The organism is Streptomyces sp. APSN-46.1, from assembly GCF_022815725.1.
Taxonomy (GTDB): Bacteria; Actinomycetota; Actinomycetes; order Streptomycetales; family Streptomycetaceae; genus Streptomyces.
Genome location: NZ_JALGRF010000015.1, coordinates 1 through 166,047, shown reverse-complemented (window position 1 = coordinate 166,047; position 166,047 = coordinate 1). Strand labels below are relative to the sequence as shown.

Below are 166,047 nucleotides of genomic sequence, written 5' to 3'. Positions count from 1 at the left end.
AAACGGATCAGCCACAAACCGCTCAGCGGTCAAACCCCGCCGATTGACATAACCACGCGCCAACCCGCCACCCGACACGTACAACTCACCGGCCACACCCACCGGCACCGGACGCAACGCACCATCAAGCACATACGCCACGAGATCCGGGAGCGGGTCGCCGATCGGGCTCACTCCCGTCTGGCGGTCACTCGCGGCGGCGCTGGCGAGCGGAAGCTGGGTGACGTGCACGGTCGTCTCGGTGATGCCGTACATGTTCACCAGGGTGGGCGCGGTGTCGCCCCGGCGAGCGAACCATTCGTCCAGCCGCGCCGGCTCCAGCGCCTCACCTCCGAAGACGACCCACCGCAGCGCGAGCCGCCGCTCCAGTTCAGGGCGCTCCCGGCCCGCCTGTATGAGCTGGTAGAAGGCGGACGGCGTCTGGTTGAGCACAGTGATCCGCTGATCCACGAGCAGCGCCAGGAAGTCGTCCGGCGAACGGCTCACGTCGAAGGTCGCGACCACCAAGCGCGCCCCGTGCAGCAGCGCGCCCCACATCTCCCAGACGGAGAAGTCGAACGCGTACGAGTGGAAGAGCGTCCACGCATCGTCCGGCCCGAAGTCGAACTGCTTCGACGCGGCGGTGAACAGCCGCCCGACATTGTGGTGCGAAACGACAACACCCTTGGGGGTACCGGTCGATCCGGACGTGTAGATGATGTACGCGGGGTGCTCCGGGTGGAGCACCGCGAGCCGCTCCTCGGCACGGACGCCTTCGGAGGCAAGGGCGCCGATCCGGATCTCGGTCTGCGGCTCGTCCAGAACGAGCGCCGGCATATCGCCTGAAAGGACGTCCCGCGTGGCGGACTGGACCAGTCCCACCACCGGCCGGGTGTCCTCGAGCATGAAAGCGATGCGTTCCCGGGGCAGGCTGGGGTCGATCGGCAGATAGGCTCCGCCGGCCTTGGTGACGGCGAGCGCCGCGACCACCGTCTCCACGGACCGGTGCAGCGCGAGCGCGACGACCGACTCCGGGCCCACGCCCTGCTCGATCAGCAGCCGGGCGATGCGGTTGGAACGGGCTTCGAGTTCCTCGTACGACAGGGAGATGTCGCCGCAGACCACGGCAATGGCCGTCGGTTCGCGCCTGGCGGAGGCATAGATCTCCGGAAGGGTGCGGGGGGCACTCGGCGTGAACTCGGGGCGCGTCACGGGCATTACACGGCTGCGCTCGTCGGCCCCGATGACGTCAAGTCGGCCGATCGGACGGTCGAGGTTGGCCACGACGTTCTGCAGCGTGGTGATCAACCGCGGGCCGTGCGCGTCGAGTTCGTCGGCCGTGTATAGCTGGGGGTTGCCGTTGAGGTCGATGCGCAGCCCCTCGGCATCAGGGCGGTCGTAGGCCACGATCGAGAGGTCTTCGAGCAAGGGGGCCGCCGGATTGTGCATGATGCTGGAGCATTCGCCGAACCGCAGCACCTCGAAGCGCATGACATTGAGGATGGGGCCGAAGAACCGGCGGGGTACGCCGGGGAGTTGGAGATCCCGGCGGATGTCCTCACCGCGGCGCCGCTGGTGCTTGAGCGCCGACCTCAGCTCCTCGGAAACCTGCGACACGAGCTCGGCTGCGGTCATCGCAGGGTGCACTCCGACGCGCAGCGGCACCACGTTCGCCATCATGGCGGGGGTTCGCCGGGCTTCCGGGTCGAGCCGGCCGGCCACGGGAAGGCCGAGTACGACGTCCCGGCGGCCGGTGAGGCGGTGCAGGTACAGCGCCGTCGACGCGATCAGCAGCCGGGACCAGCGAGTGCCCAGCCGGCCGGCGGCATCGTTCAGCGCCAGGGTGGACCGCGCCGTCATCTCCTCGCGGTACCGCACGAAGCGGTTCTGCGGATCGGCGCTCTGGGGCGTGAGACTGACCTGCTCGGGCCGGTCCTCGAAGCGGTGCGTCCAGAATTCCCGGTCGTCCCGGTTCTGCGGCGACGCCAGATACGACTGCTCCTCGGCGATCAGCGCACCCATCGTGCCGAAGGCCGAGTCCGCGGGTGCCTGGGAGCCCGCCCGCAGCGCGCTGTAGAGGTCGGCGACGCGGCGGTTGAGAAGGGACGATCCGTAGGCGTCCAGCACGATGTGGTGGTAGCTCTGATACCAGAAGGAGCGGTCGGGAGCCGCGCGGAAGAGCACCTGGCGGAAGGGGCGCCCGTTGCTCAAATCCGGGGCTGCCGCCAGGTCCTTGCGCACCCAGGCGTCGACGGTCCGAAGAGGATCCTCCTCATCGCTCACATCGACGACGGGCAGGGTCCAGTCCGTCGGAGGCACAAGGATCTGACGCGGACCGTCCGGGCCTTCGCGGAAGCGGGCGTGCAAGGCCTCCGTCTCCATCACCACACGGGCGACCACGGACTGGAACAGGGGAACGTCGATCGCGCCACGCAGTTCGAGGTAGTTGCCCCACTGGTAAGCAGGGCTCGATGGGTCGATCGACTGCCCCATCCAGATACCAGACTGCGCTGCCAGCAGCGAGTGCGAGCTGCTCTGCGATTCGGACATCCTGTTCCCGTTCCCCTAGACGATCGGCGGTCGGCCGCGCACCCGTGCGCGTGTCCGACGTCGTGAATGCGACCCGGGATGGGTGTACCGGCCCCGGGAGTGGGCCCCTGTGAGGGCACACGTACGAAACGGCGCCGGCACTCTGGGGAGCCGGCGCCGCGGCAGCCTCGGTGGGCGCCTTGTCGGATCAGTCGAGCGCTGCGGCGAGACCCTCGCTCAGCTGGGTGTCGGCGGGCTCGGCGGCATCGAGCTCCGGGTACACCGGGCAGCCGTACATCGGCTCGTACGCGGAGAAGGTGTTGTTGTCGGGCAGCCCCCGGAGGTGGCGGCCCAGCGGGTTCTTCTCACTCCAGAAGTCTCCGCCGAGGAGGCGCGCGACCCAGATCGGGGCCACCCGGGCGCCCGTGCTCTTGAGGAACCTTCCCAGGTTGTAGTCATGGCTGTAGAAGCCGTGAATCAGCCGGGTGTAGGTGTCGTAGCCCGTCTTGTAGAAGCGCTCGTACTCGTCGACGGTGGCCGTCTCCTCGCGCTCACCGCTGAGGATGTCGGCGGTCAGCTCACCGGCACGGCTGCCGGTGACCAGTGCCAGGTACACCCCGGCGGAGAAGATCGGGTTGGCGAACGCGCCCGCGTCGCCCACGACGAAGAAGCCCGGACCGGCGACCTGGTCGGAGTAGTAGGTGAACTCGCTCTCGACATGCGTCTCGGTGTACTCGGCACCCTTGATGCGCTGCCGGATCCGGGGGATGCGGTTGACATGCTCGGCGAACAGGTCGTCGGGCGAGGAGGCACCCTGCAGGAGGCTGGCGGTGGTCACCGCGCCGACACTCAGCTTGTCCTTGCGGACCGGGATGGCCCACAACCAGCCATCCGCGTGGGCGCCGACCTGGATGTCGCCCTCGACGCCGGGGTTGGTGGCTTCGTCGACTCCGGTGAAGTGCCGGAAGACGGCGACGGTGCGCGCGGTCTGCGGGTACTTGCGGCTGCGCAGGAGGCCCTTGGTGATCAGGCCCGCCCGGCCGCTCGCGTCAATGACGACTCGGGCCCGGACGGTCTGCTCGGCACCCCCAGCGCTGTACGTGACACCGACGACCCGGTCGCCTTCGGTCTCGACCTTGGTCACCCGCGCGTTCTGCACTACCTTGGCGCCGCATTCGGCGGCGTGCTCCAGCAGGATCGTGTCGAAGTCGGCACGCTCCAGTTGGTACGTCGTCAGGGCGCGGCCCGCACCCTGGTCAGTGAAGTCAACCCGGTGGTAACCGTCCGCGCCGTCACAGAACTCCGCGCCCGTCTTGACCGGAAAGCCCTCGGCCTTCACCTTCGGGGTGATCCCCAGCTTGTCCAGAACGGCGGAGGTATAGGTGAGCATGGACTCACCGATGTGGAATCGCGGGAACGTCGAACGTTCCAGAACAAGCACCGAGAGTCCTCGGCGGGCCATCGACACCGCTGCGGAGGATCCCGCAGGACCTCCGCCCACGACTATGGCATCGAAGTTTTCCTCGGTCTCCGGATACCCCACTGACACTCCTTCAATTTCCGACCCGGCTGAATGGGGACGAAGGGGCAGGGGCGGTGACCTATCTGACACGGGGTCACCGACCACGCCTCCTCCTCGCGCCTGGTCTTCCGCTGCCGCACTCCTGTACGACGATCATCATCTTGGCATACCCGCCGATCAGCCCGGCAGTGAGGCTAAGTTGATCCATCGTCACATTGATGCGGCACAGGGGCAGATGACTCAGCCGACCACGTCTCCCGGGCTGGACTCAGGGGCAGGGGAGAGCAGTTGAACCACTCCCTCGGTGTCGTACGACCCCAGAAGTAGACACTCGCTCGTGAATCCGGCGATGCGCTTCTTGCCGAGATTGACGACGCCGACGACCAGACGGCCCGCCAGTTCCCCGGCGGGATAGTTGGCCACCTGGGCACTCGTCGCGAGTTCCCCAACCAACGGACCGAAATCCACGCGGAGTTTGTACGCCGGCTTGCGTGCCTCCGGGAAGGAATCCACTGAAAGGACGAGCCCCACCCTGATATCAGCAGCGAAGAAGTGCGCCGCGTCCACCTGCGCCTTGGGTTCCTGTCTGTCCGTCATCTGCGCCCCCGCCGCTAGGAGACGCGGACCGGCATGATGACGCACTGGTAGTCGGACAGATCCTCGCCCTCCGCAGTGCGCGCCGTCAGCACCGCCGACTTGAGCGGCGCCTGACAGTTGAGGACGGCAACCTCGGTCTCCACCGCACTGAGCGCGTCCAGCAGGAACTGCGGATTGAACGCGATGGAGATGTCCTCACCCTCGACCTGAGCCGCCATGGTCGCCACGGCTTGCGCCTCGTCACCCGTGGCCGCCTCCAGAATCACCTCGGCACCCCGGAAGGTCAGCCGCACAGGAGAGTTCCGGTTGGCCACCAGCGACACGCGCTTGAGGGCATCGACGAACGGCGCGGTCCGTACAGCGGCCCGGGTCGCGAATTCACGGGGCAGGCGCTGGCGGTAGTTGATGAACTCCGCGCTGATCAGGCGGGACGAGGCCTTGCGCCCCTGGAACTCGAAGCCGATGGTCTCCACCGCCACGTTCGCGGTGCCTCCGAGGGTGAGCGAGACAGTGGTGCCGGAGGGCACGGACTTCGCCGCCTGCGCGATCGCCTTCGCTGGCACGACCGCGCTCAGCGACACGTCAGGATCCGCAGGGTTCCATTTCAGCTCCCGCATGGCAATGCGGTAACGGTCCGTGCAGGCCAGAGTGAGACGGTCACCCTTGGCCTCCAGGTGCAGACCGGTGAGGACCGGAACCGCTTCGTCGCGCGCCGCTGCCAGCGAGACCTGCGCGACCGCCGCGCTGAAGGCGTCGCCGTCCACCGTGCCCGCCAGGCCGGGCATGACGGGCAGCGCCGGGTAGTCCTCGACCGGGAGCGTCTGCAGGGTGAACCGGGTCCCGCTGCCCTCCACCGTGACCTTGTTCGCATCGCCGACGAACTCGATGAGCCCCGGCGGCATGCTGCGCATGATCTCCGCCAGCAGGCGGCCCGAAACCAGGACGGCGCCGGTCTCGATCACCTCGACGTCGACATCGGCTCGCGTGGAGTTCTCGTAGTCGTAGCCTGAGAGCGTCAGCCGCTCGTCGACCTTCAGCAGAATGCCAGCGAGGATGGGCACGACCGGCCGGGAAGCCAGACTGCGCGCCGCCCACGCCGTGGCCTCGACGATCTCGTCGCGCTCCACTCGAAACTTCATGGTCCCTTACTCTCCTGGATCATCGCGATTCTTCTGTGGGATCGAGTCAAGCATGCTCGACTTGATCGCCCTCGAGCAGGGTGAGCGGGCAAGGATCACTCACTACGGCCGGAAATCGGAGCCGTGGGCCGAACCTCACCCGAGGGTAGCGAGCGCACAACGCGTGCGGGATTTCCATACACAACGACCCCCGCCGGGACATCCTTGGTCACTACACTGCCGGCGCCCACCACCGCGTCATCACCGATGGTGACGCCCGGGCAGACAATGGCTCCGCCGCCGATCCACACATTGCTTCCGATGGTTATCGCGGCCCCGAACTCATAGCCCTTTCGGCGCAGTTCGGCCTCAAGCGGGTGTGTCGCGGTGAGAAGCTGGACATAGGGACCGATCAGCGTCCGGGGTCCGATCTCGATACAGGCCGTGTCCAGGAACACCCCGCCGTAATTGACGAATACGTCCTCGGCAAGGTGAATGTTCCGACCGTACAGACAGTGAAAGGGGGAGCGCACTTCGATCGACTCGCCGACCGAGCCCAGCAGGTCCCGCAACAGCGACACACGCTGCCCCGGGGCGCCCACGCTGGTCGCGTTGTACCGCTCCATCAGCAGGGCCGCGGCCAGCCGCTCGGCAGTCAACTCCGTGTCGTCATAGGCGAAGAGCTCTCCAGCGAGCATCTTGTCCTTGTATCTGGTCATCGGCGGACCCCCCCACTGGCTCCCTGCGGGCCGCCCCAGGGCCGGAGCGACAGCAGCCGGCCGACGATCGTCCCGGCAGCCACACCCTACCTTCTGCTCAACATCCCCCCGGCGGACCCGGATCCCCGCCCGAAGAGTCGCCTCGCACGACGGCATGCGAGACTCGCTCGTACCGCAGCACCACAATCACCCACGGCCAACAGCCGTTACGAACAGAGAGGTCCCCAATGACGGCTGGATCAGGACCCGTTAAGGAAGCTCAGCCTCCGCTTGTGGTGGTGCTCGGAGCCGGCCACATCGGCGAAACGGTGGTGGCGCGGCTGCTCGCCGCCGGACACCCCGCCACCCGCCTCAGGGCGACCACCCGGACACAGCGGCGGGCCGAGGCCCTGGCCGCGGCGCACGGGATTGTGACCGGCGTGAACAACGCCGAAGTGGCGGCCGGAGCGGATGTTCTCGTGCTGGCGGTCCGTCCGCCTCAGGCAGAGGACGTACTGCGCCAGTCAGTTGACGCCTCCTCATCTTCCGCTTCCATTGTTTCACTCGTCGCGGGTTACTCGCTCGACCGAATCGAACGGATCGCCGCTTCGTCATCCGGCGAGATCTCCGCATTCCGCGTGGCATCCAATGTCGCCTCCCTCCAGAAGGCCGGAGTGCTCGCCATATCATCGGCACCGGGCACGCCCGTCGGCGCGGAGGACCTCGTACTCACCACGCTGCGGCCGCTCGGCACTTTCATCGGCATTCCGGAATCGCATCAGAATGTCGCCGCTTCAACTCTCGGCAGCGGAGCGGCCTTTCTGGCACTGGCCGCAACCGGTGTCGTTGACGCCGCCACGTCTGACGGGGTGCCACCGGAGCACGCCACACTCTTCGCGGCCGAGGCCCTGGAGTGTGCGGCCGCACTGTTGCGACAGTCGAACCCCGCACCGGCCAACCCCTGGGAATCTCTGGCTACTCCCGGTGGAATCACGGAAGCGGGGATCAACTCCCTTCGCGCACATGCCGTGTCGCAGCGTCTGTCCGACGCGGTGCAGGCGGCCGTGGCTCGCGCGAATGCGCTCGCGACGACTCCCTCCGACCAGACTTGACCCCTGCCGACTCCGCCGACGATGATCCCTTCGGACGAAGATCAATAACGACGGGTTCATTGTGAGGACGCAGCAGGAATCGCCACGGCGATGGCCTGTTTCGCCCGTCCTCCTCGAACCAACCTCGACACGAAGGCGGCACGCCGTGTATGACGCGATAGTTGTGGGCGCCCGGTGTGCCGGCGCCTCAACGGCTCTTCTTCTCGCACGCGCGGGTTACCGCGTACTCATGGTCGACCGGGCGGCGTTCCCCCGGGACACGCTCTCCACGCTCTACATCCACCAGCCGGGAATCGTCCGGCTGGCGCAGTGGGGGGTGCTCGACGATGTCATCGCCACCGGAACCCCGGCCCTGGACAAGGTCACCTACCGGGTCGCGGACATCGAACTCTCCGGCTGCTCTTGGCCCGTCTCCGGCCAGCAGGCCGCGTACGCGCCCAGGCGCCATCACCTCGACTCGATTCTGGCCCGCGCGGCCGTCGCCTCCGGAGTGGAGTTCCGCGATGGCTGCACCGTCGAGGACGTACTCTTCGACGACGACCGCGTCGTCGGTGTCCGCTGCCGGACGGCGGGCGGCGCCCTCGTCGAGGAGCGGGCCCGACTGGTGATCGGCGCGGATGGGATGCGCTCCCGGGTGGCCGAGGCCGTGAAGGCCCCCGTCCTCACCGAGGACCCGCTGCTGACCTGTGCGTACTACACTTACTGGGAAGGCGTCTCCGACCACTTCCAACTGCACGAGGCCCCTGGCCGGTGGGTCGGTGTGATCCCCACCAACGACGACATGACGCTGGTCGCCTCCTACTTCCCGCAGTCGGAATTCGACCGGGTCCGGGCAGATGTCAAGACCGCCTACATGGAGTCCGTACGGACCACCGCGCCTGCCGTCTTCGACCGGATCGAAGGACTGGAGCGGGGGGACAAGTTCTACGGAAGCGGCGACCAGCAGAACTTCTTCCGCCAGGTCTCGGGCAACGGCTGGGCCCTGGTGGGGGACGCGGCGCACCACAAGGACTCCATCACGGCGAAGGGCATCACCGACGCCTTCCTGCAAGCCGAGACCCTGACCGAGGCCATCGGAGAAAACCTGCACGACCCTGCCCTGCTGAAGGCGGCCCTCCAGCAGTATGCGGCCGGCCATGAGGACCTGCTCATCGACGGCTACCAGAGCACGCTGTTCACAGCGGCCCTGAAGGTGCACAAGGACCGGCTAGCCATGCTCCGCGCGGTGGCGAGCAATGCGGAGTTCACCACCCGCTACTTCGCCGCCGTCGCAGGTGACTGCGCGACCGAGGATCTCTACACCCCCGAACTGCTCGACCTCCTCTACTGATCAGCCCGTGCCCTCACCGATATCCGGAGTTCTTCCCATGACTGTTTCGGCCGGCCTCGCGAGTCGCTGGATCCGACGCCATCTGCCCGTCGCCAATCCCCGGATACGTCTCCTGTGCTTCCCGCACGCTGGTGGCACCGCGAGCTTCTTCCGCTCCTGGCCCAAGCACTTCCCGGCCGATGTCGAGGTCCTCTCGCTGCGCTACCCGGGCCGGGAGGACCGCCTCAACGAGGCCTTCATCGATGCGATGGATCCACTCGTGGACTCCGTGACGGACGCTCTGGTCCCACTCCTGGACCGACCGTTGGCCTTCTTCGGCCACAGCATGGGGGCCTCGGTCGCGCACGAGGTGGCCGTCCGGCTCGAGTCACAGCACGATTTCCGCCTGCACCGGCTGCTGGTCTCCGCCCGGCCGGCTCCCCACCTGCTCGGCACCTACCGTCTCCACCTCGAAGACGACGACTCGCTGGCCGCCGATGTGAGGCGGCTGGACAAGAACAGCAGCGGCATCCTCGCCGATCCGGATCTGCGCGAACTGGTCCTGCCCGCCATCCGCGCCGACTACCGCCTGGTGGGCACCTATCAGCCTCGCGGGATCGAGAAGATCAAGAGCCCCATCGTCGCGTATGCGGGCGACACCGACCCCGAGGTCTCGTTCGCTGACGTCCAGGGCTGGAACGCGGTGAGCCCCGATGGATTCCGTTTCCGGGCCTTTCAGGGTGATCACTTCTATCTCGTGCCCCACGAGAAGGAACTCGTCACCGATGTGGTTCAGCAGCTCTGCCAGGACTGATTCCGGCCCGCCTCAAGCACGGCACATCCTCTTCACATGATCATCGACAGTCACAACGGGTGAGGTCATCCACATGCGGAACGAATACATCGACCCCTCTGGGCGCCTCGCGTACCACATCGGCGAGCCGGCCGACTACGACGCCATCGGCGGGGCGACCTTCCGACGCATGCTGTTCGACATGGCCGTCATCCGCGCGTTCGAGGAGAAGCTCCTCGAATGTTCCGCACGCGGCGAGGTCTCCGGACCCGTGCACACGTCCATCGGCCAGGAGGCAGTGGCCGCAGCCGTGCTACGTCATCTGCGCCCGGGCGACCAGGTCGTCGGCAATCACCGCTCCCACCACCACTTCTTGGCCCAAGGGCTCTCCCGGACCATCGAGGACGGATGGAACCCGCTGACGGACTCTCCGTCCTCGGCCGCGCATTCTCTGGTGACCTCCGCCTTCGCGGAGATCCTGGGCCGCCCTACCGGCGTCAACCACGGAGTCGGCGGCTCCATGCACCTGCGCCACGAAGAGGTCGGCTTCATGGGATCGAGCGCCATCGTCGGCGGTGGGATACCCATCGCCGCCGGTCTGGCCTTCGCCGACTCCCTGCGCCCGGGCGAATCCTGCGCGGTGTGCTTCATCGGGGACGGTGCGGTCAACCAGGGAACCTTCCATGAAACCGCCAACCTCGCAGGAGTCCTGAACCTGCCGCTGCTCATCGTCATCGAGAACAACGGCTACGCCGAGGCCACTCGTCCGGATCAAGCGTCGGCAGTCCTGCCGCTGGCCACACAGGGGCTGGCCCACGGCTTCCGGTCCGCCACCATCAAGGGCGGGGACCACGTGGGGCTCTACCGCACGGCTGCGGAGTTCCTCGCGTCGATGCGTGAGGGCAGCGGCCCCGCTCTCATCGAGGTGGAGACCTATCGGCACTTCGATCACACAGGCCCCGTCCGCGGCAGCGCTGTCGGGTACCGCAGCGCTGCCGAGGAGGAAGAGTGGCTGGAGCGTGACCCGATGACCTCGCTGCCGAAGGCCCTGGCAGCCCAGGGGCTGCTGACGGCCGAGGAGAGTGAGCGCATCAGGACCGCGGCGGCCACGTTCGTCGGCCAGGCATTCGATTCGGTGGCCCCACCGAGCAAGGTCGCACCGCTCCTGGACACCTACGGGCTGCTGCGCGGCCGCAAGCCCGCCCTTCCGGCGCCCTCTCCCTCTGCTGCCGAAACCCCGCAGAACTCGGGGCCCGGCACTCGCTGGACGTTCAAGAACGCCATCGCAGAGGGCATATCCAGGGCTCTGCGCGACTCTGAGGATGTCGTCTTCCTCGGCGAGGAGGTCGCGAACCCCGGTGGTCTGCTGTGGCAGGCCGGGAACCTGGACCCCGAGCTCGTCGGCTCACGGATCGTCAACATGCCGATATCCGAGGCCGGTTTCGTCGGAATGTCGTGCGGAGCCGCGATGGTGGGCATGCGTCCGATCGTGGAGCTGATGTACGGCAGCTTCGCCCTGATCGCCGCCGACCAGCTGTTCAACCACATCGGGATGATCCGCTCGCTGTACGGCAACACGGCACAGGCACCCGTGATCGTACGGGCCAAGGTGCCCATCGGGCGGGGGTACGGACCCCAGCACGGCCTCAACCCGGCCGCCCTGTTCAGTTCCTTCCCTGGCTGGCGCGTCCACGCTCCGGCCAATCCTCGCGAATACCTGGGCGTCCTGAACTCCGCACTGCGGTGCGACGACCCGGTCCTGCTGGTCGAGTTCGCCTCCCTCTATGACGAGCAATACGAGCTGTCGGAGCACGACTTCGCGGCCCAGCTGCCCCTGGAGGGCGCCCGGATGGTGCGCGGCGGCGACGACGTCAGCATTTTCACCTACGGAATCGGGGTGGACTGGGCGCGCGCTGCCGCCGAGGAGCTCGCGGAGGAGGGCATGTCGGCCGAGATCATAGACCTGCGCGCCCTCGACACGCTCTCGACGGACTGGGCCGCGCTGGAGGCCTCCGTGGCCCGGACCGGGCACGGCCTCTTCGTCGACCCGGCCGCGCGCAGCCAGTCGATCGCGCCCCGGCTCATCGCCGACCTCATAGGGCGTGGGGACTGGCAGCAGCAGCTGTCGTACATCACGTGTGCCGACGTGCAGCCGGTCACCCCCGCACTTGAACAGCAGGCGGTGATCGGCCCGGCCGATGTCGTGACAGCCGTCAAGTACCTCATCAAGGCCTGACCCTCCGGTCGCTCACGATCCCAACATTGACCGGGAGGTCTCTATGCGCTGGCAGAATCTCTACATAGCAGGGTCGGGCACCTACTTCCCCGAAGGTGTCGAGACCGCCGAAGAGGCGATCGCAGCCGGCCGTTACTCCACGGCCGAGCACGCGGCCAACGGGATCCGTGCGGTGCGGACCGCCGGGGAGTCCGAGGCCCCGCCCGTGATGGCGGCCACGGCCGGGCGTCTGGCAGTGGAGCGCTCCGGCCACGCCGCGGAGGACTTCTCCCTGGTGCTGCACGGCTGCATGGGTCACCAAGGGCAGGATTTCTGGACACCGGCCCACTATGTGCAGCGCGAGACGGTCGGTGGGCACGGCCCGGCGATCGAGATCCGCCAGGGTTCGAACGGCGGACTGGCCGGGCTGGAGCTCGCCGCGTCCCAGCTGACCGCGCGGCCCAATGCCACCGCGGCTCTGATCACCACGGGCGACGCTTTCCAGTCCCCCTATGTGGACCGCTGGCGCACTGAGAACCAGCAGGTTTACGGGGACGGCGGCACCGCACTGGTGCTGTCCAACCGTGAGGGGTTCGCCCGGCTGCGGTCGACCTCGTCCCGGTCCGAACCAGAGCTGGAACCGGTGTACCGGGGCACCGGCGGCTGGACCCCGGCACCTGATCAGGCGGCCTGGCCCGTCGATCTGCGCGGTCGCACCCGGGAGTACCTTCTGGCCGATCCGTTCCGTTACGACGACGTGATCGCCCGGACGGGCAAGAGCCTCGACCTGGTGGTGCGCGACGCGCTCGCCGACGCGGACGCCGCTCTGGACGACGTAGCGTTCGTGGTCCACCCGGCCATCGGGGAGACCATCGTGGAGTACTCCTACTTCGGGCAGCTGGGAATCGGCCGCGAGCGCACCGCGTACGACTGGGCACGTGACTTCGGGCACCTCGGGGCGGGCGACCAGTTCGCCGGGATCGACCATCTCGTCGCGAGCGGCCGCGCCGCTCGAGGTGATCTGCTGCTCGCCATCGGTGTCGGCATCGGATACATGTGGACGGCGGCTGTGGTCGAGGTGCTCGACTCACCCGGCTGGTAGCCCTCCCCGCAGACAGGCCTCACGACAACGCCCCGGGTCACGGTTGGTTCCGTGACCCGGGGCGTTGCGCGTGGTTCTCAGTTAGCGTGGCGGACCAGCGTGATGCCGTCCTTGACCGTCAGCATCACGGTGTTCACCCGCGGGTCCTTGGCGACCTTGTCGTTGAAGGCCACCACATATGCTCCCCATTCGGTGAGCATGTTGGAGAGCCACTCATCGCCACTGACTTCCTGCGTGTCGGCATCGGCGGCGAGGATCCGTTCGGCTTCCTCGGAGTTCTGGGTCATCGCGTCGACGACGACGCCGCCCCACAGCGTGTTGTCGATCGCCAGCAGCCCGTTCTCGGCGAGCAGACCGCGCTCCAGGATCAGATCGAAGTAGTTCGCGTAATTGGGCTTGTCCGCGTCGACGAATATGAAGTCGAACGGACCCTCGATCTCGCGAAGGGTTTCCAGGGCACCGGCCTCGACAAGCTTGATCTTGTGACCGTTCGCGCTGCGCGCGAAAGCGTTCTGCGCGAGATCACGGGCGCGCACGTCGGCACTGTAGTTGTCGACGGTGATGATCTCTCCGTCAGCCGGCAGTACAGCCGCCAGTCCGATCGTGGCATGACCGGTGAACGTGCCGATCTCCAGGATCCGCTTGGCCCCCACCATCCCGACCAGCATCGAGAGGAAGGAAACCTGCGCCGAGGAGGTGGCGATGTCGGCCCACTCCGGGCAAAGCCGCTCCGTGTCGGCGTGCAGCTGCTCCAGCTCTGCGGAGGGGGCGGTCGAGTGGGCCTCCGCGTACTCCTCGATGCCCGGCTGGAAAATTGACGACTTCTTGAAGACTACGTCCTTGCGATGGAACACGGAGTCCCTCTCCTTGCATGTGCGAACAATGTGATGTTGCCGTTTCGCTTCCCAGCGGAACCAAATTTAGTTCAGCAGATCTTCCTCTCGGAACTCCGAGCGCCGACGCGCTTGGGGTGCCAATTCGAAAGCCTTGAGAACGGAACGTTCGATCTTCCCCGAGGAATTCTTCGGCAGTTCAGCGAATTCGATCCTTCGAATTCGCTGATAAGGGGCGAGACGGGTGGAGAGGAAGGAGAACAGCTCTTTCGCGGTCTCGGGCGAAGCCTCGGCCGCGGCGGTCAGCGTCACGTAGGCCTTCGGGACCGCGAGGCGCTTCTCGTCCGCCGCGGCCACGACCACCACCTCGGCCACACTCTCGTGCTGAAGGAGAGTGCTCTCCAGCTGGAAGGGCGATATCCGGTAGTTCGACGACTTGAAGACATCGTCCTGGCGGCCCACGTAGGTGTAGTAGCCGTCGCCGTCCCGCTGTGCGAAGTCACCGGTGCGGTACCGCGCACCGGCACACGGGTCCACCAACTGCCCTTCACCGTCCGCATAGCCCCGCATCAGGCCGAGGGGCCGGTCCGTCACGTCGATGCTGATCTCACCCTCCTCGGCGGGCTCGCCCTCCGGGCTGATCAGCTCCACGGCATAGCCGGGCAGCGGGCTCCCCATCGCGCCCGCCTTCACCGGCCGGCCCGGCGGGTTGCCGATCAGGCCGGTCGCCTCGGTCTGTCCGTACCCGTCGCGGATCGTCACACCCCAAGCCCGCCTGATCTTTTCGATCACCTCGGAGTTGAGCGGTTCACCTGCGGAGACGGCCTCCCGCAGGGAGACCTTCCACCGGCCGATCGGCTGCTGCACGATCATGCGCCAGACGGTCGGCGGCGCACAGAACGTGGTCACCTGACCTCGAACCAAGGCGTCGAGCGTCGCCTCGACGTCGAAACGAGGCTGCGAGAGGGCGAGGACACCCGCCTCGGCGGACCAGGGCGCGAAGACATTGCTGCAGGCATGCTTGGCCCAACCGGACTGGGCGATCGTCGTGTGGGTGTCGCCGGGCCGCTGACCGATCAGGTACATGGTGGTCAACTGACCTACCGGGTAGGACGCGTGGCTGTGTTCCACCAATTTGGGCTGCGACGTGGTGCCGGAGGTGAAGTACCGGAACAGGGGATCGGTGGCCGGCGTGGGTCCCTCCGACCGGAACACCGAGTCGGAACGCAGGGCCACGTTCAGATCGTGCCAGCCCTCCGGGACGCGGTCGTCGTCCGCGCCGGACAGGCTGACGACACGGGTCCGGATTCCGGGGATCCGCCGGAACTTGCCAGTGTCCTCGGAGCGCGCCACGACATGCTGTACACCGGCGCGCTGAACCCGGCTGATCAGGTCTTCCTCGCCGAGCAGCGTGGCAGCGGGGACGATGACGGCACCGAGCTTGATCGCGGCAAGCATGGTGACCCACAGCTCCGCACGGTTGTCCAGCATCAACAACAGCGGATCACCGCGTCGTACACCGAGTTCCCGCAGCCAGTTCGCGACCTGAGCGGAGCGCTCGGACATCTCGGCGTAGGTCAGCCGTACGTCACGACCGGGGCCCGCGGCCAGGTCCATGACCCGCAGCGCGGTCGCGTCGCGGCGCTCGGGCGTACCGGCGACCACGTCGAACCAGTCGAGGGCCCAGTTGAAGGTGGTGAGCCGGGGCCAGGAGAACTCCCGGTACGCGGTGTCGTAGTCGTCGCGGTGTTTCTGCAGCACGTCACGGGCTGCGCGGAATGCCGCCGTCGAGTCACTGGGGTCGGCTTCGGCGCCGGGCACGGCCAAGTCACATTCCTCTGAGGAGGTCCGGGAGAACGGGAACGAATCCGAAGGCAGCTGTTCAGGCACCGGCGGGGGCCTGCCGCTCCACCAACATCCGCTCAGCGCCCGGGCGGAGCCGGGTGCGAATCGGCATGTGCTTGATTCCCGCCACGAAGTTGGATCGCAGATGCTCGACGGGGCCGTCCAGCTCGATCGACTCGAACAGGTCCAGCATCTCTCTCACGATCATGCGCAGCGTTATCCGGGCCAATGAGGCACCCACGCAGTAGTGGTTGCCGTACCCGAAGGCCAGATGGCGGTTGCCGGAGCGTGCGATGTCGAAGCGGTAGGGGTCGTCGAAGACCGCCTCGTCGCGGTTGGCCGAGCCGAGCCACACCGCGACCGCGGATCCGGCCGGGATGTGCTGCCCGGACAGAGTGACATCGCGTACGGCGTAGCGCATGAAGTGGTTGGCCGGCGAGGACCAGCGCAGCCCCTCCTCCACGCCGCTGGAGAGCAGGGAAGGAGTCTCGGCCATACGACGGAGGCTGTCCGGGTCCTCGATCAGCGCGAGCATCATGGCCGTGAGCACATGCGGGGTGGTCACATTGGCGCCGAGGAGAAGGCTGTAGCAGTTGTAGACGAGCTCCTGGACGTCGAGCTGCTCACCACCGGCGTTCATCGTCATCAGGAATCCGATGAGGTCGTCGGGCGGGTCGCCCGCGCGCTCCCGGATCTCGTCTGCGAAGTATCCGAAGAGCTCGTGGTGGACGCTCATCAGCGTCGTCGCCGCGTCGCCCTCCATAAACTCCGTGTCGTCCGGTGCCACGGCCATGGTCGTGCAGCGGGTGAGTCTGGGCCAGTCGCGCTCGGGAATTCCCATGATGGCGCCGGTGAAGGCCATCGGGAATTCCGCGGCGGCTGTCGCGAGATCCCAACGGTCCTGCGTCAGCGCTGGGGCGAGCATCCCGTGGACGGCCGCACGCAGCTGCTGCTGGCGCGCCGCCAGCCCCTTGGGCGACAGGGCGCGCGCCAGCGGGTCCCGCATGGCCGCATGCCGTGGCGGGTCGGTGGCCGCCATCATCTTGCCGCCGGCCGGGTCGCCGACGTCGAGGGCGAGCAGCAGGGTGCCGCGTTCCGAGGTGAAGTACTCGTGGTCGTCGAGCACCCGGCAGGCGTCCTCGTACCGGGTGACCGACCAGAACGCGCGGCCGTCCGGAAGTACCTGATGGTGCACGGGCGCACGTTCCCGCATCACCTTCCAGATGGGGTGCGGGTCGCCGTCGGCGTACAGTCCTGGATCGAACAGGTCGATCTTCTCCAGATCGACCTCCGGATCCTGCCCGGGAACGGTGATCCTCAAGGTCGGTCCTCTCCGATCTGCCCGTCCGCCTCGCTCGTCGGCGCAGCGGCCACCAGGTCTTCGATGGCCTGGGCCAGGCCGGCGATGGTCGCGTTCTCGTAGAAGCGGCGGGGCGTGATGCCGACCTTGTAGACGGCGGTGATCTCGGCGGTGATCTGTATGCCGAGCAGTGAATATCCGCCGAGCTCGAAGAAGTCGTCGTCGACTCCGACCTCGGATATACCGAGCAGGTCCGACCAGACGGAAGCCAGCGCGATCTCCACGGCGGTGGTGGCGGGCCGGAACGCGGCATTGACCTCGGGCCGCTCCTCGCTCACGCGCTCGGCGAGATCGGCCCTGTCCACCTTGCCGTTGGCGGTCAGGGGCAGCACGTCGAGAAGAATGAACGACGTCGGCACGGAGTATTCGGGGAGCACCTCGCCGAGGGACCGGCGAAGGTCCAGCGTGGAGACGCGGGCGCCGCGCTCGGGCACGAAGAAGGCGACCAGTACGCGGTCTCCGGCAGGGCCCGTCTGCGGCACGACGGCCGCGTCCCGAACACCAGGCTGTGCGGTGAGTGCGGCCTCGGTCTCCCCCGGCTCGACCCGGAAGCCCCGGATCTTCACCTGCTGGTCGACCCGGCCGAGGAACTCGAGCTCTCCGTCCGGCATCCGCCGGACCAGGTCACCGGTCCGGTACATCCGGGCGCCGGGGAGGTCAGAGAAGCAGTCCGCGACGAAACGCTCACCGGTGGCCGCAGGACGCCGTGCGTAGCCACGGGCCAGGCCCTCGCCGACGGCATAGAGCTCTCCGCTCTCACCATCCGGTACGGGGCGCAGCTTCGCGTCGAGGATGCGGACCTCGGTCCCCCGGATGGGCCGCCCGATGGGTACGCTGCCGGCGCCGAACGGCCCGGTGGCGAGGTGACAGGCGGTGAAGGTGGTGTTCTCGGTCGGCCCGTACCCGTTGACGATCCGCAGGCCCGGCAACGCCTGCCGTACCCGGTCTGCCTGCGCGGCGGACACGACATCGCCGCCGGCCAGCAGGTAGCGCACTCCTGTGAGCTTCTCGATCTGCCGTTCCGACAGCCGGTGGAACAGACCTGCGGTGAGCCACAGCACGGTGACACCCTCGGTGCGCACCGTATCCACCAGTTTGGCCAGCGAGGCACCGGCTTCCGGATATATCGCCAGGCGAGCGCCATTGAGCAGCGGCGCCCAGATCTCGAACGTCGACGCGTCGAATGCGGGCGAGGCGAACTGGAGCACAACGTCGTCGGCCGAAACCGGGACGTAGTCGGGGTCCAGGGCGAGCCGTCGCACGGCACGGTGTGGTATGGCAACGCCCTTGGGCGTTCCGGTCGAGCCCGAGGTGTAGGCGAGGTAGGCGATGTTGTCGCCGTGGACCTCGACGCCGGGATCGCCGTGCGGCTGCTGCTCCACCTCGGACCAGTCACGGTCCAGACAGATGACGTTCAGTCCATCGGCGGCGGGCGGCAACAGCCGCTCCTGGGTGAGGATCACCGATGCGTTCGCGTCGTCCAGCAGAGCCCGCTGCCGCTCCAGCGGCATGGTCGAGTCCAGGGCCAGGTAGCTTCCGCCGGCTTTGAGGATGCCCAGCACGCCGACCACCAGGTCGAGTGAGCGCTCGACGGACAGCGCCACCGGGGTCTCGGTCCGCACTCCCCGCTCACGCAGGTAGTGGGCCAGCCGGTTCGCCCGGATGTCGAGCTCCCGGTAGGTGAGTTTCTGGTCGCGCCAGGTCGCCGCCAGCGCCTCCGGGGTGGCCGCGGCCCGCGCCGCGAACACCGCGTGCACCGACAGGGAATCCATGGTGTGGCCCGCCTGCGCGAGCGGTGCGAGACCGCCGGTCATTACCTGCCCTCCAAGGCGGTCTTGATGTCCTGCTCGAGTTCGGCGCGAAGCGCCAAAGGAGCCTGCAGGAAGCTGTGGTGGCTCCCCTGCAGCACGGTGAAACGGACGTCGTCCGAGTACTCCCGCCACCCCTTCATGAGGTCGGGTGCGACCTCGACGTCGTCCATCCAGCCGAGCACGGTGATCGCGCTGGGGACCACCTCGGGGGCTTCCAGCCGGTACTGCTTGTTGGCGTCCACGTCGGCACGCATGACTCCCAGTCCGAACCGGATCAGGTCCGGATCGGGCTCACTGCCCATCGCCCGGGTCAGATCGGCCAGTTCCTCCGCCAGCTCATCGTCGGTCATGCCGAGGAAGCGGCCGTACGGCCCGTCGTGCGGCGCGACCTGGGACGAGATGAAGAGCCGGTCGGGGGTCGGGAGCCCCGCAGCGTGGAGCTGACGCGCGGTCTCGAAGGCGGCGAGAGCCGAGCTGCAGTGGCCGAAGAAGGCGAAGGGCACGTCCAGATACGGCTCCAGGGCCTGGACCAGCGATTCGGCAAGGGACTCGTACGTTCCGTAGTGCGGGTCCTTCGCACGGTTCTCCCGGCCGGGCAGCTGGATCATACAGACCTCGGCACCGCCGATCGTGCGTGGCCAGCGGGCGTACATGGATGCGCCGACACCTGAGTAGGGCAGGCAGAAGATTCGTGCTTTGGCACCCTCCTTAGGGCGGCGGAGCAGCCACCGTTGTGGCGTGCTGGATGAGCTGGACCGGGTTTCCATTGACATACCTCGAAGTAGCACGTGCCGTTGCCTACGGTCTACGGATCACCGTCGGGTCCTCAGTTAGCGGCGCTCTCCATGGCGTCGACCAGGCTCTTGGGCCGCATGTCGGTCCAGTTCGTCTCGATGTAGTCGAGGCACGCCTGACGAGAATCCTGCTCATGGGCGATCGCCCAGCCCGCCGGCACCTCCGCGAATGCGGGCCACAGCGAGTACTGGCCCTCGTCGTTGACCAGCACGAGGTAGGTGGCTTCCGGGTCGTCGAACGGGTTCGTCATGTCAGTCCTTTTCTCTGTCGCTTCTTGGTGGAGGTGGTGGGTGCGCACTCGCACCCACCACGGGGATGTCGACGGCTGGTACGCGCTCAGGCCAGGTCTGCGGCGATGACCGGGCCGTACTCGACCAGCGCCTCCGCGTCCATGAGCCGACCGTGCTCGGTGGCAACGTCATGGATCCGCAGCTCACCTGCCACGTACGGCTTCCAGGTGTCCGGACTCGGCCAGTCGGGATGGGCGTTGGCGCTGGTCGTGATCAGCCGCACCGAACCCTGGAACACCTCGGGTTCGTAGTCGCGCTGGAGCACGATGTTGTTGTAGAAGGTGTCCACGACGCCCTCGATGGCTCCATCGTCGAGCGCCGCGATGGCGCTTCCGCGACTTCGCATGATCTGAGCCGCTTCGGCGAAGTCCATGTCCGTCCCGTCTTCGACGGGGTGTCCGAGGAAGGCGAGCAGACCGCCGAGGATCTCGCTCTTGGCCGGCACCGGGACCTCACGGGCGATCGCCTTGAGCGGGTAGGCATCGAGGATGGCCAGCAGCTCGACCTTCTCCCCATGCTTCTGCAGCCGGGTGGCGATGGCATGAGCCACCACACCGCCGAAGGACCAGCCGAGCAGGTGGTACGGCCCATCGGGCTGAACCGACTTGATCTGCCCGAGGTAGTCGGCGGCCATCTCCTCGACGTCGGCCGGGCGCGGTTCGCCACCGGCCAGTCCGCGCGCCTGCAGCGCGTAGAGAGGCCGGTCGTCGGGCAGGTACTGGGCAAGCCGTGCGTAGGACCAGCTCACTCCCGCCCCTGGATGGATACAGAAGACCGGGGGCTGGTCACCGCGCGGGCGCAGCGGCAGCAGGACGCCGAGCGGATCCGTGCCCGTGCCCTCATCCAGCTTGTCGGCCAGTTCGGCGACCGAGGGAGCCTCGAAGAGGTCGATGACACTGATCTGGGCCCCCAGGGTCTCCTGAATACGCCGTACCAGGCGTACCGCGAGCAACGAGTGCCCGCCCAGCTCGAAGAAGCCCGAGGTGACACTGGACACCGGCCGTTCAAGGACCTCGGCGAACAGCGAACACAGCAGCTCTTCCCTCGGCGAGGCCGGCATCCGCACCGGCGCAGTGCCGGCCTCGTCCGCCGTCTCGTCCTCGGGCTCGTCGGCAGACTGCTCGAACAGCACCACCGAGGCGGGCATCAGCCCCTCCGGCAGCCGGTCGGCGAGGTACGCGGTGAGGGCCTCGGCGTCGAGCTCACTCCCCTCCGGTACGGCGGCGTAGGCGACCAGTCGGGATTCGCCCAGCTGGTCCTCGCGCACGACGAGATCGGCCTGTAGGACGTCCGGGTGCCCGGCGACCGCAGCCTTGATCTCGGCCAGTCGGATCCGGTCCGTCAGCGCCGCGGTGGCGGCGGGCCCCTCCTGCGCGGCACTGCGTCCGATACGGCTGAGGGGCTGGTCGGGAGTGGCCACGATCTGCTCCATCAGGCGCCGCCAGCGCTCCAGCAGGGCTTCGACGGTGTCCCGGTCGAACAGATCGGTGGAATACTCCACCGCTCCGTGAATGCCGGCGCTCTCCCCTGCCGCGCTCTTGCGCTCGTAGAGCTGAAGGGAGAGGTCGAACTTGGCAGACTTGGGTTCGACGGTAGCCATCTCCACCTGGAGCCCCGGCAGTTCGAACGATCCCTGCGGGATGTTCTGCAGCGCCAGGGAGACCTGGAACAGCGGATGGTGGGAGAGCGAGCGTTCCGGGTTGAGCAGCTCGACAAGGTGCTCGAAGGGCAGGTCCTGGTGTGCGTAGGCCGCCAGGTCCGCTTCTCGCACCCGGCCCAGCAGCTCACGGAAGCTGGGATCGCCGGACAGGTCCGTGCGCAGGACCAGTGTGTTCACGAAGAAGCCGACCAGATCGTCGAGTGCCTCGTCCATACGGCCCGCGATGGGGGTGCCCAACGGGATGTCGTCGCCCCCGCCGAACCGGGCGAGCAGCGTGGCCAGCGCGGCCTGCAGCACCATGAACAGGCTGGTCTCGCTGGACCGGGCGAGTTCCGCCAGCTTCTGGTGGAGCTCCGCGCCGATCAGGAGGCTCACCACGTCGCCGCGGTAGGAGTTCACCGCGGGCCTCGGCCGGTCGAAGGGCAGCTCGATGCGGTCGGGGAGCCCGGCCAGCGCCTGCGCCCAGTGGTTCACCTGCTCGTTCAGCAGGCTGCCGGTATCGTCGGCCGTACCCAGAAGTTCCTGCTGCCACAGCGTGTAGTCGGCGTACTGCACCGGTAGCGGCTGCCAAGCGGGCGCCTGCCCCAGGGAGCGGGCGGCGTAGGCCTGTCCCAGGTCCCGCGTGAGCGGTCCCATGGACCAGCCGTCGCCGGCTATGTGGTGCAGCACGATCAGCAGTACGTGCTCGTCCGGCCCCAGTCGGAACACCTCGGCCCGGATCGGGAAGTCGTGCTCCAGATCGAAACCGACCCCCGCGGCGGCCGACAGTGCCGAAGCGAGCTCGGCTTCGCCGCTCTCCCGCACGGTGAATTCCATCCGCGCCAGGTCCGCCGCCACCGTGAACTGGCGCGGAGCGTCGTTCCGCTCGGGGAAGATGGTCCGCAGGGATTCGTGTCGGCCCAGGACATCGTCAAGCGCCGCCCGCAGTGCCTCCTGGTCGAGGCTGCCGGTCAGCCGCAGGATGAGCGGGATGTTGTAGGCGGTCATGCCCGGCTCGATGTGGTGCAGGAACCACAAGCGACGCTGTGCGAAGGAGAGGGATACCTCCTCCGGTCGCTGTGCCGGTACCAGCGCGGGCCGGACGGTGTCGCTGCGCATGTCGTTCAGCAGCGCCGCGAGCTCACCCGCGGTGGGTGCCTTGAAGAGGTGTCCCACGCCGACCTCGATGCCGAGGACGGTACGGATCCGGGAGGTGAGCCGGGTGGCTATCAGAGAGTGGCCGCCCAGGTCGAAGAAGTTGTCGTCCACGCCGACCGCGGGGCGGCCCAGGATCTCCCCGAACAGCTCGCACAGGATCTCTTCCTGAGGGCCTCGGGCCGCCCGCTTTCGGGCAAGCCCGAACCGGGGGGCGGGCAGCGCCCCACGGTCCAGTGTCCCCCACAGCGTCGTCGGCAGGACGTCCAGCGACAGCACCACGTCGGGCACCAGCGCGGCCGGCAGCAGCTGCTGGAGGTGGCGGCGCAGCGCCGCCGTGTCGATCCCCGCCTCGGACGTGGGAACCGCGTAGCCGACGAGCATGGCTGCCTGGGACGCCTCGTCCAGGTCCGCGCCGCGGACGGCGACCGCCGACCGGAGAACTCCGGGGTACGTGTCCATGGCCGTCTCCACGGCCCGCAGCTCGACCCTCAAACCCTGTATCTCGGCCTGCTCGTCGACCCGGCCCAGGAGCCGCAGCGTGCCGTCGGCATCCCGGCGTCCGGCTTCGCGGGTGCGGAACATCCGTGAGCCCGGCTCACCATGGGGGTCGGGCACGAATCGCTGCGCGGTCGCCGCGGGTAGGCCCGCGTAGCCCCGTGCCAGGCCAGGGCCCGCGAGATACACCTCACCGGGAACGTGGGACGGTACGGCCCGCAGCCGCTCGTCCAGTACGTAGACCCGCAGCGCCGACGCCGGGCCGGCCTCGGCCGGAGCATACGGATTCAGCAGCGTGTTACCCGCGGCCGTCAGTCTCCGGGAGAGGGCTTCGGGGCACTCCTCACCGTCGAGGATGAGCACACGGCCGCGCAGCTCCTGCGCGGTGTCCCAGAGAGCAGGCTCCGAGACGCCGAGGGAGACATGGGTGATCTTCTCCCGCTCGACAAACGCCGCGAGGTCGCTGTCAGGGCCGAGGATCAGCGTGGCGCCGTGTGTGAGGACGGCGAGGACGGCCCGTACTCCCGGCTCGGCCGTCACGTCGGACAGGTGCAGCACAGAGGCATCCGCGCCCAGTGCCGATTCACGCCCGGAAGCCGCCGTCGAAGGGCGGGCGCCGGTGACGACCACCGGGAGCGGTTCGCCCGCTGCTCCCGGTACGTGGATGACGTACGCGGCGTGTGCGGAGGTCAGACCGCCCACGGGGAGGTTCTCCGCGGAGTACCCGTCCAGCGCCGCGATGACGTCCGGGGCGTCCAGTGCCAGTCGCCCCGTTCCGTCCGGAAGGACGACGTGGTCGCCGGACGCGGTCAGCGTGAGCACGGGTGACACGCCTGCCAGAGCGGCCTCGAGGTGGTCCTCGGACCAGTCCGGTCCGACCGGCTGGAACGCGGCGCCCGCCTTCGCGGCCGCCACGAATCCGACGATGAGGTCGAGGGAGCGGGGCAGCGCGAGGGCCACCACCGAGTCCGGACCCACGCCACGCTCGAGCAGCAGCCGCGCGAGCCGGTTCGCCCGCGCGTTCAGCTCCCCGTACGTGAGGCGATCACCACCGTCGACCACCGCCACCGCACCGGGCTCCCGCGCGACCTGCGCCTCGACCGACGCGGCCAGGGAGACCCACGGCGCCACCGCGCCACCATCGTTCACGCCGCCGAGCAGCTCACGCCGCTCATCCGCCGAGAGGACCTCGGCCGCACCGATCCGCGCGTCCGGCGCGCCGACCAGCTCCTCCAGCAGACGACCCCACCGTGTGACCAGGGCCTCGACCGTCGACCGGTCGAACAGATCGGTACTGAACTCGGCGACGATGTCGAGGCCCTCGAGATCGCCCTGTCCGGCGCGCCTTTCCGTGACGTTGAAGAACAGGTCGAAGCGGGACGTTCCCACTCGCTCGTCGCTGCCCTCGGGTCGCTGCTCCCGAGTCTCGGGGGCAGGCAGCTCCATCTGTCCGCCGGGGGCGTTCTGCAAGGCGAACATGACTTGGAAGAGCGGGTGATGGGAAAGGGAGCGCTGCGGATTGAGCACCTCCACCAAGTGCTCGAACGGCAGATCCTGGTGCGCGTACGCCGCCAGGTCCGCCTCCCGCACCCGGCCCAGCAGCTCACGGAACGTCGGATCACCCGACGTATCCGTACGCAGCACCAGAGTGTTGACGAAGAACCCGACCAACTCGTCCAGCGCCTGGTCCGTACGGCCGGCGATCGGCGTGCCCAACGGAATGTCAGTCCCCGCACCCAACCGCGTGAACAACGCCGCCAACGACGCCTGCAACACCATGAACACACTCACGCCACACTCACGCGCAAGCCCCACCACACCCCGATGCACCCCGGCATCAAAGCGCAGGCCGAGCGCGTCGCCACGGTAGGTGTTGACTGCCGGACGCGTACGGTCGGCAGGCAGGTTCAACTGCTCCGGCAGACCCGCCAGCGCATCCTTCCAGAACGCGATCTGCGCACTGAGCAGACTCTCCGGATCGCTCTCCTCACCCAGCAACTCCCGCTGCCACAACGTGTAATCCGCGTACTGAACAGGCAACGGCTCCCACGCGGGAACCTCACCCCGACACCGCGCCGCATACGCCTGCGCCAGATCACGCGTCAACGGCCCCATCGACCAGCCATCACCCGCGATGTGATGCAGCACCAACAACACGACGTGATCCCCAGGACCCATCACGAACACATCCGCACGCAGCGGAAGCTCACACTCCAGATCAAAACCACGCCGAGCCGCCACCGCCAGCACCGACCCCAGACCCCCAGCCGGAACCTCCGACACCGAGAACCCAAGAACCGCCCCAGCCTCCACCGCACCCAGCACCAACTGCCGCGGCACACCATCCACTTCCGGGAACACCGTACGCAAACTCTCGTGCCGGCTCACCACATCAACCAACGCGGCCCGCAACGCCTCCCGGTCCAACTCACCGGAAAGCCGCACCTGCGCCGGCATGTTGTAGGTGGGGGTGACACCTTCCAGGCGGTGCAGGAACCACAGGCGGCGCTGCGCGAACGACAGCGGCACCACTTCAGGACGCTGCAGGGCACGCAGCGGCGGGCGCACGTCGCCCTGGGAGTCCAGCTCGCCCGCGAGACCGGCTACGGTCGGCCGCTCGAAGAGGGTGCGGATCGGAAGCTCGACTCCCAGCACCGTACGGATACGGCTGATCAACCGCGTCGCCAGCAGCGAATGACCACCCAAATCGAAGAAGTTGTCCTCGACCCCGGCCGAAGGGACACCGAGCACCTCGGCGAACAGCTCGCAGAGGATCTCCTCACGAGGGCTCCGGGCCTTGCGCTGTTCGCCGCCGGTGAGGTCCGGCTTGGGCAGCGCGCGCCGGTCCACCTTCCTGTTGGTCGTCAGCGGCAGCTCGTCCATCAGAATGACCGCGGACGGCACCATGTAGTCCGGCAGGCGATCCGCCACGTACGCGCGCAGCCCGGCAGAGGTAAGGCCGGCCTCGTCCGCCACGGTCACGTAGGCCAGCAGCCGCGCGGGGCCGTTGTCAGTGTCGGTGATCACCACGGCCTGGTCCACGCCCGGGCAGCTCGCCAGGGCGGACTCGATCTCACCCGGTTCGACGCGGTAGCCCCGGACCTTGACCTGGTGGTCCGTACGGCCGAGGTAGTCGAGCTTGCCGTCCGCGCGCCAGCGGACCAGGTCACCGGTCCGGTACATCCGCGCACCGGCCGGACCGTAGGGGTCCGCCACGAACCGCTCGGCCGTCAGACCCGCACGGTTCAGATAGCCACGTGCCGCACCCCTGTCCGCCACGTACAGCTCCCCGCCCACGCCGGCCGGCACAGGCAGCAGCTTGTCGTCCAGTACGTAGACGCGCTGTCCGGGAATGGGTAGACCGATCGAGGCGGCCGCGGCCCACTCGTCGACGTCACGCGTCAGCACCTCCGCGGTGATGGCGTACGTCTCGGTGGGACCGTACACATTGTGCAGTTCCACCTGCGGGTGCGAGACGAAGAACCGGCGTATGTTCCGGCTCAGCCTGAGCGCCTCACCCGCCTGGGACATCAGCCGCAGGGCCCGCATCTCAAGGCCGTGCTCGTTCGCCGCCTCACACACCGCCTCGATGACCAGGGTCGGTGCGTGCAGCTCCGCGATGTCGTTGTCGTCCATCCAGCGAGCCAGCAGCTCACCACTGCGCCGCACGTCCTCCGCGGGCAGCCACAGCTCCTTGCCCGCCACCAGGGAGGAGAGCATCTCCTGTACCGACACGTCGAAGGTCAGGGCTGTGAACTGGGCAACCCGACGGCCCACTCCGCCGCCGACGATCCGCTCATGCCACACGAGCATGTTCGCGTACACCCCGGCGCGCATCACCACACCCTTGGGGGTGCCGGTCGTGCCGGACGTGTACAGGACGAAGAGTCCGTGCTCGGGCGTGAGCGTCCCACCGCGCTCGGCGTCGGTGACATCCACGGCGGACAGGGCGGACAGTCCCGCCGCGACTGCCGGATCGTCCAGGACCAGCCGCTCCGCCGAGGCGGGCAGCACATGCTCACACGCGGACGACACCACCACGACCTCGGGTGCGGCGTCGGAGAGCATGAAGTCGATCCGCCCGGTCGGCAGGTCGACGTCGATCGGCAGATACGACGCACCCACCTTGAGCGCCGCCACGAATCCGACGATGAGGTCGAGGGAGCGGGGCAGCGCGAGGGCCACCACCGAGTCCGGACCCACGCCACGCTCGAGCAGCAGCCGCGCGAGCCGGTTCGCCCGCGCGTTCAGCTCCCCGTACGTGAGGCGATCACCACCGTCGACCACCGCCACCGCACCGGGCTCCCGCGCGACCTGCGCCTCGACCGACGCGGCCAGGGAGACCCACGGCGCCACCGCGCCACCATCGTTCACGCCGCCGAGCAGCTCACGCCGCTCATCCGCCGAGAGGACCTCGGCCGCACCGATCCGCGCGTCCGGCGCGCCGACCAGCTCCTCCAGCAGACGACCCCACCGCGCGACCAGGGCCTCCACCGTCGACCGGTCGAACAGATCGGTGGCGAATTCCACGACGCCGTCGAGTCCGTCGGGGTCGGCGTCGACCGTCCTGCGCTCCCATAGGCTCACGAAAAGATCGAAGCGCGACGTTGCCGTGGAGGTCGGCTCGGCGCCGACCTCCAGACCCGGCAGTTCGAACTTCCCCTGGGGGGTGTTCTGGAGGGCCAGGGACACCTGGAAGAGCGGGTGATGGGAAAGGGAGCGCTGCGGATTGAGCACCTCCACCAAGTGCTCGAACGGCAGATCCTGGTGCGCGTACGCCGCCAGGTCCGCCTCCCGCACCCGGCCCAGCAGCTCACGGAACGTCGGATCACCCGACGTATCCGTACGCAGCACCAGAGTGTTGACGAAGAACCCGACCAACTCGTCCAGCGCCTGGTCCGTACGGCCGGCGATCGGCGTGCCCAACGGAATGTCAGTCCCCGCACCCAACCGCGTGAACAACGCCGCCAACGACGCCTGCAACACCATGAACACACTCACGCCACACTCACGCGCAAGCCCCACCACACCCCGATGCACCCCGGCACCCAGCACGAACGGACTCACCGCACCACGCGAGGACGCCACAGCCGGACGCGTACGGTCGGCAGGCAGGTTCAACTGCTCCGGCAGACCCGCCAGCGCATCCTTCCAGAACGCGATCTGCGCACTGAGCAGACTCTCCGGATCGCTCTCCTCACCCAGCAACTCCCGCTGCCACAACGTGTAATCCGCGTACTGAATAAGCAACGGCTCCCACGCGGGAACCTCACCCCGACACCGCGCCGCATACGCCTGCGCCAGATCACGCGTCAACGGCCCCATCGACCAGCCATCACCCGCGATGTGATGCAGCACCAACAACACGACGTGATCCCCAGGACCCATCACGAACACATCCGCACGCAGCGGAAGCTCACACTCCAGATCAAAACCACGCCGAGCCGCCACCGCCAGCACCGACCCCAGACCCCCAGCCGGAACCTCCGACACCGAGAACCCAAGAACCGCCCCAGCCTCCACCGCACCCAGCACCAACTGCCGCGGCACACCATCTACTTCCGGGAACACCGTACGCAAACTCTCGTGCCGGCCCACCACATCAACCAACGCGGCCCGCAACGCCTCCCGGTCCAACTCACCGGAAAGCCGCAACGCCAAGGGGATGTTGTAGGCAGGCGAGTTCTCGAACTTCTGGAGGAACCACAGGCGGCGCTGCGCGAACGACAGCGGCACCGCTTCAGGGCGCTCCATCAGCACCACGGGCGGACGCACCGCGACCGATGCGTCGATCCTCCGCGACAGCCCTTCCACCGTCGGCGCCTGGAACAGCGTACGGATCGTCAGCTCGGCACCCAGGGTCGCCCGGATGCGGTTGATGAGCCGTGTGGCCATGAGGGAATGGCCGCCCAGATCGAAGAAGCTCTCGTCCACACCCACCGAAGGCAGGGCAAGCACCTCGGCGAACAGATCGCAGAGGATCTCCTCCTGCGGATTACGCGGACGGCGGCCCATCGGAATGATTCCGCCGACAGGCTCCGGCAGTGCCGCGCGGTCGAGCTTACCGTTCGCGTTCAGCGGGAAGCTGTCGAGCGTCATGAACGCGGCGGGCACCATGTGACCCGGCAGCCGCTGCTGCAGATAGTCCCTCAGTGCCCGGGCGAAGGCGAACTCCCCCTCCGGAGCACCGGCTTCGGGCTCGGCTATGACATAGCCGACGAGCCGCCGGTCGCCCTGGCGGTCCTCTCGCAGGGCAACAGCGGCCCGGCCCACCCAAGGGTGCTCCGCCAACGCCGCTTCGATCTCGCCGAGTTCGATGCGAAAGCCGCGCAGCTTGATCTGACTGTCGGCCCTGCCAACAAACTCCAGATTGCGGTTCGTCCGCCACCGAACGAGGTCACCGGTGCGGTACATCCGCTCGCCGGGCGTCCCGAACGGGCTGGCCACGAAGCGGGAGGCCGTCAGCCCCGGACGGGCCAGATATCCGCGGCCGAGCCCGGCGCCGGCGACATACAGTTCACCCGTAACGCCCGGAGGGACCGGCCGAAGGGCGGCGTCGAGGACGAATACCCGGGAGCCGTCGACCGGGCGGCCGATCGCGGGAACGGTGCCGTCGGCCGCGACGTAGCAGGTGGTGGCGTGGACGGTGGTCTCCGTCGGCCCGTAGATGTTGACCGCGCGGCAATCGGGCAGGACCTTGTTCAGCTCCGAGACGGCACGGGCCGAGAGCGCCTCGCCCCCGAAGACCACGCGGCGCAGCTCCAGCCGCCCCCATACATCGGTATCGCCCCCGGCTGCCAGCAGTTCGTCGAACGCCGACGGCGTCTGGCTGAGAATGGTGACCCTTTCGCGGATGAGCAGTTCCAGCAGCTCACCCGGCGAGCGGCTCACATCGCGGGGTACGACCACGACCTGGGCCCCGGTCAGCAGGGCGCCCCAGATCTCCCAGACGGAGAAGTCGAATGCGTAGGAGTGGAACCATGCCCAGACATCGTCGGGACCGCATTCCAGCCAGTGGTCCTGCCCGGCGAAGAGGCGCACCGCGTTGGCGTGAGTGGTGACCACGCCTTTCGGAAGACCGGTCGAGCCCGAGGTGTAGATGACGTACGCCGCATGGGCCCCTTGCCGGGCACCGCGCCGCTCGGCGTCACCGACCGTCCCGGACTCGCCCCCGGCCAGGGCGGCGACCGTATCCGGCGCGTCCAGCACGATGGCCGGGACGTCGAGCCCGGGCAGTCCCGGCGCCGCCGCTTGGTCCGTGAGTACGCATGCCGCCTGGGCGTCCCGGACTATGAGCGCGATCCGCTCGGCGGGGTTGTCCGGGTCGATGGGCACGTACGCCGCGCCCGCCTTGAGCACGGCGACCATGGCGACGACGGTCTCCACGGTCCGGTTCAGGAAAAGCGCGACCATTCGCTCGGGGCCCGCGCCGTTCTCCAAGAGCAGCCTGGCCAACCGGTTTGCACGGACGTCCAGTTCCGCATAGGAGAGCCGCTCGTCACCACACACCACAGCCGGCGCCGACGGATTGATCCGCGCCCGCTCCTCGAACAGTTCACCGAGGCTTGCGCGACCGCCCTTCTGCGCTGCGCCGACGGCCGTGTACGAGGTGGTCATCCCTTGACTCCTAGCGACGAAATCAGCGGCTCTGCCGCTGCTGCTCTCAGCTCACGAACGGCCAAGCCATCCGAATCGGCCACGCTCGGACAGCGGGCGGTCGGCATGAACGGCGATCGTATCAGTTTTATCTCGAACAAATGATCCCAGGGGCTCCTCTGAGGGAGCGTCATCCCAGGTCAGGGCGAGGCCTGTTCAGCCTCGGAGACGACGGTGGACTTCCAACATCGAAGGCCCCTGGAACAGATACTGGGGCTGCGGCTCGGCTATGACCGCGTCGATTCCAATCGTGCGGCAGTACTCTTCGGCGAAGTGGCAGCCCGATACCGCGAACACCACGAGTTTCGTGTTGTGTTCACGGGCCGTCAGTACCAGTTCTTCCAGTGTCTGACTGGCGAGCGTCTCGCCGCAGACGAGCGCGACATCGCTCTCCGCGACGATCCGCGCGCTTTCGTCACCGGACACCACGGGCACCCCGAGAACCCCGCGCTCGATCAGTTCGGTGTCGAAGTCGCTTGCGGTGATACTGACTTCCTCCTTCTGGAGGAAGTGAATCAAATTGCCCATGACCCCGACCTGGGCAACCCGCCGTCCGCCGACGCGCCTCAGCTGCTCCATCGCCTCACCCACGACGATCTCCGCACGGGCCAACGCCTTCTGGGCCGGTGCACCGTCGATCTGGAGCGTCCTGAACGGATCACGCGGCAGCGCGCCGAAAGCGGCGTCGAGGATGGCGATGTCCTCCGCGACCGTACTGCCGCGCACCTCCCGGGCGTCGCGCCCGATGAGGGAGTCGCTCCACTCCCCGAGGTCCACCGTCCCGAAGTCCGCGTAACAGCAGCCCTGTCGGACCGTTTGCGCCATGACGAAGCTGTACACCATGAAACGCTCGTACTCAGTGGGCTGTGAACGGTAGTCCACGCCCCACAGACTGCGCAGCAGGAAATCCTCGTCCGGAAGTGCCGCGCTCCGCGCGTTCACGATCGAACGCAGCGTGTCAAGAATTTTTTCCATACGGAACGGCTCCCAAATCCCATGTGGGCTCGTTGGTTACTCCTCGACGCCGGTGGCCCCGAGGGGCCAGGCATTACGCGGTGACCGCGACAGGAACCCTTGCATCCGGTTCAGCGGAGTTGCGTATGGAGCCCCATCGCTTGGCCGTGGCCTCATGGATGTACCAGACCTGCTCCTCGCTGAGCCGCAGCGAGACAACGCCGGGGAACGCCTCTTCAAAGAAGGTGTAGGGCGGCCGGTTCTCCACGTCAGGAGAGTGGTAATCGAGCCTCTCCGTCATGCCATGGGCCCTGGTGATCGGCGTGGCCGGGTGGTACGTGAGGATGTTGGGGCTGGCCAGCATCAGCAGACCGTCGTCGATGAGCATGCCGACTTCGGCAACTGTCTCCTCGATGCTGTCCATCGTCTCGCCCTCCAGGCCGAACAGCACCGAACTGCCGACCGGAATCCCCGCGTCCCGGATGCGCTCCAGGGCCATCCGCACCTTGGCCTTCCACGGAAAGTCCTCGATGCGGCGGACGTTCTTGTGCACGTGCTGCATCACGTCGGCCGACATGCTTTCGATGCCCATGTAGAGGTAGGTACAGCCGGCCTCGCGCATGAGGTCGAGCACATCGCGGACGTCCTGCTCCTTGTGCAGGGTCGTCAGCAGGTCAGCCGTTACCTGACAGCCGAACTGGAGGTTCCGCAGACGCTCCCAGTCGCCCTCATCCGTGATCCACTTCCGACATCGCTCGGGCAGCTCTGCCGGCCCGGAGGCCGCCCGGGCCGCCCGCAGCGCCTCACAGAAGGAACGGATCGAGGGGAAGGTGCCGCTCCAGAAGATGGAATCGTCGAAGAAGACCGCTTCCGCGCCATAACTGACGTACTCGCAGATCCGTTCCAGAGCCGCGTCAGCGGGCGACCCGCCGAATCGCTTGAGTCCTCCTGCGAGCACAGCGGACTCGGAGCAGAAGTCGCAGTGGTAGGGGCAGGCATTCGAGACGATCATGTGTGCCGTGCGGGCGGGACTGCCGTCGGACAGCGGGAAGATCGGGAAGCGGGAGCGGACCGCGAATCCGACGTAGGGGGAGGGGAGGTCCGCCAGATCGTACTTGGGGCCGCGCACCGGGAAGGCGTGAGCGGCCTCCGGGAGCACCGCACAGATCAGGGACGACCCGGGTATTCGTTCACCCGCGTCGCCCAGCAGTTCCAGCATGCCGACCACGTCCTCCACCCGGGCCCGGCCGCGGTCGAGATCCATGGCCAGCGCGATGGCTCGCATGAGGATGTCGAGCGCGAAGTAGCCCTCTCCGGAGACCAGGAGGTCGACAACGGGTCCGACCCGGCCGTCGTCCATCGCCCGGAGGGTGCTGCTGTACTCCAGAGCGAGGGTCTTCTTGGCGGGCAAGTACCGCATGGTTTCGTCTATGTGGCGGCCACCGAACACCACCAGGCAGTCCGGGACGATCTCCTTCGCGATCGCAGCCATCTCCAGGGCGTAACGGTGGCCGGGCGAGACCGTACTGACCAGAAAAACCCGGGGGCGCCTGCGTGTCAGCTCGGCGCGGAGATCGGCGCGCGCCTGCTCGTCCCACACCCTGGGATCGAAGACCGTGTGGTCCGGGGTGCTGTCGTTCTCGTCCCAGGCCCGGAGCCCGTGCTCGGCCGTCAGCCGTTGCGCCTTGGTCACCGGAATACCCCAGTCCGGGCACAGGTCCGAGAACGGGGACCCAACCCCCGCACCCTGCCTGGCGGACCGCAGCCCGTTGTCCACGGTGACGCACAACGCCGCGTACAGGCACATGGGGTCGCCGGGGTAGGTGATCTCCCCCTCCACCGAGGTCATCACCGGTGCGAGCGCTGCCAGCACCGGGAAGCGTCGCGCCGCCCACGCGACCGGCGCCGGATCCTGATGAAGGGACATCTCGGCCAGCTGGTCGAGGCGGTGTCTGCGTAGTTCCGTAAGCGCCTTCGCACTAGCCGCATGTGATGGGGCATCAGACGTCGGACCCACAAAACAGGAATGAGTGACGAGTGGCCGCGAAAACATCAGGTTCCTTCCGGTGTACCCGGACGGCCGGCCGACTTATGGCCGGGCCGAATACCGCATCAGGGCAGAGGACAGAGCGACTAGCAGGTGAGTTGAATGCGAAGTTCACCGACTTGGCGCGCGATGGGGACAAAGGCCAAGGCGCGCTAGCGCTTCGACAACCTCGTCACGACCCCAGCCCCCCAATCGCCCTTGCCTGGCTGTGAGTTCCAGTCCCGCGAACCCGCCCCAGTCAACGAGCAGCGGTTTTGGATCTTACATGCATCCGGCCAGAGGGACAGGAGGTGGCCCCCGGAACCGAGCGGCTACGATCATGCGATCGCATCCAGATCATGGCTGTACAACGAGGAGTTACGGGTGAACCCACGGCCCGAAGACACCGGATCCCCATCGGACATGCCGGCAGGCACGCCACTCGACCGCCTGCGCACACTGGCCTCCCAGGGACTCCTGGCTGAGCGGTACGAAACGGCCGCCGGGCTGCTCGCCGAGCTTGCGTCCACGGGTCGCCCGGGCGACCTGACGCGGGCGGGCGCGATCCTCCAGAGACTCGACGCCGACGAGATCGCGCGTCACAACCCGGGCACAGCCGTCGTGTCGGTGGCGATCACCGGCTGGTCCAGCATCGGCGGGCTGTTGGCGCCCCTCGCGGCCGAACTGGCCAGGCATGGCTGGCCAGTTCGGCACCGTGTCAGCGATTTCGGTTCATACCAAAGGGATTTGGGCGATCCCGCAAGTCCGCTCTACGCCGAGAAGCGCGACGCCGTGTTGTGCGTACTCGACGCGGACGCCGTTATCGACCGACTCACCGGGTCTTGGACCGCTTCCGATGTGAAGGCTGCGGCCATCGACTTCACGACGGAACTCGAAGGCCTCGCGGACGCCTTCCTGACTCATGGCTCCGGCCATCTCGTACTCAATACCATCACGATGCCACGTTCGCTGGGACGTCAGTTCATCGACCACGGCTCGCGCACTGAACTCGGCATTGTCTGGCGAGATCTGAATATACGTCTGCTCCGGCTCGCCTCCCGGTCCGACCGCATCGTGGTCATCGACATGGATCCGTTGACAGCCGCCGTCGGCCCACTCAACGACCCCCGGCTCGCCCTCTACGCAAAGATCCGCTTCAGCGATGAGGTGCTTGCCGAATACGCTCGCGAGGTCGGCCACTTGATCCGCGCAATACGCGGGAGATCCAAGAAGGTCCTTGTCCTTGATCTGGACAACACCCTCTGGGACGGGATCCTGGGCGACGACGGCCCTAACGGGATCGCGGCCGCGTCAACCCTGCGCGGCGAAGCGTTCAAAGCCTTCCAGCGGGTCATCCGGCAGATCTCGGCCCAGGGCGTCCTTCTCGCGGTATCCAGCAAGAACGAGCAGAGTTCAGTCCTCGATGTGCTCCGCACCCACCCGGACATGACCCTGCGTGAGTCTGACTTCGTCCAGATCAACGCCAATTGGGAACCGAAGGACGTCAATCTCCGCGACATAGCCGAACGGCTCGACCTGAGCCTGGACAGCTTCACCTTCGTCGACGACTCCCCTGCCGAGTGCGGCCTCGTCGCCTCCGCCCTTCCCCAGGTCGCAGTGGTCCGACTGGACGAGGAGCCGGCCCTGCACATCGACCGTCTGCTCGAGGACGGCTGGTTCACCACCCTCCGGCTGACCGACGAGGACCGCCGCAGGCCCCAGAGCTACCGGGAGCTGAACCAGCGTCGGGAACTGCGTCAGGTGGCGGGGTCGGCCGAGTCCTATCTGCGCCAGCTCGACGTCTCCGTATCGGTGGCTCTCGCCGAGAGTTTTGAGATCGACAGGCTCTCCCAACTCACGCTACGCACCAATCAGTTCAACCTGACGGGCGAGCGTCTGGCGGCCGATCAGGTCAGGGACAGGATCCAGGACCCCAGCTCGCTCGTGGTGTCCGTCCGGTCCTCCGACCGGTTTGGGGACAACGGACTGGTCGCCGCGATCTTCGCCCGCCGGACGGACACCACTCTCCACGTGGAGAACATGCTCCTGAGCTGCCGGGTGTTCGACAGGGGCATCGAGAGCGCGGTCATGGTGTCACTTCTGGAACATGCGCGCGCGAGCGGTCTCACCGCGGTGACCGGAAACTTCATTGGCACCGACCGGAATCGCCGGTTCGCCGGCTTCTACGAGTCACTGCGCTTCGCTCCGATCGCCGATGGCAGCACTGAGGCATCCTCCCGGTTCCGTCACACACTCGACTCGATCCCGGCCCTTCCCGAGCACCTCACGCTCGACAGCAACTACAAGGAGTCTTCTTGATCAGCCGTTCCGCCTTCCTGGAGATCGTCCGTGACGAACTCCAGCTGCCCCTCGCCGAGAGTGAACTCGTCACCGAATTCGATCAGTTCGTGCACTGGGAATCCCTTCAGGTCCTGCGTCTGGTGATGGCGCTGGAACGCGAGACGGGCACGCGTCTGCCGGTGAGCGAGCTGATTACGGAACAATCCCTGGAGGGGATCTACCAGCGCGTTATAGAAGCGGAGAACCGACAATGACCGCATCCCAGACGGTTCTCCTCTTTCTGGATCTCGCCCTGATTCTGGGTCTCGCCCGCGCACTGGGTGCGCTGGCCCGCAAGATCGGCCAGCCCTCCGTCGTCGGCGAAATCTTCGCGGGGGTCCTGCTCGGCCCCACCCTCTTCGGCAGTCACCTCTCCGGTGTGATCTTTCCCGCCGAAGTGCGCCCCCTGCTCAGTGCCCTCGCCGGCGTAGGCGTCGCCCTCTTCATGTTCGTCGTCGGCGTGGAACTCGACCTCGGGATCCTGCGAGGAGGCGGGCGCGTCACCCTGTGGGCGTCCCTCTGCTCCACCGCACTGCCGCTCGCTCTGGGCGCCGCGCTGGCCCTGTTCCTGATACCCACCGGGCAGAAGGACTCGCCCACCGGTTTCGTCCTCTTCTTCGCGGTCGCCATGTCGGTGACGGCTTTCCCGGTCCTGGCACGCATCATCGCCGACCGGAAGCTCGCCAACACCACACTGGGCACCACCGCACTGGCCTGCGCCGCCATCGCCGATCTGCTGGCCTGGTCCCTCCTCGCGATCGTGGTCGCGATCGCCACCGGTGAGGAGTTCCACTGGCGCCTGGTCCTGCTGGTGCCCTTCGTCGCACTCATGATTCTCGCGGTACGCCCGCTCCTCCTGTGGGCGAGTCGCTTCGGCTCCGGCAACGAGCCCGGCGGCCAGGGCGGCAGCCGCAACTTCCTGGCCATCGTGCTCGGCGGGCTGCTGGTCTCGGCCGCCTTCACCGAATGGCTGGGCCTGCACTACATCTTCGGCGCCTTCCTCTTCGGCGCCGTCATGCCGCGCGGCAGAGGCGGGAAACTCCGTAGCGGCGTCCTCGACCGCGTCGAGCCGCTGTGCGGCCTGCTGCTGCTCCCCGTGTACTTCGTCTTGTCCGGGCTCAAGGTCGACCTGTCCCACCTGAGCGGGTCAGACCTCGGCCAGCTCGCCGCCATTCTGAGCGTCGCCATCACCGGCAAGTTCCTCGGCGCCTACATCGGCGCCCGGATCGGAGGCCTCGACAGCCGCGGCTCCGCCGCACTCGGAACGCTTCTCAACACGCGCGGGCTCACCGAGCTCGTAGTTCTCGGTGTGGGCCTCGAACTCGGCGTTCTCGACAGCAAGCTCTACTCGCTCATGGTCGTCATGGCCATCACCACCACGTCCCTCACCGGCCCGCTACTCGCCTGGATCCGGCCCAGCCTGGGCAAGGACCCCGAGCTCCCGGACCTCGGCCCCGCCCCCATCCGCGACGACCACACCACCCCCATCTCGTAACGCGCCATTCTCGGTTGGCCGATGCCCATCGGGGCGGTCTGTACGGTCAACGGATCTTGCTCAGGAAGTGAGCCAGATCTGTTGACCGTACAGACCCGGACGATGCCCCCGCAGTCGTGCCGCGCGCACCGGCATTCCTCGCCAACTCGGGGTCCACCACCCCGTGCTGGACCATCACCGACCCCGAGTCGACGGCACCCCGCACACGGGCAGGCCATGACCAGTTCGATCAAGCACTGCAAGCCCGGGAAGGGTTTGCTATGTCACCGCCTCCGCCGACCGTGGCCTCGGCTCGCCCGCACCAACTGGCGTAGAGACTCGGCATTGGCTCCCAGTCCTTCGCGACGAGTTGACGGTCCGTCCACTAGACCGCACCAGGTCGGCCGCGTCCCGCTTGAACTCCTCCGAATACCGGGCAACGCCCACCAGAACACCTCCGCCTCGGATCCCGCCATCCGATCGGCCAACCCAAGCCTCCCCACCTCACATGCGGTGGGCTTCAATAGGCGCGGTGCTACAAGCGCCCCTTGATCATCGCTTCATCCGCCAGCGGGGAGAGTCTGTGCTCTTCAAGCCCGCCAGGGCGATACGGACCGGGATGGGTTACAACGGCCCCCTCATCCGATGCGCCACCACCAAGGAGCACTCACGGATCGTGGCGCACGCCGGAGCATCCGCCCACAGCGACCGCGTCCACATCCTGGAGAGCTCGGACGGCCGCACGGACTACGTGATCTCCGCGGCGGTCGGCTGGGCCACCGGCAACGAAGATTCTGGCGCCCCAAGCAGCCTCGCCTTCTTCTTCGGAGCCTCCGATCCGGCGCGCATCCTACCGACGGACGCGTCGTGACCAACCTCCCTCAGAAGCTCACCACTTGGCTGACCGAGCACGCGGCGGATCTCCAAACAGAAGGGATCAACTGCGACCTCGGCAGGTCACCGGACGACGGCCGCAGCAAGGCCAGCACCTGGCTGACTCTGGAGTCCGAGACCCGCCTGGCCACGATCACGGTCTGGGACAGCGGCGAAGCAGAACTGGACTACGCCGACGTCGCACGCGGGCAGGCCCACCCTGAGCATCGTGACCTACGAACCCAACTGGATGTCGCCGACGCAGTGGCGGCGCTCCTGGAGTGGGTGGAACTGCCGACGGGTTGAACCAGCCCCGATCGTGATCTACCGCGCACTCCGCCAAGTTTCCAACCCCTGTGGGAAGTCTGTATGCCTCGCCGCTCACCGGGCGAGATCCGAGGTCAACTCCGCCTGCACCACCGGCGACCCGGCACGCCGGCCGTGATCCGCGGGCTCTCACCCTCGGCGAACCGTGAGATCGCTCAGTTCGAGCGCCGCCACGCTCTGCCCCAGGGCGAGGTCGCCCACGCCGTCCACTACTGGAGCCGTCCCAAGCGTCGGCCTCCGTCCCATCTCTTTGATCCCTACTACGCCGACCGGCACGACGACTGGTATCAGGGCGACTGCCACCCCCGGACCTTGATCGAGCACGCGCTCCGAACTCTTCGTAAGCGGGCCCGCCGAAGACTTCTCAGCCTCGTCGCACCACACGACGCGCGCGTGCTCACCGGCACCCTGAACAACCCCTTCGCCCCGGTCCATCTGCCCTGGTGGGAAAGGCGGCTGTGAAACAGAGGCGACGGAGCATACTTCCGCCAGGCAGAATCCCGGCATGTCCACAGACGTGAGCGGAATGATCGAGTGCAGGCCGGGCGCCCGCATCTGGGGCCCGGACGACGAGGACTCCGTGTGGCAGGTCGGCATCGATCTCTTCCTCCTCAACAACGGCAACGCCTACGACGCCCTCGCTTGCCTCTTCGGGGTACGCAACACCTTCGGGTTCCGGCCCCTGACTGAGGGCCGCGGCATACCGGATGACGCGTCCGAGGGACTGCTCGCCGACTTCGCCTCGTACGGTGGCCCCCCTGACGTCCATGGGACTACGTGGATCACCTGGGCCGAGCCGGCCTCCGCAGACTGGCAGGAGACCGATCACTCCGGTACACGCGGCCGACAGTCGGTCGCGGGAGACGAAACGCACTGGGGCCCGGTCTGGACCGTGATGCGGACCCTCGGCGAGCTCCACGGCCCGGAGAACGTCCGCCTCGTCGTCTGGTTCCACTGACATGAAGCCACACGGGATGACTCCGGAACGCTGGAACCACGTACGCGAGCTCACCGAGGAGTGCCGCCCGCTGCTCGCCACGGCTGAAGGCATGGACGCCGTACAGCACTTCCTCGGCCAGCGCCGAGTATGGGTTCTGGACGCCATCCTCGTCACCCGGGAACTGCTGGGGGCTGGCCCGCACTCGCTGGCCGAGGCCAAGACCATCGTGCTGAGCAGTGCCGCACGACGTCCGGAGGTCCAGGCCCATGACCAGGTGGTGGCCGCTGTGGAGCTCCGCGCAGCCAATGAGGAGCCCAGGCGATGATGGACCGATGAGGCGATGGTTCCGCAGCTACTGGGACGAAGAAGACACCTGGTTCTACTTCGAGATCGGCGACGACGGGTGGGTGACCAGGCAGGTCGAGCTCCAAGGGGCTGAGCTGCGGCCCATCGCCGCCGCCCGGGACACGGACTCCGACACTTGGTACGGCATCACCGCCGAGTCACCGGTGTCGGAGTGGGACGGCTACGTGCCGGAACGGCTCACGGCGGAGCAGTTCGAGAGCGTCTGGCTCTCGGCTCGACATCAGCTCTCAGCACGCCGCACCTGAGCTGAAGCACCCCTCGGAGCATCGAACAGGAGCTGAACTACGCCGACCAGCCCCACCCGCAATCACGGCATGCAGGCACTCTCCCTTGGATAGCCGCTGCTGACCGGGCACCGAGGAGGACGGTCAGGCGTGGTTGACCGGGAGGACGTCCGGGGAGAGGGCGCCTGCGTGGGCCGCGGCCGAGGTCATCCGCTTGCGGTGGTGGCGGCGGCAGAGGACCTCGTAACCGATCTCCTCCGCCGGACGGTTGACGTCGCCGACGACGACCTGGGCGCCCTCCACCACCATCTCGCCATCTATCGTACGGGCGTTGTGGGTGGCGCGGGCGCCGCACCAGCACAGGGCCTCGACCTGGAGCTGATCGATGCGGTCGGCGAGTTCGATGAGGCGCTGCGAGCCGGGGAAGAGCTTCGTGCGGAAGTCCGTCGTGATGCCGAAGGCGAAGACGTCCATGTCGAGGTCGTCCACGATGCGCGCCAACTGGTCGATCTGCTCCGGGGCCAGGAACTGGGCCTCGTCCACGATCACGTAGTCCGCCTTGCCGCCCGCCGAGAGCTGGCCGACGAGGTACGCGTACAGGTCCATGCCCTCACCGGCCTCGACCGCCTCCGTCACCAGACCGAGGCGGGAGGAGAGCTTGCCCTCGCCCGCCCGGTCGTCGCGGGTGAAGATCACGCCCTGGAGGCCGCGCGCCGACCGGTTGTGCCCGATCTGGAGGGCCAGCGTACTCTTCCCGCAATCCATGGTGCCGGAGAAAAATACCAATTCGGGCATGGGGAGAACGGGACCTTTCGGGTCGTACGCAGTCGGGTGCAGCGCGGAAGGGACTGGCGAAGCTGGAGGAGTTGGCGGAGCTGGAGGGTCAGGAGCGGACTTCGAGCAGCGGGACCAGCTGCTCGGCCGCGGTCATGGAGCCGTGCATTCCGGCGAGCGCCGATTCGTTGGGCTCCTTGCGCGACGCGGTGATCGCGACATCCGCGTGGGCCGCCGCGACGACGTCCCCGATCCGCCCGAGCACCCGCTCGTCGCACTCCCCCGGCGTCCCGAACCAGCCCAGTTCCAGGGCCTCTTCGCGGCTCGCGACCCAGAACCGGTCGCCGAGCACCTCACGCCACACGGTCAGTACGTCGGTCTCCGCGCCCGGCACCGCGTACACGTGCCGCGCCCGGCCCTCGCCGCCGAGCAGGGCGACGCCCGCGCCCAGCTCCCAGTCCTCGTCGAAGTCGATCCGCGCGTCCTCGTCGAAGGGGATGTCGACCATGCCGTGGTCGGAGGTCACGTACAGCGCGGTGCGCGGCGGCAGCTGCTCCGCGAGCCGCCGCACCAGGCGGTCGACGTGCATCAGCTGGCCGCGCCAGGCGTCGGAGTCCACGCCGTGCCGGTGGCCGGCTCCGTCGAGTTCGCTGTAGTACGTGTACACGAGCGAGCGTTCCCCGGCGGCGAGCTGGATCGCCGCGAGGTCCATCCGCTCCTCGCCGGTCATCCGGCCGTGGAAGGTGCCGCCGCTCAGCGCGATCTTGGTGAGCGGGGTGGACTGGAAGGCGGGCGCGGACACCTGGGCGGTGTGCACCCCGGCCGCGTCCGCGAGCTGGAACACCGTCGGGTACGGCTGCCAGGGCTTCGGCGCGGTCCACGGCTGCCAGCGGAGCTGGTTCATCAGCTCGCCGGAGGCCGGGTTGCGCACCGTATAGCCGGGCAGGCCGTGGCGGGAGGGCGGCAGGCCGGTGCCGACGGAGGCCAGCGAGGTGGCGGTGGTCGCCGGGAAACCCGAGGTGATCGGGAGGCCGGTGCCGCCGCGCGAGCTGCCGAGCAGGGAGGCCAGGTACGGGGCCTCGTCCGGGTGGGCCTTGAGCTGCTCCCAGCCCATGCCGTCGATCAGGAACACGCAGTTGCGGTCGGCGGGGCTCAGCTCGGCGATCGTGGCGGTGCAGCCGGCTACGCCCTGGCCGGCCACGAGGGTCGGCAGCAGGTCGGCGAGCGAGCCGGTGCCGTACTGGGGGACGGGGGCCCCGGTGAGGTCGAGGAGCTCCGGTTCGTCCCAGTTCGCCGGGGCGGTGTAGGACATCAGCGGGCGGTGGCGGCGGACGTGGCCGCGGTGGCCTCGGAGAGCGACTGCGCGAAGAGGAGGGTCTGGCGGACGGCCTCGGGGCCGTCGCCCGCCTCGCTCACCCGCAGGCTGAGGTCGTCGGCGGTGGAGTTGCCGGTGTAGCCGTGGTCGGAGTCGCAGTTCGGGTCGCCGCAGGCGGCCGGCTCCAGGTCGATGCGCGAGACCGCGCCCCAGCCGATGGTCAGGACGACCTCGCGGGGCAGGGTGCCGGGGGTGTACGACTCCGGGTTGGCGACGACGCGGCTGAGCACCACGGAGGAGATGCTGGCGATCTTGACCGACTCGGTGGACGTGGTCGCGTACGGGGAAGGGGACCCGGCGTCGGCGGCCTGCTCGTCGGTGTGGCTCACGATGAACCGGTTGCCGGTGAGGACCAGGACGGTGACGTGCCGGCGGACCTCGTTGGAGTCGAAGGTGGTCTCCTGGTGGACCAGGTACGACGAGATCGGCTCGCCGCCGACCGCGGCCTCCACGGCCTCGGCCACGAGGGCTGGGTAGTAGCCGCTGCGCTCGATCGCCGCGCGCAGCCCCTGGGTCGTCGTACCGGATTTCGCCATGAGGTCCATCCTAAGGCCCGTCCGGGGCACCCCGGGCTCGCCCCGAGACCGCTTGGTGACTCGAGACCGCTCAGTAACTGGGGAGCGTGCGCGGGCCGAGGTCCGTGCGGGCCGGCGGGTGGGCGACGCTGACCGTGGCACTCAGTACGGAGAGCCCCTCGGTGGCGACGACGACGGGCTCCAGGGACACCCCGACCACCTCGGGGTGGTCGTCGACGAGGCGGGAGAGCCGCAGGAGCAGATCCTCCAGGGCAGGGGTGTCCACGGGTTCGCTGCCGCGCCAGCCGAAGAGCAGGGGCGCGGTGCGGATGGAGCGGATCAGGGCGGCCACGTCGCGGTCGGTGGCCGGGACCAGGCGGTGGGCGGTGTCGCCGAGCAGCTCGGAGGCGACACCGGCGAGCCCGAAGGAGAGGACGGCGCCCGCGGCGGGGTCGATGACGGAACGGACGACGGTGTCGACCCCGCGGGGGACCATGGCCTGCACGACCGGCTGGAGCTCGGCCGGCGTACCGAGCGACTCGGCGAGCTCTTCGTAGGACCTCCGCAGCTCGGCCTCGGTGGTCAGGTCCAGCCGTACGCCGCCCAGGTCCGCGCGGTGGCGCAGGTGCGGGGCGGTGGTCTTGAGGGCCACGGGGTAGCCGAGGATCTCGGCCGCCCGCGCGGCTGCCCCGGCGGTGGGGGCGGGGAGGGTGCGCAGGACCCGGATCCCGTAGCGCCCGAGGAGCACGCGCGCGTCGGCGTCGTCCAGGATCAGCACGTCGGCCTCCGCGACGCCGGCCAGCAGGCGGGCGAGCTGGGCGGCGGCCCCGCTCTCGTCGATGTCCTCGTACTCGGGGACCTGGCCGGCGTCGGCGTTGACCCGGCGCCACTGGCCGTACCGGACGGCCTCGGCGACGGCGCGTACGGCGCGCTCGGCCGCGGGGTACGTGGGGATCCGGCGCTCCTGCCCGGCGCCGGAGGGGGGCGGGGGCGTCGGGGCCGCCGGGGTCGGTGTCGAGGCCGGAGCCGCCACCGGCGCCGGCGGGGACGTCGGAGTCGGCGCGGACGCGGGCTTCGGCGCGGGCGCCGACGCCGGCGTCACCGTCGGCGGGACGGCGGCGGCCGGCGGGCCGGGGGGCTGCGCGAGGCCCCACGCGGCGGGCCCGGCCGGGGCGGCCCCCGGGGAGAGGGCGTCGGCGAGGGCGCCGAGTTCCACGTGCACCACCGCCACCGGCTTGCCGGGGTGCTCGGCCACCGCCTCCCGCAGCGCGTCGGCCAGGTCGTCGGCCAGCGCGTACTCGCTCACGCCCGGGATCGCCGTCACGATGACCGCGTCGTTGGTGTCGGCGGCGAGCGCGGCGCTCAGCGCGGCCCTGAAGTCCTCGGGGGAGGCGTCCGTCGTCAGGTCGAGCGGGGCCGACGGCCGCAACCGCTCCGTCAGGCAGGCGTCGTACGCCAGCACCCCCAACGACTCCGAGTTCCCGAGGATCGCCACCCGCGGCCCCGCCGGCAGCGGCTGCGAGGCCAGCAGCAGCCCCACGTCCACGAGCTCCGTGACCGTGTCGACCCGGATGACCCCCGCCTGCCGCAGCAGCGCCGAGACGGTGCCGTCCGACAGCCGGGTCCCGGGGACCACGTGCCCGGCCGGGGTGTGGCGGCCGCCCTTCGCCACCACCACCGGCTTCACCACCGCCGTCCGGCGGGCGAGCCGGGTGAACTTCCGGGGGTTGCCCAGGGTTTCCAGGTACAGCAGCGCGACGTCCGTCGCCTCGTCCTCGTACCAGTACTGGAGGATGTCGTTTCCCGAGACGTCCGCCCGGTTGCCCGCCGAGACGAAGGAGGACAGCCCCTCGCCGCGCCGGACCAGCGCGGAGAGCAGCGCGATGCCGATCGCCCCGGACTGGGTGAACAGCCCGATCCGGCCGCGGGCCGGCGCGGGGGCCGGGGCCAGCGAGGCGTTGAGCTCCACCTCCGGGGCCGTGTTGATCACCCCGAACGCGTTCGGGCCGATCAGCCGCATCCCGTACGACCGTGCCAGCCGGACGAGTTCGCGCTGCCGAGCCGTTCCCTCCGGTCCGCTCTCCCCGTATCCGGCGGACAGTACGACGAGCCCCTGCACCCCGTGCTCACCACATGCCGCGACCACCTCGGGGACCCGCTCGGCGGGGACGGCGATCACGGCCAGGTCGACCGGGGCTCCGATGTCCGCGAGCGCGCGGTAGGCCCGTACGCCGTCCAGCAGATCGGCGGAGACCAGCTCGTTGACCGCGTAGAGGTGCCCGTGGAAGCCGCTGTCGCGCAGGTTGCGCAGGACCGCCGCGCCGACGCCCGCGCCGGAGCGGCTGACTCCGATCACCGCCACCGAGCCGGGGGCCAGCAGGCGCTGCACGGAGCGGGCCTCGGCGCGCTGCTCACGGGCGCGCTGCACGGCGAGGGACTCGGCGGTGGGTTCGAGGTCGAGCGTGAGGTGGACGGAGCCGTCCTCGAAGCTGCGCTTCTGCTGGTAGCCGACATCCGTGAAGACTTTGATCATCTTGCTGTTGGCGGGCAGCACTTCGGCGGCGAACCGCCGGATGCCGCGCTCGCGGGCCACCGCACCGATGTGTTCGAGCAGGGCGGAGGCCACGCCGCGGCCCTGGTGGGCGTCCTGGACGAGGAACGCGACCTCGGCCTCGTCGGCGGGCGCGGAGGCCGGCCGGCCGTCGGCGCCGATCCGGTCGTAGCGGACGGTGCCGATGAACTCTCCGCCGATGGTGGCCGCGAGGCCGACCCGGTCCACGTAGTCGTGGTGCGTGAAGCGGTGCACGTCGCGGTCGGAGAGCCGCGGATAGGGGGCGAAGAACCGGTAGTACTTCGACTCGTCGGAGACCTGCTCGTAGAAGCTGACCAGCCGGTCCGCGTCCTCGGTGGTGATCGGCCGGATACGGGCCGTGCCGCCGTCGCGCAGCACCACGTCCGCTTCCCAGTGGGCCGGGTACGAAGGGTCCGACTCGGTCGTCATGGGGGTCACCTTAAGGCCAGGACCGGCCGGACGGTGCCCGCGCGGCGCATGCGGCGACCTGGGGCAAATCAGTGCAAGCTGGGGTAGGTCGAGCGGCGGCAGACGGGGGCCGAAGGTCGGTCGGAGCATTCCGGGTGCCGTGAGAGACTGGTCTAGACAACCGTAAGAACCTGAAGGGCATCACCATGGCAGAGCGCCGCGTCAACGTCGGCTGGGCCGAGGGCCTGCACGCTCGTCCCGCCTCGATCTTCGTCCGCGCGACGACCGCTTCCGGCGTCCCGGTGACCATCGCGAAGGCCGGCGGCGACCCCGTCAACGCCGCTTCCATGCTGGCGGTTCTGGGCCTCGGCGCCCAGGGCGGCGAGGAGATCGTCCTCGCCTCCGACGCCGACGGCGCGGAGGCCGCTCTGGACCGCCTCGCGAAGCTGGTCGCCGAGGGCCTCTCGGAGCTCCCGGAGACCGTCTGACCCTTCGGGTTCACCCCCCGCGTTCGCGCGACCGAGCCGTGGCCCCCGGAACACCGGGGGCCACGGCTCGGGTGTTTATGAAAAGCGGCGCAGCGGAAAATCGGCGTGGTGGTGCGAGGAAAATCGGCGCAGCGCGGAGCGCATCGGAATGCCCCCGAGAATATCTTCCGGGCGCCGCACGAATATCCGTCCTTTGTATACGGCTTTTGTTAATGCGGGCCGCTCGACATGTTTACGGCAGGTTGCGAAGTCCTCACCCGGATCCGGTGCGCGCCCGCCGCCCGGTCCGCGTGTATCGCGGTGAGCGACCGCGCCCGTTCGGCGTCGCCCCGCGCCACCGCGTCCACGATCGCGCCGTGTTCGGCCCAGGACTCCACGGGCCGCGCCGGGGCCTCCACGGAGTACATCCAGGCCACCTTGTGCCGCATCTGCGTCAGCAGCGCGATCAGCCCGGGACTGCCGGAGGCCTGGGCGAGCGTCTCGTGGAACCAGCCGCCCAGGGCCCGCAGGTCCTCGCCCTGACCCCGCCTGGCCCGCTCCTGGCCCAGTCTGACCAGCCCGCGCAGCACTTTCAGGTGCGCCTCGGTGCGCCGGCGGGCGGCCCTGGCGGCCGCGAGGGGCTCCAGCAGCATCCGTACCTCCAGGAGATCCGCGGCCTCCTGTTCGGTCGGCTCGGCCACACAGGCGCCCGCGTGGCGCCGGGTGGTGACGAACCCCTCGGACTCCAGGGTCCGCAGCGCCTCGCGGACGGGGACGCGGGAGACTCCGTACCGCCGGGCCAGCACCTCCTCGGTCAGCCTGCTGCCCGGCCCGAAGACCCCGGAGACAATGTCGTCACGGATCGCTGTGCATACCGCGCGCGCAGGAATACGCAAGACCGGACCTCCGCCAATTCCGACTACCGACCATCAACTACCGACTACCGTGCTGCGACTCTATTGCAACACACGATATTTTCCGAGGACGGCCGGATATTCGAAATATTTGCCATACGAAGAAGACCCCGGCTCGGTGAGCCGGGGTCTTCAGCGAAGCGGTGTGTGCCGCGGTGTGTGCCGCTGGCGCGGTACGCGGGTCAGAGGCTGACGTTGTGCGAGCGCAGGTACGCGACCGGGTCGATGTCCGAGCCGTACTGGGAGCCGGCGCGGGCCTCGAAGTGCAGGTGCGGGCCGCTGGAGTTGCCGGTCGAGCCCGACAGGCCGATCTGCTGGCCCGGGGTGACCTGCTGGCCGGCGGAGACGCTCAGCGAGGACATGTGGGCGTACTGGGTGTACGTGCCGTCGTTGTGCTTGATGACGACGTTGTTGCCGTAGGCGCCGCCCCAGCCCGCCTCGACGACGGTGCCCGCGCCCACCGCGCGCACCGAGGTGCCGGAGGCCGCGTGGAAGTCGATGCCGGTGTGGGTGCCGGAGGACCACATGCCGCCGCCCGCGCCGTACTGGGTGCTGACGTACGAGTCGTCCAGCGGGGTCACGAAGGTGTTGAGGCGCTTGCGCTCCTCCTCCCGGGCCGCGCGCTCGGCGGCGTCACGCTCGGCCTTCGCCTTCGCCTCGGCCGCGCGCTTGGCCTCGGAGGCCTGCTGCTTCGCGTCGGCCTCGGCCTGCGCCATCGCGGCGGTGGCCTCGGCGGCACGCTGCTGGGATTCGGCCTGGGCCTCGATCTCGCCCTGGAGTTCGTCCGCGACGACAACGGCCTTGAGGCTGCCGGTGTCTTCCATGGAGGGGCCATTGCCGTCCGCGGCGAACGCGGGGGCGGCGATGGAGCCGACGACACCGGTGGTGGCGAGGGCTGCGATGCCGGCGTAGCCGGCGGTCTTGCGGCTCAGACGGCTGGAACCACGGTGCTTGCCGGCGGCACGACTGCCAAACGCCATGAAGGGGCTGATCCTTTCCTTCCCTCTCGCCTACCGGGTTAGCTGACGGGTTCGGAGCAGGAAGGTCTCCTACGGGCCCCTCTTGCGAGGCGGTCCGATTCACCCCAGGGACGCATGTGGGTCCCCGGCTCCCCAGGCTCGCGCCTGACGGGGACTCGGCGATCGCTGTCCGGTGCCGCGGATGCGGCGGGTACAACTGACGAACAGCACGCCCGACGCTAGGCGGATCATCAGGCAATCACCAAACAGACTCGGGCTTTTGTTGCGTACGCCACATCACATACGAGCAACCTCGCCACCAAACAGACATAAGGGGCCCCGGCGGACAAGCCGCCGGAGCCCCTTCGGAAACGCTTCGGAAACGCTTCCGAATCAGCCTGGTCGGTGCCTAGTTGGCGACCACCGTGACATCGCCGATCCCGAGGGCGCGGACCGGTTCCTCGATCTCCGCCGCGTCACCCACCAGGATCGTGACCAGCCGGTCCACCGGAAACGCGTTGACGACGGCCGAAGTCGCCTCCACGGTGCCGGTTTCGGCGAGCTGCGCGTACAACCGCGCCTGGTAGTCGTCCGGCAGCTCCTGCTCGACCTGGTCGGCGAGCGTGCCCGCGACGGAGGCCGCCGTCTCGAACTTCAGCGGGGCCACGCCCACCAAGTTCTGCACCGCCACGTCCCGTTCGGCATCGGTCAGACCGCCCTCCGCGAGGGTGCGCAGCACCTTCCAGAGGTCCTCCAGCGCCGGGCCGGTGTTGGGGGTGTCCACCGAGCCGCTGATGGCGAGCATCGAGGCACCCTTGCCGTCCGCCGTGGAACGCAGCACCTGGCCGAAGGCGCGCACGCCGTACGTGTACCCCTTCTCCTCGCGCAGCACCTTGTCCAGACGGGAGGTCAGGGTGCCGCCGAGGCAGTACGTGCCGAGCACCTGGGCCGCCCAGACGCGGTCGTGCCGGTCCGCCCCGATACGGCCGATCAGCAGCTGCGTCTGGACGGCGCCGGGCCGGTCCACGATGACCACGCGGCCGGTGTCGTCGGCGGTGACCGGCGCGACCGGGAGCGCCTCGGCGCCGTTGCCGGTCCAGGTGTCCAGGGTGTCCGCGAGGATGGCGTCCAGGTCGATGCCGGTCAGGTCGCCGACGACCACCGCGGTGGCGGTGGCGGGGCGCACGTGGGCCTCGTAGAAGGCGCGTACGGCCGCGGAGTCGATACGGGCGACCGTGTCCTCCGTGCCCTGGCGCGGGCGGGACATCCGCACGTCGGCCGGGAACAGCTCCTTGGAGAGCTGCTTGGCGGCGCGGCGCTGCGGATTGGCCAGCTCGTGCGGGATCTCGTCGAGCCGGTTGCGCACCAGCCGGTCGATCTCGCTGTCGGCGAAGGCGGGCGCGCGCAGCGCGTCGGCGATCAGGCCGAGGGCCTTGGCCAGCCGGGAGGCCGGCACCTCCAGCGAGACCCGGATGCCCGGGTGGTCGGCGTGCGCGTCGAGGGTGGCGCCGCAACGCTCCAGCTCGGCCGCGAACTCCTCGGCGGAGTGCTTGTCGGTGCCCTCGGACAGGGCGCGGGCCATGATGGTGGCCACGCCGTCCAGGCCCTCGGGCTCGGCGTCCAGCGGCGCGGCGAGGTTGATCTCGACCGCGATGATCTGCTGGCCGGGGCGGTGGCAGCGCAGCAGGGTCAGGCCGTTGCTGAGCGCACCGCGCTCGGGGGCCGGGAAGGCCCACGGTTTGGCCTCGCCCGCCTGCGGCCGCGGGTGGAAGGTCATCGTGACGGCTGCGGTGTCGCTCACTGCTCCGCCCCCTCGCTCTCGTCGTTCTCGGCCGCTGCCTCGGCGGCCTCCGGGGCCGCGATCGGCTCGTACACCAGCACCGCCCGGTTGTCCGGGCGCAGTCGGGCCGCGGCCACGGCCTGGACCTCCTCGGCGGTGATGTCGAGGACCCGCTTGACGGCGGTCAGGGCGAGCTGCGGGTCGCCGAACAGCACCGCGAAGCGGCACAGTTCGTCGGCGCGGCCGGCGACCGTGCTCAGCCGGTCGAGCCACTCCCGCTCCAGCTGCGCCTGGGCGCGCTCCATCTCCTCGGCGGTGGGGCCCTCGGCCGCGAACCGGGCGAGCTCCTCGTCCACGGCCGCCTCGATGTCGGGGACCTCGACGCCGCCGGAGGTCTTGACGTCGAGCCAGCCCAGCGAGGGGGCACCGGCCAGCCGCAGCATGCCGAAGCCGGCCGCGACGGCCGTCTGGTCACGGCGTACCAGGCGGTTGTGCAGCCGGGACGACTCGCCGCCGCCCAGGACGGTCAGCGCCACGTCGGCGGCGTCGCACTCGCGGGTGCCGTCGTGCGGGAGCCGGTAGGCGGCCATCAGGGCACGCGCCGGGACCTTCTCGACGATCTCCTCGCGGAGCTGCTGCCCCATGATCTCCGGCAGCGAGCCGTCACGCGGCGGCTGCTTGCCGTCGTGCGACGGGATCGAGCCGAAGTACTTCTCGATCCAGGCGAGCGTCTGCTCGGGATCGATGTCGCCGACGACCGACAGCACCGCGTTGTTGGGCGCGTAGTACGTACGGAAGAAGTTGCGCGCGTCCTCCAGCGAGGCCGCGTCCAGGTCGGCCATCGAGCCGATCGGGGTGTGGTGGTACGGGTGGCCCTCGGGGTAGGCGAGGGCGGTCAGCTTCTCGAACGCCGTGCCGTACGGCACGTTGTCGTACCGCTGGCGGCGCTCGTTCTTGACGACGTCGCGCTGGTTCTCCATCGACTCGTCGTCCAGGGCGACGAGCAGCGAGCCCATCCGGTCCGCCTCCAGCCACAGCGCGAGCTCCAGCTGGTGGGCGGGCATGGTCTCGAAATAGTTGGTGCGCTCGAAGCTCGTGGTGCCGTTCAGCGAACCGCCGGCACCCTGGACGAGCTCGAAGTGTCCGTTGCCCGGTACGCTCGCCGAGCCCTGGAACATCAGGTGCTCGAAGAGGTGAGCCAGGCCGGTTCGCTCCTTGACCTCATGGCGCGAGCCGACGTCGTACCAGAGGCAGACCGCGGCGACCGGGGTCAGGTGGTCCTCGGAGAGCACCACGCGCAGGCCGTTGGCCAGCCGGTGCTCGGTCGCTGTCAGGCCGCCGGAGCCGGCCTGGGCTGTGGCCGTGTGACCCATGGGCATGTGGTCCCTTCGATCGCGATGTAGAGATTTCTGTCAGACCTGCCACTGTATGCAAGCGCGCCGACGCCCGTAGAAGTTCCCGGGCCTCTCCCCCGGACTCCGTCCGGGGGGACCCCCTGGGGTCGGAGTCGGCGTTGTCGGTGCCTCGGGCCACAATGGTCCGCGTCAACCGAGTCTGACCCGTCCGTACGCCCGCCAGAACACGCCAGACCCCCAGCACACCCTTTCTTGGTTAAGGAGCCGCGCAGCGATGGCCCGCCGCAGCACGAAGACCCCGCCGCCGGAGGATTTCGAGGAGAAGATCCTCGACATCGACGTCGTCGACGAAATGCAGGGCTCCTTCCTCGAGTACGCGTACTCGGTGATCTACTCCCGGGCCCTGCCGGACGCCCGGGACGGCATGAAGCCGGTGCACCGGCGCATCGTCTACCAGATGAACGAGATGGGCCTGCGCCCCGACCGCGGCTACGTGAAGTGCGCCCGCGTCGTCGGCGAGGTCATGGGCAAGCTGCACCCGCACGGTGACGCGTCGATCTACGACGCCCTCGTGCGCATGGCCCAGCCCTTCTCGATGCGGCTGCCGCTGGTCGACGGCCACGGCAACTTCGGCTCGCTCGGCAACGACGACCCGCCGGCCGCGATGCGGTACACCGAGTGCAAGATGGCCGACGCCACGTCGCTGATGACGGAGTCGATCGACGAGGACACCGTCGATTTCACCGCCAACTACGACGGCCAGGAGCGGGAGCCGGTGGCGCTGCCCGCCGCGTACCCGAACCTGCTGGTCAACGGCGCCTCCGGGATCGCGGTCGGCATGGCCACCAACATGCCCCCGCACAACCTGGGGGAGGTCATCGCGGCCGCCCGGCACCTGATCCGGTACCCGCAGGCGGACCTGGAGGCGCTGATGCGCTTCGTACCGGGTCCCGACCTGCCCACGGGCGGCCGGATTGTCGGCCTGTCCGGGATCAAGGACGCCTACGAGAACGGCCGCGGCACCTTCAAGATCCGCGCGACGGTGACGGTGGAGACCGTGACGGCGCGCCGCAAGGGCCTGGTCGTCACCGAACTGCCCTTCACGGTCGGCCCCGAGAAGGTCATCGCGAAGATCAAGGACCTCGTCGGCTCGAAGAAGCTCCAGGGCATCGCCGACGTCAAGGACCTCACCGACCGCTCGCACGGTCTGCGCCTGGTCATCGAGATCAAGAACGGCTTCCACCCGGAGGCCGTGCTGGAGCAGCTCTACAAGCTGACGCCGATGGAGGAGTCCTTCGGCATCAACAACGTCGCGCTGGTCGACGGGCAGCCGCTGACGCTCGGCCTCAAGGAGCTGCTGGAGGTCTACCTCGACCACCGCTTCGAGGTCGTGCGGCGGCGCAGCGAGTTCCGCCGGAGCAAGCGCCGCGACCGGCTGCACCTGGTCGAGGGCCTGCTCGTGGCTCTGCTCGACATCGACGAGGTCATCCGCCTCATCCGGGACAGCGACAACTCCGCGCAGGCCAAGGAGCGGCTGATCGAGCACTTCTCGCTGAGCGAGATCCAGACCCAGTACATCCTGGACACCCCGCTGCGCCGGCTCACCCGCTTCGACCGGATCGAGCTGGAGTCCGAGCGCGACCGGCTGAACGGCGAGATCGACGAGCTGACCGGGATCCTGGAGTCCGACACCGAGCTGCGCAAGCTGGTCTCCTCGGAGCTGGCGGCCGTCGCGAAGAAGTTCGGCACCGAGCGGCGCACGGTCCTGCTGGAGTCGGCGGCTACGGCGGTCGGGGCGGTTCCGCTGGAGGTCGCGGACGACCCGTGCCGGGTGCTGCTGTCCTCCACGGGCCTGCTGGCGCGCACCGTGACCGGCGAACCCCTGCCCGAGACGGAGGGCGGCTCCCGCGCGAAGCACGACCTGATCGTCTCGCAGGTCGCGGCGACGGCCCGGGCCGAAGTCGGAGTGGTCACCTCGTACGGGAGGCTGCTGCGGCTCGCGGTGATCGACCTGCCGCAGCTGCCGGACACCCATGCCGCGCCGAACCTGGCGGGCGGCGCCCCGGTCTCGGAGTTCATCTCGGGGCTGGAGGCGGACGAGAAGGTGATCTGCCTGACCTCGCTGGACGAGTCCTCTCAGGGCCTGGCCCTGGGCACCGAGCAGGGCGTGGTCAAGCGCGTCGTGCCGGACTACCCGGCGAACAAGGACGAGCTGGAGGTCATCACCCTCAAGGACGGCGACCGGATCGTCGGCGCGGTCGAGCTGCGGACGGGTGAGGAGGACCTGGTCTTCCTCACCGACGACGCCCAGCTGCTGCGCTACCCGGCGAGCCAGGTGCGCCCGCAGGGCCGCCCGGCGGGCGGCATGGCGGGCATCAAGCTCTCCGACAACGCCAAGGTGATCCACTTCTCGGCGGTGGACCCGGCCCGGGACGCACTGGTGTTCACGGTGGCGGGCTCGCAGGGGACGCTCGACGACTCGGTGCTGTCCGGGAAGCTGACCCCGTTCGACCAGTACCCGCGCAAGGGCCGGGCCACCGGCGGGGTGCGCTGCCAGCGGTTCCTCAAGGGTGAGGACCTGCTGGTGCTGGCCTGGGCCGGGAACACCCCGGTCCGCGCGGCCGCCGCGAACGGCACTCCGGCCGAGCTGCCCGCCGTGGACCCGCGCCGGGACGGCTCGGGGACCCCGCTGCCCGCCGCCGTCGCGGCGTTGGCGGGAGCCGCGCTGTAGGACGCGCGCTGTAGGACGTACGACGGCATTCAGGTGGTACGCCCAACGGGGGACGTACCACCTGAATGGCGACTAGTGTTTTCCCTCTTGGTGTTGGTGGGGGGAGTACACAGCTGATGAGTCGTCGGTCGGGCGGATTGATCGGGGACTGGGCCGAGGCCCAGCGCCGGCAGCAGCGGACGCAGCTGATCCAGCAGCGGGAGGCGGAGCGCCGTCAGCGGGCCTACGAGCGCGACGTGGCCCGGGGTCAGCGGGAGCAACAGGCCGCCTACCGGCAGCACCGCGAGGCCGAGGCACGGCGGCAGACCGAGCTGATCGAGGCGGATGCCGCCCGCCTGCGGGGCCTGCTGGCCGCGGGCTGCCGGGCGCCGGCGTTCCGGACGGCCGCGCTGGTCCGGTCCGAGCGGCTCGAACCCTTCGACCCGGGCACGCTGGCGCACCCCGTGCCGATGCCGCAGCTCCAACAGTTCCAGCAGGTCCAGCAGCAGAGCGGCGGCTGGACCCTCGGCTCCGGCCGCCGGGCCCAGGCGGAGCGGGAGGCACACGCGCGGTACACGCAGGCGTGGCAGGCGGCGCACGCGGCGGAGGCCCAGCGGCAGCGGCAGCTGGCGGAGTACCGGCAGCAGTACGACCGGTGGGCGGCCGAGCAACTGGCCGGGATCCGGCAGCACAACAGCGGGCTCACCGAGCTGGCGCGGGCCCTGCGGGCCGGGGACTCCGAGGCGGCGGTGGAGTACTTCTCGGCCGCTCTCTACTCCTCCACGGTCTGGCCCGAGGCGCTGCCGAGGCAGGTGGCGGCAGCGTACGACCCGGCGGCGCGCCAGCTGGTGCTGGACTGGGAGCTGCCGGCGTACGGGGTGGTGCCGGAAGCCAGGTCGGTGCAGTACCTGCCGAGTACGGACCAGGACAAGACGAAGCCCCGCCCGGCCACGGAGCGGCGGGCCCTGTACCGGGACCTGCTGGCGCAGTGCGTGCTGCTGGTGGTGCGCGAGCTGTACGCGGCGGACGAGTTCGGCGTGCTGGACTCGGTCGTGGTCAACGGCTTCGTGGACTGCCACGATCCGGTGACGGGGCGGGAGGCGCAGTTCGTACTCGCCACGGTGTCGGCGCCGCGTACCGCCTTCGCGGGGCTGCGGCTGGAGCAGGTCAGCGCGGTGGACTGCCTGGTGGAGGGGTTGCACGGGCAGCTGTCGGCGCGGCCGGACCAGTTGACGGCCGTGCGCCCCGGCCGTCGGCCCGGTGAGGTGGGCGGTGTCGTCAGCCACGGCGGGCACGCGGGCGACGACGAGGACGAGCCCGACCTCTTCGTGATGGACCCGATCGCCTTCGAGAACCTGGTGGCAGAGCTCTTCCGGGCGATGGGCATGGAGGCGGTGACCACCCAGCGGTCGGGCGACGGCGGGGTGGACGTCGAGGCGCTGGACCCGGCCCCGATCCGGGGCGGGCGGATCGTGGTGCAGGTCAAGCGCTACCGCAATACCGTTCCGCCCACGGCGGTACGGGACTTGTACGGCACGGTCCAGGACGCGGGGGCGAACAAGGGGGTGCTGGTCACCACCTCGTCCTTCGGGCCCGGGTCGTACACCTTTGCCAACGGCAAGCCGCTGGAGTTGGTTCCCGGGGCGCAGCTGGTGGAACTGCTGCAGCAGCATGGGCTGCGGGGGCGGCTGGGCGGCGGCGAGGTGCCCGCGCAGCGGGCGGCCGAGCCGACCCCCACCCTGATCGCGACCCCGAACGCGAATCCAAGCCCGGCCCTGCCCGAGGACCACAACGTGCTCGGCATGTCCTGGTCGGGTTCGGTGGCGCTCGACGTGTGCGCGCTGGTCTGCGAGGGCAACCGCGTGCTGAGCGAGGACCATTTCGTCTTCTTCAACAACCCCCGGACCCCGGAGGGTTCGGTGCGGGCCCGCGCGCACGCGGCCCCCGACAAGGCCGCTCTGGAGGTCGCCTTCGACGGGCTGCCCCAGGCCGCCGACCGCCTGGTCCTCGTCGCCGCGGTCGACCCGGAGGTCAATCCGGACGCCGATCTGGCCGGCTTCACCGACGCGCACGTCCGCCTGCTCGGCGCGGCCGGGGAGGAACTCGACCGGCTGGAGGTCTCCGACGGCCGGGCCGGCGAAACCGCCCTGGTCCTCGGCTCGTTCCGGCGCCGCTCCAACGGCGACTGGAACTTCGTCATCGGCGGCAAGGGCTACCGCGGCGGCCTGGAGGACCTCCTGCGCGAGTACGGCGTCGAAGTCGGCTGACGGCCGGGGCGGGGCAGGGCAGAGCAGAGCAGAGCCGCTAAGGCGTGCCCGCCTCAGCTGCTGCGGCCTGCTCTTCCGCCGGATGCCGCCCTTCCGGGGTTTCCGCAGGCCGGGCCACGTACCGCAGGATGCCCCACATGCTCTCGGGGCTCCCCTTCTGCGGGGCCGGTTCGCGGCAGGCCTCCAGCTCCCGCAGCAGACCGGGGCCGTCCGTGCCCGAACCGATCAGGACGAGCTGGGTCAGGCGCGGTTCGCCCCGCCCCCAGGGGCCGGGGGCGAAGCGGAGGAAGCGGCCGACCGCGTGGACCTCGTAGCGCTCTTCGTGGCCGGGCACGCCGAAGTAGACGAAACCCTTGATCCGGTAGAGCCCGGCGGGGCGGCGGTCGAGGAACTCGATGAACCGGCGCGGGCTCAGGGCCTGCTCGGACACGAACTCCGTGCTCTCGTAGACCGTGTGGGCGTGCCCGGCGTTCCCGGCGTGCTCGTGGTGAACGTCCTCGTCGGCGTGGTGGCCGGCCTCCGCCAGCAGGTCCTCGAAGGACAGCTGCCCGCGGGTCTCCGTCCAGGGGCGGCGGTCGAAGAGCAGCTCCGGGTCGATCCGCCCGTGGTCGGCCCCGATGACGGGGGTCCCCGGCCCGCGGAGCGTGGCGAGCACGCCCTTGATCCGGGCCCGTTCGGCGGGGTCCACCCGGTCCGTCTTGTTGAGCACGACCAGGTCCGCGACGGCGATGTGGCGGTCGGTCTCCGGGTGCGTGGCTCGGGTGGTGTCGAACTCCGCCGCGTCCACGAGCTGCACCATGCCGCCGTAGCGGATCGCCGGATTCTCGCTTGCCATGAGCATCCGGATCATCTCCTGCGGCTCGGCCAGGCCACTCGCCTCGATGACGATCACGTCGATGCGGTGGATGGGCGCGGAGAGCTTCTCCAGGTACGCGTCCAGCTCGCTGCCGTCCACCGCGCAGCACAGGCAGCCGCTGCCGAGGGAGACCATCGAGTCCCCGACCTGCCCGGCCACCGACATCGCGTCGATCTCGATCGACCCGAAGTCGTTGACCACGACCCCGATCCTGGTGCCTCCCCTGTTTCTCAGGAGGTGGTTGAGCACGGTGGTCTTGCCGGATCCGAGGAATCCGGCGAGGACGACGACGGGGATGGGCTGCCTGCTGTTCACCCGGCCGATCGTAGTCAGCCCAGCGGGGGTACCGGCTGCGGCGGGGTGGGGCCGGTGTACCGGGCGGCCGGACGGATGATCTTCGAGTCGGCGGCCTGTTCGAGGATGTTCGCGCTCCAGCCGATCACGCGCGCCGCGCAGAAGGTCGGGGTGAACATCTCGCGGGGCAGCCCGCACAGCTCCATGACCACGCCGGCGTAGAACTCCACGTTGGTGTGCAGCTCGCGGCCCGGCTTGAGCTCGGCCAGGATCCGCTCGACGTGCTGTTCGACCTCGACCGCGAGGTCCACGAGCGGACCACCGAACTCGCGGGCGATGTCCCGCAGCATGCGCGAGCGCGGGTCCTCGGTGCGGTACACGGGGTGGCCGAAGCCCATGATCCGGTCCCCGGCGAGGACCCGTTCGCGGATCCACGGGTCGATGCGGTCCGGCGTGCCGATGGCGTCGAGCGTGTCCAGGGCCCGGCTGGGGGCGCCGCCGTGCAGCGGGCCGGAGAGCGCGCCGATCGCCCCGGTCAGGCAGGCCACGACATCGGCGCCGGTGGAGGCGATCACGCGGGCGGTGAAGGTCGAGGCGTTGAACCCGTGGTCGACGGTGGAGATCAGGTACCGCTCGACGGCGCGGGCCTTGACCGGGTCGGGCTCCTCCCCGGTCAGCATGTACAGGTAGTTGGCGGCGTACGGGAGATCCGCGCGCGGCTCCACCGGCTCCAGGCCCTCCCCGAGCCGGTGCAGGGCGGTGAGCAGGGTCGGAACGGCGGCGCAGGCGGCCAGCGCGTCGGCGGCCCGGCGCCCGGGGCCGAGATCGTAGACCGGGCGGAAGCCGGCCGAGGCGCCGAGCAGGGAGAGCGCGGTGCGCAGTCCGGCGAGCGGGCCGGACAGGGCGGTGGCCCGCGCGAGGGCGGGCAGGGCCTCCCGTACCTCTGCGGGCAGCACGCGCAGCGGGGCGATCTCGGCGGCGAACGCGGCCCGCTCGGCGGCGTCCGCGGGCAGGGCGCCGCGGAACATCAGATGCCACACGTCCTCGAAGCCGCGGCTCTGGGCGAGCTCGACGGCGGAGTACTGGCGGTAGTGGTAGAAGCCCTCGCGGCCACGGACGTCACCGAGCTCGGTCTCGGTGACCACGACTCCCGCGAGACCACGGGGCACATCGACACTGGTATTCATGGATTGACCATCCATGCTTGACTCAATGCTTGTCAATGTTGATCCAATCAATATATGTAGGGTGTACGTCATGAACGACAGGGCGGCCGGCGGGCACAGGCTCAGTACCCGGCAAGCTGCGGAAGTGCTCGGTGTGAAGCCCGCGACCGTGTACGCGTACGTGAGCCGCGGGCAGCTCACGAGCCGCCGCGACCCGATCGGCCGCGGCAGCAGCTTCGACGCCGCCGAGGTCGAGGCCCTGGCCACGCGGAACCGGCGCGAGGCCGCGGGCCCCACCGGCTCCACAGGGGAGCTCTCCGTCCGGACCTCGATCACGCTCATCGAGCCCGACCGGTACTACTTCCGCGGCGTGGACGCGGTGGAGCTGGCCTCGCGCCACCCGTACGAGGAAGTCGCCGAGTGGCTCTGGACGGGCACACTGCCGCGCGGGGCCCGGTTCATCGCGCCCCCCGAGCTGCTGGCGGCAGCCCGCCGGGCCGTGGCCGCCCTGCCCGAGCACAGCGGGCCCATCGACCGGCTGCGCGTGGCCACCGCCGCCGCGGCCGTGGCGGATCCGCTGCGCTTCGACCTGTCCCCCGAGGCCGTACTGGGCGCCGCGCGCTGCCTGATCCCCACCCTGGTCGGCGCCCTGCCCGAAGCCGGCAAGGCCGGCTGGCGCGGGGACGGCCGGCTGGCCCGGCAGCTGTGGACCCGGCTGACGGCGCGGGAGCCCGACCCGGACGCGCTGGCCACGCTGGACCTGGCCCTCACCCTGCTCATCGACCATGATCTGGCCGCCTCGACCCTGGCCGTACGGGTGGCCGCGTCGGCGCGCGCCCATCCGTACGCGGCGGTGTCGGCCGGACTCGGGGCGCTCGAAGGCCCGTTGCACGGCGCGGCCGGGCGGCTCGCGCACCGGATGCTGGCAGAAGCGCTGGAGCGGGGCGGTGCCGCGCCCGTGGTCGCGGACCACCTGCGGGCGGGGCGGCGGGTCCCGGGGCTCGGCCACCGGCTGTACCCGGGCGAGGACCCGAGGGCCCGGGCGCTGTTCGCGCGGCTGGAGACCATGCCCCAGGCGGGTCCGGCCCTGGCGGCGGCCTGGGAGGTCGTCGCCACCGCCGCCGCCCGGCGGCCCGGACTGCACGCCAACGTGGACCTGGCGCTGGCCGTGCTGACGGTGTCCTGCGGGATGCCGGCGGAGGCGGGCGAGACGGTGTTCGCGGTGGCCCGCACCGCGGGCTGGATCGCGCATGCCCTGGAGGAGTACCAGGAGCAGCCGCTGCGGATGCGGCCCAGCGGGATCTACCAGGGCCCCCGCCCGCCACAGCCATTGCCGTGACGGGCGGATAAGGCCGATGCCCGCTCACATGCCGGTCGGCCCGGTCCGGCCCCGCGAAGGCGGGCGCCGACCACCCGCACGCTCCCAGGGGCTGTTCCACTGAGGGCGGACCCGCGGCCACGGCGTATGGGATCCACGGCGCGACCGCCGCAGCCGTCGCCCCGGCCGCCGCCCTGCTCCCGCGCGGGCCCCCGGCGGCAGTCGCCCGGACCAGGACGGGCCGCTCGGAGTGAAATGTGCCGCACCCGAGGGAATTCCGCTGGGGCCGATGCCGACCTAGGTTGTTTGTCATGCGGTTCCCCCTCTTGAGCGCTCGGCGCCTCGGGCTGCCCAGACGGGCCGTCTCCCAGATCCTGCTGACCCAGCTGGCCATCGCCGCCGGGGTCGCCGTCCTGGCCACCGGGCTCTTCCTGGCCCCGCTCAGCGCACAGCTCGACGACCAGGCGATGCGGCGTGCCCTGGCGATCGCGCAGAGCGCCGCCGCCGACCCGGCACTGGCCGCCGACCTGCTGACCGAGGATTCGGCGGACGGCGGGCCCTCGGCGGACAGCCCGGTGCAGTCCTCGGCCGAGCGGGTCCGCCGGGCCACCGGAGCCGAGTACGTGGTCGTCATGGATCTGAACGGCATCCGCCACTCCCACCCCAGCGTCGGCCGGATCGGGCTGCCCGTCTCCACCGACCCGAGCGACGCCCTGGCCGGCCGCGAGGTCATGGAGATCGACGAGGGCACGCTGGGCCGCTCCGCACGCGGCAAGGTCCCGCTCGTCGCCGCCGACGGGGAGATCGTCGGCGCCGTCTCGGTGGGCATCGCCTACGACAGCGTCCGCGACCGGCTCCTCGGCGCCATCCCCGGCCTGCTCGCCTACGCGGGCGGCGCCCTGGCGGCGGGAGCGCTCGCCGCCTACCTGCTGTCCCGCCGCATCCAGCGCCAGACCCGCGACCTCGCCTTCTCCGATATCGCGGGGCTGCTCGCCGAACGCGAGGCCATGCTGCACTCCATCCGCGAGGGCGTGGTCGCCCTCGACCGGGGCGGCCGGATCCGGCTGGTCAACGACGAGGCCGCCCGGCTGCTGGGCCTCGCTCCCGACTCCGCCGCGGCCGTCGCCGGGCGCCCGCTGGACGACGTACTCGGCGCGGGCCGGACCACCGACGTCCTCGCCGGCCGGGTCACCGGCCGGGACCTGCTCACCGTGCGGGGCCCCCGGGTCCTGGTCGCGAACCGCATGCCCACGCAGGACGGCGGCGCCGTGGCCACCCTGCGCGACCGAACCGAACTGGAGCACCTGGGCCGCGAGCTCGACTCCACCCGGGGCCTCATCGACGCCCTGCGCGCGCAGGACCACGAGCACGCCAACCGCCTCCACACCGTCCTCGGCCTGCTGGAGCTGGGCCTGCACGAGGAGGCGGTGGAGTTCGTGACCGAGGTCGTCGGGGTGCACCGCAGCACCGCCGAGCAGGTCACCGAGAAGGTCCACGATCCGCTGCTGGCCGCACTCCTCGTGGGCAAGACCACGGTCGCCGCCGAGCGCGGCGTGCCGCTCCGGCTCGCCGAGTCCACCCTCCTCCCCGACCGCCTGGTAGACCCCGGCGGCCTCGTCACGATCGTCGGCAACCTGGTCGACAACGCGCTCGACGCGGCGGCGGGCTCGGCGGTGCCCCTGGTCGAGGTGGACATCCACACGGAGGGCCGGACCGCCGTCCTCCGCGTCCGCGACAGCGGCCCCGGCGTCCCCGCCGCGCGGCGCGAGGAGATCTTCACCGAGGGCTGGTCCACGAAGCAGCCCAGCCGCCACCGCGAGCGCGGGCTCGGTCTCGCGCTCGTACGCCGCCTCGCGGAACGGCAGGGCGGCAGCGTCCGGGCCGGGGAAGCAGCGGACGGAGGGGCGGAGTTCTCCGTCGTACTCCCGGAGGCCCTGCGATGAACGCGCCCCCGAGCAGGGTGTTCGCCGTATTGGTCGTCGACGACGACATGCGGGTTGCCCGGATCAACGCGGCGTACGTGGCGAAGGTTCCCGGCTTCGAGGTGACGGCCCAGGCCCACTCGGCGGCCGAGGCCCTGGAACTGCTGTCGACCCGCCCGGTGGACCTGATCCTCCTCGACCACTACCTCCCGGACGAGAACGGGCTGGACCTGGTCCGCCGCCTGCGCCAACGCGGCGACGGCACCGACGTGATCATGGTGACGGCCGCCCGCGATCTGGCCACGGTCCAGGCCGCGATGCGCCTCGGCGCCCTCCAGTACCTGGTCAAACCCTTCACCTTCGGCGCGCTGCGCACCAGGCTCGAAGCCTACGGGTCGCTGCGCCGCAGCCTGGAGACCGGCGGCGAGGCCGAACAGGCCGAGGTGGACCGCATCTTCGGCACCCTCGCCTCCGCAGGCACCCCCAACGAACTCCCCAAGGGGCACTCCCCCACCACCGCCGAAGTGGTCCGGCAAGTCCTCGTCACGGCCGACGGCCCCCTCTCCACCCAGCAGATCGCCGACCGCGCCGGCATCAGCCGCCAGACCGCCCAGCGCTATCTGAAGCTCCTCGACCGCACCGGCCGCGTCACCCTCGCCCTCCGCTACGGCGAAACAGGCCGCCCGGAACACCGCTACACCTGGCGCCCGGCAGAACGGAGCTGACCGGACCTGACCTGACCGGAGCAGACCACTCACACGGCGCCGGCCCCCGTCAGGGAGCGGACCTCCGTCTCCGCGTGCTTGGCCGCGTCCGGCTCCTCGGCCGAGGTGACCGTGCCCAGCCAGCCCGCCAGGAAGCCCAGCGGGATCGAGACGATCCCCGGGTTCTGCAGCGGGAAGTACTGGAAATCCACCCCCGGGAAGAGGGATTCGGGGCTGCCGGAGACCACCGGCGACAGCACCACCAGCAGTACGGCCGGCAACAGCCCCCCGTACACCGACCAGACGGCCCCCCGTGTCGTGAAGTTCCGCCAGAACAGCGAGTACATCAGCACCGGCAGATTCGCCGAGGCCGCCACCGCGAAGGCCAGCCCCACCAGGAACGCCACGTTCAGGTTCTGGGCGAGCAGCCCGAGCGCGATCGCCACCGTCCCGATCCCGACGGCCGCGACCCGCGCGACCGCGACCTCGCTGTGCTGCCGCGCGTGGCGGCGCTTGAGCGAGGCGTACAGGTCGTGTGCCACGGACGCCGACGAGGCCAGGGTGATCCCCGCGACCACCGCCAGGATGGTGGCGAAGGCGATGGCCGCCACGAAGGCGAACAGCACCGCGCCCCCGGTGGAGCCCGCGCCCCCGCCCAGGAACGCCGCGAGCAGCGGAACCGCCGTGTTCCCGGAGGCGTTGGAGGCCCGGACCGCGTCCGGGCCCAGCAGTGCGGCCGCCCCGAACCCGAGCACGATGGTCATCAGGTAGAAGCCGCCGATCAGCACGATCGCCCACACCACCGACCGGCGGGCCGCCCGCGCCGTCGGCACCGTGTAGAAGCGCGACAGGATGTGCGGCAGCCCGGCGGTTCCCAGGACCAGCGCGAGCCCGAGGCTCATGAAGTCGAAGCGGGCGGTCCAGTCCCCCCCGTACTTGAGCCCCGGGCTCAAGAACCGGGCGCCGTGCCCGCTGCGTTCCGCCGCACTCGTCAGCAGCTGGTCGAAGTTCCCGTGGAAGCGCAGCAGCACCAGCGCCGTGAGCGTGATCGCCCCGCCCATCAGCAGTACGGCCTTGACGATCTGGATCCACGTGGTGGCCCGCATCCCGCCGAAGGACACGTACACCACCATCAGCGCGCCGACCCCGATCACGGTCAGCGTCCGGGCGGTGGTGCCCGAATCCCCGAGCAGCAGACCGACCAGGCTCCCCGCACCGACCATCTGCGCGACGAGGTACAGCACCGAGACGGTGACCGAGGAGGTGCCGGCCGCGATCCGCACGGGCCGCTCGCTCATCCGCGCGGCGACCACGTCGGCCAGCGTGAAACGCCCGCAGTTCCGCACCAGTTCGGCGACCAGGAACAGGACGACGAGCCAGGCGACGAGGAAGCCCACCGAGTACAGCATGCCGTCGTAGCCGAAGAGCGCGATCAGCCCGGAGATGCCCAGGAAGGAGGCGGCGGACATGTAGTCGCCGGCGATGGCGAATCCGTTCTCCAGCGGGGAGAACAGCCTCCCGCCCGCGTAGAACTCCTCCGCCGATCCCTGCCGGTTGCGGCTGACCCACGTGGTGATGCCCAGGGTGACCGCGATGAAGACGCTGAACAGGATCAGCGCGAGATTCTGGTGCTCGGCGGTCACCGGTCGGCTCCCCGGCTACGGGACCGCTCCTGGCCGCGCTCCTGCTCGAACACCGTCCAGCGCAGGTCCAGGGCCGCCCGGTCCCGGCGGAGCCGCGCGTGCCGGGTGTAGGCCCAGGTCAGCAGGAAGGTGCTGAGGAACTGGCCGAGTCCCGCCAGCAGGGCCACGTTGACCGCGCCGGCCACGGGCCGGGCCATCACCCCGGGCGCGGCGGTCGCGGCGACCACGTAGGCGAGGTACCAGAGGAAGAAGCCGGCGGTCGCCGGGACGACGAATCCGCGGTAGCGGCTGCGGACCTCCTGGAAGGCGGCGCTGCGCTGCACTTCGAGGTAGATGTCGGATGCGCCGGGCGCGGGGCGGCCGCCGGGGGCCGGACGCGGCGGGGCCGCGTCCCCGCCCTCGCCCCAGCCGACGGCCAGCGCGTCGTACCAGGGGTCGTCCAGCCGGATCGTTCCGGCATCACGACCTTCGTGCTTGTCCACCGAACTCTCCTTGCCCGCCGCCGCATTGGCCGCGTGTCCACAAGGATGTGCGCAATGGTCGCTTTCCGGACTGATGTCCGGCGCTCTTCACCCCTTCAGGTGATGGAGTGAAGAGCGCCGGTGTGCCGGGGGGGTGTGGCGCCCCGCCGCCTCAGGCGTCGATGCGCGAGCGGTCGAGGGTCGCCGCGGAGCCGGTGATGAACTCCTTGCGGGGGGCCACCTCGTTGCCCATCAGCAGGTCGAAGACCTGCTCGGCCGAGTCCAGGTCGCCGATGTTGATCCGCCGCAGGGTGCGGAAGCGGGGGTCCATGGTGGTCTCGGCCAGCTGGTCCGCGTCCATCTCGCCCAGGCCCTTGTACCGCTGGATCGAGTCCTTGTACCGGATGTTCTTGCGCTGGTACTCCAGCAGGGTCTGGCGCAGTTCGCTGTCCGAGTACGTGTAGACGTACTTGTCCTGGCCCTTCTTCGGCTGGACCAGCTCGATCCGGTGCAGCGGCGGCACGGCCGCGAAGACCCGGCCCGCCTCGACCATCGGCCGCATGTACCGCTGGAAGAGCGTCAGCAGCAGGCAGCGGATGTGCGCGCCGTCCACATCGGCGTCGACGAGCAGGACGATCTTTCCGTACCGGGCCGCGTCGATGTCGAAGGTCCGGCCCGAGCCGGCTCCTATGACCTGGATGATCGCCCCGCACTCGGCGTTCTTGAGCATGTCCGAGACCGACGACTTCTGGACGTTCAGAATCTTGCCGCGGATCGGCAGGAGCGCCTGGAATTCCGAATTCCGGGCGAGCTTGGCGGTACCGAGGGCGGAGTCACCCTCGACGATGAAGAGCTCGCTACGCTCCACGTCGTCACTGCGGCAGTCGGCCAGCTTGGCGGGCAGCGAGGAGGACTCCAGCGCGGTCTTGCGGCGCTGCGCCTCCTTGTGCTGGCGGGCCGCGATCCGGGTCCGGGCGGCCGCGACGATCTTCTCCATCACGGAGCGGGCCTGCTGCTTGTCGTCCCGCTTGGTGGAGGTCAGGAAGGCCTTGAGCTCCTTGGAGACCACGGCGGCGACGATCCTGGCGGCCGCGGAGGTGCCGAGCACCTCCTTGGTCTGGCCCTCGAACTGGGGCTCGGCGAGGCGGACGGTGACGACGGCCGTCATGCCCTCCATCGCATCGTCCTTGACCACGTCGTCCTCGGCGACGCGCAGCAGCTTGGCTGAGCGCAACACCTCGTTCACGGTCTTGGTGACCGAGCGCTCGAAGCCGGAGATGTGGGTGCCGCCCTTGGGGGTGGCGATGATGTTCACGAACGACTTGACGTTGGTCTCGTAGCCCGTGCCCCAGCGCAGGGCGATGTCCACACCGAGCTCGCGGGTGACCTCGGTGGGGGTCATGTGGCCGCGGTCGTCGAGGACCGGGACGGTCTCCTTGAAGGTTCCGGTGCCGGTCAGGCGGAGCACGTCGCAGACGGCCTTGTCCTGGGCGAGGTACTCGCAGAACTCGCTGATGCCCCCGTCGAAGCGGAAGGTCTCCTCGGTCTTGCCGGCCCCTTCGAGGGCGCGCTCGTCGCGGACGACGATGGTCAGGCCGGGGACGAGGAAGGCGGTCTGGCGGGCGCGCTGGTAGAGCGTGTCCAGTGTGAGCTTGGCGTCCTTGAGGAAGATCTGGCGGTCGGCCCAGTAGCGGACCCGGGTGCCGGTCTTGCCCTTGGTGATCCGCTTGATCTTGCGCAGGCCGTTGGCGGGGTCGAAGGGGCTGTCGGGGCCCTGCTCGGTGAACATGCCGGGGACGCCGCGGCGGAAGCTGATGGCGTGCGTCGAGCTGCCCCGGTCCACCTCGACGTCGAGTCGGGCGGAGAGGGCGTTGACCACGGAGGCGCCGACGCCGTGCAGGCCGCCGGAGGCCGCGTACGAGCCGCCGCCGAACTTGCCGCCCGCGTGCAGCTTGGTCATGACGACCTCGACACCGGACAGGCCGGTCTTGGGCTCCACGTCGACGGGGATGCCGCGGCCGTTGTCCCGGACCTCCACGGAGGAGTCCTCGTGGAGGATCACCTCGATGTGGTCGCAGTAGCCGCCCAGGGCCTCGTCGACGGAATTGTCGATGATCTCCCAGAGGCAGTGCATCAAGCCACGGCTGTCGGTGGAGCCGATATACATGCCGGGGCGCTTGCGGACGGCCTCGAGGCCTTCGAGGACGAGCAGGTGCCGCGCGGTGTAGTTGGAGCCGTCCCGGTCTGCTCCGGTCAGCAGTGCGCTGGAAGGCACGGACGTGTCGGCGGTCACGCAGTTCGCTCCTCGCTGAATTTCTTTTCTGGCCCGGCTGGGCACAGGGGTGGGTGGGTGCCCGTCAGAGGGTACCGAGGCCTGGTAGAGCCGATGCAACGCCACCCATGCCCTTCATCAGCCTAGTCCAGATCCGCACGGTTGTTCGATCCCCCGGGCGGGTGAAGCAAACATCACGTTCCCTTCCACGCATGAACCATTTAGGGTTCGGGCACGTCCTCATGCACAACCGGCACTCACGCCGGGGAGGACGGGAACTGCTACAGCGAACGACTGACAACGCGAAACCGTAAAGCAACGCATACGGTCCTTCGCCGCCAACCGGCAGCAGCCGGCCAGCTTCGGAAGGAAGTTTCGAGGAAAAGCCGCGAGCGGGAACGTTTTCGGCCTGGTTGGATGTTGACCCTGGTACGACAGCTCGTCGAGCTAGAGAAGAGGCGACGTGACTACTGTTCTGACACCCGCGACCCCGCTGACGGCCGCTGACCGATGCGACCGTTGCGGCGCCCAGGCATATCTGCGCGTCGTCCTGCTGAGCGGCGGTGAACTGCTCTTCTGCGCCCACCACGGGCGTAAGTTCGAGCCGGAACTCAAGAAGATCGCCGCGGAAATACAGGATGAGACCGAGCGGCTTACGTCCGCTCCGGCTGCAAACGCCGACACCGAGGACCGCTGACACAGGCCTACACCTCGACATCCGACGAGCCAGGACCGGCCAGGCCGGTCGACGGGCGGCACCTCTGAGACCCAGGGATGCCGCCCGTCCTCATGTTCGAGCGCGTTCGCGACCCGTACATACGTCCGCTATGCCCCCTTGGCGGGGCTTGTGGCGGGCCCAGAGAGCCCGTGGGCACCCTGGGTGGCGTTCTGGTCCCGCGCCGGCCAGGAGGCCGTCTCGGCGGCGCTCACGAAGCCGGCCAGCGGCGCGATCCTCGTGTAGACGCCCGGACTGTCCGCCAGCCCACAGCCGCGCCCCCAGGACACGACCCCGATGAGCCGGCCCCGGGCCACCAGCGGCCCCCCGCTGTCCCCCTGGCAGGCGTCCTTGCCACCATCCCGGTCACCCGCGCACACCATGGAGTCGGCCAGGTACTTCCCGTCACGGTCGCCCGGATAGGCCGCCTCGCAGACCTCGTCCTCCAGCACCGTCACCGGCGCGGCGCGCAGCCCGTACGCGTAGTCGCCGAACCCGCTCGTGTCTCCCCAGCCGTATACGGCGGCCTCGGTTCCGGCCTGGTAGCCGGGATCGCCGCCCTCGGCCACGGGGAGTACGTAGTGCGCCGGCACGGCTTCCTCGAGTTCCAGTACGGCGAGGTCCCCGGCGTTGCTGGCGGGGTCGTAGCCCGGGTTCACGCGGGCTCCGCGCACCGCGATCTCCCGGCCGTCGTCCGCCCGCAGCTCCGTACGTCCAGTGATCACCCGGAAGTCGGGGAGGGACTCGACCGGGCCGCCCAGGACCTCGCGCCCCAGGCAGTGGGCGGCGGTGAGCACCTTGGTCGGGGCGACGATCACACCCCCGCAGAACTGCCCGCCCCTCGTACCTCCGAACCGGTCACGGCTGGCGAGGGCCACCACCCAGGGGCTGTCGGCCACCTTGACCGGCTTCCCGCCTATGACCACGCTGTCCGCGGCCGCCTTCGGGGCCTGGGTGAGCGGTGCGGTGGCCGCACCGGCCACCAGGGTCAGCGCACCCGCCAGGAGACGGGCAAGGGGACGACGCATGTGGGCTCCTGACTCCGAGTGTGTGTGACTGCACCCAGAGTGGAATGCCCAGTGGCCGTGCGCACCCGCGCACGGCCACTGATGAGGCTCCCGGCCGACGGCCCGGTCAGTCGAGGTAGTCGCGCAGCACCTGCGAGCGGGACGGGTGGCGCAGCTTCGACATCGTCTTGGACTCGATCTGGCGGATGCGCTCACGCGTGACGCCGTAGACCTTGCCGATCTCGTCCAGGGTCTTGGGCTGGCCGTCCGTGAGGCCGAAGCGCATCGAGACCACGCCGGCCTCGCGCTCGCTGAGGGTGTCGAGCACCGAGTGCAGCTGCTCCTGGAGCAGCGTGAAGGAGACCGCGTCCGCCGGGACGACCGCCTCGGAGTCCTCGATCAGGTCACCGAACTCGCTGTCGCCGTCCTCGCCGAGCGGGGTGTGCAGGGAGATCGGCTCGCGGCCGTACTTCTGGACCTCGATGACCTTCTCGGGGGTCATGTCGAGTTCCTTGGCCAGCTCCTCCGGGGTGGGCTCGCGGCCCAGGTCCTGGAGCATCTGGCGCTGCACGCGGGCGAGCTTGTTGATGACCTCGACCATGTGCACGGGGATGCGGATGGTGCGGGCCTGGTCGGCCATGGCGCGGGTGATCGCCTGCCGGATCCACCAGGTCGCGTACGTGGAGAACTTGTAGCCCTTGGTGTAGTCGAACTTCTCGACCGCGCGGATCAGACCCAGGTTGCCCTCCTGGATCAGGTCCAGGAAGAGCATGCCGCGGCCGGTGTAGCGCTTGGCGAGGGAGACCACGAGGCGGAGGTTGGCCTCCAGCAGGTGGTTCTTGGCGCGGCGGCCGTCCTCGGCGATGATCTCCAGCTCGCGCTTGAGCTTGGGCGCCAGTTTGTCGGAGTTCGCCAGCTTGTCCTCGGCGAACAGGCCCGCCTCGATGCGCTTGGCGAGCTCGACCTCCTGCTCGGCGTTGAGCAGCGGCACCTTGCCGATCTGCTTGAGGTAGTCCTTGACCGGGTCGGCGGTGGCACCCGCGACGGCGACCTGCTGGGCCGGGGCGTCGTCCTCGTCGTCCGAGATGACGAAGCCCTTGCTCTCGGCGCCGTCCTCTTCCTCTTCGGCCTCGCCCTTGGCCGCGCCGGGCGCATCCTCGGCGGACTCTTCGTCGCCGGCCTCGTCGGCGTCCTTCTTGGCCGCGGTCTTCTTGGCGGCCGTCTTCTTCGCGGTGGTCTTCTTCGCGGCGGTCTTCTTGGCCGCCGTCTTCTTCGCGGCCGTCTTCTTGGCGGGCGCTTCGGTTCCGGGCTCCTGGGCCAGGGCGTCCGCGGTCTCGGGCTCCGCGGGGTCGGCCTCCGGGGCCGCGGTGGCGGCGGCCGGCTCTGCCGCCGTCTTCGCCGCGACGGTCTTCGTGGCCGTCCGCTTGGCCGGGCTCTTCGCTGCGACGCTCTTGCGGGTGGTGCGCTTGGGCGACTCCGCGGCACTGACCATCAGCGTCACACCCTCTTCCTCGAGGATCTGGTTGAGGCTGCGCAGAACATTCTTCCACTGGGTCGCAGGAATCTGGTCAGCCTCGAAGGCCCGACGCACGTCATCGCCGGCGATCTGCCCCTCGGCCTTGCCCCGCTCGATGAGCGCCATCACGGACTCGGAATCGGCGATCTCCGGCGGGAGCGTACGGGATGTGCTGGCCGACACGAACAACCTCTCGGAACGATGGAAACGGCTTCCGACCCCGGCCTGGTGCTGGACCGGAGCCGACGACCACCGACTGGGGATGGGCCGGGGGCGCGGGCAGGGACCGGGGAGCTGCACAGCACCCGCAAGGGCTGCTGTGTTCCCTCCGTCGGCCATCACCTCTTAGGTCATCGCGTGACGTCGCGGAGCGTTACGCCCAATCTTCGTGGCCCGAGTCACATCTCGTTTGCGCCCAAGCCGGTCATACGGTCATACGCGGGGCCCGGGCGGTCCGCCAGAGCCGCGTTCCGGGCGCCTTCCGCGCGCCTTCCGAGGGGCTTCCGGTGGGGCTTCTGGGGCCTTCCGGGGCGGGAGCAGACCTTCGGAGGGGCTCTGGGACGCCGCCGGGCGCCGGGCCGTCACGCTCGTGTCGCCGGACCCGGCCGGGCCCGGCGACCACTGGTGCACCCGCATGCCCCCACGCGTTCGCCCGTCAGTGCTCGCGCGGGGCGGGGACCACGCGCTCGACCTCCGGATGCACCGTCAGAAGCTGACGCATGGCGTTCTCGGCTCCCGTCGCGTCGCCCGCGGCCAGGGCCTCGACCATCCGCGCGTGGTGTGCGACGCAGCTCTCGCTGGGGCGTTCACATGCGGTGATGGGGCTGCCGGAGACGTGGAGGGCGGAGGAGACGATGCCGGAAAGGTGCTCCAGCATGCGGTTGCCGGCGACCTGAATGAGGAGGGAGTGGAACTCGTTGTCCGCGCGCGCGAAGGTGATCGAGTCACCCTGGCCCAGAGCGTGGCCCATGATCTCGACCATGTCGGCGAGGCGCTGCTGGATGTCCGGGCGGCCGTGTCCGGCGGCGAGGCGCGCGGCGAGCGGCTCGATGGTCCAGCGGAGTTCGTTGAGCTCGCGGCGCTGGTCGTCGCGCTGGGGGCCGAAGGCCCGCCACTCGATGATGTCGGGGTCGAGCAGGTTCCAGTCGGCGACCGGACGGACCCGGGTGCCGACATTGGGCCGGGCGCTGACGAGGCCTTTGGCCTCCAGGACCCGCAGCGATTCGCGGACGACCGTACGGGAGACCTCGAAGCGCTGCCCGATCTCCTCGGGGACCAGCGGACGGTCCGCGCCCAGGTCGCCGGAAACGATCATCTGGCCGAGCTGCTGGACGAGTTGGCCGTGCAGTCCGCGACCGCGGCTTCCTGCCGCGCGACGGCCGACCCGGCTCAACTCGACATCGCCTCCGTCCCAGTGGGGCGCTCCCACGCGCTCGGACCCGGGGGTCTCCGCGTAGGGGTAGCGGTCGAGTTCGCCCGGACCGGCGAGGCCGGATTCGGCGTGGCGGGCGGTGGTCATCATGGTGTGCGCAAGGGTACTCACGCATCCTTTGTCGGCCTCGCCTCCATCGCCCTTGAGGTCTTTGCTGAAAAGCACACGAAAGGGTGATCGGTGCCACCTACGCAATTGACGACTTATCGTAAAGAACCGGGCCATTTGCGGGGAGTTGCGGTCCGCTTCGCGTGATGCGGACTTCAACGGTCTGGTTGGCGACTCCTCCGGCATCGGAATGATCACCAACGATCCGTTACCAACGGACCCGGCCGCGCAGTCCTGTGAACCCATAGGCGCACAACAGGACCATCAGCGACAACACCAGAGCCGTCCCCACGGGTTGGGCCATCACCCGCAGGGCCCCGTGGACCAGCCGGTCCGCCTCCGGGGGCCACTGTGCCCAGCTGAGGCCCCGCAGCCGGGTGGCGAGTCCGTCGGCCGGGTATGCGGACGGCCCGTCCACTACCTTGCGCACCAGCGGAACGACGATCACCGGTACGGCGAGCACCGCGGCCACGCCGGCCGCGGCGGACCGGAACACCCCGGAGGCCAGGACGCCGGCCCAGGCGCAGCCGATGAGCAGTCCCGCCCAACTCGCCGCCGGGGAGACCCACTCCGTCGGAGAACGCAGCGGGCCGCTGTCGAAGACCAGCCTCAGGACGGCGGCGTCCGCGGCCACCGCGAGCACGCCCAGGAGCAGCGCGAGGACCGCGGTGACACCGAGCTTGGCGGCGAGCAGTCCCATCCGGCGCGGAACGGTGCCGCGGTCGGCCGCGAGCGCGGGGTAGCGGTACTCCTCGCCGAAGGCCAGGGCGCCGAGTAGTCCGGCGCCGAGGGCCGCGGGCGGCAGGGGGAGCAGCTCGGGCCAGGCGGCGAGCAGCCGGTTCTGCGGGGTATGTCCGGCCCGGGCGAGTACCAGGGCCGTGATGGCGGAGGCGGCGACGACCAGGGCCGCGGTCAGGACAGGGGCGGCGGTACCGAAGACCCGGCACAGTTCGTAGCGCAGTGGTCGCAGCGGGCCGCCAATCCTGCGTACGGCGGAGACGGGCCGTTCGGACCGGGGCCTCCCCGGCCTGCCGGCGGAGGTCTCGCGAGCCGCCGCGTCGGGTACGCGGGCGGCGGCCCCCGTTTCGGTGCGGGCCCGCGGCACGGGTGGGAGCGGCGCCCCGGCATCACCGGTTTCGTCGGCGAGCTGGTGGACCAGCACGCCGTTGCGGAACGCCGCCTCGCCGACCTCGGCGCAGTTGGTGCCGTACACCGAAAGCCGGCTGCCGCTCTCCTCGACGATCTCCACCGCCCGCTGGGCGGCGCGGGCCTCGCGGCCCAGTACGTCCGCCAGGCGGGCGGCGTGCGGGGTGCGCACGGCGACGCGCGGGCGCAGCCGGGTACGGGCGAACTCCGCGGCGTCCTGGTCGGCGACGAGCCGGCCCGACTCGATGGAGACGACCCGGTCGGCGCTGCGGGCGGCCTCCTTCGCGTCGGCGGTGGTGAAGAGCACCGCACCGCCGAGGGAGGCGTGGCCGCGCAGCAGCCCGTGCAGCCAGCCTCCCTCGCGGGGGGACAGTCCGGCGGCGGGCTCGTCGAGGAGCAGTGTGCAGGGGTCGGCGAGCAGGGCGGCGGCGAGCCCGAACCGGCGCTCCATGCCGCGCGAGAGCGAACCGAGACGCTGGTCGCGCAAGCCCGCGATGCCGACGACCTCCAGCACGGCGTCGGCCCGGGAGGCCGGCACCCCGGCGGCGGCGCAGAGCATCCGCAGCTGGTTGCGGACCGTCCGCGACGGGTTGCCGGGAACATCGCCGAGCAGGACGCCGACCTCACGGCCGGGGTGCGGGATCCGGTGCAGCGGGCGACCGCGGAAGTAGGTGACGCCGCGGCCCGGTTCGAGTTCGAGCATGAGCCGCAGGGCGGTGGTCTTGCCCGAGCCCGGCTCGCCGAGCAGGGCTGTCACGCACCCGGGGCGGGCCTCGAACGTGAGGTCGTCCACGAGGGGCGGGAGGTCTCGACGGGGTGTGCTGGTGAGTCCGATGGCCTGGAGCATCGCTTCTCTCGCGGGGGGTGAGACCGCTCTGCGGCAGGGTGAGTACCGCAAACAAGATAACGCGATATGTCCGATTTTCTGCGGAGGCGCTCCGGCGCGGCGCCGGTGCTGTTCCCGCTGTCGCCGGAGCGGCGTCAGACTTCCGGACGCAGCATCGGCGGGTTGAGCAGGGTCGCCCCGCCCGCCCGGAACAGCTGGGCCGGACGCCCGCCCTGACGGGTCGTCGTCCCTCCGGCCGGCACCAGGAACCCGGGGGTCCCGGTGACCTTGCGGTGGAAGTTGCGCGGGTCGAGAGCCACGCCCCACACCGCCTCGTACACCCGGCGCAGCTCGCCGACGGTGAACTCGGGCGGGCAGAAGGCGGTGGCCAGGGAGGAGTACTCGATCTTCGAACGGGCCCGCTCCACGCCGTCGGCGAGGATCCGGGCGTGGTCGAACGCGAGCCCCTCGGATGCCTGGTCGCCGACCGGCAGGAGTTCGTCGACGGGGGCCCAGCGCGCGCTGTTGGCGTCGCCGCCGGCCCGCGGTGCGGGCAGGTCGGGGGCCAGCACCAGGTGCGCCACGCTGACCACCCGCATGCGGGGGTCCCGCCCCGGGTCCCCGTAGGTGGCGAGCTGTTCGAGATGCGCCCCGTTGCCCAGACCGGGGTCGGCCGGGTCGTGCGCGCACAGCCCGGTTTCCTCGGAGAGCTCACGGGCGGCGGCCGCCGCCAGGTCCTCGTCACCGCGGACAAAACCGCCGGGCAGCGCCCAGCGCCCCTGGAACGGCTGCTCACCCCGTCGGACGACCAGCGCGCAGAGCGCGTGGCGCCGCACGGTGAGCACGACCAGGTCGACGGTGACGGCGAAGGGCGGAAAGGCCGACGGGTCGTAGGGCGACATGCCGCGATCATAGTCGTCTGCCTGACGATAAACAGTGCTTTGGTGATCCCGAAGGCGAGGATCCGGAATCCGGCGGATGTCGTACGGGCGCGGCCGAGGAGCCGGGCCCGCAGCGAAGGGCGGTCACTAGACCCCCAGTTGGAGCGCATCGGCCGCCTCCTCCACCATGCCGAGGCCGAGCCGGCTGATCCGGACGGCGAAAGGTTCGCCGGATACCCGCAGGCCCGCCAGTCGCAGGGCCCCCAGGGGAGCCCCGGGGAGCGGGGCCAGCGCGACGGTCCCCGCCGGGGCGTCCGGGCGGACTCCGGCGAGAGCGGTGAGCACGTGGATCCCGGCGGCCGCAGCCGCGGCGGCGGGGCGGCAGGCGGCGGGGTGCGGCAGCGGGGCGCTACCGATGGTGCGCTGCTCGGCGGCGTACATCTCCGGGAGCCGGTAGCCGAAGGTCTCGGCCGCGTCCAGCAGGCCCCGGAGCAGGCCGGCGGCCTCCTTCTCGAAGCCCGCCTGCGCCAGGCCGGCCACGGCCACGGCGCTCTCGTACGCCCGTACCGCGCCGGAGCGGTGGCCGAAGGGGTTGTATCCGGGCTCGCGGGACGCCATGCTCCGCAGCCCCCACCCCGAGTCCATGGCCGGGGCGCCGAGCAGCCGGGCGAGTTGTTCGGCGCGGACCCGGTCCAGCAGGCCCGGGGCGAGCCGGCCGCCGCCCAGGAGCCCGGTGTCCAGCAGGTGCGCGGCGGCGCCGGTCAGCCGGGGCAGGGGCCGGCCGTCGGGATGCAGGGCCGCCGGGGGCCGGCCGCCGTCCGGGCCGTGGACCCAGAACCGCTCCCGGAATCTCCCACGCAGCGCGGCCGCCCACTCCTGCCACTCCTCGGCCCCGGGGCGCCCGCACCCGGCGAGCAGGTCCCCGCCGAGCAGCGCGGCGCGGTGGGCGTGGGCCTGGGTCTCGCAGCGCCGGGGCCCCGGGTCGGGGTCGGCCAGGAAGCCGTCCTCCCCGAGGGCACCGCGCAGCCAGTCCAGACACCGCTCGGCGGCCGGGAGCAGCCGGTCCACCTCACCCTCGGGCATCCCCCAGCGTCTGGCCTCCGCGAGCACGGCCGGGAAGGCGAGGGTCGCCTCCGTGCCGGTGCAGCCCGGCGGCAGCTGCGGGCCCGCCCCGCGCAGCGGCCCAGGGATCTTCCCGGCCTCCGGGCCGGGCCCGGAGCGCTGGGTCCGGGCCAGGGTGCGCAGGGTGGCGGCGGCGAGCCCGGTGCCGAGCGGCAGCGCCATTCTGGCGGCCCACAGCGACTCCGCCGGGGCCAGGCCGAGCCGCCAGGGCACCCCCGCGGCCGCGAAGGCGTCGCCCGGCTCCTCGGGATCCCGCAGCAGGAGCGCGCCCAGGTCTTCGACGCTGGTCCGGAACCAGACTTCGGCCCTGGGGTCGTCGCCCTCGGCCCGGGCATCGGCCAGCGGGTTGGCGACCAGCCCCGCCGGGGCCCGCGCGATGCGGTCCCGCGTGGTCCGCAGCTCGATGGTGCGGGACTCGCCGGGGCCCAGTTCCAGCTGCCAGCGCAGCAGTCCGGCCGAGGCCAGCGCGTCGTCCGGGGCGGGCTCTGCCACGGTGACGGCGTGCGCCTCCCCGGTACTCCAGCGCAGTCCGGCGCCGTGCACCCCGGCGGGCAGCTCCGGCCCGGCCCGCCCTGCGGCCACCGCCGCCAGTTCGGCGAGGTCCGTGCCGAGAGAGACCTCGACGGGGAGACGTACCGCCCGGGCCGCGAAACTGCGCAGGGTGATGCGCTCGGTGCCGTCCGCGTGCCGGACCCGCTCCACCCCGATATCGGGGTCGGGCCCCGCCTCGGCACCGGTACGGACGGTGGCGGTGAAGGCGGCCCGGTCGGCGCCGAGGCTGCGCCCCTGGACGGCGACGGGTTCGCGGCCGCCGACGCGCAGCACGCAGCGCGAGAGCAGCCTGCGCCCGGCGCGGTAGATCCCGTCGATCCCCCGCCCGGTCAGCTGGCCGTGTTCCGGCGAGATGACCAGGCTGGGCGCGGCGACGCAGATGACGGCGCCGTGCACGGGCGGCAACTCGGGCCTGCAGGCGGAAGGTGCGGGATGGGGCATAGGTCGCCTTGTCTGCACTCCGGTCGGTTTCGCGGGGCGGCGGCGCGGCCGGTCCCCTACCACCCTCCAGCTGAACGCCCCCACCCCCGCCCGGGTCACGGGCCCCGGCGGTGGCTGGGCCCATCGGGGGTGATGCCGGTGCCTCAGGGCCGCGCTCACGGCGTTCCGGAGCCTGCGCGCGCGGTGCCCCTGGCCACGGTTCACTGCTCGCTCCCCGAGGTGCGGCGGTTCTCGCGACGAGCCGGACGAGCCGGCCCGGCCGGCCCGGCCGTGCGGACCCGGCGGCCGGGCGGGCGGGTGGTGGCGGCCCGGCGCTTGCGGCGGGGCTCCCGGCGCCGCCTCTCCTCGCGCAGGCACTCCCGCAGCCCTTCGGGGTCGATGCCCTCGTTGCAGGCGTGGTGGAGCAGCTGGGCGAAGCGGTAGTCGGCGTCCGCCCGCAGGGCGAGTGCGAGGGCGATGCGCGCGGTCGGTTCGTCCCCGGTGGACCAGGAAACCCAGCCGGCGAGGGTGAGCGGGGCCGCCGCGTGCTCCCCGTAGGCGCCGACACACCGCCGGGCGAGGGCCCGCCACAGGCGCAGCGCCGGGGCGGCCTCCTCGTTCTCCATCCACTCGGCGGCGATGTCGCGGATCTCGCGGTCCTGGAGGCCGAGGATCAGGGCGGCGGCCTCGTCGTGGCCGAGCAGCGCGTCGTCCCACTCGTCGGCTCCGGGCCCGCCCTCCGGGGGCGGGGCGAGGGTCATGCGCCGCATCAGGGTCTTGGCGAGGGTGATGGTCTCGGCGCCGGCCTCCTCCCGCGTGGCCCCGTCGAGGATCTTCGGGACCAGGGCAGCGGCCGCCCGGTCCAGGGCGGGCTCCTGTTCCTCGGCCACCGCTCCGCGCAGCGGTGTCAGCCTGCCCTCGATCTCGCTGAGGGAGCCCCTGACCTGGAGTCCGGCGAAGGTGGCCGCCGCGGCCATCACCGAGGTTCCGGGTGCCGCGAGCGGATGGCCCTCGGCCGGGCAGCAGCGCTCGTCGGGGCAGGTGTACGACCAGTAGCGCCCGTCGGAGACGCACAGGGCCTCCAGCACGGGCACGTCCAGCGCGCCGCAGGCCAGCCGGAGCCGCTGGGCGAGCGGCCGTAGCCGGGTCATCACCCGCTGCCCGCTCTCACCGCCGTGCGGGTCCTGACAGAGGAAGACGACGATGCCGTCGGGCTTGCCGCCGCGCCGTTCGCTGCCCCGGACCAGGGTGTCGGCGACCTGTCGGGCGGTGTCCTCCCATTCGGCGGGCGCCGTGGGGATGCCGACGCGGAGCCGGCCGCCGAAGCGCCCGCCCTCACCGTGCACGGCGACCATGACGAGGGAGTCGGTCGGATGGAAGCCGAGCATGTACGGAAGTGCGTCGGCGAGTTCGGCCGGGCTGCGCAGGGTGATCTGCGGTCCGGCGGTGGATCCGGAGGGGCTGTCGGAGGCCCGGCGGGACGGGGTGCGTGATTCGTGGTTGGACGGGGTGCGTGATTCGTGGTTGTTCGTCATGCCACGACGGTCCCGTGTGTGATCCGTTACGGAAACCCCTGTGGATAACTCATTTCAATTTTCAACATCCACAGGTCTGAGAGCGGCATTGGCGCGATGTCGGAGGCATCGGGTTGCATGGGGGGCATGAACGCAGACCTGAGGTCCTCAGCCGATTCCGTACTCGCCCGCCTCGTGGGCGACCCGACGGGCACCGCACGGCTGCGCGAGGACCAGTGGCGGGCGATCGAGGCCCTCGTCGCGGACAAGCGCCGGGCGCTGGTGGTGCAGCGCACGGGCTGGGGCAAGTCCGCGGTGTACTTCGTCGCCACCTCGCTGCTGCGCGCGAACGGCGCCGGCCCGACGGTGATCGTCTCTCCGCTGCTCGCGCTGATGCGCAATCAGGTCGAGGCGGCGGCCCGTGCCGGGATCCACGCCCGCACCATCAACTCCGCCAACCCCGAGGAGTGGGAGGGAATTCAGGCCGAGGTCGCCGCCGGCGAGGTCGACGTCCTGCTCGTGAGCCCGGAGCGGCTGAACAATCCCGACTTCCGCGACCAGGTGCTGCCCAAGCTCGCCGCCGCCACCGGCCTCCTCGTCGTGGACGAGGCCCACTGCATCTCCGACTGGGGGCACGACTTCCGTCCCGACTACCGCCGGCTGCGCACGATGCTGGCCGATCTCCCGCCGGGTGTCCCGGTGTTGGCGACCACCGCCACGGCCAACGCCCGGGTGACCGCCGATGTCGCCGAGCAGCTCGGCACGGGGGCCGGAACGGACGCGCTGGTGCTGCGCGGCCCGCTGGACCGCGAGAGCCTGAGCCTGGCGGTGCTGACGCTGCCCGACGCGGCGCACCGGCTCGCCTGGCTCGCCGACCACCTCGGCGCACTCCCCGGATCCGGAATCATCTACACGCTGACCGTGGCGGCGGCCGAGGAGGTCACCGCGTACCTGCGCCACCGCGGGCACACGGTCTCCTCGTACACCGGTAAGACGGAGAACGCCGACCGCGAGCAGGCCGAGAACGACCTCCAGGCCAACCGGGTGAAGGCGCTGGTGGCCACCTCCGCCCTGGGCATGGGCTTCGACAAGCCCGACCTCGGCTTCGTGGTGCACCTGGGCTCCCCCTCCTCCCCCATCGCCTACTACCAGCAGGTCGGCCGTGCCGGCCGCGGTGTGGAGCACGCGGAGGTGTTGTTGCTGCCGGGCCGTGAGGACGAGGCGATCTGGCAGTACTTCGCCTCGGTGGCCTTCCCGCCGGAGCAGCAGGTGCGGCGGACCCTCGACGTCCTGGCCCAGGCGGGTCGGCCGATGTCGCTGCCCGCCCTGGAACCGCTGGTCGACCTGCGGCGCACCCGGCTGGAGACCATGCTCAAGGTCCTCGACGTGGACGGCGCCGTGCACCGGGTCAAGGGCGGCTGGACCTCGACGGGCGAGCCCTGGGTGTACGACGCCGAGCGCTACACCTGGGTGGCCCGGCAGCGGGCCGCCGAACAGCAGGCGATGCGCGACTACGCGGCGGCGACCGGCTGCCGGATGGAGTTCCTGCGCCGCCAGCTCGACGACGAGGAGGCAGCGCCCTGCGGCCGCTGCGACAACTGCGCCGGAGCCCGGTTCACGGCGGAGGTCTCCACCACCGCGCTGGACACCGCACGCGGCGAACTCGGCCGCCCCGGCGTGGAGCTGGAGCCGCGCAAGATGTGGCCGACCGGGCTCGCCGCCGTCGGCGTGGAACTCAAGGGCCGGATCCCCGCCGGCGAACAGTCCTCGACCGGCCGGGCACTGGGGCGGCTCTCCGACATCGGCTGGGGCAACCGGCTGCGCCCGATGCTCGCCCCGCAGGCGCCCGACCAACCCCTTCCGGACGATGTCGCGCAGGCCGTGGTCGCGGTCCTCGCCGACTGGGCCCGCGGCCCGGGCGGCTGGGCCTCGGGAGCCCCGGACGCGCCCGCCCGGCCGGTCGGTGTGGTGGCCCTGCCCTCGCGCAGCCGCCCCCAGCTGGTCGGATCGCTGGCCTCGCGGATCGCGGAGGTCGGGCGGATGCCGTTGCTCGGAACGCTCGCCTACACCGACCAGGCCCCGGAGTTCGGCCTGCCCTCCTCGAACAGCGCCCAGCGGGTGAAAGGGCTTCACCAGGCCCTGACCGTGCCCCCGGCCCTCGCGGCCGCCCTCTCGGAGGCCGCGGGTCCGGTGCTCCTCGTGGACGACTGCGCGGAGAGCGGATGGACCCTCGCCGTGGCCGCCCGACTGCTCCGGCGGGCAGGCGCGAAGGAGGTGTTCCCGCTGGTACTAGCGCTCCAGCCGTAGCCGCATGCGTCATCCCCGGCGTGGCGGGGCAAGGATATGAGAGGCATACCGGCGAATTCCGGTCGGCTGCGCCAATTGCTCGTTGCCGCATCCTGGCGGGCCACGCGAGAATTGGAGCGCTCCCGTTCGGCTCGGCGGCACTCTTCAGGGCCGCGCCGCGGCGCGCCCTCAGCCCAGCCCTGCCCGTCCGCGGGCGTGTAACCGAAGGGAGGACCGTGACCTTCGGATTCGCCCCGCCCTCGACCACGTCTCTGACGACGGCCACCGGCGGCGCCAGCCGCCACGGCCGACTGCTGGAACCCGCCGAGTGGACCGCGGCGGGAGTGCCTCTGCTGAGCAATCCGCGCGAGGTCGTCAGCGGTCTGCACTCCAGACACAGCCCCGTACCGTCCACCGCGGTGATCGCCGTCCTCGGCCCGGAGGAACAGCTCGTGGCGAGCGCCTCCTTCGTGCCGCGCTCCGCCTCGGCCGACGGCTGGGAGTACCGCAACGCACTGCTGTCCGCGCTGCGGCGGGTGCTCCCGCACGACCTGCGGCGCAGGACCCCGGTGCGGACGGCGGTGTTGCTGTACTGCCGCGAGGGCGACGAGCGGTGGACCGAGGAGGACGGGGCCTGGATGTGGGGGCTGCGCGACGCCTGCACCCTGCACGGGCTGCGCTGCGGCGCGTACATCACGCTGACGCGCGGCGGGTGGCAGGTACTCGGCGAAGGCCGGGGCGGCCGGCGGCCCAGCTCTGACTCACGGCCCGAGCTCCTCGCAGGCACCGCGCCCGAGTTCGCCCCGCTGACCCTGCGCACCGGCGGCGGCAGCGCGACCGAGGCCCTGCGCCGTACCGCCGCCCGCTGAACGCCACTCCGCGCGTCACACCCTCGTACGGCCACGCGCTGGAAACGCGCGCGGGAACGCGCCGCCCGCCGGACCGCCCCGCCCAAGGGGCCCGGGCACGCGTACGTACGCGGATGGGCGCACGGACACGTCGGCGTACGGACACGGCACCGCGGGCAGGCCGAGCAGCCGCACACCCGGCAACGGGCGTACGGCGGGTCAGGCCTCGGGCTTCAGCGGGGCCGGCTCCCGGCCCGCCCCGCCCCTCGCCCGCTCCGGGACACGGGGCGTCAGACGCCCGCGCCCAGCATGGAGTTGATCTGCTGGGCGTCACCGCACACGATCAGCAGCGCACCGGCCCGCGCGAGCGCGACCGGCAGCGTGCCGGCGGCCGCCTCGATCGACCCGCCGTTGGCCGCGAACACCACGACCGGACGGCCCGCGGCGCGCTGGATCTGCGCCGCGTCCGCGTAGAAGACGTCGTCCCGGGCGTCGTGCTGAGCCCAGTACGACTCCTCACCGAAGGACAGCTCGTGCGCGGCCCACGGGTGCGGGTCACCGGTGGTGAGAACCAGGATGTCGCCGGGCGCGCGCCCGGTGTCGAGCAGCAGGTCCACGGCCTCCTCGGCCGCGTCCAGCGCACCCTCGGCGGAGGCCGGGATCAGCTGGACCTGCGGCACCGACGCCGAGACGGACGGTCCGGTGGGGGCAGCCTGAGCTGCGGGAACGGGTCCGGGGCCGGCCTGCGCCGCGCGCTGCGCGGGCGGGGCGGGCCTGGGGGCAGCGCCCGCGCGGCTTGCCGCCGCGGGGGAGGGACCGGGGCGCCCGGGCCGGGGTACGGCGGCGGGACGCGGACCAGGTACGGGGCGGGGGGTCTGCGCGGTGCGGCTCGCGGCCGGCGTGACGCGGGGACCCTGGGCACTCTCGTGAATCTGAGGCTCCTCGGGGGTGAGAGGCATGAGTTGATGTCTATCAAACACCGGTACGAAACGTACCGGCGGGGGGCACGTGGGTGCGATCAGAAATCGAAGCCGAGTTGGCCTCCGTTTTCCAGCTCCAGCGATTCCTCGCTGCGCCGCACCTTCTTCAGGTGTCGCCACTGGGGCAGCGCGTCGAGGTACGACCACGAGAGCCGGTGGTACGCGGTGGGCCCCAGCCGCTCCAGCGCGGCCCGGTGCACGGGCGAGGGGTATCCGGCGTTGGCGGCGAAGGCGAAATCGGCTATTCCGCCGCCCTGTTCACCGATCTCGGCCATCATCCGGTCACGCCGGACCTTGGCGATCACCGAGGCCGCGGCGACGGAGACGCAGGACTGGTCGCCCTTGATCACCATGCGGACCTGCCAGGGCGCGCCGAGGTAGTCGTGCTTGCCGTCGAGGATCACCGCGTCGGGCCGTACGGGCAGCGCCTCCAGGGCGCGCACCGCGGCCAGCCGCAGGGCGGCCGTCATACCCAGCTCGTCGATCTCCTCCGGGGAGGCATGCCCCAAGGCGTGCGCGGTGACCCAGGTCTCGAGGATCACGAGGAGCGCGTCACGCCGCTTGGGGGTGAGCAGTTTGGAGTCGGTGAGCCCTTCGGGCGGGCGGCGCAGACCGGTGATCGCCGCACACGCGGTGACGGGACCGGCCCAGGCCCCTCGTCCGACTTCGTCGACCCCGGCGATGATCTTGGCGCCGGTGGTTGCACGGAGGGAGCGCTCGACGGTGTGGGTGGGTGCTTCGTACGGCATGGCGCCAGCAAGGTTACGCCGCCCCGCGCCGCCTGCACACCCCGGCCCGGGCAAGCCCGCAAGCGGACGGTCACCCCGGGGCCGGGCCGGGCTCAGGGTCTCAGCAGCGGCATCATCACCTGATCGATCAATTCCGCGATCTCCGCGTCCCGCCATTCACTCCCGCACACCTTGGCGCGATACATGAGCATGGCCGGAATGACATCGGAAACAAGGGGACTGTCCGCATCCGACCGGACATCACCTCGCCTGATTCCACGCTCGATGAGCTCTTCGATCAATCGGCGCGCGGGCTCGTGCAGACCGTCCCAGATGACCTCGCGGAACCGGTCCGCGTCAGCGTGGTCGCATTCGTGAAGAACGGCGCGCAGGGCCTGGCCGGCGCGAGTGTCCATGGCGGCCCGCATCCGGGCACACAGTTCGTAGAGCTCCTCGCGGATCGATCCGGAATCCGGGATCTCGCCTATCGGAGGCAATCGGGTGCGCAGCACCTCCGCCACCAGGTCCGCCTTCGAGGGCCAACGCCGGTAGAGCGCCGCCTTGCCGGTGTGCGCGCCGGCCGCAACGCCCTCCATGGTGAGCGCGTTCCAGCCGACCGTACCCAACTGCTCCAAAGCGGCGTCGAGAATCGCCCGTTCGAGTTCCGGACCCCGCCTGCGCCCCGATGACGCCACTGACCAGGGCGAAGCGACCATCACCCACACCTCCGAACCGCGCGTGCGTCCCGCGCACGCGTTTTCAGCCTTAGTGAACGCTTGCGTTCACTAAGTGCGGCTCCTACTTTGGACCTGCAGTGAACGGATGCGTTCACTATTTCACTTTGGGGGGATCCTCAGTGACAAGCTCGCAACTCGCCACATCCCCGATACCGGGTGTGGCCAGGCGGGAGGGGCGCACCGGCATGGCGCTAGCCGTCATCGCCGCATGCCAGCTCATGGTCGTCCTCGACGCGACGATCGTGAACATCGCACTCCCGCACATCCAGAACGCCCTCGCCTTCTCCACCACCGACCTGTCCTGGGTGCTGAGCGCGTACACCCTGACCTTCGGCGGCCTGCTGCTGCTCGGCGGCCGGGCCGGCGACATCCTGGGCCGGCGCCGCGTCTTCATGGCCGGAATCCTGCTCTTCACCCTGGCTTCGCTGCTCGGCGGCTTCGCCCAGGAGCCCTGGCAACTGCTCGCCGCCCGTGCCCTCCAGGGCGTCGGCGGCGCCATCGCCTCGCCGACCTCGCTGGCCCTGATCACCACGTCCTTCGCCGAGGGACCCGAACGGAACCGGGCCTTCGGGGTGTTCGCCGCCGTCTCCGCGGGCGGTGGCGCGATCGGCCTGCTGGCCGGCGGGATGCTGACGGAGTGGCTCGACTGGCGTTGGGTCCTCTTCGTCAACGTGCCGATCGGCGTGCTGATCGCGGTGCTCACACCCCTCTACATCAGTGAGTCCGAACGCCACCCGGGCCGCTTCGACATCACCGGAGCACTCACTTCCACCGGCGGTATGGCCAGCCTCGTCTACGGGTTCATCCGCGCCTCCGAGGACGGCTGGCGGGACCCGCTCGCCATCGGCTCCTTCGCCGCGGCCGTCATCCTGCTCGGCCTCTTCGTCGCCGTCGAGTCCAGGGCCCGCGAACCGATCATCCCGCTGCGGATGTTCGCCGACCGCAACCGCGCCGGCACCTACCTGATCATGCTGGGCCTCGCCGCCGCGATGTTCGGCATGTTCTTCTTCATCGTCCAGTTCGTTCAGAACGTGCTGGGCTTCTCGCCGATCCAGTCCGGACTCGGCTTCCTCCCCGTGACCGTCGCCATCGTCACCGCCGCCGGCCTCTCGCAGCGCTTCCTGCCGCGCTTCGGGCCCAAGCCGTTCATGGTCGCCGGATCCGCCCTCACCGGCGCCGGGCTGACCTGGCTGGCCTTCATCCGCACCGACAGCTCGTACCTGTCCGGGGTGCTCGGCCCGATGCTGGTGTTCGGCTTCGGCATGGGCCTGAACTTCGTGACCCTCACCCTGACCGCCGTCTCGGGGGTGGCGCCGAAGGAGGCGGGCGCGGCCTCGGGACTGCTCAACGCCAGCCAGCAGGTCGGCGGTTCACTCGGCCTGTCCATCCTGGTCACCGTCTTCGGCACGGCCGCCCGCGACGAGACCGAGAAGCAGGCCCCCGGGTTCATGGCCCGGGCCGACACCGGCCAGCTGGCCGCCTTCAAGGAGACCGGGCGGCTGCCCGACCCCTGGGGCGACTACGTGCTCACCCAAGGCATCTCCAGCGCGTTCATCGCCGCCGTGGCCATGGCGGGCCTCGCCCTGGCCACCGCGCTCCTGGTGATCCGGGTGCGCAAGAGCGACCTGGACGCCCTCAACGGCGACGCCGCGAAGGCCGGTCCGGCGGCCTGAGCGCCACACGCCGTACGTCGTACGAGGGCCCGGGCGCGGGGAAACGATCCCGCGCGCCCGGGCCCTCGTACCGGATCAGCGTCGCCCCGACAGGGCCCGGCCCCGGTAGGGCCCGCCCACTACTCGGCGCGGCCGCTGAACGCGCCGAGGCGCGAGCACTCCTCGTACGAGGCCTTCACCGGGCGCTCGTGCAGGATCTTCCGAGCCCGGTACTCACCCAGGCTCATGGCGTACCAGGGCACCTCTCCGGCCTCCGCCAGGCCGTCGTTGATCCCGCGCAGGGAACAGGACCGCTGGGGCTCGGGCAGCCGGTCCAGGGCGGGCACCGCGTCCGCCGACAGGGACTGGAAGTAGGCCAGGTCGAGCTTGTGCGTGTCCTGGAAGCGGGTCACGTTCCGCTCGGCGACCACCCCGTCCGGGGACAGCAGCCCGAAGGCCAGTACGGCGGCTGCCGCGCTCCCCGCGAGCGCGCGCGGCAGCCAGCGTGCGCCGAACACCCCGGCCGCCATGATCAGTACGAGGACCAGCCCGAGCCACAGCTCCATGGCGGCCACCGACACCCGGAGCCGGGTCAGCCCGTACGCGTCCACGTAGAGGTCCATCCGGCGCAGCGCGGAGGCGACCACGACGAGGGTGAGCGCGCACAGGGTGCCGAGGACGGCGCGGACGAAACGGCGGTCGCCGGCTCCGGCGCGCGGTGCCCAGCGCAGGGCGAGCGCGATCACGGCGAGGGTGAGGAGGGTGGCCCAGAGCAGCTGCCAGAAGCCCTGGCGGGCGTACTCCGCGTAGGTGAGGTCGGTGCTCTTCAGGACTCTCTCGTACCCACCGAACAGGACGGCCAGCTGGACGGCGTTGAAGGCGGCGAAGAGCAGGTTCAGGACGATGAGCGGAAGCGCCCATTCGACGCGGGACCGGGGCTTGCCGGGGGTCACCTGGATCCGGTCCCAGCGCAGCGGGGCCGCGGCGGTGCGGGCGGCGGCGAGTGCGAGGACGGCGCCGAGGATGAAGAGCAGGGTCCGGACGGGCCCGTCGCCGACGGAGACCTCGGGCGTCAGATCGCCGAGCAGGTCGGCGAACGCGGCGTCGGCCGAGGCGAACAGGGTGCCGAAGACCACCAGCAGGCCGAAGGCCACCGCGGCCGCCTTGACGAGGGGCAGCCAGCGGTCCCGGCTCAGCCCACCGCTGCGGGAGCGCAGACCGGTCCAGGCCCAGCCGACGCCGTTCACGGCGGCGTCGACGAAGCCGAACGGGCTGAACAGCACGCCGGGCCAGGTACGGCTGCCGTGCAGGGCCAGCGAGGCGAGGGATACGGCGGAGAGGATCGCCAGCGTGGACGGCCAGGCGGAGTCGCGCAGCGCCGGTATGGCGAGGAGCGCCACGCAGCCGACGGCCCAGACCGACGTCCAGGGGCGGGCGGTACGGCCGGCCGCGCGGGCGGCGAAGTAGGCGGCGGCGATGGCCGGCAGTACGGCGAGCAGCAGACCGGGGCCCATGCCGTCGCCCAGCAGCAGGGCTGCGGCGAGGCCGGCGCCGAGGGCGGCGACGAGAGTGGCGGTCCGGATGGGGGCCGCCTCGGCGGGCCGGATCCGAACCGCCCACGCCGCCGGCGCGGAGGCGCGGGCGCGCTGCTCGTGGATCATCGCCTGCCGGGCGCGCCACGCGGCGGCGTCCTGACCGTAGGCGGGACCGCCGGCGGCACCTCCTACGGCGCGCGCTCCGAGCCCAGCCGGCGCACCGGCGGCAGCCGGTGTCTGAAGAGCGGCCGGTGCACCGGCGGCGGCCGGCGTCTGAGGGGCGGCGGGCGCGCTGGTGGAGGCCGGACTGGTGGCGGCCGGTACCCCGGTGGCGGCGGACACACCGGTGGCTGCCGGCGCACCGGGTTCGGGCGGCGGAGTCCCGGCAACGGGAGCGGCGGCATCGGCCTTGGCCGGAGCCGGGGCAGCCCGGCCCTCGGTCGCGGGCGCTCCCTCAGCCGGCACCGGGTTCCTCGGTTCGGCGGCAGCCTCCTCGGCCGCGCCGGTATCCGCCCCGTCGGCGTTCTCCGTCATCGGGTTCCCCTCCCCTGTCGGTCGCCCCGCTGGTTCCCGTGGAGGCGGCGAAGCGGACAGAGTAGGCCCGTGACGTGCGGCGTTGACCAGTCGTGTGGGCCCCTGTGGCAGGACCGTGACAATCGGAACCGAACATGTCGCCCCGGTGCCCTCACCACCGGCCGAGGCCACGGCCCGCTAGCGCGCAGGGGCCTCCGGCAACCAGGCCGGCAGCGCCTCGGTCCGTGCCAGCCAGGCCTCCGGCAGCACCGCGTCGCCGCGCGCCCCCAGCACCCCGCCCACGATCGCGCAGGTCGTATCGACGTCCCCGCCCACCTGCGCGGTCGTCCAGAACGCCCGCTCGTAATCGTCCAGGGACCGCGCAGCCGACCACAGGGCGAACGGCACGGTGTCGTGGGCGCTGGTGCGCCGCCCGCATCCCAGCACCGCCGCGACGGTCGTCGCGTCGCCGTAGTCCAGCATGTCCCGCGCCCGCCGCAGCCCGGCTCCCACCGCGCTGCGCGGCACCAGCGCCACCACCCCGTCCAGCAGGTCGGCGGCCTTCGGCGGACCCGCCGGATCCGCCGCCAGCGCGGCCGCCGCGGCGACGGCCATCGCCCCGCACACCGCTTCGCGGTGCTGGTGGGTCGTGTAGGCGGAGATCTCCGCCTGATGTGTGGCCTGCTCGGGGTCGTCGGCGTACCAGGCGCCGAGCGGCGCGATCCGCATGGCCGCGCCATTGCCCCACGAGCCCTGCCCGTTGAACAGTTCGGCGGCCAGCGTGCGCCAGTCCTCGCCCTCCCGGACCAGGCGCAGCATGCGGTTCACGGCGGGACCGTAGCCGCGGTCGAAGTCGTGGTGGTGGGCGAAGGAGAGCGCGAGGGCGTCCTGGTCGATGCGCCCGTGCTCGGCGAGGACGGCCACGACCGAGCAGGCCATCTCGGTGTCGTCGGTCCACTGCCACGGGGCGGTTCCGGCGGGCAGCTCGCGTCGCTTGAGCAGGGGATAGTTCACGGGGACGAAGTACTGGGAGCCCAGGGCGTCACCCAGGGCCAGCCCGCGGAGGCTGGACATGGCGCGTGCGTAGCGCCCTTCGGGAGAGGAGTCAGCGGTCATCCCGCGTCACTTTAGCCGTCCAGGTCATAAGGCTCGGGTGTGGTCCACCGCTCAAACGGGCGGTCCAACCTATACCGGCCGTCCGGACCCAGCTGAAGTACCCGGTATTCACCGTTCCCCGGGTTGGACAGGGCTTCGAACTCGGCCACGGTCCAGTGGAACCAGCGCATGCAGAACAGCCGCATCGTCAGGCCGTGGGTCACCAGCAGCACGTTCTCCGGATGGTCCGGAGCCTCGAAGCTGCGGAACAGGCTCTCCAGGAAGGCACCGACCCGGTCGTAGACGTCCGCCCCCGACTCGCCCTGCGCGAACCGGTAGAAGAAGTGGCCGTAGGCGTCCCGGTACGCCTTCTGCAGGCGTACGTCGTCGCGGTCCTGCCAGTTTCCCCAGTCCTGCTCGCGCAGCCTGGGCTCCTCGCGCATCCGGACGCGCGCCGGGTCCAATCGCAGCTCCCGGAAGGTCTGCAGGGTCCGGCGGTACGGGGAGACGTACGCGCTGATGTACCCGTCGCCGAACAGCTCGCGCAGCCGTACGCCGGTCGCGCGGGCCTGCTCCCGCCCGATCGGCGTCAGCCGCAGGGCGTGGTCGGGTTCCCGCTCGTACACCGTGTCATCGACGTTGCCCTCCGATTCCCCGTGCCGGACAAGGACGATGCGCGGTGGTCGTACCATTCCACGACCCTATTCGGCCGTCGGCGGGCTGGACACCTGGGCTCGCCGGTCGGGCCGCCGCGCGGCGCATAACGTCGTACGGTCATACCGTCCACGACGATTCGAGGTCCACGACATCGCCCGTGAGGGCCTCCACGTCGGCCTCCGTCTGGGCGCGCAGCGAGAGGCGCTCGACCCGCTCCGGACGGTACTTGCCGTGCTCGGCCGCCGCGCGCCACATCGACAGGACGAGGAACTCCCGGCCGGGGGCCTCCCCGAAGAGACCGCGGATCATTCCGGGTGAACCCGCCATGGCCGGGTTCCACACCTTCTCCTGCATGTGGGCGAAGTGGTCCAGCCGCCCTTCCCGGACCCGGGTGTGGGCGACGCGGACCACGTCGGCATCGGTGAAGCGCGGCTCGAAGCCCGTCTTCACGTCGAAGCGGTGATCGAACAGGGTGACCCGCAGATCGGTGTACGTGCCGTTCTGGGCAGCGGCCAACCGGTCGTGCGAGCGGGCCATGAAGGAGTCGTAGAAGGAACGGCTCTCCCAGAACGCGAAAACATGCGCGACCCCCTGCCGCCCTCGGCTCCAGCCGCCGCCCTGCCCCCGGAATCCCGGCTCGCCAGGCAACCCCGCCCATTTGCGCAGCCCGCGCTCGAACCCGCGTCGGTCCGTCACCGTGCAGCGAATCCACTTGACCAGCACCGCGCCATCGTACGGGCCCGGCGCGGCCCCGGTCAGTCCCCGGCGCGGTAGATCCGTACGAGTTCGGACGCGTCCCGCTCGGGCAGCCGAAGACCGAACTCCCGCGCGAGCAGCGAGAGCAGCTCGTCCGAGGTCACGGGCCGCCGCTCGACCCGCCCGTCGGGATACAGGCGGGTGAGCTCGCGCCCTACGAAAGACAGCCGTAGGGCATCGCCCGGGCGCTGAACGATGGCCTGGCCGACGAAGGAGGAGTGGGGGTGCGAGGAGCTGTAGTGGTTCAGCACCACGTAGTCGACCGGGTGATAGCGCTGCGGGGAGAACGCGTACAGATCCCGCCAGGTTCCCCCGCGCAGCACGCACAGCACGAGGAGGTCGCCCTCCTCGCGGACGCTGTACGTCCACTCCCCCTGCCGCACCTCGACGCCGGGGCGCGCCAGCGGGACGGGCTCGCGCGGCCCCTGGTAGCCGAACCCGGCATCGCACAGCCAGGGTTCACCCTCCACGGTTACGACGAGGACGGCATGCGTCACCGCCAGCAGGGAGTCCCCGCGGGTGCGGTTGCGGGCACCGCGCCCGGAGACCTCGAAGCCGATCCGCTCCAGGGCAGCGGCCAGCAGCGAGTTCTGCTCGTAGCAGTAGCCGCCGCGACGGCCGTGTACGAGCTTGTCCTCAAGGGCCTTGACATCCAACTCGACGGGGCGGCCGAACAGGACGTCCAGACTCTCGAAGGTGATGGCGGCGGTGTGGGCCCGGTGCACTGCGTACAACGTCGCGAGGTCCGGCCGGAGTTCCCCGGCACCAGCCTCGATTCCGATCCGCGCCAGATAGGCGTCCAGATCGAGCTCTTCACCACTCCACATGGCTCTCCCCCGCGTCTCACCGTGCTGTCCCGGGGCTGACGTCGCCCCGCCCCACCCATGATCGTCATGACGGCCGTGGTGTGCCAAGCATTCCTGTCGTGCGTTTACGCCGCCCAGGCCACAGGCACGACGAAGGGGACCGACCGATGGTCGATCCCCTTCGTGAGCTGCTGGTCAGCTACGTGTGCGGGCTACGTCGGATGCCGCGTCCAACGCGATTCCGCCCAGGTTCAGCTGCAGCCGCTGGTGGAGCCGCAGCCCTCGCAGATGTAGCAGGAGCCGGCGCGCTGCATCTTCGTCCCGCAGGAGAAGCACAGCGGAGCGTCGGCGGAGACGCCGAGCTGCATCTCGACCAGTTCCGCGTTGCTGTGCGCCGTCTTCGGGGCCGGTGCCGGGACCTCGACGACCGGCGCCGGCTTCGGAGCGGACGGGACCGCGGTCAGCGGAGCCGACTGGCTCAGGGACTCCGTGTCGATCTCCTCTTCCAGCGGCTCGTACGAGCCGGTGTCCAGGTGGCGCTGGCGCTCCTCGGCGGTGTGGATGCCGAGCGCCGAGCGGGTCTCGAAGGGCAGGAAGTCCAGCGCCAGGCGGCGGAAGATGTAGTCGACGATCGACTGCGCCATCCGCACGTCCGGGTCGTCCGTCATGCCGGCCGGCTCGAAGCGCATGTTGGTGAACTTCGAGACGTAGGTCTCCAGCGGCACGCCGTACTGCAGACCGACCGAGACGGCGATCGAGAAGGCGTCCATCATGCCCGCGAGGGTCGAACCCTGCTTGGACATCTTCAGGAAGACCTCGCCCAGGCCGTCGTCCGGGTAGGAGTTGGCGGTCATGTAGCCCTCGGCGCCACCCACGGTGAAGGAGGTGGTGATGCCCGGGCGGCCCTTCGGGAGGCGCTTGCGGACCGGCCGGTACTCGATGACCTTCTCGACGGCCGCGCGGATGGTCTCCTCCGTCTTGGCGGTGACCTCCTCCTTCTCCTCTTCCTTCTTCTTCGCGGAGAGGGGCTGGCCGACCTTGCAGTTGTCGCGGTAGATCGCGAGCGCCTTGACGCCCATCTTCCACGCCTCGAAGTAGATCTCCTCGATCTCCTCGATGGTCGCCGTCTCCGGCATGTTGACCGTCTTCGAGATCGCGCCGGAGATCCAGGGCTGGATCGCGGCCATCATGCGGACGTGGCCCATCGGGGAGATGGCACGCTCGCCCATGGCGCAGTCGAAGATCGAGTAGTGCTCGGCCTTCAGGCCCGGGGCGTCGACGACCACGCCGTGCTCGGCGATGTGGGCGACGATCGCCTCGATCTGCTCCTCCTGGTAACCCAGGCGGCGCAGGGCCTGCGGGACGGTGCCGTTGACGATCTGCATCGAGCCGCCGCCGACGAGCTTCTTGAACTTGACCAGGGCCAGGTCCGGCTCGACACCGGTGGTGTCGCAGGACATCGCGAGACCGATGGTGCCGGTCGGCGCGAGGACGGAGGCCTGGGAGTTGCGGAAGCCGTTCTTCTCGCCGAGGCGCAGGACGTCCTGCCAGGCCTCGGTGGCCGCGGCCCAGATCGAGTTGTCCAGGTCATCGGTGCGCGGCGCGACGGCGTTGGCGTCGGCGTGCTGCTTCATGACGCGCTTGTGGGACTCGGCGTTGCGGGCGTAGCCGTCGTACGGGCCGACGATGGCGGCCAGCTCGGCGGAGCGCTTGTACGCCGTACCGGTCATCAGCGAGGTGATCGAGGCGGCGAGGGTGCGGCCGCCGTCCGAGTCGTACGCGTGCCCGGTGGCCATCAGCAGGGCGCCGAGGTTGGCGTAGCCGATGCCCAGCTGACGGAAGGCGCGGGTGTTCTCACCGATCTTCTGCGTCGGGAAGTCCGCGAAGCAGATGGAGATGTCCATCGCCGTGATGACGAGCTCGACGACCTTGGCGAAGCGCTCGGCGTCGAAGGACTGGTTGCCCTTGCCGTCGTCGTTCAGGAACTTCATCAGGTTCAGCGAGGCGAGGTTGCAGGACGTGTTGTCCAGGTGCATGTACTCGCTGCACGGGTTGGACGCGGTGATGCGGCCGGACTCGGGGCAGGTGTGCCAGTTGTTGATCACACCGTCGTACTGGATACCCGGGTCGGCGCAGGCCCACGCGGCCTCGGCGAGCTTGCGGAAGAGCGCCTTGGCGTCGACCTTCTCGATGACCTCGCCGGACATACGGGCACGCAGGCCGAAGTCCGTGCCGTTCTCGACGGCCGTCATGAACTCGTCGTTCACGCGGACGGAGTTGTTGGCGTTCTGGTACTGGACGGACGTGATGTCGTCGCCGCCCAGGTCCATGTCGAAGCCCGCGTCGCGCAGGGCGCGGATCTTCTCCTCTTCCTTCACCTTGGTCTCGATGAAGGCCTCGACGTCCGGGTGGTCCACGTCCAGGACGACCATCTTGGCCGCGCGGCGGGTGGCGCCGCCCGACTTGATCGTTCCGGCGGACGCGTCGGCGCCACGCATGAAGGAGACCGGACCGGAGGCGTTGCCGCCGGAGGAGAGGAGCTCCTTGGAGGAGCGGATGCGGGAGAGGTTCAGGCCGGCGCCGGAGCCGCCCTTGAAGATCATGCCCTCTTCCTTGTACCAGTCGAGGATCGACTCCATGGAGTCGTCGACGGACAGGATGAAGCAGGCGGAGACCTGCTGCGGCTGGGGCGTGCCGACGTTGAACCACACCGGCGAGTTGAAGCTGAAGATCTGGTGCAGGAGGGCGTAGGTCAGCTCGTGCTCGAAGATCTCCGCGTCGGCGGGCGACGCGAAGTAGTCGTAGTCCTCGCCGGCCTTCGTGTACGTCTTCACGATCCGGTCGATGAGCTGCTTCAGACCGGTCTCACGCTGCGGGGTGCCGACCGCGCCGCGGAAGTACTTACTGGTGACGATGTTGACCGCGTTCACCGACCAGAAGTCGGGGAACTCGACGCCACGCTGCTCGAAGTTGACCGAGCCGTCGCGCCAGTTGGTCATGACGACGTCACGGCGCTCCCAGCTCACCTCGTCGTACGGGTGCACGCCCGGGGTGGTGTGGATGCGCTCGATACGCAGGCCGCTCTTGGCAGCCTTGGTTCCCTTGGCGCGGGAACCTCGTGCCGAGCCGCTCGCCGTCTCTGTCATGCCGCCTCCCATATGCGGGCAAAAACGCCCTAAAGTGCCGACAATATTCCGCGGCACGGTGCTGTGTCTTGTATCTACGTCTCTACTCCCCGGCTCCCGCCGGGGGTGCCCCAGGCCGAGCAGACGGTCCGCGCTGCGCTGCGGGCCGTCCGATCAGTCGGCGGCGGAGGCGGGCACGGGGACCTGAGAGGTCCCACCGGGCCCGCACTCGGGGTGAGGCCGAGGCACGCGGAGTTCCGCGATGGCGGTCTCGAAGTCTTCAAGGGTGTCGAACGCTTTGTACACGGATGCGAAACGCAGGTACGCGACGAGGTCGAGCTCCTGCAACGGGCCGAGGATGGCCAGACCCACATCGTGGGTGGTCAGCTCGGCGCTCCCGGTGGCGCGCACCGCTTCCTCGACCCGCTGGCCGAGTTTGGCGAGGGCGTCCTCGGTGACCGGCCGCCCCTGGCACGCCTTGCGCACGCCAGAGATGACCTTGGTACGGCTGAAGGGTTCGGTCACCCCGCTGCGCTTGATCACCATCAGCGAGGCCGTCTCCACCGTCGTGAAACGACGGGAGCAGTCGGGGCACTGACGGCGCCGGCGAATCGACGTGCCGTCGTCCGTGGTGCGACTGTCGACGACGCGGCTGTCGGGGTGCCTGCAGAAGGGGCAGTGCATGGTTCCCTCACCCTCCTCTTGGCACGACTGAATCACCTCACAAGGCCCCTGAACGGCAGAGGCGAGGCTCTGTCGGGGGCTTGTGAAGCAGCCACAAGCATATGCGATGTCGAGGACCTCAGAAGACCGAGGACCACAACTTCTGGGTGGCAGCGCTCATCCAACCACTAGATCTTGGGTTGCGGTGGATTTATGACGCTCCGCGTGTCGCGGCGTCCGACGGCCGGATCCTCGGCCTCCCGGTGCCACACTGGGCACAGGCCCGGACGCTGGCGACCTGACCCGGAAGGGTACCGTAAGCAGCGGACCCCGGACCGAACCCGCGTTCGGCGGACCGATCGTCTATACACCTCTCGATGTGACCACGTCGGACGATCTGCGATTTTTCACTCGAACGTGTGTTTGGCGCAACCTTTCGAAAGCAACTACCGTTGTCCAGCTAGGGAGAACATTTCGAGAGGGGCCGACCGACGTGACCACCACCGCAGACAGTGCCGCCATCACTGCCCAGAACCGCTCCCAGAGCCGACTCGAGCCGGTGCATGCCATGAATGACACAAGCCTGAACCCGGAGGCGGAGCCCGTACGCCCCGCACGCTCGCTGCCAGGCCGACCTCCAGGCATCCGCGCCGACAGCTCCGGGCTCACGGACCGGCAGCGGAGGGTCATCGAGGTCATTCGCGACTCGGTGCAGCGGCGGGGCTACCCGCCGTCGATGCGGGAGATCGGTCAGGCGGTCGGCCTGTCGAGCACGTCGTCGGTCGCGCATCAGCTGATGGCCCTGGAGCGCAAGGGCTTCCTGCGCCGCGATCCGCACCGCCCCCGCGCCTACGAGGTCCGCGGCTCCGACCAGCCGAGCTCGCAGCCCACGGACACGACGGGCAAGCCCGCCGCCTCGTACGTTCCCCTGGTCGGCCGGATCGCGGCCGGCGGCCCGATCCTCGCCGAGGAGTCGGTGGAGGACGTGTTCCCCCTCCCCCGCCAGCTGGTCGGTGACGGTGAGCTCTTCGTCCTGAAGGTCGTCGGTGACTCGATGATCGAGGCCGCCATCTGTGACGGCGACTGGGTCACGGTCCGTCGCCAGCCCGTCGCGGAGAACGGCGACATCGTCGCGGCGATGCTGGACGGCGAGGCCACGGTCAAGCGCTTCAAGCGCGAGGACGGCCACGTATGGCTCCTCCCGCACAACGCCGCCTACCAGCCGATCCCGGGCGACGAGGCGACCATCCTCGGCAAGGTCGTCGCGGTCCTGCGCCGGGTCTGACCCGCGCCCCCATCCAGCTCCGGGACCTACTGCGCCGGTCCCGGAGCTGCTTTGTGTCCCCGCCCTGTCCGCGCAGTGACTCGCCCGCTGTGCCCCCGCCCGCTGTGTACGTGCGCGTACCAGTGGGCGTTCGCGTACCCGGCGGGCCGGCGGGTACGCGGGCCGGCGGCTCCCTACTTCCCGTCGGCCTGGGCGGCGGCGTCGATGGCGGACAGCGAGCGGCGCACCTGGTTGCGGTCCGTGGTGTACCAGAAGTCCGGCAGGGTGGCGCGCAGGAAGCTCCCGTACCGGGCCGTGGCCAGCCGGGGGTCCAGCACCGCGACGACACCCCGGTCGCCACTGGCCCGTACGAGTCTGCCCGCGCCCTGCGCCAGCAGCAACGCCGCGTGGGTGGCCGCGACGGCCATGAAGCCGTTGCCGCCGTGCTCCTCGACCGACTTCTGCCGGGCGCTCATCAGCGGGTCGTCGGGGCGCGGGAACGGGATCCGGTCCATGATCACGAGCTGGCAGCTCGGCCCGGGCACGTCCACGCCCTGCCAGAGCGAGAGCGTTCCGAACAGACAGGTCTTGGGGTCCGCGGCGAACGCCTTGATCAGCTCGCCCAGCGTTTCCTCGCCCTGGAGCAGGATCGGGTTGTCGAGCCGGCCGCGCAGTTCCTCGGCCGCCGCCTTGGCACCGCGCATGGAGGAGAAGAGTCCGAGGGTGCGGCCGCCGGCCGCCTCGATCAGCTCGGCGAGCTCGTCCATCATGTCGCCGCGGGTGCCCTCACGGCCCGGCGTGGCCAGGTGCTTGGCGACGTACAGGATGCCCTGCTTGGGGTAGTCGAACGGGGAGCCGACATCCAGGCCCCTCCAGAGCGGTACGTCCTCGCCCTCCACCCCCTCCGGAGACAGGCCGAGCGAGGCCGCGACCCCGTTGAAGTCGCCGCCCAGCTTCAGGGTCGCGGAGGTGAGGACCACCGAGCGGTCCTCGAACAGCTTCTCCCGGAGCAGCCCGGACACCGACAGCGGTGCGACCCGGAGGGTGGCACCGAAGCGGTCGTGGCGCTCGTACCAGACGACGTCGTACTCGGAGCCGTTGGTGATCCGCTCGGCCACGCTGTGGATGCTCTCCACAGCGGCGAGGGCCTGCTTGCGGACCGCGTCCTCGTCGTGGACTGACTTGTCACGGGTGGCGCCGATCGCCGAGATCACATTGCGCGCGGCATCGCGCAGCGACATGAGCGCGTAGCCGAGGTCCTCGGGGATCGCCTCCAGCCGGCCCGGGAGGGCCAGCTCCATGACCCGTTCGAAGGACTCGGAGGCGGTCTGCAGGGAGTCCGCCGTCTTCTCGTCGACGAGCTTCGCCGCGCGCTTGACAGCGCGGTTGACCTGGCCCGGGGTGAGCTCGCCGGTGGCGACACCAGTCACCCGGGAGACCAGCTCGTGCGCCTCGTCCACGATCAGGACCTCGTGCTGCGGGAGCACGGGGGCGCCCTCGATGGCGTCGATGGCGAGCAGCGCGTGGTTGGTGACGACGACGTCCGCCAGCTTGGCGCGCTCGCGGGCGGCCTCCGCGAAGCACTCCGCCCCGTACGCGCACTTCGTCGCGCCCAAACACTCGCGGGAGGAGACCGAGATCTGTCCCCAGGCCTTGTCGGAGACGCCGGGGGTCAGGTCGTCGCGGTCGCCGGTCTCCGTCTCGTCGGCCCAGTCGCGCAGGCGCAGCAGGTCCTGGCCGAGCTTGCTCGTGGGGGCCGCCGCCTCGAACTGGTCGAAGAGGCCTTCCTCCTCGTCCTGCGGAGCTCCCTCGTGCAGGCGGTGGAGGCACAGGTAATTGGAGCGGCCCTTGAGCATGGCGAACTGCGGGCGGCGGCGCAGCTGCGGGTGCAGCGCCTCGACCGTGCGGGGCAGGTCGCGCTCGACGAGCTGCCGTTGCAGGGCCAGGGTCGCGGTGGCAACGACCACGCGCTCGCCGTGCGCGAGTGCCGGCACCAGGTAGCCGAGGGACTTGCCGGTGCCGGTGCCGGCCTGGATCAGCCGGTGGGAGTTGTCGTCGATCGCTTCGGCAACGGCTTCGGCCATGGCCACCTGGCCGGGCCGCTCCGTGCCGCCGACGGCGGAGACGGCGGCGTGCAGCAGGTCGGGGAGGGAGGGCTTCGTCATAGCACTGCCAACCCTACGGGGCCGCACCGACAGCGGCCGCATCCGAGAGCGATCACCGCTGATGCAGGGGGTTGGGCACGGTGCCGTGGGTGACGACGTGCGGGCGGTCGGGTCGGTCGCGGTAGCCGTCCTTGTGGAGCCGGTTCCGGTTGAGGCAGAGCCGGTCGATCCGCTCGGTGAGCAGGTCGAACATCTCGTAGCGCTCCTTGAGCTCCGGGAAGCGTGCCTGATGGCGGAGGATCTCGGCGCGTACGAGGGACCAGAACTCGGTCTCCGGAACGCCGAGCCGGTCCTCGCAGAGGGCGGAGAGGTAGCGGAAGACGCCGATGAAGAGTCCGGAGTGGATGAACTGGGTGAGGAAGGCGGGCGGCTCTGTGAGCAGGACCGCTCGGACCTCGTCAGGCATGGAGGCGTGCTCGGGCAGCGGCTCGCGGCTGATGTTGACGTCGTCGACGAAGTCCTTGACCGCGAGCCTGATGGGGACGTCGCGCTCGTCGAAGATCACGATCGCGTTCTCACCGTGTGGGGAGAAGACCGTGCCGTAGCGGTAGAGGAAGCGGAGCAGCGGGGGCAGCAGGGCGGCGAAGAGCCGCTGGAGCCAGGCGGTGGGGGTGAGCCCGGAGCGGACGACGAGTTCGGCGGTGAAGGAGCGGCCGCGCGGATCGGTGTGGAGGAGGGAGGCGAGGGTGCGGGCACGCTCGCCGGGGGCGAGGTGGCCGGTCAGGGGCTCGCGCCAGATCGCTCCGAGGAGCTCCTTGTACTGGTAGGGGACCTCGGGGAGCTGCTCGTAGACGGGGTGGCGGACGGTGACGGAGGCGACCTCGCCGAGCAGGATGACCCCGCATTCGTCGCGCAGGAAGGGGTCGGCGTCGCGGAGGGAGTGGATCCAGGCGGTGACGGCGGGAGCGGCGAGGGCGAGGTCCGAGGGCAGGCCGCGCCAGACCATGGTGTTGAAGACGGAGAGCGGCAGCTTCACGCTGTGCCGGTCGGGGCGGGTCAGGTTGAGGAAGGTACGGATGGATTGTTGAGGGAGGCGTACGTCCGGATCGGCGGGCAGCGGGACCAGCGCCCCGGAGGCGAGGGCCGGCGCGAAGAGGGGCAGTACCACCTCGTCCCACTGCCAGGGGTGGACGGGAAGGTAGAGGTAGCCGCGGGGGTCGAGGCCCCGGTCGCGCAGGGCATGGTCGAAGGCGGCGCGGGTGACGGGGTCGAGCTCGGCGGAGTAGAGGCGTCCGGGATCTTCCAGGCCGGCCGTGCCCCGGTACTCGGCGAGTGAGGTGTGGGCGGCGAGCCAGGGCAGCCGCTGGCGGGTGCGGGCCTCGGGCGCCCAGGCAGCGGTGTCGGCGGCGGAGAGTCCGATGCGCCCCTTGTTGAGCACGAGCCAGGGGTGTCCGGTCTGGTGGCCTTCGAGGTCGGCGTAGTCGAGGTCGGCGAGGACGTCGGCGGTGAGCGCGGTGTGGGCGATGCGGGCGTCGGCGGTGAGGGTGGCGCTGAGCTCGCGGACGAGGTGGCCGAGGGTCGCGCCGTCGAGGCCGAGGAGGGTGCGGGCGCGGATGAGGAAGTCGTACGGGTCCCCGAAGGCGATCGCGGTGGCGGTGGCGGTGGAGGGGGGCGCCGGGGTGAGCGTGATGGTGTCGGGGGTCACCTGCCAGCTCCCGTACGAGCGGCGGCGGGCCCGGAAGCCGAGGCTGCTGCCGTCGTCGAGGGTCAGGGTCCAGGCGTCGCCGGCGGCGGCCGGGGCCGGGACGGGGCTGACGATCTCCTCGTAGGCGAATTCGCCGAGCATCTTGGCCAGGAGCGCGCGGCCCGCGAAGTCCCAGGTCACGGGGTTGAGTTCGGGCGGGATGCACGGGTATTGGGGCGACGGCGGCACGTGGGGCTCTGTGGAGTCGGGGGCTGCGGGGAAATTCGGCACGGGACTCCTCGGAGATCGGGAACTTTGCTGCGCGACGCAGAGTTTTCGAAGGGAGAGGCGTGAAGCGGGAAGCGCGCGGCAGGCGGCAAAGGAGGGGTGGAGGCGTGGAGGGGGGAGATCCGGCTGGAGGTGCGGGACTGCGGGGCGGCACTCAGAGGAGATTGCGCAGCGCCCGTTCCCGGATCATCAGGGCGGCCCGCTTCTCGGGAACGTCGATTTCAGCGGGCGAGCGGAAGCCGGAGTTCAGGAAGGCTGATACGGAGGGGGTGTTGCGGATGTCCGGTTCGGCGATGACGCGTGTGCAGCGGGGTCGGTTGTCGAAGATCAGGTGGGTGACCGCGCGCAGCAGTGTGGTGCCCAGGCCGCGGCCGCGGTTCACGCCGTCTCCGATGAGCAGGTGGATACCCGTGTCGTGGGGGCGCGCCGGGTAGTACTGGGAGAGCGGGTCGAGGTCGGCCCGGTAGATCTCCCAGTAGCTCATCGGCGTGCCGTCGAGGAGGCCGAGGCAGGGGATACTGCGGCCGTCGCCGTCCATCTGTGGCCGTAGGTGGTCGGCGGTGACGGCGGCGGGACCGTCGAGTTCCCAGTAGGCCGCGACCTCGGGGTCGTTCATCCACCGGGTGAGGAGTTCCAGGTCGCGGTCGAGCCGTACGGGTTCGAGGCGAAAGGCGCCTGCCGGGGTGGCGGCGGCGCCCCATGCCGCCGGGGAGTCCAGGAGGTCGGCCTCGGCGAGCAGGGGCAGCAGTCCGGCGGTGACGTGCAGTTCGACGGTGTCGTCGGTGGAGGGCATCGGTGCTCTTCTCCGCATCGGTGGTGACGCGTCAATCGTGCAGGCGTCAATCGTGAAGGGGGTTGGAGATGGTGACGTAGACGGACTGGGTGTCGACGGGGCCCACGAGCTCGTCGAGGCCGCCCAGGCGGGTGAGCAGATTCGCCTTGCATCGCAGGGTGGGCGAGTCGAGCAGCTGCGCGGGGAGCGGACCGAGGTCCGCGGCCTTGCCGAGGAAGCGTCGGAAGGCGGCGAGGAGCACGCGCTCGTCGGCGAGCCGTTGGGATCCGAAGGCCCCGATGAGGCCGAGCACGTTGTTGATGCCGAGGTAGTACGCGAAGCGTTCGTCGGTGACGGCGTCGGGGACGAAGGTGTCGCTGGCGCTGCCGATGCCGGGGAGCCGGCGCTCCAGTTCCGCGCGGCGGGAGGCGCGGAAGTAGTAGCCCTGGTTGTCGCGGTAGCGGCCGCCGACGGGCCAGCCTGCGGGATCGAGGACGACCAGGGTGTTCTGCTGGTGCGATTCGAGGGCGATGCCGGCGAGCGCGTCGAAGGCGAGCACCGGCAGGACGACATGGTCGAGGTAGCGCAGGAACCACTCCGCCGCGACGGCCGAGGTGGTGCGTCCGGTGGCGGCGGCCAGACGGGAGATGGTCTCGGCGAGCCGGGAGCGCATCGTGGTCCGCCCGGGCCATGGGCGGGGTGCGGTGAGTGCGGCGAGGCAGAGGGCGTCGTCGTCGGAGCGGAAGGGGTTGTGGCGCAGCAGGACGTCCAGTCCTTGGACGGGGGTGCCGTCCGGGGCGTCGACGGCGACCCAGGCGGGGTCACGGACGATGTCGAAGCCGGGGTGGGCCGCCTGCCACTGCTCGGCGAGGCCGGTGCGGAGCAGCCGGTGCACCTCGACGCCGCGGTGGAGTTCCTTGCGGAGGTTCTCGCGGCGGGAGTTGGTGATGCGCAGGCCCAGGGAGAGCTTGAGCATCGCGGGGGCGCCGGGGCGGTGGACGGTGCGGATCGAGGAGGTGGGGTGCCAGGGCTCTCCGTGGGGGCCCAGGTCGGTCAGGAGTCCCGCGTCTTGGAGGGCGGCGACGGCGGGGCGCTGGAGCAGATCGCGGGCCTGCCAGGGATGCAGGGGAAGGGGGGTGGTGCCGTCGGGCAGCAGCAGGCCGGGGGCGAGCCGGCCGAGGAGCTGCGCGGCGGAGACCGGGCGGCCGCGTTCGGTCCACGCGGAGTCAGTGGCGAGGGCGGTGGGTGCGACCGCGAGCCAGTGGAGGGGGAAGGAGCCGTGGAGTTCGGGTGAGTAGCGGCGCACCTCGGCTTCGGAGAGGCCTTCGCGGCTCTTCGGGGTGGGGTGCAGCGGATGGCCGAGGAGGAGCGACTGTTCGGAGGTGAGGAAGAGGTCCCCGGCTACGGGGGCGGGCGGGGTGGGGCGTTGGCGCCGGTCGGCGATGAACTCGGCCGTGCGCTGGACCGAGTCGGCGACCCGGCCGACGAGGTCGGCGCCGCCGCGGCCGGCGGGGTTGCCCTCACGGGCGATCAAGGAGGCGAGGGTGACGGCGTCCAGGGCGGGGGCGCCGGAGGGCGCGCCTTCGAGTCGGGGCGGGGAGAAGCGGTGCCAGCCGGCCGGAGACCAGTACCGGACGGCGGTGAGCAGTGCGACGCCTGACGCCGGAAGGGGGATGCGCAGGAGCGTGCCGACGGGCCCGTCGGGCCGGCCGAGACGGCTTTCGCGGACCCAGCACCGCAGCAGGTTCTCCACCGTGGCGGCCTCGGCGGCGACCGCCGGGTCGGGGTGGTCCAGGAGGTCGGGCAGCGCCGCCGGTTCGGGCCCGACGTGCCCTGCCCCGCCCACGCGGGGTCTGGCCGTGCCGTCCTTCTGCCGCGGCACGCTGAGCGGGGCCGGGGCTGGATCGAGCCCCGGCCGGGGCGCCGGGTCGCCTGCCGTGGGAGCGGGCCGGTCCTCCGGAGTCACGGGCAGTGGAGCGTGCGCCTGCCCGGCGGGGGCCGCGGAGCCGCCCGGGGCGCGAGGCGCGGACACCGACGGCTGGGACTGCGAGCCGGTCGCCGCCGGTCCGGCGAAGCCCGAATCGGTACCCGCCTGCGGGGACGGCTCCTCGAAAGCGGGCAACGCCCCCGCAGCCCGGGCCGCCCGCCACGGCGGCTGGGGCAACGATTCGGCCGCCGCCGGGGGGCGGGCCGGGGAAGCGGAGCCCGAATCGGCACCCTCCGCACCCGGAGCGGCCGCCCGCGGGGACGGCGCCTCGGAAGCGGGCAACGCCCCCGCAGCCCGGGCCACGCCCCACGGCGGCTGAGGCAGCGATTCGGCCGCCGCCGGAAGGTGGGCCCGGGAAGCGGAGCCCGAATCGGCACCCCCCGCACCCGGAGCGGCCGCCCGCGGGGACGGCGCCTCGGAAGCGGGCAACGCCCCCGCAGCCCGGGCCGCGCCCCACGGCGGCTGGGGCAACGATTCGGCCGCCGCCGGGGGGTGGGTGGAGCCGGGCCGTACGCCCGCTGCGTCCGGGGCGGGCGGCGGCGTGCCCGGCGTGCCCGAGGCCGGGAGGGGAACGGGGCCGGGCGGTGGGGTCGCCACCGCGGGGGGCGTCGGCGTGCCCGAGGCCGGGACGGGGGTCAGGCCGCACGGCAGGGCCGCCGTCCCGCCTGCGGCGTCCGGGGCCGGGAACGGGGCCGGGCCGGATTGTGGGGTCGCCACCGCGGGGGGCGTCGGCGTGCCCGAGGCCGGGACGGGGGTCAGGCCGCACGGCAGGGCCGCCGTCCCGCCTGCGGCGTCCGGGGCCGGGAACGGGGCCGGGCCGGATTGCGGGGTCGCCACCGCGGGGGGCGTCGGCGTGTCCGGGGCCGGGGCGGAGTGGGGGGGCCGGGTGGGCGGGGCGCTTCGGTCCGGCTGCGGGGCCGCACTCGGTACCGCCGCCTGCGAGGTCGGGAATCGGGGCCCCGGGGAGTCCGAGGGGGGTGGGGTGGGCTGGACGGAGTCGGGCATGGCGGGTCCTTGGGGTGCGGATCAGAGGGGTCGGCGGGCGGCTGCGGGGATGGCGTCGGCCAGGCGGTCGAGGACGGCGGTCGCCTGCTCGTCCGTCATGGTCAGCGGGGGCAGCAGGCGGACGACGCTGGAGTGGCGGCCGCCGAGTTCGACGATCAGGCCGCGGTCCAGGCACTCCTGGCGGACGGTGGCGGCGAGGTCCGGGGCGGCGTCGCCGGTGTCGGGGTCGATCAGCTCGACACCGATCATCAGGCCCCGCCCCCGGACGTCCCCGACGCAGGCGTGGGTCCCGGTCAGCCCGCCCAGGGCCGTGAGCATCCGGCCGCCCAGGTCCGCCGCGCGCTCGGCGAGGCCGTTCTGGCGGACGTAGGCCAGGGTTGCGGTGCCCGCCGCCATGGCCAGTTGGTTGCCGCGGAACGTACCGGCGTGGGCACCGGGGGCCCATACGTCCAGCTCCGCCCGGTACACGATCACCGCCAGCGGCAGGCTTCCGCCGATCGCCTTGGACAGCACCATCACGTCCGGCACCACCCCGGCGTGGTCGACGCCCCAGAAGGCTCCGGTGCGGCCGACGCCCGTCTGCACCTCGTCCGCGATCAGCGGGATGCCCCGGGCCTCGGTGATCTCCCGCATCCGGCGGAGCCAGGCGCCCGGGGAAGGGATGACCCCGCCTTCGCCCTGCACCGGCTCGACGATCATCGCGGCGGGCGCGGGCACGCCGCCCTTGGGGTCGTCCAGGAGGCTCTCCATCCAGCGCGCGGCGAGCAGCGCGCCCCGGGCGCCGCCGACCCCGAAGGGGCAGCGGTAGTCCTGCGGATACGGCAGCCGGGTCACCCGTACGTCGGGAGCTCCGCCGGAGGCGTCCAGCGCCCCGGCGGTCATGCCGTGGTACGCCCCGGTGAAGGCCAGCAGCCCCGAGCGCCCGGTGGCGGTGCGCACCAGCTTCAGCGCGGCCTCGACTGCGTCGGTCCCGGCCGGCCCGCAGAACTGGATGCGGGCGTCGGCGGCGAGCCCGGGCGGGAGATTCGCGAACAGCTCGGTGGTGAAGGCGTCCTTGACCGGGGTCGCCAGGTCAAGGACGTGCAGCGGGGCGCCCGAGTCGAGCACGCCCCGGATCGCTTCGAGCACGACGGGGTGGTTGTGCCCGAGGGCGAGGGTGCCCGCTCCCGAGAGGCAGTCCAGGTAGCGGCGTCCGTCGGCGCCCTCGATCGTCAGTCCCCGGGCCCGCACCGGGACGATCGGCAGGGAGCGCGCGTACGTCCGGGCGGCGGACTCCCGTTGCGCCTGCCTGCGCAGGATGCCCTCCGCGGCCGCCCCGGATCCCCGGCTCCCCTGCGTCGGGACTGTCGCCGCGGCCGCGGCCTGCTCGGTCAAAGCCACGAGTGTCGGACCTCCCGCACGGATTCGCTGCCGGCTTCTCTTCCGGATTGCGCCTCGAACATGAACGCTGCCGTCCTGTCCCCCGTACGTACCAACGACCGTGACGGCGGCGGATCACGGGTGGACCCAAGATCCTTGCCCGTCTCCCCCTCGCTCCGCGCGGCACAGCACCACCCGCACCGCCCCGTACCGCCCCGCTCAGACCGCCACCGCTCGGTGGCGTCCGGCAGGAACCACCGCCCCGGGCTGTGCCGTCCCCAACGGCAGCGGCATAGTGGGGTGCTGCGCTCCACTGCAATCAACGCCTCGATCCACCAGGGGGATTTACGACATGCGACCGAACCGACCGGTCACCGCGGTCCTGTGCGCGGCCGCGCTCGCGCTGACCGCCGCTGCCTGCGGCCCGGGCGACGGGGAGGCCGGCGGCGACGCCAAGCCGACCGTGGCGGCGAGCCTTCCGTCCGGAGCCGACGGGATCAAGATCCCGGACCAGCTCAAGGACAAGCTCAAGGAGCACGGCATCGACCTGGAGAAGTGGAAGGGGGGTGCGTGGAAGAACTGGAACAAGGACGACTGGCTCCGCGAGGCGGGCGACTACGTCAACCCCATCATCGAGGACCTGTGGGACCCGGACCGGATGCGTCGCGCCGAGGAACCGCAGCGACCTGCCGTGGACCCGGACGCCGGCAAGGACCAGGGCGTCACGGACCCGACCCCGGTGCCGGTGTCGGCCAAGCCCGCCGGAGCGCCGTACCACAAGAGCGTTCCGGAGGCCGGCAAGGTCTTCTTCGACGGGCCCGAGGGCTCGATGGTCTGCTCCGCGACCGTGGTCAAGGACCCCGCCCACCCGGGCAAGTCCAACATGGTCTGGACGGCCGGCCACTGCGTGCACGCGGGCAAGTCCGGTGGCTGGTACCGGAACATCGCCTTCGTCCCCTCCTACAACAACGCCGGCAAGTCGGCGAGCGCGCTCAAGGGCGCGGCCCGCGAGGAGGTGGCTCCGTACGGCGTCTGGTGGAGCGACTGGGCGCAGACTTCGGACCAGTGGATCGCGACCGGCGGTCCGACCGGCGGCAAGGGTGCCCCGTACGACTTCGCGATGCTGCACGTGACCCCGGAGAAGGGTTCGGGCAAGTCCCTGGAGGAGACGGTCGGTTCTGCGCTGCCCGTGGAGTTCAACGCGTCGGCGGTGCCGAAGATCGCGAACATGACGGCGACGGGCTACCCGGCGGCGGCCCCGTTCGACGGTCAGAAGGCCTACCAGTGCACGGACAAGCCGGGCCGGCTGTCGCTGGTCGCGGCCGATCCCGTCATGTACCGCATCGGCTGCACGATGACCGGCGGTTCCTCCGGTGGCGGCTGGGTCGCGGCGGGCAGTGACGGCAAGCCCGCGCTGGTGTCGAACACGTCGATCGGACCGGCCAGGGCGGGCTGGCTGGCCGGCCCCAAGCTGGGACCTGAGGCCAAGAAGCTCTTCGAGGGCGTCAGCGGCAAGTTCAAGTAGCCCGAAAGCAGCTGAGAAAGCGCACCTCGTCGAGGTCCGCCGACGACTGAGGGCCCCCGCAGCGCGGGGGCCCTCAGCACTGCTGCAGCCGTCAGGCCATCAGTGGTGTCAGCGCTTCGCCGGTACGTACGGAGCCAGGTCCGCCGCCAGTTCCTGGTGGACCCTCGCCTTGAGGAGGGTGCCCTCCGGGGTGTGCTCCTCGGAGATGACCTCGCCCTCGGCGTGTGCCCGGGCGATCAGCGAACCGCGGGTGTACGGCACCAGGGCCTCCACCTCGACCTCGGGCCGCGGCAGCTCGGTGTCGATGAGCGCGAGCAGATCCGTGATGCCCATGCCGGTCCGCGCCGAGACGGCGATGGAGTGCCGCTCGATGCGCAGCAGCCGCTGCAGGACCAGCGGGTCCGCCGCGTCCGCCTTGTTGATCACCACGATCTCGGGCACGTTGACCGCGCCGACGTCGCGGATGACCTCGCGCACCGCCGCCAGCTGCTCCTCCGGAGCCGGGTGCGAGCCGTCCACGATGTGCAGGATGAGGTCGGAGTCGCCGACCTCCTCCATCGTGGAGCGGAACGCCTCGACCAGGTGGTGGGGCAGGTGCCGGACGAAGCCGACGGTGTCGGCCAGGGTGTAGATCCGGCCGCTCGGCGTCTCGGCCCGGCGCACCGTCGGGTCGAGGGTGGCGAACAGCGCGTTCTCCACCAGCACGCCCGCCCCCGTGAGGCGGTTGAGCAGGGAGGACTTTCCGGCGTTGGTGTAGCCGGCGATGGCGACCGAGGGCACCTTGTTGCGGCGCCGTTCCTGCCGCTTGATCTCGCGGCCGGTCTTCATGTCCGCGATCTCCCGGCGCATCTTCGCCATCTTCTCGCGGATCCGGCGCCGGTCGGTCTCGATCTTGGTCTCACCGGGGCCTCGGGTGGCCATGCCGCCACCGCCGCCGCCACCCATCTGACGGGACAGCGACTGACCCCAGCCGCGCAGTCGCGGCAGCATGTACTGCATCTGCGCGAGCGCGACCTGCGCCTTGCCCTCTCGGGACTTGGCGTGCTGGGCGAAGATGTCGAGGATCAGGGCCGTCCGGTCGACCACCTTGACCTTGACGACGTCTTCGAGGGCGATGAGCTGGCCGGGGCTGAGCTCACCGTCGCACACGACGGTGTCCGCGCCGCTCTCCAGCACGATGTCGCGCAGCTCGCGCGCCTTGCCGGAGCCGATGAAGGTGGCCGGGTCCGGCTTGTCGCGGCGCTGGATCACGCCGTCGAGGACGAGGGCGCCGGCCGTCTCGGCGAGGGCCGCGAGCTCCGCGAGGGAGTTCTCGGCGTCCTGCACCGTGCCCGAGGTCCAGACACCGACGAGCACCACGCGCTCAAGGCGCAGCTGGCGGTACTCGACCTCGGTGACGTCTTCGAGCTCGGTGGAGAGCCCGACCACACGGCGCAGTGCCGCGCGCTCGGAGCGCTCGAACTGGTCGCCGTCCCGGTCTCCGTCGATCTCGTGGCTCCAGGCGACGTCCTCTTCCATCAGGGCGTCGGCCCGAAGGCTCTCGGTGTAGCTCTGCGAGTCCGGCACGTCCCGTGCGTCCCGCGCGTCCTGGGAAGGGGAAGAAGAGGAGGTCATTGGATCCTTACGTCGATATCGAATGCGTCCGCGCCGGCCGTGGCAGGGGCGGAGCCCGAGCAAGAGCCGAGCCAAGGCCAAAGCTACTGCGGCGTGCGACCTAGTACTGCCACGTCCAACGTGTGACACCGCCCGGAGATTCCCCCCGACGGCTCCCGCCGCACGGCCTTACGGCCTTACGGCCTTACGGCCCCGTCGATGGTGACATGCCCGTTCCTCACGGTCACACCCTTTTCCGGGTCACACCCTTTCCGCCCACCCGATCCACACCTTTCCGTCCACCCCGCTCCACACCCCGCCCCGCCTCACGAGCTCCGCGTCCCGCTCCACTCCGGGTGCCCCGGCATCGGCGGGGTCGTCTTCCCGTACAGCCACGGCCTCAGGAAGGCCCCGAGGTCCCTTCCCGCCTCCTGCGAGGCCAGGCGTACGAAGTCCTCCGTCCCCGCCACCGCGTCCCGGTGCTCCCTCACCCAGCGCCGCTCGACCCGGTCGAAGGCCTCGGCCCCGATTTCCTCCCGCAGCGCGTACAGGATCAGCGCGGCACCGTCGTAGACCGCCGGCCGGAACAGTCCGATCTTCTCCCCGGGGGCGGCGGGCTTGGGCGCGGCCGGCGGACCGCCCGCCGCGCGCCACTGGTCGGAGCGCTGGTACGCCTCGCGCATGCGCCGCTCCAGGGAGTACTTGCCGAGCCCGTCGGCGTACAGGGCCTCGTACCAGGTGGCATGCCCCTCGTTGAGCCACAGGTCGGACCAGGCCCGCGGGGTGACGCTGTTGCCGAACCACTGGTGGGCGAGTTCGTGGACCATGACGGCTTCCACGTACCACTGCGGGTAGCCCTCGTCCACGAACAGGCCGTGTTCGAAGAGGGAGAGGGTCTGCGTCTCCAGCTCGAATCCGGTCTTCGCCCGGGCGATCAGCACCCCGTAGTTCTCGAAGGGGTAGGGCCCGACCCGCTTCTCCATCCATGCGATGTGACCTGCGGTCTTCTTCAGCCAGGGCGCCAGCTTCTGCCGGTCGGCGGAAGGCACCACATCGCGCAGCGGCAGCCCGTGCGGTCCCGTGCCGTGCACCACCGCCGAGTCGCCGATCGAGACCTGGGCCAGCTCGGTGGCCATCGGGTGCACGGTCCGGTACGTCCACGTCGTGGATCCGGCGGCCCGGCGGACCGGCAGCGCGCCGGGCAACCCGTTGGCGACGGCGGTCAGCCCGATCGGGGCAGTGATCCGGAAGGTGAAGTACGCCTTGTCGGCGGGGTGGTCGTTGCACGGGAAGACCCGGTGGGCGGCGTCCGCCTGGTTGGCCATGGCCAGGCCGTCGGCGGTGGTCACCCATCCGCCGTCGGCCCGGCCCCGCGGATCGCTGGTGTGCCGGATCTCGATGTGCAGCGGCACGTTGCCCACCACCGGCCGCGCGGGCGTGAGGACGAGGTCCTCCCCCACGCTCTCGAACAGCGCCGGCTCCCCGTTGACCTCGGCCGACGCGACCTTCCCGTGCGTGAAGTCCAGGTTGATCCGCTCCAGCGGCTGCCGGGCGCGGGCGTCGATGACGGTGACGGCGTCGAGCGGGCTCTGGTTGTCCTTGTAGGCGAGGGAGATGTCGTACGAGAGCACGTCGTACCCGGGGTTCCCGAGCTCCGGGAACAGCGGGTCTCCGATGCCCAGGGGCTTCGGCGGGGGCAGCACGGCGGCGACAAGAGTGAGGGAGGCCGCGGCGAGCAGGGCGCCGCGCAGGCGCGGGGAGGTGAGCTGCATCCACCACCGCTTACCAGCGCCCGCCACGCGGCCGCACACGACGCGCGACGAGTCCACCCGAACGGGATCCTCCGGCAGGGCCGCAGGCCCGACATGCACCGGGGAAGGGCCTTACCGCTCCGCGCGGCGCACGTCGTAGACGCCCGGCACATCGCGCATGGCCCGCATCAGCGCCGGCAGGCCCGTCGCGTCCGGGAGCTGGAGGGTGTACGTGTGCCGGACCCGCTGCTCGACCGGCGGTTCCACCGTCGCGGAGACGACCTCGACCCCCTCGCGGGCGATCGCCTCGGTCAGATCGGCCAGCAGATGCGGGCGCCCGAACGATTCAGCGAGCAGCGTGACCCGGCAGTCGGCGGTGGCCCGCCAGTGCACGGCGACCGAGGTACGCCCCACCGAGCGCATCTGCGCCACGGCCGCGCACTGGACCCGGTGCACGGTGACGGCCCCGCCCCGTACGACGAATCCCTCGACCGCGTCCGGCGGCACCGGGGTGCAGCAGCCCGCCAGCCGGACGGGGGCGTCCGGCAGGTCGGCGACCGCGTTGCCGCCGCCGCCCCGGGCCCCGACCACCGACAGGGGAGCCCGCGCGGCCGTGGTGGTGGCCGCGGCCCCGTCCGGATGGGACTCCAGCCAGCTGCTGATGGCGATCCGGGCGGCCGGGGTCCGCGCGTGCTCCAGCCAGTCGGCGGCCGGCCCGGAGGAGGCGTCGTGGGTGAGCAGCAGCTGCACGGTGTCCCCGTCGGACAGCCGGGAGGCCAGGGAGGTGAGCCGCCCGTTGACCCGGGCGCCGATACAGCCGTGGGCCGCCTCGCCGTACTGCGCGTAGGCGGCGTCGATACAGCTGGCCCCGCCGGGCAGGCCCAGGGTCCCCCCGTCGGCCCGGAACACGGTGATCTCGCGGTCCTGGGCCAGCTCGGCGCGCAGCACGCTCCAGAAGGTGTCGGGGTCGGGCGAGGACTGCTGCCAGTCGAGCAGCCGCGACAGCCAGCCGGGCCGGGTCGGGTCCACGCGCTCCTCGTACGGGTCCGCGCAGGCGTCCGGGGAAGCGGTGGCGGTGGCGGTGGCGGAAGCGGCGGCGGTGGCGTACGGATTGCCGAGCGCGACCACCCCGGCCTCCGCGACCCGGTGCATCTGCCGGGTCCGGACGATGACCTCGGCGACATGGCCCCCGGGGGTGGCGACCGCGGTGTGCAGCGACTGGTACAGGTTGAACTTCGGGACGGCGATGAAGTCCTTGAACTCCGAGATCACCGGGGTGAAGCAGGTGTGCAGTTCCCCCAGCACCCCGTAACAGTCGGCGTTCTCGCCGACCAGGATGAGCAGCCGGCCGAAGTCCGAGCCGCGCAACTCCCCCCGTTGGAGGGCGATCCGGTGCACGGAGACGAAGTGCCGGGGGCGTACGACGACCTCGGCGGCGATGCCGGCGTCCCGCAGGACGGCGCGTACGGAGTCCGCGACGGCGGGCAGTGGGTCGCGCTCCCCGGCGTGGGCGGCGATGAGCGCGCGCGTGTGCTCGTACTCCTCGGGGTGCAGGATCGCGAAGACGAGGTCTTCCAGCTCGGTTTTGAGGGCCTGGACGCCCAGGCGTTCGGCGAGCGGGATGAGGACGTCGCGGGTGACCTTGGCGATGCGCGCCTGTTTGTCGGGGCGCATCACGCCGAGGGTGCGCATGTTGTGGAGGCGGTCGGCGAGCTTGATGGACATCACGCGGACGTCGTTGCCGGTGGCGACGAGCATCTTGCGGAAGGTCTCGGGCTCGGCGGCGGCGCCGTAGTCGATCTTCTCCACCTTGGTGACGCCGTCGACGATGAAGCAGACCTCGTCGCCGAACTCCTCGCGGACCTGATCGAGGGTCACCTCGGTGTCCTCGACGGTGTCGTGGAGGAGAGACGCCGTCAGGGTCGTTGTCTCGGCGCCGAGTTCGGCGAGGATCAGGGTGACGGCGAGCGGATGTGTGATGTACGGCTCACCACTTTTTCGCATCTGGCCGCGGTGTGAGGACTCCGCGAGCACGTAAGCGCGCCGCAGGATGGAGAGGTCGGCGTCCGGATGGTGGGCGCGGTGCGCCTCCGCGACATGCCCGATCGCGTCCGGGAGACGGTCGCGGGATGTCGGCCCGAGCAGGGCCGCGCGCCCGAGTCGGCGCAGATCAAGCCTGGTCCGGCCACGTCTGCGGAGCTCGGGGCGTGCTTCGGGACGTGCTTCGGGGTTCGTGGCCTCTGCACTCATGGGCACCTCCGGCGGCTTCGACCGGCGGTGGCGGGCATGGGGTGAGCCCTCAGGGCCGGTGCCTGATGCTACCGACCCCACCACGTGGCGCAGTCCACCTCTCGCTCAGCGTGAAACGGATCACCCATTAGAGGGAAGCTTCAGGCGAAGGCCGTTTCGGTGAGCCAGGACGGATCGAACGCGCCCGAGCCGACGATGACGGCCGGTCCGGTCATGTCGATCCGGCCGTCGGGGTGTTCGGTGATGACCAGGGTGCCGCCGGGGACGTCCACGGTGTACGTGACGGGCTCGCCGGTCACGGCGGGGTCCGCGCCGTCGCGCCGGATGGCGGCCACGGCGACCGCGCAGGCGCCGGTGCCGCAGGAGCGGGTCTCGCCGGAGCCGCGCTCGTGGACGCGCATGGCGACGTGCCGGGGGCCGCGGTCGACGACGAACTCGACGTTGACACCCGTCGGGTAGGCGGACGCCGGGCTGTACGGGGGCGGGTCGTACAGGGTTCCGGCATCGTCCAGGCTGTCAACGAACGCCACCGCGTGCGGGTTCCCCATGTTCACGTTCCGGGCGGGCCACGAACGGGCGCCGACGGACACGGTGACCTCGCCCTCGGGGAACTCGGCGCGGCCCATGGAGACCGTCACATCGCCGCTCTTGTCGAGGTGCACGCGCTTGACGCCGCCCCGCGTCGCGATGGCGAGGTCGCCGGGCTCGACGTGGCCGGCGTACTGGAGGTAGCGGGCGAAGACGCGGACGCCGTTGCCGCACATCTCGGCGATGGAGCCGTCGCTGTTGCGGTAGTCCATGAACCACTCGGCCTCGCCGGCCATGGCCCTCGCCTCGGGGTGCGCGGCGGACCGGACGACGTGCAGGACGCCGTCCGCGCCGATGCCGGCCCGCCGGTCGCACAGCTTCGCGACGGCCGTCGCGGGCAGCTCGATGGCGTTGTCCGGGTCCGGGACGATCACGAAGTCGTTCTCGGTGCCGTGGCCCTTGAGGAAGGAGAGGCTGGTCTGCGTCACGCGCCCATCGTACCGAGCAGGGCTTCCGGACCGGCCGGCGCCTCGTCCGGGGCGGGGATTCAGCGCAGCCGGGCGACCCGGTACACCGCGAGTGCTACGACGGCCAGCGCGGCCAGCGCGTACAGCGCGGCCATGCGCCAGTCGGGACGGCGTCCCGATCCCCTGGGCGGCAGCCCGGGCCAGCTGTAGCCCACCCGGCGGGCGGCCATCATGCCCCAGCCGCCCGCGCAGGAGCTGATGAGGAAGCCCAGCATGGCGACCACGGCGCCGCCGTCACCGAATTCGAAGGCGAGCGGGAAGGCGAACATCAGCGAGCCGGCCAGGGCCAGCATCACGATGGGGGCGATCTGCCAGATGCGCAGGCGGCGCTGCGGGCGCAGCTCCACCTCGAACTCGGGGCCGGAGGCGGCCTCCGCCTCGGCGGAGTCCGGCGCGTCCGGACCGTCGGGGGTCAGGCGCGCGGGATCGGCGGGCAGCCCGAGAGCACCGGGCCCGGCTCCCGCGTCGGCTCCGTCGGCGCCGTCGAGGCGCGTCGGGTCCGCATCCCGCTGAGTGTCGTCCCGCCCAGTGTCACGAGGGCCGGCCTCCATAGCCACGCGCCCTCCCCACTCGGACTTCGTACGCCGCTGTTCAGAAGTTTGATGATGGCACGCTCCCGGGCCGTGGACTGGCGCACGGGGCGTCCCGATGCCATCACGTGATCAGGCTGTAACCGCTCGTTCGACCAACGACTGCGCGAGCCCCGGGAGTTCCCCCCGGTCCGCGGCGGCCCCGCTGAGCCAGTGCACACGGGGGTCCCGGCGGAACCAGGAGTCCTGACGGCGGGCGAACCGCTTGGTGGCGCGGACGGTCTCCGCCTTCGCCTCGTCCTCGGTGCATTCACCCGCGAGAGCGGACAGCACCTGCTGGTAGCCGAGCGCGCGGGAGGCGGTGATTCCTTCGCGCAGGCCGATGGCCTCCAGGGCGCGGACCTCCGCCACCAGCCCGTCCTCCCACATCCGGTCCACGCGCCGCGCGATCCGCTCGTCGAGCTCGGGCCGGGCCACGTCGACGCCGATCTGCACGGTGTCGTAGACCGACTCGTGGCCGGGCAGGTTGGCGGTGAACGGCCGCCCGGTGATCTCGATGACCTCCAGGGCCCGGACGATCCGGCGGCCGTTGCTGGGCAGGATGGCGGCGGCGGCCGCGGGGTCGGCGGCGGCGAGGCGGGCGTGCAGGGCGCCGGGGCCGCGCAGGGTGAGCTCTTCCTCCAGCCGGGCCCGGACCTCGGGGTCTGTGCCGGGGAACTCCATGGCGTCCAGGGCGCCGCGGACGTACAGCCCGGATCCGCCGACGAGGACCGGCGTACGGCCCTGCGCCAGCAGCTTGTCGATTTCGATGCGGGCCAGGCGCTGGTACTCGGCGACGTTGGCGGTCTCGGTCACGTCCCAGACGTCGAGGAGGTGGTGCGGGACTCCGCCGCGCTCCTCGGTCGTCAGCTTGGCGGTACCGATGTCCATCCCCCGGTACAGCTGCATGGAGTCCGCGTTGACGACCTCGCCGTCGAAATGGCGGGCCAGGGCGACGCCCAGGTCGGACTTTCCGGCCGCGGTGGGACCGACGACGGCGATGACCCGCGGGGCGGGGGCTGCTTTCCTCACGGCCCCAGTCTCGCAAACCCCCGGGCATGTACCCGATCGAGGGACGTGACGGGTCCGGGGCGGGGTCGTTGCCCTGGCGTGGTTCCGGCCGGGCGTACGCCCGGCGCAGGCCGGTCCGACCCGGGCGGAACTTCACTCACACGAGTATCGTTATGGGAGCAGACATGGGCGTTTTTGGCCGTTTTTTTGGCCGTAAGAATGAGGCTTCGACCGAGGAGGTCGCAGCCGAGAATTCGACGGCCGCGTCCGAGGAGAAGGAGGCCGGGACGGCTGAGGCGGAGTCTCCGGTGGCGGAAGCCGTGGAGATCCCGAAGCAGCAGTCGGCGGAGGTCGCCGCGGACAGTGAGACCGGCGAGGGCGCCCGTACGTAGCTATCGCCACTGGAAGGTGCCCCATGGGCCTGCTGGACAATCTGAAGGCCAAGCTCGCTCCGGCGAAGGAGAAGGTCGGCGACCTCGCGCAGCAGCACGAGGGCAGGATCGGCGAGAAGCTCGACAAGGTCGCCAAGGTCGTGGACTCGAAGACCCACGGCAAGTACAGCGACCGGATCACGACCGGTGCGGGCAAGGCGAAGGACGCCCTGGGCAAGATCGCGCACAAGGACTCCCCCGGCGGGCCGACGCCGCCGGCGGATTCCTGACGCGGTCACGAAAGGGGCGCGGGTAGCGGTTCCCGCGCCCCTTTGACATGCCCTGCCCGGGCGGGTTTCAGGACCAGGCGGCCACGAAGTAGCCGACGCCGTACGGGGCGTCCTCGTACAGCAGGCGGCCGTCGAGCCCCGCGCCCTCGGCGGCGCCCGCGAGCACCTGCCAGGGGGCTCGTCCGGCGGCCTTGAGCTCCCGGGCGAGCCCTGCGTCGAGGGCCGCGAGCGCGGCGGTGTCGGCCGTACCGAGGGCCCGGGCCACTGCCTCGTCGAAGCCGGCGGCGCGCTCGTCGAGGTATCCGGGGGCCTTCACGCTCCGGCAGGCGCTGCCGTCGCCCATGACGAGCAGGGCGACCCGCTCGTCGGAGGCGGCGATGTCCCGGCCGGCCTGGAGGCACCGCTCGGCCTCCACGGGCTCCGCGACGCCCAGGCCCTCCACGGGCGCGGCGCCCCACCGCGCGTGCCGGAGCAGCCAGGCGGCGATGGCCAGGGAGGCGGGCAGCGGGCGCGGGCCTCCCGCGCCCTCGCCGAGCTGAACGTCGGTATCGGCCCCGAAGCCGCGGAAGCTGCCGCGGGATCCTTCGGGGTACGAGCCCGCGCGGTCATCGTCGGCGACGGCCCCGACCACGATCAGCCGGTCGGGACGGGAGGCGGCGAGGACCGCGAGCGCGTCGGAGCAGGCGGTACGGGCGTCCGCGAGTTCGGCGGCGGCGCCCGCCGCGACCTCCGGCACGAGGAGGGGTGGGGCGGGGCAGACAGCGGCGGCTACGAGCATGATCCGCAGCCTAGCCGTCGCCGGCCGGAGCGGGGGCCTGGAGGGAACGCCGCCCGCCCCGCGCCGTGACCGGCGAGGGCCGGAGCGACGCCGGACGGAACCGGCGCGGCGGGAACCGCGCGGCGCCAGGAACGCGGCGGGAACCCCGCGGCGGCGTCAGGACCGGAGCGTCAGGAGGCGGCGTCAGGAAGGGATGGCGCAGCCCGAGGTGGCGACCGGGAGCGGGGCCGGGACGCCGAGGGTGGGAATGCCGAGCATGACACCCGCCGGCTGGGCCGGGGCGGCGTTCCGCTTCTCCCACGCGTCGCCCGCGCGGGTGCGGCGTACCGCATGCGTCGGGCCCTCCGCCAGCAGGTGGTGGGGGGCCGCGTAGGTGATCTCCACGGTCACCACGTCACCCGGGCGGACCTCCTCGTCCGGCTTCGTGAAGTGCACCAGGCGGTTGTCCGGGGCACGCCCCGACAGGCGGTCGGTGGCACCGTCCTTGCGGCCCTCGCCCTCCGCGACCATGACCTCCAGCGTGCGGCCGACCTGCTTCTTGTTCTCCTCCCAGGAGATCTCCTCCTGGAGGGCGACCAGCCGCATGTAGCGGTCCTGGACGACCTCCTTCGGGATCTGCCCCTCCATGTCCGCCGCCGGGGTGCCGGGGCGCTTGGAGTACTGGAAGGTGAACGCGTTCGCGAAGCGCGCCTCGCGCACCGTATGCATCGTCTGCTGGAAGTCCTCCTCCGTCTCACCGGGGAAGCCCACGATGATGTCGGTGGAGATCGCCGCGTGCGGGATGGCGGCGCGGACCTTCTCGATGATCCCGAGGAATCGCTCCTGCCGGTACGAGCGGCGCATCGCCTTGAGGATCGTGTCCGAGCCGGACTGCAGCGGCATGTGCAGCTGCGGCATGACGTTCGGGGTCTCGGCCATCGCCGCGATCACGTCGTCCGTGAAGTCGCGCGGGTGCGGGGAGGTGAAGCGGACCCGCTCCAGGCCCTCGATCTGGCCGCAGGCGCGCAGCAGCTTCGAGAAGGCCTCGCGGTCGCCCAGGTCGGAACCGTACGCGTTCACGTTCTGGCCGAGCAGGGTGATCTCGGAGACGCCCTCGGCGACCAGGGCCTCGACCTCGGCGAGGATGTCGCCGGGACGGCGGTCCTCCTCCTTGCCGCGCAGCGCCGGGACGATGCAGAAGGTGCAGGTGTTGTTGCAGCCGACGGAGATCGAGACCCAGGCGGCGTACGCGGACTCGCGGCGGGTCGGCAGCGTCGAGGGGAAGGCCTCCAGCGACTCGGCGATCTCGACCTGCGCCTGCTCCTGCACGCGGGCGCGCTCCAGCAGGACGGGCAGCTTGCCGATGTTGTGCGTACCGAAGACGACATCGACCCAGGGGGCCCGCTTGACGATGGTGTCGCGGTCCTTCTGCGCGAGGCAGCCGCCGACGGCGATCTGCATGCCGGGGCGCTTGGTCTTCATCGGGGCGAGGCGGCCGAGGTTGCCGTACAGCTTGTTGTCGGCGTTCTCGCGGACGGCGCAGGTGTTGAACACCACGACGTCGGCGTCCCCGTCGGAGCTCTCGGGGGCGCGCACGTATCCCGCGCCCTCCAGCAGACCGGACAGTCGCTCGGAGTCGTGCACGTTCATCTGGCACCCGTAGGTGCGCACCTCGTATGTTCCCTTGACGTCTGTTCCCATGACGTCCGTGTCGATGGCCGGGCTCCGGTCGCTGCTGCTGGTCATGCGACAAGGGTAGGTGGTACCGGGGAGCCCTCCGGTCCCCGGTGGCCGGCGGTGGGGGCGGGCCGGCCGTGACAGGACGGCGGGCGGCTGGCAGGATCGCGGCCATGCACCTCGTACTGCCCCGGATCAGCAGGCGCCGCGTCCTGCGGGGCCTGGTCGTCGTGCTGGCCGTGCTCGCGGCCCTGGTGTGGTGGCTGAGGCCCTTCGGGGAGCCGGAGCCGAAGGGCGGGCTCACCTTCAGCACGGGGGTCCGTACCGGCGTCTACCACCGCTACGGCGAGCTGCTCCAGCAGGCGCTCGCGAGGGACGTGCCCGGGGTGGACGTACGCCTGGAGACGAGCGAGGGCTCTCAGCAGAACCTCCAGCGGGTGGCCACGGGCCAGGCGGACTTCACGGTGGCGACGGCCGACGCGGTCGCCAAGTACCAGGCCGACGGGAAGCCGGGCGCGACGTCGCTGCGCGGTGTCGCGCGGCTCTACGACGACTACGTGCAACTGGTGGTGCCCGCCGGGTCGCCGGTGCAGTCGGCGCGGGACCTCAAGGGCAAGCGGGTCGCGGTCGGTCAGAGCGGCTCCGGGGTGCGGCTCATCGCGGACCGGCTGCTGGCGGCGGCCAAGCTGGACCCGGCGCGGGACATCACCCCGGTGTCCATCGGCATCGACGCCATGCCGGCCGAGCTGGAAGCCGGCCGGATCGACGCGTTCTTCTGGTCCGGCGGGCTCCCGACGAACGCGGTGCGGGAGCTGTCGGAGCGGTTCGAGATCCGGCTCGTGCAGCTGGGCGACCTGGTGGAGCCGTTGCAGGGCGGCGGGAGTCCGGCGCGGTACTACCGGGCGGCGGTGATGGCGCAGGACGCGTACGCGCGGGCACGCAACACGTCGGCGGTGGCCACCCTGGCCGTGCCGAACCTCCTGGTCACGACGGAGGCGACCGACCCCCGGCTGACGGAGCGGTTCACGCGCACGGTGATCCTCAGCCGGGACCGCATCGGGCACGAGGTGCACGCGGCGCAGCTGGTGGATCTCCGGACGGCGATCTACACGGACCCGCTGGACCTGCACGAGGGCGCGCGGCGGTACTACCGCTCCGTGAAGCCGTAGGCCGTAGGCCTTAGATCCTGCCGCTACGCCGGCAGGAGGCTGAGGGCGGCCGCCGCCGCGCCGATCAGACCCGCGTGGGTGCCGAGCGAGGCCGGGACCACCTGGAGGTCCCGTACGAAGGACAGCGTGGCGTACGAGCCCAGGTGCGCCCGGATCGGCCCGAAGAGGGTGTCCCCCGAGGCCGCGACCCCGCCGCCGATGACGGCGATGTCCGTCTCGACCAGGGTCGCGGTGGCCGCGATGGCGGCGGCCAGGGCGCGGCCCGCGCGGTCGAAGGCCGCCAGGGCGATCGGATCGCCGGCCTCGGCGGCCACGGCCACCCCGGCCGCCGTGGCATCCCCCGCGGGGGTCCAGCCCCGGGCGAGGGCCCAGCGGGCGATGGCGGTGCCCGAGGCGATGGACTCGACGCAGCCGAGGCCGCCGCACGCGCACCGCTCGCCTTCGCCGGAGCCCTTGCCGGAGCCCTCGCCGACGCCGTAGCCGTAGCCGTCGCCGGAGCCGCCCGTGCCGTCGAAGGCGACGCTGATGTGGCCGATGTGGCCCGCGTTGCCAGTGGGGCCCGGGTGGAGCTGGTTGTTCAGGATCAGTCCGCCGCCCACACCGGTGGAGACCACCATGCACAGGGCGTTCGCATGACCCCGGGCCGCGCCCAGCCAGTGCTCGGCCGCGGTCATCGCCACGCCGTCCCCGGCCAGCACCGTCGGTACGGCGGCGCCGTGGCGGGCCAGTTCCGCCGAGACCCGGGCCTGGATCGGGAACGCGCGCCACGCCCCGATGTTCACCGGGCTCACCGTGCCGCGCGAGGTGTCCACCGGGCCGGCGCTGCCGATCCCGCAGCGGACCACCGAGGGCCAGAGCGGGGAGCCCGCGAGCTCGGCGATGACCTCCGCGACGGCGCCGAAGACGGCCTCGCCGTCCACGCCCCGGGGGGTGGGGCGGCGGGTGGTGGCCGTCATCGTGCCGTCGGGACGCACCAGCGCGCCGGCGATCTTCGTACCGCCGATGTCGATCGCCACCGTCAGACCCGCCGCCGAGGCGGAGGCGCGGGGGCTGCGGGAGTCGGAGGTGTGAGTGGTCACGGTGGCGCTCCAGGAAGGGGTCGGAATTCAGTATGCGGCCGTGGGCGGCGCCGTACTCTCGCGGGGCTCCAGTCGGGGCTGCTCGGCCTCCCGGACCCGCGGCGGCCCCCCGGCGAGTACGGCGAGCAGCTCCTCGGCGGCGAGCCGGCCGAAGCCCGCGGTGTCCCGGACCAGGGCGGTGAGCCGGGGATGGGTGACCCGGCACAGCGCGGAGTCGTCCCAGGCCACGATCGACAGCCGGTCCGGCACGGGGATGGCCAGCTCGGCGGCGACGGCACTGCCGGCCACCGCCATCACGTCGTTGTCGTAGACGAGGGCGGTGGGCGGCTCGGGTTCGGCGAGGACCCGGCGGGTGGCCGCCGCGCCCTCGGCGTCGGAGTAGTCGGTGACCACGGAGCGCACCTGGTCGGGGCGGAGTCCCAGCCGCGCCGCCTCGGTGCGCAGCGAGGCCGTCCGGCGGGCGGTGTGGGCGAGGCCGGGCAGGCCGGCGATGTGGGTGATCCGGCGGTGGCCCAGCGTGTGGAGGTGCTCCAGGACCTGGGTCATGGCCCGGGCGTCGTCGGCCCACACGCAGGAGAGCGTGCCCCCGCCCGCCCCGCCGATCATCACCGAGGGCAGGGCCAGCTGTTCGAGCAGGGCCGGGCGCGGGTCCTGCGTACGCGGGTCGACGACGAGGACGCCGTCCACGCGGCGTTCGGCCCACCAGCGCCGGTAGACGGCGCATTCCGCCTCCATGTCCTCCACCACCTGGAACAGCAGCGCGATCCGGCCGGCCGCGAGCACCTCCTGGATGCCCGACACGAGTTGGAGGAAGAACGACTCCACGCCGAGGGTGTGCGCGGGGCGGGCGAGGACGAGGCCGACCGCGCCGGAGCGCTCGCCGGACAGGGCGCGGGCGGCGCTGTTGGGCTGCCAGCCGAGTTCCTCGGCGACGCGGCGGATCCGGGCGCGGGTCTCCTGGGAGACCCCGGGCCGGTCGTTGAGCGCGAAGGAGACGGCGCTCTGCGACACCCCGGCCCGGCGGGCGATGTCCTTGATGGTGGGTCTGCGGGCCATGCCTGCCTCATCCTTCGGTGACGCCGACTTCGATGGCCGGACCGTACGCGATCCCGCCCCGGCGGACCGCCTATTTCCGCGTACTTCCTTGCGGGACGCGAAACTAAACCGCATTAGCCCCCTCATCCTGTGAGGGCCAGAGCCCTTGTGTCAACGGGCCTGAAGCGCATAAGTACCCTGCTCCGGTGGCCCTGTTGACTTTCCCTCATGGCACCGGCAGGTTGTGCGTCACCCGGCGAATTCCCCAGAACTCCAGGACGCCTCATGCACGAGGAAGCCACCCCTCGTCCGCTGCGCTTCGGCGCCAACTACACCCCGAGCCGCGGCTGGTTCCACCACTGGCTGGACTTCGACCTCGACGAGGTGAGGGCCGACCTCGACTCGGTCGCCGCACTCGGTCTGGACCACATTCGGGTGTTCCCGCTGTGGCCGCTGTTCCAGCCGAATCGCACGCTGATCCGGCCGCGTGCCGTCGAGCAGCTCGTGGCGCTGACCGACGCGGCGGCAGATCGCGGCCTCGACGTCAACGTGGACGGGCTGCAAGGGCACTTGTCGAGCTTCGACTTCCTTCCCGCGTGGACCACGACCTGGCACCGGAGGAACATCTTCAGCGATCCGGAGGTGGTCGCCGGTCAGGAGGAGTACCTGCGTACGCTGGCCGCCGCCCTCGCCGACCGGCCGAACTTCCTCGGCGTGACCGTCGGCAACGAGATCAACCAGTTCTCCGACGCCCCGCACCCCGCCCCCGACCGGATCACCCGGGAGCAGGCGGACCGGTGGCTGGAGAGGATGCTCGCCGCGTGCGAGAAGGGCGCGCCGGGACGGTTCCATCTGCACGCCGAGTACGACGCCGCCTGGTACCGGGACGGGCACCCGTTCACCGTCGCCCAGGCGGCCCGGCTCGGCGCCGCCACCGCCGTGCACTCCTGGGTGTTCAACGGCACCGCCCAACGCCACGGCCGGACCGGGACGGCCACCGAGCACCACGCCGCGTACCTGATCGAGCTCTCGAAGGCCTGGGCCCGCGATCCGCGCCGCCCGGTATGGCTCCAGGAGGTCGGGGCGCCCGCGCCGCTGATCGAGCCGGAGCACGCGGCGGAGTTCACGGCCGCCACGCTCGCGGGGGCCCTGGACTGTCCGGACCTCTGGGGGGTCACCTGGTGGTGCTCGCACGACGTGTCGCGGGAGCTCGCGGACTTCCCCGAGCTGGAGTACGACCTCGGCCTGCTCACCAACGACCGCGCCGTCAAGCCCGCCGGCGCGGTCGTCGCCCGCGTCGCCCGGGAGTGGCGGGGCCGGGAACACCGCCCGGCCGTACGGTCCACCGCGCTCGCGGTGGACGTCGGCGGGGCGGAGGCGGCGCCTCGGCGTTCGGTGTGCGCCCCGGGTGGCGCGTTCTTCGAGGCATGGGCGGCGCTGACGGCCCAGGGGGTCCGGCCGGCGGTGGTGCTGGCCGAACTCGCCGGGGACCGGGCGCATCTCGCGGCGCGCGGCATCACCGAGGTCCTACGCGTCACCGACGTCACGTAAACCCGCCGCCGCCCGGGCCCGGCCAACCCGGCCACCACCAACCCCCCGCCCCCAACCGACCGAGGAGCTCCGCATGTCCGAGACCGACAACGGCGTCGTCCCTCGTACCGCTCGCCGCCGTCCGTTACCTCCGGTACCTCCGATACCTCCGGCCCGGCGCGCCCTGCTGGCCGCCGGGGCCGGGGCGGGGGGCGCCGCCCTGCTGGGCATACCCTCACCGGCCACCGCCGGCCCGGCCGCCACCGCCCCCGCCCCGGCGACCCCGCCCGACCTGGCCCCGTACGCCTCCTACTGGTTCCCGGACTCCCTCCCCAGCGGCGGCACCCCCGGCCCGGGCATCGTGTGGCGCTCCCTGCTGCGCTGGACCCCGGAGTCGGACCCCGACCTCGCCCACAACACCGCGACCGTCCCGCTCGCGCCGCGCTTCACCCCCGTCCCGCCGCACCCCGCAGCCCGCACCGGGCAGGCCAGGATCGCCTCGCTCGTCTCCTTCGGGCCGACCGCACGGAACCCGTCCCAGGGTTCCCCGACCGCCGACTACTACGCGCTCACGCACTGGGCGTACCTCGACGAACTGGTGTTCTGGGGCGGCTCCTCCGGCGAAGGCATCGTGCTCGCACCGAACGCTCCCGTCATCGACGCCGCCCACCGCAACGGGGTCCGGGTGCTGGGCAACGTGTTCCTGCCGCCCGTCCCGTACGGCGGCGACCTCCAGTGGACCCGGGACCTGGTCCAGCGGGACGCCCTCGGCCGGTTCCCGCTCGCCGAGAAACTCGTACAGGTGGCGACGGCGTACGGCTTCGACGGCTGGTTCGTCAACGCCGAGACCGAGGGCGGCGACAGCGCGCTCGCCACCCGGATGCGGGAGTTCCTGCGCGCCCTGCGGGCGGCCGGAGCCCCGCACGACCTGCGGATCACCTGGTACGACGCCATGAACAGCACCGGCCGGGTCGGCTGGCAGGGCGCGCTCAACGCGCTCAACCAGGAGTTCTTCGAGGACCGGGCGGGCCGGGTCGCGGACACGATGTTCGTGGACTTCCGCTGGACCCCCGGGACGCTGGCCGAATCCGGCGCGCTCGCCGACCGCCTCGGCCGCACCCGCCACGAGCTGTGGGCGGCCGTGGACACCGAGTCCAACGGCTGGAACTCCAGCGTCCGTTGGGACGCGATCGTCCCGCGCGACCGCGATCACATCGTCAGCTACGGCTTCTACCGTCCCGAGTGGACCCTGAACCACCTCACCGACCGCTCCCCCGGCGCCTTCCACCGCGCCGACGACCGGTTCTGGACGGGGGAGTCCCTGGACCCGTCCCGGCCCGCACCCGAGGCCGAGGCCGCACCCGTGGCCGCCTGGCGCGCGCCCGCCACCGCCGTCGCCGACCGCTCCACCGTCGCCGCGCTCCCCTTCGGCTGCGCGTTCAACACCGGGCACGGCGAGCGCTGGTTCGAGGACGGGGAGGTCACCTCGGACACGCCCTGGAACCATCTCGGCCTCCAGGACCGGCTCCCGGGCCGCCGCTGGGTGGTGGACACCGCCGGGGAACGCCCCTCCGTCACCCTGGACTTCGCACGGGCCTGGCGCGGCGGCTCCAGCCTGCTCGTGGCGGGCGGGCTCACCGCGCCGGCGGTCATCGGGCTGCACCGCACCCGCCTGCCGCTCACCGGATCCACGGTCCTGGAGCTGGTCCACGCCACCGAGTCGGGCGCGGTGGCCGTGGAGGTCGGCGTGGCCCTGCGCGAGCCGTCCGCCCCGGGCGGCCCGGTCCCGTACACCTGGCGCGGGGCGCGGACCTCGGGCACGGGACGGGGCGGCTGGCGGACTTCCCGGGTCCGGATCGCCTCGCCACCCGGGGCGACCGCGTACGCCCTGGCTGTACGAGTCACCTCGCGCGGCACAGGGCCCGTGTCCTGGCGGCTCGGTGCCCTGTCGGTGCACGACGGGAACCGCCTGCGGCATCCGGCCCCGCCGGGTGTCCTGACCGTGGACGCCTCGGCCCAGGCGAACGGCGAGGCCTCGCTCCGACTGTCCTGGCGCCGCGCGCCCGGGCCGGTCCGCCACTACGAGGTGTCCCGCGTCCTGCCCGACGGCGCCCGCCGTTTCCTCGGCGGCACCTGCGGCACGGCGCTCTACCTCCCCGCCGTCGAACGCGCCGGCCGGGAGCGTGCGGCCGCCTTCGAGGTCCGGGCCGTGGACGAGCTGTACGCGGTCTCCGGTCCGGCCCGCACCACCCTCGTCTGGGCCTGATCCGCGGGCCCGTCAGGCGGAGTACGGGTCAGTGTGCGGGTCGGTGCGCGGGACGGACACCGTCACGCGCAGCCCGTGCGGCGGGTTCGTCTCGTAGGCGAGGGACCCGCCGCCCGCGGCGAGCAGCGCGCGGGAGATGGAGAGGCCGAGGCCGGAGCCCTTGATGTTCTGGTGGCGGCCGCTGCGCCAGAAGCGGTCGCCGACGCGCTGCAGCTCCTCGTCGGTCAGGCCGGGGCCCCGGTCGGCGACGACGACGCGGACGGAGCGCCCCTCCGCCGAGACCGACACCTCGACCTCCTCTCCCTCAGGGGTGAACTTGAGGGCGTTGTCGATGACGGCGTCGAGAGCGCTGGACAGGGCGATGGGGTCGGCCCAGCCGGTGACGGCGGCCCGGCCCGTCTCGGTGAGCCGTACGCCCTTCTCCTCGGCGAAGGGCCGCCAGGCTGCCACGCGCTCGGCGGTCAGCGCGCCGATGTCGGTGAGGCTGATCTCGGCGGAGGCGTGCTCGGCGAGCGCCAGGTCCAGCAGGTCGTCCAGGACTTGGGCGAGGCGTTTGCCCTCGGTGCGCACGGAGGCGATCTCCTCGTTCCCCTCGGGCAGTTCGAGGGCGAGCAGCTCGATGCGCAGGAGCAGCGCGGCGAGCGGGTTGCGCAGCTGGTGGGAGGCGTCCGCGACGAACGCCCGCTGCTGTTCCAGTACCTCTTCGACGTTGTCGGCCATCTCGTTGAACGAACGGGCCAGGCGCCGGAGTTCCGGCGGCCCGCTCGCCACCGCGACGCGGGAGTTCATCCGCCCGGTGGCGATGCCGTGGGCGGCGGCGTCCAGCGTCTGGACGGGCTTGAGCACCCAGGTGGTGAGGCGCAGGGCGGCGCCGAAGGCGAGCAGCATGGCGGCGGCGAGACCGGCCACGATGAACAGCCAGCCCTCCAGGATCCGGGCGCGCATCTGATCGGTGGGCGATTCGGTGGCGACGACGGCGACCACGTCCCCGTCGAGGACGACCGGGGAGGCGACGAGGAGCTTGCCGTGGGTCTGCCAGGGCCACACCTGGGCGGGGTCGTGGCTGCGGCGCCCGGCGAGGGCCTCCTCGAAGGCCCGCCGGCCCTCCCCGGAGGCTGGCAGCTCCCACCAGCCGGGGGCCCGGGCCATGGCGTTGTCGTCGCGGTAGAAGATGCCCACCCGGATGCCGTACAGCTCCTGGTAGCGGGCGAGTTCGTGCTGGAGGGTCTGGAGGCGCTCATCGGCTCCGGAGGCGCCGGAGCCCTCGGCGTCGACGACGAACTGGGCGAGGGCGGCGAAGCGGGCGCTGTCGTCGATCCGGTCCACGACGACGCGCTGCTGCTGACCGGCCGCCAGGGCGACGGCGAGCGGGAATCCGAGCGCGAGCAGCACGCCCGCCATCAGGACGACGAGCAGCGGGAGCAGCCGGGCGCGCACGACGGGGGCCCGTTAGGGGGCGGCCGGGGTGACGAGCCGGTAGCCCACCCCGCGGACGGTCTCGATGAGCGCCGGCATGCGCAGCTTGGAGCGCAGCGAGGCGACGTGGACCTCAAGGGTCCGGCCGGTGCCCTCCCAGCTGGTGCGCCACACCTCGCTGATGATCTGCTCGCGGCGGAAGACCACGCCGGGGCGCTGCGCGAGCAGGGCCAGCAGGTCGAATTCCTTGCGGGTGAGCGGTACGTCGGCTCCGTCCACGCTGACCCGGCGGGTGGGCAGCTCGATGCTGACGGGTCCGAGCCGGACCGTTCCGGGCTCGCCGGCGGCGCCCGTCCCGCCGGCCGCCGTCTCGTCGGAGGCGCCGGTGCGCCGGGCGACGGCGTGGATCCGCGCGAGGAGTTCACCGGTGTCGTAGGGCTTGACCACGTAGTCGTCGGCGCCCATGTTCAGGCCGTGGATCCGGGAGCGTACGTCGGCCCGCGCGGTCACCATGATGACGGGCGTCGCGGTGCGCTTGCGGATCTTGCCGCACACCTCGTAGCCGTCCTGGTCGGGCAGTCCGAGGTCGAGCAGGATCACCCCGTAGGAAGAGGCGCAGGCCGGGGCGCCGGCGGGCAGCAGGGCCTGGAGCGCCTCCTCGCCGTTGCGGGCGTGGGTCACCTGGAAGCCGTGCCGGGCGAGGATCGCGGACAGTGCGGCGGCGACGTGGTCGTCGTCCTCGACGAGCAGCAGTCTCACTGCGTCCCCCTTCCGTCGTCTTCCTCGAGGTCTTCGAGGTTCATCGGATCTTCGAGTTCTTCGAGATCCGTGAGGTCGTCGATCTTTGCCCGTTCACGGTCCGTTCACAGGCCACCCTGCATCCATGCCGATGGAGAGTCCCACGTCAAGGGGGTACGGGGCCCGCGCGCCTTCCGTTATGCACCCGGTACGACCCTTTGGGGCCGGCGGGCGCGGCCTCGTCCACGGAGCGTATCCGGGCGAGGCCGTATCGTTATGCTCAATTCTCCCTCAGATGTGATGACGGTGTGCGCGCCGTCTCACTACTGTCCTCCCAACCGAGGAGGACGGAGCAAGAGCCGATGAGCGGAGTATCAGTGACCAAGGACGTGCAGGACGCGGCCGGTGCCGCGGACGACCTGGTCGTGCTGAGCAACGTCAACAAGCACTTCGGCGCGCTGCACGTGCTTCAGGACATCGATCTGAGCATTGCCCGCGGTGAGGTAGTCGTCGTGATCGGTCCCTCGGGATCGGGCAAGTCCACGCTGTGCCGGACGATCAACCGTCTGGAGACCATCGACTCGGGCACCATCACGCTCGACGGCAAGGAACTGCCCTCGGAGGGCAGGGAACTGGCCCGGCTGCGCGCCGACGTCGGCATGGTCTTCCAGTCGTTCAACCTGTTCGCGCACAAGACGGTGCTCCAGAACGTCATGCTGGGCCAGCTCAAGGTCCGCAAGACCGACCAGGCCGCGGCCCACGCGAAGGCGGTGGCCCTGCTGGACCGGGTCGGCGTCGGCTCGCAGGCCGACAAGTACCCGGCGCAGCTCTCCGGCGGCCAGCAGCAGCGCGTGGCGATCGCCCGCGCGCTGGCCATGGAGCCGAAGGTGATGCTCTTCGACGAGCCCACCTCGGCGCTCGACCCGGAGATGATCAACGAGGTGCTGGAGGTCATGCAGCAGCTCGCCCGCGAGGGGATGACCATGGTGGTCGTCACGCACGAGATGGGCTTCGCCCGCTCTGCGGCCAACCGGGTCGTCTTCATGGCCGACGGAAAGATCGTCGAAGAGGCCACCCCCGAGCAGTTCTTCAGCAACCCGCGCAGTGATCGCGCCAAGGACTTCCTGTCGAAGATCCTGCACCACTGAGGGTCTCGTCTGGTAGTCATCCGTATGCGGATCACCGCCGGAACGGTTCCTGTCGGCCGCGCGTACGCCGTAAGCGTCGCTCGTCGTTCAACAACGTCTCATCCGAGGGAAGTTCACCATGAAGATCTCCAAGGCCGCTGCGGCCGCGGCCGTCGCCGTCGCCCTTTCCCTGACCGCGACCGCCTGTGGCGGCAGCAGCGACAAGAGCAGTGACACCGGTGCGACCGGTGGCGCCAAGGACAAGATCGTCGTCGGCATCAAGTTCGACCAGCCCGGTCTCGGCCTGAAGACCCCGGACGGCAAGTACACGGGCTTCGACGTCGACGTGGCCACGTACGTGGCCAAGGAGCTCGGCTACGAGCCGAACCAGATCGAGTTCAAGCAGGCCGTCAGCGCCGAGCGCGAGAACCTGATCGCGAACGGCGACGTGAAGTTCATCGTCGCGACGTACTCGATCAACGACAAGCGCAAGGAGAAGGTCGACTTCGCCGGCCCGTACTTCCTCGCGCACCAGGACCTGCTGGTCCGCGCCGACGACACGAGCATCACCAAGGCCGAGGACCTGAACAAGAAGAAGCTCTGCTCGGTCACCGGCTCCACCTCGGCGCAGAACGTCAAGACCAAGCTGGCCCCCGAGGCCGACCTGCTGGAGCAGGGCGGCTACTCCGAGTGCCTGACCGGCCTGGAGAACAAGGCCGTCGACGCCCTGACCACGGACAACTCGATCCTGGCCGGCTACGCGGCGCAGGAGAAGAACAAGGGCAAGTTCAAGCTGGTCGGGCTGAGCCTGAGCAACGAGAACTACGGCATCGGTCTGAAGAAGGGCGACAAGGAGCTCCAGACCAAGATCAACGCGGCGCTCAAGAAGATGGTCGCGGACGGCGCCTGGCAGAAGGCGGTGGACACGAACCTCGGCCCCGCCGGCTACAAGGCCGAGCCGGCCCCGCAGATCACCGAAGGCAGCTGATTCATCGGTGAGGAGCGTCGCCGCCCGCCTGCCGCGGGCGGCGGCGCACCTCACCGGCCATCCTGGGGAGAGCGCAGGGCATCGTGTTCGATTTTCTTGATTCCGGGCAGTACGACGTGCTCGGAGCCTTCTGGGTGACGGTTCAGCTCACCCTCTATTCGGCGGCCGGATCCTTGATCTGGGGCACCGTCCTGGCCGGGATGCGGGTCAGTCCGGTCCCGCTGCTGCGGGGCTTCGGCACCGCGTACGTCAACGTCGTGCGCAATACGCCGCTGACCTTGCTGATCATCGGCTGCTCGCTGGGCCTCAGCCAGACCCTCGGTATCAATCTGGGCGGCGACACGTTCAAGGAGACCGGCTTCCGGCTCGCGGTCCTCGGACTGATCGCCTACACCGGAACCTTCGTCTGCGAGGCCCTGCGCTCCGGTATCAACACCGTGCCCGTCGGCCAGGCCGAGGCGGCCCGCGCGCTGGGGCTGAGCTTCTTCCAGGTGCTCACCCTGATCGTGCTCCCCCAGGCCTTCCGGGCGGTCGTCGCACCGCTCACCAACGTACTGATCGCACTCACCAAGAACACCACGGTGGCGGCGACCATCGGCGTGGCCGAAGCGGCCCTGCTGATGAAGGAAATGCTCGAGAACGAGGCGCAGGCAGTCTTCGCCGTCTTCGCGATCTTCGCCCTCGGCTTCGTCCTGCTGACCCTGCCCACCGGCCTCCTGCTGGGCTGGGTTTCCAAGCGAGTGGCGGTGAAGCGATGACCTCCGTGCTGTACGACGCGCCGGGCCCCAAGGCCAAGGCGCGCAACTGGATCTACAGCGGGATCTTCGTCGTCCTGTTCGGGCTCGTCCTGTGGTGGGCGCTGTCCCTCATGGGCGAGAAGGGCCAGCTCGACGCCGACAAGTGGTCCCCCTTCGTCACCGACAGCCAGGTCTGGACCACGTACCTGATCCCCGGCCTGACGGAGACCCTCAAGGCCGGCGCACTCTCCATGGTGATCGCCCTCCCGCTGGGCGCACTGCTGGGCATCGGCCGGCTGTCCGACCACGCCTGGGTGCGGGGGCCGGTCGGCGCGTGGGTGGAGTTCTTCCGTGCCATCCCGGTGCTGATGCTGATGCTGTTCGGCAACGCCCTGTACGCACCGCAGTTCTTCGACGTCCCCTCCGACATCCGGCCGTTCTACGCCGTGGTCACGGGCCTGGTCCTCTACAACTCGGCCGTCATCGCCGAGATCGTCCGGGCGGGCGTGCTCTCCCTGCCCAGGGGCCAGACCGACGCGGCGAAGGCGATCGGCATGCGCAAGGGCCAGACCATGGTCTACGTGCTGATCCCGCAGGCCGTCACGGCGATGCTGCCGGCCCTGGTCAGCCAGCTCGTGGTGATCCTCAAGGACACCGCGCTCGGCGGCGCCCTGCTCGGCTTCGCGGAACTGCTCTCCATGAACCGGCAGATCTCGGCGAACTACAGCAACACCATCGCCACCCTCGTCGTGATCGCGCTGATCTACATCGTGGTGAACTTCGCCCTCACCACCTTCGCGTCCTGGCTGGAAGGCCGGCTGCGGACGTCGAAGAAGGGCACCGGCGCGGTCGTCGCCGGCGACGTGGCCGAAGTCGACGCGGGCGGCGCCGCCGGCGTGGGCGAGGCTCCCTGACACCCGGTCAGTACACTGGCGTGACACGTGTGGTGCGGCGGAACTCTTCCGTCGCACCACACGGCATTGTCGCGACCGGCGTCACTTGACGCAGGCACCTCCAGTGGGTTGCATACCTTCTGTGATCACATACCGGACATCGGGAGCCGCGTCATGGACCCGGTGATCGTCGTCGGCGCGGGGCCCGTCGGACTCTCCCTGTCCCTGGCCCTGGCCGGCTCGGGCGTGCCCTGCGTCGTGCTCGACGAAGGCCCCGGCAAGGACGAGCCCCGGCCCGCCCGTACCGTCGTCCTGCACTCCGACACCGCTGCCATGGCGCACCGGCTGGGCTGTACGACGCTGCGCGACGAGGGCGCGTACTACGCCGCCTGGCGCACCATGCGGCGCGGCCGTGACGCACACCGCATCACCTTCGAGGACCACCAGGCCCCGCTGCATCTGCCGCAGCACGCCCTGACGCGCGGGCTGCGCGACGCCGTCGCCGCGCACCCCCTGGTCCAGCTGGTCACCGACAGCAAACTCGACTCCCTGGAGCAGGACGGCCAGGGGATCACCGCGCACACCCGGGGCACCGAGACCACCTGGTGGCGCGGGAGTTACCTCGTCGGCTGCGACGGCGCCCGCTCCACCGTGCGCAAGCTGCTCGGCATCCGCTTCCCGGGCCGGACCGCCGTGGAACGGCACGCCGTGGCCGCGCTGCGCACCGAACTCCCCTGGCCCGGCGAGGCGCTGCTGCACCGCCGGGGCCCGGAGGAGGCGACCGCGCGGCCGCTGCCCGACGGCGTGTGGCGGCTGGACTGGCTGCTCTCGCCGCGCGGGGAGCTGGTCACCCCGGACGCCCTGGTGGCCCTCATCCGGGACACCCTGGCGATGTGGTGCGGGGGCACGACTCCCCCGTACGACCTGCTCGACACCGGGGTCCACACCCTGCACCACCGGCTCGCCCGGCGCTGGCGCGACGGCCGGGCCTTCCTCGCCGGGGACGCCGCGCACCTGCTGGGCGCGCTCGGCACCCAGGGTGTCGGGGAAGGGCTGCGGGACGCCGAGAACCTGGCGTGGAGGCTGGCGCTGGCCTGGCACCAGGGGGCCTCCGAGGCGCTGCTCGACGGGTACGAGGGCGAGCGGCGCAGGGCGGTCGCGGCCCGGCTGCGCGCCGCCGACCAGGCGATGCCGGCCCTGCGCAGCGGTGGCGGACTGCGCACCTACCTTCCTGGAGCCTCGCGTTCCGCCGCATTCCTGCTCACCGACGGCCATGTGGGGCGCGGCCCGCTCGGAGCCGCCCCGACGTACGGCCCGCCGGTCGCGGTACGCGAGGTGCCGACCGCCACCGAGCCGGGCGGCCCGGTGGCCAACGTTCCGGTGACGGCGCCCGACGGGTCCACGGTGCCGCTGCGCGACCTGCTGGGGCGGGGCCGGCTGCTGGTCCTCCTGGTCGCCCCGGGCACCGGGGTCTGGGACCGGCGGCACTGGCTGGGCGCCGGGCTGATGCCCCGGCTCGCGGCGGCCGTGAGCGCACTCCCGGCCCGGGCCGAGCTGCTGGTGGCGGACGGCTATCCGGGGGCCCCCGCGCACACCGTGCTCCTCGTACGGCCGGACGGGCATCTGGCGGCGACCTTCGCGGGGGTGCGGCCGGCGGAGCTCTACGAGGCCGCGGACTCGGTCCGCGCGGGCGCCCCCGCCGCTGCCGCCGCCTCCCGCGCTTCCTCCCCTCCCGCCATCACTCCTTCGACCACGCCCACCGCGTGATCGATTGACCCGCCCCCTCCCGTCCTCGTGCTTCACTCCCGGACACGACCGGCAACGACGTACGCCTGTGGCGGAGGGTTCACATGGACCAGCTCCGCTACGCGGGCCGCGTGTGTCGCCCTTCCTGCCGATTCGCCCTCTCCTCCGCGCGCCCCGTGCCCTTCCGGGCCCGCGCGCGTCTTCGCGTCTTCGCGAACCCCAGGGTCCTGACACACCAGCTCCAGCCCGCCCGGCGCTTGAGGCCCGGCCCCCTCAGCCCGTCCGGCGTTTGAGGACCGGGGTCTGGGGCGGAGCCCCTGGAGGTACCCCAGCGGTAGTTGGGGGAGAAACGGAGAAAGGGCGGGGCGGGGAGCAGCGCCGGCACAGCGGCCCCTCGTAGCAGAACGGCTAGCTCTTCGACATCGCCACCGCCACCGGAGGTACCCGTCGGGCGAGGCGTCCCGGACGGCCGTCGCCCCCAGCGCCAGCAGCCCCGCCACGCCCACCACCACCGCGTCCGCGTCCGCCGCGGAGAGCACCACGACCCCCGGGAACTCCCGTACCGCGTCGGCCAGGTGCTCCCGCCCGGTGCCCGGCTCCGCCGCCACCAGCACGCTGCTCGCCAGCAGATCGTCGACATGCGCGGCGACCAGCCCGTGCGGCAGCGTCAGATCCCCGAAACCCAGCCCCCGCGCGTACACGGCGGCCACCGTCAGCGTCACCGGCGTACCGTCCCCCAGCGTCGGTTCCAGCGGGCTCCCCGGCTTCAGCCCCAGTTGGTCGGCGGCCGGCTCGCTCACCGCGGCGCTGCGCTCTCCGAACCCGGCCAGGCTCCCGCCCGTCACCGCTGGGTCTGTGCGGTACCTGACGGTCTGGAGGGCGTAACGCGGCATCATGTGATCAACTCTGCTGCCGGGGGCGCCTCTTGGCAGGGGAGCGCCCCGGCGTCCGCACCGGGGGCTGTCCCCACCCCCACGGGGCGGGGCCGCCATCAGCCCCGGCCGGCGGCGGGGAGCGGCCGGCGGGTCAGTAGCCCGGGTACCCCAGATCGTCGGCGTCCTCGCCCTCCTGCTCCAGGGCGCGCCGGACCACCCGAAGGGCCATGCCCTCCGGGTACCCCTTGCGGGCGAGCATCCCGGCGAGGCGCCGGATCCGCTTGTCCCGCTCCAGGCCCCGGGTCGAGCGGAGCTTGCGCTCCACGAGCTCCCGGGCGGTCTGCTCCTCCTGCTCGGAGTCCAGCTGTTCCAGCGCCTCCTGTACGAGGGTGGCGTGCACCCCCTTGGTGCGCAGCTCCTGCGCGAGCGCCCGGCGGGCCAGGCCCCTGCCGCGGTGCCGGGACTCGACCCAGGCCCCGGCGAAGGCCGCGTCGTCGATCAGGCCCACCTCCTCGAACCGGGAGAGGACCGCCTGTGACACCTCCTCGGGGATGCCCCGCTTCTCCAGGGCGTCCGCGAGTTGCCGCCGGGTACGCGGCATCCCGGTGAGCAGGCGCAGGCAGATCGCCCGCGCCTGCTCCTCGGGACTCTGGGGCGGCAGCTCCTGGCGGCCTTCGCGGCCACCGTCGCGACGGCCTTCACGGCCGCCTGCGCCGCCCCTTTCCTGCTCGCGCACGGATCAGCTCTTGGCCACGGCGGCCTTGGCGGCCGTCGTCTTGGCCTTCGACGCCGGAGCGGGCACGGCCGCGGCCTCGGCGGGCGCGGCGGCGCCGGCCTCGTCGGCGGCGGCGTCCTTGCGGACACCCACGCCCAGCTTCTCCTTGATCTTCCGCTCGATCTCGTCGGAGAGGGCGGGGTTGTCGCAGAGGAACTTCCGCGCGTTCTCCTTGCCCTGGCCGAGCTGGTCGCCCTCGTACGTGTACCAGGCGCCGGCCTTGCGCACGAAGCCGTGCTCCACGCCCATGTCGATCAGGCCGCCCTCGCGGCTGATGCCGTGGCCGTAGAGGATGTCGAACTCGGCCTGCTTGAAGGGCGGCGCGACCTTGTTCTTGACGACCTTGACGCGGGTGCGGTTGCCGACCGCGTCCGTGCCGTCCTTGAGGGTCTCGATACGGCGGATGTCGAGGCGCACGGAGGCGTAGAACTTCAGCGCGCGGCCACCGGTGGTGGTCTCCGGCGAGCCGAACATCACACCGATCTTCTCGCGGAGCTGGTTGATGAAGATCGCGGTGGTCTTGGACTGGTTGAGCGCACCGGTGATCTTGCGGAGCGCCTGGCTCATCAGACGGGCCTGGAGGCCCACGTGCGAGTCGCCCATCTCACCCTCGATCTCGGCACGCGGCACGAGCGCCGCGACGGAGTCGATGACGATCAGGTCGAGCGCGCCGGAGCGGACCAGCATGTCCACGATCTCCAGCGCCTGCTCGCCGGTGTCCGGCTGCGACAGGATGAGGTTGTCGGTGTCGACGCCGAGGGCCTTCGCGTACTCGGGGTCGAGCGCGTGCTCGGCGTCCACGAAGGCGACGGTGCCGCCGGCCTTCTGCGCGTTGGCCACGGCGTGCAGGGTCAGGGTCGTCTTACCGGAGGACTCCGGGCCGTACACCTCGATCACGCGGCCGCGGGGCAGCCCGCCGACGCCGAGGGCGATGTCCAGCGCGGTCGACCCGGTGGGGATGACCTCGATGGGGTCGTTCGGCTTGTCGCCGAGGCGCATGACCGCACCCTTGCCGAATTGCCGTTCAATCTGAGCGAGAGCGGCGTCCAGGGCCTTCTCGCGGTCGGTGCCTGCCATGGGTTCCACCCGATTTGCTTGAGTCGATCGCTTCACGCCATTGACGCTAACGCCTGCCACTGACAATGCGCTTCCACGGCCGGTCGGGCTGTGGATAACTCATGAGAATAGATGTTCGATTTCCATGTCAAGCGCGCCACGCGCGACGACACCGGGGGGCGCACTGACAACCAATGGTTGACACTCCTCCGACTGTCAACCTACGGTTGCACCTATGACGAACCCTTCGGTGGAACCCGTCCGTATGACCAATCCGGTACGCCTCGACGACCTGATCGAGGCCATCAAGAAGGTCCACTCCGACACCCTGGAGCAGCTCAGCGGCGCCGTCGTCGCCGCCGAGCACCTCGGTGACGTCGCCGACCACCTCATCGGCCACTTCGTCGACCAGGCCCGCCGCTCCGGCGCCTCCTGGACCGACATCGGCCGCAGTATGGGCGTCACCCGCCAGGCCGCCCAGAAGCGCTTCGTCCCCAAGGCCGACAAGGAGGGCGAGGGCGCCCCCCAGGCCGGCCAGGACTTCGGCCGCTTCACCCCCCGCGCCCGCAACGTCGTGATGACCTCGCAGAACGAGGCCCGCTCCGCGCGCAACCCCGAGATCCGCACCGAGCACCTCGTACTCGGGCTGCTCGCCGAGCCGGAGGGCCTCGCCGCGCTGGCCCTGCGGGCGCAGGGGATCGCGCTGGACGACGTACGCGCCGCCGCGGCGGCCGCCCTGCCCGCGCCCGCCGAAAGCGTGCCGGACCTCATCCCCTTCGACGCCTCCGCCAAGAAGGCCCTGGAGCTCACCTTCCGCGAGGGCCTGCGCCTGGGCCACAACTACGTCGGCACCGAGCACATCCTGCTCGCCCTGCTGGAACTGGAGAACGGCGAGGGCGTGCTCAGCGGCCTCGGCGTGGACAAGGCCGCCGTCGAGACGATGGTCACCGAAGCCTTGGCAACGCTACTCGGCGCCTCGGACGAGAAGTAGAGGCGTCCGCGTCCTCCGTCAGCTCGTACCGCTTCACGTACGCGCCGAGGAACGCCTGCAGCGTGGCGACGGCCGGGATCGCGATGAGCGCCCCGACCGCGCCCAGCAGGGCGCTGCCCGCGATGACCGATCCGAAGGCCACCGCCGGGTGGATGTCCACGGTCTTCGAGGTCAGCTTCGGCTGGAGGACGTAGTTCTCGAACTGCTGGTAGACCACCACGAATCCGAGCACGTACAGCGCGTACCAGGGATCGACCGTGAAGGCGATCAGCATCGGCAGCGCGCCCGCCAGGTAGGTGCCGATGGTGGGGATGAACTGGGAGACCAGCCCCACCCACACCGCGAGCGCGGGCGCGTACGGCACCTCCAGGACGATGAACACGATGTAGTGCGCGATGCCGGAGATCAGCGCCATCAGCCCGCGCGAGTAGAGGTATCCGCCCGTCTTGGCGACGGCGATCTCCCAGGCGCGCAGCACCTCGGACTGCTTCGCGGGCGGCAGTACGGAGCACAGCGCGCGCCGCAGCCGCGGCCCGTCGGCGGCGAAGCAGAAGGAGAACAGGCCGATCGTCAGCAGCTTGAACAGTCCGCCGAGCACGGTGGCGGACACGTCCAGCACGCCGGTCGCGCTGTTCTGTACGTACTTCTGCAGCCAGTCGGAGTGGAGCAGGCTGTCCTGGATCTCCAGCCGGGACAGCTCGGTGTGGAACGTCACGTTGATCGAGTCGATCACCGAGTCGAGCGTGCGCGGGAAGCCCTCCACCATGTCGATGATCTGTTCGGCGAGCATCGAGCCGAGCAGCACGACGAAGCCGACGGCCGCGGCGAGCACCCCGAGGAACACCAGGAAGGTGGCGAGCCCGCGGCGCATGCCGCGGGCCGCCATCCGCGCCACGGCGGGCTCGATCGCGAGGGCGAGGAAGAACGCGATCAGGATGTTGACGAGCAGCCCGATGAGCTGGTGGAACGCCCAGCTGCCGAGCTGGAAGCAGGCGTACAGGGCCAGTACGAGGATCACCGCGCGCGGCAGCCAGCGCGGCATCCGCGCCCCCACCGCGGCGCCGCCCGCGTCGCCCCCGCCCGCGCCCGCATCGCCCCCGCCCGCGGCGACCGCCTCGGGCGGGCCGGCGGGCTCGGGGAGTTCGGCTGGCCCGGGGAGTTCGGCGGGCTCGGAGCGGGCCTGTCCCGGAATGACTGCCCCGTCGTCGGCCCGGTCGGTCGTGTCTTCAGTCGCTGCCACGCACCCAGTCTGTCCCACCCGCCACCCGTTCGAGGAGGCCGGGACCGCCCGTCAGCGCCGCGAGGCCGGCACGTTCATCGCCGAACACACCGCGCGCCACACGTCCTTGGCCTCCCAGCCCGCCTCCAGCGCCTGGTGGACGGTGCGTCCGCCGAGTTCCGTCATGACGTGGTCCCGCGCGAAGGAGTCCGCGTAGCCCGCGCCGAAGTGCTCGGCCATCCGTTCCCAGAAAATCGTCAACCGCATGCCTCCAGTATCCCGCTCCGGAGAGTGCACCGGCCCCGTTCGCACCACCTGGCCGCGCCATGGCGTCCTACGGTTTCACGCATGCCTGGAGACGAAGCGTCCGCGCCGAGCCCACCGACCGCCGCGACCGCGCTGGCCCGCGCCGAGGAGTTCGTCTGGCTCACGGCGCGCGTGCTGGAGCAGCGGCGGTTCGCGTTCCATTTCCTCGGCGGGGACGCCGACCCGGTGGACACCGCCCTCGGCTCGTACCTGGGCGGTGACGGCGGCTACGGGCACGCGCTCGATCCGGATCTGCGCGGTCCGCTGAGCCAGCCCCTGCACACGGCGTACGCCTTACGGGTCCTCGACGGCCTCGGCCGCTGCGCCGGGCAGCGGATCGAGCGGCTCTGCGGCCATCTCACCCGGGTCTCCACCCCGGACGGAGCCCTTCCGGTGGTCTTCCCGGCCCCGCGCGGCTACCCCGCGGCCCCGTACCACCCGGTGCTGGACAACCCGCCGGGCGCGCTGCTGACCACGGGCCCGATCGTCGGGGTGCTGCACCGCAACCGGGTCTGGCACGCGTGGCTGTTCCGGGCCACGGAGTTCTGCTGGGAGCGGGTCGAGACCCTGCGCCACTCGCATCCGTACGAGATCCAGAGCGCGGTGGCGTTCCTCGACGGCGCCCCGGACCGGGCACGGGCGACGGCCGCCGCGGACCGGCTGGGGCGACTGGTACGCGAGCGGAACCTCGCGGTGCTGGACCCGGGGCGGCGCGCCGGGCACCTGCTGACCCCCGGGTACGCGCCGGGCGAGCAGCTGTTCGCGTACGACTTCGCGCGGCGTCCGGAGTCGCTGGCCCGGAGCTGGTTCACCGACGAGGAGATGGCCCGGGCGCTGGACTTCCTGGCCGCCGAGCAGCAGCCGGACGGCGGCTGGCCGGTCCGCCGCCGGGCCTGGGCGCCGGGCAGCTCGCTGGAGCGGCGGCCGATCGCCACGCTGGAGGCCCTGCTGACCCTGCGGGCGTACGGCCGCCTGCCGGCCGGCGCCGCGCCCTGACCGGCGCCGCGCCCTGACCGGGCCCTGACCGGGCCCTTAACCGGCCAGGGCCCGTACACCCGCCGTGACGACGACCGCGGCCGCGACCACGATGAGGAAGGGCGCCCGCAGCAGCAGCGCCACCCCGGCGGCGGCGAGCCCCGCGGCGCGGGCGTCGAGGACGAGCTCGTGCCCGGTGCTGAAGGTCTGCTGCGCGGTGAGCGCGGCGAGCAGCGCGACCGGGAGCAGTGCGGACAGCTTCCGCACCGTCGGCCGCTCCAGGGCCCCGGCGGGCACCAGCAGCCCGGCGAGCTTGACGGCGTAGCAACCGACGACGGTCAGTGCGATGGCGATCCAGACGTTCACGAGCGGCGTCCCTTCATCCAGAGCACCACGGGCGCGGCGAGGGCGGCGATCAGCACGGGCACCCCGGCGGGCAGCACTGGCAGCAGGCCCAGCCCGAGGACCAGGGCGAGCGCGGCGGCGGCCCGCTCGGTGGCGGTCTTCAGCATCGGCGCGAGCAGGGCGAGGAAGACGGCCGGTCCGGCGGCGTCCAGCCCCCACGCCTGCGTGTCCCCGATGGCCTCGGCGCCCAGCGCCCCCAGCAGGGTGGTCAGGTTCCACAGGACGTACAGGCTCAGCCCGGTCACGGTGAACCCGAGGCGCGCCGACTTCCGGTCGGGCTGGGCCAGGGACACGGCGGTGGTCTCGTCGATCACCCAGTGCGCGGCGAGGGGCCGTACGGCCCGGGGCAGTGCGAGCAACTGGGACAGCCGCAGCCCGTAGAAGGCGTTGCGGGTTCCGAGGAAGAAGGCCCCGGCGGCGGCTGTGAACGGGTTCCCGCCCGCGGCCAGCGCTCCGACCAGGGCGAACTGCGAGGCCCCGGTGAAGACGAGCAGGCTCAGCGCGCAGGCCTGGAGGGTGCTGATCCCGGCCCCGGCGGCGGTCACCCCGAACGCGAACCCGGACAGCCCGACGGCCACCCCGACGCCGAGCGCGTCCCGTACGACGGCGGCGCGCGGCCGCTCGACGGCCCCCTCGGGGGTCTCCTGCCTCACCATCTGATGTGCTTCCACCCCGCGAACGTAGGCGGGCCGGGGTGGTCCGGTCTTGTACGTTCTTGCACGCCCCCGGGCTTACACGCCCCGGGCTTGCACGCCCCTGGGCTCGCACGCCCCCGGGGGCCTAACCGGCCCGTTCGCGCCGGTACGCCCCCGGCGGTACCCCCACGATCCGGGTGAAGTGCCGGTTCAGGTGCGGCTGGTCGGTGAAGCCGACGGCCACGGCCGCCTCCGCCGGCGCGGTGCCCGCGTCGAGCAGGCGGCGCGCCCGCCGGACCCGGGCGTCGGTGAGCCAGGTGTGCGGCGGCATCCCGTACCGCTCGCGGAAGGCCCGCAGCAGCGCGAACGGGCTGGTCCCCAGCTCCGCCGCGAGCTGCTCCAGGGACGGCGGGTCCGCCATCCGCCCCTCCAGTACGGCCCGGGCCCGTTCGGCGTCGGCGGCGCCCGCGCGGCGTACCGTACGGGCGGGCAGCGGGGCCGCGTGCCGGGCGAGCATCCGCGCCACGGCCCCCCGCAGCAGGGTGTCGGCGGCCAGCGCGTTCCCGGCCTCCGCGGCCCGGTGCACCTCGGTGATCACCCGCGCGGTCCGCGGGTCGGCGACCATGTCGGTGGTGAATCCGGGTGTCCCGCGCAGGGTGCCGATCTCGGCGGCGACCTCGGTGATCAGCTCGCGGGAGGGGTAGAGGGTGGCGTACGCCCAGCCCTCGGGCACGCCGGCGCGGGCGCTGTGGGGTACCTCGGGGTTGATCAGGACCACGCTGCCCGGCCCGGCCCGCCGGATGCCGTCGGGCATGCCGATCTCCTCGATGCCGCCGGTGACGGCCGCGATGACGTACCCGTCGTGCGCGTGGCGCGGGAAGGTGTGGCGTACGTAGTGGGCCCGCAGCAGGTCCAGCCCGGGCAGTTCCGCGTACTGCCAGTGCCGCGCCCATTCCGTCCGGCCCTCGTCCGCGCCCATCCCCCCATTCTGCGCCCCGAGTCCGGGCGGTGTTCGCGCAGGTCCGGCCCGCTGTCAGTGGCCGGGTGCACGATGGGGGCATGGCCACTGCCGCGCTCGATTCGTTCTCCCCCGCGACCCGCTCGTGGTTCACGGGGGCCTTCCGTACGCCCACGTCCGCGCAGGAGGGGGCCTGGCGGGCGATCGGGGAGGGTTCGGATGTGCTCGTCGTGGCGCCCACCGGCTCCGGCAAGACCTTGGCGGCCTTTCTCGCCGCCCTCGACCAGCTCGCGTCCACCCCGCCGCCGGCCGAGCCGAAGAAGCGCTGCCGGGTGCTGTACGTGTCTCCGCTGAAGGCCCTCGCGGTCGATGTGGAGCGGAACCTGCGCAGCCCGCTGACCGGTATCCGCCAGGAGTCCGTGCGCCTCGGGCTCCCCGAGCCGGAGATCCGGGTCGGGATCCGGTCCGGGGACACCCCGCCCGCCGAGCGGCGGGCGCTGTCCACCCGGCCGCCGGACATCCTGATCACCACGCCGGAGTCGTTGTTCCTGATGCTGACCTCGGCCGCGCGCGATGCCCTGGCCGGGATCGAGACGGTGATCCTGGACGAGGTGCACGCGGTCGCCGGGACCAAGCGCGGCGCGCATCTGGCCCTGTCCTTGGAGCGGTTGGACGAGCTGCTGCCGCGCCCGGCCCGCCGGATCGGCCTGTCGGCGACGGTCCGGCCGGTGGACGAGGTGGCCCGGTATCTCGCGCCCCGCGGCAAGGTGGAGATCGTCCAGCCGCCGTCGGACAAGGAGTTCGACCTGTCGGTGGTCGTCCCGGTCGAGGACATGGGCGAGTTGGGCGGCTCGCCCGCCACCGAGGGACGGGAGGGCGGTGACAAGCCGTCGATCTGGCCCCATGTGGAAGAGCGGATCGCCGATCTCGTCCAGGCCCACCGTTCGACGATCGTGTTCGCCAACTCCCGGCGCCTCGCCGAGCGGCTCTGCAACCGGCTCAACGAGATCGCGTACGAGCGGGCGCTGGGCGAGAAGCTGCCGGACGGGCCCCCGCCGGCCCAGATCATGGCCCAGTCGGGCGCCGCCCAGGGCGCCCCGCCGCTGCTGGCCCGCGCGCACCACGGTTCGGTGTCCAAGGAGCAGCGGGCGCTGGTGGAGGAGGATCTGAAGGCGGGCCGGCTGCCCGCCGTGGTGGCCACCTCCAGTCTGGAACTGGGCATCGACATGGGGGCCGTCGACCTGGTCGTGCAGGTCGAGTCGCCGCCCTCGGTGGCCTCCGGCCTCCAGCGTGTCGGCCGGGCCGGGCACCAGGTCGGCGCGGTCTCCACGGGCGTGGTCTTCCCCAAGTACCGGGGCGATCTGGTCCAGGCCGCCGTGGTGACGGAGCGGATGCGCACCGGCTCGATCGAATCCCTGCGCATTCCCTCCAACCCGCTGGACGTGCTCGCGCAGCAGCTGGTCGCGATGACCGCGATGGACACCTGGCAGCTGGACGACCTGCTGGCCCTGGTGCGGCGGGCGGCCCCCTTCGCGGCGCTGCCCGATTCGGCGTTCACGGCGGTGCTGGACATGCTGGCCGGCCGCTATCCGTCGGACGCGTTCGCGGAGCTCAGACCGCGCGTGGTGTGGGACCGCGTGGCCGGTACGATCACGGGCCGGCCGGGGGCCCAGCGCCTCGCGGTGACCTCCGGGGGCACCATCCCGGACCGCGGGCTGTTCGGCGTGTTCCTGGCGGGCGCCACTGGATCTGATGAAAAGAGGGGGAAGAAAGGCGGCGGCCGGGTCGGCGAGCTCGACGAGGAGATGGTCTACGAGTCCCGCGTCGGGGACGTGTTCACCCTCGGCACCACCTCGTGGCGGATCGAGGACATCACCCGGGACCGCGTGCTGGTCTCCCCCGCCCCCGGGGTGCCGGGGCGGCTGCCGTTCTGGAAGGGCGACCAGCTGGGCCGCCCGCTCGAACTGGGCCGGGCGGTCGGCGCGTTCCTGCGCGAGCTCGGCGGCCTCACCGGCGAGGACGCCCGGCTGCGCCTCCTGGCGGCCGGCCTGGACGCCTGGGCCGCGGAGAACGTGCTGGCCTATATCGCCGAGCAGCGCGAGGCGTGTGGCCATGTGCCCGACGACCGGACGATCCTGGTCGAGCGGTTCCGTGACGAGCTGGGCGACTGGCGGGTCGTCGTCCACTCCCCCTTCGGCGCCCAGGTGCACGCCCCGTGGGCCCTCGCCCTCGGGGCCCGCCTCGCCGAGCGGTACGGGATGGACGCGCAGGTCATGCATGCCGACGACGGGATCGTCCTGCGCCTGCCGGACGCGGACCTGCTCTCCATGGACCTCCTCGCCCTCGATCCGGCGGCCCCCCGTTCCTTCGAGTTCGACGACGAACAGGCCCCCTTGGGCGCGTCGGACGTCACCTTCGACCAGGGCGAGATCAGCCAGATCGTCACCGACCAGGTGGGCGGCTCCGCGCTGTTCGCCTCGCGCTTCCGCGAATGCGCGGCCCGCGCCCTGCTGTTGCCGCGCCGCGATCCGGGCAAGCGCACCCCGCTGTGGCAGCAGCGCCAGCGCGCCTCCCAACTCCTCCAGGTCGCCTCCGAATTCGGCTCGTTCCCGATCGTCCTCGAAGCGGTCCGCGAATGCCTCCAGGATGTCTTCGACGTCCCGGGTCTGACCGAGCTGATGGGCGACATCGAGGCGCGCCGCGTCCGCCTGGTCGAGGTCACCACCCCCGAGCCCTCCCCCTTCGCCCGGTCCCTCCTCTTCGGTTACGTCGCCCAGTTCCTCTACGAGGGAGACTCGCCCCTCGCCGAGCGCAGGGCGGCCGCGCTCTCGCTGGACTCCCGGCTGCTGGCCGAGCTGCTCGGGCAGGCGGAGCTGCGCGAACTGCTGGACGCGGAGGTGCTGGCGGAGCTGGAGCGGGAGCTCCAGTGGCTGGCCGAGGACCGCCGCGCCAAGGACATCGAATCGGTGGCGGACCTGCTGCGTCTGCTGGGCCCGTTGACGGATGCGGAGCTGGCCGAGCGCGGGGCGGGGCCGTCCTGGGCGGTCGAGCTCGCCGCCGCCCGCCGGGCCGTCCGCGTCCGGATCGGCGGCGCGGACCACTGGGCGGCGATCGAGGACGCGGGGCGGCTGCGCGACGCCCTGGGCACGGCCCTCCCCGTCGGGATCCCGGAGGCGTTCACCGAGCCGGTCAAGGACCCGCTCGGCGACCTCCTGGCCCGGTACGCCCGCACCCACGGGCCGTTCACCACGGCCGCCGTGGCGGCCCGGTTCGGGCTGGGCACGGCGGTCACCGAGGGCGCCCTGCACCGGCTGGCGGCGGCCGGCCGGGTGGTCCAGGGCGAGTTCCATCCGGCGGGCATCGGCCAGGAGTGGTGTGACGCGGCGGTGCTGCGCCGGCTGCGGCGCCGCTCGCTGGCCGCGCTGCGGCAGGAGGTGGAGCCGGTCCCGCCGGCCTCCCTCGCCACGTTCCTCCCGCAGTGGCAGCATCTGGGCGGCGCCCTGCGCGGCATCGACGGTCTGGCCCGCGCGGTCGAGCAGCTCCAGGGCGCCCCGGTTCCGGCCTCGGCCCTGGAGCGCCTGATCCTCCCGTCCCGGGTCGCGGGGTACTCACCGACCCTGCTGGACGAGCTCACGACCACCGGCGAGGTGGTCTGGGCCGGCGCGGGAGCCCTTCCGGGCAAGGACGGCTGGATCTCCCTCTACCTGGCGGAGGCCGCCCCTCTCCTCCTTCCTCCGCCGCACCCGCTGGAACTCACCGAGCTCCACCAGAGCATCCTCGACGCCCTCGCCGGCGGGTACGGCCTGTTCTTCCGCCAGCTCTCGGAAGCGGCCCGCGCCCGCCACCCGGAGGCGACGGACCCGGAGCTGGCCACCGCCGTCTGGGATCTGGCCTGGTCCGGCCGTCTGACGAACGACACCCTGGCCCCGCTGCGGTCCCTCCTCGGCTCGGGCCGCACGGCCGGCGCGACCGCCCACCGGGCCCGGCGCACCATCCCGCGCGGCCGGTACGGGACCCTCAGCGCGACCGTCTCCCGTACCGGCCCGCCCACGGTCACCGGGCGCTGGTCCCTCCTTCCCGCCCACGCCCCGGATCCCACCCACCGGGCCCACGCCCTGGCCCGTACCCTCCTGGACCGGCACGGGGTCGTCACCCGCGGCGCGGTGGCGGCGGAAGGCGTGGAGGGCGGCTTCAGCGCGGTCTACCGCGTCCTGTCGGCCTTCGAGGACAGCGGCCAGGCCCGCCGCGGCTACGTCGTCGAGGGCCTGGGCGCGGCGCAGTTCGCGATGGACGGCGCGGTGGACCGGCTCCGGGCGGCCGAGCGGACCCCGCCTCCGCTGGCGGCGGTGGTGCTGGCGGCCGCCGACCCGGCGAACGCGTACGGCGCGTCGCTGTCCTGGCCGGAGCCCCCGACGGGCGCGACCCACAAGCCGGGCCGCAAGGCGGGCTCCCTGGTGGTCCTGGTCGACGGTGAACTCGTCCTCTACCTGGAGCGCGGCGGCAAAACCCTGCTCGCCTGGCCCCCGGCGGAGGATCCCCGCCTCGCGGCGGCCACGGCGGCCCTGGCCGCGGCCTCCCGTGCGGGCACGCTCCCCGCTCTCACGGTGGAGCGGATCAATGCCGCTTCCGCCCTGACCTCGCCCTTCGGACGGGCCCTGGAAGCGGCCGGATTCCATGCCACGCCCCGGGGTCTGAGGCTGCGTTCGTGACCGTTTCCGGACCCGGGCTCAAAGGTTCCGCTTATGTTGCGCTTATGTACTGAGCGCGTCACGAAAGGGCCCGAGGCCCCGGCTCACCTGGCAGAACCTCTCCGCCGTGGACTATCAAGATCCTCACAGGCATCGAAATTGGCGATGCACATTCATGGGGGAGAGAAGTGAGCACCATCCGTATGAAGCGCACCACGCTCGGCGCCGTCGGCCTGGCGGTTGCCGGCACCTTGTCCCTGACGGGCTGCAAGGACGGCAACGAGGAGATCGCCCCGGCACAGTCGAGCGCTCCGTCCGCGCAGCCCTCCCAGCCCACCCAGCCCTCCCAGTCGGCGCAGCCCAGCTCCCCGGCCAGCCCGGGCGGCGGCACGGGTGGTGCCGGCGAGGCTCCCGGCGGGGCCGCGGCCGGCATGGCGAAGCCGGGCACGACCTTCAAGATCGGCGAGGCCGCCACGGTCCCGTTCACCTACGGCAAGACCAGCGGCACGATCGCCCTCACCGTCACCGCGGTCGAGCAGGGCCAGCCCGCCGACCTGGAGCCACTCAAGCTCGGCGACAAGGTCAAGGGGATGATCCCCTACTACATCCGCTACTCGGTCAAGAACGTCGGCACCACGGACCTCGCGTACTCCTCGGTGGGCCACATCAAGGGCCTGCTCCCGGACGGCAGCGAGGCGCAGGGCGTGTCGGTCATCGGCAAGTTCGAGAAGTGCAAGGACGACTCGCTGCCGAAGGGCTTCACGAACGGCCAGACGCAGACCAGCTGCGCGATCGCCCTGGCCCCGTCGGCGGAGACGAAGGTCGTCGGCGCCGAGTACTGGGGCAACCCGTACAACAACCTGAACAACAGCAAGAACCTCTACTGGAAGTAGCCGGAAGCGGCAGGCGGCCCGACCGGCCCCTGACGTTCCCGATCAACGAGCTCCGATCACCGAGCCCCTGCGACGGCACCCCGTCACAGGGGCTCGCGCGCCACAATGGGGCCATGCCCGAAGGCGACAGCATCTGGCGCGCGGCCACCCGCCTGCACGCCGCCCTGGCCGGCCGGGAGCTGCTGCGCAGTGACCTGCGCGTCCCCCGGCTGGCCACCGTGGACCTCACCGGCCGCACCACCCTCGACGTCGCTTCCCGGGGCAAACACCTCCTCACCCGCATCGAGGGCGGCCTGACCCTCCACAGCCACCTCCGGATGGACGGCGCCTGGCACGTCTTCGCCGCGCGCGAGAAATGGCACGGCGGTCCCGCCCACGAGATCCGCGCCATCCTGGGCACCGCCGACCACACCGCCGTCGGCTACCGCCTCCCGGTCCTCGAACTCCTGCGCACCTGCGACGAGGAGCGCGTCGTCGGCCATCTCGGGCCCGACCTCCTCGGCCCGGACTGGGACCCCGGCAAGGCCGCCGCCAACCTCCTGGCCTCCCCCGAGCGCCCCCTCGGCGAGGCCCTGGTCGACCAGCGCAACCTGGCCGGCCTCGGCAACATCTACAAGGCCGAGCTCTGCTTCATGGCGCAGGTCACCCCCTGGACCCCCGTAGGCGCGCTCCCCGAGTCCACCGTCCCCCGGCTGGCCGCGGCCGCCCAGCGCCTGCTCGCCGCCAACAAGGACCGCCCCCGCAACACCACCGGCATCCGCCGGCCCGGCCAGGACCTGTTCGTCTACGGGCGGGCCCGCCGCCCCTGCCTGCGCTGCGGCACCCCGATCCGCGAGGCCCCGCAGGACGACCGCCCGGCGTACTGGTGCCCCCGCTGCCAATCGGGTCCCGCGCCGTCAGCACCGCCCAGTAGTTGACGCTCCGTCAGATACGGTCGTACCGTCCCGGCATGCCCATACCCGCGTACGACCTCACCGGCCGCACCGCCCTGGTCACCGGCGCCGCCAGCGGCATCGGCCGCGCCACCGCCCTGCTCCTCGCCGAGGCGGGCGCGGCCGTGCACTGCGCGGACCGCGACGAGCGGGGCCTCGCCGAGACGGCGGCCCTCATCTCCAAGGCCGGCGGCACCTGCGCCGGTCACCTGCTCGACGTCACCGACCGCACCGCGATCCGGGCCGCCGTCGAAGCGGCGGGCCCCCTCGACATCACCGCCGCCATCGCCGGCGTCATGCACACCAGCAGCGTTCTGGAGACCACCGACGAGGACCTCGACCGGGTGATGGACATCAATTTCAAAGGGGTCCTGCGTACCTGCCAGGAGGCAGCCCTCGCCATGATCTCCGCCGGCCGCCCCGGTTCGATCGTCACCATGGCCTCCGGCGCCGTGGACGCCGCCCAGTCCGGCCTGCTCTGCTACAGCGCCGCCAAGGCCGCCGTGGTCCAGCTGACGAAGACTCTCGCCACCGAGACCGGCCCGCACGGCATCCGCGTCAACGCCGTCGCACCCGGCTGGATCCGCACCCCGATGACCGGGCGGCACTCCCCCGAGGTCCAGGAGCAGACCGAGGCGGTGATGGTCCGGATGTCCCCGCTGCGCCGCGTCGGCGAGCCCGAGGACATCGCCCAGGCCGTTCTCTACCTGGCCTCCGACGCCTCGTCCTTCATGACCGGACAGATTCTTCGTCCGAACGGCGGGGTGTCGATGCCCTGGTAGCGGCCGTCCGCCGAGCCCTCCGTACGGGACCGGGCGTGCAGTGCACCGGCAGCAGCCCCAGCCCCCAGCCGCCCACGGCCACCACGCCCTCCACAGGCCCGGAATCCGCCGGCGCCAGCGCCAGCCGCAGCACGGCCCAGCACCAGAGCACGCCCACCGCCAGCGCGAGGGCCAAACCCGGAGGTACGCGTGGTAACCGCCGCACGGCCGCCTCCCAGAGCCGGGGACCGGACGGCCCCATCCTCCCGCACGCCCCGCGCACCCGCACCCAGAACAGCCGGGAGCCCCGCCCGGTGCATCACACACCGACCGGGGCTCCGGCCACATCTCAAGCGCACACTCACGCTTACGCGGCTACGACGTTCACCGCTTCCACGGGCGCCTTGATGGTCACCCGTTCCGGCGGCCCACCCGTGACCGAGGCCACGGAGACCGAATTGAGCATCGGGCGTACCGGTGCCGGCACCGGTTCGCTCGCCGCGGCCGACTGTGCCAGCTCGGCCAGCGACAGCTCGTCGCTGACTTCCCGCATCAGCTCGGACATCCGTACGTCCAACGCGTCGCAGATCGCGGAGAGCAGCTCGGAGGATGCCTCCTTCTGCCCCCGCTCCACCTCGGAGAGATAGCCGAGCGAAACTCGGGCGGACGAGGAGACTTCGCGCAGAGTACGGCCCTGGCGCTGGCGCTGCCGACGCAGCACGTCACCCAGCAGGCGACGGAGCAGAATCATCGGTGGCTCCCTCCTCTGACCGTGTAGCCGTAACCTTCACGCCCCACCGTACCGCCTCGCGCCGTAGCCGTGCGGGGAGCGATGTCGTGTTCACTCAGGGCTGCAAACATCAAATCCCCCCGTTCTGTTCCGTATCCTGCCCCCGCAGATTCTCGCGGAGTTCGCCCGACAAGAGTTCGAGCACTGTCCGTGCACTCTCCCTACGGATTTCCCCACGGGAGCCGTTCAACCGCAGCCGGGCCGATTTCCTGCCCTCGGGACCCGCGACGGCGATGAAAACCGTCCCCACCGGCTGCCCGTCCTGCGGGTCCGGACCGGCCACTCCGGTGGTCGCGATCCCCCACGAAGCGCCCAGTACGCGCCGAACCCCGGCCGCCATCTCCTCGGCGACCTGCGCGTTCACCGCGCCGTGCGCCGCGAGCAGCTCCGCGTCCACACCCAGCAGCCGGTGCTTGAGCTCCGTCGCGTACGCCGTGACCGAGCCGCGGAAGGAGCGCGAGGCGCCCGGTACCTCCGTGAGCTCGGCGGCCACCAGACCGCCGGTCAGGGACTCCGCGACAGCGAGCGTCTGGTCACTCTCAGCGAGCAGGCGCAGCACATCTCCCGCCAGTCGCGCGGCACCCGTCACCGCCGCACCGGCCGTTTCAGCGGCCGGCGAATCCCCCGCCGCGTAGGTCACCTCGCGGCCCGCTCCGCGGCGAGGCCCTTGCGGCGCAGTACGACGGCCTCGCGGATGTAGTCCAAACCGGTGACGACGGTCAGCACGACGGCGACCGCCATCACCCAGAAGCGCAAGGTCGCCAGCGGCCCGGTCAGCGCGAGCACGTACATGCCCACCGCCGTGCCCTGGGCCAGGGTCTTCAGCTTGCCGCCCCGGCTGGCCGGAATCACCCCGTACCGGATGACCCAGAAACGCATCAGCGTGATCCCGAGTTCCCGTCCGAGGATCACCCCGGTCACCCACCAGGGCAGGTCGCCGAGCCACGAGAGGACGATCAAAGCCGACCCCATGATCGCCTTGTCGGCGATGGGGTCGGCGATCTTGCCGAAGTCCGTGACCAGGTTGTACGTGCGGGCCAGATGCCCGTCGAAAATGTCCGTGATCATGGCGACGGCGAAAGCCGCCCACGCCCACGCCCGCCAGACGGGGTCATAGCCCCCGTCGGCGAGCAGCAGCATGACGAATCCCGGCACGAGCACGAGCCGGACCATCGTCAGGATGTTGGCGATGTTCCACAGGCTGGCCTGATTGACGGCCGCAGCCCCGAGCTTCGCGCCGGGCACGGGCCGGCGGCCGGTCCCGCCCGCCGCAGATGCCGGGACTCCGGTCATCCGGCCGCCTCCTCAAGATCCATGCCCAGGGGCTCCGCCACGAGGTCCACACCGAGGGTGCCGACCACCTTCGCGGTGACGATACGTCCGGGGACCAGGCCGGTGCCGTCGGTGAAGACGACCTGACCGTCGGTCTCGGGGGCCTGGTGGGCGGCGCGCCCGTAGGCGCCTTCGCCCTCCTCCGCCTCGTCGAGCGGGACGACCGTCTCGACGAGCACTTCCAGGGTCTCTCCGATCCGCTCCTCCGCGCGCTGCGAGGTGAGCTCCTCGGCGAGCCGCTGCATGTGCGCGAGCCGCTCGGCGATGGTGTCCGCGTCCAGCTTGCCGTCGTAGGTGACGGCCTCGGTGCCGTCCTCGTCGGAGTAGCCGAACACGCCGATCGCGTCGAGGCGCGCGTGCGTGAGGAAACGCTCCAGCTCGGCGAAGTCCGACTCCTTCTCGCCGGGGAAGCCGACGATGAAGTTGGACCGGACGCCGGCCTGCGGGGCCTTGGTGCGGATGGTGTCCAGCAGCTCCAGGAACCGGTCGGTGTCACCGAAGCGGCGCATGGCGCGCAGCACGTCCGGGGCCGAGTGCTGGAAGGACAGGTCGAAGTACGGGACGACCTTGGGGGTCGAGGTGAGTACGTCGATCAGCCCGGGCCGCATCTCGGCGGGCTGGAGGTAGCTGACGCGGACGCGCTCGATGCCGTCCACCTCGGCCAGCTCGGGCAGCAGGGTCTCCAGCAGGCGGATGTCGCCGAGGTCCTTGCCGTACGAGGTGTTGTTCTCGGAGACCAGCATGATCTCCTTGACGCCCTGCTCGGCGAGCCAGCGCGTCTCGCCCAGCACATCGCTGGGGCGGCGGGAGATGAAGGAGCCGCGGAAGGACGGGATGGCGCAGAAGGAGCAGCGCCGGTCGCAGCCGGAGGCGAGCTTGACCGAGGCCACGGGGCTCTTGTCGAGGCGGCGGCGCAGCGGCGCGCGCGGCCCGGAGGCGGGCGCCAGACCCGTAGGAAGATCGGGCAGTTCCGTCGGGGCCTGGGCGTGGCCCGGGAGTGCGACCTCGGCCTCCTGGCGCTCCGCCGGGCTGATCGGCAGCAGCTTGCGCCGGTCGCGCGGGGTGTGGGAGGCGTGGATGCCTCCGTTGAGGATGGTCCGGAGGCGGTCCGAGATGTCGGCGTAGTCATCGAAACCGAGCACGCCGTCGGCCTCGGGGAGCGCTTCGGCGAGCTCCTTGCCGTAGCGCTCGGCCATGCAGCCGACGGCGACGACGGCCTGGGTCTTGCCATGATCCTTGAGATCGTTGGCTTCCAGGAGGGCGTCTACGGAGTCCTTTTTGGCGGCTTCGACAAAGCCGCAGGTGTTGACGACGGCTACGTCCGCGTCGGCGGCGTCCTCGACGAGCTCCCAGCCATCCGCCGCCAAGCGGCCTGCGAGCTCCTCCGAGTCCACCTCGTTACGGGCGCAGCCAAGAGTGACAAGGGCGACGGTACGGCGTTCGGGCATGGGCTCAAGACTACTTCGTCCCGGCGCGGGCCCCGGCCTCACGTCCGGGTACAGCGAGATCCCCGGGGTGCGGCGCTGCGCCCCGGGGATCCGGAATTGCCTGTTCAGCCCTTGGCCGGGGTGGGGGTCCCCCCGGCCGGAGGCTGGGGGAGGGTCAGCCCGCCTGGGCCTCGCCCTGACGCGGGTCGTCCTTGGTGTATGTGAGGCGTTCCACCTGCCCCGGCTGGAAATCGTCCTCGATCTCCTTGCCGTTCACGAACAGGTTGACGGCCCCGGCGTCGCCGAGGACGAGCTCGATGGATTCCTTGTCGGTGAAGGTCTTCGAGTCGCCCTCCTCGAGGGTTCCGTCGAAGAGCAGCCGACCGCTGTGGTCCTTCGCGGAGATCCAGCTGTCGCCGTCGTCGGCCGTCAGGACGACCGTGACGAGGTCCTTGGGCGCGGCGGCGATGGCGCTGTCCGAAGGCTCCGGCTTGGGCGCCTGCGGGGTCTGGGGCTGGGCGGCGGGCTTCCCGGCGGGCTGCTTGGGGGCGGGCTTCGGGGAGGCGGAACCTTCCGCCACCGGCCGCTTGGCGTCGTCGCCGCCGCTGAAGGCGGTGAAACCGACGAAGCCGATCACGGCGACGATGGCGGCGACCATGGCCGCGGTCCAGTTGGGCCGCTGCCGTTCGGGGCGGATGCGCTCGGCTTCGAACATCGGCGCGGCGGGTGTGGGTGCCGGCCGACCGCCGTGGGCCGCGTCGTAGCTGTCGACCAGGGGTGCCGGATCGAGACGCACGGCGCGGGCGAGCGTACGGATGTGACCGCGGGCGTAGACGTCGCCGCCGCACCGCGTGAAGTCGTCCTCTTCGATCGCGTGCACGATCGGAATGCGCACGCGGGTGGTGGAGCTGACCTCTTCGACGGTGAGCCCGGCGGCGATCCGGGCCTTCTTGAGGGCCGTCCCGATGGACGGTCCTTCGGCGGAGCGTTCGACGACGGGGTCCTCGGAGATGGGGTCCTCGGACCGCTCGTCGAGCGAAGGCCGCTCGTCTTCTGGGGAGTTGGAGTTGCCGATGGACACAAGGGCGCCTTTCGAGCGTGTAGCCACCTGCTGGATGTCCAGTCTAGGGGGGTGACGAAAGGGTGGAGCAACCGGAGGGTGGACTTCCTACGCCATCCGAATGGCGATCCGAACAGCGAGGGGAGTCCGGGAGCTGCGGCGGCCCGGCACCGGGCACGGTGCCGCCACCTCCCTCAACTTGACGCGGCCCCAAGGGAAACGGTTGCCCGCCGACGAATTACGGTTGGGTCTCCCCCCGGATGACGGCGAGCACCCCGTCCAGCTCGTCGGGCTTCACCAGCACGTCGCGCGCCTTCGAACCCTCGCTCGGGCCGACGACTCCCCGCGATTCCATCAGGTCCATGAGCCGCCCGGCCTTGGCGAAGCCCACGCGCAGCTTGCGCTGGAGCATCGAGGTGGAGCCGAACTGGGTGGAGACCACCAGCTCCGCCGCCTGGCACAGCAGGTCGAGGTCGTCGCCGATCTCCTCGTCGATCTCCTTCTTCTGCTTCTGCCCAACGGTGACGTCCTCCCGGAAGACCGGCGCCATCTGGTCCTTGCAGTGCTGGACGATACCGGCGATCTCGTCCTCGGTGACGAAGGCGCCCTGGAGGCGGACCGGTTTGTTCGCACCCATCGGCAGGAACAGACCATCACCCTTTCCGATGAGCTTCTCGGCGCCGGGCTGGTCGAGGATGACCCGGCTGTCGGCGAGCGAGGAGGTGGCGAAGGCAAGGCGCGAGGGCACGTTCGCCTTGATCAGGCCGGTGACCACGTCCACCGAGGGCCGCTGGGTGGCGAGCACCAGGTGGATGCCGGCCGCGCGGGCCAGCTGGGTGATGCGCACGATCGAGTCCTCGACGTCGCGCGGGGCCACCATCATCAGGTCCGCGAGCTCGTCGACGATCACGAGCAGATACGGGTACGGGCTGAGCTCCCGCTCGCTGCCCGGCGGCAGTTTGATCTTGCCGTCCCGGATCGCCTGGTTGAAGTCGTCGATGTGCCGGTAGCCGAAGGCGGCCAGATCGTCGTAGCGCAGGTCCATCTCGCGCACGACCCACTGGAGCGCCTCGGCGGCCCGCTTGGGGTTGGTGATGATCGGCGTGATCAGGTGCGGGATGCCCTCGTACGCGGTCAGCTCGACGCGCTTGGGATCCACGAGCACCATCCGGACGTCCTCCGGCGTCGCCCGGACCATGACCGAGGTGATCAGGCAGTTGATGCAGGAGGACTTGCCGGAGCCGGTGGCCCCGGCGACCAGCACGTGCGGCATCTTCGCGAGGTTGGCCATGACGTAGCCGCCCTCCACGTCCTTGCCGAGCGCGACCAGCATCGGGTGGTCGTCCTCGGCGGCGTCCGCGAGTCGCAGGACGTCGCCCAGGTTGACCATCTCGCGGTCGGTGTTCGGGATCTCGATGCCGACCGCCGACTTGCCCGGGATGGGGCTGATGATCCGCACGTCCGGGGAGGCCACGGCGTAGGCGATGTTCTTCGCCAGCGCCGTGATCCGCTCGACCTTCACCGCTGCGCCGAGCGTCACCTCGTAGCGGGTGACCGTCGGGCCCCGGGTGAAGCCGGTGACCTGCGCGTCCACCTTGAACTCGGTGAAGACGTTGGTCAGCGAGGCGACGACCGCGTCGTTGGCGGCGCTGCGCGTCTTGCCCGGCCCGCCGCGCTCCAGCAGGTCCAGCGAGGGCAGGGCGTACGTGATGTCCCCGCGCAGCTGGAGCTGCTCGGCGCGGGGCGGCAGCGGCTGGGTCTCCGGCGGGGCCTTGGTCAGGTCCGGCACGGCAAGGGTTCCGGAGGCCGCGGCGGTGCTGTCGTGCGGCGCGGCCGCGGCACGGGCCGCCGGGGAGCCCGCCGAGGGTGCGGCCGGGACCGGGGCCTCCCGGGCGGGCGGCACCGGAGCGGTGACCTCCGCGCCCTCCCGCGGGGCGGAGATCCCCTGGGTGAGGTCGGCGACCAGCGCGGAGGGCGGCATTCCGCCGTAGACCACCCCGTCCAGCGCGGCGGCCGCCGCCGCGGCCACGTCGACGGCGTCCATCTCCCGGTCCATGGCGGACCGGGCGGCGGCCCGCCGGGGGCGCCGGCGCCGGGCGAGCGCCTCCTCCTCGGCGTCGTCGGCCGGATCGTCCGGCTCCCCGGCTCCGGCGGCCCCGGACCGGGCCCGCCACCGCTCGGGGTCATGACGGTCCCGGCCCCGCCGGCCGCCGGCCGCGCCCGCTGTGTCCGTCCCGTCCTGCCCGTCCCGCCCGTCGTACTCGTCGTGCTCGGTGGGTGCGACGATCCCCAGCCGGATCCCGAGCGCGCGCAGCCGCTGCGGAATCGCGTTGACCGGGGTGGCGGTGACGACCAGCAGCCCGAAGATCGTGAGGAGCACCAGCATCGGCACGGCGAGCGGCGCGCCCATCGTGAAGATCAGCGGCTTCGAGGCCGCCCAGCCGACCAGCCCGCCCGCGTTCTGCATGGCGGTCGTGCCCTCGTCCCGGCCGGGGGCCCCGCAGGCGATGTGGACGAGCCCGAGGACGCCGATGACCAGCGCGGACAGGCCGATGCCGATGCGCCCGTTGGCATCGGTCTGCTCGGGGTGGCGGATGAAACGTGCCGCCATGACGCCGAGCAGGATCGGCACGAGCAGATCCAGTCGCCCGAAGGCACCGGTGACCAGCATGGTGACCAGTTCCCCGACGGGACCGCTCAGGTTCGACCAGGTTCCGGCGGCGACGATCAGCGCGAGTGCGAGGAGCAGCAGCGCGAGGCCGTCCTTGCGGTGGGCGGGGTCGAGATTCTTGGCGCCCCTGCCGACCCCGCGGATCACCGCTCCGACCGCGTGCGCGAGACCGAGCCAGCAGGCCCGCACCAGCCGTACGACTCCCCCGGTCGGGGACGGCGCGGGCTTGGCCGCGACCTTCTTGACCGGGGCGCGCTTGGCAGCCGCGGCCTTCTTCGCCGCGGGACTCCGCGCGGGAGCCGCCTTCTTCGCCGGCGCCGTCGTACGGCCGGTGCGGCCCTTCGCGGTACCCGCGGTGCTCTGGGAACCCTTGCCGGACGTACTTGAGGCCATGCGCCCGAGATTACCGGTGTCCACGCCGGTGGACACGCGTGCCCACCCCTTCACCCGTTCGTGTCGCTCCGCCGGCCCACGTTTTGACGGTCCCTCAGACCGCGCGTACGCCCAGCCGGTCCTGCGGGCGGACCCGCGGGACTCTCAGCCCTGCGCGGGCAGCATCGGCGCGCCTCCGCCGGTCCCGGGCTCCAGCGCGTCCAGCGCCCGCCGCAGTCCGGTCAGCTTCCGCTCCAGGTGGGCGGCGGTCGCCACCACCGCCGCATCGGCCGACTCCTCGCCGAGCTGCTTGGTCAGCGCCTCGGCCTGCTCCTCGACGGCCGCGAGCCGCGCGGAGAGCTCGGCCAGCAGCCCGGCCGCCTCCTTGCCGCCGTCCGCGCCGTTGGAGCCGCCGCCCTCCAGCTGGAGCCGCAGCAGCGCGGCCTGCTCCCGCAGTTGGCAGTTCTTCGTATACAACTCCACGAACACCGAGACCTTGGCCCGCAGCACCCACGGGTCGAAGGGCTTGGAGATGTAGTCCACCGCGCCGGCCGCGTACCCGCGGAAGGTGTGGTGCGGACCGTGGTTGATCGCGGTGAGGAAGATGATCGGGATGTCCCGGGTCCGCTCCCGCCGCTTGATGTGCGCGGCGGTCTCGAATCCGTCCATCCCCGGCATCTGCACATCCAGCAGGATGACCGCGAAATCGTCCGTCAGCAGCGCTTTGAGCGCTTCCTCCCCCGACGACGCCCTGACCAGTGTCTGATCGAGCGCGGAGAGGATGGCCTCCAGCGCCAGCAGATTCTCCGGCCGGTCGTCGACCAGGAGGATCTTGGCCTTCTGCACCATGCCCTGTCCTCCTCGCCCCGGCATGGGGCCTCCCCGGCTCCTGGCACCGGCGCGCGCGCCGGGCCCCGCCCCAGAGGGCGGCATCCTTGCGCCGTCCGTCCTTGTGCCGGTCATCGTAGCCCCAGTCCCGAGATCGCCACACCCTGTCACCAGGATGTCACTGTGCACGAAGCAGAAACGGTGCGGGAGAGCAGAAGGTTCCCCGCATACCGCCCTCCCACACCGTCGCGGCCACACTGCGTCAGCAATTGATACCAATGCGGCCGCCGAGTGATCATTTCCCGCGCATCCACTGCTCCATCACCGACAGCAGATAGTCGGGTTCAACGGGCTTGGTGACGTAGTCGGAAGCACCGGAATCGATCGCCTTCTCCCGGTCCCCCTTCATCGCCTTCGCCGTCAGCGCGATGATCGGCAGCCCCGCGAACTGGGGCATCCGCCGGATCGCCGAGGTCGTCGCGTACCCGTCCATCTCCGGCATCATGATGTCCATCAGCACGACCGTCACATCGTCGTGCTGCTCCAGCACCTCGATGCCCTCCCGGCCGTTCTCCGCGTACAGCACCGCCAGTCCGTGCTGCTCCAGCACGCTGGTCAGCGCGAAGACGTTGCGTACGTCGTCGTCCACGATGAGGACCTTCTCGCCGTGGAAGTCGTACGTCCGGGGCGACACCGGAAGTTCCTCGTCCGCACTGCCCCAGCCGTCCTGCGCCCCCTGGCCCGTCGGCTGCCCCGGCACCGCCGTACGCGCCTCCAGGTCGCTCAACGACTTGCGCCGGCGCCTGAACAGCGCGGCGGCGCCGCCCTGCCCCTGCCCGGCCTGCTCGGAGACCGGCACGGACCGCTGCGCCGGCTGAGCCTGAGCGGGCGGTACGGACACAGGTGCCGCCGGGGCCGCCGGCAGCGCGGGCCGCGCCTCCTCGGCGGACCTGCGGTACAGCTCGCTCCGCCCGCCACCGGGCGTCGGCGGCGCGTACCCCTGCGGGGGCAGCTCGCTCGGGTGCAGCGGCAGGTACAGCGTGAAGGTGGATCCCCGGCCCGGCTCACTGGCCGCGTGGATCTCACCGCCCAACAGCCGGGCGATCTCCCGGCTGATGGACAGCCCGAGGCCCGTGCCCCCGTACTTCCTGCTGGTCGTCCCGTCGGCCTGCTTGAACGCCTCGAAGATCACCAGCATCTTGCTCGCCGCGATCCCGATCCCGGTGTCCGTCACCGAGAAGGCGATCAGGTCCCCGTCCGCCTCGCGCAGCGAACCGGCCTCCAGCAGCTGCTCCCGGATCGCCGGCGGCACATCCGTACCGGCGGGCCGGATCACCAGCTCCACCGCCCCGGTGTCGGTGAACTTCACCGCGTTCGACAGCAGATTGCGCAGCACCTGCAACAGCCGCTGCTCGTCCGTGTGCAGGGTGGCCGGCAGCTCCGGGGAGACCCGTACCGAGAAGTCCAGCCCCTTCTCCGCCGTCAGCGGCCGGAAGGTGGCCTCCACGTAGTCCACGAGCTGGACCAGCGCGATCCGGGTCGGTGAGACGTCCATCTTCCCGGCCTCGACCTTCGACAGGTCGAGGATGTCGTTGATCAGCTGGAGCAGGTCCGAGCCCGCCCCGTGGATCGTCTCGGCGAACTCCACCTGCTTCGGCGACAGGTTCTCGTCCGCATTGTCGGCCAGCAGCTTCGCCAGGATCAGCAGCGAGTTCAGCGGCGTACGCAGCTCGTGCGACATGTTCGCCAGGAACTCGGACTTGTACCGCATCGACACCGCGAGCTGCTCGGCGCGCTCCTCCAGAACCTGCCGGGCCTCCTCGATCTCGGTGTTCTTCACCTCGATGTCCCGGTTCTGCTGGGCCAGCAGCTCGGCCTTCTCCTCCAGCTCCGCGTTGGCGGCCTGGAGCGCCTTCTGCCGGTTCTCCAGCTCGTCGGAGCGCTCGCGCAGCTGCTCGGTCATCTCCTGCGACTGCTTGAGCAGCATCTCCGTCTTGGAGTTGACGCTGATGGTGTTGACGCTCGTACCGATCATCTCGGCGATCTGGCTGAGGAAGTCCTTCTGGATCTGCGTGAAAGGCGTGAACGAGGCCAGCTCGATGACGCCGAGCACCTTCCCCTCGAACAGCACCGGCAGCACGATCACATGCGCCGGCGGGGCCTCGCCCAGCCCGGAGGAGATCTTCAGATAGCCGGGCGGGGTGTTCTCGACGAGGATCGTCCGCTTCTCCTCGGCGACCGTCCCGATCAGCCCCTCCCCCGGTCGGAACGAGGTGGGCATCTGGCTGCCCGCGTACGCGTAACTGCCGCGCATCCGCAGCTCGTACGAGCCTTCGGCGCCGCCGTCCGCCCCGATCTCGGTGCTGCCGCCCGTCGGCAGGGCCAGGAAGAACGCGCCGTGCTGGGCGGAAACCACCGGGGTGAGCTCACTCATGATCAGCGAGGCCACGTCGTCCAGCTCCCGGCGGCCCTGCATGAGGGCGGAGATCCGGGCCAGGTTGCCCTTCAGCCAGTCCTGCTCCTTGTTGGCCAAGGTGGTGTCGCGCAGGTTGACGATCATCGTGTTGATGTTGTCCTGGAGGACCTGGATCTCGCCCGCGGCGTCCACATCGACCTTCAGGCTCAGGTCGCCGCGGGTCACGGCCGTGGCCACGGCCGCGATGGCGCGCACCTGCCGGGTGAGGTTCCCGGCCATCTCGTTCACGGACTCCGTGAGGTCCCGCCAGGTGCCGTCCACGTCGCGCACCCGGGCCTGGCCGCCGAGGATGCCCTCGGTACCCACCTCGCGGGCGACCCTCGTCACCTGGTCGGCGAACGAGGACAACTGGTCGACCATCGTGTTGATGGTGGTCTTGAGCTCCAGGATCTCGCCACGGGCGTCGATGTCGATCTTCTTGGTCATATCGCCCTTGGCGATGGCGGTCGTGACCATGGCGATCTGCCGCACCTGGCCGGTGAGGTTGGAGGCCATGAAGTTCACCGAGTCGGTGAGGTCCTTCCACGTCCCCGAGACGCCCGGCACATGCGCCTGGCCGCCGAGCCGGCCCTCCGTACCCACCTCACGCGCCACTCGCGTCACCTCGTCGGCGAACGAGGACAGGGTCTTCACCATCGTGTTCACGGTGTCGGCGAGCTGGGCGACCTCGCCGCGCGCCTCGACCGTGACCTTCTTCGTCAGATCGCCGTTGGCGACCGCCGCCGAGACCTGCGAGATGTTGCGCACCTGCGAAGTGAGGTTGTTGGCCATCAGGTTGACGTTGTCGGTCAGGTCCTTCCAGATGCCGGTCACCCCGCGCACCCGGGCCTGACCGCCGAGGATGCCCTCGGAGCCCACCTCGCGGGCCACCCGGGTCACCTGCTCCGCGAACGACGACAGCTGGTCCACCATCGTGTTGACGGTCGTGACGAGTTCGAGGATCTCGCCCTTCGCATCGACGGTGATCTTCTTGGAGAGGTCGCCCATCGCGACCGCCGTCGTCACCTCGGCGATGTTGCGCACCTGCGACGTCAGGTTGTTCGCCATGAAGTTGACGGACTGGGTGAGGTCCTTCCAGGTGCCGGAGACACCCTTCACCTCCGCCTGACCACCCAGGATGCCCTCGGTACCCACCTCGCGGGCGACACGGGTCACCTGCTCCGCGAAGTTCGAGAGCTGGTCCACCATCGTGTTGAGGGTGTTCTTCAGCTCCAGGATCTCGCCCCGCGCGTCCACGTCGATCTTCTGCGAGAGGTCACCGCGCGCCACCGCCGTCGCGACCTGCGCGATGTTGCGCACCTGCGAGGTCAGGTTCCCGGCCATGCCGTTCACCGAGTCGGTCAGATCACGCCAGACTCCGGCCACCCCGGGCACCTGCGCCTGGCCGCCGAGGCGGCCCTCCGTACCCACGTCCCGGGCCACCCGGGTCACCTGCTCGGCGAAGGCGGAGAGCTGGTCGACCATCGTGTTGATGGTGTTCTTCAGCTCCAGGATCTCGCCGCGCGCGTCCACGTCGATCTTCTGGGACAGGTCACCGCGCGCCACCGCCGTCGTCACCTGGGCGATCTGTCGCACCTGCGACGTCAGGTTGCCGGCCATGAAGTTGACGGAGTCGGTGAGCTCCTTCCAGGTGCCGGACACCCCCTCCACGCGCGCCTGGCCGCCGAGGCGGCCCTCCGTACCCACGTCCCGCGCCATCCGCGTGACCTGGTCCGCGAACGAGGACAGCTGGTCCACCATCGTGTTCACGGTGTTCTTCAGCTGGAGCATCTCGCCGGAGACGTCCACGGTGACCTTCTGCGACAGGTCTCCGTTGGCCACCGCCGTCGTCACCTGGGCGATGTTGCGGACCTGCCCGGTCAGGTTGCGGAAGGCGGTGTTCACCGAGTCGGTGAGGTCCTTCCAGGTGCCGGCGGCCCCGGGCACCTGCGCCTGACCGCCCAGCTCACCCTCGACGCCGACCTCACGGGCCACCCGCGTCACCTCGGCACCGAACGACTGGAGCTGGTCCACCATCGTGTTGACGGTGTTCTTCAGCTCCAGCATCTCGCCGGCCACATTGACGGTGACCTTCTGCGAGAGATCGCCGTTGGCCACGGCGGTCGTCACCTGCGCGATGTCCCGCACCTGAGTGGTCAGGTTGCGGAAGACCGTGTTCACCGAGTCGGTGAGGTCCTTCCACGTGCCCGCGGCGCCCGGCACCTGCGCCTGGCCGCCCAGCAGACCCTTCGCGCCGACCTCGCTGGCCACCCGCGTGACCTCGTCCGCGAAAGTCCGCAGCGTCTCGGTCATCTGGTTGATCGTTTCGGCCAGCTGCGCCACCTCGCCGCGCGCGCTGACCCGGACCTTCTGCGACAGATCGCCGTTGGCGACAGCCGTCGTGACCTGCGCGATCCCGCGCACCTGGGCGGTCAGATTGCCCGCCATCGTGTTGACGGAGTCGGTCAGGTCCTTCCACACACCGGCGACCCCGGGCACCTTCGCCTGGCCGCCGAGCTCGCCCTCCGTACCCACCTCTCGGGCGACCCGCGTCACCTCGGAGGAGAACGAGGACAGCTGGTCCACCATCGTGTTCACGGTGTTCTTCAGCTGGAGCATCTCGCCGGCCACGTGCACCGTGACCTTGCGCGACAGATCGCCCTTCGCCACCGCCGTCGTCACCAGGGCGATGTCACGCACCTGAGCGGTGAGCCGGTACGCCATGGTGTTGACGGAGTCGGTCAGGTCCTTCCAAGAACCGGACATTCCGCGCACCTGGGCCTGGCCGCCGAGCTTGCCCTCGGTGCCCACCTCCAGCGCCACCCGCGTCACCTCGTCGGTGAACGCGGACAGCTGGTCGACCAGGTTGTTGACCGTACGGCCGACCTTCAGGAACTCCCCGCGCAACGGATGCCCGGACCCGTCGGCCGTCTGCGTCCGCAGGTCCATCCGCTGGTCCAGGTCGCCCTCGGCCACCGCCGACAGCACCCGTCCCACCTCGGACACCGGCCGGGCCAGGTCGTCCACCAGCTGGTTCGAGGCGTCGATCGCGGCCGCCCAGGAGCCCTCACAGGCCCCCGTCTCCAGCCGCTCGCTGAGCTTGCCCTCGCGGCCCACCATCCGCCGGACCCGGGACAGCTCACCCGTCAGGTGGAGATTGCGGTCGGCGACCTCGTTGTAGACGGCGGCGATCTCCGCCATCACCCCGTCGCCGGACACCGTCAGCCGCTTGCGGAAGTTGCCGTCCCGCATCGACACCAGGGCCGTGAGCAGGCGGTTCAGGGCGGCGGTATCGACTTCCGTCGTCCCGTTCCGCCGGGACCGGCCGCCTTTCGGGCGCGTCCCCGTACGCCGCGCCGCTGCGCCAGACTCCACCGTGTCCCTCCCGAAAGGGTCGACAGCTGTACTCCACCGGACGTTCGACCATCGAAGACCCGACACTCCAAGGCCCGGCTCTCTAAGCCTGCCCAGTGTTTCACCCTGGCCGAACCTGGCCATAACACTTCGGCACCATCGCACACCCGCCGCACCCCGCGGGTGGAATCCCCAACGAGGCACCATGCCGACCGTGAAGGTAAGTAACCTGGCATCCAATGTCCAACCGCGTCGAAGGAGACTCGTGATCACGGCTCGGGCGGCTGCCAGTTTCGACCCTCTCGCGCGGTCGGTCGCCGCCGCCCGCGCGTTCGTCCGCGACACCCTTCAGGGCTGGGGCTTCGCCGACATCGTCGACGACGCGGTGGTCCTCACGAGCGAGCTGGTCACCAACGCCGTCGTCCACGCCGGCACCCGGGCCGAGGTACTGTGCCTGCGCGCCGAGGACGGCGTACGCGTCGAAGTCGCCGACCGGTACCCCGAGCGCGAGCTCCCGCTCCGCCACCCCGGCCAGCGCCCGTACGCGGACCCTGACCGCGAGAGCGGCCGCGGCCTGATGCTCTGCGGCGCCCTCGCCACCCGCTGGGGCGTCGAGTACACGGGCACGCACAAACACGTCTGGTTCCGCCTCGACCTGCCCGACCGACCGGTCGGTACCCGCTCCGCCGGCCCCGTCGTCCCGGATCAGCTCCTCCCCCTCGCCGACAGCCGCGTCCGGGTCGCCGTCCTCCAGATCGACGCCGCCGACACCATCTCCGCCTGGAACGACGACGCCGAGCACATCTTCGGCTACCCCGCCGAGAAGGCCGTCGGCCGTCCGCTCGCCGAACTCGCCGCCTGGCCGCAGACCCCCGGCACGGGCACCGGCATCGCCGAGGCCCTTCGCCTGTCCCGCTGGGAGGGCAGCTACGGCATCCGCGGCGCCGACGGCCGCGTCATCCCCGTCTACGCCTCCCACCTTCGGGTCCGCGACGCACACGGCGAACCGTCCATCGTCTGCCTGCTGGTCCACGACGACGAGCGCGCCCTGCTCCAGACCCCCGTACGAGTGGCCTCCTCGGACGCCGGTCAACTCACCGAGGCCCGCCCGGTCGACCCCTTCGAGGTGTTCATCGGCTCCCCCGCCCCCGACGACCTCGACGGCCTGCTCCAACGCACCGTCGAGCGCGCCCGTGACATGCTCGACGCCGACGCCGCGTTCCTCCTGCTCGCCACCGACGACGAAACGGAGCTGGAGGTACGCGCCGCGACCGGCCTGCCCTCCACCCGCCAGCGCTTCGCCCGCGTCCCCGTCGAGGCCGGGACCAACCGCTACGGCTCCGCCCGGATGCCCGCCGTCCACGACGACCTCGCCGCCGTCCCCGGAGCCGTACCGCTCCTGGAGGGCACCGGCATGCGCTCCGTGGTCACCGTCCCCCTCAAGGTCGAAGGCCGCCTCACCGGCTCCCTCGGCGTCGCGGCCGAGAACCCCGGCCGCTACTCGAACGAGGAGGCCCTGCGGCTCCAGTTCGCCGCCGACCGCATCGCCCTCGCCGTCGAATCCGCCCGCCTCGGCGAGCTGGAACGCCTGCGCCGCGGCTCCCTCTCCTTCCTCGTCGAGGCCTCCGACCTGCTCGCCGGCACCCTCGACCGGGACCAGACCCTGGCCCTCGTGGCCCAGATGACCGTCCCGACCCTCGCCACCTGGTGCGCCGTCTACACCATCGCCGACCAGTCCTCCGAGCCGTACCTCTCCTACGTCCTGCACGAGGACGAGGAACGCATCGACGGCCTCAAGGCCCTGCTCTCCCGGGTCAGCCCACCGGAGCCGGTCCGCGAGGCCGGCGCCCGCCCCTGGCCCGAGACCACCCTCGCCGTCGGCGGCGAGACCGTGGTTCTCCCGCTCCTCGCCCGCAACCGCGTCATCGGCCTGCTCACCCTCGGCAAGCCCTCCGAGGAACACTTCCGGCAGGAGATCCTCGAACTCGCCGAGGACCTCTCGCGCCGGGCCGCCCTCGCCCTGGACAACGCCCGCCTCTACTCCGAGCGCACCGCCATCAGCCGCTCCCTCCAGCGCAGCCTGCTGCCACCCGGCTCTCCCGCGATCCCCGGCATGGAGGTCGAGGTCATCTACCGCGCGGCCGGCGAGGGCAACGAGGTCGGCGGCGACTTCTACGACGTCTTCCCGATCCGCGACGGCGTCTACGGCTACGCCATCGGCGACGTCTGCGGTACGGGCCCCGAGGCGGCCGCCGTCACCGGCCTCGCCCGCCACGCCCTGCGCCTGCTGGCCCGCGAGGGCCTCGGCGGCCCGGCGGTCCTGGAGCGCCTGAACGCGGCGATCCTCGACGAGGGCGCCCGCAGCCGCTTCCTCACGCTCCTCTACGGCGAACTCCACCCGCAGCAGGACGGCAGCGCCCTGATGAAGGTCGTCTGCGCCGGCCACCCCCTCCCGCTGCGCCTGCGCCCGAACGGCGAGGTGGTCCCCGCCGCGGAACCGCAGCCGCTGCTCGGCGTGCTCGAAGACCTCGACCTGTACGAGCAGACCCTGACCCTGGACCCGGGCGACGTCCTGCTCTGCGTCACGGACGGCGTGACCGAACGCCGCGAGGGCACCCGCATGCTCGGCGACGACGGCCTCGCCGAGGTCCTCACCACCTGCACCGGCCTCACCGCCGGCGCCGTCGCCTCCCGCGTCCTGCGCGCGGTGGAACGCTTCGCGGCCGAACCCGCGTCGGACGACATGGCCATCCTCGCCTTCCGCGTCCCGCACCAGCGCGAAGGCGAATAGCGTCTGCCTCTGGCCTCGGGTGTCCACGGTGTGCTCAACTCACCACCGTGGACACAGTCTTGACCAGTGTGGTGGCCGTCTCCGGCACCTTGATCGGCTCCTTGAGCACCTACCTGTTCCAGCGCCGCACGGCCGAACGCGCGGAGGCGGTGGCCCGCGGGGAACGACTGCGCCAGGAGCGCCTCGCCGCGTACAGCGGCTACGCGGCGGCGGTCACGGATCTCAAACGCGCGAAGATCACCCTATGGTTCCGCCAGCGACGCTCCCCACGCGACGAGGAGTCGTTGCTGGCGGCTCTCCTGGAGAGCGACCGCCTGGGAGCCGCAGCCGAAACAGCCGCGTTCCGCCTCCAGCTCGTGGCCGACGATCCGCAGCTGCGCCGGCTGATGGAGGCCGCATTCGCCAAGGTTGGTGAGATCACCCGCGCGGAGGACCGACAGGCGGTCATCGCGATCGAGTCGGAGTTCGAGCAGGCTGTGCGCACGTTCATCGACGCGGCGGCCGACCAGCTGCGCTGAAGCAAGCCCATGAAACGCAAAAAGGCCCCCGCCAATAGGCGGGGGCCTTCTTTACTGGAGCCCTTTAACGGAATCGAACCGTTGACCTTCTCCTTACCATGGAGACGCTCTACCGACTGAGCTAAAAGGGCGGGTTGTTCGGCGGCGTCCTACTCTCCCACAGGGTCCCCCCTGCAGTACCATCGGCGCTGAAAGGCTTAGCTTCCGGGTT

At 71.0% G+C, this 166,047-nt stretch carries 121 protein-coding genes, 1 tRNA gene, 1 rRNA gene and 1 riboswitch; of the genes, 44 read left to right on the top strand and 79 right to left on the bottom strand.

All coding sequences use genetic code 11. The annotated features are described in order from the left end of the window. The 5 genes from MTF65_RS30385 to MTF65_RS28165 form a co-directional block, all read right to left on the bottom strand. Positions 1-2,529 (bottom strand): amino acid adenylation domain-containing protein (locus tag MTF65_RS30385; protein WP_279399613.1); only part of this gene is annotated, 2,529 nt, incomplete at its 3' end. A 187-nt stretch (positions 2,530-2,716) separates the two neighbouring features. After that, positions 2,717-4,009 (bottom strand): NAD(P)/FAD-dependent oxidoreductase, encoded by a 1,293-nt coding sequence (locus MTF65_RS28180; protein ID WP_308407234.1) that lies wholly within the window; start codon positions 4,007-4,009, stop codon positions 2,717-2,719. A gap of 261 nt (positions 4,010-4,270) precedes the next feature. Continuing rightward, positions 4,271-4,627 carry a tRNA-binding protein gene (locus MTF65_RS28175; RefSeq protein WP_243631793.1) on the bottom strand — a complete coding sequence of 119 codons (357 nt, stop codon included), beginning with the start codon at positions 4,625-4,627 and terminating at the stop codon, positions 4,271-4,273. 14 nt (positions 4,628-4,641) lie between these two features. Continuing rightward, positions 4,642-5,766 (bottom strand): DNA polymerase III subunit beta, encoded by a 1,125-nt coding sequence (gene dnaN / locus MTF65_RS28170; RefSeq protein ID WP_243631792.1) that lies wholly within the window; start codon positions 5,764-5,766, stop codon positions 4,642-4,644. Positions 5,767-5,861: 95 nt separating this feature from the next. Then, positions 5,862-6,464 carry a sugar O-acetyltransferase gene (locus MTF65_RS28165; RefSeq protein ID WP_243631791.1) on the bottom strand — a complete coding sequence of 201 codons (603 nt, stop codon included), beginning with the start codon at positions 6,462-6,464 and terminating at the stop codon, positions 5,862-5,864. A gap of 272 nt (positions 6,465-6,736) precedes the next feature. On the opposite strand from MTF65_RS28165, the gene MTF65_RS28160 reads away from it, so the two are divergent. The 5 genes from MTF65_RS28160 to MTF65_RS28140 all read left to right on the top strand — a co-directional run bounded on the left by MTF65_RS28160 (position 6,737) and on the right by MTF65_RS28140 (position 12,974). Next, on the top strand, positions 6,737-7,555 hold the full coding sequence (locus MTF65_RS28160; protein ID WP_243631790.1) for a pyrroline-5-carboxylate reductase: 819 nt from the start codon (positions 6,737-6,739) through the stop codon (positions 7,553-7,555). Between the two features lie 145 nt (positions 7,556-7,700). Further along, complete coding sequence (locus MTF65_RS28155; RefSeq protein ID WP_243631789.1) at positions 7,701-8,885, top strand: NAD(P)/FAD-dependent oxidoreductase; 1,185 nt, start codon at positions 7,701-7,703, stop codon at positions 8,883-8,885. Positions 8,886-8,922: 37 nt separating this feature from the next. Continuing rightward, complete coding sequence (locus MTF65_RS28150; RefSeq protein ID WP_243631788.1) at positions 8,923-9,678, top strand: thioesterase II family protein; 756 nt, start codon at positions 8,923-8,925, stop codon at positions 9,676-9,678. Between the two features lie 73 nt (positions 9,679-9,751). After that, positions 9,752-11,893, top strand: a complete 2,142-nt coding sequence (locus tag MTF65_RS28145) for a thiamine pyrophosphate-dependent enzyme (protein WP_243631787.1) — start codon at positions 9,752-9,754, stop codon at positions 11,891-11,893. Positions 11,894-11,936: 43 nt separating this feature from the next. Next, positions 11,937-12,974: a ketoacyl-ACP synthase III family protein gene (locus tag MTF65_RS28140; RefSeq protein ID WP_243631786.1), complete on the top strand. Its 1,038-nt coding sequence runs from the start codon at positions 11,937-11,939 to the stop codon at positions 12,972-12,974. 77 nt (positions 12,975-13,051) lie between these two features. Here MTF65_RS28140 and MTF65_RS28135 read toward each other — a convergent pair whose 3' ends face one another. From MTF65_RS28135 to MTF65_RS28095, 9 genes are all read right to left on the bottom strand, one after another. Then, the gene (locus tag MTF65_RS28135) at positions 13,052-13,828 is read right to left on the bottom strand and encodes a class I SAM-dependent methyltransferase (protein ID WP_243631785.1); all 777 of its coding nucleotides are present in this window, start codon (positions 13,826-13,828) and stop codon (positions 13,052-13,054) included. A 66-nt stretch (positions 13,829-13,894) separates the two neighbouring features. After that, a complete protein-coding gene (locus MTF65_RS28130) occupies positions 13,895-15,628 on the bottom strand; it encodes an AMP-binding protein (protein WP_243631804.1) in 1,734 nt (577 codons plus the stop codon). Between the two features lie 61 nt (positions 15,629-15,689). Then, complete coding sequence (locus MTF65_RS28125; protein ID WP_243631784.1) at positions 15,690-16,973, bottom strand: cytochrome P450; 1,284 nt, start codon at positions 16,971-16,973, stop codon at positions 15,690-15,692. Further along, complete coding sequence (locus tag MTF65_RS28120; RefSeq protein ID WP_243631783.1) at positions 16,970-18,826, bottom strand: non-ribosomal peptide synthetase; 1,857 nt, start codon at positions 18,824-18,826, stop codon at positions 16,970-16,972. Before MTF65_RS28120 ends, MTF65_RS28125 begins: the two co-directional genes overlap by 4 nt. Further along, positions 18,826-19,590 carry a thioesterase II family protein gene (locus MTF65_RS28115; RefSeq protein ID WP_243631782.1) on the bottom strand — a complete coding sequence of 255 codons (765 nt, stop codon included), beginning with the start codon at positions 19,588-19,590 and terminating at the stop codon, positions 18,826-18,828. The genes MTF65_RS28120 and MTF65_RS28115 overlap by 1 nt, the downstream gene beginning before the upstream one ends. Before the next feature lie 59 nt (positions 19,591-19,649). Next, complete coding sequence (locus MTF65_RS28110) at positions 19,650-19,868, bottom strand: MbtH family protein (protein WP_243631781.1); 219 nt, start codon at positions 19,866-19,868, stop codon at positions 19,650-19,652. Positions 19,869-19,954: 86 nt separating this feature from the next. Next, a complete protein-coding gene (locus MTF65_RS28105; RefSeq protein WP_243631780.1) occupies positions 19,955-30,817 on the bottom strand; it encodes a non-ribosomal peptide synthetase in 10,863 nt (3,620 codons plus the stop codon). Between the two features lie 195 nt (positions 30,818-31,012). After that, complete coding sequence (locus MTF65_RS28100; RefSeq protein ID WP_243631779.1) at positions 31,013-31,831, bottom strand: Rossmann-like domain-containing protein; 819 nt, start codon at positions 31,829-31,831, stop codon at positions 31,013-31,015. A 73-nt stretch (positions 31,832-31,904) separates the two neighbouring features. After that, positions 31,905-33,737, bottom strand: a complete 1,833-nt coding sequence (locus MTF65_RS28095; protein WP_243631778.1) for a radical SAM protein — start codon at positions 33,735-33,737, stop codon at positions 31,905-31,907. Positions 33,738-34,220: 483 nt separating this feature from the next. Between MTF65_RS28095 and MTF65_RS28090 the strand changes: the two genes are divergently transcribed. From MTF65_RS28090 to MTF65_RS28050, 9 genes are all read left to right on the top strand, one after another. Next, entirely contained in the window at positions 34,221-36,155 is a 1,935-nt protein-coding gene (locus MTF65_RS28090; protein WP_243631777.1) for an HAD family hydrolase, read from the top strand. Then, positions 36,152-36,391 (top strand): acyl carrier protein, encoded by a 240-nt coding sequence (locus MTF65_RS28085; protein WP_243631776.1) that lies wholly within the window; start codon positions 36,152-36,154, stop codon positions 36,389-36,391. The genes MTF65_RS28090 and MTF65_RS28085 overlap by 4 nt, the downstream gene beginning before the upstream one ends. Further along, on the top strand, positions 36,388-37,671 hold the full coding sequence (locus MTF65_RS28080) for a cation:proton antiporter (RefSeq protein WP_243631775.1): 1,284 nt from the start codon (positions 36,388-36,390) through the stop codon (positions 37,669-37,671). Before MTF65_RS28085 ends, MTF65_RS28080 begins: the two co-directional genes overlap by 4 nt. A 562-nt stretch (positions 37,672-38,233) precedes the next feature. Beyond that, a complete protein-coding gene (locus tag MTF65_RS28075; RefSeq protein WP_243631774.1) occupies positions 38,234-38,521 on the top strand; it encodes a hypothetical protein in 288 nt (95 codons plus the stop codon). Continuing rightward, positions 38,518-38,829 carry a hypothetical protein gene (locus MTF65_RS28070; protein ID WP_243631773.1) on the top strand — a complete coding sequence of 104 codons (312 nt, stop codon included), beginning with the start codon at positions 38,518-38,520 and terminating at the stop codon, positions 38,827-38,829. The genes MTF65_RS28075 and MTF65_RS28070 overlap by 4 nt, the downstream gene beginning before the upstream one ends. Before the next feature lie 63 nt (positions 38,830-38,892). After that, positions 38,893-39,312, top strand: coding sequence for a hypothetical protein (locus MTF65_RS28065; protein ID WP_243631772.1), 420 nt, complete (start codon positions 38,893-38,895; stop codon positions 39,310-39,312). Positions 39,313-39,355: 43 nt separating this feature from the next. Next, positions 39,356-39,808 (top strand): hypothetical protein, encoded by a 453-nt coding sequence (locus MTF65_RS28060; protein ID WP_243631771.1) that lies wholly within the window; start codon positions 39,356-39,358, stop codon positions 39,806-39,808. Positions 39,809-39,824: 16 nt separating this feature from the next. Further along, a complete protein-coding gene (locus tag MTF65_RS28055; RefSeq protein ID WP_243631770.1) occupies positions 39,825-40,115 on the top strand; it encodes a hypothetical protein in 291 nt (96 codons plus the stop codon). 7 nt (positions 40,116-40,122) lie between these two features. Further along, on the top strand, positions 40,123-40,401 hold the full coding sequence (locus MTF65_RS28050; RefSeq protein WP_243631769.1) for a hypothetical protein: 279 nt from the start codon (positions 40,123-40,125) through the stop codon (positions 40,399-40,401). Between the two features lie 123 nt (positions 40,402-40,524). Here the strand turns inward: MTF65_RS28050 and MTF65_RS28045 are convergent, their stop codons facing one another. The 4 genes from MTF65_RS28045 to MTF65_RS28030 form a co-directional block, all read right to left on the bottom strand. Beyond that, the gene (locus tag MTF65_RS28045) at positions 40,525-41,175 is read right to left on the bottom strand and encodes a thymidine kinase (RefSeq protein WP_243631768.1); all 651 of its coding nucleotides are present in this window, start codon (positions 41,173-41,175) and stop codon (positions 40,525-40,527) included. Positions 41,176-41,263: 88 nt separating this feature from the next. Then, positions 41,264-42,466 carry an alkaline phosphatase family protein gene (locus MTF65_RS28040; protein WP_243631767.1) on the bottom strand — a complete coding sequence of 401 codons (1,203 nt, stop codon included), beginning with the start codon at positions 42,464-42,466 and terminating at the stop codon, positions 41,264-41,266. Next, entirely contained in the window at positions 42,466-43,065 is a 600-nt protein-coding gene (locus tag MTF65_RS28035; protein ID WP_243631766.1) for a DUF5998 family protein, read from the bottom strand. Before MTF65_RS28035 ends, MTF65_RS28040 begins: the two co-directional genes overlap by 1 nt. A gap of 70 nt (positions 43,066-43,135) precedes the next feature. Next, a complete protein-coding gene (locus MTF65_RS28030) occupies positions 43,136-46,045 on the bottom strand; it encodes a bifunctional GNAT family N-acetyltransferase/acetate--CoA ligase family protein (RefSeq protein ID WP_243631765.1) in 2,910 nt (969 codons plus the stop codon). Between the two features lie 185 nt (positions 46,046-46,230). Between MTF65_RS28030 and MTF65_RS28025 the strand changes: the two genes are divergently transcribed. Continuing rightward, positions 46,231-46,512, top strand: coding sequence for an HPr family phosphocarrier protein (locus MTF65_RS28025; protein ID WP_243631764.1), 282 nt, complete (start codon positions 46,231-46,233; stop codon positions 46,510-46,512). A gap of 209 nt (positions 46,513-46,721) precedes the next feature. Here the strand turns inward: MTF65_RS28025 and MTF65_RS28020 are convergent, their stop codons facing one another. The 4 genes from MTF65_RS28020 to MTF65_RS28005 all read right to left on the bottom strand — a co-directional run bounded on the left by MTF65_RS28020 (position 46,722) and on the right by MTF65_RS28005 (position 51,517). After that, on the bottom strand, positions 46,722-47,387 hold the full coding sequence (locus tag MTF65_RS28020; protein WP_243631763.1) for a GntR family transcriptional regulator: 666 nt from the start codon (positions 47,385-47,387) through the stop codon (positions 46,722-46,724). A 200-nt stretch (positions 47,388-47,587) separates the two neighbouring features. Continuing rightward, positions 47,588-48,385, bottom strand: coding sequence for a M23 family metallopeptidase (locus tag MTF65_RS28015; RefSeq protein WP_243631762.1), 798 nt, complete (start codon positions 48,383-48,385; stop codon positions 47,588-47,590). Between the two features lie 12 nt (positions 48,386-48,397). Beyond that, a riboswitch (cyclic di-AMP (ydaO/yuaA leader) is annotated at positions 48,398-48,556 on the bottom strand. 217 nt (positions 48,557-48,773) lie between these two features. Continuing rightward, positions 48,774-50,141: a pitrilysin family protein gene (locus MTF65_RS28010; protein ID WP_243631803.1), complete on the bottom strand. Its 1,368-nt coding sequence runs from the start codon at positions 50,139-50,141 to the stop codon at positions 48,774-48,776. 20 nt (positions 50,142-50,161) lie between these two features. Continuing rightward, positions 50,162-51,517 (bottom strand): pitrilysin family protein, encoded by a 1,356-nt coding sequence (locus MTF65_RS28005; RefSeq protein ID WP_243631761.1) that lies wholly within the window; start codon positions 51,515-51,517, stop codon positions 50,162-50,164. Between the two features lie 256 nt (positions 51,518-51,773). On the opposite strand from MTF65_RS28005, the gene MTF65_RS28000 reads away from it, so the two are divergent. Both MTF65_RS28000 and MTF65_RS27995 read left to right on the top strand, forming a co-directional pair. Then, on the top strand, positions 51,774-54,230 hold the full coding sequence (locus MTF65_RS28000; RefSeq protein WP_243631760.1) for a DNA topoisomerase (ATP-hydrolyzing) subunit A: 2,457 nt from the start codon (positions 51,774-51,776) through the stop codon (positions 54,228-54,230). Between the two features lie 116 nt (positions 54,231-54,346). After that, a complete protein-coding gene (locus MTF65_RS27995; protein WP_243631759.1) occupies positions 54,347-56,476 on the top strand; it encodes a restriction endonuclease in 2,130 nt (709 codons plus the stop codon). Positions 56,477-56,513: 37 nt separating this feature from the next. On the opposite strand, the gene MTF65_RS27990 is transcribed toward MTF65_RS27995, so the two are convergent. Continuing rightward, complete coding sequence (locus MTF65_RS27990; RefSeq protein ID WP_243631758.1) at positions 56,514-57,647, bottom strand: GTP-binding protein; 1,134 nt, start codon at positions 57,645-57,647, stop codon at positions 56,514-56,516. A 14-nt stretch (positions 57,648-57,661) separates the two neighbouring features. Continuing rightward, positions 57,662-58,813, bottom strand: coding sequence for a citrate synthase/methylcitrate synthase (locus MTF65_RS27985; RefSeq protein ID WP_243631757.1), 1,152 nt, complete (start codon positions 58,811-58,813; stop codon positions 57,662-57,664). Positions 58,814-58,883: 70 nt separating this feature from the next. Between MTF65_RS27985 and MTF65_RS27980 the strand changes: the two genes are divergently transcribed. The 3 genes from MTF65_RS27980 to MTF65_RS27970 all read left to right on the top strand — a co-directional run bounded on the left by MTF65_RS27980 (position 58,884) and on the right by MTF65_RS27970 (position 62,757). Then, on the top strand, positions 58,884-60,131 hold the full coding sequence (locus MTF65_RS27980; RefSeq protein WP_243631756.1) for a citrate synthase: 1,248 nt from the start codon (positions 58,884-58,886) through the stop codon (positions 60,129-60,131). 290 nt (positions 60,132-60,421) lie between these two features. Continuing rightward, positions 60,422-62,053 (top strand): sensor histidine kinase, encoded by a 1,632-nt coding sequence (locus MTF65_RS27975; RefSeq protein ID WP_243631755.1) that lies wholly within the window; start codon positions 60,422-60,424, stop codon positions 62,051-62,053. Then, positions 62,050-62,757, top strand: coding sequence for a response regulator (locus tag MTF65_RS27970; RefSeq protein ID WP_243631754.1), 708 nt, complete (start codon positions 62,050-62,052; stop codon positions 62,755-62,757). Before MTF65_RS27975 ends, MTF65_RS27970 begins: the two co-directional genes overlap by 4 nt. A 29-nt stretch (positions 62,758-62,786) precedes the next feature. Here MTF65_RS27970 and MTF65_RS27965 read toward each other — a convergent pair whose 3' ends face one another. The 3 genes from MTF65_RS27965 to MTF65_RS27955 form a co-directional block, all read right to left on the bottom strand. After that, the gene (locus tag MTF65_RS27965) at positions 62,787-64,379 is read right to left on the bottom strand and encodes a cation acetate symporter (RefSeq protein WP_243631753.1); all 1,593 of its coding nucleotides are present in this window, start codon (positions 64,377-64,379) and stop codon (positions 62,787-62,789) included. Beyond that, positions 64,376-64,861, bottom strand: a complete 486-nt coding sequence (locus tag MTF65_RS27960) for a DUF485 domain-containing protein (protein WP_243631752.1) — start codon at positions 64,859-64,861, stop codon at positions 64,376-64,378. The genes MTF65_RS27965 and MTF65_RS27960 overlap by 4 nt, the downstream gene beginning before the upstream one ends. Positions 64,862-65,012: 151 nt before the next feature. Continuing rightward, positions 65,013-67,133 carry a type IIA DNA topoisomerase subunit B gene (locus MTF65_RS27955; RefSeq protein ID WP_243631751.1) on the bottom strand — a complete coding sequence of 707 codons (2,121 nt, stop codon included), beginning with the start codon at positions 67,131-67,133 and terminating at the stop codon, positions 65,013-65,015. 442 nt (positions 67,134-67,575) lie between these two features. Between MTF65_RS27955 and MTF65_RS27950 the strand changes: the two genes are divergently transcribed. Continuing rightward, positions 67,576-67,809, top strand: a complete 234-nt coding sequence (locus MTF65_RS27950; RefSeq protein WP_243631750.1) for a hypothetical protein — start codon at positions 67,576-67,578, stop codon at positions 67,807-67,809. A 128-nt stretch (positions 67,810-67,937) separates the two neighbouring features. Here the strand turns inward: MTF65_RS27950 and MTF65_RS27945 are convergent, their stop codons facing one another. From MTF65_RS27945 to MTF65_RS27915, 7 genes are all read right to left on the bottom strand, one after another. Next, positions 67,938-68,855, bottom strand: a complete 918-nt coding sequence (locus MTF65_RS27945) for a trypsin-like serine protease (RefSeq protein WP_243631749.1) — start codon at positions 68,853-68,855, stop codon at positions 67,938-67,940. Positions 68,856-68,961: 106 nt separating this feature from the next. After that, positions 68,962-70,539, bottom strand: coding sequence for an RNA polymerase sigma factor (locus tag MTF65_RS27940; protein ID WP_279399610.1), 1,578 nt, complete (start codon positions 70,537-70,539; stop codon positions 68,962-68,964). A 466-nt stretch (positions 70,540-71,005) separates the two neighbouring features. Then, positions 71,006-71,893: a FadR/GntR family transcriptional regulator gene (locus MTF65_RS27935; RefSeq protein WP_243631748.1), complete on the bottom strand. Its 888-nt coding sequence runs from the start codon at positions 71,891-71,893 to the stop codon at positions 71,006-71,008. A gap of 205 nt (positions 71,894-72,098) precedes the next feature. Next, on the bottom strand, positions 72,099-73,883 hold the full coding sequence (locus MTF65_RS27930; RefSeq protein ID WP_243631747.1) for an ABC transporter ATP-binding protein: 1,785 nt from the start codon (positions 73,881-73,883) through the stop codon (positions 72,099-72,101). A 134-nt stretch (positions 73,884-74,017) separates the two neighbouring features. After that, complete coding sequence (locus MTF65_RS27925; protein WP_243631746.1) at positions 74,018-74,764, bottom strand: NUDIX domain-containing protein; 747 nt, start codon at positions 74,762-74,764, stop codon at positions 74,018-74,020. 126 nt (positions 74,765-74,890) lie between these two features. Further along, a complete protein-coding gene (locus MTF65_RS27920; RefSeq protein ID WP_243631745.1) occupies positions 74,891-76,858 on the bottom strand; it encodes a glycogen debranching N-terminal domain-containing protein in 1,968 nt (655 codons plus the stop codon). A gap of 200 nt (positions 76,859-77,058) precedes the next feature. Further along, positions 77,059-78,372, bottom strand: coding sequence for a DUF4192 domain-containing protein (locus tag MTF65_RS27915; RefSeq protein ID WP_243631744.1), 1,314 nt, complete (start codon positions 78,370-78,372; stop codon positions 77,059-77,061). Positions 78,373-78,498: 126 nt separating this feature from the next. On the opposite strand from MTF65_RS27915, the gene MTF65_RS27910 reads away from it, so the two are divergent. Together MTF65_RS27910 and MTF65_RS27905 are read left to right on the top strand one after the other, a co-directional pair. Beyond that, a complete protein-coding gene (locus MTF65_RS27910) occupies positions 78,499-80,658 on the top strand; it encodes a RecQ family ATP-dependent DNA helicase (protein ID WP_243631743.1) in 2,160 nt (719 codons plus the stop codon). 215 nt (positions 80,659-80,873) lie between these two features. After that, positions 80,874-81,506, top strand: coding sequence for a hypothetical protein (locus tag MTF65_RS27905; RefSeq protein ID WP_243631742.1), 633 nt, complete (start codon positions 80,874-80,876; stop codon positions 81,504-81,506). Positions 81,507-81,775: 269 nt separating this feature from the next. On the opposite strand, the gene MTF65_RS27900 is transcribed toward MTF65_RS27905, so the two are convergent. From MTF65_RS27900 to MTF65_RS27890, 3 genes are all read right to left on the bottom strand, one after another. Further along, positions 81,776-82,444: a hypothetical protein gene (locus MTF65_RS27900; protein WP_243631741.1), complete on the bottom strand. Its 669-nt coding sequence runs from the start codon at positions 82,442-82,444 to the stop codon at positions 81,776-81,778. Positions 82,445-82,503: 59 nt separating this feature from the next. Further along, on the bottom strand, positions 82,504-83,214 hold the full coding sequence (locus tag MTF65_RS27895) for a ribonuclease HII (RefSeq protein ID WP_243631740.1): 711 nt from the start codon (positions 83,212-83,214) through the stop codon (positions 82,504-82,506). A 92-nt stretch (positions 83,215-83,306) separates the two neighbouring features. Further along, positions 83,307-83,909 (bottom strand): TetR/AcrR family transcriptional regulator, encoded by a 603-nt coding sequence (locus MTF65_RS27890; RefSeq protein WP_243631739.1) that lies wholly within the window; start codon positions 83,907-83,909, stop codon positions 83,307-83,309. Positions 83,910-84,115: 206 nt separating this feature from the next. On the opposite strand from MTF65_RS27890, the gene MTF65_RS27885 reads away from it, so the two are divergent. Beyond that, positions 84,116-85,603, top strand: coding sequence for an MFS transporter (locus tag MTF65_RS27885; protein ID WP_243631738.1), 1,488 nt, complete (start codon positions 84,116-84,118; stop codon positions 85,601-85,603). Positions 85,604-85,722: 119 nt separating this feature from the next. On the opposite strand, the gene MTF65_RS27880 is transcribed toward MTF65_RS27885, so the two are convergent. The 7 genes from MTF65_RS27880 to nrdR form a co-directional block, all read right to left on the bottom strand. Beyond that, positions 85,723-87,651: a DUF4173 domain-containing protein gene (locus MTF65_RS27880; RefSeq protein ID WP_308407233.1), complete on the bottom strand. Its 1,929-nt coding sequence runs from the start codon at positions 87,649-87,651 to the stop codon at positions 85,723-85,725. A gap of 177 nt (positions 87,652-87,828) precedes the next feature. After that, complete coding sequence (locus tag MTF65_RS27875; protein ID WP_243631737.1) at positions 87,829-88,746, bottom strand: ADP-ribosylglycohydrolase family protein; 918 nt, start codon at positions 88,744-88,746, stop codon at positions 87,829-87,831. Between the two features lie 11 nt (positions 88,747-88,757). Then, complete coding sequence (locus MTF65_RS27870; protein WP_243631736.1) at positions 88,758-89,417, bottom strand: histidine phosphatase family protein; 660 nt, start codon at positions 89,415-89,417, stop codon at positions 88,758-88,760. An 82-nt stretch (positions 89,418-89,499) separates the two neighbouring features. Next, positions 89,500-90,105, bottom strand: coding sequence for a YdbC family protein (locus MTF65_RS27865; RefSeq protein WP_243631735.1), 606 nt, complete (start codon positions 90,103-90,105; stop codon positions 89,500-89,502). Between the two features lie 32 nt (positions 90,106-90,137). Then, on the bottom strand, positions 90,138-90,965 hold the full coding sequence (locus tag MTF65_RS27860; RefSeq protein ID WP_243631734.1) for an arylamine N-acetyltransferase: 828 nt from the start codon (positions 90,963-90,965) through the stop codon (positions 90,138-90,140). 230 nt (positions 90,966-91,195) lie between these two features. Continuing rightward, complete coding sequence (locus tag MTF65_RS27855; RefSeq protein WP_243631733.1) at positions 91,196-94,090, bottom strand: vitamin B12-dependent ribonucleotide reductase; 2,895 nt, start codon at positions 94,088-94,090, stop codon at positions 91,196-91,198. Between the two features lie 153 nt (positions 94,091-94,243). Continuing rightward, complete coding sequence (gene nrdR, locus MTF65_RS27850; protein WP_243631732.1) at positions 94,244-94,753, bottom strand: transcriptional regulator NrdR; 510 nt, start codon at positions 94,751-94,753, stop codon at positions 94,244-94,246. 472 nt (positions 94,754-95,225) lie between these two features. On the opposite strand from nrdR, the gene lexA reads away from it, so the two are divergent. Further along, positions 95,226-96,017, top strand: coding sequence for a transcriptional repressor LexA (lexA, locus tag MTF65_RS27845; RefSeq protein WP_243631731.1), 792 nt, complete (start codon positions 95,226-95,228; stop codon positions 96,015-96,017). A 173-nt stretch (positions 96,018-96,190) separates the two neighbouring features. Here the strand turns inward: lexA and MTF65_RS27840 are convergent, their stop codons facing one another. From MTF65_RS27840 to MTF65_RS27820, 5 genes are all read right to left on the bottom strand, one after another. Beyond that, positions 96,191-98,161, bottom strand: a complete 1,971-nt coding sequence (locus MTF65_RS27840; protein WP_243631730.1) for an ATP-dependent DNA helicase — start codon at positions 98,159-98,161, stop codon at positions 96,191-96,193. 52 nt (positions 98,162-98,213) lie between these two features. After that, positions 98,214-100,076 carry an IucA/IucC family siderophore biosynthesis protein gene (locus tag MTF65_RS27835; RefSeq protein ID WP_243631729.1) on the bottom strand — a complete coding sequence of 621 codons (1,863 nt, stop codon included), beginning with the start codon at positions 100,074-100,076 and terminating at the stop codon, positions 98,214-98,216. A gap of 151 nt (positions 100,077-100,227) precedes the next feature. Continuing rightward, on the bottom strand, positions 100,228-100,866 hold the full coding sequence (locus MTF65_RS27830) for a GNAT family N-acetyltransferase (protein WP_243631728.1): 639 nt from the start codon (positions 100,864-100,866) through the stop codon (positions 100,228-100,230). Positions 100,867-100,912: 46 nt separating this feature from the next. Further along, positions 100,913-102,817 carry an IucA/IucC family protein gene (locus MTF65_RS27825; protein ID WP_279399624.1) on the bottom strand — a complete coding sequence of 635 codons (1,905 nt, stop codon included), beginning with the start codon at positions 102,815-102,817 and terminating at the stop codon, positions 100,913-100,915. Positions 102,818-103,858: 1,041 nt separating this feature from the next. Further along, complete coding sequence (locus MTF65_RS27820; protein ID WP_374207313.1) at positions 103,859-105,217, bottom strand: diaminobutyrate--2-oxoglutarate transaminase family protein; 1,359 nt, start codon at positions 105,215-105,217, stop codon at positions 103,859-103,861. Positions 105,218-105,548: 331 nt separating this feature from the next. Here MTF65_RS27820 and MTF65_RS27815 point away from each other — a divergent pair, with 331 nt between their 5' ends. Continuing rightward, positions 105,549-106,721: a serine protease gene (locus tag MTF65_RS27815; RefSeq protein ID WP_243631726.1), complete on the top strand. Its 1,173-nt coding sequence runs from the start codon at positions 105,549-105,551 to the stop codon at positions 106,719-106,721. Between the two features lie 108 nt (positions 106,722-106,829). Here the strand turns inward: MTF65_RS27815 and hflX are convergent, their stop codons facing one another. The 6 genes from hflX to miaA all read right to left on the bottom strand — a co-directional run bounded on the left by hflX (position 106,830) and on the right by miaA (position 114,971). Further along, positions 106,830-108,335, bottom strand: coding sequence for a GTPase HflX (gene hflX, locus MTF65_RS27810; protein WP_243631725.1), 1,506 nt, complete (start codon positions 108,333-108,335; stop codon positions 106,830-106,832). A gap of 305 nt (positions 108,336-108,640) precedes the next feature. Beyond that, on the bottom strand, positions 108,641-110,086 hold the full coding sequence (locus tag MTF65_RS27805; RefSeq protein WP_243631799.1) for a M1 family metallopeptidase: 1,446 nt from the start codon (positions 110,084-110,086) through the stop codon (positions 108,641-108,643). Between the two features lie 111 nt (positions 110,087-110,197). After that, complete coding sequence (locus tag MTF65_RS27800) at positions 110,198-112,315, bottom strand: bifunctional (p)ppGpp synthetase/guanosine-3',5'-bis(diphosphate) 3'-pyrophosphohydrolase (protein ID WP_243631724.1); 2,118 nt, start codon at positions 112,313-112,315, stop codon at positions 110,198-110,200. 140 nt (positions 112,316-112,455) lie between these two features. Next, the gene (dapF, locus tag MTF65_RS27795) at positions 112,456-113,331 is read right to left on the bottom strand and encodes a diaminopimelate epimerase (protein WP_243631723.1); all 876 of its coding nucleotides are present in this window, start codon (positions 113,329-113,331) and stop codon (positions 112,456-112,458) included. Between the two features lie 59 nt (positions 113,332-113,390). Next, positions 113,391-113,921: a hypothetical protein gene (locus tag MTF65_RS27790; RefSeq protein ID WP_243631798.1), complete on the bottom strand. Its 531-nt coding sequence runs from the start codon at positions 113,919-113,921 to the stop codon at positions 113,391-113,393. A 111-nt stretch (positions 113,922-114,032) separates the two neighbouring features. Further along, a complete protein-coding gene (gene miaA, locus MTF65_RS27785) occupies positions 114,033-114,971 on the bottom strand; it encodes a tRNA (adenosine(37)-N6)-dimethylallyltransferase MiaA (RefSeq protein ID WP_243631722.1) in 939 nt (312 codons plus the stop codon). A 164-nt stretch (positions 114,972-115,135) separates the two neighbouring features. Here miaA and MTF65_RS27780 point away from each other — a divergent pair, with 164 nt between their 5' ends. Together MTF65_RS27780 and MTF65_RS27775 are read left to right on the top strand one after the other, a co-directional pair. Beyond that, a complete protein-coding gene (locus MTF65_RS27780; protein WP_243631721.1) occupies positions 115,136-115,342 on the top strand; it encodes a gliding motility protein in 207 nt (68 codons plus the stop codon). Positions 115,343-115,365: 23 nt separating this feature from the next. Continuing rightward, complete coding sequence (locus tag MTF65_RS27775) at positions 115,366-115,611, top strand: antitoxin (RefSeq protein ID WP_243631720.1); 246 nt, start codon at positions 115,366-115,368, stop codon at positions 115,609-115,611. A 67-nt stretch (positions 115,612-115,678) separates the two neighbouring features. Here the strand turns inward: MTF65_RS27775 and MTF65_RS27770 are convergent, their stop codons facing one another. Both MTF65_RS27770 and miaB read right to left on the bottom strand, forming a co-directional pair. Next, complete coding sequence (locus MTF65_RS27770; RefSeq protein WP_243631719.1) at positions 115,679-116,389, bottom strand: class III extradiol dioxygenase subunit B-like domain-containing protein; 711 nt, start codon at positions 116,387-116,389, stop codon at positions 115,679-115,681. Positions 116,390-116,572: 183 nt separating this feature from the next. After that, positions 116,573-118,114: a tRNA (N6-isopentenyl adenosine(37)-C2)-methylthiotransferase MiaB gene (gene miaB, locus MTF65_RS27765; protein WP_243631718.1), complete on the bottom strand. Its 1,542-nt coding sequence runs from the start codon at positions 118,112-118,114 to the stop codon at positions 116,573-116,575. A gap of 104 nt (positions 118,115-118,218) precedes the next feature. On the opposite strand from miaB, the gene MTF65_RS27760 reads away from it, so the two are divergent. Continuing rightward, the gene (locus tag MTF65_RS27760) at positions 118,219-119,214 is read left to right on the top strand and encodes a TAXI family TRAP transporter solute-binding subunit (RefSeq protein WP_243631717.1); all 996 of its coding nucleotides are present in this window, start codon (positions 118,219-118,221) and stop codon (positions 119,212-119,214) included. Positions 119,215-119,237: 23 nt separating this feature from the next. Here MTF65_RS27760 and MTF65_RS27755 read toward each other — a convergent pair whose 3' ends face one another. Both MTF65_RS27755 and MTF65_RS27750 read right to left on the bottom strand, forming a co-directional pair. Further along, positions 119,238-120,293, bottom strand: a complete 1,056-nt coding sequence (locus tag MTF65_RS27755) for an ROK family protein (RefSeq protein ID WP_374207312.1) — start codon at positions 120,291-120,293, stop codon at positions 119,238-119,240. Positions 120,294-120,320: 27 nt separating this feature from the next. Beyond that, a complete protein-coding gene (locus MTF65_RS27750) occupies positions 120,321-121,349 on the bottom strand; it encodes a LacI family DNA-binding transcriptional regulator (protein WP_243631716.1) in 1,029 nt (342 codons plus the stop codon). 264 nt (positions 121,350-121,613) lie between these two features. Here MTF65_RS27750 and MTF65_RS27745 point away from each other — a divergent pair, with 264 nt between their 5' ends. Beyond that, positions 121,614-122,879 carry a glycosyl hydrolase gene (locus MTF65_RS27745; protein WP_243631715.1) on the top strand — a complete coding sequence of 422 codons (1,266 nt, stop codon included), beginning with the start codon at positions 121,614-121,616 and terminating at the stop codon, positions 122,877-122,879. 73 nt (positions 122,880-122,952) lie between these two features. Further along, entirely contained in the window at positions 122,953-125,124 is a 2,172-nt protein-coding gene (locus MTF65_RS27740; protein WP_243631714.1) for an endo-beta-N-acetylglucosaminidase, read from the top strand. Positions 125,125-125,136: 12 nt separating this feature from the next. Here the strand turns inward: MTF65_RS27740 and MTF65_RS27735 are convergent, their stop codons facing one another. Together MTF65_RS27735 and MTF65_RS27730 are read right to left on the bottom strand one after the other, a co-directional pair. Next, positions 125,137-126,561, bottom strand: coding sequence for a HAMP domain-containing sensor histidine kinase (locus tag MTF65_RS27735; RefSeq protein ID WP_243631713.1), 1,425 nt, complete (start codon positions 126,559-126,561; stop codon positions 125,137-125,139). Between the two features lie 12 nt (positions 126,562-126,573). Further along, positions 126,574-127,299 carry a response regulator transcription factor gene (locus MTF65_RS27730; RefSeq protein WP_243631712.1) on the bottom strand — a complete coding sequence of 242 codons (726 nt, stop codon included), beginning with the start codon at positions 127,297-127,299 and terminating at the stop codon, positions 126,574-126,576. Between the two features lie 341 nt (positions 127,300-127,640). On the opposite strand from MTF65_RS27730, the gene MTF65_RS27725 reads away from it, so the two are divergent. From MTF65_RS27725 to MTF65_RS27705, 5 genes are all read left to right on the top strand, one after another. Continuing rightward, positions 127,641-128,426, top strand: a complete 786-nt coding sequence (locus MTF65_RS27725; RefSeq protein ID WP_069922245.1) for an amino acid ABC transporter ATP-binding protein — start codon at positions 127,641-127,643, stop codon at positions 128,424-128,426. A 118-nt stretch (positions 128,427-128,544) separates the two neighbouring features. Next, positions 128,545-129,393, top strand: a complete 849-nt coding sequence (locus MTF65_RS27720) for a glutamate ABC transporter substrate-binding protein (protein ID WP_243631711.1) — start codon at positions 128,545-128,547, stop codon at positions 129,391-129,393. An 83-nt stretch (positions 129,394-129,476) separates the two neighbouring features. Then, the gene (locus MTF65_RS27715; protein ID WP_243631710.1) at positions 129,477-130,151 is read left to right on the top strand and encodes an amino acid ABC transporter permease; all 675 of its coding nucleotides are present in this window, start codon (positions 129,477-129,479) and stop codon (positions 130,149-130,151) included. Beyond that, positions 130,148-131,044: an amino acid ABC transporter permease gene (locus tag MTF65_RS27710; RefSeq protein ID WP_243631709.1), complete on the top strand. Its 897-nt coding sequence runs from the start codon at positions 130,148-130,150 to the stop codon at positions 131,042-131,044. Before MTF65_RS27715 ends, MTF65_RS27710 begins: the two co-directional genes overlap by 4 nt. Before the next feature lie 153 nt (positions 131,045-131,197). Then, positions 131,198-132,790: an NAD(P)/FAD-dependent oxidoreductase gene (locus MTF65_RS27705; protein ID WP_243631708.1), complete on the top strand. Its 1,593-nt coding sequence runs from the start codon at positions 131,198-131,200 to the stop codon at positions 132,788-132,790. 32 nt (positions 132,791-132,822) lie between these two features. Here the strand turns inward: MTF65_RS27705 and MTF65_RS30770 are convergent, their stop codons facing one another. From MTF65_RS30770 to recA, 3 genes are all read right to left on the bottom strand, one after another. Further along, entirely contained in the window at positions 132,823-133,614 is a 792-nt protein-coding gene (locus tag MTF65_RS30770; protein WP_374207311.1) for a hypothetical protein, read from the bottom strand. Positions 133,615-133,795: 181 nt separating this feature from the next. After that, on the bottom strand, positions 133,796-134,380 hold the full coding sequence (recX, locus tag MTF65_RS27695; protein ID WP_243631707.1) for a recombination regulator RecX: 585 nt from the start codon (positions 134,378-134,380) through the stop codon (positions 133,796-133,798). 3 nt (positions 134,381-134,383) lie between these two features. Next, a complete protein-coding gene (gene recA / locus MTF65_RS27690; RefSeq protein WP_243631706.1) occupies positions 134,384-135,496 on the bottom strand; it encodes a recombinase RecA in 1,113 nt (370 codons plus the stop codon). A 214-nt stretch (positions 135,497-135,710) separates the two neighbouring features. On the opposite strand from recA, the gene MTF65_RS27685 reads away from it, so the two are divergent. Beyond that, positions 135,711-136,466, top strand: coding sequence for a Clp protease N-terminal domain-containing protein (locus tag MTF65_RS27685; protein WP_243631705.1), 756 nt, complete (start codon positions 135,711-135,713; stop codon positions 136,464-136,466). On the opposite strand, the gene MTF65_RS27680 is transcribed toward MTF65_RS27685, so the two are convergent. Next, the gene (locus MTF65_RS27680) at positions 136,420-137,508 is read right to left on the bottom strand and encodes an AI-2E family transporter (RefSeq protein ID WP_279399618.1); all 1,089 of its coding nucleotides are present in this window, start codon (positions 137,506-137,508) and stop codon (positions 136,420-136,422) included. The two genes, MTF65_RS27685 and MTF65_RS27680, sit on opposite strands and share 47 nt — an antisense overlap. A 249-nt stretch (positions 137,509-137,757) precedes the next feature. Beyond that, positions 137,758-137,952, bottom strand: coding sequence for a DUF3046 domain-containing protein (locus tag MTF65_RS27675; protein ID WP_243631704.1), 195 nt, complete (start codon positions 137,950-137,952; stop codon positions 137,758-137,760). 81 nt (positions 137,953-138,033) lie between these two features. Here MTF65_RS27675 and MTF65_RS27670 point away from each other — a divergent pair, with 81 nt between their 5' ends. Beyond that, positions 138,034-138,987 carry a hypothetical protein gene (locus tag MTF65_RS27670; protein ID WP_243631703.1) on the top strand — a complete coding sequence of 318 codons (954 nt, stop codon included), beginning with the start codon at positions 138,034-138,036 and terminating at the stop codon, positions 138,985-138,987. A gap of 36 nt (positions 138,988-139,023) precedes the next feature. Here MTF65_RS27670 and MTF65_RS27665 read toward each other — a convergent pair whose 3' ends face one another. The 3 genes from MTF65_RS27665 to MTF65_RS27655 all read right to left on the bottom strand — a co-directional run bounded on the left by MTF65_RS27665 (position 139,024) and on the right by MTF65_RS27655 (position 140,985). After that, positions 139,024-139,332, bottom strand: coding sequence for an AzlD domain-containing protein (locus MTF65_RS27665; protein WP_243631702.1), 309 nt, complete (start codon positions 139,330-139,332; stop codon positions 139,024-139,026). Further along, complete coding sequence (locus MTF65_RS27660; protein WP_243631795.1) at positions 139,329-140,027, bottom strand: AzlC family ABC transporter permease; 699 nt, start codon at positions 140,025-140,027, stop codon at positions 139,329-139,331. Before MTF65_RS27660 ends, MTF65_RS27665 begins: the two co-directional genes overlap by 4 nt. Positions 140,028-140,151: 124 nt before the next feature. Then, the gene (locus MTF65_RS27655) at positions 140,152-140,985 is read right to left on the bottom strand and encodes an AraC family transcriptional regulator (protein WP_243631701.1); all 834 of its coding nucleotides are present in this window, start codon (positions 140,983-140,985) and stop codon (positions 140,152-140,154) included. An 80-nt stretch (positions 140,986-141,065) separates the two neighbouring features. Here MTF65_RS27655 and MTF65_RS27650 point away from each other — a divergent pair, with 80 nt between their 5' ends. The 4 genes from MTF65_RS27650 to MTF65_RS27635 all read left to right on the top strand — a co-directional run bounded on the left by MTF65_RS27650 (position 141,066) and on the right by MTF65_RS27635 (position 148,259). Further along, entirely contained in the window at positions 141,066-145,673 is a 4,608-nt protein-coding gene (locus MTF65_RS27650; RefSeq protein WP_243631700.1) for an ATP-dependent helicase, read from the top strand. Between the two features lie 167 nt (positions 145,674-145,840). Then, complete coding sequence (locus tag MTF65_RS27645) at positions 145,841-146,545, top strand: hypothetical protein (protein ID WP_243631699.1); 705 nt, start codon at positions 145,841-145,843, stop codon at positions 146,543-146,545. A 113-nt stretch (positions 146,546-146,658) separates the two neighbouring features. Then, positions 146,659-147,462, top strand: coding sequence for a DNA-formamidopyrimidine glycosylase family protein (locus tag MTF65_RS27640; RefSeq protein WP_243631698.1), 804 nt, complete (start codon positions 146,659-146,661; stop codon positions 147,460-147,462). A gap of 32 nt (positions 147,463-147,494) precedes the next feature. After that, positions 147,495-148,259 carry an SDR family NAD(P)-dependent oxidoreductase gene (locus MTF65_RS27635; protein ID WP_243631697.1) on the top strand — a complete coding sequence of 255 codons (765 nt, stop codon included), beginning with the start codon at positions 147,495-147,497 and terminating at the stop codon, positions 148,257-148,259. Positions 148,260-148,605: 346 nt separating this feature from the next. On the opposite strand, the gene MTF65_RS27625 is transcribed toward MTF65_RS27635, so the two are convergent. The 8 genes from MTF65_RS27625 to MTF65_RS27590 all read right to left on the bottom strand — a co-directional run bounded on the left by MTF65_RS27625 (position 148,606) and on the right by MTF65_RS27590 (position 162,548). Continuing rightward, complete coding sequence (locus MTF65_RS27625) at positions 148,606-148,989, bottom strand: helix-turn-helix domain-containing protein (RefSeq protein ID WP_243631695.1); 384 nt, start codon at positions 148,987-148,989, stop codon at positions 148,606-148,608. 109 nt (positions 148,990-149,098) lie between these two features. Then, positions 149,099-149,617, bottom strand: a complete 519-nt coding sequence (locus tag MTF65_RS27620) for a CinA family protein (RefSeq protein WP_243631794.1) — start codon at positions 149,615-149,617, stop codon at positions 149,099-149,101. Between the two features lie 47 nt (positions 149,618-149,664). Beyond that, positions 149,665-150,321, bottom strand: coding sequence for a CDP-diacylglycerol--glycerol-3-phosphate 3-phosphatidyltransferase (gene pgsA, locus MTF65_RS27615; protein WP_243631694.1), 657 nt, complete (start codon positions 150,319-150,321; stop codon positions 149,665-149,667). Further along, positions 150,318-151,808 (bottom strand): 30S ribosomal protein S12 methylthiotransferase RimO, encoded by a 1,491-nt coding sequence (gene rimO / locus MTF65_RS27610; protein ID WP_243631693.1) that lies wholly within the window; start codon positions 151,806-151,808, stop codon positions 150,318-150,320. Before rimO ends, pgsA begins: the two co-directional genes overlap by 4 nt. Positions 151,809-151,962: 154 nt before the next feature. Then, complete coding sequence (locus MTF65_RS27605) at positions 151,963-152,868, bottom strand: helix-turn-helix domain-containing protein (protein WP_243631692.1); 906 nt, start codon at positions 152,866-152,868, stop codon at positions 151,963-151,965. A gap of 217 nt (positions 152,869-153,085) precedes the next feature. Further along, the gene (locus MTF65_RS27600; protein ID WP_243631691.1) at positions 153,086-155,911 is read right to left on the bottom strand and encodes a DNA translocase FtsK; all 2,826 of its coding nucleotides are present in this window, start codon (positions 155,909-155,911) and stop codon (positions 153,086-153,088) included. Between the two features lie 144 nt (positions 155,912-156,055). Next, positions 156,056-156,739 carry a two-component system response regulator gene (locus tag MTF65_RS27595; protein ID WP_243631690.1) on the bottom strand — a complete coding sequence of 228 codons (684 nt, stop codon included), beginning with the start codon at positions 156,737-156,739 and terminating at the stop codon, positions 156,056-156,058. A gap of 274 nt (positions 156,740-157,013) precedes the next feature. Further along, the gene (locus MTF65_RS27590; RefSeq protein WP_243631689.1) at positions 157,014-162,548 is read right to left on the bottom strand and encodes a HAMP domain-containing protein; all 5,535 of its coding nucleotides are present in this window, start codon (positions 162,546-162,548) and stop codon (positions 157,014-157,016) included. 184 nt (positions 162,549-162,732) lie between these two features. On the opposite strand from MTF65_RS27590, the gene MTF65_RS27585 reads away from it, so the two are divergent. Continuing rightward, positions 162,733-165,318 carry a SpoIIE family protein phosphatase gene (locus tag MTF65_RS27585; RefSeq protein ID WP_243631688.1) on the top strand — a complete coding sequence of 862 codons (2,586 nt, stop codon included), beginning with the start codon at positions 162,733-162,735 and terminating at the stop codon, positions 165,316-165,318. A gap of 47 nt (positions 165,319-165,365) precedes the next feature. Then, entirely contained in the window at positions 165,366-165,836 is a 471-nt protein-coding gene (locus MTF65_RS27580; protein ID WP_243631687.1) for a hypothetical protein, read from the top strand. A 55-nt stretch (positions 165,837-165,891) separates the two neighbouring features. On the opposite strand, the gene MTF65_RS27575 is transcribed toward MTF65_RS27580, so the two are convergent. Both MTF65_RS27575 and rrf read right to left on the bottom strand, forming a co-directional pair. Then, a tRNA-Thr gene (locus MTF65_RS27575) sits at positions 165,892-165,967 on the bottom strand. Between the two features lie 5 nt (positions 165,968-165,972). After that, a 5S ribosomal RNA gene (rrf, locus tag MTF65_RS27570) occupies positions 165,973-166,047 on the bottom strand; the annotation flags it as partial.

What these genes read in the sequence shown, in the direction of transcription:
- MTF65_RS28175 (WP_243631793.1), bottom strand. Translation starts at nt 4,627, where the DNA reads ATGACGGACAGACAGGAACCCAAGGCGCAGGTGGACGCGGCGCACTTC.
- dnaN (WP_243631792.1), bottom strand. Translation starts at nt 5,766, where the DNA reads ATGAAGTTTCGAGTGGAGCGCGACGAGATCGTCGAGGCCACGGCGTGG.
- MTF65_RS28165 (WP_243631791.1), bottom strand. Translation starts at nt 6,464, where the DNA reads ATGACCAGATACAAGGACAAGATGCTCGCTGGAGAGCTCTTCGCCTAT.
- MTF65_RS28150 (WP_243631788.1), top strand. Translation starts at nt 8,923, where the DNA reads ATGACTGTTTCGGCCGGCCTCGCGAGTCGCTGGATCCGACGCCATCTG.
- MTF65_RS28145 (WP_243631787.1), top strand. Translation starts at nt 9,752, where the DNA reads ATGCGGAACGAATACATCGACCCCTCTGGGCGCCTCGCGTACCACATC.
- MTF65_RS28140 (WP_243631786.1), top strand. Translation starts at nt 11,937, where the DNA reads ATGCGCTGGCAGAATCTCTACATAGCAGGGTCGGGCACCTACTTCCCC.
- MTF65_RS28120 (WP_243631783.1), bottom strand. Translation starts at nt 18,826, where the DNA reads ATGACCGGCGGTCTCGCACCGCTCGCGCAGGCGGGCCACACCATGGAT.
- MTF65_RS28115 (WP_243631782.1), bottom strand. Translation starts at nt 19,590, where the DNA reads ATGGAAACCCGGTCCAGCTCATCCAGCACGCCACAACGGTGGCTGCTC.
- MTF65_RS28110 (WP_243631781.1), bottom strand. Translation starts at nt 19,868, where the DNA reads ATGACGAACCCGTTCGACGACCCGGAAGCCACCTACCTCGTGCTGGTC.
- MTF65_RS28105 (WP_243631780.1), bottom strand. Translation starts at nt 30,817, where the DNA reads ATGACCACCTCGTACACGGCCGTCGGCGCAGCGCAGAAGGGCGGTCGC.
- MTF65_RS28100 (WP_243631779.1), bottom strand. Translation starts at nt 31,831, where the DNA reads ATGGAAAAAATTCTTGACACGCTGCGTTCGATCGTGAACGCGCGGAGC.
- MTF65_RS28095 (WP_243631778.1), bottom strand. Translation starts at nt 33,737, where the DNA reads ATGTCCCTTCATCAGGATCCGGCGCCGGTCGCGTGGGCGGCGCGACGC.
- MTF65_RS28080 (WP_243631775.1), top strand. Translation starts at nt 36,388, where the DNA reads ATGACCGCATCCCAGACGGTTCTCCTCTTTCTGGATCTCGCCCTGATT.
- MTF65_RS28065 (WP_243631772.1), top strand. Translation starts at nt 38,893, where the DNA reads ATGCCTCGCCGCTCACCGGGCGAGATCCGAGGTCAACTCCGCCTGCAC.
- MTF65_RS28060 (WP_243631771.1), top strand. Translation starts at nt 39,356, where the DNA reads ATGTCCACAGACGTGAGCGGAATGATCGAGTGCAGGCCGGGCGCCCGC.
- MTF65_RS28055 (WP_243631770.1), top strand. Translation starts at nt 39,825, where the DNA reads ATGACTCCGGAACGCTGGAACCACGTACGCGAGCTCACCGAGGAGTGC.
- MTF65_RS28050 (WP_243631769.1), top strand. Translation starts at nt 40,123, where the DNA reads ATGAGGCGATGGTTCCGCAGCTACTGGGACGAAGAAGACACCTGGTTC.
- MTF65_RS28045 (WP_243631768.1), bottom strand. Translation starts at nt 41,175, where the DNA reads ATGCCCGAATTGGTATTTTTCTCCGGCACCATGGATTGCGGGAAGAGT.
- MTF65_RS28040 (WP_243631767.1), bottom strand. Translation starts at nt 42,466, where the DNA reads ATGTCCTACACCGCCCCGGCGAACTGGGACGAACCGGAGCTCCTCGAC.
- MTF65_RS28035 (WP_243631766.1), bottom strand. Translation starts at nt 43,065, where the DNA reads ATGGCGAAATCCGGTACGACGACCCAGGGGCTGCGCGCGGCGATCGAG.
- MTF65_RS28030 (WP_243631765.1), bottom strand. Translation starts at nt 46,045, where the DNA reads ATGACGACCGAGTCGGACCCTTCGTACCCGGCCCACTGGGAAGCGGAC.
- MTF65_RS28025 (WP_243631764.1), top strand. Translation starts at nt 46,231, where the DNA reads ATGGCAGAGCGCCGCGTCAACGTCGGCTGGGCCGAGGGCCTGCACGCT.
- MTF65_RS28015 (WP_243631762.1), bottom strand. Translation starts at nt 48,385, where the DNA reads ATGGCGTTTGGCAGTCGTGCCGCCGGCAAGCACCGTGGTTCCAGCCGT.
- MTF65_RS28010 (WP_243631803.1), bottom strand. Translation starts at nt 50,141, where the DNA reads ATGACCTTCCACCCGCGGCCGCAGGCGGGCGAGGCCAAACCGTGGGCC.
- MTF65_RS28005 (WP_243631761.1), bottom strand. Translation starts at nt 51,517, where the DNA reads ATGGGTCACACGGCCACAGCCCAGGCCGGCTCCGGCGGCCTGACAGCG.
- MTF65_RS28000 (WP_243631760.1), top strand. Translation starts at nt 51,774, where the DNA reads ATGGCCCGCCGCAGCACGAAGACCCCGCCGCCGGAGGATTTCGAGGAG.
- MTF65_RS27995 (WP_243631759.1), top strand. Translation starts at nt 54,347, where the DNA reads ATGAGTCGTCGGTCGGGCGGATTGATCGGGGACTGGGCCGAGGCCCAG.
- MTF65_RS27985 (WP_243631757.1), bottom strand. Translation starts at nt 58,813, where the DNA reads ATGAATACCAGTGTCGATGTGCCCCGTGGTCTCGCGGGAGTCGTGGTC.
- MTF65_RS27980 (WP_243631756.1), top strand. Translation starts at nt 58,884, where the DNA reads ATGAACGACAGGGCGGCCGGCGGGCACAGGCTCAGTACCCGGCAAGCT.
- MTF65_RS27975 (WP_243631755.1), top strand. Translation starts at nt 60,422, where the DNA reads ATGCGGTTCCCCCTCTTGAGCGCTCGGCGCCTCGGGCTGCCCAGACGG.
- MTF65_RS27970 (WP_243631754.1), top strand. Translation starts at nt 62,050, where the DNA reads ATGAACGCGCCCCCGAGCAGGGTGTTCGCCGTATTGGTCGTCGACGAC.
- MTF65_RS27945 (WP_243631749.1), bottom strand. Translation starts at nt 68,855, where the DNA reads ATGCGTCGTCCCCTTGCCCGTCTCCTGGCGGGTGCGCTGACCCTGGTG.
- MTF65_RS27930 (WP_243631747.1), bottom strand. Translation starts at nt 73,883, where the DNA reads ATGCTCCAGGCCATCGGACTCACCAGCACACCCCGTCGAGACCTCCCG.
- MTF65_RS27925 (WP_243631746.1), bottom strand. Translation starts at nt 74,764, where the DNA reads ATGTCGCCCTACGACCCGTCGGCCTTTCCGCCCTTCGCCGTCACCGTC.
- MTF65_RS27920 (WP_243631745.1), bottom strand. Translation starts at nt 76,858, where the DNA reads ATGCCCCATCCCGCACCTTCCGCCTGCAGGCCCGAGTTGCCGCCCGTG.
- MTF65_RS27915 (WP_243631744.1), bottom strand. Translation starts at nt 78,372, where the DNA reads ATGACGAACAACCACGAATCACGCACCCCGTCCAACCACGAATCACGC.
- MTF65_RS27910 (WP_243631743.1), top strand. Translation starts at nt 78,499, where the DNA reads ATGAACGCAGACCTGAGGTCCTCAGCCGATTCCGTACTCGCCCGCCTC.
- MTF65_RS27900 (WP_243631741.1), bottom strand. Translation starts at nt 82,444, where the DNA reads ATGCCTCTCACCCCCGAGGAGCCTCAGATTCACGAGAGTGCCCAGGGT.
- MTF65_RS27895 (WP_243631740.1), bottom strand. Translation starts at nt 83,214, where the DNA reads ATGCCGTACGAAGCACCCACCCACACCGTCGAGCGCTCCCTCCGTGCA.
- MTF65_RS27890 (WP_243631739.1), bottom strand. Translation starts at nt 83,909, where the DNA reads ATGGTCGCTTCGCCCTGGTCAGTGGCGTCATCGGGGCGCAGGCGGGGT.
- MTF65_RS27885 (WP_243631738.1), top strand. Translation starts at nt 84,116, where the DNA reads ATGGCGCTAGCCGTCATCGCCGCATGCCAGCTCATGGTCGTCCTCGAC.
- MTF65_RS27880 (WP_308407233.1), bottom strand. Translation starts at nt 87,651, where the DNA reads ATGACGGAGAACGCCGACGGGGCGGATACCGGCGCGGCCGAGGAGGCT.
- MTF65_RS27875 (WP_243631737.1), bottom strand. Translation starts at nt 88,746, where the DNA reads ATGACCGCTGACTCCTCTCCCGAAGGGCGCTACGCACGCGCCATGTCC.
- MTF65_RS27870 (WP_243631736.1), bottom strand. Translation starts at nt 89,417, where the DNA reads ATGGTACGACCACCGCGCATCGTCCTTGTCCGGCACGGGGAATCGGAG.
- MTF65_RS27860 (WP_243631734.1), bottom strand. Translation starts at nt 90,965, where the DNA reads ATGTGGAGTGGTGAAGAGCTCGATCTGGACGCCTATCTGGCGCGGATC.
- MTF65_RS27855 (WP_243631733.1), bottom strand. Translation starts at nt 94,090, where the DNA reads ATGACAGAGACGGCGAGCGGCTCGGCACGAGGTTCCCGCGCCAAGGGA.
- nrdR (WP_243631732.1), bottom strand. Translation starts at nt 94,753, where the DNA reads ATGCACTGCCCCTTCTGCAGGCACCCCGACAGCCGCGTCGTCGACAGT.
- MTF65_RS27840 (WP_243631730.1), bottom strand. Translation starts at nt 98,161, where the DNA reads ATGACGAAGCCCTCCCTCCCCGACCTGCTGCACGCCGCCGTCTCCGCC.
- MTF65_RS27830 (WP_243631728.1), bottom strand. Translation starts at nt 100,866, where the DNA reads ATGCCCTCCACCGACGACACCGTCGAACTGCACGTCACCGCCGGACTG.
- MTF65_RS27815 (WP_243631726.1), top strand. Translation starts at nt 105,549, where the DNA reads ATGCGACCGAACCGACCGGTCACCGCGGTCCTGTGCGCGGCCGCGCTC.
- hflX (WP_243631725.1), bottom strand. Translation starts at nt 108,335, where the DNA reads ATGACCTCCTCTTCTTCCCCTTCCCAGGACGCGCGGGACGCACGGGAC.
- MTF65_RS27805 (WP_243631799.1), bottom strand. Translation starts at nt 110,086, where the DNA reads ATGCAGCTCACCTCCCCGCGCCTGCGCGGCGCCCTGCTCGCCGCGGCC.
- MTF65_RS27800 (WP_243631724.1), bottom strand. Translation starts at nt 112,315, where the DNA reads ATGAGTGCAGAGGCCACGAACCCCGAAGCACGTCCCGAAGCACGCCCC.
- MTF65_RS27790 (WP_243631798.1), bottom strand. Translation starts at nt 113,921, where the DNA reads ATGGAGGCCGGCCCTCGTGACACTGGGCGGGACGACACTCAGCGGGAT.
- MTF65_RS27780 (WP_243631721.1), top strand. Translation starts at nt 115,136, where the DNA reads ATGGGCGTTTTTGGCCGTTTTTTTGGCCGTAAGAATGAGGCTTCGACC.
- MTF65_RS27775 (WP_243631720.1), top strand. Translation starts at nt 115,366, where the DNA reads ATGGGCCTGCTGGACAATCTGAAGGCCAAGCTCGCTCCGGCGAAGGAG.
- MTF65_RS27770 (WP_243631719.1), bottom strand. Translation starts at nt 116,389, where the DNA reads ATGCTCGTAGCCGCCGCTGTCTGCCCCGCCCCACCCCTCCTCGTGCCG.
- miaB (WP_243631718.1), bottom strand. Translation starts at nt 118,114, where the DNA reads ATGACCAGCAGCAGCGACCGGAGCCCGGCCATCGACACGGACGTCATG.
- MTF65_RS27760 (WP_243631717.1), top strand. Translation starts at nt 118,219, where the DNA reads ATGCACCTCGTACTGCCCCGGATCAGCAGGCGCCGCGTCCTGCGGGGC.
- MTF65_RS27750 (WP_243631716.1), bottom strand. Translation starts at nt 121,349, where the DNA reads ATGGCCCGCAGACCCACCATCAAGGACATCGCCCGCCGGGCCGGGGTG.
- MTF65_RS27745 (WP_243631715.1), top strand. Translation starts at nt 121,614, where the DNA reads ATGCACGAGGAAGCCACCCCTCGTCCGCTGCGCTTCGGCGCCAACTAC.
- MTF65_RS27740 (WP_243631714.1), top strand. Translation starts at nt 122,953, where the DNA reads ATGTCCGAGACCGACAACGGCGTCGTCCCTCGTACCGCTCGCCGCCGT.
- MTF65_RS27725 (WP_069922245.1), top strand. Translation starts at nt 127,641, where the DNA reads ATGAGCGGAGTATCAGTGACCAAGGACGTGCAGGACGCGGCCGGTGCC.
- MTF65_RS27720 (WP_243631711.1), top strand. Translation starts at nt 128,545, where the DNA reads ATGAAGATCTCCAAGGCCGCTGCGGCCGCGGCCGTCGCCGTCGCCCTT.
- MTF65_RS27710 (WP_243631709.1), top strand. Translation starts at nt 130,148, where the DNA reads ATGACCTCCGTGCTGTACGACGCGCCGGGCCCCAAGGCCAAGGCGCGC.
- MTF65_RS27705 (WP_243631708.1), top strand. Translation starts at nt 131,198, where the DNA reads ATGGACCCGGTGATCGTCGTCGGCGCGGGGCCCGTCGGACTCTCCCTG.
- recA (WP_243631706.1), bottom strand. Translation starts at nt 135,496, where the DNA reads ATGGCAGGCACCGACCGCGAGAAGGCCCTGGACGCCGCTCTCGCTCAG.
- MTF65_RS27685 (WP_243631705.1), top strand. Translation starts at nt 135,711, where the DNA reads ATGACGAACCCTTCGGTGGAACCCGTCCGTATGACCAATCCGGTACGC.
- MTF65_RS27680 (WP_279399618.1), bottom strand. Translation starts at nt 137,508, where the DNA reads ATGCCGCGCTGGCTGCCGCGCGCGGTGATCCTCGTACTGGCCCTGTAC.
- MTF65_RS27675 (WP_243631704.1), bottom strand. Translation starts at nt 137,952, where the DNA reads ATGCGGTTGACGATTTTCTGGGAACGGATGGCCGAGCACTTCGGCGCG.
- MTF65_RS27670 (WP_243631703.1), top strand. Translation starts at nt 138,034, where the DNA reads ATGCCTGGAGACGAAGCGTCCGCGCCGAGCCCACCGACCGCCGCGACC.
- MTF65_RS27660 (WP_243631795.1), bottom strand. Translation starts at nt 140,027, where the DNA reads ATGGTGAGGCAGGAGACCCCCGAGGGGGCCGTCGAGCGGCCGCGCGCC.
- MTF65_RS27655 (WP_243631701.1), bottom strand. Translation starts at nt 140,985, where the DNA reads ATGGGCGCGGACGAGGGCCGGACGGAATGGGCGCGGCACTGGCAGTAC.
- MTF65_RS27650 (WP_243631700.1), top strand. Translation starts at nt 141,066, where the DNA reads ATGGCCACTGCCGCGCTCGATTCGTTCTCCCCCGCGACCCGCTCGTGG.
- MTF65_RS27640 (WP_243631698.1), top strand. Translation starts at nt 146,659, where the DNA reads ATGCCCGAAGGCGACAGCATCTGGCGCGCGGCCACCCGCCTGCACGCC.
- MTF65_RS27635 (WP_243631697.1), top strand. Translation starts at nt 147,495, where the DNA reads ATGCCCATACCCGCGTACGACCTCACCGGCCGCACCGCCCTGGTCACC.
- MTF65_RS27625 (WP_243631695.1), bottom strand. Translation starts at nt 148,989, where the DNA reads ATGATTCTGCTCCGTCGCCTGCTGGGTGACGTGCTGCGTCGGCAGCGC.
- pgsA (WP_243631694.1), bottom strand. Translation starts at nt 150,321, where the DNA reads ATGACCGGAGTCCCGGCATCTGCGGCGGGCGGGACCGGCCGCCGGCCC.
- rimO (WP_243631693.1), bottom strand. Translation starts at nt 151,808, where the DNA reads ATGCCCGAACGCCGTACCGTCGCCCTTGTCACTCTTGGCTGCGCCCGT.
- MTF65_RS27600 (WP_243631691.1), bottom strand. Translation starts at nt 155,911, where the DNA reads ATGGCCTCAAGTACGTCCGGCAAGGGTTCCCAGAGCACCGCGGGTACC.
- MTF65_RS27595 (WP_243631690.1), bottom strand. Translation starts at nt 156,739, where the DNA reads ATGGTGCAGAAGGCCAAGATCCTCCTGGTCGACGACCGGCCGGAGAAT.
- MTF65_RS27585 (WP_243631688.1), top strand. Translation starts at nt 162,733, where the DNA reads ATGCCGACCGTGAAGGTAAGTAACCTGGCATCCAATGTCCAACCGCGT.